Source organism: Salibacterium halotolerans, assembly GCF_900115625.1.
In the GTDB taxonomy this organism is placed as follows: Bacteria; Bacillota; Bacilli; order Bacillales; family Marinococcaceae; genus Salibacterium; species Salibacterium halotolerans.
This window is the reverse complement of the sequence record NZ_FOXD01000004.1, coordinates 1-230,686: the sequence shown is the minus strand read 5'-3', so window position 1 is coordinate 230,686 and position 230,686 is coordinate 1. Positions and strand designations below refer to the sequence as shown.

The window sequence follows — 230,686 nt, the reverse complement described above, 5'->3', positions numbered from 1 at the left end:
CTCCGACACTGGCGGTATGGGGGAAAAATGACATGTTCTTTGGACCGGAAGGGGCGCTCGCTTTCCAAAACGATCTGAACGACTGTGACGTTCATTTATTAAATACCGGCCATTTTCCTTTAGAAGAAGAATTGGAAACGAGTGCTTATTTGATAAAGCAGTTTTTGCAGGACCGTTTAACGTAACGCTGGAACGCACGTATCCATGTCCAATACAAAAAAGCAGACGTGATCCATGAGGGGATCACGTCTGTTTTTCAGATTTCTGCAGGAAAAAAATACTGCAGCTCCGCTCTATTCCTGCTTGTGCAGTTCGAGTTCAAGGTTCACTTTCACAACTTCCCCGACAAGAACGCCGCCTGTTTCCACCGCGGCATTCCACGTGAGTCCGAATTCTTTGCGGTTAATCGTTGTTTCGCCGCTGAATCCGGCGACCATGTTCCCGCTGATTGGATCCTTACTCTGTCCTTCAAAGGTAACATCCAACGTCACTTCTTTTGTCGTACCGACCATGGTAAGATCGCCTGTGACATCAAAACGATCCTCCCTTTTCTTCTGAATATCTTTCCCAACGAACGTGATGGTTGGATAGTTTTCCACATCGAAAAAGTCACCCGATTTTAAATGGCCGTCCCGATTTTCATCGTTCGTATTAATACTAGCGGCATCAATGGACGCTTCGATTTCAGCATTATCTAAATCGTCCACATCCGCTTTTAACGTACCCTCGAAGGTGTCAAACGTACCTTTCGCTTTTGAAATCATCATATGCTTCACGGAGAATCCAATTTCACTATGTACAGGATCGATAGACCACACTGTTTTTGCCATACCTCATTCCTTGTCATCGAATTATCTTCAATTCCATATAAATGTAGTATGAACAAAAGGACCGAGTAAACTTAAAAGTTTGGTACATTAGAAAATACATGCACAGTGCCCTTCACGCGATGAATCGACTGCGTCACTTTTGTTCGTCCACCACGTCTCTAATCACCTTCACCCCATATTCCATGTCCTCCAGAGACGAACTGGTGAAAGACAGCCTAGCGTATTGATTATGGTAATAACTGTAGATGAAGCCTGGATTTATTAAGACGCCCCTGTCCACAAGCGCGGAAAACAGTCTCCGAACATTGATATCATCTGCAAACCGCACCCAGATGAACATGCCTCCTTCGGGAATCTCCCAGGTTGCAGCATCAGCTATGTATGTTTCCAAAAGATAGGCCAGCGTGTCTCGTCTGTCACGAAGTTCTTTTCTCAGCGTTTTCAGATGCTCGTCGTATTTTCCTGTTTCAAGAAAATTATACATGGCAAGCTGCGGGAGATAACTGGTGCCGTAGTCCAGCTGCATCCGCAGATCACTCAGCTTCTCCATAACGTCTGCCGGGCCTGTCATCCAGCCGACTCTAAGCGTTGGCGCCATCGTCTTGGAAAAACTCCCGATAAACAGCGTATGCCCGCTGTGATCGAGAGATGCAATGGGCGGCTGCGGCTCCTGGTCGATCCATAAATCCCGGAAGATATCATCTTCTATGACAGGCATTTGATAGTCCCGCGACAGCTCCACCAACTCTTTTCGGCTTTGACCATCCAGCGTGGTCGTTACCGGGTTTTGAAACGTCGGATTGACGTATAACATAGACGAGCTTTTGTTTCTGGACAAATCGTCACGCAGGTACTCCGTACCCAGCCTCTGTTTCTTAAACGGAATGCTTTTCAGCTTCATACCGGATGTTCGAAAAACATGCAGGGAATGAACATACGAAATCTGCGGTGTGTAGACGGTGGATCCCAACTGCAGTAAGCCAAGCGTTATTAACTGCAGCGCCTGCAGGGCACCGGATACCGGTAGTATAGTGTCCGGACTGGAAGCAATCCCCCGCTCCTTCAAATAAGATGAGACAGCTTTTCTGTATCTATAATCCCCCGTGCCGTCATCATATCCGTAATGATGATACGTCGTCTCCAGCGAGCGGAGCGAATCATGAAATAAACGCTTGGGAAACAGCTCCTCGTGAAGCTCCCCTTTGCCTAATTGTATGATCGAATCATCCAGCTCCAGCTTATTTATTTTTCTCACGATGTCGTGGTTCGTTGGATGAAGGCTGTACTTTGAAAAGTCCGTCCAGTTGACGAAGCGCTTTGATAAGGTGGAGGCATCATAATCCGAAACGTACGTCCCGCTCCCCGTTTTGGATTCTATGATTCCTCTCTCTTTCAACACATCCAGCGCATGAATCACCGTGCTCCGGTTCACCCCGAATGCAGCAGCCATCTCCCTTTGGGTCGGAAGTTTCCGCCCGGCGGACCACTCCCCTTCTGCTGCTTTCTTTTCGATGTATTCCACAATATCCCTGTACGTCGTACCTGATGGATTCATATTTTCACCCTTGATTGGTTGGCATGGCTTTCATGGAAATGGTTGATTCCAATGCTTCGTACGTATTTTATCATAAGAGATGTAATATCAAATATACCTTCCAATCGTAAGGATGATGAACAAATGCCTCTTCGAGTACTACCCGCCTATGCAGCAGCAATTATTCTATGGGCTTCCGCGTTTCCAGCTATACGCGTAGGACTGGAATCGTTTGACCCGTTCCATTTATCGATGCTGCGGCTGCTGGTTGGTTCCACTGCCCTGGTCATCGCTGCCGCAGCCACCAAAATGAAACTCCCGGAACGAAAAGACCTTCCCGCCATTTTGATCCTCGGATTTCTGGGCTTTTCCGTCTACCACACGTTTCTTAGTATCGGAGAAAAAACCGTCAGTGCCGGAGCAGCGAGTTTCCTCGTATCGACCACGCCGCTCCTTTCCGCCCTGCTTGCCAGACTTTTCTTAAAAGAAACCTTTGGTACATACGGATGGGCCGGTTCTGTCACGGCATTATTCGGAGTGTTTCTTATTTCGTTCGATGCAGGTGGAGGTTTCAGCCTGGAATTGGGGGTGCTGATGATTGTAACAGCGGCTCTGGGGGAGAGTGTTTATTTTGTCCTGCAATCGAACTATCTGACAAAGTATGGGTTCATTCCATTTACGACGTACACCATCTGGGCCGGAACCCTCTTCATGCTGATTTCCACCCCCGGTGCGGCGGAAGCTGTGCAGCAGGCCTCTATGGAGAGTTTACTCACCGTTTTGTATCTCGGGCTGTTCCCGACCGTTATTCCTTACTTCGCCATCGCATACGCCACATCGAAACAAGGCGCATCGGAAGCCACCAGTTCCTTGTACCTCACCCCTGTCCTGGCCATCATCATCTCCTGGGTCTGGATAGGCGAAACACCCACCCTTCTATCGATCGCAGGCGGTGTGATCGTTTTGGCCGGGGTCTCCGTTTCTACTTTATACACAGGGAAAGGAAAAGAAGAAAAGTGATAGACTCAGCATAACATTTCCTGTTAGCATAAATTGTAACAAAATGACTCATAAACAAAATAAAACCATAGAGGGGATGCTATGAACCGGTCAGAAAAGGACAATCAAAAAAATATATGGCAGCAGTGGATGCCATTAGCGTTCAGTACGAGCATCTTATACATAGAAATCCCGGTCATGCTGCTTCTCATAGCAAGAATGCCTGACGGAACCGAAAATATCCTCGCGTTTAATATGGGGCTTGGCTACATATTTATCTTAAATAGTACGGTTCAGTTTATAACGTCTGTCAGCACAAAACTGTCCGAGAACTTCCCATCTTTTTACCGGGTCCTTCTCTTTTCACTATTATACAGCGCGGCAATCGTAGTGATAGGTTACGTATGTTTATTTTCCCCTTTATTTGAAGGAGTTTTTCGTTACATTGTACCAATTAATGATCCAAAAACGCTGGAGCTCATAAAAACAGGCTGTCTCGTATTAAGCACCGCACCAGTAGCGGTGGCGTGGCGGCGTGTGTATCAGGGACTGTGGATACGACGGGAGAAAACGTCTGTCGTTACTCTCGCTTCGTTCATCCGCCTGATATCCGGGATAACGATCGCCGGAATATTGTTTTTACTCGGCATCGTCGACGGGGTCTTACTTGGCGCATTGGCCCTTGTTATCAGTGCTTTTATAGAAGCCTTTGTATTAACCGTTTGGAAGACAGAGACCAAAAATGAACTGCCGGCTGCCGGTGAAAAAATAACCTTTTCATCGTTCTGGAAATCTCATTTTCCGTTGGCGGTGGCAGCCCTTCTGCTTACGCTTGATATTCCTCTGTTTCTAGTGGGGATAGGTCACGCACCAACCAGGGTGGAGGAATCTCTCGTCGTTTGGCAGATCGTGCTCAGCTTCGTCTACATGGTCTCGGGACCGCTGGAAGAATTACAAAATGTCACCATTCACGAAGGACGTAACCATAATATGACTGCTTCGTTAAAACGATTCAGTTTGGCCGCAGGCTGCTTTTTCTCCGCTTTATTGGTTATCGTCGCTTCCACTCCGCTTGGTGGATGGTATTACGTGCGAATGATGGGGCTCGAAACACATTATTCAGACCTGGCAGCTCAAACGACTTTTCTGTTGATTGGTATCCCCTTCCTGACATCCGTGCTGAGTGTGCTACGGGGAAGACTGGTCCTGTTGGAGAAAGAAAAAGTAGTCGAACGCGTGATGTACCTCAATATTGGAATTCTGGCTCTCTGTCTTGCGCTTCTCAATTCGTTCTCCCCTTTGGCGGGCGCCTACATCGCAGCTCTGGCTCTCACCACCGCGCTGATTATTCAGTCTCTGACTTTGTATGGATCGCTGCACCGCAACATCCGTAAACAATAGGGAAAGGATGAATTACTGTAATAGGTTGATAAGCCTGATAATCTCTTCATCCTCCCCGGGGTTGATTCTTATTGTTTTTGTATTGTCGATAATCTCTGTATAAACTTCTCTGCCGGCGGGATTCTTACCGTCCCAGCGTAACGGCACATTATACTTATTAATCGTGCCGTCCCCATTACTGCTGTAGGTAACGGATCCGTCCACCAGGCGGGCTCCCGATAACTGCACCACATCTTCCGGGTACACCGCGCTCGTTTCATCGTCCGGGTTCAACGGCTCCCCCGATGAAATATGCCGGACGTACAATGCCTCTATCTCCTGATTCGCGCCAAGCTGCCGCCACACGCGGGCGTATTCGATGTCTTCAGAAGAATACTCCGACAGGGCATCGTCTTCTTTTGTCTCAGGCTGTTCGGCAGCATCTTCCGCTGCATCCATAGAAGCCTCTGCATCAACATCCTCTGATTCTGCGGCGGGCACCTCCTGCTGCTCTGTTGTTTCGTTATTATCTTCGTTCTCATTGCTGCTTCCTGCCTCGTCGCTGCATGCCATAAGCAAAGATGCCATGGTAAGCGGAAGGATTCCTGCCAGCACTGTTTTTCTTCTCATCACACACACCTCTTCCCCATATCTGCTTACAATTATTTCAAAGTTGCCTCCCTCAAACAATAGGTATTTGCTTATAATCATCCCTATCTCTATCATGAGAGACAGGAAGGTTCCGCAGCCTAAATATTTCTTTAAGTTCAATTGATTAATAGAGAAAGGGAAGTGTAAGATGAGATACGTTCTGTTATTCGTTCTAATGTGTTTATGTTCCGCATGCGGAAGCAGCACCAACGAAGAAACACTTTCGAATACCGATCCTTCCCCCACCAATCAGGAAGAGATGGGATTCCTCCACATACAAAAAATCAGTGCCGACAACGCATCAGCCGGTACAAAAATAATAAAGGACAAAGAAAAAATACAGAACATCCTATCCGCAACAGAAAACGTGAAGGTGCAGGAAACCTCTAAAAATACAAATATGGAAAAACAAACGGATCAACCCAGCTATCTATTTTCTTTTTCGAAGCAGCGTAACGTAAACGAACAAGCGGCATACAGCTTCTTCTTATATCAAGACGGCACTATCATTATCCTGACGGAACAAGATCATAATTATATCGTCCCTCCGGAAGATTCGAATGAGGCGATGGAGAGAATACAGGAGATAGCGAATCTAACAGATGAGGACTGAAGCAACTTCTCAGCTTCTTGAATCTATCCCAGAGTGTTCACTCTGTTTATAGAAAGAAGCACTTTCCATTAGAACAACCAGCAAAGAGACAATCTCTCACCGCTGTTTCATCATGCTTAACAGTCACTATCATGATGGCGATGCATATTTCTGTCACCGTCCTTCGAACCGCCTCCTTCCCAGCGTTCTCAGGACTCGCTCTTGTGATATTCACAGGATATCTACCTGTGGGGGCAGTTGGTGTCTCTGGGGACTTGGCACTTCTTTAGGTTTTCCGGTGTGTATTTCCGCTGCCGGCGACGAATCAGAAGGAGCCGTCACGAGAGCAAGTATCGATTCTATTATCGGGTACTCCGCCTTTCTTGCCGATCCGCCTATCCTGGGGTTATTTGGAGAATTCATGTGACTGCTGCATGCTTTTGTTTTTGTCCTTATCGAAATCTTCCTCGCAGGGATTGCTTCTTCCTCTGTAAAGAAAACGGCTGGATAAAATCCTGATGACTTTACGAAATTAGGCAACGCTCAAGATTCAGGATTTTATCATACTATGACTATAAGACATCTGGAGGTGAATAAAATAATATCACGAAAAATCATTTCAGCAAGTCTCTCTGGTTCCATGTTTGCCGTGGTGCTAGGTTTAACCCTGCCATTCGGTGAAACATATCCATCTCTATCCGCTTATTTATATGCTTTTATAGTAAGCACACCGGTTTATTTGATGTATAGTTTCCCGGCGATTTTAATTTACGGCGTGCTGACCTCTATTATTAGTGATAAAGTCAGTTCCGTTATAGCAGCAAAAATGAAAAATGATAAATCTGACATAATCAGCTCCGGCATTTTGCACGCTGTGTTCGGTCTTGTATTACTATGGTATAGTTTAGGCGCCTCTATATTGTTCTTTATGACAGATAGAATGCTCCAAAGGAAAAATAAAGATTATAAACCGTTACAAGCCATGAAGAGTTTCGCACTTCCATTTGCCGTCTGGCTGTTTTTTATGGGGATGGTATATGTGAAGGATATATTAATAGGCGGATAAAACAAGTATCATGACATCCTTAATGGAGAGTTCCCGTATTTTGTATCATTGAACATCACCAGGTAACAGAATTTCTATAAAAAAGACCCTCTTAAGAAAGAGAGTCTTCTGATCGTATATCAAGCGTTATATCCGACTTCATTTAAGTTTTCCGCACAAGCACGTTTCAAGAGGGCGGATACGTGAACATCACTGCTGTAAGAGACCGACCCGCATGTATCACAGTAATAATGAGGTACATTTTTAATGGTGATGTTTTTCGAACCCACCACATGCTCCACATCGCCTGTTCGTTTATCCGCATGTCCTCCACAGCGACAAGGAATCTCTAACATTGTATGAGACAGCTCCTTCACGGCACAGATATTAAATAACTCTTTTCTATTAAGACACGGATACATCATACTATTAGTATAATCCATCTAAGCTGAAAAGCACATAGCAAACAACGAATAAAGCAGATGACGATATGAATCCTTCTATTTCCCCGGCAGAGGCAAAAAAGCAGCTCGACAGAATAGCAGACATTTATCCCTACATAAAAGAGGAAGACGTTCAAACCAATGACACTGTACTTACCACCTTGAACAAACAGTTTCATGATGAGAATGCTATCAGCGATTATCTCGCATATGTACTGGATCCCAATGGGAACGGTGTCGGGATTCAACCTCTTCATAACCTGCTTTAGCTGATCAATCCACCAGTCTACGTAACGGACCAGGACAATGTTCAGATGAAACGGAATCATCAGATTTCACTTTCGCCAAAGGGACTAAGGGAACGAATGCACATACTAAGGGTTATTTGTTAATATATTTTATATGCACCATAGTGGATTTAGCTCCTCCAACCTACCTAAATCTTTTAACATATAAAATAAATCTGGAAAGCACCATTGATTCTCTTAATCTATCTTTGCACGAAATTGAACCAAAACCAGTAAAATACCAGGTCAGAGCTTGTAGAAAATACTTGAGGACCTCTGAACAAAAACGACCATCACTTAAAGAGCCCTAATTGGGAAGTGAAAAACGGTTCCAGTATATGTATCGGAACCTTGAGCATGCTAATATGTTTGAAGTCAAAATAGGACGACTGCCTATCTTTAACCGTCAGCACCAGTACATTCTGGTTATTTAGAAGGTGTATATGCAGCATAAACAGCTGTTAGGTGACGACACATAGTGAAAGGCCTTTTTAAATTTAAAATAATGGTATGCCTATCACACGCAACCAGTCATTTATATAGCATTAACATCGGCTTTGTGAATTATATTCATACGTAATAATTCAAAATAAGTACACAGTGATTGTATTCGTTAAAATAAATGTATAGCATACTTACATCAGTTGAAATGATATGTATATAGTTATGTATAAGGAGACACAAATGGGCGAATTGATATTTATTTTAGTCAGCATATATCTTATTGGATGGTTATTATTCTGGAGTTTTAAGAAGATTAAGGAACTCTCTATTTTTTTGTCAGAGAAGCATAAAGAAAAGAAAGATGTTTGTCCCCACGGTATCTCTAAAGGGGATTCAGCAAATAAATGTTTAACGTGTGCAAAAGAGAAAGAGAAACTACTTATAAATCAGCAAATAAAAGAAAATTCCAAACAATTACACCAAGACGAAACCAAAAAGCTATTAAAACAAATGAGAAAGAATAATAAATATCTTCAAAGTCTTTCTCCACAAGAATTTGAAAATGTGGTAAGTGATATGCTTCGCGAATTAGGATATAATGTAAACCAAACACCTTACATCAATGACGGAGGCAAAGACGCTGTTGCTTGGAAAGATCAAAAGAAGTATCTTTTTGAATATAAAAGACACAGTCGAAACAATTCAATCGGTCGACCTATGTTACAAAAATTTTATGCCGCTATGATAGAAGAGGGAACAGACATAGGTTTTTTTATTACTACAAGCCGTTTCACATCAGCGGCTATTGATTATAGTGCAAAATATAACATCACCTTAATAGATGGTGATCGGCTAAGAGAACTTTTTGAAGAAGCCTATCCTTCTTCAAAAAATCAGCGATATCAAGTAATGTGTGAACAATGTGGTGACATTGTCTTTTTTACAAACCTAGCTAATACAGAGCACACCCGATGCAAAAACAATCACGTCGTTTATTGCAATATCAACCTCCCCTCTCTTCTAAATACTCAGGTGCAACATGTTAGGCAATGCCCACTGTGCGGCCACAAATTAAAACGAAGAAGCGGGCGATATGGAAGTTTTTATGGATGTATGGGATATCCTCATTGCCGCTATACAGAAAGAATGTGATAAATACCTTTAAATAAGATAAGTACGAACCCGCTTCGTTCATTGTTCATCTTTTTAATTATACCATCTTCAGTAGACTTTTTTTGCGATAGTCCACATGTATTTGGCGAGAAGAAATGCTCCTGTTAACTTCTCAGCGGATATACGCAAGGCCATCATCTACAATAAAATTACTCTAAAGTTGCATAATAAGCAACAGGAATATCCAATATAATGAATATTTTACTTTAGATCTTGCATATCTCCTTAGGCAATTATCAGCTCTTTTTCAAGAGACTGCAGAGACACGCCCTTCTAGGCTTTCTGATAAACATAGAGCAGGAGAGAACGGCGTCTTTCCTTGTTAGCCCGCCAATATCCTGTAGAGAATCTCTGCTGGTAATAGCACGATAAATGTATAGGCAAGTTGAAGTACCAGCATGTACCGCTTAATAGCAAAAAGGGATCGCAGCCTGTAATCCCCCATATAAAGTTTGTCTTTCGTTTCCTGAAAAAAGGTTTCGATGTTCCAGCGTTCAGCGTAGAAAAGCAGGATCTTTTGGGCGGTTAAGCTGGAATCTGTGCTGAAGAAATAGCGAACCGATGATTCGCTGGGTGCTGTATTCGTACGCCGGCACGCCAGCACTGTTCCCTGGAGTCCGCCTTTCAGCGCCCCGTCATAGCGATGAACGTAGTAGGAAGCATCTCCTACGGTGACGATGCAGGATGGTTGGTCTTCCTTTTGTTGCGCCCATTCCCTGACGGGTTGAGAAACGCGGTCATTCAGCAGAACACGGTTGCTTTTCAGACCTCCGATGAAATGCCATCCACGTTCTTGAATGTAGGCAACCAGGAAAGTGGCAGCATACCAGCTGTCTGTCAGGACATAAACGTCCCGCGTGCCGTCCGGTATTTGATCCATATGGTCCCAGGCCATATCAAGTTTCGAATACTCTTCTTTTATATAAGGCGTCATGGCAAAGGGTAGAAAGGAGCCACGGGCTCCTATCATCGTCGTTACCCACTGATGAGCGTAAATAGGTTTTCCCTGTTTGTGATCAAAGGGATAGGAAGCTCCTTCTGTCAGCTCCAAAGCCTGTGACGAAGGCTTGGTTTTTGGACAGATGCTGTCATCGATAATAACCATCAAGGGATCCTCGGAAGAGGACATCTGCTGAACCTGTTGATAGATAGACCTCTGCAGCTTTCGCTGTACGCCCTGCTCGTTCCACTGCCCATATTGAAAAAATCGCGTTACGGATGGGAGGTGGCGGTGCCAGAAGCTGCTGTTCCGTAGTACGGTCATACTACCATTCCGCCGCTCTTGAATCATTCCCTGCAGGAGGTGGGAAAGATGCCGGTATGCCGGTTTTAGTACATGGAGAGACATATTAATACGATTTAAGAAATGGTCGATAGATGATGACTGTGCTACAGGACACATATAGCAGAACCCCTCTGTGTACGTGTTTGTCAGCGCATCCATCGCATAAGCAGATTTGGAGGTTCTGTCTTTTTATGAACATGTATGGAATTTTTTCTATGGATTATGCAACTTCAGAGTGTTTTATTAAATCTTGAGAAAAGTTATAATTCAAATTAACTTTATTTAGGAGGGATTAATATGCATAAACGAGCATTTATCAGTTTTGATATAGATCATGATGAAGGAGCTAAAACAATGTTAGCTGGACAATCAAAGCTCCCCGATAGTCCATTCACGTTCAAAGACAATTCTGTCAAAAAACATTTGACTGGAGACTGGGAGGCGAAAGTTAGAAGAAGAATGGATAATGTTGATGTTGTCATTATACTTTGTGGTAAAAACACTCAATCAGCTACAGGAGTAGAAACTGAACTATCAATAGCACGAGACAAAAGAAAACCATATTTTTTATTGGCAGCTTATTCTAAAGAAAATTGTGTTAAACCAAATTCTGCTCTTTCTTCTGACAAAATATACCGTTGGACTTGGGATAATCTTAAAAATTTAATTGCCGGTCAACGTTAAGGATATAGCATATGAAAATATTCGTAATACACAGCTTTGAAGACCAAACTAAAGCTAAAAAAAATATAAACCAATTAGGAAAGGAACTATCATTAAGCTTACATCTAACATTTCTAAAAAAAACCCACTCCACTGATTGGAAGCCTCAAGCCGAAAACGCTATTTATGAAGCCGAAGCTGTTATTGTCTTTAATCCGGAAAAGAGCAAAAATTCTTCTAATGTAGAGTGGGAAATCAAAAAAGCTGAAGAAGCAAAAAAAGATATTATTGAGATTAATGATAAAGGAGATAATAAAGAAGCTATTTCACAATTGACAGCTCTTTATAATTTAAGTGATGAGTTTGAAAAGTGTTTTGATCCAGATAAAGATAAGTCAATGGAATTGTATAGAATTATGGTTGAATCATCAGAAAGGCTAATCGAAAGAAGGCAAAAAACCAATGCTTTCTTTATCACAGTAATAGGAAGTTTATTAGCTATAGCTGGTTTCTTAGTCCAGACAAACATACTGAATAGCGGTTCAATGAGTATTTTATATGGCTTTTCAGCTACTAGCTTACTTTTATGTTATTCTTGGAAAAATTTAATTGATAATTACGGCAAACTAAATAAAGCTAAATTTGACGTCATTCTGCGAATAGAAAAAGAATTCAGTGCGGAAATTTACTCTGCTGAATGGATATCTCTGGGGAAGGGGCTTAGACCCAAAAAATACAAGTCATTTACTTCAACAGAAAAAAATGTTCCGAAACTTTTTGGGGCGCTAATCCTATCTTTAACAGGGATTTTATTTTGGTATCAGTTTGGGGATTTTATTAATAGTATATTTTCTCGACTAATTTAAAAAGTATTTTTCTACTTTAAACATATAGAGCAGAAAGTTACAGAGTTTTAATTAAATGGCCTTTAAAAGTTGCCCCTTTAAGGTGCTTTTTTCACTATTATGGAATTTAAAAATATTATTAATATCTATAATGGATCTACACCGAAACATGTTCTTGACAATAAGATAGATGCGTTTAAATGGTCGTCATAAATGAAAAAACACCTGCCCCTCTGTTATGTTGAAAGTACCACCAACCAACAAAAGAGGGATACAGATGTACGTTCATTCTATCAATGATTTATTAGACCTGCCAGAGTTAAAGATTACCTCCGTTCAAAAAGAGATGGATACAATTGACTTTGGGGTCGAACCCTGCACTTCGCGGCAGTCCTGCCCGACCTGCCGGTCGAAAGAACGCGTTATTAGGCGCGGTGTGGCTTATCGCCGGAAAGTAAGAGACCTTGCAGCCTTTGGTTCTAAAGTATTTCTCCATCTGCCAGCCATCCGGCTTTATTGTCATTCCTGTAAGGGTTCGTTTGTCTGGAATTACGAGAGTGTAGAGCCGAAAAAAAAGGTTACCAAAAGATTGGAACGGCAGGCTTTTTCTTATATTACAGGGGCAACCGTAAAACATGCAGCGGCCTTGTTACAGATGCCGGTTACCTCTCTGACGCGATGGTTTTACCGATGGATGAACACCGAAAGTCAACGTATCCAAAAGGAATGCAGGGAAGAAGCTGCGGCTCGTTCAACCCTTGTTTTAGGCCTGGATGATTTCGCCATTCGAAAAGGCCACACCTATAACACGGGTTAGCATGATTTGCGGGGCGAAACATTTCTTGATGTGATTCCCGGCCGCACGAAGGAAGAACTCCATGATTATGTTGAAAAAAACCCCGAATGGGGGACCCTTCAGCCGACAGCTGTGGTTCTTGATCTAGCACGCAGTTACCATAGGTTTGTTAAGGAAATCTATCCCTCTGCCATTCGCATTGCGGACCGATATCACGTAAATCGTTACGTCACAGAGGCGCTGCAGCATGTCCGGAAGACGGAACAAAAAAAGCTGACCCCTCACGCCGGCCGTCATCTAAAGCGCAACCACCACTTGATAGGGAAACGACAGGATCGTCTCACGGAAAGGGAACGGCAGAAGCTTTCTGTTTTACTGTCTTATTCCCCGCTGCTTCACCAAGCCCATGCCTGGAAAGAATCATTTATGGAATGGTACGACGAAAGTTCCTCCTATAAGCTTGCCAAAAAAGGATTTCAGCGATGGCTGCAGGATGGAGCATCCATCGATCATCCAGCCGTGAAGTCCTGCTTAAAAACGATGCAGACTTGGCAGGAAGAGCTTTGTAATTATCACAAACTCCGTTATACGAATGCAGCCGTCGAAGGCAAAAATAATAAAATCAAAGCGCTGCAGCGCCAGGATTCCTTCACTCGCAACCCCGAAGGGTACAAGCAACGCATTTTGCTGGAGTGTAATGAAGAGAAAGTTCAGTATTAAGCAGTCAAGAACATATTATGGTTTAGACCCTCGATTTCAATAAAAAATATTTAACTGATGTATGGTATATGATACGCTTTTAGAAAAATTTAATTTGGGAGATTTCTGAAATGAATGATTTGATCTTTGAAGCAAGAAACTTCAAACTACAGGATTTAAAAGAGATTAAATCCGAATTTTTACACAGTTATCCTATGATTTACATACTTTATAATGAGAACCATAAACCAGCCGCTTATATAGGACAAACTGTACAACCAATACGTCGTTTACAAAACCATCTTCGTAACAGTGATCGAAAGAAGCTGGGAAAGTCTATCCTTATCGGACATGAAACATTCAACCAATCTGCTACATACAACATTGAATCAAATTTAATAAATTATTTTATTGCAGATAATCAATATGAATTGCAGAATGTCAGTCAAACGTCTACTTCCCAAACTCATAATTACTATCAAAAATCATTTTATAACGAAGAAATTTTTCACGAAATATGGGGGAAGCTTAAAAACGAAGGGTTAGTAAAAGATACTATTGATAATCTGAAAAATAAAGATATTTTTAAATTATCTCCATATAAAGAATTATCATTTCAACAATTAGATATTAAACAAAAAATTATTGATTTCTGTAAACAAAAATCAAAAGAAAAAGACGGAAATCATGTTTTTATTATTGAAGGCGACGCCGGGACTGGCAAAAGTGTTTTATTAAGTTCTTTGTTTAACACTATCCAAGATTACTCAAAAGACGATAGTTCCGATTTACATAAAACTCAAAATTATTTTTTGGTTAATCATGAAGAAATGCTTAAGACATACAAAAATATTGCGGGAAGTTTACGTAACTTAAAGAAAAAAAGCTTTTTAAAACCTACAGCTTTTATTAACAGCATAGAAAAAGTAAACTCTTATGCCGATATAACTCTAGTTGATGAAGCACATCTGTTACTTAGCAAAAAAGACTCTTATAATAACTTTCACTATGAAAATCAACTGGATGAAATCATTAAAAGAAGTAAGATTACTATTGTAATATTTGATCCCAGTCAAGTGATGAAAATTAAAAGTTATTGGAACGAACAATTGCTGGAACAAATCACAGAAAACTATAATGCAGACAAATTAAAACTTACTGATCAATTTAGAATAAATGCATCTACTGAAACTTTAAATTGGATTGAATCCTTTAAAAATAAAAAACTGCAACCTATTCCGAAGCAAAAAGATGAAAGTTTCGACCTTAAAATTTTTAACGATCCTAAAGAATTTAAAAACGCAATCAAAAAACAAAACAACAGTGTTGGTCTTTCACGCATTGTTTCAACGTTCGATTATCTACATAAGAAAGATGACAATACTTATTATGTTGATGAAGAAGGTATAAACATGCCTTGGAATCGAACAGAACGTAATATGACCTGGGCTGAAAATCCGGAAACAATTAAAGAAGTTGGTTCAATCTATACTGTACAGGGTTTTGATTTGAATTATGTTGGTGTCATCCTCGGTCCATCTATAAGTTATGATGATGTAAATGACCAGTTAACTATTGATCCCTCTCAGTACAAAGATACAGCAGCTTTTACAAAAAGAAAGGATTTTTCTAATCACGACAATGAAAACATAAAAGAAAATATTATTTTGAATTCGCTTAATGTATTAATGAAACGGGGAATTCATGGGCTATATATTTATGCAACAGATCCCAAACTTAGAGAGAAGTTATTTTCATTAAATGTTGAAAACCATTCAAAGTAATAATTATGGCATGGAAATACCAGAGGTATTAGTATTTTCATGCCATTTTAATATCAACTATTGGGATAGAGGAAAATTATTTTTGTATTCCGGAAGAATTCTAACCTCTTTAATAAAATTAATAATTTTAACTTTGCTGCATCGCAAGTATTCTTAAATCTATACCATCAATTTCTAAATCTCTTCCATAAAAAACAGAAGATTCAAAACCATCATAAGATTTTGATTTCCTTATTTGTCCTACTGCAGTAATTATTATTGTGTCTTCTTGATCTTTACTAGTTTGATATTTTTCTAAGTGATGAAAAAGGCCTAGATATTCTGGACTGTTTACTCTAAACACCTCCTCAAAAACTAAGTATAGTTCTTTTCCGCTATCTTCAATGAGAATACTAGTTCCTTTATTTGAGTCATTCACATTTTTTAATACTCCAATAACTAATCGTGTTTGTCCTTCATCTTTTTCCTGCAAAGTAGATACAGGTCTTTTTAAAAGATTTGGCCCACGAACGCCCTCATTCTTTACTATTTCTTCATTTTCGCCATCTTTCAAAACTGGTCTGGTAGCTATATTATTTTTCTTACCTTGTGTCTTAGGATTCCTCTTAGTACTTTTTCCACTTTGTTTAGCTTTTTCTTCCGCAGTCATATTATAAAGCTTTAACGCCTCTTTCATGGCCCGTTTTTTCCTGTCAACTGACAACTCAACGTTCATTAAATCTTCAGTATTAACTCCCGATTTTCTATTTTCTCTATCAAAGTAATGCAAACACTCTTCTATATGGTTATCCATTTTCCAAGTCTTAAAATAGGGTGTTAGCCCAGAATTATAAACTATTCTTGCATTGCAACCAGGCGTTGGGCAAAATAAATGCCCTCTCAAAGTTTTATGATATAGCTCTTTAGTAATTTCTCTTACGCTGTATTCTTTTTCAATTCCTTTATTACTATATATAGCAGATAGAATGGAAATAGAGATAATAATCCTCCTCACACATTTTATAATTCTGTAAGAAAAGGGTAGCAGTCTATAAACCACTAACCCTTTAGTTAAATTAATTTCGTGTCGAACGGTAGTGAGCAGGAATTTTTTTGCCCGATCTTTTGTGTGGGGAGACATAAACCTTTTTCTTTCCCGACTTTGTTTTGGCCATCAAGATTATCTCCTTTCCTATTATTTACTTTTAATGCAGCAAATATATTGCGTTTTTGCAACATTTAGTTTCGGAAATTAAAAAATGCACTATATATAGATTTATATCTTTGACTTTTGTCTATTATTTAGTTCATCTAACTTCTTTATTTGTTTGAAGATATACCTATTGATTTCAAAAGCTATAAATATAACAGCCTTTAAAATGAAAATTCCCATTTTTGATAAAATGCTTAATACATTTTCATTAGATAATTATGTAGCTTGAGGAGCGGATTGTGCGATTATCATATCTTGTTTAAAAACATCAAAACTTGTTAGCATGTCCATTGTTAAATAAAGCATTATGACAATAAGCAAACCCCTAAAAAGCCAAGCCATAACATGAGCCGTTTTCAATATTTATTCCAGCCTTCCTAATTGTTGATTATTTGTTTACTGTAGAAGGTTCTTCCCTTTTCAATAACGAAAAATCGAAGCGTTTTATTCGTATTCTATTTTCATCCGACCGTCCTGTACCATATACTCTTAAATCCGGTTTATTATGCTCCGTTTTCACTGCTATTCTATGGTTTTCTCTCAAGTAAGCGGAATCGAGACAATCTTTTGCTTGTTCCAATGTCAGCACAGCTATCTCACTGTCCTGCAGCTTATGATGCTGTCCGCAAAGCAGCGCAAACAAAACCGTTTTGTCTTCACTTTTATATTGATTAATCGATTGTACTTCTTCTTTCGAAAAATTGAAGTTCCATAATTTCGAATTATTCTTTTGACGATCACCAGGTTCGGTAACATATTTTGAGTATATTTCAAAATCGCCATTATTCGTTGTGACGGAATAAATCCTTCGGGGATCATCCGACGGATGCACGATAGCTGGTGCTACTTCATTGTTTACTAATACTGATAAAAGAGAGCCGTAGTAAAAATCTGCTTTCCTAATTGTAGACAAGATCCATTTCTCCTTAAGGTTAAAAGTTTATTTAATAATAATCCCCAAAATAAAACTAATGTCTTAGAACCGATTATTTAGTCTTATTTTAGCACATCCTTCCATTGATGGAAGAGGATTTTTCGAGAAATTTGGTGAAAATTAGTACAGGTGGGTATGTTCTTATTTTTCTTTTATAATAGAAACACAGTAGGGATAGAATATGAGTATAGGTTGCTGCGCGCGTTTTTAATACATGAACCTATTTGGGAAGTCTGCCTGGGTGCTGCTTCTGCTTATTGGTACCAGCGTCCTTTGGTATGTTGGGTTGTCGCTTCTGCCGGAAAACCTGGGTTTTTTGCTGTTCGTGTTTACCCCCTTTCTGCTCGGCGGCCTGATAACTGGTTTGGTTCTGTATGGGTTGGCGGTGGGTGCCTTCTAACGTAGAATAACCTGCCTCTGTCCGTATATCTCAGTCGAATTAACAAAATACTGTTTAATTTTTTCCGCGGCTCCCCCATACAAAAAAAGTCCTCGTTCAGGGCTTTTTTTAACGTTACGTTGCTTTTGATGTTTGATGCCCTTTCGGCTTGCGGCCGATTTTTTCTTTCAAAGTGACAACAATGGTTAAATGTATCAAAAATTGGAGCGTCTACATTCGTACATGGTTTTATATTATGATGAAAACCCTGGAGAGAGGTGCTGCTCTTGTTTGGATTAGCGCTGGCAGTGGTAAAGGGGTGAAGCGGCGGAAGAGGCAAAGACCCCGTTGCAATCGAGGTTTCTACCAATAAAGTAGGAGGATGTTAGGTATGCGGCAGGAAATAGCGGGTATTAAGATTCCGGATTCGCAGCTTGCGAAGGATGCGGCGGATATTCTGCGGGAGAAGAATAATGATCTGCTGTGGAATCATTCCAATCGTGTGTTTTTGTTCGGTGCCGTTCAGGGGCAGCAGGCGGCGCAGCCTTATGATCTGGAGCTGCTGTATGTGAGTGCGTTATTCCATGATCTGGGGCTGACCAAAGAATACAGCAGCCCGGATTTGCGTTTTGAAGTGGATGGCGCGAATGCGGCGAGAAGTTTTCTGCAGCAGTATCAGATCCCGGAGGAGTCGTTGAATCTGGTGTGGGATGCGATTGCTCTGCATACGACGATCGGGATTACAGAACATAAGACGCCGCAGGTTTCCCTGCTTTATTTCGCGGTCGGCCTGGATGTGATGGGCGACAACTTTGATCAGTTCCCGGCGGAGCAGCGGGAGGAGATTGTCGAGGCGTTCCCTCGTAATAACTTTAAACAGGAAATCATTCCTGCGTTTTATGAAGGGTTCAAGCACAAGCCGGAAACGACCTTCGGCAATATTAAAGCAGACGTCATCTCCCACTACCAGCCTGAGTACAAGCACAAGAATTTCTGCGAATGTATTATCCACTCCCCGTGGTCGGAATAACACACCGCACCATATCAACAAACATCCCATCTGCCTTCCGGTAACAGCAGATGGGATGATTTTTATGGATATCCACCATTTTCAAAGATTCGTTCTTTCCTGTACTTTTACCCGAACAAGCCATTCACAACAACCAGCATAATGAGAGAGACAAACCAGGCGATAGTTGTTGGTACGGACCAGACGAGCAGCTGCTCTTTTACATTCTTAATGCCGAGCATCCGGTTGACGACCCAGAATAAGCTGTCATTGAAGTAAGAGAAAACCGTCGAACCCAGGGTAGCAGCAATAGCGGCAAACACCATATTCACATCCATGCCTGCTATAATAGGAGCGGAGATCGATGCCCCTGTGATCATGGCGACGGTGCCGCTTCCCTGTATGAGCCGGACAACAGTAGCTATGAAAAATGGAATTAAAACAGGTGGCAATGGAGTGGATGCAATCTGTTCGCCAATAAAATCTCCGCTTCCGCTTTCTCTCAAGACTTGCCCTAAGGCACCGCCTGCACCGGTGACCAAAAGTATAATCCCGGCGGTCTGCATTCCCTCTTCCATCCGTTCCATGGCATCCGATTGTCTTACTTTGTTAAAGAGCCCATATATCGCAATAATTAACCCGATCGCCACAGCAATGACCGGAGAACCAAAGAATGCCGCATAATTGGCAAAGGCACCTTCCATTCCCAGTCCATCGATAGTGGTATTCAAAAATATTAAAATGACAGGTACTATAATTGGAGCAACGGATATGCCGAACCCGGGAAGATCTTTTGATTCCTGAAGCTCGTAGTATTCTTCCAGATTTTTAGGGTGATCGGGGCGTACAAAATCCAACCCATCTTCTGTCGGCACCTGATGAATTCGTTTACCTATCCATTTTGCATAGAAAACTCCGGAAATAATAATTGGAATTCCAAAGATAAGACCCCATAGCAGCATAAGACCTACATCAATTTCAAATATTCCGGCTACTCCCAAAGGTCCTGGAGTTGGAGGAACAACATGGTGCGTAGCTGTAAGTCCGACACCCAAAGCAACACCTAAACTCACTACTGATTTACCTGTTTTTGATGATAACGCTTTCACTAAAGGCATTAATATAACAAAAGCGGAATCTACAAATATCGGTATCGAGACAACGTACCCTGCTAATGCCATCGCCCATTCTTCTTTCTTTTTGCCCAGCCACTTAATAAAAGTATAAGCCATCCGTTCTGCGGCACCTGAGACTTCGAGTACTCTCCCCATCATGACTCCAAGACCGATTACTATACCAATCGTACTCAGTGTGTCTCCAAAACCAAATGTAATAGCTCCTATGACATCCGGGGGTGCCATCCCACCAATCAAACCAGTAATCGATGCAGCAATCAATAAGGCGACAAACGCATGAATTTTGGTCTTCAGCACCAGCATAATTAACACAAATATCCCGATTATAAGACCTATAATCATTTGAGCACCCGACACTTCCATGTTTCTCACCTCTCCCTTTTGCTTATTTTTATATAGGAAAATCAAAAGCGGAAACGACATCTTATTCCGCTTTTGATTCAGCCTCATACCGTCACACTTTTTTGTTACACTGTTGCGCTTTTGAAATGCGGAGCATATTTAGCTGCCAGCTTAATACATTCTTCCATGCTCACCGAACTTGCTGTGCCTTCCCCCGCGATGTCAAAAGCTGTTCCGTGGTCAACAGAAGTACGTAGAAACGGAAGATCATTAGTAATGGAGATCGTTCTCTCAAAATCAGTCATTTTGGCTGCGATATGGCCCTGATCGTGATACAGCGAGAGGACTGCATCATATTTTCCCTGCAGGGCCTGATGAAACACAGAATCTGCAGGAACCGGACCTTCTACATCCAATCCATCCTGTTTTGCTTTTTCAAGTCCAGGTACTATTTCATCTACCTCTTCTGTGCCGAACAGTCCGTTTTCTCCGCTGTGAGGATTCAACCCTGCAACGGCTATCTTTCTGTTTTCCACACCTATTCGCTTCAATGCATTATCACATCGTTTCAGATAATCATATATTCGTTCTGAGGTCATTTGATCAATCGCATCTTTCAATGATAAATGCCGGGTCAGGAAGAATATACGAAGATTGTGCACTTCAAACATAGTGAGCGGATCGTTGATATCTGTCATATCAGCAAGCATTTCGGTATGACCAATATGCGGAACCTCTGCTTCCCTTAGAGACTCCTTGTTAATTGGAGTGGTGGCAATCACATCCGCTTTTTTATCCTTGGCAAGCTCTACCGCTTTTTTTATATACTCATAAGCTGCCCATCCACATTGAGCCTGCACTTCTCCGTATTTCCAGGATGACGAATCCACATGGTTCAAGTCGATGACATCGATTTGTCCAAACTGGCAATTTGCTTCTGCCGGATCCCTTATTTCATTAAGTTCAAGATCTGCCCCGGTTACATCCACAGCCTTTTGCAAAATATCTGTCTGACCAATAACGAACGGCTTTCCTGCTTCATAAACATCTTTTTGACTTAATGCCTTCACTGTTATTTCAGGTCCTATACCGGCTGGATCACCCATTGGTATAGCAATTGCTGCTTTCTCTATCATAGTTGATTCCTCCTCCATTCATTAGTGTGGACTGTAAAAATTTCAGCGATTTGTACATGGCCGTATCATCTCCTATCATTCCCCCTTTAGTGATAACAGGCAGGCCGTGAAAATATCCTCCAGTCAGTTGTCCAAAGGCGGCAAGGGGAAGAACCTCATCTTTCAGCTCTATGCCGTTTGCCCGGGCAAAAGCACAGATAGAAGCCGTTACATCACCTCCGCTGGAAAAACAGGCTGTTTTTGGCAGATTATTGTCCTGAAGAATTTTTCTGAAGATGTTACCCAGCCCATCAGCTATTCGCTTCGCGAGTGCGTCTTCGCTGTAGCCTTCCTTTGACGATTGTTTTTTTAAATCGATCAAGCCAAACCCTGGTTTATGGGTTGTGATGATTAAAATGTCACTGGTGTGCAGCTGCCGGCCGGCTTGGGCAGTTACACGTTCTACTTCTTCTACCCACGTATCCGTGTAGCTTGCAAGCATCTCTGCATCTGCATGTATTACTTGAACTTCCATTTTTTCTGTAACGTACTCCAACTGCCTTCCTGTTATAGCTGTGGCACTGCCGACAAATGCCAAAATGGGATTCTTACCGGGAGATTTTTTGTGAGAAAGCTGTTTCACATAATTTGCCGTCAACGGTCCTGGATCAACAGGAAAAAGAAAAGGGCCGTCAATGTTTTTCATGGCTTCTGCTATTGTTTCTATATCCTTATTCGAAACAGCATCACAACATATAATGCGTGCCCCATTGTTTATTTTGTCTGTTAATACCTTGGTGGCGTGTTCTGCTGACTTTAATACATCATCCAAATAGATAGAATCGACCTTATAATTGCTTTGATTTGCTATAATGCCGGGAACCCAGGATTGGGTTAACGGCTTTACAGGATCGGCAGCCACATCTGTATTTTCTAAAGCGACATTCTCAACCAGCATGTAGCCTCCTGAAACAATCCTTGAGGAATCCGGAAACGAAGGAGCTATGACAGCAACTGCATTATTTTTCTGCTGTAGAATGGTATCGATTTCCGCGCCGACATTTCCACGCAGTGTACTGTCCATTCGTTTGGACAACACTTCCGCTTCCCATGAATCAAGTTCAGCAAGAGCAGTTTGAACCCGATGTTTTGCTCTGTTCTCTTCCATGTATCTACTGTCTGTATCCATTATAATGGCATCATACGATTCTTCCGGAATACCAGCACTGTACATGATGGTCGACGTTCGGAAACCTTGTTTAGATAATCGAACTCCGGAGGCATTCGCCCCCGTTAAATCATCGGCGATCATTCCAATCTTCATCCTCCCACCCCCTTTTACCATCAACAAGCATTACATTCTCGTGGTACAAATCAATGGTTTCTGTATTGTGCAAACCATTATCTGACATAATCCCATCCAGTTTATTCAAGGTGCTGACATGAGCAAACGACTTTTGGCCAAATTTACTGGAATCTGCCAGAAGCCATGTTTCGGCAGCCGACTCCATCATGAGCTGTTTGATTCGAGCCTTTTCCAGTGTCGGGGCTGTAACACCTGCTGTATCTACGGAATGTGCACCAAGAAAAAACTGATCAACATGCAAAGATGCTATCAGATCCTGGGTATACGTACCGAACATCGCCCCAACCTCTCTCTGCAGTTCGCCGCCTGCCACAATGACATCGACAGGGCTGTAGAGTAGTTCAGCAGCTATAAGAATATCATTGGTAATAATTCTGAGATTCTCTTTTTCCTTTAGACACTTCGCCAGTTCCAGCGTTGTAGTACCGGAATCAAGAATAATGGTGGCATGAGGATGAACCATTCCCGCTGCTTTGGAAGCAATTGCTTTTTTCTCTTCCTTATTGGCACTCTCTTTTTGAAGGTAGGGGGTCTCTTCTTTTTCACTATCTGTTGTAACAGCGCCACCGTGGGTACGGATGATTTCGCCATCCTTTTCTAATTGAGCCAAGTCCCGGCGGATGGTCATCGTCGATACATCAAAAAAATCGGTAAGGTTCTCGATATCCAGTCTTTTCTTCTGATTTAACACCTCAATAATTTTTGCTCTTCGTTCATCTACGTTCACGATTCTTCTCCCTTTGTTTGTTTTTATCATTATGCAAGTACATTTTGTTTTATTAAAACAATTTTGTCAATGAATTATGTTTAAATCGAACATTAATCTAATGAAAGCCGTACTTTCTCTTCTATCGTATAAATCAGTTTGTGAGATACAGGACAGTTCTTTATGGATACAGCATCTTTCCGCTTTGCGGGCATTTGCTCTCCCGGATCACTATTGAGGGTGGCACGACAGTGGTGAAACTGACGGAACATATCCTGGACGGAGTGCACGGAACGGTACAGTACTTCGAGCCTTTAATAGAAGAATGAGACAGCCGGATTCCTACGTGCAGCGATTCGGTTTTTTCCGTTGATTCTTCATCCTAAAAGAAAAGGCTTACATAAAATATTCCGAAAATTGCTTCCCTTTGGTACAATGGAGGTATATCACGATGGAGGAGGAGATGCTATGTCATCCATGGGATACGGACTCCTGCGGGTTCCGGAGTGGGTGCTGCGGTTTGCCTATTTGAATGTGCTGTGGGTGGTTTTTACGATGACCGGTCTTATCGTGTTCGGAGTCTTCCCCGCAGCGCGGGCAACGCTCTCCGTCGCGGAAAGGTGGCTGCGTGGAGAGACGGATTTCTCTGTCTTTCGGACGTTCTGGCGCGGCTATAAGACGAACTTCGTCCAAAGCAACGTGCTCGGCTTCCTGATCGTCGTGACAGGCGCGGCGCTGTACCTTTATTTTCTGTTGATCCAACAAATCGATGGTCCGGCGGTGTATGTGCTTCAGTATGTGCTGCTTCTCGTTTCCACGATGTATGTGCTGACGATGTTATACATGTTTCCGGTATCCATACGTCATGACGCGGGGATCCTGTCCATCGTGAAGACGTCGTTTCTCGTTATGCTTGTCTCCCCTCTTTCGACGTTGATGACCATCGCAGGGATTTTTATTATGTACCTTCTCGTAATGTATCTGCCGGGGCTTCTGCCGGTGTTTGGGGCCAGCGCATCGGCGTTTCTTCTCATGTGGTCTTCTGAAATCGCTTTCTCTAACATTGAACGTAAAAAAGAAAAGCAGCTTCCTGCGTCGAAAGCGGGCTGATCTCCGGGACGGTGGCGGGATGGACCATGTTTCTGGCTGGATACGTATCGATGCTTCATAGAAACCCGCGATATACTTTAACGAAACGCGAAACAAGTTGGGGGCTGCTATCGTGAAAATAATAATGATTTCCATGGATTCCCTTCGTGCCGACCGGCTGGGCAGTTACGGCTGTCCGCTTCCGACGAGTCCGCATCTTGATGCCATCGCGTCGGAAGGTGTGTTGTTTGAGCAGGCATTTGCGACCGATATTCCGACCGAAGCGGTTCATACGTCCATTTTCACCGGGAAAACCGGGCTTCGTACCGGTATCGTGTCGCATGGTTCGACCATGACCTACCTTCCGAAAACGGTGGCGTGGCTGCCGTCGATGCTCCATTCCTCCGGTTTTACGACCGGGGCCGTGGATAATTTATATCAGCTGAAAGAGTGGTTCGCGCGCGGGTTCCGGCATTACATTAATAGTTCCGGCAGTACGCGCTGGATTGACGGGAGTACGGTGAACGAGCTCGCCAAACCGTGGCTCCGGGAGCATCAGGACGAGGATTTTTTCCTGTTTTTGCATTACTGGGATCCTCATACGCCCTACCTGCCGCCGGATGAATACAAAGAGCTGTTCTATGATACAGGCAGGGATCCGTATGATCCGGCTAATCAGAGCATGGAACCTGCCTACAATCATATGGCGTATCCTTTTTTCAAACACCATCATTTTGACCTGATTGGTCCGGTGACCGATGCGGATTACGTGAATGCACTGTATGACGCGGAAGTCCGGTACCTGGATGATAAAATCAAGGAACTGGATGATTATCTTGATTATCTCGGCATCAAGGATGAGACCCTGCTGATTCTTTTCGGCGATCACGGGGAGAGCTTGACCGAACATGATATTTACTGGGATCACTGCGGGCTTTACGATACGACGGTCCGGATTCCGCTCATCATGCGGTGGCCGGGGCACATACCAGAAGGCCGGCGGGTCAGCGGTCTTGTCACCCAGCTGGATATTATGCCGACGCTTCTTGAAGCCATCGGGAAAAGTCCGGATGCGCTGGAGGTACCCCCCGCTCCGGATCACATAGATGGCGCTAGCTTATGGCCGTCCATTCTGGGACAGGAGAACGGAACCAGCCCGCGGGTGTATCTCAGTGAGTGCGCCTGGCAGGCCGCGCGCGGCATCCGGACCACGCGCTATAAATACATCCGAACCGAAGACAGCGGCCCGTTCGATCGTCCGCCGCGGGAGCTGTATGACCTGCGGGACGATCCGGAGGAACGCATCAATCTCGCTGAACAGGAGCATGAGCTTGCCGCCCGGTTCGACGCCGAGTTGGACGAAGAGATCCAGCGGCTGCTACAGGGGCGGGAGGATCCCATGATGACACAGCTGCGCGGCGAAGGCCTCCCATTTCGAAAACGGATAGAAAAGATTCTGAACGAGGCCGGCCTCACCTGGGAGGAATGGCGGCAGAACCCCTCCAAAGACAGATTGTAACCAGGTACTACGCGCCGGCACATATACGGCCAAAAAACCGCATCCCCTGCGGCAGCAGCGGGGATGCGGTTTTTTCATTATTTATCTTTAGCCTGGAGGGATCTGGCGTTGGTGATGGAGCCGAGATACAGGTTGTCGTAGGCTTCCTGGGAGGTTGTGAACGGTCCGCCGCCCAACCCGTGATAGTTGGTGTTGGTGTACATCGGATTCACGAGGCCGGTCTCCTGCTCCCGCCGGCGGATATGCGCTTCCATCCGCTCCTGCAGCAGCTGTACGATGTCCGGCTCCTCCGCCGCCAGGTTATGATTCTCCCCGGGGTCTTTCACCAGATTGTACAATTCGGTCATCGGTTTAAAATGAAAATCGGGTTCGAGCGCCTGAATCAGTTTCCACTCCTGCGTGCGCCATCCGTGCTTTCTCATCCAGGTGCATTCCGTAATGTAGAATTCAGACACCGCGGGCACCTCTTTCCCTTCCATCAGCCCGGCCAGGTTCCGACCGGTGCCGTTATTCGTGTCTTCGATGCCAAGCACATCGAGGATCGTCGGCATCAGATCTTCAATCAGGCTCACATCGGTTATTCTCTTTCCGGCCGGCAGGACTCCCGGGTATTTTACGATAAGAGGAACCATCAGGCAGTTGTCATAGGTTCCGTGATGATCAAAGTAACACTCGTGTTCGTAGAGCGTTTCCCCGTGGTCCGACGTCACGACAACCAGGGTCTCTTCTTCAATGCCCAGGTCTTTCACGGTCTGAAAAATGTTCTGAATGCAGGCGTCCATATAGGCGACCGCTCCTTCATACTGCGCCGAGACGTACTGCTCATCCGTCACCCCGTCCGGGATCCATGAGGCGAGAAAGTCGGCATGGGGCTTGAACTGATACACCGGTTCCATCGACGTGTTGGAAGGATCCTTTTCATCCCGGTCGTAGAACATCCGCTCAAACGGTCGCGGCGGCAGATAGGGAGAATGGGGATCCATGTGCCGGAGAAACAGGAAAAAAGGGTCGTCGTCCTGTTCGAGCCGCTTCAATTCCGGGATGGCCACCTCGTTTAAATATTCGGCTTTCGGGCACCTTCCCGTCTCGTCGGGCTGCCATGCTTCATAATCGAGATAATGCTGAAATCCTCTCGAGGACGGGTTGTTGGTGAACCCGACACACGTCGTCTGATACCCTTGGTTCCCGAGAATTTCGGCCAGGGTCTTCTTATCTTCATCCCCGCCGATCGGCCCCTGGTGACGGAGCCCGACGACGTTGGTGTCAAAGCAGTCACCGCCCATCAACATGTTCGCATACGCGGGCGTGGTCGGAATGCTCGGACTGAAATGATGTTCAAACAACACCCCTTCTTCGGCAAACTTATCGATATGGGGTGTCGTCTGGTGGTGGTGGGCGTAACAGCTCATATAATCGCGCCGCAGGCTGTCGATACCTAAAATAATAACGTTTGGTTTGTTCATAACACCTTACACGTCCCTTCGTTTTATTCCGCTTCCTGTAGGGTTTTTGTGCTCAGCTCCCGGTATTTTCCCGGGGAGCACCCGACCTGGCGTGTAAACAGCCGGGTGAAGAAAGCAGGGTCTTCATACCCCACATCCATGGCGATGCAGATTACCTTGTCCGGTGTTTCCGACAGCAGGACCTTCGCCCGTTTGATACGGATATGATGCACCGCTTCTATGACCGTCTGCCCGGTTTCGGCTTTAAATACCCTGTTTAAATGGCGCGAGCTGATATTGTACAGAGCCGACAAACCGGCGAGGGTCAGCTTTTGATCAAAATGGCGTTCAAGATACCCCCAGATCCGCTGCACGAGAACTTTCCGCTCTTCATGCGGGACCTTCCAGTGTCTGGTATAACTCTGCTGCTGCCGGTAAATTCTCGAGAGCTCCATCAGCATCTGCACGAGCTGCAGACGGATCAACGTGGCGTAGCCCTCTTTTTGACTGTTGAACTCTTCCGCCATTTTTTCAAATTGGACGTAAATCGTATCCGCGCACGTACCCCGCAGGTTAAGGCAGTGATGGAACCGTTCCTTCTGGTTCAAAAACGGGTGGATATAAAAATAATCCATCGCCTCGGAAACGCCCAGGTTGCTGAGCCAGATGTCATCAATAAGCGTGGACAGAAACAAACAATTGATGATGCCGAGCTCTTTTCCGGCAATCAGGTTATACGTATGAACCTCGCCGGGGTTTACGATGAACACATCCCCCGCGCATACTTCATACCGTTTTCCTTCGAAGATGTGCTCGGCTTTACCATGCGTGACATATACCAATTCAATGAAATCATGAACGTGAACGGGAGGAATATTCTCCTCGGTATGAACCTTGAAATCAATCCAGAAAGGAAAATGTTTTTCGTTCATAAATTGACTGCTTTTCAGCTGCTTCATGGTTCATTCCACCCTTCTTCATCATAACCGGAGCCACTGTTTGTACATGGAATCTCAAGCAGGTTAACCGGAATAGGCCATCGTTGTACATAACGCCAACGGCTCCTGGGAGGTGTCCAGACGGCTGTGCTGGACAATCACAGGCACGGAACTGTCCACTTCGACGGCGTACGGAACGTTTCGCGGCACCCCGCACCCACTGTCGTCGGTGAGTTGATCCAGCCGGATATGGTGGGTGCGTCTTCCCGGGCATTCCGCTGTGAAATCTTCCATCGGATCACGGTCTTCAAAATAGAAAGTGAGACGGATCAAGGCGGACTCCTCTTCCAGGTTCAGCACACAGACCGCTTCATGGCTGACCTGGTCTCCGGAGCTTTGGGGCTGTAAAAAACCGTCGGGAATGAGCCATTTTTGCTTTCCAGTCATTGTCCACCTCCTTGAATTCCCGGCACTTCCACCACCGCGCCGTTTTCAATCTGGGAACGGATCGCGGCTTCTATCACTTCCTGACCGGCTAATGCGTGGGCGCCGGAAGCTTCTATATCCCGGGGGGACGCGCCTTCTTTTACCTGCCTCACAAAATCATCCAGCCTGTTTTTGAATGTCTCCTGGAAGCTGCCAACCCCTGTCATGATCGAGTTGCGGAGCACCGTCAATTCATCTTTATGATGTGGATAGAACGTCATATTTTCATAGACATTATCAATCACAAACCGGCCTTTGTTTCCCGCCGCCTCGCAGTATTCAATCGGGTGGCGCGCGGCCATGTCATAGCTCCCCGTTAAATGTCCGACCGCGCCGCTTGCAAATTCAAGGTTGATCGAAGCCGTCGACCAGATATTGCGGCCGGGTGCTTTGGTCATAAAGGACTGCACCCGTTTAATATCCCCGCCGAAATAGCGCATCACATCAATCGAGTGTGGATGAAGCGCACGCAGGTGAAACCAGGGACTTGTTTCTTTTGGATTGCCGATGGTCAGCTTCATGTTCAAAAACAGGAGCGTCCCGAGTTGTCCTTCGTCGATGAGCTCTCTGCCTTTATACGCCGCCGGCACAAAACGGTGGTTTAAATTGCTCGCAAGCCGTACATTCCGCTCTTCAGCCAGACGGACGAGGTCCCGTGCTTTGTCTATATCATTGGAGATTGGCTTTTCCACGAGCACATCTTTTCCCGCTTCGATGGCTGTCACAGCCGGTCCGTAGTGATCGCCGCCGTTCTCTTCCCCGGCTGTCGCGATGCTTACGATGTCTATGTCTTCCTGGTCCAGCATCGTCAGCATGTCTGTATACGCTTTGCCGCCGTACTGATCCGCCGCGGCCTGCGCGCGTTCCTCCACGATATCGCATACGGCGGTCAGCTCCGCATCGGGATTCTGACTGTAATACCGGCAGTGAACGTTTCCTATATTGTTAACTCCTACGACAGCAACCCTGATCATCGTGCCACGTCCTTTCTCTCCATGGATTCTTCGAACAGTCTGCCCAAGTACCCCCTGCTTTCGGCGGCGATGGCCGCGGCTTTCGGCAGGCTGTATGCGTTGGCGCCGATGATTTCAAGCACCACCGCTCCGTCGTATTTCGTTTCCACCATCTTATCGACAACATCTTTGAGCGGCACCGATCCTCTTCCTGCAATCTGGTATTCCGGAGGGGCGATTTTCAGCTGCTCGATAAAGGTGTCCCGGATGTGGGTGTGAATGATATGATCCTGCAGCGCGTCGATGGCCTCCACCGGATCGTCTCCGACCCGGCCGACATGGGTTGCATCCACATTCAACCCGAGCGCCGGATTTCTTACTTCCTTCATCAGCCGCAGCGCCGTCTTCGTATTATATATGCTCTGTCCGTAGTGCAATTTCAGCGCATAACGAATTCCTGCATCCTGCGCAGCTCCGGCCAGTTCTTCAATGGCGCGCAGGGACGCTTCGGTTTCCGCTTCGTCATCCGATGCCCCGGAGCTTCCCGTAGTCACCATGGGAATGCCGAGTTTGGCCGCCCGTTCGAACACCCTTTTGGTACGTTCACGGTTTTCCGGCTGTAAAATATCCGTCGCCGCTTCGATGCAGTACAGGTCCAGTTCCGCTTCCTCCGCCATTTTCCGGATCTCTGTCAGATCCTGATCCGTGGCGGTATCCGTCAGATGCTCCGCCATGCCCGCGATTGAAGCCAGTTCCAAGCCGTCATAACCGCTGAAAGCGATATGCTCCACCGCTGTTTTTACATCGTATCCTCCAAATAATACCGTATTCACACCAAGCTTCATCCTGATCTCTCCCTTTTCTTTTTTTGTTCTCGCTTTCATTATAAAATCATTCTGCCGGGGGTACATGGTTTATCCCGCCAGCCGCAGTGTCTATACAGCCTGATACGGACGTCTTCTCACCCTTTGACCGCACCGGCGGTCATTCCCGATACAATACGTTTATTGAAGAAAATGAACAGAATCAGCATCGGAATACAAATCAAGATGACATTGGCAAACAGCAAGTTGTACGACGTTCCAAACAACCCGGTATAGTTATACAGCGTCAGCTGCACCGTGGCATTCTCCGAGCCCGGGAAGAAATACAACATATTCTCGAAGTCGTTGTACACCTGAATCGACGACAGCACAATAATGGTGGACGTAACGGGTTTGAGCAGCGGGAAAATAATCTGAAAGAACAGACGCAGCGGTCCGCAACCGTCAATGAGCGCCGCTTCATCCAGTTCTTTTGGAATCGTCGCCACAAACGCCCTGTACAGAATACAGGCAAACGAGAACCGCAGCGCCGTCTCCAGAAAAATGATGCCGGGAAACGTTTTAAAAAGCCCCAGTCCCTGCAGCACCCATATTGTAGGAACAATCGCCGGCGGTATCATGAGCCCAACCAGCACCAAATAGTTCAGATGTTTCGCCATCCCCTGCCGCCGCGCCAAAACAAATGCCGCCATCGAACAGACGATGATCAGTAAAAGGATGGTAAACACAGTGATCACCGCGCTGTTGAAGAAGGCAAGCAGCAGCCTGCCGTCATTGGCAGTAATCACTTCGCCGTAGTTGGCGAGAAATTCAAAGGAATTTGGCCACCCCAGCTCCAGCCGGGCGGCTTCCGTTGACGTTTTCATGGAGTTGATCAGTACGAAGTAAGCCGGGACGCCGAAGAATAAAAGAGCCACCAGCGTACCCGCGATTTCGGCAGCCAGCGTCCGTTTGCTTCTTTTTTCTCTTTTTGCGCTCATAGGTCCACCTCTTTTCGATTAATAAATTTGAAGACAGGAAATGCGATACACGCCACGAAGAAAAATAAGATGACATTCCCTGCGGTAGCCAGTCCGTAGAACCCGCTGGCGTACTGTTTATAAATAATCGAAGCCAGGACATCCGAGCTGAAACCGGGTCCTCCTCCTGTCATCGCCCAGACAAGGTCGAAATTCCGAAGTCCATCAATCAGAGCGAGAATGATGACAGTATTCATCGCCGGACGTGATAAAGGAAGGATGATGTGCCGGAATTCCTGGAAGGTGTTCCCTCCGTCTATTTTCAATGCTTCTTTATAATCGCCGGGAATGGCCATGATACCCGCGATAAATATGACAGTGGCAATGCCGACGCCGCGCCAGATATCGGTGAAGGCGACCGAAAAGATCGCCAGATTCGGATTGCCGAGCCAATCCACGGATGGCAGCCCGATCAGGTTGAGTCCATTGTTGATAATGCCGTCGGTGGGGTGCATTAATACGCCGAAGGTAGCCCCTACCGCGATGGCACTGATCAGAACCGGAAAAAACACGATCGAACGCAGCATATCTTTATTTCTGATTTTGGATGTAAGAAACACCGCTATCAATAAGCCAAGGATGACTTTTCCCGTCACAGCGGTTCCCGCAAAGAATAATGTATTCCGAAACCCGATCCGAAGCGACGGACTTTCAAAAAAGGTGATGAAGTTTTCAAAACCGATGAACTCCCAATCTGTCAAGGTCCACCACGTCATGCTGTAAAAGAAAGACATCAACGTCGGAAACAGAAAGAATACAAAATAGATAATACCGGCCGGCAGCAGAAAGTAATAGGAATACATCCGGTTATTGTTGGCATTCATGTGACCCCCTCCTTTTTATCCGGAAGAAGCCGTGCTTTTGCGTCGGAAGCGCAGCTTCTTCCCTGGGTTATGCTCCTACCAGTCTTCAATGCCTAACTGCTGCGCCTGCCGTTCTGCGTCTTGGTCATACATCTCGGCGCCTTCTTCCGGAGACATGAAGCCTCCTCCGACTTCAGACAGAATCTGCGGCAGGTTCGCTCCCTTGATCGGGCTCACAAACTCCAGGGCCGGCGCTGTCCGTCCTTCATCAAAGTACGGCTGCATCTGCTTAACCGCAGCATACGCATCGTCCGGTATCTCTACGCCTTCCACGACATACGGTCCGATACTGTCAAAGTTCTCGGCGAAAATCCGCTGTCCTTCGTCCGACATATAGAACTCAACCCATTTCTTGGCCGCTTCCTTGTTTTCCGACGATTGACTGATTAAGATGGCGTTTGGCATCCATACTGTAAAACCTGGTTCATGCTCTCCATCCGCCGGCTGAGGGAAAATACCGATATTTTCCACCTGCTTGGGGTGGTTATCTTCGATGGTAGGCAGAACATTCGATAAGTTGGCAAAGTGAGCCGCTTCTCCTGTGGCAAGCATCGCCATGCCCTGTTCATGGGTGGTCGCATTAAAATCTTCATTATAGAAATCATTGCCGCCAGGGCCCAGTTCATAGGCTTTTTCAAAACTTCGCAGGGCTGCCGGAGTGTCCGCGAATTTGGCGTCACCGGCCGTGTATTCTTCCGCGAAGTCCGGCGCCAGTTTCTGCACATTATAATAGTCCGCCAACACCGGAATCTGCGTTCTTGAAATCTCGTCGAACGCGCCGACCGCCGCCGTATAACCGGCATCTTTCACCGCCTGCATATTCTCCATCAATTCATCCCATGTTTCAGGAATCTCCAGCCCAAGCTCTTCGTAAATGGTTTTATTGTACAGCCAGCCCCCGACGTTGCTCGACTGGCTCGGCACCCCGTATACGCCGTCCCCGAAAGAGACCGTTTCCTTGTAATTTTCCATCATTTTGTCCATGTACGGCTCTTCCGACAAATCCACGAAGTTCCGGGTAGGATTGATCGTTTCCAGCAGAGCTCCGGCGTTATAAATCATCATGTCCGCGATTTCGCCGGTCGCCAGTCTCGTTTTCACCACATTTTCGCCCTCCGGACCACCCGGACGGATGTCAAAAGTGACCGAAATATTCAGTTCTTCCTCGGCGGCCTCCGCTACCGCCTCCAGCCCTCTCGTATTCACCGAATCCGCCACCAGAAACTCCAATTCAACGGGTTCATCCCCGCCACCGCTTCCTCCGTCACTGCTTGAAGACTCCCCGCCGCTGCAGCCAATCAGCCCAACCGATAACAACAACGCACTGCTCACCGAAACCCATGAGAATGTTTTCAAGGTCCTTCCCCCTTTTTATTTGATAGCGCTTTCAAAAATTCCGGTCTCTCCTTACCTTCATAAAAATAGATTACTCCGATAGACAATGGACATGATTCTTTATTTTAGATAGAAAATTCTGAATTCAATTGAAACATACATCGTTCATTTGGGTCTTAGATTCTATCAAAGGAGAAACTTATTTAAAACGAAAAGAACTTCCTTCCCCCCCTTTTTTGTCATTGTGCTGTATGGCTATCTTTATCGTAAATCATTCATAAGAGGCTTTCATGGTCAATGAGGACAATTTTTAACAAAGGGAACCAGCGCCAATGCCGGAGATGATGGAAAAGATGTTCCATCACGCCAAACCCTGGAGAAAACAATCACTTTCATGACAAAGCAGATGAGTGTTTCTATGCCCGGAAGTATTCATGAGACGGGGCAGCCAGGATACCTCGAAATAAAAAAGCCCTCATTCCAGGGCTTTTTTCAACGTTACGCTGTTTTTGGTGTTTGCTGTTCTTTCGGTTTTCGGCCGGTTTTTTCTTTTAGGAAAGGTACGAAACGGTCAAGTCCGGTGGTACCGGCATTTCCTTTTCCAACGAGGATAAGGATGGCGAGAATCAACATCATCGGGTTGGTCGACACGGTACCTGCCAGCAGAAACGCCATGTTCATCGTACCGCCGAAGAATGCGTCTGTGGTTGTGAACAAGCCGACAATCAAGCCGGCACCTACCAGCACTTCCCCCACATCACGAGGAAGCCAAAAACGCCGGCGTTTGGAACAGCGATGTGTTCCAGGAAGGCTGTGTACCAGGGATAGGCCGGGGCCGCTCCTCCACCCTGCATGACAGGTTCGGCGACAGCTCCCTGCAGAAATCCGCCGGGGTTAAAGCCGTCTGTGATTTTTCTAAGTCCCGACGTGAGCCACGTCCAGCCTAAATATAAGCGGGCCGCCAGAAACAATACCGCTGCAACCATGGACTCCTTCAAATAACGGATAAACATATTCATTCCTTCTTATGTGAAAAATTCACAATTTATATACTTTTATTATACCGCATTGTGTGAATTTGTGAATACTTTCACATTAATGGACATGAAGTATTCATGATTACCTTGCCTTTTGATTGGTATTTATCCAGTTATATTGATACAGCATGAATCCGTTGATTGATAGTGACATGGCACGTTGATTTTGCCGACTGAGAAGTTCAAAAATTACTTACTATTAAGAAAATTTCAGTACGAGGTGAGAAAAAAACACCTCGGGAAAATATCCTGTGAGAAGCCGCAAAGAACTACGCGTACCATGTTCAGCCGGGATCATTTCCTTCATTTTTCAGCTGATCTGTATCCTAAGTCCAGGCACAGCGATTAGGCGTCACGTCTTGGCAGCGGATAGAATCCGTTGTAGAGCTGCTCCCATAGCGGTTCGGGGAGGTGATATTTCGTCGGCTCATTTGGATCAAAGGTGGCGTTGATTTCCTGGTCGCGGCCCTCCTGGATTTTCCGGACAAACTGATAGTCGAGCAGCAGCTCCCGTCCGAGGCAGACTAATTCGGTGCCGGTCTCAAGAGCCTTTAGCGCGTCCTCTGCTGTGAAAATGGAGCCAATACCGATTAACGGAACACGGCCGTCAATCCAGTCGTGGATCAATTGAATCCGTTTCTGTCCTGCATACAAACCTTCCCGTGTCTCCGAATGAATATCCATCAGGGATACGTGCAAATAGTCGAGTGGCTGCCCGGCTAATTGATCAAGCAGCTCTTTTGTTACATCCATCGTTATTCCCGGGGATTCGGCTTCTTCCGGGGAGAAACGGTAGCCGACAATGAAATCGTCGCCCCCATGCTCTTTCGCTGCGTCGGTGACTTCTTTCACCACAGCGAGAGGAAATTTAAATGGATCGGCCCATTCATCGTCCCGGCGATTATAATATGGGGAGACAAACTGCTGAATCAGGTAATGGTTGGCGCCGTGAATTTCCACGCCGTCAAAGCCGGCCTGAGCGGCACGTCTGGTGGCTTCCCCAAACGCCTGGATCGTTTCTTCAATTTCTTCTTGTGTGATAGGACGGGCCTGATGCTTTTGCGGCTCGCCAAAGCTTGCCAGCTCCATTTCGCTTGGCGCAGCCACATCGCCGCCCGGGGTCAATGAAGGGAGCGACTGCGCTCCGCCGTGGTGAATCTGGGCCACAGCTTTGGCGCCGTTTTTTTTCATCGCTGAGGCCTGCTCGCGGAGTCCTTCAATGTCTGAATCTCTGGCGATGGACGGCTGCCCGGGGAATGCTTTGCCTAAAGCTGTTACGTTGCTTGCTGCAGTGATGGCGAGCCCCACGTCCTCCGACCGTTTCTCGATATACGGGATCTCGTGTTCAGAAATAGTACCGTCTTCGTTGGAGGACACGTGGGTCATTGGTGCCAGGACGAAGCGGTTTCTTAATGTGACTCCATTCGGCAATGGTAATGGTTGAAATAGCGGCGTGAATTTATCATTCATGGTTTATCTCCTCCTTCTGCCAATAAACTATAGCATGAGGCCAAAGGGCTTCGCGAGCATACTGCTTATCACTATCCGAATGCAGAGAACATACCAAAGCACTTGGTTGGTGGTAAGATAAGTGTCTATTCAGCGAGAGACGATACCGTCATGTACATACAGATCATCATTGCGATTTTTGTCGTAATGATCGCTGTATCGAATTACCGCTTACATATGGCCGGCTTTCCTTTCATGTGTTTCAATGTTTTTAGAAATAAAATCAGCTTACGAACGGGATTGGTTGGTTTAATATGAGAATACTGGGTATTATCATAGAGAAAATAGGCTTGGCTTTGTTAATTATTTATCAAATAACTTATTTGGCTCAAGGCACGCCTGATGATTTTCCTCGCTACTTTATATGGGTAATAGCAGGGATTGTTCTTTTCGGTGCATTGATTCAGTTTATTGACTATATAACGAAAAAGGTCAAAAATAAGTAATACTCATGATTTTGGAAAGTTTTTTGATTGTCTTTCTATTGACCGGCTTTAATTTTACGGGGAGAGTTGTTCATGCTTTGTTTTTGCGAAAAAAATGATATAACCGAATTACGAGTAGAAGCGGATGTTGCCGTAGATCCTGTGTGGTGCCACCGTTGTTCATGTAATCTGGAATTGGAAGACCTTCCTCTGTCCGAAGCATTGAAAACGGAATTGATGAATTGGGTGCTTCGGTACGGGGAATGGATTGATTGGGACCATGACGACCGGCTGGTTCCGGGAGGATTGGTGCTGGAGACTGCTCATAATAAAGAAGGGAAACGATTAACGGAACGCGTGCAGCTGGAGCTGGGGGCAGATTTTCATGTCGTATTTAAGTCTTCCGTGTTCGGATGGCTGATGTACAGAAAGCCCGTACCGTCTCAAGCGGTGTACAGCCTTTATGGTTTCCCCCCATCTACCCGCCTTGGTTGTTGGGTGTGTAGATTCTTAAAATAACAAAACAGAGGAGAAAAGGTCATGAATATTACGATCAGGCAGGAGACCCCTGCAGACTACCGCGCGACGGAGACGCTTGTGAACCGAACGTTTGGGGACGCGGTGTACAGCGATCCGACGGAGCACGTGCTCGTTGAGAATCTGAGGGAGTCGGAGGCGTTCATTCCGGAGCTGTCGCTTGTGGCGCTCGACAGCGGCTGGCACATCGTCGGTCACATTCTGCTCTCCCGGATCACTATTGAGAATAACGGATCGGCTGTGAATTCGCTGGCGCTTGCGCCGGTGTCGGTGGCGCCGGAACGCCAGAATCAGGGCATCGGCACGCAGTTGATGCGTGATGCGCTGAAACGAGCCGGAGAGCTTGGATTTTCGTCAGTCGTGGTGCTCGGGCACCCGGAATATTACGCCAAATTCGGCTTCGAGCGTGCGGATCACTGGAACATTCAAGCGCCGTTTAAGGTTCCGCCCGAAGCCTTTATGGTGCTGGAGCTGACAGCACATACCCTGGACAAGGTACAGGGCGGCATCGTGCAATACTCCTGGCCTTTTATGGAAGAATGAAAAAACGCGCAGCCGCGCTGGGCAATCGGCGGCTGCGCTGTAGATATCGGCGCTTTTTTTTCATATATCAGCGGTTTCGGTTGTGGAATCGGCGGTTGCTCCGATTTTATCGGCGGTTCAGCGCAACTTATCGGCGACTTTCCAATCCCGGCTGCTACGTCTAGCTTCCCAGCGTCATCCCGCCGTCGACGACAATTTCGGTGCCGGTGCAGTAGGAACTTTCATCGGAGGCTAGAAACGCAGCAGCTCTGGCGATTTCCTCCGGCTGGCCGATGCGTCCGAGCGGAACCGATTGGTACGCATCCGGAACTCCCTTGCCTTCGGTAGCCATGTCGGTCTCGATACCGCCGGGGTGAATCATGTTCACGCGGATACCTTTTGGCCCCAGTTCCACAGCCGCGGCTTTGGACATCGCCACGACAGAGGCTTTTGTCGCCGCGTAAGCAGATGATTGAGGGATTGGCGCAAATGCCGAGACCGATACATTGTTAATGATGGACCCTTTCTGCTGTTTCTCCATATGCGGGGTAACGGCCTGCATCCCCATAAATACCCCGAGCTGGTTCACATTGATCATGTGCTGGTAATCATCCGGGGTGAGATCCGTGAATGGTTTGCGCGTCAGGGCTCCGGCGTTATTGACGAGCACATCGATGGTACCGAATGTCTTGACCACTTCGTCCACTGCCGCTTTCCACTCGGATTCCTGCGTGACATCCAACTGCACCGGATACGCGTGCTCTTCTCCAATCGCCGACGCCACCTCACGTGCGCTGTCATAATTCCGTGCGCCGATCACTACTCTGGCCCCCAGTGCAGCAAGGTGCTCCGCGATCACTTTTCCCTGACCACGATTCGCGCCTGTTATAAGAATCACTTGATTTGTTACATCCGCCATTGTTTCTCTCCTTCCACCCTGCCTTCTGACACGAGGTTACGCAACTTGGTTATGCCTCATCATAACACGCCGGCACACCACAAAGCGATGTCAGGAACAGTGTAATCATGTATCCTGAAAAGAGAAGATCATTTCACTTCGGGGAGGATGAAACATATGAGAAAGTTCATTTCGCATGTGAAAAGAATAGATTCTAAGTGGAAATCCTCTCCGTGGCGGCTAAGCTATTATGCCCTCATTTCCTTTATTGGAGGTTCCATTGGATGGTCATTATTTAATTTCAATATATACTCTATCTTAGGAGTACTCACTGGTTCCCTGATTATGGTTACCCTGAATGCTTTTTATGTCATGTTCAAAAAATAAGAGCAAAGGTAAAGAAGTAAATCATCTGCAAACCTATTGTATCAGCGCCTTTGTCGCGGATACCCAACGGCATGTTGATTTTTATCGGCGTTCAACGATTTTCCGATTCAGCCTGGGAAAAACTTTTCTGTCATACAGTATACATCGCACCCTACTCCTCGTTTTTATGATGAATGATCCTTTCAATCTCTTCCACGATGTACCTGGCCCCGGCGATGGTACAAAAGATAACAGTGAAAATGAGTGTAACGAGCAAGGCATGGGTCGTTAAATGATAGCTGGATGCAGCAGAATCATACCCTATATTAGATAGGATAGGAGACACTATGAATGTTGTTGCAAAAAATAAAATGACAGTGGCCAAAGCCGCACAACCAAATGCTTTCATACCTTTCAACTCCTTTGAAAAATGCAATTTTCTGCTCCCCACTATCAGCTGCTGGAATGTACCTGCATCTGTTCAGCCAAATCTAATCGGTGAAAAAATCGAAGCGACTCTGATTACAGGAAAAGTAAGAAAAATATGATATAATCAGCATACACTATACACATCATCTTTGTACAAGAGGGGCGTGCGTGTATGGCAAAGAATGCAAAAGGTGATAAAACAATGACCACTCTTCATCTAAAAGATATTGAAAACCGGGTCACTGCCAAATCAAGAATAAAAATTTACGACAAGGACCCGTCCGCCCAAAAGATCCCGTGGAAGCTCGGATTCTTCATAGGTTTAACCGGAAATAGATGAACGGTGAATATAGAGGAAGCGTCCATTGAAAATCCGGAAAAAATCAAATTTTGGGATTTAAGCAGCTATCCAGTAATTAAAAAAACCGTTAATCTAGATGATTTACAAAACCGTACGGAAACGAAAGAAGAAGCGGATCTCCCTGAAGAATGGATTGGGCAATTAAAAGATGATTTTAGCTAAAACATCCAAATAAAATTGGATGTTTTTTTATTGTATCGGCGGTTTGCTGTGAAATATCGGCGCCACGGCGATTACATCCTTTTCTCTTCCACTACGTAATGCAGCGGGATGTTCGTGCTCAGCCATACGCCGCTGCCGGCTCGGAAAAAGGGGACGCCTGCTTTTTCGGCGGCGGCGGTGTCGATGGTCAGCAGCACTGCCTGCCCGCGCCGCTGTCCGGCGAGTTGGGCAAAGTCCTCATGTTCGCTCAAATGCACGTAGCGTCGGTTTCTCCGGTTGATACCCTCCCTGCGGATGGCGGGCAGGGCCTCGGCATGCGTGCCGTGCAGAAGGTACGGGGGAGGCGTCTGCTTGTCGTGGGGCTCCACATCCACGGAATGGCCGTATCTTGCGCGGATGTGGCCGGACACGATTTCAAACCGTTGTTTGTCACTGTCGGCTGCGATGGTGTGAATCTCTTCTTTCGTCGCACTCGGAAAAGATCCCTTGCGGCGGAGCGCATGCACCACGTCCTCCAGCGGCGTGAATCCTTGATGATCCAGGGTAATTTCAAAGGCTTCCGGCTCATGCCGCAGCATGAGACTCAGCACCTTGCTGTACCGCTTTTTCTCTTTTTGCTTCATCTTTTATCCTCCTGTTATCAGCGGGGGCGGTTCCTCCCTGAATACCGGCGGCACCGGGAGTTACACTTTTATTCAAAACTGTCTTCAAGAGAAAAACTCAAAAAAAGACAGTATCAAAGCTTACCTTCTCTACTGTCTGCTCACTCTCTCTATTTCAGATTCAACGTGGTATACTCTTTTATTTAATACTTCAGTTTTGTCATCAACTTGTTCCGTGATTTTCTCTGTATACGTTCCGAGGCTTTCAATGACGTTTTGCTGTAATTTCTGTTGTCCTGCTTCAAGTCTTGCCTGCCCCGCTTTTCATTCACCAATATCGGTCTTGATTTCTTTCACTTCACTTAAAATTTGTTTTAAAATATCTTCCACAGCGTGTTCATCCGCTCCAGGATATTTCATTTCTATATCATATCATCTGCACTATGTCTGTATCTTTACAGTAATACTCCCACTTGTTTAAGACAACTGTTTTCCTTGATTCGTGATGGCCGTTTTATTTCCCAGTTCACGGTGAAAGATCCCCTTGACTTGAAATCATAGGCAGCAGCCAGACATACAGCGATGACCGGCATGACAAATTATGCGCCGGCTTTTTTTGTCAGGAAATAATGGATGATCTGCCGCAGCGTTTGTTTTGCGGCACCTCTCTTCCTTCTTTTCTTACTGCTTATCGTATCATGGGAAATATCGGCGCCTTTTCAATATATCAGCGGCATTGGGGAGTTTATCGGCGGTTTGGTTCTGTTGTGCTCCTTTGTCTCCCCGATAACACTTCGATAAGCACCTGCAGCAGGACAAACACGAGTGCTGCGTCAGCACCGAGCAGTGTTCCGGCCCATACTTGTCCAGAGACAAAAATCAGGCTGATACTTCCTGCAGCAGCGCCCGCTCCTGTGGGAAGAAGCACCTTGGTGCCAGTCTTTGCTGCCGTCCCTTTATGGATCCAGAAAGAGATGGGAATCCCCAGTACCAAAAAGACCGGAAACGAATAGACGAGAAGCAATCCAAACGTAAGGGCACTATTGGCTTCGGGCTGCAGCAGGCTGTGCAGGCCGCTTCCCATCGCTGCAAACACGAATGGAGCAAGGAAAGCAGATAACACAATACTATATATCTTCACTACGCCGCCCCTTTCTTGTTCATCGGTGCTGAGTAAAAAAGCAGAGGCAGTGCATCTCCGCTTTTCCGCTTTGCATGTATTCCATGCCATCCCTTATGAATCCTGCCGTTTTTCAAATCTCAGGTCAAAAAATGGATGAAAATGATGAAATGAATCCCCGCTCCAAAAAATCATAAATCAGACGCCGATGGGCCGCTTCGGGCAGTCCGATGACTTATCCGGCACGCTGCTGTGGCTCGCAGATCCCTCCTATTCCGCATTCATAACCGGCGTCACCGTACCGGTCGATGGCGGATTCATGGCCTACTCCGGGGTATAGATATTTTTATAAAAAAGATTGGACTGCAGACGGATGACCTGCAGTCTTTCTTTTAACCGAATCAAATTCTCTACTGCATCATGCAGCTCGATTATCCCGGCTGCATCGGGATTTAATTGTTTCGTAGCAATAAGCACGCAGGGGATGCACGCAAACGCGGCATAAGATGCGATAGACAATCCAGCATTTCCACTGGACGCAATAACAATACCCTTATAGTTCTGACTTTTAGCCATGGAAACTAGATAAGCGCTCATCCGGTCTTTATGAAAGCCCGTTGGGTTTTGGGATTCTAATTTAATGTACACAGACGCTTGTCCTGAATCCACCGGCAATAAAGGAGTCCCTCCTTCCCCCATTGTGATATGCTGATGAAAAGGGAGAAGATGGTCCATAGCCCAGGCTTCGTTGTATACAGGTTTAACACTGACGGGTTGGCTGTGCCAGGCGCATGCCGGCTTCAAACATATCTACTTCAAGAGAAAATACTGCATTACATTGAATACACTGATACTCTGACATGGACGAATTCCAAACAATATCCTGCATGAATAAGTTTTTTTCCTGAAAAAAAGTAAATGATGGTATGGCTGAAGAAGAAACTGCACTAAACTGTTAATGATTTGGACGCACGCATCAATCACTCAAGTGAATGATAACATTTTTCCAAATACTCTCAATCATCTTTAGCGAGATTAACAATTGAACGATGTACTATGACATATATGCATTTTAAGGCATCGTTTTATCAGTATCCCTGTTTACTTTCTAACGCCAACCTATAGGTGTTTTGATTAGATTCAAAAACTCTTAATCGAGGATCTTACAGAGTCCATAATCTGCTGGAAAGCCTCGGCAGCTTTTTCTGAATTTCTTTCTTTCATCGCCTGCAGCAGGGTTTCGTGATAAGGGTAGCTCTGGTCAAAAATGTCTTCCACGCCGAAGGGTTCGTTCCAGAATTCATGAAAGCTATCTCCCACCGAATCGATGATACTTTTTAACAGCTCGTTATCCGCCGCTTCGTAAATGACTTGGTGGAATCCTTCGTCCGCGGCGTTCGCCTTCTCCCGTTCCCCCTTCTGAATCGCTTCAACATAGGCTTTTAAATAATCTTCCATGCGTTGTATTTCTGTTTCCTCCGCGTGAAGAACGGCAAGATCCACTGCTTTTCCTTCGAGTGCTTTCCGTACTTCCAGAGCCTCAAGCAGAAATTGTTTTTTATTATCGGTTTCGATGGAGGTTTGAATGTGAAACGGCTTCATATCTTTCACAAAGGTGCCTTTGCCGTTCAACACGTGCAGCGCACCACGTGATTCCAATAGCTGCAGAGCTTCGCGAAGAGTGGAGCGTCCAATGCCGAGGGTATCCATTAATTCCGACACCGGCGGGAGCTTATCTCCCTTCTGCAGCTCGTTTCTTTTAATATAGTCTTTTATTTCTTTGGCGGCCATTTCAGAGAGCCGTTCTTTTTTCATCGTTTTCACCTTTATACACCCTCCTGTCTGGACACCTCCATTGTATCAAATATATAGGAAACAGATGACCTTGCATATAATTCTGAAAAATCTAACCTTTCATACAGCATGATAGTATGATAGTATAATTGCAATACATCATTAGAAAGTGTGTTGCCTTATGTTGCAGGTGGATAAAAAGATTTGTACCGATATCGATACCGAAAGCTATCATGGAGCGGCCTCCGTTCCAGTGTACCAGACCTCTCTTTTCACATTTCCGACATTCCGGGAGTTCACCGAGGCTCAGAAAAAAGAAAGAGAACAGTACGTGTACACGCGCGGAGTGAACCCGACAGTGAACGTCTTGGAGTACAAACTGGCATCGCTGGAGAGGGGGGAGCAGTGCAAGTGTTTTGGGTCCGGCATGGGGGCCATAAGCTCGATCTTTTTATCTCTTTTACAAAACGGTGATCATGTCATATTCATGAATCATATATACGGTCCGACCAAAGAGCTGGCGGGCTTGCTGGAGAAGTTCGGGATTACTTCCGTTTTCATCGAAAATGATCCAAAGGAGCTCGAAGCCGCGATTCAGCCGGAGACGAAGATGATTTATACGGAAAGTCCCGGCACCATGCTGATGAAAGTACTGGATTTACAAGATACGGCAGCCATCGCCAAACGTCACAACATCACTTCTGTTATTGATAATACGTGGTCTACTCCCCTTTTTCAGAAACCGCTGACGCTCGGTTTTGATATAACCGTCCATTCCTTAACGAAATACATCGGCGGACACAGCGATCTAGTCGGCGGAGCTGTCATTGGAAGAGCCGACATGATCGATCATATTTTCAAAGACGGCTTCCAATTAGGAGGTTCCGTGCTTTCGCCGCATGACGCCTACCTTGTGCTGCGGGGATTGAGAACGCTTCCGGTTCGTCTGGAACAGCACGAAACGAATGCATCGCATATCGTGGATTATCTGCGCACGAAGCAAGCCGTTAAACAGGTGCACCACCCCAGTCTTTATACCGATTCCGCTCCCTTCCTGTCAGAGCAGATGCTTGGCTTCTCTGGATTAATCAGTTTTGAACTAGAAGAAGGAGGGTTTGAGAATGTGTCCCGCTTTATTGACAGCCTCGACCTTTTCAAAATCGGGGTGAGCTGGGGAGGATTCGAAAGCCTGGTCACATCCCCGTTAAAAGATGATAATGCGGAGCAGTTGAAAGCCGGTGGCCTGCCTCCGGACTTGATCCGGTTATCGGTCGGTCTTGAAGGGTACGAAATGCAGATTCAAGATTTGGAACAAGCCTTCTCCACTATTTCTTAAAGGAGTGTTTGAAAATGAGTGAAGACAGTGTAAAACGCCCCTCCATCGTCATGGCTTTGATTCCCATTGTACTAACGGTTGCCATTTTCATCGCCGGAATCGGAGTTATGGAATATCCAGCCGAATTGATGCTTCTTTTTGCGGGAGTTGTGTTCGCCATTTTCGCTATGCTGAACGGAAACCGCTGGGATTCCATTATTGAGTTAATGGGAGAAAAAATAAAAAAAGCCCTGCCCGCCATCCTTATTTTATTCAGCATCGGACTGCTCATTGGAACATGGTTTATTGCCGGTACGATTCCACTATTTATTTATTACGGACTGGAAATGATTAATCCGAATTACCTGTACGTGCTCGCCTTTTTGGTAACAGCGATTGTTTCCACCTGTGTTGGCACATCCTGGGGATCTGCCGGTACGATCGGGGTTGCCTTGATGAGCATTGCCCAGACAATGGATATCTCCTTGGCTGTTACCGCCGGGGCCGTGGTATCCGGCGCTTACTTCGGGGACAAATTGTCACCCTTATCGGATACGACGAATATGAGCTCACTCGCTGCCGGTGCGAACATTTATGAACACATTAAACATATGTTATACACCGCCATTCCTTCATCAATCATTGCTTTTATTGTGTTTTTCTTTGTTGGGCTGAACATTGAAACCAACACAAGTCAGCTGTCAAATATCCGGACGATGATCGACAGTATCGATCAGTTGTTTCAGCTTCATATTGTTCTGCTGATTCCGGCCGTTATTGTGATCGCTGGTTCCATCATGAAAAAGTCTCCATTGATTGTTCTATTTGCCTCTTCGTTCTCTGCTATGATCCTTGCTCTGATTCTTCAGAATGTTTCACTCGGAAATGTCTTTGCTTCAGCGGTATCAGGTTTCAGTATTGAAATGATCGCCGACACCATCAGCGGATTGGGAGAAGGAGTCGTTACGGAAGATATTCAATCCCTGCTTAGCGGAGGCGGCCTTTACTCTATGTACAATGCCACGTTCTTTGTATTCGTTGCCTTTTTCTTTGCTTCCGCCCTGGAGAAATCCCAGGCGCTGAATGTTATTCTGGAACAGGTAATTGTATATTTGAAAACAATCGGAAGCCTCACCTTTGCGTCCCTTTTAACCGGTTTTGCCGTGATTAACGGCACATCCAACGCGTTGGTGACTTACTTTCTTATTCAGGATATATACGGAAAAGCTTATCAGGAAAAGAACATGCACCCGGCGAACCTGTCCCGGAATATGGAAGACTCCGTTACAATCACCGAAGTATTGATGCCTTGGACGGTATCCGGTGTATTTATGGCCACAACGCTGGGTGTAGGTAACTTTGAGTTCCTGCCGTGGGCGATATTTAACCTGGGCGGTTTCGTCTTCTCTGCGTTGTATGGTTTTCTCGCCCTCTACACGAACGGCTTTGGCATCCGGAAGTTGGAAGAGAACCATCAAGATCATTCCGAATCGAACATTTCATAATAATAACTTCGATTTTCCTTGTTTTATGTTTTAAAAAAAACGGTCCCTGCTTCTCAAGGCAGAGACCGCTTTTTTTCAATAGTAATACGGATAGCGCGGATACGGGTAGACGTAGTACGGTTCGTGGTACGGCAGGGGCTTCTGGGCGGGTTTGTTGTTTTGCTGCATGGTGCCCTGGACCTGCTGTTGCTGCTGGGCGCATTCATCGGTTGGTCCGATGATGATCGTCTCGCCCTGCAGCGGCGCGATCGCTTGCTCCCAAGCCTCGGGATCGATGCAGTACGTTTGGGCCATCACGTCCGCCGGCGTTTTCGAAAGCAGGTCGGAGTATAGAATGTATTCCGGGTACGGCGCGTCGAAAATGGCAAGAAAGTGGGTGTTATTTTCCAGGGCGGTATCCCAATGCCACCAACCCTGCGGAACGCTTACCACCTCACCCGGCGTGATCCGGAGCGTGGTCCTTTCATTGGTGAATGGATTGATCAGCGACACCTCGGCCGCGCCGGAAATGCAGTACACGAGCTCCGACGCATTCTGATGATAATGCGGCTCCACCACATGTCCATTGCTCAGGTAAATGTCGAGCAGCGACACATCCCCGAGTGTATTCAAATTATCCCGGCCGAGCCGGTTAATGTAATTTTGGTCGTTCCGCGTGAACAGACGGTTTGTATTCAGGTTGAAAAAATACTGCGGTTCCGCCGCAGGTTGCTCGGTATACGGATCCCTCATCATATCAATACCCTCCTGTTTTTTTATCACCATATGTGAAACAAAAGAGAATGTGACACCCGCCTACCGCCGCATCATTGACCCGCATTTGGTTTATGATATCATAAACGTAAGGAAATTCCATCGATATGTATCTCTTTTTCATAAGCTCACTGCAAAGGAGGATACCGATGACCGTTCCCATGTTATTTATTTATGTCTTGATTGGTTTAACCGTATTAGCTGCCGATTGGATGTACCGCACCATAGCGAAAGTGAAAAATGAGGAACACGGAAAAGTCGATTCAGGAAAAGCTATCATTTATTACCGGTTGAGTTACCGGAGAAGACTGCTCCGGTCATTATGGACGCTGCCGTTTGGAATGGTTATCCTCGTAGGATTGTACTTCGTACCCGGCATGACAATGAACGCCACCCTCACTCTCGCTGCCATTTTCATCATTGGCTCCATCATCGAAATCGGGTACACCTATATCAAATGGAAAAAAACAAGTATTGCACCAGAGTAATAGAAAACAGGAGGCCGCGCCTTGGAGTTTATAGGGAATTTCATCATCGTACTTGGTTCTATGATTATCATGACCGGTCTCGTGAGGAAACTCGCTGACATCATCGGAAACCAACTGGACTTCTACGGTGTGTTGCAGCAGGCATGGTACAAGGTGAAAAAGAAATGAGACCCGGTTGTTTCATTGTCACAACACCATACGAAAAACATTACGGCCGCTGTGTCCGTTGAGACATGCGGCTGATTTTTTAGATCATGCAGATTTTGTCCCTATATTTTCTCCTACTTACGTTTAGCTGCTCGTTTTTCCAATAAACGTCGTTATGACTCATGGCCAGTTACGTTTGACCGGCCGCTGACTGTCTCAAACTGTCTTATGAACTGTTTAACGTTACGTTTGCAGTAAGTTCGCGCCGACTTTTGGCCGCAGGCAGGAAATAAAATAAAAGCAGCCGGGACCACGCCGGCAACCGTCTCGTTCCTCTGCCATACATGCGAATTGTGGGCAGATACACGCCAAACGTTGTCGAATACATGCCAAACACACTCAAATACATGCCGGCGCCCCGGGTACCAGCCAAACTAACGCATTTACATGCCAAATCAGGCCGGATACATGCCAAATCCACTCCTTTACGAGCGGAACAAGATGCATCAATGGAGATTTTTCACCGGCATTCCAGTAAGATAATAGTTCCTATTCTCCTTCTCCGCGGAAGGCTTTCGGGTGGTTAAACAGGTAATGATCAAGCAGCGCATACAGGATTCCAGCCGCTCCAACACAGACAACCGCGCTCATGCTGTTCAATCCATACTGCTCTATGAATGGATCATAGGCGCCATTGAAATACCACCATCCGCCCAGGCCGCTGATGAAGGCATACGTTACGATACGGATCATCCTCCGATTGGTAATTCTACTTATCAAAAGCGTCAACGGCAGGAAAGTAACAGGATACGCGAGGACACCCGTGAACCAGATCATCAGCAGGAAGCCTGTACCGATATTCTGAAAGCCGGTATAGCGCGTGGTGGCAACCTCACTCCCCTCCACCAGTTCGACGGCAAAACCGGCCCCGAGGCAAAGCAGCGCGAAAGGAATCCACATGATAAGACTGTGCCGCAGTATTCTTTTCAATGTTATTACCTCTCTTTCACTCTTTTCCCATCTTATCACAGAAATTGTCTCTGTCTCGTGATAAAATAAGATAGGAGAGATCGTTAAAATGAGGAGGAAAAGCTTGAAAAAACGGAAAAAAGTCATGACGTTTTCCTTAATAAGCATAGCAGCTATATCCGCCGGCATTTTTTCTTTTATTCTATTCAATCCCCCATTAGTTAAAGGATCTATTGGTTCAATAAACAACTACAATGCCGTCGTCATAGCAATCGGAAATAAAGGGTTCAGCGACGTACATATTGATGACGTGTCGGTCAATGGTAATGAAGAACCATCAAATGTCAAGATCCAGGTCAGTAACCCATCAAAGGGATTTATTGTAACGGACACGTTTAATCAAGAGGCGGAAGACTTTAATCTGCACGAATTAGATAATGTAGCAATCAAGACGAATACATCCCCTGTTAAGCTGCGGGAAAAAGTCAATAATGATACAGCTGTAACGGATGATAAAAGTTATGGAATGAGTGTTGTTCATGACAAACAGATCGAAAACGTAACGATAACATATAGTTATTTAGGAATATCTTTTGACAAGACTGTAAGAGTGGGTACGTGATACTGAATCTACAGGGCGTTCGTTTCATAGGAATGGCATGGTACAACGGTGCCTCCATAGAAAGGCTGGATACGATGCATGAAACAGAGTGGGATATACAAGAAGTCAAGCGTTTAAAAAAGAAGCAGTTAGTCCAGCAAAATCTCTTGATGTTGTTATTATTCGTATTGTTTGCTTTTTATGTCCACAACGTAGGATCAGCTTCTGTTCTTCTTGGGTTATGCTGCGTGCTTTTATGGCTCACAGCCGTTCCGCCCCTGTACACGCTTAAGACAGGAGAGCCAATCGGTACAAAAACAAGCCGGATGGTTCAGGCTTTTGACAGATACCACTGGGGCGAAAAGCGTTGGAAGCGGAACACGATGATGGAGACCGGCATTCTCATGATCGGCAGCGTAGTTTTCACCGTGCTTTTTTTTGTTTGGGATGTTGACTCTATAAGATTAGATTCTCCTATCGGTGTTTTCCCATTTATCGGAGGTTGGATAGGGTTTAATGCAGGACAGATTATACGATTGATGAAGCTGTGAGGGTTGGACGTGTGGTCCCGTCCTCTTTTTCTATCTTTTGTGATCCGGCTTTCCTGACATACATGCCGGTTGCGGTCAGATACATGCCAAGTAAGACCAAATACAAGCCGCCGCCCCTTTTACCAGCCAAACTTGCGGATTTACATGCCGAATCAAGCCCTTTACCAGCCGGATTTTTCTTCCTACTTACGTTTAGCAGCTCTTATGTACCATAAACGTCGTTATGACTCATGCCCAGTTACGTTTGACCGGCCGCTGGCTGTCTCAAACTGTCTTATGAACTGTTTAACGTTACGTTTGCAGTAAGTTCGCGCCGACTTTTGGCCGCAGGCAGGAAATAAAATAAATGCAGCTGGGAGCACGCCGGCAACCGTCTCGTTCCTCTGCCATACATGCCGTTTCGAGGCAGATACACGCCAAACGTTGTCGAATACATGCCAAACTCACCCAAATACATGCCGGCGCCCCGGGTACCAGCCAAACTAACGCATTTACATGCCAAATCAGGCCGGATACATGCCAAACACCCCCCTTACCAGCCAACTCAACCCAGCCAAGAACAGAGCGCATCAAAAAAACCGGCTGGAGCGCGTCCAGCCGGTTTGATCCATCAATCATTACAGATGTTATTTATACCACGGTGCATTTCTGATTTATCTCTTTATTAACTGCCAGGCGGCTTCTGTTGCGCCTTCCGGTTCAAATCCGTATTTTTCCACGACTTCCCCTCCTGGTGCAGAGGCGCCGAATCGATCTATTTCATATACGGTACCATGACTACCGACATATTTGTACCAGTCGATGGATACATTCGAATTGTGTTTATGGTTGATGGCCACGTTCCCACTCCTCTCCATACATACTTCCCGCATTCAAGCGAATTATACAAGCGGCTGTTCCACAATCTTTACGTGCGCTGATTCAATGAACCGATACTGTCCGGCAGATGAAAGAAAAGAATGTGTTTTTAAATTTGTGCCCATTTCGTTCTTCACTCCTCGAAGAAGTGTTCCATCTGTTATGCCGGTAGCTGTAAAAAAACATTCGCTGCTGTCAACGATGTCTTCAAGCGTAAGGATTTTATCTGGATTTTGGATCTGCATATTGATACAGCGTTCGTATTCTTTCTCATTCTGCGGCATTAACTTTCCCTGAAAATCTCCGCCCAGACTCTTGAGTGCTGCTGCTGCGATAACTCCTTCCGGCGCGCCGCCTATACCTACCAGCATATCGGTATCATATTCTTCCAGAGCTGTCGTTACAGCATACGTAATATCTACTTCTGCAAATAGTGTGACGCTTGCTCCCAATTCCTGAATCACTCGGATATCTTCATGATGGCGTTTCCGGTCCTGAACCATGATATTCATCTCGGAAATGTCTTTTCCCAAGGCTTTGGCCGCCGCTTCAATATTTTCATCAAGTGGCTTCTCCACATGAACAGCACCAGCCGCTTTCGGTCCTACAGCTATCTTTTTCATATACATGTCCGGAGCATGAAGCAGTTTGCCTTTTGGTGCCCCCGCCAGCACTGCTATCGTATTTCCCCGGCCCTGGGCTACAGACGTTGTTCCGTCGATTGGATCTACGGCTAGATCAATGGAAGCAGTTCCTTTATTTCCAAGTACTTCTCCGATATAGAGCATAGGGGCTTCATCCATCTCCCCTTCCCCGATCACAACACGGGACGTATATGGCTGCTGGTTCAGTTCAGCTCTCATGGCTTTTGTAGCTTGTTCGTCGGCCGTCATTTTATCTCCTTTTCCGATATACGGATAAACTTCTGCGGCCGCTTTCTCGGTCACGGAAAGAAACGACATAGCAATATCTTTCATGATGAGCCCCCTCCCCTGTTATAAATGAGCATTTCTGCTTTCTGTCGCCTGTGTTACAAATGTCGAAAAAAGAAGAAACATCGATGTTGCGCCCGGATCCTGAAATCCTAACGATCGTTCTCCGAGCCGGCTGGACCTGCCTTTATGCGATATCATATGTTTTGTGGCTTCCATCCCTTGTTCTGCAGCCCAAAGCGCATGTTCAAAGCGTGATTCGACCGGAATCGTTTCATCATTCAGAACTTTTTGGATAGGATATAAAACATCCATCATTGTTTTATCGCCTGAATCTGCTCCACTCCGCTTTTGTACACCATTAATAAAACCAAGCCAAAACTGCCGGAGATCTTCATCGGAAAGGTCGTTTTTCTGCTTAATTCTTTTAGCGCCTTCCATAAATCCGGAAGCATATAGAGGACCTACGGAAGAACCGACAGCGCTTAAAAACGTCCGCCCTGATGTGGAGGCTATTTTTCCACAGTCGTTTTCCCCTTCTAATTCTTCCCTTATATTTTCGCTGACAGCTTTCCAACCCATAGACATGGTCACACCGTGGTCCCCATCCCCGAGCGGGCGATCCAATTCACACAAGTAATCTTTATTTTCTTCCATCGTGAGGTGAGCCCTTTCAAATAAGCGTTTCCATTCTGTCTCTTGTATCATAGCCATTCTCCTTTTAGCTTTGAGTGTACATCGGGCACTTGGCCGGAGCATCGATCAGGGGTTTTAATTCATCGTCCATTCTCAGCAGGCTTATCGAGCAGCCTCCCATTTCCATCGATGTAGAATAATCTCCAACATACGACTTGTAAATCGTGATTCCTTTTTCTTTGAGGAGGGATTCTACTTTGTCATACATAATATAAAGTTCCATTCTGGTTGTAGATCCTAATCCGTTAATAAGAACAGATACTTCTTCCTTTTGTTTTAGTCCCATGTCGATGATAATATCGTTGAGAATACGCTCTGTTACGTGTTGGGACGTAGTTAACTTATCCCTCTCAACACCTGGTTCGCCGTGATGACCCAACCCGATTTCCATTTCATCATCTGCGAGGACAAAACTTGGTTTGCCTGTCTGCGGCAGGGAACACGGAGATAGACCAACACCCATGGAGGCGACGTTTCGGTTTGCTTTTTCGGTCAGGCGCTGCACGTCATCAAACGAATAACCCTGTTCCGCCGCAGCTCCGGCAGTTTTGGTAACAAAAAATTCACCAGCTATGCCTCTGCGTTTCTCTGCTTCTTCTTTTGATGCCGACGCAATATCGTCTTTAACAACTACTTCCCGGGCTTCGATATCTTCATCCATCTCCAGTATATCCACGGCCATGCCGAAATTCATGACATCCCCCTGATAGTTCCCATAAATAAGCAGGACACCGCTGCCTGTGTGCGAAGCCTTTGCTGCTTCTACCACCGGATCAGGAGGCGGGGATGAAAAAATATTTCCAACGGCCGCCCCGTCTGCCATGCCTGCTCCAACATATCCCATAAATGCCGGCTCATGACCCGACCCTCCGCCTATAATGACGCTTACTTTGTCCTTTGATCCTGCATTTGTTTTTATGATGGAGCGTGGGTTGGCATCCAATCCATTCACTATACTTGAATGCGCTTTCAAGTATCCGCTTATCATTTCTTCCACAACACTATCCGGATCATTGATTAACTTCTTCATACACCCAACCTCCTAGTTATTGTGTACCTCCATAAACTCTTTTTCTTTCTCTATAATCTTGTTCACCTTACGCTCGGAGTTTCCTCCCTGAAATGTCACATTTAAATAAGCTTCGACAATCTTTTTTGCCGGTTCCGGGCCGATTACCTGCGCTCCCATAGTTAAAATCTGAGCATTATTGCTCAACTGGGCTCTTTCCGCCGAATAGACATCGTGGCATAAGGCAGCGCGGATACCCGGTACTTTACACGCTGAGATGGAGACACCGATTCCAGTGCCGCAGATTAAAATACCTCTTTCTGCTTGATTGTCTTTCACACCTTGTGCTGCTTCAAACGCCACATCAGGATAGTCTACTTCAGTACAATTATAACACCCATAGTCTACTGCTTCATGGCCGAGCTGATTGATATGATATTTCACGATTTCTTTGAGTTCATATGCCATATGATCACTGCCGACTGCAATTTTCATTATATCCACTCCCTTTTGTATATAATTTTATTCTTTCATATTTATTTTCGTTTTGTCAATTTTATTTTCGTTTATTTTCGTATTAAATTATATTTTTAGGCTTCTTTTTCTTCTATAACCTCAACTGTTTTTCTATTACCTGGAAGGGTAATAAATTTCGTCATGAATGCACCGCCAAAATAGAGTGCTGCCAATACCCATATCACGCCGCCGGCACCTATAAAATCATACGTTAAAGCTACAATCATAGGACCGGTAAATACACATAAACCCGCACCGAGATTTAGAATAGACATGGCAGCCCCTTTATCTTCGTTTACAAGAGACGGTACCAGGGCGGAAAGTGGAACATATCCTGCCAGACAAGTTCCCCATAGCAGTCCCGCTGTTGCAAGTAAGAACATATTATCGCCAAAAATTTGAGGGATATAATAAAGGGTCAGCGTAAATATCCCGCAGCCAACGCCTCCAAACCACATGACAGTGTTCCGCCAGCCCATTTTATCGCCAAGTACACCGAATACGATATTGAACACGATATTTGCAACAAAAATACTGCCCCATATACTCAGCCATAACGATGTATCATAACCGTAAGTAGCAAGATACGTCGGTAAAAAGATCGGAAAAGCATACTGCGCTGTCTGATTTATTACACGTACAATCCCGGCCATGGCTACCTTAGGCTCGTTTTTCAGAATAGTGATACCTTTTACTATTTCTTTTGCTTTACTTTCTTCGACATCATTTGTACTTTCTTCAATTTTATCTTTGTTAAAAAGAAGGGCAAAAACAGCACCAAGTGACACCCAGAGTGCCGCGGTCCACAGTGTATTGATGTGTCCCAGGTTTTCAATAGCCCAGATGGAATAATAAGCACCAGCGACATTTAACCCGCCGGTGAACACAAACCAGAACCACCCGACTGCTTTTCCTAATTGTTTTGACGGGGTTCTATAGGCGATCCACACTAAAAACGAAAAGGCAAATAAGGGATATCCAAAGCCGCGGATGGCATACGTCAGAAGCATCAATGGATACCATAGGTTAGGTATGGCAAAGCCGACAAACCCTATGGTTCCAACCAAATAAACAATCAGGCCCATCAGCATTGTTTTTTTAGCACCAAAAGCCTCCAATAAAACACCTGAAAGCCATGAAGAAATGGCGACGGTTATCCCGTAAGCCGTAAACAAAAAGCCGGCATGAGAAACACTAAGTCCTTTATCGACCAGGTAGGGGCTGAGCCAGCCTATCTCCAACCCATCTCCCATCATAAAAATGATAACCCCTAAATAACCCCAGAATAAGTGCGATGGAAGTCCGGCCTTATCTAAAATATTACCTTGCTTCACTGCAGTGCTCATGTTTTTCCTCCTTATCAGAATATTCTGATTTAAATTGGGAAGGGAGGGTCACCTCCCTTCTTTATTCCCTTATGGTTCCAGAATAATTTTGAGTGATTCCGTCCCTTTTTTCATTAAGTCAAAGCCTTCCTGAAACTGTTCCAGAGACATCCGGTGCGTGACGACGCCTTGTGTCGGCAAATCTCCATTTGATATCCCTTTAATAACAGAGGGATAACAATACGGCCCGAGGTGAGACCCTAATACATCCAATTCTTTTCGGTCGCTGATAATACTCCAATCAACGGATACCGGTTCACTGAAGACACTGAACTCTACAAAACGCCCTAAGTTACGAATCATGTTCAATCCTTGTTCTACAGATGCCGGATGCCCCGTTGCTTCAATATACGTATCACATCCATATCCACCTGTCATTTCCTTGATTTCTTTCACCACGTCCACTTCTTTAGGATTCATTACGATATCTGCACCAAACTCTTTAGCCAGATTCAGCCTTGATTCCTGCAGATCCAGCACTACTAATGTCTCTGGGCCGGACTTCTTGGCAGCACCTACCATCCCAAGGCCAAGCGTTCCCGCTCCGGACAGAACGACAAAATCCCCTAGTTGAATCTGCGCACGCTCCACAGCATGCATACTGCAGGCGTACGGCTCAATCAAGACGGCGTCTTCTATCGGCATGTCTTCAGGAACTTTGTAGTTAATACCTTCTTTTGTGAATTTCATGTATTCCGCCATGCCGCCGTTTACATTGTTTTGAAAGCCGTATAAGTCATGTTTTTCGCACATCCAGTACTGTCCGCGTCCACAGAAACGACAGTTCCAGCATGGCACAATCTGTTCTGAAATAACCCGGTCCCCTACTTGATAGCCTTCTACATCTTCGCCCATTTCTACAATTCGTGCAATGAACTCATGTCCGGGGATCACCGGTGCTTTAATGTACGGCGGCTGTGTTTCGTCTCCCCAAAAGCTGGGTGCTCCTTCAAAGGCTTTGATATCTCCGGCACATATTCCACACGCTTCAACTTTCACAATAATTTCCTGACTGTTCTCCAGTTTTGGTGTCGACACTTCTTCAAAACGATAATCCCTGGGTCCATATGCAACAACTGCTCTCATGGTTTCTGGATACTCCAGCGCTTTCTTTTGCTGTTCGTTCACCATTTTTGCCATGTTATCCTCTCCTTTTACCAGATTGTATATCCACCATCAATTACAAACGTTGATCCGGTCACGAAACTAGAAGCATCAGATGCAAGGTAAACAGCCATCCCCCCTAGTTCTTCCGGTTTTCCAAGCCGCTTCATTGGTACATAATCCAGAACGTGTGCCAACTCACCCCCTGGTTGAAATATGGGTTTTGTCATATCTGTTTCCATATACCCTGGTGCAATGGCATTCACACGAATACTGTCGTCCGCCCATTCCAGTGCAAAACATTTGGTCATTGTATGCACCGCACCTTTTGACGCATTATAAGCACTTTGAGCTTCTGTATTGGAAATAAAACTGGACATCGACGCCATATTGATAATTGTTCCGCCGCCGCGGTTCATCATGTGTTCAGCAACAAACTTGGAAGTTAAAAACACGCCGTCGACATTCACATTCATCGTTGTCTGCCATTCTTTCAAGCTCATCTCTATCGTAGGCTTTTTTTGAACGGTTCCTGCATTATTTACAAGTATATGAATGCCTCCGTATTCTTCTGTAATCTGATTGATGGTAGACTGAACACTCTCCTCGTCTGTCACGTTCATTTCCAAAGCAAAATGCTGCTCACTTGCGGGGGTCATTTCCTGAACAGCTTGACGAGCTTCCTCCACATGAATATCCGTAATAATAATCCTGGCTCCTGCTTCTGACAAAGCCTTGGCGATGCTTTTACCAAGTCCTCTGGCCCCACCAGTTACCAGAGCCGTCTTTCCCTCTAAATGAAAAAGGTCATATACACTCAACGAAACACCTGCCCTCCTTAAGAAAGCGCTTGCAATTAATTTATATGTAAATGGTATCATTTTCTTTCGATTTGTCAATAATTTAACTTTTTTTATTTTCGATAATTTTCTTTTTCGTTCACGAAAAAGCCGATGTGATGTTTACGTTTTCGAATTTTTGCAAACACTTTGCTAAAAACCAAATTTTCTTCTACTATTATTATAAGAATACAAGTAAAAAGGGTGTCTACATGGCTAAATTATTCGCTGCAGAACGCCGGCAGAAAATTCTCGAATTTTTAAATATCGATCACCGTATTACCGTCCGCGGATTAGCTGATACTATGGACGTGTCCGTTGTAACACTGCGTTCTGATTTAAAGGATATGGAGAAAGAAGGGTTGCTGCAGCGGACACACGGTGGCGCGGTTCTACCTGATTCACAAGAAAACGAAATCAATTTCCATTCAAGAGAAAGGAAAAATAAACCGGAAAAAATCACTATTGCTAATCAAGCTGTTTCTTTCGTTGAAGATGGTCATTGCATTCTTCTGGATGCCAGCTCTACGGCACTTGAATTGGCTAGATTATTGAAAGACATAGATAAACGGCTTACCGTCGTTACAAGCGGCATTTATACAGCGCTGGAACTAAGAGAAAATCCTGAGTTAACAGTCATACTTTTAGGGGGAGTGGTCCGGCATGGCTCCAGCTCATTAGAAGGGGTTTTAGGCGTTGAAATGCTTAATAAAATTCACGTGGATATTATGTTTACATCGGCCAACGGGTTCACGGTGGATACCGGACTTACGGATTTTAATGTCTATGAAGTTGACTTAAAGAAGCAGATGGTGGCAAAGGCTTATAAGGTGGCAGCTCTTGTCGATTTCTCAAAAATAAATAAAAGTTCAATATCCTCTTTTGCTTCCCTGAGCGATATTGATTATTTAATCTCTGACTGTTCCTTACCTGAAGATATTACTCAACAACTGAACAATCAAAATGTTGAGGTGATTTTTCCATCTGCAGATACCTAAGTTCTTGATAAGAATATTACGAAGCTGCCTTTCGTTAAGCCTGATAAGCTCACTTCTTGATGTGTATTTTAAAGATAGAAAAAGAGGATTGGCTGCGTGCCATCCTCTTTTTCTATTTTAAATAAGCCGGGTTCTCTGCCATACATGCCGTTTCGGGGCAGATACATGCCAAACCCACCCCTTTACCAGCCGGATTTTTCTTCCTACTTACGTTTAGCAGCTCCCATGTACCATAAACGTCGTTATGACTCATGCCCAGTTACGTTTGACCGGTCTCCGGTTGTCTCAAACTGTCTTATGAACCGTTCCACCTTACGTTTGCAGTAAGTTCGCGTCGACTTTTGGCCGTAGGCAGGAAAAAATGCAGCCGGGATCACGCCGGTAACCGTCTCGTTCCCCTGCCATACATGCCGTCCCCGATCAGATACATGCTAAAGGTTGTCGAATACATGCCAAGTACGCCCAAATACAATCGGGCGCTCCTGGTACCTGCCAAACTGGCGGGTTACATGCCAAATCAACTTCAATACATGCCAAACCCGACCCTTTACCGGCCAACCAACCCAGCCAAGACACATCAAAAAAACCGGCTGGAGCGCGTCCAGCCGGTTTGATCAATCAATCGTTACAGGTGTTATTTATACAACGGCGCTTTACTGAAATGCTCGATCTTTTCTTTTACAATATTCTTGACCCGGTTGTTGCACGGGATGAGGACTTTCCGGAGGGAGTTCTCAAGCGGCGATTCCGAGAATGTTTTCTTTCCCTCTTCGATGTAGCGGACATTCAGTTCAGTGCCTATATTTATTTTCGCAATCCCGTAATGAATAAGCTCCTGAATATCATCATAAGACACACCCGTGCCGCCGTGGAGAACGAGCGGTATCTCTACCCGTTCACTGATTTCCTGAAGAACCGCGAAGTTCAGTTTGGATTTGGAACGGTACTGGCCGTGGGAGGAACCAATGGAAATCGCTAAGGCATCCACCTTTGTCTGTTCGTAGAAATACGCTGCATCGTTGGGCTTCGTAAAGTCTACGTCCTCTTTCAGACTGACCCCGTCTTCCGTTCCGCCGATAGCTCCTACTTCCGCCTCCACAGAGACGTTATACGGTCTGGCAAAATCCACAACTTCTTTTGTTACTGCAATGTTTTCTTCCAGGGGAAGATCGGAGCCGTCAATCATCACCGAGGTAAATCCAGCTTGGACCGCTTTTTTAATAAAATTCACATCGCTGTTATGGTCCAGGTGCAGCGCCACTTTCACATTCGATTTCGCGGCGAGCGTCTCCACCATCGCTTTGATAAGATCCAGGCCGATATAGTTTGCTGTTCCGTGCGAGATCTGAATGCTGATCGGAGAATGCTGTTCTTCCGCGGCTTCAATGAAGGATGGCAGCATTTCCATGCAGTGCAGATTAAAGGACCCGACAGCATATCCTTCTTTTTTCGCTTCGTTTAAGATTTCATGTAATGGTACTAACATTGATACAATCTCTCCTTTTTTAGTTGTTATAGCGGATAGAGTCTTTATTTGTTTTCATCAGCCCGTCGATTTTGGCGGCGTAATATTCGCTTGCTTCGTCATCTCCGGTTTTCCAGGCGTCGGTTTGTTTTTTCGTATAGGCTTCCATCAGCTTACCGTGGGGATAGCCGGGTTTTTCATAAAACCCAACGCTCTCTTCCCATATCTCTATTGCTTCAGAAACTTTTCCTGTTTGAAAGAGCACCGCTCCCAGCTGATTCAGTTTCTCTACCCTGGTGTCCGGCTCCGTGTCACTCTCCAGCGAATGCCGCAGGTCTTTGATCTCCTGTTCTTTTTTTTCCATATTGATTTCCGGGTATGCCGGTTTTTCCTCTTCCTGTTTTCCACCTTTCAGCCATTGCATCAGTCCCATGCTTATCCCTCCTGATTAGAATAATTCCAGGAACCATCCGAGCAGAATGCCTATCGTGATGACGTCGGAGTCACTGAACGTGACATTATCAATACCATAGCCGCCCAGCACCGTTACAAATACCGCAGGCAGCAGGGTAATGAATAAACCATGAGCCAGTCCTCCGATAATCGTCCCCCGGATGCCGCCGACAGCATTGGCGAAGATGCCGGCTGTACCTCCGGCGAAAAAGTTAGTCATCATTCCTGGTATAATTAACGCCAGGCCAACGAGCGGGAAGAAAAGGAGTCCTATGATGGTTCCAACGGTGGTTGCCAAAAATCCGATGATGACCGCGTTCGGCGCATAAGGAAATAGAACCGGGCAGTCCAGCGCGGGTTTTGCGTTCGGTACAATTTTAATGGCAATACCCCGGAATGCCGGAACAATCTCGGCCAGCAGCAGTCGAACCCCTGACAGCACAACATACACACCGGCAACAAACTGAATAGCCTGCAAAAATGCATACACGAGATAATTCGTTCCATCTGTGAATTCTGAAGCGATTTCAGGCCCGGCGACAATGGTTGGTATGAGATATACCGGAACCATAAGCACCATCATGGATAAATAGGTATCCTGCATGAATTCAAAGCTTTTTGGAAGCGTGAAGTTTTCTGTGGAGCTGTTTTTGTTGCCGACCACTTTTGCCACGCCGGCCTGAACGATATAGCCGAATGTGCAGTAGTGGGCAAGAGCAAGATCATCTGTCCCCGTGACTTTTCGTACGATCGGCTGGGCGATGGCGGGCATGATAACGGCCATAATACCGGCAATCAAGCCGCCTGAAATAACTAACAGAGGTCCCCGCAGTCCTCCCATGTATCCTACTAGTGCAAAAACAGTTGCCATCCAAAGAGAAGCCTGACCCGTTAAGAATATATATTTCAATCTTGTAAATCTTGCGATAATAATGTTTACAACAAACGCTATCACCATGATTAAGGCTGTTTCCTGTCCGACCATCTGCTGGGCGATACCCGCGATGGCGTTCACATCTGTCACGGTTCCCTGGATATTAAAGCCTTCCTGAAACACGTTGCCCAAAAAGCCCAATGTCCCGGTGAGAATCTCTGTCCCGGCGATGAGGACAAGAAATCCAAGAAGGGTTTTCATCGTTCCGGAAATGATCTGCCCCGGTGATTTTTTCAAGGCTATCAGGCCTACCATAGCCACTAACGCAACGATGATAGAAGCCTGACCCAAAATATCATTTACAATGAATTGTATAATCTGCATCCTAGCGCTCCCCTTTCAGTGTTTAAAGTTTTTCAAGCTCCGGCAGCAATTTGTCCCGTATTTCGTTTTTGTCCACCATCCGCTGCAGATAAATGATTGGAATCTGGATGTCATACTGCTTAAACTGTGACTCGAAATTCGCTCCTGTTACAATAACGTCTGCCGGGGTGGAGCTGGCGGTTGAAATATCACAATGAGATAGTTTGGCTTCCATATTCTGTTCTTTCAATACATCTTCCACGTTCATTTCGCACGCAAAGCTGCTTCCAAGTCCAGCTCCACATACCATCAATATTTCAGGTTTTTTATTCATCGCTATCCCTTCTTTCTCCTGGAATTAAATGCTGATACTTTGCTGCCTGCGCCAGTTCTTCATCCAGCCCCTCTTTCTTGCGCACGTGTTCAAGAGGAACGGCGCAGGGACTTCCGTCTTTCCATCCCGCCATGAATGAATACGTCTCTTCTTCCAGTTTCTTTCGGACAAAATCGCCTAAACGTGCAGCACAAAGCTGATCCTCCATGTTGGGATCTCCACACCGCTGCGTGTACCCGGGAATCGACTGCCGGATTCTCTCACCAAGCAGAGGCTCGAGTTGCTCACTTATTTTTGAAATCACACCCTGATCTCCGTTTTTGTATTCGTCCGGCTGGAAGGCGGATTCTGTACAGAGAATAATGACAGAGTCTCTCCCTGCCTGTTTTTCTTGTGTGATACGTGCTGCTATATCGCTGATACTGAAATCGTATTCAGGAAGCAGCAGAATGTCGGCGTTACCTGCGATGCCCGATGCCAGCGTTAACTGACCTGACATGCCTCCGAACGTTTCCATAATGAAGACCCGGCCGCCCAGGTTTCTCCCGGTCTGTCTCAGACGAATAATCTGCTGTTGAATATACTCGACAGCGGTCTTGTGGCCGATCGTATAGTCAGTTCCCTCTATATCATTATCGATTGTCATAGGGACATGGATCACATTGACACCGCTTTCTTTCAGTTTCAAAGCACCTTTGGCCGAACCATCGCCTCCAAATACGATCAGAACGTCCACCTGCTGCTCCATTAACGCCTGCTTGACCTGAAGAGGACCTGTTTCTGTTTTCATTAAGTCGGTTCTTCCGCTTCTCAGGAACAAATCGCCGCTGTTATACCAGGAAATCAAGTCCTCTTTGGTAAACGAGAAAGGAGTCTCATTCACTATTCCTTCGAATCCGCCGTGATAGCCTATATAATCGACATCAACACTGATCATCATGCGGATCGCGGCGTTCACACCGGAAGCATCCCCGCCGCTTGTTATCACCGCTGCTTTCAACATTCATCCCCCCTTTTTTATAGTAAACTCGCTTCTTTAATAGTTTGTAAGATATCTTCGCTGTCTCCTGTCATAAAGGTGCTTTTGGAATTCTCCTCATTTAAAGCGGTTACCAATTGACGCAGGGCCCGTAAATGAGTCTCGGCATCGGTGCTTCCAAGACAGAACACGAGTTGGACCGGATCATTGGCTTCATGTCCAAAATGAACGGGGGTTGATAACCTTACGAAACTCAAACATAACTCATTTACTCCTTCCTCCGGCCTGGCATGGGGCATTGCCACCCCTTTATCCAACACAACGTACGGCCCGTTTTCTGTTACCATTTGAATCATGGCGTCAATATACTTCGGTTCTACCATGTGATGTTCCACCAGTGGCCTGCCTCCGATTCGAATGGCATCCATCCAATCTTCAGCCGGCACATCCAGTTGAATGAATTCAGACTTAAGAACGTTTTCCAACACAGGACCAGACTTCCTTTCTTGCTTTTTTATGAGTAATTCCGATATCTTCTGTTGATCCCTTTCTTCTATCATTGGGTTAATCGTGATGGAAGGTATGCTGCTTTCTTCAACCGGTGTCGTTGAAAATATAAAGTCCGCCCCTTCTGTACTGCGTGCCTGCTGAAGCTTGTGATACGGAATCACTTCCGTTACCATAATTTCAGGAAACAGGCGCTTCAATCTGCTTTTCATCAATTGCACGGTTCCGATGCCGCTTCCGCAGACGAGTATCACCTTGGTCAGCGTACGGGACTCTCTGCGTTCGATGGCGGCTGCGAAGTGCAGGGTGAGAAAACAGATTTCATCAATATTAAATGAAATCCCGAATTCTTCTTCTATTTCATTCAGGTTCCAAGTGATCCATTGGGAGAGACGATCATATTCATCTTCGATCTGATGTTTCATAGGATTGTTCAGACCGAGCTGGAATCTTAAACGGTAAATAGCAGGTTTTAGATGAATAATTAACCCCTGCTCCAGCTGCGTATCATCCATAAAATCAATTCCGCTTTGAAAACTGATTTTTGCTATTAACCGCTGCACCAGCTGCTGTAATTTGTGATCTTCCTGATCATCTATATGACGCAGCGTCTTGGAGCTCAAAAGATGCAGCGTAATAAACGAAGCCTCTTCCTCACAGATGAAGTCATCCGCGAATTCTTCCATGACAGCAATAATCTGCTTTCCTGTTTGGAATTCTTCATATTTCTTCAACTCTTCTATTTCGTAAGGCGGCAGCTGAACTGTTTTGTTCTGCTTCAGCCGCTGCAGCGACAATACACTGTGGATAATGATCCCCTGAAGCGCGAAATCCGTGAGCTCCGGCATTTTCCATTGCAGGAGCCTGGTGATTTTGTCCCGCAGAAGCAGAATGTCATGTTCGGGTATATTTAAATGCTCAAGCAGCCATTCGAATGTTTTGTCGTCGCCGAACTGGTTCGATAACTCTTTGTAGGACCGGCGGATGTTCAACTCCCGGCCGTCCAGAATAAATCCTTTATTGCTTTTATACTGAATGCCCACCTGGTGGCTTTCGAGATAATCTTCGAGTTTCCGAAGGTCATCCAAGACGGTTCTTCTGGTGACATGCATAATGTCAGACAACGTTTTAGAAGTAACAGGCTGTTCATATTGAAAAAGTATTCCCAGTATCGTTATCATCCGCTCCAACGGTGATAACCGGATGGTATATTCACCAGCGTGCTGCAGCCACTGCTTCACCTCCTTTTTCTCCGGGTCGTTCATCTTCAGCATCACCCCCTGCGACTTATCTCGTTCCAACTCCGATTTGTACTGGGTGATAAAATACTCTACTTCATTCACATCATTGCGGATCGTTCTCTCGCTGACGCTGTAGAAGCCGGCCAGTTCGTGAAGCTTGATGTGTGAATCTTTCTCGAGAAGCAGCTGCATGAGACTGCGCTGTCTTTCATTTAACATGGTGAGCTCACCTCTTGATTTATATTCTAAACAAAAACAGCCCGGCATAGATGAGAAATCGCTTACAAAATAAAAACGGAAATATTTCATATCTTTTTTGAAGGGGAAAATGGATATGTCAGTGGACTGTTTTTTCTCATAGTCTACTATGAGGACCCTGAGAAGTAGTAGAAACAGGAGGCAGTGTCTTAAAGTTTGTTAGCAATTTCATCATCGCCGGGCTGGGGAAAACCGCAGGCATCATCGTAAATCACCTGAATTTCTATCATATGCTCGAGCAGGTATGATACAACGTGAAAAAGCAATAGGATCTAGTTGGTTTGACAATTTTCTTTTATGGTTCATGATCCTATCTTTTGTTATACCATTACAGAGCAGATCCCGAACCGCCCTATTTTTCATCATACTTACGTTTAACTGCTCCTGATTACAAAAAACGTCGTTATGAATCGTTCTATGTTACGTTTGACCGGCCATCGGCTGTCTCAAACTGTCTTATGAATGGTTTAACTTTACGTTTGCAGTATGGTGCCGCCGACTTTTGGCCGCATGACGGAATTTGAACAAGTAATATAATAAAAACAGCTGGGAGCCGTCTCATTTTTCTGCTATACATGCCGTCCCCGACCAGATACATGCCAAAGCTTGTCGAATACATGCCAAGCACCCCCAAATACAAGCGGGCGGTTCTGGTACCTGCCAAACTGGCGGATTTACATGCCAAATTAAGCCGGATACATGCCAAAACAACCTCTTTACGAGCGAAAAAGCAAGCCGGCTGATCCTCGGTTCAGCCGGCTTGCTTTTTATGACTGTCTCAGCTTTTCACTACTGCATGGATGCTTTCATTTCTTCCACGCTTTCCACTTCAAAACCGAGGTCGGCAAGCATTCTGTGATCTTCTGCATTGTTCTGGCCTTCTGTTGTTAAGTAGTCTCCGATGAAAATAGAGTTCGCGGCATAGAGCGCGAGCGGCTGTAAGGAACGGAGGTTCTCCTCCCGTCCGCCGGCGACGCGGATTTCTTTGGCCGGATTGATAAAGCGGAACAGAGCCAGTACTTTCAGGCAGTACAGGGGATTCAGTTCGTGGACGCCTTCAAGCGGCGTGCCGTCAATCGCGTGCAGAAAGTTGATTGGAATTGAATCCGCATCGAGCTCTTTTAAGCTCTCCGCCATATCCACCAGATCCTGTTTCGATTCTTTCATTCCTGCAATGACGCCTGAGCACGGGGACATCCCGGCTTGTTTTGCGGTATCGACGGTGTCTATTCTGTCGTGATAGGTGTGGGACGTCGTGATGGCGGAGTGATTGTTTTCCGACGTATTCACATTATGATTGTAGCGGTCCACGCCGGCCTCCCTTAGACGGCGGGCTTGCTCCGGTTTTAACAGTCCGAGACAGGCGCAGATTTTCATTCCGTATGTATGTTTGATATCTTCCACCGCTTCCACGAGATGGTCGATGTCTTTATTTGCGGGGCCGCGTCCGCTTGCCACAATGCAGTACGTGCCGATATTCTGCTCATACGCGCGTTTGGCTCCTTCCAGCAGCACCTCTTTCGTGACCATGCTGTACGTCTCCACCGGAGCGGTTGACACAGCCGACTGCGCACAATACCCGCAGTTTTCCGGGCAGAGCCCTGATTTGGCATTCATGATCATGTTCAGCTTCACTTTTTTCCCGAAATGCTTTTTCCTGATGAGAAAGGCTGCGTGCATGAGCGGCAGTATGTCGTCATCCGGGCAGTCCAGTACCGCCAGGCTTTCCGCTGTAGTCGGGCTGCCGCCTTCCAACACCTTATCCGCAAGTTCCATCCATTGATTCATCTCACGTCCTCCATTCTTTATTGATTATTGTAAACCTAATATACAATAAAGTTTACAATTAAACAATAAGAACAGCATGAAAAATAGCCGCAGCGTGAGTAAGATGCTTTTCTTTCCCTTTTATGAGCCAGGTTCATTCTTATACATGCCGTTCTCGTGAAGATACGTGCCAACCTTTGTCGAATACATGCCAAGTAAGCTCAAATACAAGCCTGCGCCCCTCTACGCTGCCGGTTACCGGCCAAGATGCCGGATTTCCATGCCGAATCAACCCCAATACATGCCAAACCCGGCCCTTTACGAGCGAAAAAGGATATACCATTAAAGCCGACTGGAACGAACCAATATCCATGCAGGCGTCAGCCTTATAAACAATATTCATTTTTAACCATGAATAATTCACCTATCTAATGAAAATACTATCTGCATATATGGGTTGAAGTTACTTTCGAATCAACGATATAAGGATTTTCGTTAGAGGTGAATAAGGTGGGTTATAAACAAACAGAAGAACCATTATATGGAAATTTTGAAGATAATATTGACTACCTGAAAGAAGAGCTGGGTGTTGAAGAAAGTTTCGATGCCATTCATCTTGATTTGCATTACGCCGGCAAAGACATGGGTTTATTCTTGATTGACGGCTTTGCAAAAGATGAAATAATGCACTATCTGATGAAATTGCTCTCAAGACTGGAACCCGAACAGCTGGAACCGGATCCTTTGTCACAGCTGATGAAAACCCATCTTCCCTACATTGAATTAGACACAGTGGATGATCTGAATAAAGCGGTATTCTGGGTACTGAGCGGCGCTTCTGCGCTTGTTGTAGATGGCATTGACAAGATCATTATTATTGATGCCCGGACTTATCCCGTCCGGTCGCCTGCAGAACCAGACCTGGAGCGGGTAACCCGGGGGCCTCGTGACGGATTTGTAGAAACCATTGTTTTCAATACAGCACTTACAAGACGCCGTGTGAGAGACCCTTCGCTTCGGATGAATTATATGTCGATAGGAAGACGTTCACAAACAGATATTTGTGTATCCTATATTAAAGATATTGCTGACCCGGATATAGTAAAACAAGTTAAAAAATCTTTAAAAAAGATTGATACAGACGGTCTGCCGATGGGAGAAAAAACCGTTGAAGAATTCATCTGTGGTCGTCATTGGAATCCGTATCCTACCGTACGTTACACCGAACGTCCTGATACTGCTGCGACGTATTTGTATGAAGGACACATCATGATCATGGTTGATGGATCCCCGAGTATGCTGATCACACCCATCACGTTCTGGCATCATCTGCAGCATATGGAAGAATACCGGCAAAGACCGGTAGTCGGGACCTATTTTCGATATGTACGGTTTTTCTCTGTATGGCTGGCCATTTTTTTGCTGCCGCTTTGGTTTTTATTTGCCGATAATCCAGATTTAGTTCCGGAAGGTTTAGAATTCATCGGTGTGAAAGACCCCATTCCCATTCCCTTGCTGGTACAGGTGATTTTTGTTGAACTAGGCATTGATATGCTTAGAATGGCAACCATACATACTCCCAGCAATATGGGGACAGCTCTCGGTCTTGTTGCGGCAGTAGTTATTGGGCAGATTGCTGTTTCTGTGGGACTTCTCACCAATGAAGTCATTTTGTACATTTCTATTGTAGCGATCGGCACTTTCGCAACACCGACTTATGAATTAAGTCTGGCGAACAGATTATTCCGACTTGCCCTTTTACTTTTAACTGCTGCCTTTAATCAAATAGGTTACGTTGGTGGAATCACGTTATGGATGTTAATGCTTCTGCACCTGAAGTCAATAAATCTTCCTTATTTGTGGCCCTTTATTCCATTTTCCGCCCAGTCCATAAGAGGATCCTTTCTAAGACCACCGATTCCTTTAAACCATCACCGTCCTGAAGCCTCTGATCCCCAGGACCCGGATCGGTAAGATGGCATATAACAGGCAGAAGAAATCCATTCGTAGACCTTGAATCGATATTTCAGCAGACGGAGTGCGCTCCGTCTGCTTTTTTGTGTCATGCAAGCCGATTTTGCTAATTCACAAGCCGGTTCAGAGCAAATACGAGCGGAACAAATCACTTGAAAAGACCGGCTGATTCAACGTTCAGCCGGCTTTTTGTTATTTTTTCTGTATACTGTGGATATTCTTGTTATAATTGGAAATGAATTTGAAACACATCAAAAAGGAGGTGCAGAAAATGGATCCTTTAACGTTTATCTTTCTCTGGATTATTTTTTTCACTATTTTATATTTTGTAGTCAAAGGCGCGGTGAAAAATGGGATGGACCAGTCCCATACCCACAGAATGATGCAGGAGTATATCGATGCCGCCATCCCGGATGAAGCGCACCGAAAGCCCGTTGATCAGGAAACCTTCATCAGAATCCACGATTTTTCAAATAAACAAAACATTCCGATCGACGACATCATCCACACCCCGTTTGAGAACATATATCTGATGAAAAGCGGAGAAGAAAACCAATTCGTCCACATCGGTGAACGCGTGATGCTGATCGACCAAGAAGAGGTGAAAGATGAGTGGAGGGATTGGGCCGAGCGGTTATAGTCCCTGCTTATAGTAATCTTTCACCAGTTCATCCATCACCCGGTTCGTGCGCAGCGCTGTTTCTCCGGTGCTTGGGGCTGTCGTTCCTTTGCCGGTCAGCTCTTCCACCACCGCCTGAATCAGGTAGCGCTGAATGGGCTGCGGCTGTTCGATGATATAGTTTTTCGTTTCTGTTTCGGTCCTCAGTGTTACCGGTTCTTCATCAAATGAGGAGAAGATAATTTCGCCTTTTGTGCCGACAATCCGGTTCACGTCTTCTTTTTTGTAGGAAGAAAAATTCCAGATGCCGGTGCCGGCCGCGCCGTTTTCAAACAGAAACGCGCCGCTCACCGTATCTTCGACCGGATAGGCGCCGGCCTGATTACGGGCAAACCCGGTGACATCGCGAACCGGTCCGAGCAGGTAGTCGAACAGGTCGAGTGTGTGTGACGCGAGGTCGAAAAACAGGCCGCCTCCGCTCACCTCCGGCTGCAGACGCCAAGGCCATTCCCCGTTCTCATCTTTTTCGGCAAGCGGCTGCGTGTGCTGCATCGTGACAAAACGGACATCACCGATCACACCGCTCTCCAGCAGTTCTTTCACCTTAAGAAAACGCGGGAGCGTGCGCCTGTAGTACGCAACGTACAGCGGCACTTTCTTTTCGGCGCAGAACGCTGCCATCTCTTCGCATTCCCGGGTATTAAGTGCCATCGGCTTTTCGACATACACCGGTTTGCCCGCCTCCGCCGCCATCATTGTGTATTCTTTATGAAAACCGGGCGGTGTGGCGATGTAGACGGCGTTTACGTTCTCATCCTGAATAAGATCCTCCGCCTTGTCGTACCACGCCGGCACGCCGTGACGCTCTGCGTAATCCCTGGCAAGATCCCCGTTGCGCCGCATCACCGCAGCCAGCGAACTGTCCGCCGTCATCTGAAAAGCAGGTCCGCTTTTCTTCTCCGTTACATCTCCGCACCCGATAATACCCCAACGCACTTCCTTCATAAGCTTCCTCTCCCTTTATAAAATAATAGTACTCGTTATGTTCTCTAGGAAAGGCGGCATAAGGGGATAAAACCTTATACCGCTTGAATCTATCTTCTATCTAATAAAAACACCGGTTAAAACATCGAAGCGCATCCTGTACACAGCATTCCAAACAGTAGTCATCACCGGACCGGAATGTTTCAAGACACTTGTTTAATCTCCGGGTGCAGGCCAGAAGGCATTCCCGTTTGGTTTCAGAGCAGCAGCCATGATGACCTAATTTGCTCAGATTGTCTTCACATCCGCATTGGGATCCGGGCCTGTGATGGTGACAAGAGCAGTAGTCCCTCACGTTCGGTCACCCCCTTTTCCAGCAGAATATGCCGGTGGAAAAGGGGGTGCTTGTATTCTTTCATCATGTCGTGTTGAAATCTATGAATTGTACATTGCCGGCTGCCTGATGTTACTCCATCTTAAAAATATGGGCGGCTGCGGTCCATTTATCGGCGCGTGCAGCCAATATATCAGCGCCCTCCTCTTTAGACGATCAGTGATCCGCGGAACCCTCTGGCTCCGTAGTAGGACTCTGCGCCACTGTGGTACACGAAAACATGTCCGAAGCGGCGGTCGCAGAAGAGAGCCCCGCCGCGCTCCCTGATATCAGCGGGAGTCTGCACCCAGCTCGACGTTTTCAAATCAAATTCCCCGATCTGTTGCAGCGCCCGGTACGCTTCTTCGGTCAGTATGTCGATGCCCATCTCCTCAGCCATATCCACCGCGCTGTTCTCCGGCTTGTATTTTTTTCTCGATTCCAGCGCCTTCCGGTCGTAACAGACACTGCGGCGCCCTGCCGGACTCTCGGCCGCGCAGTCTACAAAAACGTAACCGCCTTCCTTCTCATCGTACCATACAACATCAGGCTCGCCGCCCGTCTGCTCCATCTGATGAAGCGATTCCAATTTTGCCGGATTCCCCTGAAGCTTTGCCTCAATCTCTTTCCAATCCAGCCCCTCATGCCGGTGCATATGTTTCTCAAAACGATGCTGCAGCACTGCAGGCAGCTCCTCCCGCGACAACGCTTTATTGCTGTTTGCGTCACCTTTCCCCATTATACTACCTCCTATTCATATAATAGATGCTTCGCTGCATCACTATGATATACTAAGCATACACCACAGGAACCATTTTTGTACAAAAGAGGCCGCACGTGTACGACAAAAAGAGAAGGTTGGAACAAGCTATCATGCATTTCAACGGATAACAACGGAGAGGAAGTAGACTTCAATGAATGATTCGTATCAGCACCTCTCCTCATCCAAACAACCACCGTAATGGTTAAAACTATACTTATTACAATTCGAAAAATACCACAAAATCCAACTACCCACACCTGTACCATTCTTATTAACCCTCCTGATCTCCTAGTGTCATAATCCTATTCTCACAGAATCTTTGGTTGGCACGATAATAACAAATGTATTTTCGGTTCCTCGCTGTTTCATGTGGAAAGAGGAATCTAAACACGCCTTGCTAGTCTATGAATTCTTGTTGGCTATCGTGGTTATCTCAGGTGCCGCCTGAGGAGGTGTGGTTAAGCCAACAAGGAATACAACCGATCAGCTTGGCTTCTCTGGGATAACGTCTCATTTATTCACGGTAGCGTACATTATAGCAATTAAATTACCGGTACTTCGGTACCCCCGGGCTTTTCGCTTTGTTGCTTGAATCAGACTGTTGACGCCCTCGATCAGTCCATTGGTCATTCGTGTTCGAAACCATCTTAAAATGCCATATTCATGGTTTTTCAGTGTTTTCCCAACGTCGATCATCGGCTGTAACCGGGAACACATGGCCCATTGACGCCATTCATGAAGATATAAATCAGCGACAGCACCGGGCATCGTCCAGAACTCTTGAAGGCTTAGCTTTAGACGGTAAGCCCTCCCGGTAGCTAAATCCATGTCTTTGAGCTTCGTCATCTTTTCTTCTTGTTCGTGGGACAGGTTACGTTGGTTTTTTAACCAAAGATAGCGCGTTTTTTTTAATGCCGGCTGTTCGCTTTGTTCCTGACGCCGTACCTTATCCACGCCCTCGTTAACGATTTTCATGACGTGGAATTTATCAAATGTTACAGCGGTATCTGGAAAGTGTCTTTCCAGGCCGGCTATAAAAGAGGGGTACATGTCCATGCACATTTCTTTTATTTGAGACGGGGATATGCCTTTATTTATCAGGAAATGGCGGAATGTTTTCAAAACATCGGCGCCTTTTCCTCTGGTCGCAAATAATAATCGCTTGGTGTCGCTGTCCATGAATAAGGTGACATACTGGTGGCCGCGGCGGCTGGATGTTTCATCGACAGCCACATGACGAACGTTCGTTAGCTCAATCTGTTCCATGGCTTCTTCCACATAGTAATGAAAAACTCTCCAAACCCGTGTGTCGTGCTCTTCTACAAGGCGGGCAGCCGCATAGACAGGCATCTCGGCCATGAGGCTCATGACATGGTATTTAAAGGCATGCGAAAGGCCGGCTCCCGGGCGTTCCCAGTCGATATTGATGGTGCGGATTTTCCGGCATGATGGACAGTTTACCCTAGGCATTTTGGCATGCAGTATCGTCATATACGGCCAGAAATCCAGATGGAAATCCAGATGGCGCCATGTTCGATCTTGATCCAAAATATCATGAACCGGACAATGATGATGACCACAATTTGGACAGGAAAAGCGAGATCCGCGGCCATATCGAATATAAATGTGCAGCGTCTTTTCTTTCTCTGTTAATGTGCGATACGAAATATGCCAAGGCGCCTGTATGTTCAAACCTGATTCAAAGATGTCATATTCTGATTCCAAATCTTTCACGAAAACTCCTCCTGGTAAAACGATGGTTTCCACCTAGTACGGGATAGTTTCGTTATCTTTAAACTAGCAGGTTTTAAATAGTAATAAGCGAAGAGGCATAAAAAAAGAATGACATCAAGGTTTCCTATGTCTGTTAATACCCCTGTAATATATACCACGGTTTGGTTCAATGATTCGATAAAAGAACCTGTATAAAGCCAACTTTCTACCCACAAACCAACAAGCAGAGATGGAATAACTTGTTTAGTCCACATCGCAAAAATAACGGCAGTAAGAGGTGGGACGATTGATAACCACAGTTCCATTTGCATGATCACTGCCTCCGTTCCATTGATAAAGAATATGAGCCTTAGCTTGTGAATTTTTTTGCAGTTTATGTAACGTTACTTTCAAGAAGATGTAAAAACCAAGCCTTACTCATACGTAAAATGAAAATAGATCATCAAATTTCTCCTATTTTGAATATATAAATGAACTATTGGTAAATAGGGAAAGAAGTTTTACGGTACCATCCTAATACTCGTATTATTTATTTTGCTTATCATAATGGGGGTTGTAACCTGTTTTTATTAGTTAGGAGCCTTTTTTAGTTTATTAAGTATAATCGCCCAGCGCATAAAGAGCATTTCATCATAGGGTATGAACATACGCAAAAGAGGAGGTGACTCTATGAGTGGTGGAGGTTTTGGCAACAATGGTTTTGTACTTTTGGTCGTGTTGTTCATCCTTTTAATCATCGTCGGAAGTAACTATCCAATGGGTCAAGGTTACGGATACGGTTATTAAAAATATTTGGTAAACTACACCTTCAAAGGTGTAGTTTACCTTATCTCCCCCCCCCCCCCGCGTATTACCTTCCATCTTTTATCCAGATATATTAGTTAAGTGGTCGATTCCTTCTTTCAATTAAAGATTACATAAAATGAGGGCAACTACCACTCCATAGACTTCTCTATTGAGTAACATAAAACAGATTAAATAAGGGAGGTGTTATTAGTTATGTATCCTGGAAGACCAGGACCACCAATGCCGCCAAATCGACCTGTCCCGCCGCAGGGACATCAAATGAACCCTAGGCCAAATTTATTGTCTCAGTTTCAAACTCCTGATGGAAAATTGGATTTTGAAAAGATTGCAGTAACTGCTCAACAAATGAATAGGATTTATAGTCAGGCCAAGCCAATAATCGCCGAATTCATAAAAAAGAAGAGGTAAGTAGGAAGCTCTTTATATCGGTACATCAGGAGATAAGTAGATGACTATACTGTGCATTATGTTGGGGGCTGGGGCAGAAATCGTTCCCAGTCTCCTTTGGTTTCAAAAAAGGGGAAATGAACCATAGCAATGGATGGTACCCATATATGGACTCTTTGGATTCTAACGCATTCATACACGGCGATTGGGATGAACGCTGACGTACGGGACCAGCTATGCTTCCAGCCAGTACAAGAGGATAAATGGAAGGAAAATCATTGCCTTTTTAATTTTTTCAAACCCCCCCCAAATAATTACCCTGGTCACATATTGTATTATTCCGCCGGCATATCCTCACTCATTCCCTCCTGTACGGGAGGGGTGTATCAAAAGCCTTAACGTAAAATACCATGGCCGCCATCCCGCCAGATGGAGACCATGGTATACTTTTAAAATCAGTTTATGCAGCTGGTTTCTTTTTGCGGTACCGCCGTCTTCCGTGTATTATGGGCAGGAACCTACCAGCCGGACGCGACCGAATACCCTCCCACGTCCGTTTTTTCGGCGCGTGTAGTGTATTTGTCCGAACCCGTTTTCGGCTTGAATTTTTCTTCCTAGCCCTGGATACTTTTGGGCGAGTCAAACGTGTACTTGTTGGCATTGGCTTTCAGACGGTTTCCGCATCATCACCGAATTACATTAATAATTGTGAAAAATGGCTGTCACAAGCCTCATGCTCAATATAAACAGACTTAGTCTTCATTCTCGTATCATTTATTTTCCTTGTCATAGTGAGGGTTGACCTATTTATATTAATCAAGAGCCTTTTTTTATTTATTTAGTATAATCGCCCAGTACATAAAGGGAATGTCATCATAGGGTATGAACATACGCAAAAGAGGAGGTGACTCTATGGGTTACGGCGGAGGTATTTTTGGCAACAATGGCTTTGTACTTTTGGTCGTGTTGTTTATCCTTTTAATCGTCGTTGGAAGTAACTATCCAATGGGTGAAGGTTACGGAGGATATTAAAGTAAAAGAAGATAATTTATCATGACTCTTTGAGATGGCTTAGAGACCAGTTATATTGTGTGAGTTAACCAGCAGTACCACGATATCAGGCAGAATAAACAAAGCGATAAACTCATGGGACGTCACAACCAGCTAACCTATTCCACTCATAATTACACCTCCTAAAAACTTGTTATGAGTGGAATAGGGTTTGATTTAGACTTAATCAAAAAAGAGACTGTCCTGTAATGAAACATGTACCCGTCAAGAAAAGACCAACAAAGAGCACTAATCTTGCAAACAGCTAACATAAAATAGCCTTATTGGTTATTAAAACCTTTTTCTGTCTTTCTAGACCTCTTCAGTAGATGGGAATTTGGGTAACAAGTCTATCCCTCTACATTAGGAGCTTTTTTATGTTTGTACATGAATAATAACCCGTAAGTACTACTATCAGGTATCCGTTTTCTAAACTAGTATCTTCTTTTTACGCTTTTGTTTAGTGATTACATTACGATTCACCTCAAAGGAGACATTTTTTATTTACACTATATATAAAACAAGAATGAGATGATGAGCATTCACCATTCCACAGAAAAATCTAGAACAACAGCCGCGATGCGTAGATGACGATGGTGACGGTGATGCTGCTGAGCATGGTGGAGATGAGCACGGCCTGGGCGGCGTATTCCTGGTAATTGTCATACATGAGAGCGAACTGGGCGCTATTGCGGGACATCGGGAAAGCGCTAGCGATAAAGAGCGCCTGCGCGATCGTGCCGTCCATGCCGAAGAGCGAAATGACAGCAAGCGCGGTAAGCGGCGCGACGATGAGCCGTCCGGCGAGTCCCATAAAGAAAGCGGGCGAAAAATTCTCCAGTTTCGGGTAGGCGACCTGCGCGCCGAGCGTGAGAAGCGCTACAGCGAGGAACGCGTCCGCGATGTTTTGAAGCGGTGTCCAGATGAAGCCCGGGATCGGAATCTGAAAGCCGTAGAACAGAAATCCAAGCACGAGTGCGTACAAAATCGGTGTCTTCAGTATTTCTTTGAGGTTCATCGTGCCTTTTCCCTCGGTGGATGCCGCGTTCATCAGGCCGTAGGTATACGTGATGATATTCTGAAACATCATCACCATAATCTGCACCGACGCGCCGACCGGATTCGCCTGGAAGACAAGCTGGCTGACCGGCAGGCCGAAGTTGCCGGAATTGTTCAGCACGACACTGTTTTTGAAGGTCGCGGACAGCTTTTTGTCCATCTTCATTATCTTTGCCGTCACATGTGCAAGCGCACCGAGCAGCAGGAACTGGATCAAAAGAAACCCGCCGATCTCAAGCAGCAGGGACGGTGTCATGTCGTTTTGATAAATGTTCGCAAAAATAACCGTCGGGAGAAAAAGATACGTCAACAGCCGTGATAATGTTTTCAGGTCAAACTGGAACAGGCGGTGCAGCAGGGCACCCATCCCCAGTAAAAAGAAAACGGGAAATATAATCTGAAGCAGAATCTGAAATAATACCGTCATGTGCTATCATCCGTTCTAGTTGCAGGATTCAGGGTGAAGTCGTTCATCCTTCTCTTATCTTACAACGTCTCCGCAGTACCGTACTATCCCTTTTATATAAAAAAAGGAATATTCCTTTTACGTATAGAAGGGTCCTGGAAGATATATATGAGGTGGAGGGATAACCATGCGTCGATTCGGATTGTGCAATACATTTAGGGCTGTAGAAGGAAAACGTGATACGTTGGCAGACCTGCTGTTGGAAGCTTCGAAGGAAATGAAAAAGCTGGAGGAGTGTGAATTATATATTATCAACTCCGCTGACGATGATCCGGACGTCCTTTATGTGTATGAAGTGTGGTCCAGCAAAGAAGCACATCAGGCTTCGTTATCCATGGAAGTGAGCCAAACGTTAATTGAAAAAGCGAGGCCGATCCTGGCCGGAGTCGAGAAAACAGGCCCGTTCACTCCCCTAGGCGGCAAAGGAATACCCTCTTCATCACTGGACAGCTGAAAAAACGGCTGTCTCATCAAAAAAGCCAGCTGATCAGGTCAGCCGGCTTTTGTATTTATCAGCGCATTTGTTTCATGTATCGACGGTATGTTGGTTTTACCGGCGGCTGTGCCGTGGATATCGGCGGATTGTCCCTTTTTATCAGCGACCCGCTGATGCAAGCAGCTCGTGCAGGACCGCGGCGTCGCGGTGGAACTGCGCTGGGTCGTCGTTCTGCACAAATTCGAGCATGGCATAGCGATGACCGCTTTCCGGCAGGTGCTGAAAATAGGCGTCCCATTCTTTTCTGCCATCCGTCAGCGGGTATCTGGTCGTGCCGCGCCAGAAAAACACGTGCACGTGCTGGACCCATGGTTTCACCGCTTCAATCGATGCCAGCCTCTCTTCAAGTGAAAGGCCGACCGCTGGCTGCCAGTAGAGCCGTACGTTCGGATGATTAAGCTCTTCCATCAGATGCCGGGCGCTGTCCGCGGTATCGGTTAGTGTACCGCCGTGATACTCAAGGTGGACCCCGATGTTCTGCAGGGCCGCAAGATCTGCCGTCTCCCTGATATCACGGACCAACTCCTGCCGCTCCCCTGCTTCCATCTCGCCGGATCCTTTTTCTCCGGCCCAGATTCGTATCGAAGCAGCACCCAGCGCGGAGGCTGTATCCAGGACATCCGGAAACGGCGCTTCATTTTTTATACCGGCCTTGAAGTAGGAGCCGTAAGAGGACACTTCCAGGCCGGCCTCCTTCGTGTGCTGCGCGGTGCGGGTGGCTGCCGCGGTGTCACCCGGCGGCACATGCACGTCACCGCCCCATTCAATACTGTGAAGTCCGGCTTTCGCTGCGATTTCTATAACCTCTTCCGTCGTTTTGTCCCGAAACGTGACGGAACACATTCCTGTTTTCCACATCGCTTTCACTCCTTCCATCTCGATGTCAGGCGGGTTTCTGGTTGTCCGGCATACGTAACCACTGCTGTTCCGGCAGAAGAACCATGCATTTCCGGAATGCTGCGGGGCATCCGGCTGCCGGCATACACGGCAGTGCCGTACCAGACAGGCCCGTCTTCTCCGGAAAGATGCGACACGGCGGCGGGCAGTACGGCCGGCGCGGCATACAGCAGATTCGTGTTTGGCTCGGTCCGGCCCGCTTCCAAACGACGTCCCCCGCTCAAGTCCGCCACCACACTGATACCCGCGGGCAGTTCCACAGACAATACGTGATCATTCGTCTCTTCTATGTCCGGCTGCATATCCGGAAGCGGCTTTTGTCCGTCCACATCAATCGGCACCGAAAAGCCGCCTTCTCTTGCATCAAGCGCCCGCCTCGCATGAATCCGGTGCACCCGCACATGCCACGGCCACGCCGGCAGCAGCCACGTTTCCACATCGACGTCGCGCCACGGCTTCCAGTGCGAGTACAGCACGCCGTCCTCCCACTCGGTCACCTCGGTCCGCCGCCGTCCGCGGTAATACCCATCTTCTTCACTGAAGGCAAGCATCGAATCAAACGCACCCTGCTCCGGTCCGAACGCTCCCTTAGGCACATGAAATCCAAACCGGGTCGAATAGGCGAATTTCGCGTACTTGCTGTCATTATGTGCGTGCTCGGTGGACAAATACTGCCCCGACACAAGACTAAACACATGACTCCCTTCCCTCATCATCGTCATCCGCGGTACCGCAAGCTTTTTCACCCGCTCAAGCGCCGGCATCGCTTTTTCCTCCGCCTGCCAGAACGCATGCTCCTCCGGCATTGCCAACACAAGAAACGTCTTCAACGCCCAATACGGCGACCCCGGAGAATTATAATTTTCCGCCATAATCAAGTTCGGATACGCATACCCAATCGTGAGCACCCCATCATTTGAGAACACCGGCTGCTCCATCCACCACCGCATATGCCGCATGATGAGCCCCTTCGCCACACCAACATCCACCTCCGGAAGCTCCGCATACACACACGCACTCCAGAACGACACTTGCGCAAAACGATACGTCAAGCTGCGCCCGAACGGCAGCGCCGATCCGTCCTCGGAAAACCAATAAATAAAATCATCGGCAAAACGCGCTGCGCGCTTTTTATACAATGCCGACCGCTCCGGATCCTTATCTTTCTGCAGTGCCGCATACAACAGACCGTAAAAGTGGAAGCCGAAGGAAATATAATAGTCCCACTGCTCCACCGGTCCGTCCGCGTACCAGCCGTCCCCTTGATAACAGGACTCGATAAAATCGAATGATACCTGCTGCTTCTCCTCGTCGACCGGCATGCCGATCGTGTCAAACCCTGTATTCACAAGAATACGGAAAAAATGCCAGTTATTATCCACGACATCAAACTGGTTAATCTGGTCGAGCCACTGATACAGGTTGCTTTGCTCCCTTTTTGTCAGCGGCTCCCACAGTTTTTCCGGAATCATCGCGAGCGCGAAACCGAAAGCAGCCATCTCCACCAGCCGCTGATCAATGCCGTGCACCCATCCCCAAAATTCAGGGTGCTCCGGATTCGTTCCGTTGCGGATACCTTCCAGGTGACGCTCCCAGCGGTCGTTCCACGCTCCACCTGCCGCAGCCGGAACGAGTCCCCACAATACCCGGGAGAACGCCTCCATCTCTGCAATATCATAGCCGAAATGGGCGCTCGTTGCGCCGAGCGGTATCCTTGCTTTTCCTTCGCTGAAATAACGGTCCAGCGGTTCAAGCATACGCTCCAGCAGATTCTCCAAATCCCGGCGCGTCTGCAGCTCCCGTGCTTCCATATGCTTCACCTCATTTGTCTTTTCGATATTGTTTCGGAGAAAATCCGCTGAATTTCCTGAACAGTTTCGTAAAATAACTCGTATTGTCATACCCGATCGACAATGCGATATCATCTACCGTATGATTCGTATACAACAGGTCGTGCGAGGCCTGTTCCATCTTCTTTTTCGTCGTGTATTCGACGAACGTCTCCCCGGTTTCCTGTTTAAATATCCGGCTGAAGTGGCTTGGGTTGAGATGAAGGTGGTTGGCCGCTCCTTCCATCGTGATTTTCTGATCCAGATGCGTCTCCACGTATTTCTTCGCTTCCCAGATTTCCCGGCGGTCCGAGCTTTCTCTGAGATGCGCGGCGAGCGTCATTTTCTGCTGCACATACGCACGCAGGTACGCTTCCAGTTCGCCGGTATGACGCAGCGCATGAATTTCACTGTACAACACCGATGACGGCTTGTCGCTGTAATGCTGCAGTGATTGGTATTTCAGATCGATATCGATCAGGATTTTATGAATCCAGCTTTTCACCTGTTCGGGGTTCCATGCCTTATCGGTTATTTCGTTCATCCACGACTGCAGCCAGGCTTCGGCGGCTTGCGCGTCTTCTTCGGTAATGATTTTCTTCAGGTCATACAACGCTGTCGTATAGTGCATGAAAATATCATCATGCCCGGATTTCAATGTCAGCTGTTCCGCTGTGAAGACACCGGGTTCGGTGATGTAAAACCATCCGCCGCGGGCCGGGGTTACCTGCTCAAGCGCCGTCCGAAGCTCCTCGTACGTCCCAGCGTGATTTCCTGTCACAAACACGAGGGACTGCCCTGTTTCGCGCTGGACATACCGCTGTATCTTCGTTAGCTGCATTGATACATCGTCTGCCGTCATGCCGCGGTGGTAAGGAAAAAACCAGTACATCTCCCCGGGGGAAGCGATAACGTAATCGCTGTCTGCTTCCTCCAATACAGCTCGGCCGGCCTCCTCGACGATAGATTCCGCTCCTTCCTCCTGCGCATCGAGAAAACGTCCAGAAACCGGCACATAGCGGGTAGTGTCAAACGAAAGGGAGAGCACATCCGAACGTTCTTCCGTGCCGTGCAGAAACGAATGGATCCACTCTTTTTTCAGCGGCTTTTTCGAATATTCCACGAACGTCTGCAACGCGTCCATATGCGTCCGGTCGGCCTGATGTTCTTCCAGTTTCTTTTTCATCTGCTGCACGGCTTTGAGCAGCATACCGGGTTCCAGGGTTTCTTTTAAAATATAATCCCCGACGTACAGGCGCAGCGCTTTTCTTGCATACTCGAAATCATCATGGCACGTAATAATAATCGATTCGAGTTCCGGATTGACCGCCCGCACTTTCTCGATCAGCTCCAGACCATCCATCCCCGGCATACTGATATCGGTGATAACCATGTCCGGCATATCTTCGCGGGCGGATGTCCACGCTTCCATCCCTGTGGCGCATCGTCCCGTCACTTCGAAACCGTGTTCTTCCCAGGGCACGCATTGATACATAAATTCAAGCATCTGGTAATTATCTTCCGCCAGCAGTACTTTCATCCCCCATCAACCCCCTTTGAGTTCTTGGAAAGCGCATGAAAACGGTCGTGCCTTCATGCAGTGTGCTCTCAAGATCCATATACAGCGCGCTGCCATAGGTCAGTTTCATGCGGTCGTACACGTTTTTCAGACCGATGCCGAACATGCTGTTTTTCTGTTTCATGTAGTCGCGGACAATATCCTCCTTGTTCACAAACAGCGCCCGTTTGATTCCTGCCAGTTTTTCCGGTTCTAGCCCTTTGCCGTTATCGCTCACTTCAATGCATAGCATCGTGTCTTCGGTCCACGCCCGGACCCGGATCCGGCCGGCTGCAGCAGGAAGACCGTGATAGCACGCATTTTCAATCACCGGCTGCAGAATGAACTGCGGCACTTTTTCCGCTGCGGCGTCCGCGTCCACTTCCTGTTCGAGCTCCACGGCATATTTTCTCATCGGATTGATGAGCTTCACATACTCCTCCAGCTGCTTTGTCTCCTCGGTGAGTGTCACCCATTCCGATCCCCGGTAAATCGCGCGCAGCAGTGTCCCGAGTGACGTGATCAGTTTCGCATTTTCGGTGTTTCCGTCTTTGAACATCTGTATCCGGATCGTGTTTAAAATATTGAATAAAAAGTGCGGCTGGATTTTGGACTGCAGTACTTCCATTTCCGCTTTGCGCTTCATTGCCTGCTCGGTTTTGGTCTGTTGGATCGTTTCCTGGATACGGTCGAGCATATGGTCAAACGACGTCGACAGTCTGCCGATTTCATCGTGTCGCTGCAGATCGTTGCGCATATCAAGATGTCCCTGCTCGACTTTTTCCGCCGTATACACAAGCCTCTGAATCGGCCGGAAAAAGCGATGGATCACAAACAGCATAATCAGGGTAAACAGCAGAAACGCGCCGGCCTGGATGAAAAAATTCTGCTGGTAGGCCCGGTCGAGGCTGTTTGCGGCCTGCTGATACGGCACGTAACTGACGAGACTCCAGTCGCGCTGCTCCAGATCCTGCCGGACAATCACATGATTTTTCCCGTCTTCCATCGTGGTGACAAAGGTTTCCTTCCCTGCACGCCCGTTATCCCCGTAAGGAAATTCTTGTCCCGGCACGTAGTCTTCGTTCCCGTAGAGCACGTTTCCTTCACGGTCGAGAAGAAGATTACGGCGTCCGACGTCTTCATCGGTCAACAGCACCCGATCCAGTTCTGTCCGGCTGATACGCGCGAACAGATACGCGGTTGTTTCGCCGTTGTAGTCGGTCAGGCGGCGCGAGAGCAGAATCGGCGAATTGACGTAGTCACCCGAAAACGTATTGTCCCCGAGCTGCGAGGCGGGACCGAGCCACCTCACCTGAAAAGACGACAGTTCCTCCATCCGGCTTTGAAACTCTTCATACACAGACTGCTGTTCAGTAAAAGCCGGACGCCATCCCGACCCGGACATCACCTGATCTTTTTCCGCACTCACAATAGAAAGCGAAATATTATGATTTCTCGACAACGAACTGAGGCGGTTATTAATCTCAAGAATCTGTCTTGCCCCAAGCGGTTCATTGCGGAGGCTTGAGATCATCGGCTGGATATCGTTATTGAAAGTGGCGTCGTTCATCGTCTGAATGACGTTATCTATCATATTGGACACATTCGCTTCCGTCAGCTCCGATGCATTCTCCTCACTTTGAATCAGCCGCTCCCGTAAAATCTGGGAGCTGGAGATATTCAGGTTAATGACACTGAACACCATCGGCAGCAGCATACAGATAACTACCCAGATGAACAGTTTCTGTTTGAAAGAAAAACGGTTGCGGAAGCCGTTTATGATTCTTTTCATACCGATACCCCTTTATCTGATCAGGAAAATGAAAACGCTATCTTCATTATACCTGTTTGTGTCGGGTTCCGGGCATGTAATTTCAGACATTGATAGAATTCTTTTTCGCCGTCGTGATTCATGAAGTACTCCCTCGACAATACCGGGTGCATTTGGGACGGATCGTAATAAATGTGCATGCCTTCTGCGGCAATGACTCCCGATGTTTTTTGCGTCCACAGGAGATCGCCGAGAATAAACTGTTCCGTTATATCCGCCGGTGCTTTCTCCAGATCAAATGCATCATGAATCTCAAGCACGGGTTTTTCTTGTTTGTGCCAGATGAACGTCCGGTGAAAGGACGTCAGCCCGGAGACAGGATACGTACCGCCGAGCTCCAGCCCGTACACAAGACGTGCGTTTTCCGTGAGGACGTTCGTCTGCACCGCCTTTCTCTCCCGCCCTTCTGTCTGATAGATTCCATTAATCACAGGAAGGGAATGGCCGCGTGCGTGATTGGTGATGAACGTATACCGTTTCTCGTCAAAATATCCTTTTTGGTATAATCCCGCTCCCAGATCCTTCAGAAACGCCTCCCCGTTTTTCATCATTATCATTTGGCCGACGTCATTATGGTTGTGCGGTTCATCGTTATGGCCGCCCTTTGCGGCGAAGGCATAGTGATCCGTATCTGCATGAAACCGCGACACCACCCACTGGGACGAGGCCATCACCTCATCTTTATCCTCCCACTTTCTGCCTTGAAGTGTGTCATCGAACCATATCCATTCCCGCAGAAGCGGTGCCCACCGCGCGCAGTGATCGTCCGTATAAGGAGCGCGGAGATGATCATCCGGAACTGTCACATCAGAGAAACAGTGGTGCAGGTAATGGCTCAGTCCGAGGTGAACCGCCTGCTCCGGCACACAGTCCGAGAAGGAAACAACTTTACTGCGGTATAAAAATGCTTTCTGCTGAAAACGTGCGAGCCCGCCGACACCGGCGCGTTGAAATAGATTGATATGTCCGCCGGAATGCGCGAGCAGCAGATCGGCAAAATAAACGAAAAATCCGAACCCGTACTGCCAGTATTGGTACCCCTCCAGGCACACGCCGTCTTCATTAAATCCACTCAGAAAATAATCCATCGTCCGCACATTCCGCTCAAGAATCGCATCCAGCACCTCACCTTCTTCGAGCAGGTGCATCGCAGCCGCTCCGACCGACCCGGCACAGACAGCCGCCCAGTTATGATCGACGGTTTCCCAGTGATACGTATGGTTGAGAAAGGGCTGCAGCACGCGCCCGCGGACCTCTTCCTCTATACGCCGGCAGAGCCTCTCTCCAAGTTCGGTGCCGAGGATGCTTTTCATCTCACTCAGCGCAAAACTGGTTTCCGCGGCAAACAGATCAATCGTACTCGGATCATCGTCTTTGATGTGCGCAGGCAGGCACCACGAATATTCCGAACAGACATCTTCCACTTCATCCCGGAGAGCCTGTTTGTACTGCTTTTTTTCCGAATGGATGAGCGTCATGAAGGCAAACGTGTTCATACGGTGTCTTCGGTGAAAATAAACGGCTTCGTATTCCTTCCGGGAACCGGTCTCCTCAAACAGACAGAACAAATCATCTGTCAGCTGCGGCGCGGGACGTTTGATCAGGCGCTCTGCTTCATCTCTTGTCTCCGATACCAGACGCTGCCACCCCGGATGCAGCGCTCTTTCTTCCCACCACGTTCTGTCAAGCACGAACGTCGGCAGAAGTTCCGTTCCCTTGTGTTGTGAAAACAGCATGAGCTCCTCCTTCGCTGCAAACAGGAGGAAGGATCAGGGTGATGACACCCTCATCCTTCGTTTTGTTATTCCGCGTTATTATCGATAATCTCCTGTACCTTTTGATCGGCATTCTCTATGGTCGTCTCCAAATCCTGTTCTCCGAGGAGGAAGGCGTCCGTTTCACTCATATAGGCGTCTTCTGCTTCACTGATGTAGGTTGGTGGAATGTTAAGTGGTGCGGCCTCGGACGTTTCGAGCACATTGATGAGAGATTCCGTGTCTACTTTGTCCGGAGCGGCACTTGCCTGAACAAGGTTATCGACGACTTCCTGCAGGTCCGCATTCTTGTAAGCCGGCAGGTATCTTCCCTGTTCCTGGATACCTTCTGTCGTGTACCAGCGGATGAATTCAAACGCTGCTTCCTTGTTCTGGGAACCGGAATAAACAGAAAGGAAATCGGCACCGGCCGGCGTCGTCACCGGATCTCCTTCTTCGGCTTTCGGGTACGGCGCAAACGATACATTGAACGGCGAAGGACTGCCATCGATACCGCCTGCTTCACTGATCATCCAGCTTCCCGTCAGGATGGTTGCCGCGGACTGGTTGAAAAACTGATCCCGGTACGACAGTTCCTGGGAAATCGTATTGTCATACGGTACGGCGGATCCATCTTCATGACCCCGCTGCCTGATTTCAAGGGATTGTCGTATCTTTTCACTGTCGATATTGGATGTGGTGCCGTCATCTTTGACGAGGTTGCTGTTTTCCGGCTGGTTGAACGCTGCCAGTTTGACGTAGTCGATCCACGTATGGAAATACGTACCGTACATCTTGTTGGCGCCTTCGCCTTCAGACAGTTGATCGGCATAATCCATGAATTCATTCCACGTCCAATCCGTCGGAAGTTCCAGGTTATTTTCGTCCAGTTTATCCTGATTCATCATGACAAAGTGCATATTATATTTTCCCGGCAGCGCGTAGCGTTCGCCGTCAACAGCTGTGTCCACACGGTACTCTTCATCATAATTAAACCCTGCTTCATCAATATAGCTGTTCAACGGTTCAAACATACCCTGACTCACGCGCTGTGCGTAGTTGGATGCATCGTTAACCATGATGACATCAAGCTGGTCGCCGGATGCCGCGGCCAGGTCAATCTGCTGCATCGTTTCGTTGGCATCATTGTTTTCCGGTGTTACCGACTCTACATTAATGTTCGGATGCGCTTCTTCAAAGGAAGCAATGACATCGTCCCAGTTGTCCTGTTCCTCGTTGTACCAGTGGTGAAGACGGATCGTGACTTCTTCCCCTGACGACCCGCCGTCGGACGACGAATCGGACGCTTCCTGCTCTCCCCCTCCGGAACATGCCGCCAGTGCCGCAAGCAGAAACGTACCCGACAGTGTAAACAGTGATTTTTTCATTAAAATTCCCTCCTTCATTATAGTTAAAAGGTTACCCTTTTACTCCCCCTCGTGCGATACCTTCAATGACGTATTTCTGACCGATGATGAAAATAATGATAAGCGGCAGAATGGCCGAAACCGAACCTGCCATAATCAGACTGTACAGCTCCCCACTGCTCGTCGAGAACCGCTCAATCGCGAGCTGGATCGTCGACAAATGGTCCGACCGCAGAAAGATGAGCGGTCCCTGGTAGTCGTTCCACGTCCAGATAAACCGGAGAATCGCGTAGGTCGAAATAGCTGGAACCATCATCGGCACGACCACTTTGTAAAAGATCGTAAAATGCGAAGCTCCGTCCATTTTCGCCGCATCAATGTAGTCATCCTGAATACTGGAGAAAAACTGCCTTAAGAGAAATGTTCCAAGGACACTGAAACTGTTCAGCAAAATTAACCCGAGGTGGGTGTCAAACAGGTTCAGCACCCGGTACATCATGAACTGCGGCACCAGAATAGCCTGCGCCGGGATCAGGAAGGTCGCAAGCACGATCAGAAACAACACATTTCTTCCTTTAAAATGGATTTTGGAAAATCCGTACGCCGCCAGTGCGGAAACGGTTACAGATAGCAGCGTTGTGAGCACCGTTACTTTGATGGAGTTCCAGTAGTACAGAATGAAAGGCTGCTCCCCGAACCACACGCGGCGGTAATTGTCCCACTTCCAGTCCGACGGTATCCATTCAATCGGATACGAGAACACGTTGGTTTCTGCCTTCAACGATGCAGACAGCATCCAGATAAACGGCATCAGAAACAAAAGCCCTATTGCGAACATGATAATGGTAATAATAACTTTTTTCGTATTCAGTCTCCGCAGACGATTCAATACCTTTCACCCCCTTAATAATTCACCCATTTTTTCTGCCCGATCCACTGAATCGCTGTGATTACAAGCAGCATGCCGAGCAGTGTAATCGCAATCGCTGACGCGTAACCCGATTTCAGATTTTCAAAGGCCTGCTCATACAGGTAATACACGATAACCGACGTGGAATACCCCGGGCCGCCTTCGGTCAGTACGACAATCAGCTCAAACGATTTGAAACTGTAAATGATTCCTGTGATTAAAAGGAAAAATGTTGTCGGCGACAGCATCGGTACCGTGATATTTTTAAATTTCACCCAGGCCGACGCGCCGTCCATTTCCGCTGCCTCGTATAAATCCGCCGGGATATTCTGAAGTCCGGCAAGATAGATAATGAGATTAAATCCGATTGACGTCCACACCGTGATGATAATCACCGATACGAGCGCCCAGTCGGAATCAGCCAGCCATTTTGGCGGATTGTCGATTCCGATCGACATGAGAAATTCATTAATCGGGCCGTACGACGGGTGGAACAATAGCTGGAATACAATCGCAATCGCTACGATACTGGAGATATAAGGCATAAAGTAAATAACCTTGAAAAATCCCTTAAAGTATACGTTTTTGTTGATAACGACAGCCAGAACCAGCGACAGCACCATCGTCAACGGTACGGCCAGAATCAGCCAGATGTTGTTCACCACCGACTGGATGAACGGCTCATCCTGCACCATGTTTCTGAAGTTCTCCAGTCCTACAAAGTCCGCGCTCTGAAATCCGCTGATGAACACCCAGTCCGTAAAACTGACAGCCAGCGCGATAAAAATAGGAATAATGATTAAAACAGTCGTTCCTATCAACATCGGCGCCACGAACATATAGCCCGCGAAGTTTTCTTTGAACTTCGTGCTTTTGAAGCGGCCCAACTGCTGTTTCTGCGTATTACTCTGATATGCTGTGGTAGCTTCATTCTCTGCCACATCCATCACCCCCCTATGGTTTAGTAAGCGGTTTCAGCTGTAGGTATATTGTATGCGTTTTCAACAATGAGCACATGGAACAGATTTGACTGAAATGAAAAGAATTTTGCTTTTTGCTGCAACGAGGTTTCTCTGAGGCATCCGTTTTGTGGACACTATTTGATGGGGTTGCGGCATTAGCAGCCGTTAAAAACGCTCTATAGGACACTATCTCCATTTTTCGCACGGTTAGTGGTCATACACCCTACATAGGGAACCACTAATCCGGTTTTTCCACATCTTAGTGTCCGATAGGTCTTTCCTATTGGACACTATCGCTTTCTTTCATTTGAATAGTATTCATAGGCGGCGCCGCATTCTTTGTGCTGGACCCGCCGCAAGTTAAAAACCGGCCCGGTATGGTGACACGGGTCGGTTTTTATTCACGAATATCGGCATCCGTCTTTGCTGCCTGTTTTTTTTCTGGTCCTTTTTATATGGGTAGCGGTGAAGATAATAAGCATGAAAAGACATACCGCCAGTAGGTAATAGTCGGTCCATGACTGTTCCCCGAAGAAAAACGAAAAAAAGAAAGATGTCCCGACCATGGCAAGGATCAGCCAATACATCCCGTGCGCCTCCCTTTTTTTACCTATAGTATAACATACCATCAGAAAACCTGCGGCCTCCCGCGCGCTGCTTTTCAAGCAGGAATTTATATTATATCGACGATTGTTTGTGGGATATCGGCTTATCCTGCTTTATCGGCGCGAACGCAATGCTCCTTCCATTTAACATTGTCTTTCTCCGCCAAGTCAGTCAAATTATTTTCATAATAAGCAAAATAGTTATATGAAAGCGCATACAATACAACGTACAATGATAACCGTTATGGACACTTACAGAAAGGAGGCTTGTACGTCACCGCAGCATAATAATGAAAAAAGGGGTTATGAATTCGATGATTGGAAAAAAACAGCTGGCGTCCGCCGCTCTTCTGCTGGTTTTGCCGGGACTCGCCACTATGACAGCCGGTGAAAAAGTGCTGGCGGATGAAGAAAGGGAAACCATTACCATCAATGGGAATGATGTCGATGAAGATCACCGGTTCAAAGGATTCGGCACGGTTTCTGCCAATAACACGACACGGTTGATGTTGGATTACAAGGAAGAACATCCAGATGCGTACTGGGAGATTATGCATCAATTGTTTGATCCTGACACCGGCGCGGGGCTTGCCCACGTGAAAGTGGAACTGGGTGCGGATGTGAACTCTTCATCCGGAACAGAACCCGCCACCAAGCGTTATGAGGATGAACCTGCCAACGTCCTGCGCGGAGCTGGATTTCAGTTCGCCGCCGATGCGAAATCGATCAATGAAAATATTACAACTGAAATTTTGCGCTGGGGAGAACCGCGTTGGACGTGGGAAGGTGCGGCCAATCAGAATTATGAAAAGAGATACCAATGGTACAAAGACACAATCGATGCCGTGGAAGAAGAATACGGCTTTAAGCTGGATTATGTCGGTGTGACGCAGAATGAACGAGCCCAGAACGGTAACGGCAGAATTGATGAAGAATGGCTGCAGTATTTCACTACATCTCTTGAAGATGAACCAAATTACGCCGAAGACTATGAAGATATCAAACTTGTGGCCGCGGACGGGTACCGCGATACATCTTCTATCAGTCAGACCCTTCTCGACCATGAAGACCTGCGGGAAGATATCGATGTGATCAGTACCCACTATGAAATATCAGGCTCTGCTGAATTAACAGAGCTTCAGAACACCCTTAAAGATAATGGAAAAAAACCAAAAGAAGTCTGGATTTCTGAAGGTGTTGCCCCGATGGTGAACGCACGCTACCGGGAAAACATGGAACCGCAGTACAACGGGCTCGGCGGACAGTACGGCATTGTGGATGTCACGTCCCGTATCATCTCCGCTTACTCCTGGGAAGGAGCCGGTGAGCATCCGCTCAACGCTGTATCATTTGACTTTCAGCCTTCGGTCAGTGCTTTCTACGAAGGCGCGTCGTACAATCCGAAGCATCTGATCAGCGCGAAAGACCCCTGGTCCGGTTTTTATGAAGTGGATGGCGGTCTTCAGGGTGTGCGCCATGTCATGAACTTTATCGAACATGACGACCGCTCCACAGAGAAAAATGAGCGCTGGCAGTACGTACAGGGCGCGACGGCGAGCGACGGAGAATTTTTCGACGGCGGTGTCGAAGTTGATACAAGCACGCACAACTACATGACGCTGAAAGACCCGGAAACAGACGACTACTCCACGATTTTCGCCAACAATACGGAAGATACCCGCCGTTATACGATGCAGGCGGAGCAGTTAAGCGGCAAGGAAAATGCTCCGGTTCACGTGTGGGAAACCAAAGGTCCCGGGGAAGGCGGAGCGATTGATGAAAACTGGTTCCAGCACAAAAAAACGATCACACCGGAAGACGGACAGTACAACATTGATGTAGGTCCTTACTCGATCGTCACCATCTCCACATTGGACAAGCAGGCTGAGGTGGAAGGTTTTGAATATGAGTCGGCCCCGGTCGATACGTCCGAAGACACGATTCTTTCTCTTCCCTACGAGGATGATTTTGAATATGACGAGTACGGCACCGATGAACAAGGAGGAGACTACATCGAGCGCCGCGGCGGTACGCCGCGTTATACCACCGATCAAACCGGTGCGTTCGAGGTCGTGAAACAGGCTACCAAACCAAAAGAACAGGGAAGCTACGAGCGGGTCGAACGGAGCATTCCAAAAGCAGAACAGCACGGCAGCATGCTGCAGCAGAAAATCACGCCTGACATTATCGGCGCGGAATGGGCTGTCTGGGGCGGAAATGACGGCGCAAAGGCCGACCGCAACCCGACAACCAATATCGGGGACCACCGCTGGGCGAACTACAAAGCATCGTATGATTTTCTGCTCGACACCCACACCCCGAAAGCAGAGAACAGAAGCAATTATGCGCTGATCGGCGTCCGTCAGGTGAAAGCGGGCGGCGGTGATTCCCAGGCTCCTTATAACGCGAAAGTTTATGAGGATGGAACCTATGAAATAGTGAAAATGGGAAGCGTCGTTAAAGAGGGAACCGTCGACGGCTTTGATAGCAGCAAGTGGCACAATATAGCCCTGGAAGCAAAAGAAAATACGTTTACGCTGTATCTCGATGAGAAGGAAATCGCAAGCTACACCGATAAAGAAAAAACGGTCATGGCCGGACGGGTGTCGCTTGGCTCCGGTTATTATGAAACACTCATCGACAACTTGAAAATCGAGCCGCTGGACAGCTATGCCTACGAATCAGAAAAGGTAGATAACGCGCAAGGTCATGTCTACGATTCGAAAGAGGAAGCCCAAAGTAACGAAGACGACGTGAATCCGATCGGTTACGTGGGCGACTGGACCTACAGCCGTACCGGGTTTGATCATTTCAACCGGACATTGATGACCACCGAAACCGATGTACCTGTCTGGAACGGCGTGGACATCGACCACCAGGACACGACCGACACCCGGGGCACATTAAATAAAGTCTACTATTCCGGCGATTGGTCCTCCAATGGAACAAATGCCTGGGGATCCGGCGGCGAATCATTTGAAATTACATTTGAAGGAAATGAAATCAGGTTGTACGGCATCACGAATCCATCCAACGGGACCGCCGATGTCTATCTTGACGGCGAACCAGCCGGAGAGGCAGACTACCTGAATAACAGCGAAAGAGAGCAGATGGTCTGGTCCGCTGAAAACCTGGAAGAAACCGAGCATACGTTGAAAGTTGTTGCAAACGACGGGTATGCGAGCTTCACCCACGCTGAGGTGGAAACATCGGAGGAGCGTCCGCTTACGACAAAGGACACCCTGGCTCCCGATGATTTCACGGCCGTATCGGAAGAATCAGCGATTGACGGGAACGATAACACTGTATATGCCTACCGTGAAGGGGAAAACGACTGGGGCGCCAACAGTACCAATGCGTGGGCAAATTTTGACGACAATCCGTACATTCTTGTCCATTTCACCGGCACCGGCATTGACTATTTAGCAGGCACCGGCGAAGAAACCGCCTATCAGGTGGAGCTCGACGGCGAAGATATGGGGAGTCACACTGTCGACTCCGACACCGGCATCCGCTATTCCGTACGCAACCTCGAAGAAGGACAGCACACGTTGAAAGTGTCGCTTGGAGACAATGAAGCCAAAGAAACGTATATGGATTACCGCGGCGTCAATATTTACAGCACCCCGGATACGGAAGAACAAACAAACAGCATGGTGTTTGATTTTGAAGGTACAGGCTTTAACCTGTTCGGTGCCACGCCGGATGCGTTAATTGACGTGTACGTGGATGGCACCCTGATTCAGGAGGATCACCGGATTCATGCTACCGGCGCGAGACAGACGTCCTACGTGCTGCGGGGACTCGAAAACAAAACCCACAGCGCCGAAATCGTCGTGAAAGGCGGCAGCTTTGTACTGGACGGCATGGATGTGATTACTGGAGAAAATAACATCAGCGTCGATAAATCCTCGCTGCAGGAATTGTTCGACGCCCAGCAGGACAGAAACCATAAAGACTATACAAAAGACAGTTGGAAAACGTTCCATAAAACCAGGCAGAACGCAAAGCAGATACTGAAAAATCCGAACTCCACCCTGATAGAAGTCCATGCTGTAGAGAATTCCCTGCAGCAGGCCGTAGATGGACTGGTGGAAGCATAAAATTGGTTTAGAACGCCGTCCCTTTTACGAGGGGCGGCGTTTATATATATCAGCGGAACGCTCGCAACATCTCCATTTTCGCCCGCAATCGACATGGTTTCGCTCGTAAAGCACACAATTTCGCTCGCAATCGACAATATTCCGCCTGCAAACACCTAAAGCAGGTTCATCGCAGCCACACTATATCGTTTCTCACGAGAAAGCGGCCGTTGAAGGTCATCGGCACTCCTTCTCCGTTCCGCTCGGCGTGCATATGTAGATGGGGTTCACTCGTGTTGCCGGAGTTGCCGATGACGCCGATCGGATCACCTTCCTCAACGGTGTCCCCTTCTTCCACCTGCACGCTGCCTTCCTGCATGTGGGCGAGAAGCACCTGGACATTTTGCCCGTCACACTGCACTTCCACAAAATTGCCTCTCGGCTGATCCGCGTTGGTCTCAGGGGGTGTGAGATCCGGCAGGGTGCTGCGGCTTGCGGTCACTTCACCGCTGCATGGACTGTGCAGTTCTTTGCCGTATATCGTGTATTTATCCAGATTTTCCGGATACAATCCTGCCGCTCGTGATCCCAGCGTATTCAAAGCCACGACATCGACGGCGAATTCCTGCGCCGGATGTGCGTTGTGGTAGTTAATCTGTGTATCCGCGCCTCCGTGACTCACGTAATATGTGCCATTCTGCAGCGGAAAGGCGAGTTCCACCGCTTCTTCTTCCGCACTGTATCCGTTTATAATACCGATGTGATACATACCAAAAATAATCAGCAGCAGAACGTAGACGACAAGCGATCCTTTCTGACTGCGGGAGTATGCAGCACGAAACGGCATAGTCCTGATTTTTTTCCACGAAAAGAAAAGCGCCAGCACCAGTAGAAGCAGCCAGACAAAACGGAGGTAGTAACTGGACCAGTACCATGGTGATGACAAAAAGATCCAGCTGATAAACGTTGTCGTGAATAGTCCCTGTATGATCCACTCCAGCTTGCTGGTCATTTTCGCCCGCCACAGCGAAATGATGAACAACGCCGGCAGCAGAAGCTGGATAATGAATAACTGTATGATCGTTCCCGTCATTGATTTTCTCCTTTTCTTCAGTAGTAGAATAAACGATTTCGCTCGATTTCGACACAGTTTCGCTTGTTTTCGACACGTTTTCGCCCGCAATCAACATACATTCGCTCGTAATCTACCTCATTGCGCCCGCATTCAGTGTGCTTTACTTCTATGTTAAAATAAAACATCAGCTAACGACAACGCAGCCGAGGAGTGAACCGTAGTGGAGAAAAAAGATATAGCCAGCCTGCGCCGGCAGTTCAAAGTGGACAACGATACATTAACAATTTCCGAGATTTTTCATGTGTATATTAGGAGAGACACGTCCGAGATCTATCATTACCAGAGTCAGCCGTTTGAGATGCTTGATAAGGAGCAGCAGGAGCTTTTCATGACCAATTTCAAGAAAGTCCTGACCGGAAAGCTCGATGAAAAATTATTCGAGTTGAAATTTCAGCGGGACGTGGAACATTCCAGCCAGTTGATTCTGCATAAAGGGCTCTTAAGCTCGGAGACCGAAGATTGGAAAGAACAGATGCTTCATATGACGCAGAAAATGATAGACGATGAGCCGTATGAAAAAGATATCGTCATCACCTTTATCCGCGCGGAATATGCTGTTCCCTCGGGGCGCCGGAGCGAAGAAAGCGGGGAAGGCGGGACGGATACGATGTATTCCAATTCTTTTATTCTATGCAGCATCAACCAGACCGAAGAACCGAAGCGGGAAATGCAGTTCGATTATATCGAGAAAGAATTCAAGTACAACGTCGAGACCGATCCGGTCATTGATCTCGAGCATCCGATGTCGGGATTTCTTTTTCCATCCATCACGGACGGGGCGGCTGATGTAAACCGTGTTCTTTATGCGGCGGGAAAAGCCAATGACCCTGATTACCGCTTCATCGAAGAGGTATTAAATGGAGAAACAATCGTAACAGCAAAAGAAGACAAAGCCGTGTTCGAGGAGGTGATCAAAGACGTCACCGGCGGACAGGTCAGCCCTTCCACCCTCGCGAATGTGTACGGGGAGATCCACCGCGTCGTGGAGGAAAATGAAGAAGACACCGCGCCGACGCTCGATTACAAAGACGTCGGGCAGGTGCTGAAACAAAGCGGCGAAGACGTCGATCCCGAACAGGTGAAAACAGCGTTCCAGCGGGCTGTGGATAACGACAGCCACGAATTGAAAGCAAGCAGTGTCGTCCCGAAATACAATTCGAAGTCGATCAAGATTAACACTAAAATCGCCAATATCTCTATCAGCCCGCAGGATCTCGAATACGTCCGGCAGGTAAATTACAACGGGAAACGCTGTATTATGATTGAAGTAGAAGAAGATGCAGAAGTAGACGGGTTAAAAATGCTTCCGGAAGCTTTTAATCCATAATCTGCTTACTGCCAGATTCTTATACCATCCAGGATGTAACCTAACACTTCTATAGCCAGAGACCCTCTGTCCTTCTTTTTGCGGAGGGTTTTCTGCCCCTCAACGGTTATCATGTAATACACCGCCCCGCTGGTCTGCTTCTGGTCGTCGTACCAATAGGAACGCACCCGGTTTTTTTCTTCAAGCTTCTGCAGCTTATCATCCAGTCTTACTGCGTTAAACCGGTTCATTGATTTCAACCGGAGACGCCTGGCCAGCTCCCTGCTCTGCATATTCTCATGATACAGAAGCTCCAAAATGAGCGTATCGAGATTCCGTTTTTTCCCCAAAACACATCTCCTCCCTCTATCCGCTGATTCCTTTGTCTTGCATACTCCCATACCATTTGATTCCATTTTATCACATATAGGAGTGTTTCAGACATTTGACTTTTGTATCAACCGAATCTATTATAGATATAATAACTCTTTCATAGAGGTGAAAAAAGATGAAGTTTTCGAAGGCGACCAATTACGCATTGCATACGATGCTGTATTTTGTGGTGACCGATCCAAAACAGCAGCTGGGCGTACAGCCGCTGGCGGAGAAAATGGAGATTTCGCCGACGTATCTGTCCAAGATTTTAACCCAGCTCGTTAAAGCGGGGCTCGTGGAATCGGCATCCGGAGCCAAAGGCGGATACCGTCTGCCGCGCGGCTGGGAAGATATATCGTTTCTTGATATCATTCATGCCGTGGAAGGACCTGTCTCCCTTTTTGACGGCTGCCTGAACGATAATCCGGAGTGCATGGTAAAGCAGGTGATGGTATCAGCCGAAGATACAATGGAAGAAGAGCTGAAGCAAAAGACATTAGCGGATTTTGCTGAAGCAGTACCGGCCGCTCTCTGAGCCGGTGTAGATTTTTCAGCTTATCAAAGATAAAACATTCTATGAATAAGGGATAATGAAAAAAGCCACATCCGTGATTATCACGAATGCGGCTTTTTGTTGTTCTGTTATTCTGCAGGTTCCAGGTCTTCGATGGATTCAATATCCATATATGTCGGAACGGCTAATCCGGTCAAGGCACCTTCCAGGTTAGGACCGAGGTCTACAATATTTTCTTTGTGTTCTTCATAGAAACTGCCATGCGTTTTCGGCATCCACGCTGCTGTTGAACCATCTACATCTCCGTTTGCGAGGGACTCAAACACAATGGACGGATCAACTGGTGTGAGCGTTACATCATAGCCTTTCTGCTCCAGTGCCAGTTTTACAACGTTTGAAGACGCACGTTCAGAATCCCATGGAGTAAGTGCCAGCTCTACAGACTTTCCGTCTACAGATTCTACACCGTTTATCCATTCATCTACTTTGTCCTGATTGTTGTCGACCCACTCCTGGGCTACTGTTTCAATATCCTTTTCCTGTGCTTCAAGCAGGAAGGATTCAGAGTCTTCCAATGTCCATTTGAAACGGTCCAAGATAGTGTAAACTCCCGGCATATCCTCTTCCAGTCCTGTTCTTACCATCGTTCTGATTTCTTCAGCTTCCCCGTACGCATTCTTTGGATCCTTCAGATACTTCAGATCCCACTGAGCGAATTTGAAGTGCGGGTTCCAACCGACAATGACAATCGGCTCTTCATTACTATACGCTGTTCTTAATTCCGATAACATAGCAGCCGTAGATGATGTTTTCTGCTCCCAACCGGACAGATTATCATACTCTGAAAGAGCAGTATTTGTGGCTGCTGTAACTCCTGCTCCCGGTTCAATACCTACAATCGTATAATCTACAGCTTCCCCTACATTGGCAGAAGATTCTGTCTGCTCACCAGAACTTTCACCGGATTCTTCTCCTGAGCTTCCGTTGCTGCCGCTTCCTTCTCCTGAACCTTCACTGCCGCCTTCTCCTGATTCATTTTGACCACATGCCGCAGTCAGCATGGTTAAAGATAAACCTGCCGCAAGGGCTATTTTCTTCCAATTTTTCTTTAACATTTCGTACTTCCACTCCTTCTAGGCTGTTTCTACTTAGTAAGTAACAGAAATAATCGTCCCTTTTTATTTCTCTGTTAACAGCTGCTTTTTTATTCTACTTAATTGCCCCCTTTTCCTCAAACATCATATATCATAATTTTCGTACATTTACAGTGCTTAATACAGACTTCACAAAATGTTAATGCTATATCTATGAATATCTACTTCATAGTCATTATATATGCTGGTATCTCCGCTTTTATGAAAAGTGTGTGATTCTTTTTACCTATGTTAATGGTATAATAGTATCGATGAAAAAGCTTGATTACTCCAGTGCATCGTGTATGCTTTGGTTCTTTTTTCATTTAATGCTTTCCGGGGCTCCGGCGCGTTATAATGAAATTATCCTGAGCCAATATGGGGGCCGTTATGATCGTTCACTACCACCTGGGTGCAGTTATCGTCGTTATCCTGCTGTTCGCTCTCGTCCATTATCTTTACAGCAGACAGATGAAAATAACAGCCTTGATCGTCCACAATCTGCTCCGGATTCTTTATCTGGGAGCTATTATGACAGGTTTTATACTGCTCGGGCTCGTTCCTGTCAACCTCGGAGGTCTCGGCAAACTCGCGCTCGGCATTATCAGTATCGGGCTGATGGAAATCTATTTCAGTCATTATAAAAAGGACGATGCCCCGAGACCCTTTCTCGTCGTTGTCATTGTTATCCTCGCGCTGACCATTCTTACCGGAATGCTGCTGCCGCAGGGAATTTCCCTGTAAATAAAAAGGCTGTTCCTTTTGTGATGAACACATGGAACAGCCTTTTTGATTCAGTTATCTATTATTTGAAGGTTAATCGGCCGGAGCGCATGTCATCGGTCATGCCTTCATACGGCGCTTCCGCCACAACACTCTCGTTGTTAACGCCTTCGTTTTGGAAAAACGTGATGTCCGCGAATTCCGGAACAACATGTTTTGGGTACGTGTCGTATTTCTCGCGGGATTCTTTCATGACATCGATGTAATCATTTTGATAGCACGTAGTGATTTCCGGGTGTTCATGCACCCATTTCGGGAAGAAAATGATGCCGTGCATGCGTTTGTCATTTGGCATAAAGTTCAGGGAAACATCGGTGCCGGTCGGCTCCGTCCATGATACTTTAAACACGCCGTCGACGATTTTCACGAGGTCGACTTTCTGGTCGCGGACCCAGCGCCCGCCGACCATACCGCTGTGGATGCGGTAATCGATCGTGTCTTCATTTTTAATGTACATTTCATATTCCCAGCCGTTTTCGTACGTATAAATGAGATGGCTTCCAAGAAATTCATTAAGATCTTTCATTATCTGTCTCCTCCTTCGTAATATTAAACATGTCATTGTTTACATGTTTAACTTTATATGATTTATTCTACACCTGTGATATAATAACGTCAATGCAAGTAGAAACGGAGGAATAGTTATGGCAGCCCGGAGAGTGCTGAAGTACGCTATCTTAGGCCTTTTGAGAAAAGATGATAAAAGTGGATACGATATTACGTCCGACTTCAAACAGGCGATTGGACAGTTCTGGAGTGCTAAACACAGTCAGATTTACACGGAGTTGAAGAAGCTGCTGGAGGAAGAGCTGATTTCCTCTTACATTGAGCTGTCCGGGGAGAAGCTGGAAAAAAAGATGTACACCTTGACGGAGAAAGGAAAAGAGGATCTGCACACATGGCTTTTGACACAGGATGATCATCTCGAAACGGAGAAAGATGTGTTCGCGCTGCGGCTCTATTTTCTGAAAGATATCCCCTCTGCAGATCTTCTTGCGTTGTTTGAAAATCAATTAAACCTGCGCACCAATAAATTAAACATGCTGAAAGAACAGTATGCTTATCATTTCGGGGAGGAAAACCGACCTGTGGATTTGGATGCCGACGACCTCGGGCATTATTTTGTCTTAACCAAAGCCATTTCGCGCGAAGAAAATTATATCTTCTGGTTAATGGAAAGCATGGATATTATAAGACAGAGGCAGTACGGGGAATAACAAGCTGCGCTGAGGGACATGTCATCGCAGCCTGATGTTCTGCCATTCTTTCTGATGACGGAGAATCTCCCGGAATTGCTGTATATCGGTTTCGCCAGTGAAGAAATGTTTCGGCACGACAACAGCCTGCTCCTTCGTAAGATATAACTGAAAAAAGTCACGGCGTTCACGTACCCCCTCGAGCCGGTGCCATTCCATAAAGGCCGTCTCCTCCGCTCTTTTTTCATAAAAACCGTCCGGCTGGAATATGTACGTCACCCCGTCTTTCATCATCGGATTACGTTGATTCTGTTTTTTGAATTTATATTTTAAAATCATCCACCCTGCAAGCATGCCCGCCGCTTCAATCAAAAGGGTGATGGCAGCCGTACCGATTACTCCCATCGCAAACTGCAGGTGGAATACGATATAAATAGGAATCAAAGCAATGACGCCGATTACCGCCATTTTTCTCATCGTATGAAGACGAAAATGCTGCAGCGCATCGTGAAGGCCCAGCCTCCCCTCCGCTGTGACTGTTGACTCTTCTGTTGTATCCATCGAAGTTACTCCTTTGCTGGTTGTGTTCGTGATCGTGTTCCGCTCGAAAACGTTGTGTTCCCGCCCGATTTCGACATGTTTTCGCTCGTTTTCGACAACAATTCGCTCGAACCAGCCGACTTTCCGCTGGAAACGTCCGAGATGGTTACACTCAACTCATCTTATTGATAAGTTTTTAGGTGCCATAAACGAGATGGGCCGCGGCAAAACTCATCTGCTGCCACCCAATCATAACTGCAAAAGACAAACCATGCACAGGAATCAATGCTGTCGTTACTCGAACGGCGGAGTTTTTCAGTGGAAGAAACATACCCATAAGAATACCAGCAGCAAAAAACAACAGAGGATTGACGATCAGCAAATATGCGAAGACCACCCTGCTCCCTCCTCTCAGACTATATCAAATGCTCATGTATGATAGGATTTAACGTTCTATCCAAGACCCTCAATCTGTGATCTTTTTGTTCAAATACCTATCCTTGATCATTATTACCACTCTGAATCCTCGCTACGTTCTGCATTAGATATTTTCCAGTCTCCCGATACACCAAGGAGAAAATCTCTCAAGCCAAGTGGCGCAGTCGAATTCAAGATCCCATCTAAAATATCGCTGTCATTGTATTCATGACCATCCCAAAATGGTTTATCCGTTGTTTGAACCCCTTGTTTTTCATTAAAATTCGAGTGATAATTCAATCGTTCAGCGAATCTTTCTGCTTTCTTTAAAGCATGGTTCATCGGGCTTTCGCTGCTTTCCCCGGACAAGCTTTCTTGAGCAGCTTTATTATATTCATCCTCCGAAACATTTGAGAAGAAAAAGTCTGTTTTTTTGCCGCCATATGATATACCGATACCAATCAAATTTCCGTCATCGTTATAACCCACTTTACCTTCTATTAAAGCACTGACTTTTTGAGGGTCCATTTTATCACCATTGTTATGAATAAATGTATAATCTGACGAAAAGGAGAAAGAGTCCTTTTGGACATGAGACAGCTGTAATTGTTCAACAGCCACTTTTTTAAATTCATCTTCAGGCAGATCTACTTCGTACAAATCCTGTGCTGACGCACCGCCACTAAAAGTTCCGGATAGAACTAAAGTAAACACAGTGCAGAGTAAAAACCTGGATTGTCCAATACATAACATAATGCTTCCCTCCTCGCGGATTATATGTAAAATTCCATATGCGGCTTTTCTTCTTTATAATAATCCAATCTATCCTGCAGGGTTCCTGTATGAAATTCAAACTTATGCCCATCCGGATCCGTAAAGTAGATGGATTTCTTATCCCCTTCCTCTCTTTCACGCCCCGGTAACATCGTGACACCCAGATCCAGCAGCTTTTTGTACACCCTGTCAAAGTCGGACTCCTCAATGGAAAAGGCGGTATGAGTATACGACGCATGAATGTCACCGCGGGGGATATTTTCTTCCACATTCAGTGCGAGCCACATTCCGTTCAAGTCGAAATAAGCAGTGTGTCTGCCTTTTACCAGCAATGTTGCCTCCAACACGTTTTGATAAAAACGAATGGACCTCTCCAGATTAGACACCGAAAATAAAAAATGATTCAGACCCTTTATGTACACCGCTATCACCTCACATTTACATTCAATCATTCCTATGATAATTTTTCCAGAGACTATTTTCTTTTTTTCAGAGGAGTGTGCCAATGAGAGACCGCTGTGATGCATAAATAGGATTTAGATGAGCATGTTGTGTTTCGCTCGAAAACCTGAAGATTCCGCCCGCTTTCGACATGTTTTCGCTCGTTTTCGACAAGAATTCGCTCGAACCAGCTGCTTTTTCGCTGGAAACGATTCATACTAAACTCGATCCGTCATTCAGCTGTTCCTTCAGGGCGCAGACTGCATACTTTGTTTTAAAAAACTCCTGTGCTTACTCAGCACAGGAGCGTTACCGGTTATTCCGGAATGTATGGCAGGTCCTTGTTGTTCGGGATGTTGATGACGTGGGTGTCGGTGTAGGCGAGCAGGCCTTCTTCGCCGTATTCGCGCCCGATGCCGGATTGTTTCACACCGCCGAATGGGTACCGGACATCAAGTCCCTGAACGGCGGCGGTGTTGATCATAGTTGTTCCGGCCTGGATGCGGCGCGCGACTTTCACTGCATGTTCTTCTTCACCCCATACCGAGCTCGTCAGCCCGTAGATACTGTTGTTGGCCAGTTCAATGCCTTGTTCATCCCCGTCAAACGGCAGAATCGGCACGGTCGGCCCGAACTGTTCTTTTTCTACAATCGGATCCTCGTGGTCTACGCCGAGTACCATCGTCGGCTGCATAAAGTACCCTTCCTCGAATACGTCCTCATCCAGAATGGTGCCGAGCTTGATAACTTTTGCTCCTTTATCTGCCGCCTGGTCCACCAGCTTTTGGACGTGATCGACCTGCTGCTTGTTATTGATCGGCCCGATCGTGACGTTTTCGTTAAACGGATCACCGACTCTGATCCATTGATCGGCCGCTTCTTTGTACTTTTCAACAAATTGATCGTAAATCGAGCGGTCCACATAGATCCGCTTGGCAATCATGCAGATCTGACCGGCGGTGAGAAAATTGGAAATGACCATGCGCCGCATTGCCTGCTCATCGTTTACATCAAAGTCACTCAGCACGACAGCAGCATCATTTCCACCCAGTTCTAGTGTGAGATTTTTGATCGTATCAGCTGCCGCTTTCATGATGTGCTTCGCTGTTTCGGTACCTCCCGTGAACGCAATTTTTGCGACTTTGGGGTTGGAGGTTAATTCCTTCCCAACGTCAGCATCCCCGTGAACAAGGTTCAGTACCCCGTCCGGCATTTCTTCCGCAATCATTTCCGTGACTTTGGTCACCGCAAGCGGAGCGTAAGGACTTGGCTTAAGCACCATCGTGTTTCCGGCGAGTAAAGCCGGTGCGATTTTTATGGTGGATAGGGACAACGGATAGTTCCACGGCGAAATAGCAGAAACGACACCGATACCGTCGCGGGCGATGATGGTTCTGCCGTTTTCGTCTTCGTTCACTTCGCTTTTCAGCACCTCTTCTACGTTGTCACACGCGAATTCCATCCACGCAAGCGACACGCCGATTTCGCCTTCCGCGTCATACAACGGCTTCCCGTGTTCTCTCGACAACAACTCCTTGATCGCCGGCGTGGCATCTTTTATCTTTTGAATCGCTTTTCTCATCCGCTCGATCCGATCGTCCACCGGCCGGTTCGTCCAATCGAGAAACGTGTCATCCGCCGCATCAATCGCACGGACGGCGTCCTCTTCTGTATTGACGGGGGAAAAACCGGCCGTCTGCTTTGGATGAGCAGGATTTTCCCGCGTTTCATACGTTTCAGCTTTTATTTTTTCTCCATGAATAAATCCATCTACGGTCAATTCCTGTTCATACATAGGGCATGTCCCTCCTTTTTTATTTAAAGCAAAGCCAGCGTGTATGCTGTGGGGATTTTTCTCAGACGTTCGTTGATGAAGGTACGGGGTGCGTCCGGTTCCTGTTTCTTTATCATTGCCATGACGTAGCTTGCCAATCCCCGTTCTGCTTCTATGTCTTCGGGCGGGCTGTCACCCTGTCCTTCCACGTACACGGCACGCCGTGCAGCGGCAGAAAGTGTCTTTTCGAATGTAATGGTGTGCTGCCAGTCCTCACCAGTATCATACTGGTAGGTGATGTCTGTGTATTCCGGCAGTATGTCTTTCAGTGGAGTGATATGTTCCAGTCGTACTTCTGATTTGCTGGTATCCAGAAAATCCAGCATATCCAGCGCGCCGTCCATGACAATGGCCATGGGCTTTTGCCCGTCTCTTCGTACAAAAAATTGATGAAGGTGAGAGTCCTTCCATTCCAATACGACCTGGATGACCTGATGCAGGTGTTCAAATGTAAACGTGGAAGGCACGTAAACCCGTCTCCAAACGTTATGTTTCTCCAATGGCAGTTCAATATGCAGCTGATACAGCTCCACATCGAGCACCTCCGCCGTGTCATACACACGGCCAAGGCACTCCACCATCCGCTCCGCCGGGAAAAATCCGTCCTGCTCTCCTTCCGATTGTATCATCCGGGCTGCCTTCATGCTGAGAGGAGATTGGATTTTTCGGTCTTCTTCGATATAGGACCCCTCAAATTCCACGTCCACCGCCGCACGATTCATTTTCCCAATCCAACGTTGATCCGATGCTTTCGAGATAAATAAGCCGCCGCCCTCTGACATATAGTGCTCCAGCACGTCTTCCCGGACTCCTTCCATCCGCAGAACCTCTCGTATCGCTTCCGCCATCAGGTCCGGCATTTCCAAAAAATCTTCGTCTTCCACCTCACCGATAACAATGGGGTATCTCGATTCATCATTCATCAACAGAACAGCACGACGGTCCCCTATCATGATCACATTCGCATGCCACCCCGTAAGAAGGTCGGAACGTTCCCGGGGTTTGTCCGCCGCCGTCAAATCTTTATCCTTTATCTCCATTTCTTCACGCAACGCTTTCGTGCACTGTATCAGCATAGGATCCCTCCATCTATGAACTAGGCACTACCCGTATATGGATGCAGAATCTCCAGGGTTCTGCGTTTTATTTCTACAGTTGTAATACTTATATCAATTTCTTTTTACAATTGAATTATCATTTTATAATTACAATTCAAGTACTTCATGGTTTAAAGCATTTCTAACATATACTTGAAATATATCAAGTTTCATTAAGGTTTTCACTATTTTTTCCTTGTTTCCAATATAGATTTTCCCGTTTATGTTTGACACCATCAATCCAGACAATTGATTTCTTTTCATTCACTTCAAAAACAAAAATCACCTGATACAGCCCAAGCTTAACCCAATAATTTTTCAGTTTTCCGGATGTTATTTGTTTGGCGGAGAGCTTAGGCATTTTGGAGAATTGTTTGTGGGAATCCAAATAAATTCTCTCCTTCACCTCAGGAGGATAAGCCATAATACCGGCCAACTCATTTAAAGCATTCTGTGACCAGTACACTTTATAAGTTTTGTCCACGTTCAAAATCCTTTACCTTTTTTCGAAGATAATCAAGACCTTCTTCCTTTTCATAAACACGCCCAGCCTGTCGATCCAACTGGCTTAGATTGATTTGTTCAATTAGATTCTCATCCTTGGAGAGAAAGTCAGCATTTAATGGGTCAGGCTTCTCACGTTCCCGTTTCCAATTTATATATTCAATAAAATCAAGAACTTCCGCTGCGTCTTGATCCGGTATAAGGTCGATCAACTGCTTTATTTTTTCACGGTTTACACTCATCTTACTCACCACCCTTGAGATTACTTTTTATTCAATATTATACCACAATGTTAAGTGGTCCCTGCCGCCCATTTCTGAAAATAAAAAGGAAATCGGGATTCATTTCTTTTTTTCCAACCATGTCACCGATTCGATATGATTCGTCTGCGGAAACATGTCGACGGGCTGCACTTCCTGGGCTGCGTACCCGCCGTCTTCGAGAATCTTAAGGTCGCGGGCGAGGGTGGCCGGGTTGCAGGAGACGTATACGATTTTTTCCGGTTTCATGTCGATCATGGTTTGAAGCAGTTTTTCGTCGCAGCCTTTGCGGGGCGGGTCGACGACGAAGACATCGGGCTGGAGGCCGTTTGCTTTATGCCACCATGGGACGAGTTCTTCGGCTTCTCCGACGGCAAAGGTGGTGACGTCATCGAGCTTGTTCAGCTCGGCGTTTCGTTTGGCGTCGGTGATGGCTTCCGGAATGGATTCGACGCCGTAAACGTGACGGGCTTTTCGTGCGAGAAAGAGAGAAATCGTGCCGATGCCGCAGTAGGCGTCGATGACGGTTTCGTTTCCGCGCAGATCGGCGTATTCCAGTGCTTTGTCGTAGAGCGCTTTCGTCTGCTCCGGATTCACCTGGTAAAAGGAACGCGCGGATATGGCGAAAGAGATGCCCCCGATCGTGTCGTAAATGTGTTCCTCCCCCCAGATGAGGGTTGTTTTTTCTCCGTAAATGGCATTGGTCCTTTTCGTGTTGATGTTCTGCATGATGGAGGTGACGTTTGGCATCGCCTCGGTGATATCGCGGACGATGTCCTTTTTGTGCGGCAGATCGGGGCCGTTTGTTACCAGTACGATCATAAGCTGGCCGGTGGTGTGTGCCTGGCGTGTAACGACGTGGCGGAGCGTGCCGCGGGCGTTTTCCTCATCATAGGCTTTGATGTTGTACTGATCAGCGATGCGTTTGACGGTCTGCACCGCTTCATCATTCTCTTCCTTCTGGATGATACAGCTTTCCATGTCCATGATGCGGTGCGATCGTTTTTGAAAAAAGCCGGCTTTCAGGTGGCCGTCGCTGCGTGTGCCGACCGGGACCTGGGCTTTGTTGCGGTAACGCCACGGATTTTCCATGCCGATCGTTGGATGAACGGGGACGTTGTCGATCCCGCCGATACGGGTAATGGCATCCTGCACCTGTTTGTGCTTGAACCGGAGCTGGGCGTCGTAGGTCATATGCTGCAGCTGACAGCCCCCGCATTGGTAATAGATCGGGCACGGCGCTTCGGTGCGTTCGCTGCTTTCTTCAATCCGCTCTGTGATCCGGCCAAACCCGTAGCCTTTTTTCGTTTTGAGGACTTTGATCTGCGCGGTTTCGCCGGGGAGACCGTACGGGACGAAGAGCGCGTACCCGTCCACCTTCGCGACACCATCCCCTTCATGGGTGAGATCCTCGATCACTGCGGTGATGACGTCATTTTTCTGTACCGGCGCGTCCGTGTTCTGCTTCTTTGCCATAATAGTTGGTCCTTTCTCTCGATGAATCTGTGCTGTCCGCTATTTTAACACATGTGGAGGAGGGCTGGCTCGATGGGGGTTCGCTCGAAATGATGTGGTTTTCGCTCGAAACGGGAGTCATTTCGCCCGCTTTCGACAACATTTCGCCCGCAATCAACAAACATTCGCTCGATTAAACAAACAACCTGCCCTCTTCACTGATTTTTAATCCATCAAAATCTTGTATTTTACCGGCCGGATCCAGATACAGGATAAGACAGGGACCCAAGCAGCCGTTTCACGGTATGAGGGGATGAAATATGAAGAAAAGAAGCTGCTTCTTTATTGGAGATATCAGATTGGATGAGATAAGCGTAGTCCTGGAGGGCCTGGTGATGCGCGTTTTTCGAGGTATGACCGCAGTTTGGACACAGCCAGCTTCCGTGGATGCGCTGCATGACTGTTTTGCCGCAGGCCGGGCAGAACACGCCTTTCACCAGATCCGAAGAAGCAATATGATGGCGGTGCAGCGGATTCTGCGCAGATTCAGAATGTGAGGCTAGGAGACGACGGGTAAGTTTGCGGACATCATTACCGGATAAGACGGGATCTGGATAGTGACGGTGCAGCTCATGAATTTTATCAGGCAGCAGGTAAGGGGGGATCACTTGGGGATACATACCGGGGGTGCCGTTTGAGCGTTTCAGCACGGACCGTGGATGAGCCATGACAACAATGGTCTCTATAGGTAGGGAAGGTATATGATTCCAGTCGAGCCACCAGCCCATCTGCATTTTATGTCTGTTTGATTGATGTACCGGATGCTGAAATGCTTCTTCTTTCTCATTATCGAACCGGATCAGCTGATGGAATTCAGCGTCCAATGTAAGAATACCGGTGATATTTTTGACTTCAACGAGGATGATAAGTGAAGTCGAGATGAGGAGTGTATCAATCTGAAAAGGACGCGTGCCGTCGTGCAGGCGGAGGTTATGGAGAATACACCAGTTATCGTTCAGAAATCCGAGATGGTAGTCTATCGACTGTTCTCCTTTGAAGCCGGCCCTCCACCTGGCAAGTTCATTTTCTATTTCGGGACGTCTCGGATGAAGCGCTGAAAGACGCCGGTCGAGCGCCTGAAGTTTTTGGAGATAGAGAGGGGTGGTCCGGGGTTTTTCAATCAAATGTATCACGTTCCTTTCGTTTCGCTGGCAAATGTACATTTTCGCTTGCAATCGACATGGTTTCGCCCGCTTTCGACACGATTCCGCCCGCATCTACCGGAAAATCGCCCGTAAATCCTGCCGATCTCCATGCACCAAACCCAGTTGCTTTCTCATTATAATAAAAATATCAAAATTGTTCCAATCCTTCTTTTCAGGTATGATGAACAAAAGGAGGTATTTGTCATGCAGTATCGGAGACTTGGAAACAGTGGACTCAAGGTGAGTGAAATTGGACTCGGCAGCTGGTTGACGTACGGCTCCACCGTGGAGGACAACAACGCGGCTGATATTATCCGTACCGCCTATGAGCGCGGGATTAATTTTTTTGATACCGCTAACGTGTACAACCGCGGGGAAGCGGAGAAAGTCGTGGGACACACCCTCCGCGAATTCGAGCGCGACAGCTATGTGCTGGCGACGAAGGTGTATTTTCCAATGGGAGACGGTCCGAATGACAAAGGCTTGTCCCGCAAACATATCATGGAGCAGTGCGATGCCAGCCTGAAACGGCTCGGTGTGGACTATATCGATCTGTACCAGTGCCACCGTTTTGACACCGAAACACCCGTCGAAGAAACGTTGATGGCGCTCGATGATCTCGTTCGGCAGGGCAAAGTTCTGTACTACGGATTCAGCGAATGGTCCGCGGCCCAGATCACCGATGCCGTGCATACAGCCAAAGACCGCAAACTCCATGCGCCGGTTTCAAACCAGCCTATCTACAACATGATCAAGCGGTATATTGAAAAAGAAGTGCTCCCGGTCAGCCAGCGGGAAGGCATCGGCCAGGTCGTTTTCTCCCCGCTCGCCCAAGGTGTTCTTACCGGTAAATACAAGCCGAAAGAAAAGTACCCCGAAGGCAGCCGTGCCGCCCATGAAGACATCGGGAAGTTTGTAAGCGGCTTTCTCGCCGAACCAATTCTCGAGCAGGTCGAGCGGCTTGAAAAAATCGCCCATGACGAGCTCAACATCAAATTGTCCCAGCTCGCGCTTGCCTGGATCCTGCGGCAGCCGGGCGTCAGCTCCGCCATTGTCGGCGCCAGCCGCCCTTCCCAGCTTGAAGAGAACCTGAAAGCGACCGAAGTGGAACTCGGCGGAGACGTTCTCGATGAAATAGAAGAGATTCTAAAAGAAATCGAAGCCATAAAAACGTAACAACGAAAGCACACGCACCACCATTCCACGGTGCGTCCCTCCGACCTGTTCCGGCCCGGCCGGAACAGGTTTTTATTTCCAAAGACTTATTTCATTCTTCTTTCGTTCATAGTAAAATAAAATTGAGAACGATTACATGAAAGAAAGGAGTGAGAGCTCCCCGCTTGTGACGAACTGTAAAGCATAGGTAATGGACAGACTTTTCCACTCTATTTTGAAAGGAGACATTTCATTATGCGTTATGATGCACCGAATACACCCGGCAGTCTCGTACAGTTCAGTGATCGTTACGACCATTTTATAGGCGGGGAGTACAAAGCTCCGGCACAAGGAGAATATTTTGACAATATCTCCCCTGTAACCGGCGAAGTGTTCTGCCAGGTTGCCCGCGGCACCGCCGATGACGTGGAAGCAGCAGTGGATGCCGGCGAACAGGCGAAAGACGCGTGGGCCCGCACGTCGCTTTCGGAACGGGGGAATATTTTAAATAAGATTGCGGATCGTATCGAGGAGAACGCTGAAATGCTGGCGGTGGCCGAAACGTGGGACAACGGCAAGGCGGTGCGGGAGTGCCTGAATGCCGATATTCCGCTTGCGGTCGATCATTTCCGCTACTTCGGCGGCGTAATCCGGGCGCAGGAAGGATCCATCAGCCAGATTGATGATGACACGGTGGCATATCACTTTCACGAACCACTCGGGGTTGTCGGTCAGATCATCCCGTGGAACTTCCCGATTCTAATGGGAACCTGGAAAGTGGCCCCTGCTCTTGCGGTGGGGAACTGCGTCGTGTTGAAACCGGCGGAACAGACACCCGCCTCCTTCCACGTACTGCTCGATCTGATCAAAGACCTGCTGCCGCCGGGCGTTCTGAATGTAGTGAACGGATTCGGCGCAGAGGCCGGCAAACCGCTTGCCTCCAACAGCCGCATCGCCAAAATTGCCTTCACCGGCGAAACTACGACCGGACGGCTGATCATGCAGTATGCCTCGGAAAATATTATTCCGGTCACGCTCGAGCTCGGCGGCAAGTCGCCGAACATTTTCTTCTCCGATGTGATGAAGGAAGACGATAAATTTCTCGATAAAGCGGTGGAAGGTTTCGTCATGTTTGCCCTCAACCAGGGGGAAGTCTGCACCTGCCCGTCCCGCGCGCTCATTCACGAATCCATTTACGATGAATTTATGGAACGGGCGCTGAAGCGGGTCGAAGCCATTCAAGCCGGTCATCCGCTCGACACCGAAACGATGATGGGCGCGCAGGCGTCCAAGGAGCAGATGGACAAAATCGTCTCCTACCTTGATATCGGTAAACAGGAAGGTGCCGAACTACTTACCGGCGGTGAAGTGAATGAACTCGAAGGCGACATGGCGGGCGGCTATTATGTGCAGCCGACCATCTTTAAAGGCAATAACAAGATGCGGATTTTCCAGGAAGAAATTTTTGGTCCGGTGCTCGCGGTGACCACATTTAAAACGAACGAAGAAGCGCTTGAAATCGCCAATGACACACTGTACGGCCTCGGCGCCGGCGTCTGGACGCGCGACATGAACACCGCCTACCGTTTCGGACGCGAAATTCAGGCCGGTCGGGTCTGGACGAACTGCTACCACGATTATCCGGCGCATGCGGCCTTTGGCGGCTATAAAAAATCCGGCATCGGTCGTGAGAACCACAAGATGATGCTCGGCCATTACCAGCAGACGAAAAACCTGCTCGTCAATTACGGAGACACCGGTCTCGGATTTTTCTAAACCCTGATGCAGAAAGGATGAATGCAGATGACAGTCGATAGAGTGACCGCGACAGAGGAAGCCCTTGCGTTCATCAAAACATTGGAAGAAAAACACGGCCCCCTCATGTTCCACCAGTCCGGCGGGTGCTGTGACGGCAGTTCACCGATGTGCTTTGCACGCGGGGAATTCCGTATCGGGGACAGTGACGTCTACCTCGGCGATATCGGCGGCATGCCGTTTTACATGTCCCAGGATCAATATGAGTACTGGAAACACACGCAGCTCATCATTGACGTCGTTGATGGACGTGGCGGCATGTTCTCCCTCGACGGACCCGAAGGCAGACGGTTCCTCACCCGTTCGCGCATGTACTCGCAAGATGAACGCGAAGCCATGAAAAAGGAAGAAACCGCGAGATGAGCAGCCGGGGTGGTATACCCCGCTGCTTTTTTTCTGATACTAAGTACACGTTCGTGTTGATTTTTTACCACTGTCCTACTATTCTTTATAGTAAGGAGAATTCTGTTATTTTTTCGAAAGGAGACGGTCTGACATGCCGCACTGGTTTATTATTTTCACCATTATTGTATCGGTCGCTACAGGAATCTGGTCTTTTTTCAATATCCGCCGCGGGTATTAATCGCCGTCATGCCAACATTGACGAGGCAGGAGGAGATGAACCGTTGAAAATGGCAGCAGGATTGATTCTCGGTGCCGGACTGATTTCGCCGCTTTCCGATTTTTCCCTCCCGAATGACTTGTTCTTTCAGAACCACCCAAACGAGCAGGAAGAATCATCGGAGGAAACATCTTCCGGGGACGAAAACAAGCAGTGGGAAGAGCGCTGGAATGAAGCGAAGCAGGCAGCTGAAGAAGCCGGGAAGGACACGCGGACTGAAAAAGAAAAGCTGCAGGATTTTGATAAAAAGTGGAATCAATTCGGGCAGGATAGTATGTTCGGCTCCAATTCCACTTCAACGGAATCCGGAAACGCAGAAAGCAGCGCATGGAGCGATTTCCCATCCATAGGTATACAGAGTTCAGAGTCGGAGGATTCCAATGCTGATACCTCAGAGGAAACCGAAGGAGACGCTTCTTTTAACGAAAAATGGAACGAATTCGGCCGAGAATTCCAGGATACATACGAACAGACCGAAGACAGCTTCGATTGGGAAAGCTCGTTTGACAGCCGCACCGGAACGTATCAGATAACAGAATAAACGAACAGCTGTAACGTAGGAAAGCACCGCATCTGGATGCGGTGCTTTTCTTAGTCCTCTGTGTCATTGCCGGGCACGAAGAGGTGAAGATGCTGGTGGAGGTTGACGAACTCTCCGGGAAGCTGTCCGCCGTATTCGCCGTCCAGATTCAGTTCCATATCCCCTTCCACATGGATTTTTACCCGGTTGGCCTGTACATACATCAATTTTTCATGCTGCAGGTGTTCCCCGTTCAACGCCTGTGTGCCGATCCGGATCAATTCCGGAATGGTCGTTTTTGTAATGATTATCATGTCAAACATGCCGTCGTTGTAACTGGCATCCGGCACCAGTTTTTCAAAACCGCCGACGGAGTTCGTATTGGCAATCAAAAATAACATGATTTCCCCTTCAAACCATTTGCCGTCGTATTCAATACGGGCCGGTTTCGGCTTCAGAAAGCGCAGTTTTTCAAAGCCTTTTACATAATAGGCAAAGTGGCCGAGCATCGTTTTCAGTTTACTGGGGGTGTCATAGGTCAGCTCTGTCAGTTTGCCGCCGGCTGCTATATTAATGAAATACTGTTCATTGACCCGTCCGATATCTATCGGTTCGCTGTGGCCGGCGCTTATGATATCACACACCCCTGCTATGTCATTGCGCCAAATACCAAGAGCCCGGGCAAGATCGTTCGTTGTGCCGGCCGGAATAATACCGAGTTTCGGACGATTCTGCTGCTCAGCCAGGCCGTTCACCACTTCAAAAATCGTGCCGTCTCCTCCGGCAGCCACGACAACATCAAACTTCCGCTGTGCCGCCCGTGCTGCCTCCATCCGGGCATCACTTTCGTGTTTTGTCTGGTGGGCGGACGCTTCATATCCCGCCTGCTCCAAACGGTCGAGAATATAGGGCAGCTGCTTTTTCATCTGTTCTTTTCCGGCGGTAGGGTTATAAATCACTCGTGCTTGCTTCATGGCGTTTCTCCTATGGTTAGTTAAATATCCTTCTTTCCTCTATCTTACAGGAAAGAAGCGATTCTGACGAGAAAATCAACCGGATTGGTTTTTTCATCCAGCAGCAGCCAACTCTTCGTTTCTGACGTGGAAAAAATGGGAATCATACATGAAAGACGTTTGTGAGGGAGGACTTTCATTGACACGGGATATTTTTATTTCTGATATTCACGGACAGTTTGAAGCCTTTGTATCGCTGTTACACCGTATCGATTACCAGCCGGAACAGGACCGGCTTTTTCTGCTTGGAGATTTTATAGACCGCGGGCCGCAGTCTTTTGATGTCATCCGCTATATTCTCGATCTGAAGAATCAGGAAGGTGCTGATGTCACCTGTTTAATGGGCAATCATGAAGATATGATGCTGCAGGCTTTTCAGGACGAAGACGCGGACGGCTTTTCTTTATGGATGGAAAACGGCGGCGGGAACACGCTGCGGAGTTACGTCGGGGAAGAACTGGCGGGAAGTCCGTTTGATGAAATCGTGCACGCCATCCGCCGGGATTTTCCGGAGCATCTCGATTTCATGGATAACCTGCAGCGGTACGCAGAGACACCGGAACATATTCTTGTTCATGCCGGCATCGATCCATTTGCCGAAGACTGGAAAGAATCAGAGCCGCGTACTTTCGTCTGGATCCGGTCTCCTTTTCTTGAGAAAACACACAACGCCGGAAAAACCGTCATCTTCGGACATACCCCGACCCCTACGCTGCACGAAAACGCGCAGCCCTGGTTTCAATCCGACAAAATCGGTATCGACGGAGGGGCCGGCTTTAACATGCAGCTCAACGCCCTCATTTATGAAAACGACACGTACACTGTTATATCAGAGCCGGTACAAACCTAGAAACTGCACACTTAAGGTTATATTATACCTTTTCATCCGGTATGCAAAAAGAGACTGGGACAAAAGATAATCATCATGATGAAAAACCGAATGTTCCAATTCTATAATCAAAAGCCTCAAATATAGCGTAGTCAAAACACGCAGACTCCAGTGGGAAAGCACGAGTCGCGGGTACCCCGCAGGAAGGGTTTTTCTTCCGAGGGCCCGCAGGATGCGGGTCAGGTCGGCGTTGACACAGGATGTGCCGGTTTTAGCCGATCTTCCTCCCTTCGAGCCGTGCCCACGGCAAAGAAGACACGATGAGCCCCAGCGAATCGATGTCGCCCTTGTACTCCGGAGTGCAAAGAAGACACGATGAGCCCCAGCGAATCGATGCCGCCCTTGTGCTCTGGAGTAAAAGCGAAGTGTTTTGACGAAGCGGTGTAGAATGCAGAACAAAAATTCCGAACGATTCTCTGAAGAATCGTTCGGAATTTTTCAGTCACTTTAGAATTTTGTCCCAGACTCTTTTTTTGTATCAGGCATTCATGCCGTCCACAATTAATTGGTTCACCATCTGCGGGTTGGCTTTGCCTTTCGTTTCTTTCATCACCTGGCCGACGAGGAAACCGATAGCTTTGTCCTTCCCGTTCTTATAGTCTTCAATGGACTGTGGATTGTTCTCAAGAACCTTGTCCACAATCTGTTTGAGTTCGCCTTCGTCCGAAATCTGCACAAGCCCTTTGTCCTGTACAATCTGTTCGGGATCGCCGCCTTGTTCCATGAGATCGGTAAAGACGGTTTTGGCGATCTTACTGGAAATGGTGCCTTTATCTATCAGAGTCACCAGTTTGGCAAGTGAGGACGGCGTAAGCTCTGTATCGGCAAGCTCCATGTCATTGGAATTCAAATATCCGTTGACGTCCCCCATCAGCCAATTGGCAGACTGCTTGGCGTCGGCTCCTTCGTTGATTGTTTCCTGGAAGAAGTCCGCCATGTTCTTCGACTGCGTGAGGACGCCGGCATCGTAGGCCGGCAGGTCGAACTCTTCCATATAGCGCTCCCGGCGGGCGTCCGGAAGTTCCGGAATAGTGGCTTTGATATCGTTTTTCCAGTCTTCATTGATGTGCAGCGACACAAGGTCGGGTTCCGGGAAGTAACGGTAATCGTCCGATCCTTCTTTCACGCGCATCAAAGTCGTTTCTTTTTTCGCGTCATCCCAGCGGCGGGTTTCCTGAAGAATGTCGCCGCCGGAGAGAAGCTCCTGTTCCTGGCGCTTCTCTTCGTAAGCCAGACCTTTGTGAACGTTTGTGAAGGAGTTCAGGTTTTTCAGTTCCGTTTTGGTCCCGAATTCTTCCTGCCCCGCCGGTTTCAGCGAAATGTTCGCGTCACAGCGGAGAGACCCTTCTTCCATCTTGCAGTCAGAAACTTCCGTATACTGAAGAACAGCCTTCAACTTTTCAAGATAGGCATACGCTTCTTCCGGTGTTTCAATATCCGGTTCAGAAACGATCTCAATCAACGGGGTACCGACACGGTTGAAATCGACAAGACTATGGTCGTCGTATTCATCGTGGGTCAGCTTACCGGCATCTTCTTCCATATGGATACGGGTAATGCCGATGTTCTTTTTATAGCCGTCCACTTCAATTTCAAGCGATCCGTTCTCACCGATCGGCTTGTCGAACTGTGAAATCTGGTATGCTTTCGGGCTGTCGGGATAAAAGTAGTTCTTGCGGTCGAACTTGGTTTCCCCTGCAATTTCACAGTTCAAAGCAAGTGAGGCTTTCATGGCGTATTCCACAGCGCGCTGGTTCAAAACCGGGAGCACACCGGGATGGCCGAGACAGACCGGGCACGTATGCGTGTTTGCCGGTGCCCCGAATTCCGTCGAACAGTTACAGAAAATTTTCGTATCGGTTTTCAGTTCGGCATGGACTTCCAGGCCGATGACGGTATCAAATTTCATCACAGGTTCCCCCCCTACAATTCCGGCTTGGCTTTATGGTGTCCGGCAGCCTGCTCATAAGCATGGGCGGCGCGGTAAACAGTGCTTTCTTCAAACGGACGCGAAATAATCTGCAGCCCGACCGGCAGTCCTTCCGAGAATCCGCACGGTACAGAAATCGCCGGTACGCCGGCAAGATTGACAGGAATCGTCAGAATGTCGTTGGCGTACATCGTGAGCGGATCATTTACTTTCTCGCCGATTTTAAAGGCCGTTGTCGGCGCCGTCGGTCCTACGATGACGTCATATTTTTCCAGAATCTGATCAAAGTCCTGTTTGATCAAGGTACGGACTTTTTGGGCTTTCTTGTAGTACGCGTCGTAATACCCGGAACTGAGCGCAAACGTACCGAGCATGATACGACGTTTTACTTCGTCGCCGAACCCTTGGCTTCGTGTTTCTTTGTACATGTCGATAAGGTTGTCCGCTTCACTTGCACGCACACCGTAACGGACACCATCAAAGCGGGCGAGGTTAGCCGAAGCTTCCGAGGAGGCAAGCAGGTAATAGGCGGCCACTGCGTACTGCGAATGCGGCAGGGAGACTTCCTCCCATTCCGCTCCCTGCTGCTCGAGGACCCGCAGTGCCTCAAGGACACGATTTCGTACATCTTCGTGAACCCCTTCTCCGAGATATTCTTTCGGCACGGCGATTTTCATGCCTTTCACATCTCCGGTGAGCGATGACAGGTAATCCGACACGCCGACATCGGCGGACGTGGAATCTCTGCGGTCATGACCGGCGATCTGCCCGAGAACGAGCGCGTTATCTTCCACGGTATTCGTAAGCGGACCGATTTGATCGAGTGAGGACGCGAAAGCAATAAGTCCGTAACGCGATACCCTTCCGTACGTCGGTTTCAAGCCGACAACGCCGCAGTAGGATGCCGGCTGGCGGATGGAACCGCCGGTGTCGGATCCAAGGGAAAAGCTTACTTCTCCGGCCGCCACGGACGCCGCCGCGCCGCCGCTTGATCCACCCGGCACATAATCGGTATTCCATGGGTTGCGGGTGCTGTAGAAACCGGAATTCTCATTGGAAGACCCCATGGCGAATTCATCCATGTTCAGCTTGCCGATGGTGAGAGCTTCCGCCTTTTCCAGCCCGTCCATGACGGTGGCATTGTGCACCGGATCAAAGTTCGCCAGCAGCTGACTTGCCGCGGTCGTGCGGAGTCCATTGGTAACGATGTTGTCTTTGATGCCGGACGGCAGTCCGAAAAGCAGACCGCGTGTATCTTCTGTTCCGAGCGCTTCGTCCATTTTCGCCGCCTGGTTTCTCGCCGCTTCTTCATTCAGGGAAAGAAACGCCTGTACTTTGTCATCGACTTCGTTGATGCGGGAAAACGAAGCATCAACAAGCTCAGATACTTTCAGTTCTTTATTGTGGAGCTTTTTATGTATCTCAGAAAAACTTTCTTCGAGAATCGACATTCTGTTTGTCCCTCCTTTACTCTAACACCGATGGTACTTTCACCTGACCGTCTTCCTGATCCGGCGCATTCTTCAACGCGTCTTCCCGGTCGAGCGACGGGCGTTGTTCGTCTTTGCGCAGCACATTATGAATATCAAGGACGTGTGTCGTCGGCTCTACATCCTCTGTATCCAATTCATTCAACTGCTCGGCAAATTCAATAATGTTATCAAGCTGTTCGGTAAACGTATCGACTTCCTCTTCCGTTATGGAAAGTCTGGCCAGATGCGCCACATGCTTGACCTGATCTTTAGTAATCCGTTCCATGATCTGTCACCTCCGCTAAAACAAATCTTCACAATACCTAGATGATACCAAATAAGGCAGCGACGGGCAACGCATGCCCGTTTTCCCCCTTAATACATATGGGTGAATGATTCTTCCCCTACATCTTTAACAATGAGAGCTTCCTGCCCTTCCGACGAATTGATCCGGACTTCCACATCCAGATTAGGAAAATGCTGCTCGACTTTATCCGTCACGTGCTGAGTAAATGCAATAACTTCTGTCTCATTGTAAAACGTGATAGGAATATCGACTGTCAGCTCCCGCCATTCATCGTTTTGGTAGTACCCCTCTCCAACAACACCGACAAAATTCTCGAAAAAGGCGTTTACTTCATCTCTGAACTGATTGAACGCTTCGGAATCCTGGCGGTGATTCTCGTTTGCCTCGGTAGAAGGAAACAGCACGTAATCCTCATTTAAATTCTGCCAGTTTCCTACACTTTCACCGGGAGCGGCGGTGCCGGTCGCGATAAAGTTTCCGGGAACACTAGACTCGCGGGGAGCTTCCCGGAACACGGTAAACATAATCGGGATATCCTGAAGGGCGCCGTTCTGCCTGTCTTCACTGCGTAACCTTTCGAGTATCTGAGAAGCCATGTTCCGGGCTGCTTCCATACTCTGCTGGCGGCTGATGGATTCCTCCAGCCATGGCCCGTATGTTCCGTCTTCATTTTCCTGCCGGAAGTAATAGATGCTGTTCATCGACAGACCGATGACCATGCCGCCGAGCTCGAGATTCCCGTTATTGTTTTCGACCATGTAGTTATGTTCAATGATATTCGAGAGCGGGCGGGGATTATTTCGTTCGCGCGCTTCAAAGTTGTCAGCATCCGCAAGCGGCGGGTTGAGACCCGCCTGATTGTCTTCTGCCTGTCTCATCAGCCAGCTGTTCAGTTCACTGCTTGAAATAAGCTGACCAGCACGGAAAAAATAATCTTCCTGGCTGAACTCTTGGGCAGCCAGTTCCTGCATACCGGCCGACATTCGTTCAAGATCCATCCGGTTGTACATCACATCGCGGTGGAACGTCCGCGCCGCTCCGCTGATATACTGCCCGTCCTGCAGCACGCTACGGTAATAGTTATCGAGACTGGGGACTTCCGGACTGACTTCCACCGTATCTTCCTCTGTTGTCTGTTCGTTCTCTTCGGTCTCCACCCCTTCTTCCTGCTGATCCGGCTGCAGACCCGGAATACAGCCGGTCAGCAGAAGAAACGAGGCAGCCATCAGAACCCCGGTTTTTCTCCACATTGTTCCATCTCCTCATTTATCTGAACGTCGTCTCGTTCTCCGGTTTCCATCTTACATGATGATGGCATGTTTATCCAGCGCTGCTGTCCCAAAAAAATTCAGGAGTCGATTTCTCTCAAAAAAGCGGCTTCGTCCCAGATATCCACTCCGAGCTCTTCTGCTTTGCTCTGTTTGGATCCGGCGTCTTCTCCCGCCACAACAATATCGGTACTCCGACTGACACTGCCGGTGACTTTGCCGCCGAGTGCCTCGATTTTCTCTTTGGCTTCATTCCGGGTCAGCTGTTCCATCGTGCCGGTCAGCACAATCGTTTTGCCGCTAAGCTGGGAATTACCGGACACCTCTTCTTTAGCGGGTCCTGTATACTCCATATTCAAGCCGAGATGCTGGAGTTCGTCCACCAGTTCATTCACTTCCGGCATATCGAAATAACGGACGACGGCTTCTGCCATTTTGTCTCCTATTTCATTAACCGCGAGCAGGTTCTCTGTGTCCGTTCCACGCAGATTGTCCATCGTGCGGAACTCCTCTGCCAGAGTGCGGGCGGCTTTCGCTCCAACAAAGCGGATGCCCAGACCAAACACGAGCTTTTCCAGGGAATTCGCTTTGGATGCTTCCACCGCATCCAGCAGGTTCTGAACGGACTTTTCCCCCATGCGTTCCAGCTTCAGCAGTTCTTCGCGCTCCAGTTTGTACAGGTCGGCAATCCCGGTCACGAGATTATGGGAAAACAGCTGTTGAATCACTTTTTCGCCGAGTCCGTCAATGTCCATAGCATCCCGTGACACAAAATGAATGAGTCCTTCCTGGATTTGAGCGGGACACTGCGGGTTAATGCAACGCAGGGCGACTTCCTCTTCGAGATGAACGAGCTCGCTGCCGCAGGCCGGGCAGGTCGATGGCATGGAAAATTCCTCTTCCGTGCCGTCACGCAGGTCGTCAAGCACTCGTACAATCTCCGGAATGATATCCCCCGCCTTTTTCACAACGACCTGATCTCCGATTTTAATATCTTTCTCCCGGATCAGGTCTTCGTTGTGCAGAGAGGCGCGCTGCACAGTGGTGCCTGCCACCTGTACCGCATCGAGAACAGCGGTCGGCGTGACAGCCCCTGTCCGGCCGACAGAAAGGATAATATCACGGAGCCGGGTTACTTTCTCTTCCGCCGGAAACTTATAGGCAACCGCCCAGCGCGGACTTTTGGCGGTAAATCCAAGCTCGTCCTGCTGCTCGAGGCTGTTGACCTTTACGACGATGCCGTCGATTTCGTAAGGCAGGGAATTGCGGTGCTCCACCCAGCCGTTCACAAATTCGATCACTTCTTCTATGTCCCGGCACCGACGGCTGTTTGGATTTGTCTTGAAACCCAGCTTCTTCATATACTGGACCGCTTTGTAGTGCGTGTCGATATTCATTCCGCCGTCGCCTGCGATGGCGTAGGTGAAAATGTCGAGGTTCCGGTTGGCTGCAATCTTCGGGTCGAGCTGGCGGAGAGAACCGGCGGCAGCATTTCTCGGGTTCGCAAACACCGCCTCGCCATTTTGCTCTTTCGCTTCATTCAGCCGTTCGAAGGAGCGTTCCGGCATAAACACTTCGCCGCGCACTTCGATATCCACTGCTTCCTGCAGACGAAGCGGGATAGAGCCGACCGTTTTCAGGTTGTTCGTAATATCTTCCCCGGTCGTACCGTCGCCCCGCGTGGCCCCCCGGACAAAACGTCCATTCTCATAAGTTAATGATACGGCGAGACCATCAATTTTCAGTTCGCATACGTAATCCAGCTCTTTGCCGGCTCCCTGTCGCGCGCGCCGGTCAAAATCGCGCAGATCCTGCTCATGAAACGCATTGCCCAGGCTCATCATCGGAATGCTGTGCTGGACTTTGACAAACGCATCGAGCGGCTCTCCGCCGATCCGTACGGTAGGGGAATCCGCGGTCTGAAGATCCGGGAACTGCTGCTCCAGCTCCAGCAGTTCCGACAGCTTCTCATCGTATTCGGCATCCGGAACGATCGGATCATCTAATACGTAATAGTGGTATCCGTATGTCTCGAGACGGTCACGGAGTTCGTTGACACGTTCTTGGGCTTTCGCTTGATCCATCACTTTCTTCCTTTCTGCCTGCTACACTTTTGTAATCGGAGCGAATTTGGCGTACAGCCGCTTCACGCCTTCTGTCGGAAAGGCGATATCAAGCTCGATGTCTTCTCCTTCGCCGTGGAGACTGACGACCGTACCGGTTCCCCATTTCCCGTGCTGTGCTTTGTCGCCGACCTTCCAGTCGTACTGGTTTCCGCCTGCGTCCGCTGAAATAGACCGTCCTTTTGAAGGCTGCATGGCTGCCTGTCTGCGGCGCTCAAACGGCGAATTATTTTTGTTCTGTGAGCCGCTGTTCATCCAGTCGGGCTTGTCCTCTTTTTCCCGGTCGATAACATCTTCCGGGAGCTCTTCGATAAACCGCGACATCGGGTTTACCTGCGTACGTCCATACAACTGGCGCATATTTGAATGAGTCAGATGAAGTTCCTGCTCCGCCCTCGTAATCCCGACATAGGCAAGCCGGCGTTCTTCCTCCATCTCCTCCTGTTCAAACAGGGAACGGCTGTGGGGAAAGACACCTTCTTCCATCCCGACAAGAAAAACGAGCGGAAACTCAAGGCCTTTGGCGGAGTGCAGTGTCATCATCGTGACGGAGCTCTCCTCTTCTTCCTCATCCTGATTCATATCTGCAACAAGCGCCAGATCGGTCAGAAACGCGATGAGCGAAACGTCGTCGTTTTTCTTCTCAAAGTCCTGTGTTACCGACATGAATTCATCGATGTTCTCCAGTCGGCTCTGTGCCTCCAGCGACTTGTCTTCTTTCAGAGAGTCGCGGTAGCCTGTCTTTTCAAGGAGTTCTTCCACGAGTTCTGTGACACTCAGGTATTCCTGCATCTGAATCCAGTGCCCGAGCTGTTCAGCAAAAGCATTCAGCTTTTTTACCGGGGCGGAACCGAGGCCGATTTGATCTGCTTCCTGAAGCGCTGCAAACATGGAAATATCGTGGGCATCCGCATACGCACCGATTTTATCGACCGTCGCAGCTCCCAGACCCCGTTTCGGCACATTGATAATGCGCCGGAGGCTGATGTCGTCGTCGGGATTGGCGACAAGCCGGAGGTACGCCAGCACGTCCTTGATTTCTTTACGGTCGTAGAACTTCGTGCCGCCGATCATATTATAATTCACATTGGACTTCAGAAACATTTCCTCTATAATCCGGGACTGGGCGTTCGTGCGGTACAGCACGGCGGCATCGGAGTAATCGAACCGTCCGCTCTGCACCGCTTCCCTGATCCGCTCCACGATATAGGCTGCTTCCTGGCGCTCATCCGCGCCGCAGAAGTAATGAATACTGGCGCCGTCTTCGTTTTCAGTCCACAGCTTCTTCGGTTTGCGGCCCATATTGTTCTGAATCACATGATTGGCCGCCTTCAGAATCGTCTGCGTCGACCGGTAATTCTGCTCGAGCATAATCGAGCGTGCGTCTTCATAATCCTGCTCAAACGACAGAATGTTTTGAATGTCGGCCCCCCGCCACTTATAAATGGACTGGTCGGAATCCCCGACGACACAGATGTTGCGGCGTTTTTCGGCCAGCAGATTAACGAGCACGTACTGGGCCCGGTTCGTGTCCTGATACTCATCAACATGAATATACTGGAACTTGCGCTGGTAAAACTGGAGAACTTCCGGAACCTGGCGGAACAGCTTGATCGTCTGCATGATCAAATCATCAAAATCGAGCGCATGGTTGGAACCGAGACGCCGCTGGTATTCTTTATAGACATCCGCCGCCGTCTCTTCAAACGGACCCTCGGCGCGTTCTGCCAACTTCTCCGGCGGTTCGAGCACGTTCTTCGACGAAGAAATCATGCCGAGCATGCCGCGGGGATCGAATTTTTTCGAGTCGATGTTGCGGTCTTTCAGAATCTGTTTGATAACAGACAGCTGGTCGGATCCATCAAGTATCGAAAAGTTGCGGTTAAAGCCGATACGGTCGATATCGCGGCGCAGAATCCGTACACACATCGAATGAAACGTCGACATCCAGATATCTTCCGCCGCCGGTCCGACAAGCTCCGCCGCCCGTTCTTTCATCTCCCGGGCCGCCTTGTTGGTAAAGGTGATCGCAAGAATCGAAAAAGGCGGCACACCTTTCTCCCGGATCAAATAGGCCATCCGGTGGGTCAGCACTCTTGTCTTCCCGCTTCCTGCCCCCGCCATGATTAACAGCGGTCCTTCCGTATGCTGGACCGCTTCCCGCTGCTGGGGATTCATTCCGTTAAGCATTTTTTCCACGATTTGTCGCTGCAATCCTTCCACCACCTGTGAAACGTATGTTCGATTCTTTCATTATACGTTATTTCATTTATTTGCGCTACTATTTTTGACAGCATTAACGGTAGACAGCGCTGTGTTCAGATTTTCATACACGATATTTCCTACAATCACGGTATCAGCATCTGCTGCCATTTCCCGGGCCTGCTCTGCCGTTCGGATACCACCGCCGTAGAACAGGCGCGCCTCTTCCAGACTTTCTGCCGCCGCCTTTACAACCGACGGATCTCCGTACATGCCGCTGTACTCGAGATAAAACACAGGCAGATGAAAAAGACGGTCGGCCATGAGCGCTGCCGCCCGGACGTCTTCCTCGTCAAACGACGCATCCGCTTCGGTTAATGCCGCTGCCTTGGCATCCGGATTTAGAATGCAGTACCCTTCCGCAATGATGGTATCCCAGTCCATGAGCATACCGTAGTCTTTCAGCGCCTGATGATGAAGTCCGGTTACCCAGCGTGTATCCCCGGCATTCAGGACCGTCGGAATCAGAAAATAATCAAAACCCGGAGTTACCGCCTCAAGCGTCGACACTTCCAGAGCGCAGGCCACCGCGTACCGGCGGACTCTTGATAACAGCGCCAGTGTGTTGTCGAGGGTGACACCGTCACTTCCACCGACAATGACCGCGTCCGTTCCTGATTCGCAGATTTTTTCAAAGGAGATGTCATCGATCTCCCGCGCCGGGTCCAGTTTGAACACGTGGCGCCATTCTGTATAGTCAAGCATGGCTGTTCCTCCACTTACGTCTAATTCCTTTTCCAACATCTAATTATAGCAAAAACAAAAGGCTCCCTCAAAAGGCCGATCGTCCCTGTTCCGCGCTTATCTATCTCGAATAATCCAGCAGTGCCGCCGGTTCATTTTTAAAAACCTCCCGGGACGCTTACGCTTTTCTAATAAAAAAACTGTCTTCAAGATGCAGCGTCCCACCTTGAAAGACAGTATGTTCTATTGCTGCTTTTCCTTTTTTTCCTGTTCGCGTACACGGTCGAGTGTCAGCTGGTAGCTGTCATTGCCGAAGTTAAGGCAGCGCTTCACCCTGGAAATGGTAGCCGTGCTGGCTCCTGTCTCTGTTTCAATCTTATGATAGGTATGCCCGTGCTGAAGCATCCGCGCCACTTCCAGCCGCTGGGCGAGCGACTGGATTTCATTGATGGTGCACAGGTCATCAAAAAATTCATAGCATTCTTCTACACTCTGCAGAGACAAAATGGCCCGGAACAGCTGATCCAGTTCATTCCCTCGTAATTTATCAATCTGCAATGGGATTACACCTCGTTTTCTGCGAATACTTGGACGGACTCTGGTAAAAACCGTTACGATTCGATACCTTCCACGCTTTCTTCCAGACCCGGAGAGGCCGGTATCACATTAATCCACGTTTTTCCGGGTTGAAACGGAACTTTTTCGCCGTTCTTATACGGAAGAAGCCGTCCTCCCTCGTTTCTCCATTGTACCTCCAGTGCTTCGCCATGCTGCAGCAGCAGACCGGAACCGCCGTCTTCGATATTAATCTTCCGGCGGCCGGCTTCATCGACGACCCGGTGCGGAGCTTCGATAATAAAGACATTGGAGGCTTCTATCTGCTCCGCCGCTTTTTCCCCTGTAAACGCGGTATTGTCACTGGAACGCTCGTAAGTTCCGTCCTCTTGGTTATATGAAAATTGTACAACATATTTATCGCTGTACCAAACGGAAACGTCTTCGGCCGGGGCAGCGGACGAAGCGGAAAATCCGTCTTTTTTGTAAAAATTGGCCGGGACGTCTTTTTGCAGTTCATATCCCTTGTTTTCGAGCCCGCTCACCGCATCCTCATAATCTATGTAGGAGTTATGAGGCGCCCTTCTTTCATTTGACCTGTGAAAAAGAGTACCGTCATAAAACAGGCCGTTTAAATAAGGCACACCGCCCGACTGCAGCATCCGGCGGGCCCCGGGACTCCAGCCGTGGGCTACATACATCGCATCATAGCCTTCTGCCAGGTTGACAAAATAATCTCTTGCACTGCGGACCGGACCGATCTCTTCGGGATGTGCGCTTTGATAAATCGCGAGAAACCGCGTCAATTCCCCTTCCGTCAGCGCTTCATACACAATATCCGCGTCCGCCAGACCTGTCTGCGGCCTTGCGTCGGGATGATTGTTGATCATAACGGCAAGGGGCCGCTCAGGCGGTACTTCATTGGTCCCCTCGCCGGTCAACGGTTCCACTGCTTCATAATATGACTCTTCCTGCTTTGGTTCCTTTACAGATTCCTGCTGATTATCAGGCTCCTGCGATACCGTTTCCTGTTCCGCGTCCACGCCTTCTATTTCCGTCGTTTCGTTTTCAGTCGAAGTCTCCTCCGGAGCGCATCCGCCTGCTGTAAACACACACGCGGCCAGCGCCCCGGTCCAAATCATTTTTTTCATGGGACTGCCTTCCTTTTTTCTTATGCTTTTTTCTTTAGTTTACCGTACATCAGCGCATAATCGAAGGAAAGAGTACCGTTTTTTTGTGTACATCGAAAATTCCCTTCTGGGTAATCCGGATATAAGGCAGATGGGTGGACGAGAAAAAGAGCATGCTGTAGACCGGATCTTCGTGAGGATAACCGCGTGCTTTCAGCGCCTGATCCATCCGTTCGTGCTGTTCGATGACATTGCCCATCGGCTCAAGGGACATAGCGCCGAACAGCTTCAGCGGAATGCTTTCAATCACCTGTTCGTCTTCCACAAGAAACATGCCGCCGTCATGATTTTTCAGTTCATTGAATGCTTTTACCATATCTTTTTTCTTTTTACCGATCAAAACAATGTCGCCGGTATTGGAGTAGGTGGTGGCAAATCCGCCGATACTCGTGCCGAACCCTTTGATCACCGTATTGATGCGCCATTTGCCGAAGCGGTCAAACATGACGAAAAAGCACTGGTCATGGTCTTCATTCAACTCATCGGTTGTTACATCAATTGTCATTTGATATGGCTTCAGAATAACAGAATTGACGAGCTCGATTCCCATCGGCATCGAAAAGTGAAGGTCTTCCTCGCGCAGGTGCCAGTCGATCATGAACGGATGCACCCCGTAGGACGACCATTTGAAATCGCGCGGCGGATAATGGTTCTCTCCGTCTTTTAGAATCCAGCTTCCTTTCGCCATAACAGCTTCCGGAACCGGGTTCTGCGGGCTCTCAAGAATATTGAGGTGTGCGATGCGGCCGGGCGCGATCATGCCGATTTCGTCATCAACCCCGAAATGGCGGGCGTTGTTGTAGCTTCCCATCTCGTACGCTTCAATCTCCGGAACACCTTTTTCCAGCGCGATCGCAATGGTTTTATCAATGACGCCTTGTTTGTAAAAGGACGGCGTCGACCCGTCGGTATTGAAGGTAAAACGGCTGAAATCGGTGATGCCTGCTTCCAGCAGTTCCTCAAGAATCACCGGAAGGTCCGGCCGGATGGATGAATAACGAAGGGACGTTGTCATACCGGCATCCAGGCGCCGCAGCGCTTCTTCGCCGGTCATGGCTTCGTGGTCTCCGGTCACGCCGAGCAGCGCCATCTGATTGATTGTACGGGCGGAGGCACCGGGCAGGTGGCCTTCAATCGGTTTGTTCAGTTCTTTTGTGTACTGCATCCAGTGCAGCACGGTATCGTCCCCGGTCATTACTTTCGGCCAGGATGTCAGCTCGCCGCCCTGAAGGACGAGAGGATGCTCAAGCCACGCCTTCATCTGGGACGGTGAAAAAATCGAGTCTTCTTCTTCCAGTTCGGTCTGCGCATCGTATCGCGCCCACCAGAACATGGACGTCGGGAGCTGATTGAGATCCTCAACTAGTGTAAGCGCTTTCTCTTTTTCAATATTTAAAAAGAAAAACATGTTGTCATTCACCAGCGTAGTCGTTCCACGCAGGGATGCATACTCGGCCAGTGTATGGGGATTATATAACTGAAACGGATGAGCATGTGGTTCAATGTAGCCCGGAACGACATATTTCCCGCTGCAGTCCGTAATGTCAGTGTCTGTTGTAATGGCGGGCCAGTCTTTTCCGGCATATACAATCCGGTCTTCGTAAATCCAGATGTGTCCTTCGAGCCACGCTTTACGGGCGCTGCTTAAATACGTTGCATTCTGCAGTACTCTGCTCGGTGCCTTTTCCCCGCGCAATACGGAAAGGTGGCTCCGGAGCGTCTCTTTATCCCAAGGAAACAATTGCTGTGCAGCCAACCATTTCACCTGCTTTCTGTCCATCGTGTTTTGGTTATCTTATCGTATTCATTTATCCAGATTTTTATCCTCTATGCGTTTCTGGATACCTTTATTCTACCATGTTTTAGTTCGTTACTCTATAAAAGGAAAGTGACAAGAATTTTAACTTTCCGTAAAGAAAGGAGAATTAGGTATGCGCCCTAATATCGGTATGACTCAGGCATTCTGCCGCATTGTGATTGGTCTGGTGCTTCTTTTCTGGGCCAATGCCCGTTCTTCGCGGGTGCGCCGGGAACCGGAGGATCATTTGATATGCCTGGTGCTCGGTGCCATGAAAGTCGCTGAAGGTATCACCCGGTTCTGCCCGACGATCAAGCTGTATGATATGATGACCGGAGACCGTCAGACCGCAAAAAACACACCGGAACATCATAACATGCATGAATCATAAGTCAAGTTGATGTTACGATTTTAACAAATGAAAACTGAATTTCATGCTGTTTTCGTAAATAATCTAACAAAAAATATTTGCGTTTTGCGGGCGGAATCAAGAGGAAAACGAGCGGAATATTGTCGATAGCGGGCGAAATTACGAAACAATCGAGCGAAGTTTTGTCGAAAACGAACGAAGCCCGGCATGAATCACTAAAATCATTAGAAAAAACGGAGCGGGATGTTGTCCCTGCCTCCGTTTTTTCTTGATTTTAAGATAATGCTTCGTTAGTCTTTTATAACGTTACGCCCTATATCGGTACGGTAAAAAAGGTTGGTCGTATCAAGGTCTTTCAGTTTCTCATAAACAGCGGTTTGGGCTTCTTGGAGCGTGGCTGCTTTTTCGGCGAGCAGCAGCACTCTGCCGCCGGCTGTGACATAAGTATCGTTTTCTTCCCCGGCTCCGGCAAAAAAGAGCAGATCGGAGTCCGGAACGTGAGTAATCGGAACGCCTTTATCATATGACCCGGGATAACCTTTGGACGCGGCGACTACGCCGAGAACCGCGTCGCCGGACCAGGTCAGGGAAGGACGACCGCCGTCCAGAAGCTCCGTCATAACCGATGCCAGGTCCGAGTCAAGACGCGGCAGCACAACCTGGGCTTCCGGGTCGCCGAAGCGGGCGTTGAATTCCACCACTTTCGGTCCGTCCACGGTCATCATCAGTCCCGCATATAAAATGCCGGTAAAAGAGCGTCCTTCTGCAGCAAGACCGTCCGCCGCCGGCTGCAAAACATCACGGACCGCCCGTTCGACGTCCACATCATCGAACTGCGGAACCGGACTGTAAGCGCCCATGCCGCCTGTATTCGGCCCCTGATCACCGTCAAAAGCACGTTTATGATCCTGCGCTCCGACCATCGGCACAACCGTCGTGCCGTGCACAAACGCCATCAGGGAAAGTTCTTCGCCTTCCAGGTATTCCTCGAGCACAACACTTGCCCCGGCTTCCCCGAATTTGTCATCGAGCAGAATATCGCGGAGCGCTGTTTTTGCCTCTTCTTTTGTAAAGGCGACGGTTACTCCTTTACCGGCAGCGAGACCGTCTGCTTTAATGACAATCGGAACACCTTCGTTTTCTACATGCCGAAGCGCCTCGTCATAGTCCGACGTCACCTTGTACGTGCCGGTTGGGATGCGGTGGCGCTCCATAAATGCTTTCGCAAAAGATTTGCTGCCCTCAATGGCGGCTGCTTCCTTTGTCGGTCCAAACACGGTGAGCCCGGCTTCCTGAAACGCATTGACGATCCCTTCCAGCAGAGGAGCTTCCGGCCCCACCACCGTCAGATCGATATCGTTTTTTGCGGCGAACGCCGTGAGACTGCCGGCATCCTCTTCGTTTACATTTACACATACAGCTGTCTGTTTCATGCCTGCATTCCCCGGTGCCGCGTACACGGTATCCACCTGCGGGCTTTCTGCAAACGCGCGGGCCAGCGCATGTTCGCGGCCGCCTCCGCCGACAATCAGCACGTTCATGAGTGCGACTCCTCCTTCGTTGTATCCCATCAGTGTTTAAAATGGCGCATGCCGGTAAAGACCATGGCAATGCCGAGTTCGTTGGCTTTTTCAATCGATTCTTCGTCCCGGATCGAGCCGCCCGGCTGGATAATGGCGCTCACACCGGCTTCCCCGGCCGCTTCCACTGTGTCTTTCATCGGGAAAAAGGCGTCGGAGCCCATGGCGCTGCCCTTGGCTTTCTCTCCCGCCTGCGCAGCAGCGATTTCAGCGGATCCGACCCGGTTCATCTGCCCGGCGCCGACACCTATAGTCTGCTGATCTTTGGCAAGCAGAATCGCATTGGACTTCACGTGCTTGACCACTTTCCAGGCCAGTTTCAGATCCTGCCATTCGTTCTCTGTCGGATCACGGTCGGTCACGACTTTGATATCAGCATCGAGAAACCCTAAGCGGTCTTCATCCTGAATCAAAGCGCCGCCGTGGATGGACGTAATCTGCGAGCGTTCACGCGGTGTTTCCTCCTCCATCGCAATTTTAAGAAGGCGGATGTTTTTCTTCCGTGTCAGAACATCGAGTGCTTCCTGGCTGAACGACGGCGCGATAATGATCTCGAGAAAAATCTCTTTTAACTGCTGTGCTGTCTGCTCATCCACTTCACGGTTGAATGCGGTAATGCCGCCGAAAATGGAGACAGGATCGGAGTCGTACGCTTTTTCGTACGCTTCTGTGATGGAGTCTCCAATTCCAACCCCGCATGGGTTCATATGTTTCACGGCAACGGCAGCGGGCATGCTGAATTCCTTGATAATATCAAGAGCCGCTTCGGCATCGTTGATATTATTGTAGGACAGCTCCTTGCCGTGCAGCTGGATAGCATTCGCAACAGAGCTCATCGGACCGATCGGCTCCCGGTAGAAAGCAGCCTGCTGATGTGGATTTTCTCCGTAACGGAGATCCTGTTTTTTCTCGTAAGTGACGGTGAATGTTTCCGGATACTGTTCACCGGTATGCTCGGTTAAGTAGTTGGCAACAAGCGCGTCGTAGGAAGCGGTATGGCGGAATACTTTCGCAGCCAGACCGGCTTTTGTCCCGTCTGCGGTATCCCCGTTTTCTTTGATATCATTCAAAATCGAATCGTAGTCCGCCGGATCGGTGACGACTGTGACATGTTTATGATTTTTGGCTGCTGCGCGCAGCATGCCCGGGCCGCCGATGTCGATGTTTTCAATCGCTTCTTCAAACGGCGTGTCCGGCTTTTCAATCGTTTCTTTAAACGGATAAAGATTGACGACGACGAGGTCAATCGGGATAATCTGATGTTCTTCAAGCTGCTTTTGGTGTTTCTCGTTGTCCCGCATAGCCAGAAGGCCGCTGTGAATATACGGATGCAGCGTCTTCACGCGTCCATCGAGAATTTCCGGAAACCCGGTGACGTCGGAAATGCCGATCACGTCCACCCCGCCTTCCTGCAGCACGCGGCTCGTCCCGCCTGTAGAGATAATTTCCACCCCGGCAGCTTCAAGCTGCTTGGCAAAAGGCAGGATTCCTTCTTTATTGGAAACACTGATGAGTGCTCGTTTGATGCTCATTGGTGCATCGCTCCTCCCTGAGATAATCGCTCTCTAAGTAAAAACTGAATCGTATCCGGATACAACCGATGTTCCACGGCCTGTACGGCTTTTGTCAATGAGGCGAGGGAATCGGACGGTTTCACAGCTACCGCTTCCTGGGCAATAATCGTTCCGGAATCCATTCCCTGATCGACTTCATGAACGGTAACGCCGGTCACTTTCACACCAGCTTCCCATGCCTGCTCCACAGCATTCAAACCTGGAAAAGCCGGAAGCAGGGAAGGATGGATGTTTATCATACGTTTTTGAAACGCCGTCAACAGTGTATCTCCGACAAGGCGCATATAGCCGGCAAGAACAATGAGGTCGACTTCCTTCTTCTGCAGCTCTTCCACAATTTCCTGCTCAAATGCAGCTTTGTTTTCATAGTTTTTCGGACGAAACGAAAATACCGGGATGTTCATCGCCTCCGCCCGCTCCACTACGCACGCGTCCGGTTTATCACAGACGAGCACGGCAATGCCGGCATCGATTCTGTTTTCTGCCGCTGCGTCGGCGACAGCCTGGAAGTTGGAGCCGCTGCCGGATGCAAAAACAGCCAGTTTCATTTATTCATCCTCCTTTACGAACTGCAGCCCGCCGCCGGATGTCACGCGTCCGATATGGTACGCTGTTTCCCCGATTGCTTTGAGAGAGGACAGCGCTTCTTCCTCTTCCCCGGCGTCTACCACGACAGCCAGGCCGATGCCCATGTTAAACGTGCCGAACATGTCTTCATCGGTCAGACTGCCATGCTTTTGAAGAAACGAAAACAGAGCTGGTGCGTCCCAGGAAGACAAATCGATGGCTGCCCCGGCTCCTTCCGGCAGCATCCTCGGAATGTTTTCGTAAAACCCGCCTCCGGTCACGTGGGCCATGCCTTTTACCGACACGCGGCGGCGCAGTTCCTGCACAGCCTTTACATAAATACGTGTCGGCTCCAGCAGTTCTTCGCCGAGCGGCCGCTCAAACGGCGCATACATTTCGTTCAGGTCCAGTCCCGCTTCATCGAGCAGTACTTTCCGGACGAGCGACAAGCCATTGCTGTGAATCCCGGAGGACCGAAGACCGAGCACGACATCTCCCGGGGTGATGGTTTCCCCGGTAATGAGTGATGATTTGTCCGCCGCCCCGACCGTAAAGCCGGCCAGGTCGTATTCGTGCGTGTCATACATTCCAGGCATTTCCGCAGTCTCTCCGCCAATCAGCGCGCAGCCGGCCTGTTCACATCCATCGGCGATTCCTTTTACGATGGCTTCAATTTTTTCAGGATCCGCCTTTCCACAGGCCAGATAATCGAGAAAGTAAAGCGGATCCGCGCCCTGCACGGCGATGTCATTGACACACATCGCGACCGCGTCCTGACCGATCGTGTCATGCTTGTCCATCGTGAAGGCAAGCATCAGTTTCGTACCGACGCCGTCTGTTCCCGACACGAGGACAGGGGAGTCGTAAGGGAGCGCGGACATATCAAACATGGCGCCGAATCCGCCCAGACCTCCCATCACTTCCGGACGCATCGTCCGCGCGGTATGCTGTTTCATCCTCTCTACCGCTTCATAGCCGGCCTCAACATCGACCCCGGCCTTTTTATAAGCGTCCGACATGGCGGCTGCCTCCTTTCTCGTTATCCATTGATGACTTTGTCATGGGGATGGAGCGTATCTTCATAAATATCGGTCGGATAGTTTCCGGTGAAACAAGCGAGACACTGCCCGCAGTTTGAATCTTTGTCCTGTCTGCCGATGCCGTCCAGCATGCCGTCGATGCTGATGAATGAAAGGGAGTCGGCTCCCATTTCCTCCCGCATTTCCTCCAGAGAGTGCGTCGCGGCAATCAGTTCTGATTTGGTGGACGTATCAATCCCGTAAAAACAAGGATGAGTAATCGGCGGGGAGCTGATGCGGACGTGCACTTCCGCTGCCCCGGCTTGTTTGAGCATCGTAACAATACGGCGGCTTGTCGTACCGCGTACAATGGAATCATCCACCATGACGACCCGTTTTCCTTCAACCACGCCGCGTACCGGTGACAGTTTCATTTTCACGCCCTGTTCACGCAGCTCCTGGGACGGCTGAATGAACGTCCGCCCGACATAACGATTTTTGATCATCCCCATTTCATAGGGAATGCCGGCTTCTTCGGCATATCCTATAGCAGCTGAAATGGACGAATCCGGCACGCCGGTTACAATATCTGCCTCAATCGGTGCTTCGGCGGCCAGCTTTTTGCCGAGGTTTTTTCGTGCGGTGTGGACGTTGATCTGATCAATATTGGAATCCGGACGGGAAAAGTACACATATTCCATGCTGCACATCCGCCGCTCGGCCGGCGTGGCGTACAACTCTGAGCGCATGCCGTTTCGATCAAACGTAATGATTTCACCCGGCTGTACTTCGCGTTCGTACTCCGCTCCGATGACGTCAAACGCACAAGTCTCGGACGCTACAACGTAAGCCCCGCCGAGTTTTCCGATACTAAGCGGACGGAGACCGTGCGGATCCTGGGCAATCAGCAGTTTGCCCTCGGTCATGACGGCCAGGGCATAAGCCCCTTCGACCATCGACAATGCGTCACTCAGCTTATCTTCCATCCTGGGGTACACGCTTCGTTTAATAAGGTGTGCAATCACTTCTGTATCGGAGGTGGACTGAAAAATGCTACCCTGGTCCTCGAGTTCGAGCTTCAGGTTGTGCGCGTTCACCAGGTTGCCGTTATGGGCGATAGCCAGGCTGTCGGTCTGGGAGCGGAACATGAGGGGCTGGCAGTTGTCGAGACCGCCGCCGCCTGCTGTTGCGTAGCGAACGTGGCCGAGGGAAGCGTGTCCCTCGAGCGCTTCAAGATCGCCTTCTTTGAACGCATCGTTCACCAGCCCGAGTCCTTTATGAATGTGCAGATGTTCTTCGTCACTGACAACGATGCCTGCGCCTTCCTGGCCGCGATGCTGCAAACTGTGAAGCCCGTAATACGAAAGCTGAGCCGCTTCTTTATGCCCCCACAACGCAAAGACGCCGCATTCTTCATTTAATCCTTTGATTTCACCAAGCATGGAATGGCTCCTTTCCAGGCGTTTTCCATTTCTTCTACGTCCGCCTGCAGTACCTTGTCTCCTGATGACTGATGGACTTCAAGTGTCGGTTCATTGGTTACCTTGCCGATGCGTACGGCATCAGCGGCTGTGTTTTCAAAAGGTTCCGTGTGTTCGGGAGATACGGATACGAGAAAGCGGGACTGGGTTTCAGCGAATAATGCTGCTGTTGTATCACCGGCAAGCGTTACACCGGCGCCGAGACCTCCGCTGTCGATAACACTTTCAGCAAGTGCAGCGGCAAGGCCTCCTTCAGCGAGATCGTGGGCGGAATGTACAAACCCGCTCCGGATCGCTTCGAGCAGACTCTGCTGCCGTTCTTTCTCGACGTCGAGATCAAGCTCCGGCACTCTTCCGGAAATACCACCTTCCACCATCTTCTGGACTTCGCTGCCGCCGAATTCCGGTGCTGCTTCCCCGATCACATAGATAATGTCCCCTGCCTGCTTGAAGGACTGGGTCGTGATATGATCCAAATCTTCTATCAGCCCAACCATACCGACGACCGGTGTCGGGTATACCGCGCCATGCTGCGTTTCGTTATACAGGGAGACGTTTCCGCCAATAACCGGTGTATCAAGAACGGAACAGGCTTCACTCATGCCGTCTGTCGATTTCTCGAGCTGCCAGTAGATTTCCGGCTTTTCTGGGCTGCCGTAATTCAGGCAGTCCGTCAATCCAAGCGGTGTGCCGCCGGAGCAGACGATGTTGCGCGCCGCTTCAGCTACCGCGATTTTTCCGCCGGTTTCGGGATCGAGATAGATATAGCGGGAATTGCAGTCCGTTGTCATGGCAAGAGCTTTATTCGTCCCGCGCACCCGAAGTACGGCGGCATCTGAACCCGGTTGGACGGCCGTATTCGTCTGCACCATGTAATCGTACTGATCATATACCCACTCTTTGCTTGCAATCGTCGGCTGACGCAGAAGATCAAGCAGCGTCTGTTTCATATCGGCAATTGGCAGACTCGATGCCGGAAGCTTCTGATTTTCTGTGAAAACCCGGTGTTCTGTGGATTCCGGGTGATACACGGGTGCTTCTTCAGCAAGCGCATCGGCCGGAATGTCCGCCGCAACCTCCCCTTCAAAAAGAAGACGGAGATTCTGTTCTTCCATGACATGACCTACCTCGGCTGCGTACAGCCCCCAGTGATCACAAATATCACGGACTTCCTGTTCGTGCCCCTGTTTGACGACAAGAAGCATCCTTTCCTGGGACTCGGAGAGCATCATTTCGTACGGTGTCATGCCGCTTTCCCGCTGCGGTACTTTGTCAAGATCCATCTCAATGCCGAATCCTGCTTTGCTTGCCATTTCCGAGGAAGAGGAGGCAAGACCGGCCGCCCCCATATCCTGGATGCCGACGAGGGATTCGAGCTGCACGAGGTCCTGACAGGCTTCCATCAGTAGTTTTTCCATAAACGGGTCGCCGACCTGGACGGAAGGGCGTTTTTCTTCCGAATCTTCACCAAGTTCTTCGGAGGCAAACGTTGCCCCGTGTATGCCGTCCCGCCCCGTACTCGCGCCGACATACATGACGGTGTTTCCGGTTCCTTCGGCCACACCTTTCTGGATGTCTTCGTGGTTAATCAGGCCGACACACATCGCATTCATCAGTGGATTTTCTTCATAGCATGGATCAAACTGTATTTCGCCTCCGATGGTCGGAACGCCGACACAGTTGCCGTAGCCTGCGATACCGGCCACGACTTCTTCAAACAGGTAGCGTCCTCTGGCGGACTGCAGCTCGCCGAAGCGGAGCGAGTTGAGGAGTGCGATCGGTTTGGCTCCCATCGAGAACACATCGCGGAGAATGCCGCCGACACCTGTCGCCGCTCCCTGGTACGGTTCGACCGCGGACGGGTGGTTGTGGCTTTCTGCTTTAAAGGCCACCGCCTGTCTGTCACCGATATCAATGATTCCGGCGCCTTCGCCCGGTCCCTGCAGCACCTTTTCCCCTTTACTCGGGAATTTGCGGAGCAGCACTTTGGAATGCTTGTAACTGCAATGTTCGGACCACATGACGGAAAACACGCCCGTTTCGGTATAGTTCGGAAGACGACCGAGAATGTTTTCCGCCATGGCAAATTCTTCATCTGTCATTCCCATGTCGTGATAGATTTTTTCCTCTTTGATTTGCTGCGGAGACGGTTCAAGACGAAGCGACATGTGTTTCCCTCCAGTTTTTCAGCATCGATTGAAAGAGTCTCCGGCCATCGGTACTTCCAAGAAGATCGGAGACAGCACGTTCAGGGTGCGGCATCATGCCGAGGATGTTACCTTTTTCGTTTGTTATACCGGCAATTCCGGCAGCAGAGCCGTTAATGTCATCCTGGTACGTAAAAACAATCCGGTCGTTCTGTTTCAGCACCTCCAGAGTGTCATCGTCACAGTAGTAATTCCCTTCCCCGTGAGCAACGGGAATCGTAACGGTGCTGCCCTGTTCGTATTCGGTCGTAAACATCGTATCCGCATTCGCGACGGTCAGCGGGGTGGGACGGCAGATAAATTTCAGGTTTTTGTTGAACTGCATCGCACCCGGCAGCAGACGTGCTTCAAGAAGTACCTGGAAACCGTTGCAGATACCAAGAACAGGCTTGCCTCGCTGCGCTTGGTCGATGACGCTTTCCATCACCGGCGCAAAACGCGCGATCGCTCCGGAGCGGAGGTAATCTCCGTACGAGAAACCGCCGGGAAGAAGCACCGCGTCATAGTCCGAGATATCCGTTTCGGTATACCATACTTTTTCCACTTCTTCTCCGAGGGTTTCCTCAATGGCATAGTACATGTCGTCGTCACAGTTCGATCCTGGAAATACGATAACGGCGAACTTCATGAAGACACAGCCTCCCCGATCGTATACGTGTAATCTTCAATGACTGGATTGGACAGCAGTTTTTCGCACATTTCTTCGATCCGCTTTTCCAGGTTGTCCGTGTTTTCGACTTCAAGCTCCAGGTATTTGCCGATCCGGACACTGTTCACCTCGGTATAGTTCATGGCGTGCAGCGAATCGGTGACAGCACTTCCCTGCGGATCGAGCACTCCTTCTTTCAGCGTTACGTACACATGGACTTTAAACATCTGTTTATGCCCCTCCCAGTCTTTTTAGAATTTCCGTATAGCCTTCCTGAAGAGACCCAAGGCCGTAGCGGAACACATCTTTGTCGAATTTTTCCCTCGTCTTTTCATCCCACAGACGGCAGGTATCCGGGGAAATCTCATCAGCAAGCAGAAGCTTTCCGTCCGCCGTCGTACCGAACTCGAGCTTAAAATCAACGAGCAGGAGCCCGTGTTTTCCAAAATGATGCTTTAACGCATCGTTAACAGCCAGTGCCCCGGTTCTCATCTCCTGCAGGTCATCCGGCTGTGCTGCCTCGAGCATACGGATATGGTCTTCATTAATAAGCGGATCCCCGAGCTCGTCGTCTTTGTAGTAAAACTCCACAACCGGTTCTTTCAGCTCTGTCCCCTCCGCCATACCGGTACGGCGGTGCAGACTCCCCGCCACGACATTGCGGACGACAACTTCAAGTGGGATGATATCGGTTTTTCGGACGAGCTGTTCCGTGTCGGACAGTTTCTGCTCAAAATGGCTCGGAATTCCTGCTTCCGCCAGTGTCGCAAAAAGCATGGAAGACAACACGTTGTTCAAGCGTCCCTTGCCTGTGAGCACTTCCTGTTTCTCCCCGTTAAAAGCGGTCGCATCGTCTTTGTATTCCACCCATAACAGGTCCGGATCGTCCGTTTCGTACAGCTTCTTCGCTTTGCCCTCATACAGCAGTTCCTTCTTCTCCATGCCCGGGACCTCCTTTAGTCTTCCAGTCCGGTCCGTTTAAAGACCGTGTCGATTTCACGAAGGTGGTGGTTGTAGTCAAAACAGCCGTCGAGTTCCTCCGGCGTGAGTGTTTCGGTAATGCGCGGTTCCTGTTCAATGACCTGGCGGAATAATATGCCTTTTTCCCAGGATTCCATCGCTTTAGGCTGCACAAGGTCGTACGCTTCTTCGCGCGCCATTCCTTTGCTGATCAGGGTTAAAAGCACCTGCTGGGAATAAATCAGGCCGAAGGTGCGGTCCATGTTCGCTTTCATATTTTCCGGGAAGACGGTCAGCTTATCGATGATGCCGGAAAAACGGTTGAGCATGTAGTTAAGCGCCGTCGTGGCGTCCGGCAGAATAATACGTTCCGCGGAAGAATGGGAAATGTCGCGTTCATGCCACAGCGGCACGTTCTCAAATGCTGTCATCATATGACCGCGGATGACGCGGGCCAGGCCTGTCATGTTTTCCGACCCGATCGGATTACGTTTGTGCGGCATCGCCGACGAGCCTTTCTGTCCTTTGGCGAAAAATTCTTCCACTTCCCGCGTCTCACTTTTCTGAAGGCCGCGTACTTCCACTGCCATTTTTTCGATGGAGGAGGCAATGAGCGCCAGCGTGCTCATGTAGTGAGCGTGGCGGTCGCGCTGCAGGGTCTGGGTGGAAACCGGTGCCGGTTCGAGACCCAGCTTTTCGCAGACTGATGCCTCAATAAACGGCGGAATGTTCGCAAACGTTCCGACGGCACCGGATAGTTTACCGACCCGGACCGTTTCCGCTGCCTGCTTGAACCGCTCGATATTGCGTTTCATTTCTTCATACCAGAGCGCCAGCTTCATCCCAAACGTTGTCGGTTCCGCATGAACGCCGTGGGTACGACCCATCATGACCGTATACTTGTGCTCTACTGCTTTGTTTTTCAACACAGCGAGAAAGTTCTCAAGATCCCGAAGCAGGATCTCGTTTGCCTGCACGAGCAGGTAAGACAGCGCCGTATCCACCACATCGGTTGACGTCAGTCCGTAATGGACCCATTTCTTTTCTTCTCCAAGCGTTTCCGAGACCGCCCGCGTGAAAGCAACGACGTCGTGGCGCGTTTCGGCCTCAATCTCCTGAATCCGATCCACATCAAATCCTGCATTCTCACGGATTTTGGCGACGTCTTCTTTTGGAATATCCCCGTAGTCCGCCCAGGCTTCACAGGCGGAAATCTCTACTTCAAGCCAGGCGTTAAACCGATTTTCCTCCGTCCAGACCGCACCCATTTCCGGGCGGGTATACCGTTCAATCATTCGACTTCCTCCACTCTCTATCGTTTATTCAGGCCACACACGGCTTGTTTTTTCCAGCGCATCATCCCGGCCGCTGCCAAGAACGGTCCAGTGTCCCATTTTCCGGCCTGGCTTGGCTTCCTGTTTGCCGTAAAAATGAACGTGGCCGCCTCCGGCAAACGAAGCAAAATGATCCTGTACATAGGACACATGCTCGCCGAGAATATTTGTCATCACGACAGGTTTTAACAGCTGTGTCGAGCCAAGCGGCAGACCGCAGACGGCTCGTACGTGCTGTTCAAACTGTGACGTTTCGCAGGCTTCTATCGTATAATGGCCGGAATTGTGCGGGCGCGGCGCCACCTCATTGACATACACCGTATCTTCATCAAGTACAAACATTTCCACCGCGAGCGTCCCGACGAGATCAAACGCTTCAGCCAGTTCGTATGCCATACTTACTGCTTTTTGTTCCGTCTGCTCCGCTATGTCCGCCGGAACAATCGTCTGGTGCAGAATATTGTTCCGGTGTCTGTTTTCACCCGCCGGGAAGGTTGTCGTTTCGCCGTTTGTGCTGCGTGTCACGATAACCGATATTTCTTTTTCAAACGGGATCCAGGCTTCCAGCACAAGGTCTGTCGTCTGGGCAGCGAGTTCATTAAACGCGTCCTGAATGTTCGTGTCATCCCGGATGACAACCTGTCCTTTTCCGTCGTATCCGCCTTCGCACGTTTTCAGAACAGCCGGACATCCGATATCCTGCATCGCTTCTTCCAGCGCGGCGGCGCTTGATACGAGGCGGTACGGGGATACATCGACGCCGCCGTCCTGAATGGCCTGTTTTTCGCGCCCTCGGTGTTTCGTTGTATGCAGAAGACTGCCGCCCTGCGGCAGATACATCGATTGTTCGAGAAACGAAGCCGTATCCGCGTCTATATTTTCGAATTCATACGTGAGCACATCACAGTGTCCGGCAAGTTCTTCTGCGGCACTGCGGTCATCGTACGCCGCTTCCACGGATACATCGGCAATTTGTGCGGTCGGCGCATCCGGCTTCGGTTCGAGTACGGCGATACGGTAACCCATCGCGCGCGCCGACAACCCCATCATCCGCCCGAGCTGTCCGCCACCGAGAATGCCGATCGTCTGTCCGGGTAAAATGGAAGGTTTCATGATAAATCCCCCGTTTCCATAACTTTCTGCCGCATCGTTTCACTTCGTTCCTCCAGGCGTTTGGCGATCGATTCATCAAAAGCGCCGAGAAAGCGGGCCGCAAGAAGTCCGGCGTTGACTGCTCCCGACCGTCCGATGGCCGTGGTTGCCACCGGTACACCGCCGGGCATCTGCGCAATCGACAGCAGAGAGTCCATGCCGTTCAGGGCGTTGGATTTCACAGGAACACCAATAACCGGCAGTGTCGTCTTCGAAGCTGCCATGCCGGGCAGGTGAGCCGCTCCTCCGGCTCCTGCGATAATAGTCTTCAAGCCTCTTTCTTTTGCCGAGGCGGCGTATTCAAACATATAATCCGGTGTACGGTGCGCCGAAACGACTTGTTTCTCATACGGTATGTCCAACTCCTCCAGCACATCGACTGCATGTTTCATTGTTTCCCAGTCTGATGTACTTCCCATGATGACGCCTACTTGTGCCTCCATGTCAGAATCGACTCCTTCCTTGAACAATAAAATACCCCGGCGCCGGGTCAGTTTCTTCCAGGAGAAATCTGTCCGGCCGCCGGGGTGTCTGTGCCGGCCGGACAGTGGACGCCGCCGGTTGTTAAAAGCGGTCCATGTGCCGGCTCCCGTGCCGTTCTCTCCCTCATAGTCCGGCCATTTACGGTCGCCGGGTAGAAACGTATCAGGCCGTATTCCCGATGATATATGAGAGTATTGATCCATCGTGTTATTCCTTTTTCAGCTTAACAGTATGTGATGAAATCTGTCAATTAAAAATCGAACGTTTGCGATCGATGAAAATAAAATGTTCGGTTATTGCGGACGCGCTTCAAAAATAATCTGCTGTTTCACCGGTATTTGTTCTATTTTACCGTTTTGCTTCACTTCCTGAAATACCGGTTCCTCCATGCGGCGGACCGGCGTATACCCTTCTTCCCGGATGCGGGCCAGACATTCTTCAATCGTTTCATCACCGCTTACTTCAAATCGCTTCTTTTTCGCCATAGATGCTCTCCTTTCCGCTGCTTTGTGCTCGGTTCTTCTATTATTCTAAAATACCTGAATACGTCATAGAAATGAAAGGGGCAGCAGGCAGTGTGCTTGTGTGTTTTTTCCTGCTTTGCTAGGATTTAATTAGATGATGAGGGGAAAAAGGAGTCTTTGCAAATGAACGATATCGGTCTTGTACTTGAAGGCGGGGGTATGCGCGGCGTGTATACGGCCGGGGTGCTGGAGTATTTTCTCGACCATGACATACATTTTCCCTACGTTTCCGGTGTTTCTTCCGGAGCTTCGGTCGCGTGCTCCTATCTTGCACGGCAGAAAGGACGCAACAGAAAACTGCAGATCGGCATGGCCGGTGATCCGCGCTTTCTCAGCATCCGCAACCTGTGGAGAGAAAAAAGTCTGTTTGGTATGAACTTTTTATACGATGAGGTGCCGAAAAGTCTCGTACCTCTGGATGTGGATCAAATCAACAACAGCAGTCAGACCTTTGTCATCGGTACAACCGATGTGAAAACAGGCAGCCCACACTATATTTACCATCAGCGTGAGGAAGACATATTGACCGCCGTCCGCGCCTCCAGCAGCCTGCCGATGCTGGCTCCGGTTGTGCATTACAGAGGATGGCAGCTTCTCGACGGAGGTGTCGCCGACCCGGTTCCAGTCGAGCAGGCGATGACCGATGGCTGCCAGCAGAACGTCGTCGTTCTCACACGCCCGAAAGGATACCGCAAAGAACCATTCAAACTGAGCCGTCTCGCCCGGCGTTTTTACAAAAATTATCCCGGCTTTGTGCAGGCGCTGATTAACCGGCCTGTCATCTATAATAAAACGATGGAACAGCTTGAGGATCTGGAGGACCGCGGCAGAGTGAAAGTACTTCGCCCCGATGCCTCCCTGAACGCCCACCGTACGGAAAAAGATCCGGCCCGGCTTGAAGAAATGTATGATGCCGGCTATCAGGACGCCGCTGATCTTCACCAGGCTTTTCCGGACTGGCTCAACCATTCATACTCATCGGCTACATAAAAAACAAAAGGTGTTCCGAGCAATCATCCGAAACATGCACTCTTATCTCTATATAAAGAACAGCAGCTCCGGCAAAAGAATATTCTGCCGGAGCTTTTTCCTTCCGTCCTGCTATTTCGCGTCTTTCACACTTTATCCGCCGACTGTTTTGAGGGTTTCAAGCAGCAGAGCGGTGCCGTCCAGACAGTCTTTGAGTTCGGTGAATTCTTCCGGACTGTGGCTTCTTCCTTCCACACTCGGTACAAAAATCATACCGGAGGGTACATACCTGCCGAGAATCATGGCGTCATGCCCGGCACCGCTCGCCAGATACTGATAAGGCAGCCCCAGCATCTGCGCAGCTGATTCCATGCGGTGCTGCAGCCACTCCGGTACGGGAACCGGGGGAATACGAACCTGAAGAAGCGTTTCGGATTCAACGTTACGTTTTTCGGCGATATCAAGTACCGTCTGTTCTATATGGCGTATCATCGCATCTCTCGTATCTTCTTCAATATCCCGGATATCCACGATCAGGTCCGCCCGCCCGGCAATCACATTCGATCCATTCGGCGTAAGAGTCAGTTTCCCGATTGTCGCGACCGCGGTACTGCTGTACCCGGCCGGAATGGCTTCCACAGCGGTCATGATTTCCGCCGCCGCGGCTGCGGCATCCCGCCTCATATCCATTGGTGTGTTGCCCGCATGATCGGTTTCTCCTTTTAACGTGATCTCCAGCCAGGACGGCCCGGCGATACCGTGGACAATGCCGACGCTGCCGTCCGTCTGCTCCAGTTGTTTTCCCTGTTCGACATGCACCTCGAGAAAGGCTTCAATCGACTCAGGCGGCACCAGGCAGTGTTTCAGTTTGTTCGGTGTATGCCCACAGCGTTTCATCGCTTCCGCCGCCGTTGTATCATAATCATCCCGCATCTGAAAAAGATCTTCTTTCGTGACTTCCCCCATCGCCATGCGGCTGCCAAGCAGTCCCCCGCCAAAACGGGAACCTTCCTCGTCGATGAAGACAACGACTTCAACGGGATGAGTCAGTCTTCCCTGTTCTTCTATCACTGCTTCCACCGCCATAAGGGAGCTTATACAGCCCAGTGCCCCGTCAAACGCTCCCCCGTCCGGAACGGTGTCCAAGTGCGAACCGGTCCAAACCGCCGGCAGGTCCGGATTGGTTCCTTCGAGCCGGCCGTATAGATTTCCAACGTCGTCTTTCCGTACCGTCAGGCCGGCCTGTTCCATCCAGGACCGGAACAGTTCTTTCGCTTTTAACTCTTCTTCGGAGTACACAAACCTTGTCACTCCACCATTTTCTGTTTTTCCGATGTCAGCCATATCCAAGAGCCTCTGTGCGAGAATATCCGGATCCAGGAAAGGATAATCCCGGCAGTCCGGTTTCGTTTCAAGCAGTCGCTTTTTCATATTCATTTCGCCCCCCATTCTCCCGAGTCCTTTTTGCTTTGCTGGCTGCTTGTTGTGCAGCACTATCTGCTCTGTCTGTCTACAGTCACCAGTTTCGTGACAGGTATACTATGATGAGTCTTCCGGCAATGTTTCCGGCAGACAGGAAACAGGATGATCCGAAGATTGACGATTTTACTATCACAGCTGTTTCTTCACAGCATACACCATTTCCTGTCCATAACGACATGATATAAAAATTTTTTCTCCGGATCATGCAAAAAAATTCGGATGTCCTGCACATTCTGATGTACTGTACACACCACCGCCAGGGGCCATTCCTAAATACGACACGTGGCTTTTCACCTAAAAAAGAAGCTGGGACAAAAATAAACTTGGCGGAGGAAAACACGACTGTCTTGCGGCGTTGTTCAACAGTCGTATAGCAGTGGAGCCAAAATACTTCGGCTCCTGCTCAGAACAGCACGAGTCGCGGGTACCACCCCGCAGGATGTGCGGTCAGGTCGGCGCCCGCATGTGACGTACTTCCACAGGATAATGGCGTTTAAGGGCGCACCTAACACTATAAAGTGCTTTATGAATCATTCATAATGACGTTTAAGGGTGCATCGGTCACTTCAAAATGCCTCAGGCGACATGCCTAACGACGTTTAAGAGGGCGCTGAACCATCTAAAGTGCCTTATGGACTATTCCTCTCCCTTTTCATGCAGCGACGCGGGCTCTTTGCTGCGTCGGCCCGTTCATTTTCCCGCTGAACGCAGCCTCGATTCGTTCATGACGACGTTTACGGGGGTACGAAACCCTCTAAAGTGCTTTATGAACCATTCATGATGACATTTAAGGGCACACCGGACACTCTAAAGTGCCTCAGGCGTCATGCCTAACGACGTTTGAGAGGCTGCGTGATACCCTAAAGTGCCTTAGGACCCATTCCCAACGAAGGTCCGTCCACCCAACCTGAACGCAACAAACAAGCACCTTCATTTTTCTGCAACTGTACTACCAGAGCTGCTCCCTTTTCCTTCGTTATACCGGCTGGCGTCGTGATCACATCGCCGAGCAGCTCAGGTGTGATTTCGATTCCCGCAAACGGGTCCTGGAACGGCCGGAGTCCGTCGGTTTCGACAAGCAGCTGATCCGGCAGGACCGCGGCCGCGACCGCGAGCCGTGCCCACGGCATAGAAGACACGATGAGCCCCAGCGAATCGATGCCGCCCTTGTGCTCTGGAGTAAAAGCAAAGTATTTTGGCGCAGCGGTTTATCTCAGGAACGAAAAATGCCGAACGATTTAAAAAAATCGTTCGGCATTTTTCTAAATTATAAAGGTTTTGTCCCAGACTCCTGCACCGTTATACAAACGTTACGACTTTCCGGCCCCGTACCTTACCGGCGAGAATCTGGTCGAGGGTATCAGGAAGCTCCTGCAGGGAAACATAATCCGCAATCTGTTTCAGACTTTCTCCGACTCTCAGGTCCGACGCGAGACGTTCCCAGACGTCCAGCCGCCGCGGCATCGGGCAGTTGACCGAATCGATTCCGGTCAGCGTGATTCCGCGTCCGATAAAAGGAAACACGGTCGCCGGCACGTCGGTTCCTCCGGTAAGTCCGCTCACCGCAGCCGCACCTTCATATTTCAGCGTGCTCAGTACATAGGAGAGCGTTCTTCCGCCGACCGGATCCACCGCTCCGGCCCAGCGCTGCTTATCGACCGGACGGATCGTTTCCGGCTGCAATTCATCCCGGTCGATGATCTCGGCAGCACCAAGGCCCTTCAGAAAATCATGTTCGGATGATTTGCCGGTTCCAGCCGCCACATCGTAGCCGAGATTGGACAGCATCGCCACAGCTATACTGCCGACACCGCCTGTCGCACCGGTGACAAGGACCGTACCGTCTTCAGGAGTCACGCCTTCTTCCTGCAGCCGCATGACCGACAGCGCCGCTGTGAAACCGGCTGTTCCGTAAATCATGGCTTCCTCAAGCGTCAGCGGTTCCGGCAGCGGTACGACCCAGTCCACCGGTACGCGGGCATACTCCGCAAATCCACCGAAATGGCCTGTACCGAGCTGATAGCTTGTCACAATGACCGGGTCGCCTTCTGAAAACCGATCGTCACTTGACTCTTCCACCACGCCGGATAAATCAATGCCGGGTACCATCGGGTAATCTTTGACGATATTGTTATCCGATATCGTGGCCATGCCGTCTTTAAAATTGACGCTCGAATACTTCACCTTGATAAGTACTTCTCCTTCAGGGAGATCATCAAACGTAAGTTTGCGCACTTCACGCGAAACGTTGCCGTCATCTGCTTTATCCACAACCAATGCTTCAAAGGAACTCATTGTCATCGTCCTCCTTTTTGTCTGCTCCTTTTTATTTTCCCACGCACGGGCAGATTCAATCTAATGATTTGCCCGAGGCGGAAACGGCTATACTAAGACGAAACATACCAGAAAAGGAGCACGATGTTCATGGCTTACTGGCTGCGCGGTCTCCGGGTCACCAACTTTCTCCTGATTTCGATCGGCGCCTTTATTTTTGCGTTCGGCATCATTCATTTTAACCTTCAGAACGGCCTCGCCCACGGCGGCTTTACAGGACTCAGTTTGATTCTGTATTACCTTCTGTCCATCCCGCCGTCGGTCTCCAATATTGTCTTGAATGTTCCGCTCTTTATTATCGGCGGCAGACTGCTCGGCCGCAAGGTTTTCATTTACAGTCTGTACGGCACGCTGATGATGTCGCTGGCCCTTTCTTTTTTTGAAAATGTATGGCACGCCGAAGTCTTTCTGAAAAATGACATGATCCTCGTTTCCCTGTTCGCCGGGGTGTTTGCCGGGACCGGACTCGGTATCATTTTCCGTTCCGGCGGGACGACCGGCGGTGCTGATATTATCGCCAGACTGTGTGAAAAGTATCTCGGCACCGGTATCGGCTCGACCATGTTTTTCTTCGATGCCTTTGTCATTACTTTCTCTCTCGTCCACCTCACGCTGCCGGAAGCAATGTACACTTTGGTGGCTGTCTTCATTGCCACACGGGTGATTGATTTCATTATTGAAGGCGCCAATGCTGCCAAATCGGCGATGATTATATCCAATCATACCGATGCTATTTCCGATGCCGTGACGCAGCGGATGCGCCGCGGTTCGACCGTGCTCACCGGCCGCGGCAGTTTCACCAAAAACGAACGCAACGTGCTGTACTGCGTCGTCAACCGGAACCAGCTCATTCATTTGAAAACGATTATCTCCGAAGTCGATCCCTATGCCTTCGTTTCCGTGCACGACGTGAAAGAAGTGGCCGGCGAAGGGTTTTCGTATGAACCGGAAAATAAGACATAATCCCCTCTTGACCAAGAGGGTGACACTCTCTTTCAATATACAAAATGAGAAAACCGTACGTCGGAAAAAGAAAAAACGCATTATCCGTAACAGGCTGCTTCTTTTTGCCGGAAAATCGCCGAAACACATTATCATCCTCTTCCCATAGTTACGTTTACACTACTTCCCGGTATGGTAAACGTCGCTGGGACATGCTCTATGTTACGTTTCAGCAGTCTACGTCCCTCCTAAACTGTCTCATGAATCATTTATACTTACGTTTAAAGCGTTTTTCCCTCTCTTTTTGGCCGTCGTATGACCAAAATAAACATAAATCGGCCTCCCCTATTCATGTGAGTTCTTATATATATTGAAAAAAGAGGACCCCATTGCCCGGGATCCTCATTAGTTAATGAAGAAAGTGCTATTATGCCCCTAAAAAGGCGAAATAAATCAGAAAGACGAAGAACAGCACGTACATAATCGGATGGATATCGCGTCCTTTGCCTTTGAGCACCATCGTGATCGGATAAAAGATGAAGCCGAGCGCGATCCCGGTGGCGATACTGTATGTGAGCGGCATGGCGGTCACGGTGAGAAACGCGGGCAGCGCCATCTCGAGTTTATCCCATTCAATGAGGCGCAGCGATGACGCCATCAGCACGCCGACGATAATGAGCGCCGGACCCGTCACCTGATCTGTGACGACGGTAAGAAGCGGCGAAAAGAACAGCGAAAGCAGGAACAAAGCCCCGGTGACAACGGACGCAAAGCCTGTACGTGCGCCCGCGGCAACCCCGGACGTGGATTCGATATATGCAGTTGTTGTCGATGTACCGAGCACCGCCCCGATGGAGGTGGCCGTCGAATCCGCGAGAAGCGCCCGTTCAGCGCGCGGCAGCTTGTTGTTTTTCACAAAGCCTGCCTGATTAGCAACGCCGTACAGCGTACCGGCTGTATCAAAGAAATCGACAAACAAAAAGGTGAGAATGACAATCGCAATCTGACCCGTCATCTGCGCGCTCCACTCGAGCTCCCCGAGGAATGTAAACGCAGACCCGAATGTCGGCGCAAGACTCGGGATAGAACTCACAACATTGCCCGGGAGGTTGATGATGCCAAATGCCATACCAACGACGGCGGTAATCACCATGCCGTAAAAGATACCGCCCTGAAACCCGAGCACCATCAGAACTACCGTAACGACGAGCCCGAAACAGGCCAGAATCGTCGTCGGCTGTGTCATATCGCCAAGCGCGACCATCGTGGATTCATCGGCGGCGACAATGCCGGTGTTCTGAAACCCGATAAAGGCGATGTACAGCCCGATACCGGCAGCAGCGGCGTATTTCAGCTGGGCCGGAATCGCGTTGATGACCTTTTCACGTATACCAAACAATGTAATGAAAACAAAAATAACACCGGAGACGAAAACGCTGAAAAGCGCAATCTGCCAGGGGATCCCCATCGTCAATACGACCGTGTACGTGAAAAACGCGTTCAGCCCCATGCCAGGTGCCAGCGCAATCGGGTATCTGGCCAGAAGCCCCATAATCAATGTACCTACCGCGGCCGACAGCGCTGTAGCCGTAAATATTGCTCCTTCATCCATTCCTGCTTCGGAAAGGATACTAGGATTCACAAACAGGATGTAAGCCATCGCCAAAAAGGTGGTCAATCCGGCCATGCTCTCCTGTCTGTACCCCGTTCCCCATTTTTCAAATTCAAAATAACGTTCCACAAGCAATTCCCCCATTTTCTTTCAGGATGTTCACCGCATCCTGCAATAATAAGAAAAAGCTCCAGACGCATATGGCTGTAACTGGAGCTTTCCCTACAAAAAGACGGACGAAAGACACTGCTTCTTCCGGTTCCGAATATCGTAGTCAAGCTATTTACGGCAGCCTGTAGAAACCAGCGGACCTTATTACCGCTGTTATACGAAATACACAATATATAGACAGCCATCTCATCTGCTCTTTATTGTATCCCGAACAGATGGGGAAAACAGTCATGTTGTAAAATAAATGAACTAATAATCAAGGACGCGTTATTCCCACTCAATCGTGGAAGGCGGCTTGGAGGTGATATCATACACGACCCGGTTGACGTGCTTCACTTCATTCACAATTCTCGTCGAAATCGTTTCAAGCACATCATACGGAATCCTCGCCCAGTCCGAGGTCATACCGTCCACGGAGGTTACCGCACGGACGCCGACCGTGTAATCGTACGTTCTCGCGTCCCCCATGACACCGACACTGCGCATATCCGGAAGCGCGGTGAAGTACTGCCAGATCTTTCGGTCGAGCCCGGCGTTACTGATTTCTTCACGCAGAATCGCATCCGACTCGCGTACAATCTCAAGCTTTTCTTCCGTGATTTCGCCGAGCACGCGGATACCCAGTCCCGGCCCCGGGAACGGCTGGCGCCACACGATGTCGTCAGGAACGCCTAGTTCTGTACCAAGCTGGCGGACTTCGTCTTTGAATAATGTATTGAGTGGTTCAATCAAGTCCATGTTCATGTCTTCGGGCAGCCCGCCGACATTATGGTGGGACTTAATCGTCTGGGCGGTATCCGTACCACTCTCAATCACGTCGGTATAGAGCGTTCCCTGCGCAAGAAAATCCATGTTCTCGAGCTTTTCCGCTTCTTCTTCGAAAAGATAGATGAACTCGTTGCCGATGATTTTGCGCTTCTGTTCCGGGTCGGACACCCCGTCGAGCTTTGTCAGAAAACGGTCCTGGGCGTCGATTTTGACCATGTTCATGTTGAAGTCACCGGCGAATGTATCCATCACGCTTTGTGCCTCGCCTTTACGGAGCAGGCCGTGATCAATAAACATACAGGTGAGCTGATCGCCGATGGCCCGGTGAATCAACGCAGCAACGACGGATGAATCCACTCCGCCGCTGAGCGCACAGAGAACGTTCTTTTCCCCGACCTGTTCGCGGATAAAGGATGTCTGTTCTTCGACAAAATTGCTCATCGTCCATTCTCCGGCGCAGCCGCAGACGGTAAAAGCAAAGTTTTTCAACAGATCATCGCCGTGCTCGGTATGGCGGACTTCCGGATGAAACTGGACCCCGTAGATCCCACGCGCGGCGTCGCTCATGCCGGCCACCGGGCAGGAAGCATTGCCGGCATCGGTCTGAAAACCTTCCGGCGGCGCGGTAATTAAATCTCCGTGACTCATCCAGACTGTCTGCTCCTGTGGCAGTCCCTCGTACAGCGCAGCACTGTTCTGTACCTGGAGTACCGCTTTCCCGTATTCGCGGTGATTCGATGCTTCCACCCGGCCTCCGAAATGCTGCGTCAACAGCTGCATGCCGTAGCAGATTCCAAGAATCGGAATGCCGAGGTCATAAATGGCCGGATCGGCAGCCGGAGCTCCTTCGGCATAGGCACTGCCTGGTCCTCCTGAGAATATAATACCCGACGGCTCCATCTCCTTCAGCTGCGCTGCCGTGACAGATCCCGGATGCAGTTCACTGTAGACACCCAGGTCTCTGATACGACGCGTGATCAGCTGATTATACTGACCGCCGAAATCCAGAACGACAATCCTCTCCGTTTCGTTTGACATATCCCCCATCACCTTTCTTCTGTTAATAAAAGTATAAAAAAACCGGAACCCATCTCCGCCTCAAGAAAAACGAAGACAGATTCCGGGATACACGTATCTCCGGCTGCTCTGTCTTCGTAGTCCAGTCTGAAGCGACCGGGTAGAAACTCTTTCACGTGAAAGATATACGAAGCAAATGCTGGCTTGCGCTCAAACATGGCTACTATTTTAGCAGTCCGTCTGTCAGGCGGTCAAGTTCGCACGCGGTGCACCATATCCGTCCATACAGACAAAATCTGGTCCCAGCTTTCCTTCTCGCGCCGGCCGCCGTAGTGAATTTTTTCGTATTCCTGCACGAGCGTGCTCATATCCTCTGTAGCAAACGATTCGTCCATCCGCTGCCCGTATTCACGCAGCGTTTCCCCGTCGCGGCGGTTAAAGCCGGCAAACCGGAGCAGACGCAGAAGGGAATGAAAAGCACTTGTGAAAGTTGCTGCGTCCCGGACATGCCGGAACCGGAGCAGCATAACTTTCTTAATCAGAGTAAAGCGGAAAATGTACAACAAAGCCCCCAGCGCGGCTGCGCCTCCTGCGGCAAACGGCCAGAATGGAATACCTGAAGAAGAAGCTGCCGCTGCCGTGTCCTCTTCGTTCTGCTGTTGTTCTTCCTCATCTGTGTTTTGCTGCTCTTCCTCCTGCTGTTCTTGTTCATTCTCTGTGGTGTCACTGTTTTCTTCTGTATTCTGCTGCTGGGAATAGTCGAATTCCGAAGAGAATCCTCTTGTCGGTTCAAACGGAACCCATCCTGTACCCGGAAAATAAACCTCAACCCAGGAGTGGGCGTTTGCACTCGTCACTTCATAAACGGTGTTGTCCTCTCCGGCCTGGGACTCCGTTCCTTTTGTAAAACCTTTCACCCAGCGTGTTGGAATATCGGCTGTACGAAGCATAACCGCCATCGATGTGGAAAAATTATCGCAGTAGCCCCGCTGTGTATCAAACAGAAACTGCTCCACGTAATCTTCCCCCCGTTCCGGGACCGCTATATTGGATGTGTCATACGTGAATTCCGAACTGTTCAGATAACGTTCCACCGCCCGCACTTTATCATACCGGTTATTTTCATTGGAGATAATTTCTTCTGTCAGCTGCCCGATGGAGGAAGGAAGATCATCCGGCAGGCCGAGGTAATGGTCCCGTATGTGCTGCGGATCTTCCATCGATGCGCTTTGCATCTGTTCCACGGAAAACTCCGGGTATTGATAGGTCAATTCATAGCTGTTGGCCGTGTATGAATCACCTAAGGCTGTTGTAGATGCCAGACCGGTATACTGGTCCACTTCGAGCGAAACGTTTGCATCCGGGACGTCGATGCTTTGAAGACTTCCGGGATAAAACGCAAAGTCAAACGAGCCACTGTGCTCCTCTGCCATCTGCACATTAATGGTCTGCCGGGTCGTCTGTACCGATTCGTCGTAAAGGCTGCTCGCCGCAGCTGTTTCCTCCGGCGTATCCGACTCCCAGCCGAGCCCGGTGTATACGTTTTTCGACTCGCCGCGCCAGTATCCCACTTCTCCTCCCGAAGCAGTAAACACAGGTGTCTCATCCATTTCAAAACCGCCGCCGAGACGTTCATCATTCTGCCCGTACCCTATTTTCTGTACGGTTCCGCCTCCATTTCCCACAGGAGCGTCAATACCAGCTGTACGCTCCATAAACGGCACCGGATCCGGCCACTGCGGCTCTGCCTTTGGTACGGCCAGTCCCACCGCTGTGGAGAGGGCAAGCAGAAACAACGCCAGCGTCGTCCAGCGGAACCATACAAATCTCGACTGCAGTGCACCCGGGAAATAATACACGAGCCGGTCCCACTGCAGCAGCGCCATTAAAATAAAACCGAGAATGAAGACCCGTATAATGGCCAGGTTTCCATCGTACACAAAAAATGTGTCCATCACCCCGATATAAATGACAGTGAACAGAAAGAAAAAAAGAACCCGTCTGGCCTGCACGATCCAGAAATACAGCAGATAACTCATAATGGCCAGAAGCAGCATAAATAAAAAGCTGCGGAACATATCACTGAGACCGTACCACCGGCCTTCCAGCATAAAACGAATGTTGGTAGTTCCCTCCAGGTACAGAGCCCTCCACCAGTCCCAGGTGAACAACGTTTCATCTAGAAAGATCGTATGTATACTGAATAACATACCGCCTGCCATTAAGAGCAGGGTCACCCACCACGGAAATTGTAAAAACATAACCAAAAAGAAGAAACCCGCAACAGCCATAAAGACCGGCACATATCCTGTGTTTGTCACTTCCGGAAGGGGGATCAGCCATTCCATCAACAGAAGGTACCCGATCATGTACATAATAAATATTTTTGGAGTCTGTTTGGTGCGCTGCATCGCAGGCCCCCCTTCTAGGAAGTTAGATCAAAGGCATTCTCATCCATCGATACGAAAGCCGTGACGGCACCTGTTCCGCGAAGCTTTTCAAGACGGATGTGCTCTTCTTCATTCATCGACTCGCTGCGGCACAACGCAATGACGACTTCATTGCGGTTCTTTATCACCTGCTGCAGCTCTTCCATACGCGCCTCTGACATAACGGAGGTAATATAAAGCAGAGAGCGCCCGTGGAACATCTGGCGGAAAAACGGCGCCTCATCGAACGAAGTATCATCTGCCTGCAGTTTCGCCAATTCCTGGTAGATATTCTGGAAATGGGCGCGTTTTGATCCTTCTTCGAGAAGAACATCTTCCCCGGTGGAAAAACCAAACCCGGTCGGCACTCCATTTTTGTAGCAGTAATCCATGAAAGACGCGGCAAACTCAATCCGCTCTTCCAGCGCATTCTCTCCTTTTTCGATCGTGTTATCGATAATAACGATATGACCCTGCCCTTCCTGGGATTCAAATTCTTTTGTCACCAGTTTCCCGGATCTGGCGCTGACCTTCCAGTCCACACTTGTCATTTTGTCGCCGGGGATGTAATCTCTTACACCGGCGACAGAATAGCTCTGATCCATCATTCTTACGGGGGAAGGCGTGCTCTCCTGGTTCTCATTGCGCAGACCGCTCCACCGTTTCAGCGGACGGAGCCGTGGAAGGACGGTGACCGGGCGGGAAAGGTCAACGTCATACTCTTTTGTAATAAAACCGAATAAATCCCCCGTTCTGAGCGTTACAGCACTAAACCAATATTCCCCCCGGCGGCTTCCCTGGATATCATAGGAGTGGGACAGTGACAATGCCGGGGAGAGAAAAAAAATCGTGCCGGCACTCTGCCCCAGACCTTCCATTCCGGCGGGAACATCGTCCTCCACACTTAAAAACAAAAAGGGAAAAGGCTGCTTTTTTTCCACATGAAGCGTCACCTCCATGCTCTCGTTGTAGGACAGCATCGTACGGCTGAAGCTTCTTGTGACTTGGAGGCTGCGCAGCGGGTACGCAATAAATAAAGCGTTCAGAATCATGATGGACAGTACACTGCAAAAAAGAAACCAGCTCACAAAGCCGCCCTGGAACATTGCATAGGCGTAAAGCACTCCCATGACGGCGGCCAGCATAATGATTTTTCCTGTCTTTACAATCAGTCGCCCCGGTTTCATTTACTGCACCGCTTCCTTACCGGCAAGCGGCACACGAAGCGTGGACAAAATATCACGGATGACATCCTCCCCGTCTTTCTCCACCATCTGCAGATCCGACCGCAAAATAATGCGGTGACTCAGCGCAACTGGCGCCAGACGTTTAATATCGTCCGGGATGACGTAGTCACGTCCATGAAGAAAAGCAAAGGCCTGCGAAGCTTTCATGAGCGCAATCGATCCGCGCGGACTGACACCGAGCTGAACATCGCGGTGGGTTCTCGTTTCGTTCACAATCGAGATAATATACTGTTTCACAGCATCATCCACATATACCGACGCGACCTGCTCCTGCATCTTCAGAATATCTTCCAGACTAAGCACTTCATGCAGCTCCTGAATCGGGTGATTCTGTTCCACCCGATTCAGCACACTCAGTTCTTCTTCATAGGTGGGATATCCCATTTTCAGCTTAAACAAAAATCTGTCCAGCTGCGCTTCCGGAAGTGGATACGTCCCTCCGTATTCGATCGGATTCTGTGTTGCCATCACAAAAAAAGGCTGCTCCAGGTCGCGGGTCTGACCATCGATCGTGACACTTCCTTCTTCCAGTGCTTCCAAGAGGGACGACTGTGTTTTCGGCGACGTCCGGTTAATTTCATCGGCAAGAACCACATTAGACATCACCGGTCCCGCCCGGAATTCAAAAGACTGTGTTTTCTGGTTATATATCGATACCCCGCTTACATCGGAAGGAAGTAAATCCGGTGTAAACTGAATTCTTTTAAAATCTGCTCCAATGGAACGGGCAATGGCCCTTACCATCATCGTTTTTCCAACCCCCGGCACATCTTCAAGCAGAACGTGCCCTTTCGCAAGCAGTGCGGTCAAGCTCAATTCTATTTCCTCACGTTTGCCTACTACGACGCGTTCTATATTCTCTATCACCTGCTGCAGCCCGGAACGTTCGGTCTCCACTTTCATTCCTCCCATTTGTCTGCTGATGCCCTGCGTTCTTCCCTTCATATTATCACAAATGGGAAGGGTTTGTGGGAATGATAAACTTTTTACAGACAGCAAAAGAGACCAGTCAAACCATTAATGTCTAAAAAAAGGCGGACACAGCTCTGAATGCAGAATGCTGTGTCCACCTTCTTGTTCTTATTTTGCAACTTCCTTTTCCTGCATCTGCCCGATGATGTCCGACAATGTTTCGGCGGAAGAGGAAACTTCCTGCATGGATGCGTTAATCTCTTCAATAACAGCTGCACTGTTCTGCAGATTGCCGTTGGAGTCACTCACGATGTTCGACACCTTCTCAAGCGATCCCGCTACCTGGTTCATGTTGCCTGTCACATCATTAATGGCTGTCGATATATCCTGAATAAACTCATCGATTTCTTCTACGTCAGAATGGATGTTCTTGAATGTATCTCCGGCGCTGTGGTTCAAATCTTTTCCTTCTTCCACCGACTCGCCGCCTTTTTTGATAACACCGACCGCGTGATTGGTATGCTCCTGAATTTCATTAATTAAATCCCTGATGTTGCCGGTGGCCTGATTGGTCTGCTCGGCCAGTTTCCGCACCTCATCAGCCACAACAGAGAACCCTTTTCCGTGTTCCCCTGCGCGGGCCGCTTCAATGGCAGCGTTCAGCGCTAAAAGATTGGTCTGATCTGAAATGTCGGTGATCAGGGTGAGAATATTACCAATTTCGTCTGTTTTCTGCCCAAGATCCCCGACGACATCAATAGACTGGTTTACGTGATTTCCAATCACATCCATATGGTTGGTGATTTTCTGAACAGCTTTGTCGCCTTCCTGAAAACGCTCCATAGACGCTTTGGACGATTCGGAAACGAACTTGATGCTTTCCGAAATTTCCTGCAGCGTGAAAAAGATCTGCGAGGACGTTCCATTAATGTCCTGAATTACGTTCACCTGCTCATCAGTGCCGGCAGCAAGATCCTGCACGGTCGTCGCGATTTCGCTGACAGCCTGACTTGTCTCCTTCGTCGAAGCGGTCAGATTAGAGGAAACCGAAATTGTCTGCTTAGCGAGCTGCTCGAATTCTTCATCCTTTTCACCAGGTGCATGGGACTGCTCATCTTCCACAGCTCCTGTTTGAACATCACGAACAGGCTGCAGTTGATGCCGGAGATAAAACCAGACCGCAGCGAGTACAATAACCAGACTGACGCCTGCCGCGCTCCAGACCGCAGCAGTCACTGGCGTCCCGGCGGAGAGCGACACAGTCGTGACAGCCGCTGCCGGAATGATGGCAGCCGCGGCGGCTGTAAGGAATAGATTCATAAGTAGACGTTGGTATAAAGAATAATCGTTTTGCATGGTTATATGACACTTCCTAACTGCATTAAATTTTCATCTCCGGTACATCCATGAATTGGAGGGCATCTTCAAGTGTCGTGAACGCGCGGACTCTTTCATATGTGCCCGCTTTTTTGGACAATCGGTTCAGCTGCATCTTCAACGTGACATTCGGGGCTACCGTCGCATTTTTCTCTATGTTGTCTGAGACCCAGCTCATCAATTCGCCCCAAACCTCATTTACTTCCGGTTTAGCAACGGCATGAATATTGCTGTTGTCATTCAAAAACTTATTGATGCCGGGCTGGCGCAGCACCCGCCTTACCTCTTCCGCCTGCTGTTTCGCTTCTTCGGCCGATTCAGCCATTTCATTGTATTTAAAATAGAGTACGTCTTTATATGTCTTTGTTTCATATTTTGGCATGGTTACATCCCCTTAGTTTTCTTCTTCGAGAACTTCCTTAAAAATAAACATGGCATGGATGGCTTTCGGAAAGCCTGCGTAAGCGCTGCAATGATGCACGGTTTCCATAATCTCCTCTTTGGAAAGGCCGACGTGCAGCGCTGCTCTAAAGTGGTAAGCCAGACCCCGGCCGGCGTCGCCCTGCGTGATTAAAGAAGAAAGTGTAATAAGTGCCCGCTGCCTAAGATCCAGCGCATCATCTTTATATACATCGCCGTATCCGAACTCAAGCGCCAGTTTCGCCAATCTTGGTGAAAACTTCTGCAGCTCCTCCATGGAAGCCAAGCCTGAAGACCCGGCCATTTCTTCAATCTGTTTCCAGCCTGTCTGTTCTTTCTCTGTCATACTCATTTCCTCCTTCATACGTTCAGCCCCGCGCCATCGTCGGCGGCGTCTCTTCTTTATCCACTACAATTTCAATAACTGTAGGCCCTTCTCTAAGTAACGCAGAGCGGCAGGCCGTTTCTATCTCTTCCATTGTGGTGCAGCGCACAGAGGCTGCGCCGAGTGATTCTCCAAACAACGCCGCATTCATATCTGTGTCATAACGGACACCGGCGGACCTGCCAAGATTATTCTTCATACCTTTGTCTACCATATCAAGCATACCGTTATTAAAAACGAAAAACAAAACGCCCGCCTGTTGATTCACCGCGGTAGAAACCTCCGTCCCGTGCATGAGCATGCAGCCATCCCCGGTGAAGCAGGCAATGTTTTTCTCAGGTGCTGCCACTTTCGCACCTATCGAAAAGCCGATGCCGTGCCCCATTGCTCCGAACACGTCATCAAAGAAAAAGGTGCCCGCCTGTACCGTATCAAAATATTTAATACCATAAAACGTGTGGCTGCCGTCATCCCCGTAAACGACCGTATCACCCGGAAGCAGCTCCCGCAGATGTGCCATCACGGCTGCGGTGGAAAGCCTGGAATGCTTTTCTTTTTCGTTATTTATCACTGCGGATACTGCTATTGTTTCTTCTTCCCAGTACGGCGCCAAGTCGCGCGTTTCGGGAGGTTCTTCCGTTTTGGCATGGTCCAGAAGATAACGGAGGTTGGTTTTAGCATCTCCTTTCACAAGCGTCGTCTCCACCGGAAGAGACTTTCCGGCAAACGTTTCATTATAATCGAGCTGGATGATTTTTTCTGGATACATCGCTTCATTCAGCCCGGCAATGGACATATCGCTCAACGTGGAGCCGATAACGACCATCACGTCCGCTCCCTCCTGCAGATAGGCATTGGCCGCCAGTGTTCCTCCGAGTCCGAAACCACCGAGCGATAATGGATGTTTCGTCGGAAACGTTCCTTTGCCGCCAGGTGTTGTCATGACTGGAATGTCCCACTGCTCCGCTGCCTGCCGGACTTCTTCATAGGCACCTGCAATATGTACTCCTTTTCCCAACAGCATAACCGGCTGACGGGCCTCCTGTAAGGCATTCTCCATCTCTGTCAGCTTCATGGATACCATGTGCTCCTCCATCTGCATACCGGAAAGATCAAATGGTTCCACTTCCGCCGTCAATACATCAAGCGGAATAGAAAGATGAACCGGGCCTTTTTCACCGGTTAGTGCTTTTTGGAAGGCATGATGCAGATAGTTTTTCAAAGAACGGCTGTCTTCCACTTTGGCACTGAATTTCGTTACAGGCTTAAACAACTCTGTCAAATCCGTGCCGAACATACTCGAATCCTGCCCCAGTGCTTTCCCGGTTTCCTGTAAAGGAGGGTGCCCGGTAATAATTAAAACCGGGGCGTGATAGGCTTTTGCCTGGCCGGCAGCGGTTAACAGATTCGTACCACCCGGGCCCGACGTTCCTACAGCAAGACCAAGTGTGTCATGCTGCATCGCATATCCGGCAGCAATATAACCACCGCCGCCCTCATGACGGGTCAACACAAAATCCATTCCCTGTGCTTCCATCTCAAGTATCAGCGGTACAACAGGTTTACCGGGAATACCAAACGCGTGCCTGCATCCCATTTTCATCACCTGTTCCACTATCATAGATGAAACTTTTGGCATATATACTTTTCACCATCCTGTTTCATAATTTTTCTTAGGACTAACGACGCTCTCTACTTATTATCGGACAAAATATTACATCTTCCATATTAATTTTGTATTTATCGCGAAAAGTTTCTTAGTCATTCAACAAACTAAATCATTTTTCTCTCACTGCAATGAATCATTTTTCCTGGTTTTTTATGCTTATTTTATAGAAAATCCGGGTATGAATCTGAGAACGCACAATTTGGTTGGAGGGTACGACATGAAAAACGGATGCGATATCTGTATGCCGCAGCACAAAGGATACACCGTAACATTTAAAAACCAGCAGGACATAAAACCATTGATGCCTTACTTTGCATCATTTGACAGCAGTCTATGGACACAAATTGACGAAACCAGCTTTTGGGCGGAGGAAACGGTCGTTTTTGACATGCTTGATTATCTGGAGGCGCACTTTGATGCTTCCAACATTTTTGCTGTGTCCACGATGAAAACCGACGATGAGGTGGATTGGAACACCTTGCAGCCCATTTCGGAACTGCATAAACAAAAACAGGCGGGATGAATTGATGACATCATCGACAAACAAAACATCACGTCCTATTATCAGCCGATCGTGAAGAAAAACGGAGACAATCTGAAAATTATCGGTCATGAAATTCTGGCACGCGGCATAGCAGAAGATGGCAGCACCATTTCACCATTCCACATGCTTGAAGCGGCCCGCATGCGAAACCGGCTGTTTTCACTGGACCGGGCTTTCCGGTTGAAAGCAGTGGAGAACGCATCGGCGGTGCAGGAGAAAATGGTGTTTATCAATTTCATTCCGACCGCCATCTATGCCCCCGAACACTGCCTGTCCACGACTATTGAGCTGATTGATAAGCTCGGCATCAACCCGGGCAATGTTGTGTTTGAAGTCGTGGAAAGCGACGAAGTCCAGGAGCTGGGGCACCTGAAAAATATTCTTAATCATTATAGAGCTTCCGGTTTTCAATATGCCCTGGATGACGTCGGCACCGGTGTCAATCATATAGAGAAAACAGACTATCTGCAGCCTGACATTGTGAAATTGGCACGGGAGTATGTGGACGGTATCACCGAAGACACCATCAAACAGGAAGCCGCTCATGCTCTCCTCAATACGGCTGCAAGGACCGGCGCGCGGGCACTGTCTGAAGGAGTCGAGCGCAAGGAAGATTTGGACATGCTGGCGGAAATGGGATATGAATTATTTCAAGGATACTATTTTGCCAAGCCGCAGAGCAAGCCGGTAAGAGCATTAGAGGAGGCCGGCGGTGAGCGGTGTCTTTGGCGTGCTTGATTTGAATCATTTCAAAATCATTAATGACAGATACGGACACGAAGCGGGCGACTCCATTCTCCAGAAAGCGGGGGAAGTGTTATCCCATCACACCGCCGGCAGAGAAATCGGTGTACCGGTCGGTGCCTCTGTTGGCTTCGTTCCCTATCAAAAATACTGCGACGATTTCCAGTCTCTGTACAACGCTGCTGATCACAAAATGTATGAAAAAAAGCAGCATCCTCTACCTTCTGAACAAAACAGAGCCTTCGACGACAGCCGAAAGCTCTGTTTTTTTATGCAAGCGGACGTGCCACTTATAGAGATATGTTTTCTTCCATGTATTTTTTGAGATTATTGGACGTTTCGTTAAGCTTTTCGATTTCGGACATGAAATCGGTAACGAGCTTCGCTTCTTCCTGGGTGGAATTGGCGATATCCTGAAAGTCATTCTCCATTCTGCTGATGGATTGTTTAATTTCATTCAGTGTGTCTTCAATGCGCACAGTTGCTTCTTTGGAATCGTTGGAGAGCTTGCGGACTTCATTGGCGACCACTCCGAATCCGGCTCCTTCTTTTCCAACACGGGCGGCTTCAATCGCTGCGTTTAAACCAAGCAGATTCGTTTGATCACTGATGCCTTTGATGGTCCCTGTCACTTCTGTGATATTGGAGGATTGTTCCACCGCTGTTTTCGTATTTTCCGAAATCTGTTCGGTGGTCGCCGATAACTGCTCCGAATGCGCGGCAATGTGCTGCACTTTACCGACCAGAGACTCCGAAATCGAATCCATCGACTCGATAATCGACGAGAACTCTTCCATCTGCTTTGTACTGACCCCGGCACTAATGCCGGCGATGATTTCTCCATTTTCTTTAATCGGGAAGGAGGCACTTTGAAACGGAACACCTAATACCTCAGGTCCACTCTTTACTATCGTTGGTTCCTCTCTTTTCAGCTCATTGAAATTCTTGTGATGTTCCGGCACCGGATCACCAGGCTTTATGTTCAAATGCAGCTCTTTACTGGGCGAATAATACAGAAATTTTTCATGATCATAGACATTAAACATGGTATCTTCCCGAAGTACTTCTTTAATATATGGAATCGCCGTAATAATTGCCTGTACTATTTCACTGTCTTCTGCTCTTCCCACAATAAACACTCCTCAAAGTAATTTCAGAGGTAATATCGGAAGAAATAATATGATTCTTGATCACTCCATTTTAGAAAAATAAATCTTTCCGCTCGAAACAAACAGCTATGCCATCGACTCTTCTTTTCTTCACCAATTCAATCGTTTCCACGGCAGGGTCTTCTTTCATAACCACCACCGAAATGTTTACGACTTCCTGAGCGGGAAGCAGATCAGCAGCCTGCAAAAATACAACATATCTTTGTATAACAGCATTTTTTTACCTTTCTGTCTTCAGGGGGAAGACTATCAAGCCGTTCTTATTCTGCTCTGTATCCATTTTTTTATATCGATACGTGATAACATCACTCCAGCCATAATGAAAGCCGCTCCGATATATGATTTCGTTGTTAATTCCTCTCCCAGCATCAACATAGCAAAAACAGCGGCGAATAGAGGTTCCAATGAAAAGATGAGACCTGTATTCGTCGGTGTCGTGTATTTTTGTGATATGGTTTGCACCGTAAATCCCACCGCACTGCATACGATACCAAGCGCAAGCACAGCAATCCAGGCTTTTGCCGATCCCGGAAGTACAAAGTTTTCAGAAGACATCATGGATGACATGAAGCCGAACAAACCCGCAAAACCAAGCTGGATTACTCCCAGACGTATAGTATCGAAATGATTTGTAAGAGATGCAGCCGTAAGTATATAAACCGCATAGCTCAGTGCGCCAAGCATGCATAACAAATCCCCTGGATTAGTCTCCAACTGCAGCTTTAACGTTAAAACGGCGACACCAAACAGAGCCAGAACAATACCAAAACCCGTGTGGAGACTGATTTTCTGTTTAAACAACACAAACGACAGCAGTGGAACAAAAATAACAGCCAGACTGACAATAAAGCCTGCGTTGGCAGCAGATGTCGTTTGTACCCCGGCGGTAATAAACGAAAACATAAGATATAAAAGAAATCCAAGGATCATTCCGGATAAGATGGTTCTTCCATCTGTTCTCCGTAATCGTTTATGAAAAATCAGTCCGGCGAAGAGAAATGCCGTGCCGAACCGGAGAGCAATGAGGTTGAATACTTCCATAGAGCCAAGCCCCATTTTCATAAATACATAGGAACTTCCCCAGAAAAACGTCACCATTACCATCATGACATCGGCCTTTTGCCGCATATTCATACACTTTCTCCTTTCTCCTGCACTCTTCATTTGTTCTGCATTCATTTTAAAAGTACAATTACCATTAATAAAACGAATGTTATTCATTTTTTACATGAACTATATTCATGAAGGAGTGGGAAGGATATGACACTGGCAAAATATGAGATTTTCCGAAAAACAGCCGAAACAAAAAGCCTTACAAGAGCAGCAGAAAAGCTCCATTTGACACAGTCAGCTGTAAGCCATGCAATGAATGCTCTTGAAGCAGAACTCGGATTTTCTTTAGTAAACCGGGCAAGGTCCGGTCTTACCTTGACAGAAAATGGAGCAAGAATGCTCGAATACATAAAAGAAATGCTGTACCTGAATGAAAAAATGTTTCAAGAAGCCAATGCTATCCGTGGACTGGATATCGGCACAGTAAGGATAGGTACGTTCACCAGCGTCTCCTCCTATTGGCTGCCGGACATCTTTAAAACATTCAATACCAAGTATCCCGGGATTACGATTGAAGTATATGAAGGGGACTATGAAGAAATTGAAGACTGGCTTCTTCAGGGAAAGATTGATTGCGGCTTTGTCAGTCAGGTGAGAGCTGAAGATCTGAATCAAACAATGCTGAAGCGTGAAAAACTGCTTTGTATTGTTCCTGCCGACCATGAGTATGCCGACCAGGAAAGCATCTCCTTCACCCAACTGGAACAAGCACCGTTTATCATGCCGAGATACGGCAGCCGCCGGTATGAAGGATATCATGACGTGAAACAATATTTTAAGAATCATCGGATAAAAGCAGATGTCACTTTTGAACTGCTGGACGATTATGCCATTATATCCATGGTGCGGCATGGCATGGGAATAAGCATTCTTCCAGAGATGTTGCTGCACAATCTGCCCCCTGAAGTGAAAAGTCTTGATCTGGAACAGGACTGCCACCGGACAATCAGTATTGGATCAACTCAAGAGCCTTCCCCTGCTGCACGGAAATTTAAGGACTTTGTGACTTCATGGATTCATACGGGAAACTCTCGAGCAGAATAACTCCTTCCCCTTTTCAGACGGCTCTTTGCGAGTTACTAACGTGATGATGCACAGACCGGACTTTTTTCCGGCAAAAAAAGAAGGCTCTCTCCAAAAGAGGCCTTCTTACGAAGTGTGTTATTTTGATTTCTTTACTTTTTGCTTTTTGTTAATTCCTGCATCGGGTTCGTGTACACCGTGGCGGTAGAAACCAGCATGGTCCCGGTGAAAATTCTCCTGAATTATAGGGAGCGATCGACGGCTGAGCCATAATGTCGCGTGTCACACGTACGGCTTCCAACCATTCGCGGCGGTCCTGATCGGTGGAAAGGTAGTTTGCTCGGATGCTCTTTCGGATCATTCGAACGAATCTTCAAAGACCCGCGCGCATCGGAGAACATCGGGCCGACGTGTACCTGGAATCCGTGCTCGGTTTCCGCCTGCTGGCCGTCATAACGTACCGCTACCGGCAGGAAGTGATACATCAGGTTCGGGTAGGGAACATCTTCGTTCGAACGGACAAACCCGCCGCCTTCAAAATGGTTGGTTGCCGCCGGTCCTTTGCGGCCAAACAGCCACTGCAGACCGATCCACGGCATCCGTGTTTTCTTTAGATTAGGCTGCTCGGAAACAGGTCTTGGGCAGCTGTATTGAATATAGGCTTCGAGGTGATCCTGAAGGTTTTCGCCGACCCCCGGAAGATCAACCACGGGTTCCACGCCGACAGAACGCAGATGCCCGGCATCCCCTACCCCGGACAGCTGCAGCAGCTGCGGCGTATTGATGGCCCCTCCGGCAAGAATGACTTCTCCGGCAGAGACTTGATGCGTCTTTCCGTTCCGCTTATAGGTGATGCTGTCCGCCTTTGTGCCGTTGAAATCAATGCTTTTCACAAACGCTCGCGTCTTCACCGTGAGATTCTGCCGTTTCATGACCGGACGCAGGTACGCACGTGACACGGACATCCGTCTGCCTTTGTACACATGTTTATCAAACGGTGCGAAACCTTCCTGGCGGAAACCATTCACATCAGAAACCACTTCGGATGGTCTCCTCCTCGGTTGATCTTGGAATAGAAGAGGTCTGCCTTCTGACGGTCATCCACAAAACGCATGCCTCTTCTACCAGTCACCGTTCAGCTTCTCGGACCCCAACAAAAAAGAAACAGCAGAAAGTTATTCTGCTGTAAAAGTCCATATCCCAGCATGCAAAGGCGGTTTCTTATCTGTTGTGATGATACTGAATATTGGTCAGTATATTGTTCACTTCATCCAACCGCTCCCGTGTTTTTTCGGAATTTCTGATAGCTGCTGCGCTGATAATATAATCCGCTGCAATCATGGCTGCTACAGGGGAGTTGTGGAAAGCGGCGCTGCTTGAATCACAGGGGAGAATGTAATCGGCGTATTCCACAATGGGAGCCGAATAACTATCTGTGATGGCAATGACAGTAACATTTCTTTGTTTCGCCTCTTTCACGTAGTCAATGATGCGCTGGGCATACCGCGGAAAACTGGTCGCAATGATCACATCCGAAGCCTTCATGTGGATAACCTCATCAATCCAGTCACTCATATCGGCGATCACCAGCTGGGTGTTACCAAGCGTTCGATTCAACCCATGCGTCAAATACTGTCCCACCGGAAGACCACTCCGTACACTGGTGCAGAATATGCGGCCAGCGTCCAGCACCTCATCTACGACCGTATCGAGATAATCGGTGGATATCAGACCTCTCATATTTTCAATTTGTTCTACATGTCTGTTAACGGTGTGACCCCATAAGTCACTGTCATCCATATGCTGCAGGTTCGTTTCCAGGCGTGTGTGGGGAGCAGCCTTGTTACGAAGAACCCCCTGCATCCCCTTTTGAAACTCCGAATAGCCGGTATACCCCAGATGAAAAGTCAACCTCATGATGGTTGTGGTACTCGTACCCACTTCGCGGGCCAGTTGATCCACGGTCAAGAAGGCAGTCTCCGACGGATGCTGGATAATATAGTCGGCAACTTTACGCTGTGCGGCAGTCAACTCCGCAATATTGTTTTTTACGTTTTCAAGTGGATTATCCATGATTCTCTCTCCGTATACATGTCATTATTTTTCCTTCCATACATAGATAAAAAGTAGGATTCATTATATAGTTTTTACTTTAACACTTCATGTGTGCATAATCAAAAAGTGTCTTTATCCATGTTGGTTTTTGTGGAACCCAGCAGAACGATACCTCCTATAATGTAAAACACTCCAGCTATTCCGATGACATTCGCTGCAGCTCCCGCAAAGACGGGCATAACCACCTGAGTGAGTTTATTGATTGACAAACGTACGCCAAGCCCCTCTCCTACTCTTTCGGCAGGAAGTTCGCTGATGGTTGCGGAGATGGACAAAGGCTGGCCGATCCCCAGACACAAACCGAGGACGAAAGAAACCACCAGAAAAGCAGCGGCATGCTCTAAAAAAGGATGAAGAACGTATAACATGCCGATGGCCGCCACAGAGGCACAGATCACAAAGCCTCTGCTCCATTTTTGGACGATAACAGGGAGAAGAAATCGGATGAGAACACCCGCCCCAGCATTAACCGATACAACCGCCCCTATAAATGCATTGGAAAGGTCGTGTTCTTCGGCCAGCAGAGGAAAATAAGCGATATACATTTCTTTTCCCAGCAGAACCAGCGCACTGATTAAAAAAGCCTTACGCAGGCGCGGCTGCTTCAAAAAGTCCATATAACGGCCGGGCTGTTTCATGTTGAGGCTTTGGGGCGCTTTCATGTGTAACCAGAAAACAAACCACATCGAGAGAAACAAGGGAGATCCTGCCAGTGCAAAAGTCAATGCGTATCCCAGATGTTGCGACATAATCCCGCTGCATAACGGGCCGGCAAAACTTCCAAGCGCCGCTCCGATGCTGAAGATAAATACATAAAATTCCCTTGCTTTCTCCTGCTCAAACATCCCCGCAAAAGCCTGGACAGCGACAACAAACATCATCTGCGACACACCCATCATGATCTGGGAAGCATAAATGCCCGGCAGACTGGTTATAAACCAGGGAATGGTCAATGCTATTCCGCCAAAACAGATACTGCCCAGCAGAGGGTACCTCGGACCCATCTTATCCACCAGCTTCCCGGCATGAAGGGAAAGAAACAAAGGCAGCAGGGAAAACACAGCAACAATGATGCCGATATCCGCAGGAGAAGCCCCTAAATGCCTCGAGAAAAGGGGAACCAGCGGACGGGTCCCCGCTGCGCTGAACATAAACAAGGCTGAACTGATTAAAATAAAGCAGGCTTTCTTATCCATTTTTCTCATATCATCTTCCGCCAGTTTTCCATGTTACTCTTTCAAACCTTAAATGGTTTTAACGAACGATACTTTTTGAAACCTGCCTGCTTTCGAAAACGTTTATTCGTGTAAGCTGTAAAAACATAATGGAGCGCTGCAAGGACGAACATTATCACGACATTATTTTCTTCCGGACCTTCCTGAATTCCGGTCGGACATTTCCTGATAAAGTCTTCAAACACCTGATCCGCCCTTTCTTTCCACAACACGCCCCCTCCGTTGTTGTTATAATAATCAATCCGCTCCAGCACAAGCGCCTCTTCTTTTTCGTCCAGCGATTCCCGGATCATCTGAACCAGCATGCCGTTTTCTCCTTTACTGTTCTCGGAAAGGAAAAACTGAATGAACTCTCTAAATGTCAGCTCCTGAAGGAAGGCATGGAATGAATGATACGATACGCCAAGTACATTGGCGGGTTTTATAGTAAGATATGTCATTGCTTCCCCCACTTTCGTCTACGCTTGGGTATCCGCTTTCTTTCCTTTATTATTCTGTATATAATTTCTCACAAACGGTGTGAAGAACGATATAACAGCTAACAGCAGGAACACCGCGGTGATCGGCCGGGTCATAAAGATAGTCAGCTCGCCGCCGGATTGTAATAAAGCCTGGCGGAAACTCTCTTCTGCGATGGGTCCCAAAATGATAGCCAAAACAATAGGAGTCGTGGGAACATTCAACTGCCGGAATATATACCCGATAACGCCAAAAGCCAGCATAACCCATATGTCAAAATAGCTGTTCTGAATGGCAAACGCCCCTACAATACTCAGCATCAGGATAATCGGTCCTAAAATGACAGCAGGCACCTTTAACACAGCGGCAAAATACTTGGTAAATGCCAGACCGAAAGCCATAAATAAAATGTTTGTTATCATTAAACTGAAAAACAAGGCGTACACCACATCGCCATTTTCCTCAAACAACATCGGCCCCGGCCGCAGCCCGTGTATCAAGAGACCTCCGATCAGGATCGCCGTCACGGTGTTTCCCGGTATCCCCAGTGTTAATAATGGGATAAGAGCCCCTCCGGTAACCGCGTTATTCGCGGCTTCCGGCGCGGCAACACCGCCGATTTCCCCTTTCCCGAATTGATCGGGCCTTTTCGACCAGCGGACCGCTTCATTGTAGGCGACAAAGGCTGCAGGATCACCGCCGATCCCTGGAATAATTCCAATAAATGTTCCAATGAGAGAAGAACGGGAAATATTGGGAAGCAGTTTGAAAATTTCTCCGAACGAGGGGCGCGAATGAGACGATACATCTTTGACCGTTTGTTTTTTCTCCTGCCCCACACTTTTTATCAGCATGAAAGACTGAGAAGCGGAAAACAGGCCGATTAAAACCGGTATCAGAGAAAAACCGCCGTTCAGCTCAGGAAGTCCCATGGTATACCTTGGATAGCCTACGATGGGATCGAGTCCCACAGTCGCTATCAAGACGCCGAATGCTCCTGCAATCAATCCTTTTATAGGATTTTTTCCTCCAAGGCTGGATACGACGGAAATGCCGAAAATCGCTACCGCAAAGTACTCCGCCGCTCCAAACCGCAGGGCTTGATCCGCCAGAAACGGCGCCGTGGTGGATAGAATAATCGCGCTTATAATGCCACCCAAACCGGAAGCAACAGCGGAGACCCCGAGAACTTTACCGGTCTCTCCCTGCTGGGACAGTGGATAACCGTCCAGAACCGTCGCAGCGCCGGCCGGGGTGCCAGGGGTATTCAACAAAATAGCTGAAATCGAGCCTCCGTAAACCGAAGCACAATAGATTGCTGAAAGCAGTATAATGCCACTTGCCGGATCCATGGTGAATGTAAAAGGAATGATAATCGCAACAGACATGGTTGAACTCATTCCCGGCAGACATCCCATGATAATTCCGAACAAGGTGCCGAATAATATAATGGATAGATTCGTGATTGTTAAAACATCTGCGACAGCGTTTAACCAAAGTTCCATTTGTCATTCTCCTTTAAAACCAATTTTCCAGCAGCCCCTGGGGAATAGGTACTCCCAGCAGAAATTGAAAAACAACCGTGATACCTATCGTCGTTCCAACAGACACGGCAATCAGCTTTCCTTTCTGCCTGTATTGAATAAACCACAACAGCAAAGCCAGGAAAAAAGGAGTTGTTAGTAAAAAGCCGATTCGTTCCATAATGAAAATGTAAAGAATTAATAGAGCGACCGAGGCAAACACCTTATGATCGTAGATCCGGGGTTTGATTTCTTTGTTCTCCTCATCTGTTTCTTTCTCCCGGTCAGGGTGAATCACCGTATCAACGATTAACAGGACCGATAAAAGAAGCATGGTGATGGCAAAAAACTGCGGCCACTGTCCGGCATCAGCGGAAAACGCGTTTCCCCAGAAGTAAAAAGTCAGTGCCAGAATAATGATGATTCCCGAGAATATAAAATTGTAGCTTCTCATCACAGGCCTCCTGTAGGTAATGTATAAGAGAATGGGCCGCTGCCTCTTCCGTCCGGCAGAGACCCATCGTACCGTTACTCTTCGTTATACCGTTCAAATTGACTATTCATCAGCTCGGTCAGCTCTTCCCCATTTCGAAAACGTGTGGTCATACCCTGGTTTTCCATGGACTGCTGGAAATCTTCTTCGTTGAAAGCCTTTTCCAAGTTGTTGGTCAAGAAGTTAATAATTTCGGAGTCGGTTCCTTCCGGTGCCACCAGGCCTCTCCAGGACTCATCTGTAATTCCTTCATATCCAAGATCGGCTGTCGTCGGTAAATCCGGATAATCCTGTGAACTGTCGCTGCTGAAGACCAGAATTGGTTTCAGATTGCCTTCCTGCACCTGGCCTTCCGCCTCGGAGAAACTGCTCATCGCAGCTGCATCATGACCGCCCGCGGCGGAACTGACAGCACGCGCCGCCCCGTCATACGGGACTGTGTTCGCATCTATGCCTTCTTCTTCAATCAAATCTTCCGCGGCAAAATTATCAGAAGCCTGCGCTCCGGATGTGGCAATGGTTACTTCGCCCGGATTGTTTTCAGCGTAAGTTATAAAGGACTCATAATCATCGTAGGGCGCATCCTGCGGCACATAAAGATAAGACACATCGCTTACCACCTGTCCGATAGGTTCATAGCTTTCATGGGTATAGCTGGTCTCACTGAATATCGGATTGGTGATCACAGAATTGGTGGCCAGCAGCAATGTATAACCGTCCGGCTCTGCGGAAGCGACGGCCTGTTGTCCAGCCGTTCCACTGCCGCCTTCCTGGTTTTCCACGACAATATCCTGGCCGACATGTTCTTCCATATTATCCGCGATCATCCTTGCGGTCGTTGTCGCTGCCCCGCCCGCTGCAAATGGAACAATGATTTGAATTTCATCATTGGGATAATTGGAACTCCCGTCGGACCCTCCAGACGAACTCTGTTCTCCGCATGCGCCCAATACGAGAATTCCTGCCATGATTGACGCATAAAGACCTGTTTTACTGACGAGTTTCATCATGAATGACTCCTCCCTTTTTATTAATTTCTTCCATGACGGTTCTCCAGCTTTCCGGGGTTTCATTGTGAAACGTCTCTCTTAAGCCTTTCGACGTTAAATCGGCCAGTCTTTCTTTTATAGCTTCGGCCATAATGGGACGTTCATCATTGGCTTCCATGAACGATACAACGTTGGACATCTCCGCTTCGCGGCGTTCGGAATGAATAGCACTGCCGGTAACAAGACGGTTCATGATTTCCTTGAATGGTTTTTCATCCATGGTTTGAGATATTGATTCGATAATCATGTCACTTAGTTCCAATTTATAAGATAATTGCAGTACTTCCTGAAACAGCATCGACAACCCTTTGGTATAAATGCTTCTGATAAATTTGATGTTGGTGGCATCGCCTGTTCGATCACTTACTTTTTCAATATTCATGTGAAAGGGCCGCATTCGTTCCATAAAGGCATCCACGCCGCTCCCGCTCGCAAGTACAGACACTCTGTGCTGAAACACCGGAAGCGGTCCCATTAACGCAACATCCACAAAATAATGATTTTTATTTAACAATTGCTCGTAAACTGTGTTTTTTACGGAGGCACCGGCTGTGGAGACATCGACATAGATGGTGTCTTCATGCAGAGGTCCGAGGCTGACTTTTTCCCAGGCGTCCCATGCGTGCTGAGCGGGGACAGCTGTAATCAGCACATCCGGCTGCTGCTGTGCCACCTGCACGGGATCCGGATATAATACGACACCCAGTTCTTTCGCTTTTTCTTTCACCTCCTCCCGGTCATATAATGGATCGTACGCATATATTTCTGTCACACTTTCCTCTTTGAATCCTTTGGACAATTCATAACTTACTTCTCCGAAACCTATAAACCCGATTCTCATTTTTGTAACTCCTATCCAAATGAAATATAGATACTCTTTTTCTGTTTGATTGCGCTTACAAAAAAAGACTGTACCAATAGAATTTCGATATTTCGGCTTTCGGCCAATGTGGTTTCATATCTGACAAAGTAGAAGCCCCTTTTCTGAAGACGAAATATTTCGAATTCTATATTCTTCAAATTTCAGCTAGTTTTCCGCGTGGTCGGGGTTTTCTTCTATACCGTCTCCAGCAAGAACGACCATCCCGGCTGCATCGTGACCCCGCCGCAGGAAATAGTTGTATTCACTTCCCCTGGGCCGTTTTATGAGGACCATCGGAGGTGAACCCTTTCGAAAATACAGTAAACCGCAGATCTTGTAACTTCTGCTTATCTCTTACCAACCCATCGACAACGATGCCATTTATCTCCGTTGCTTCCACTGCACATGTCATTAAATCCCCGAGATAGACGTTTTCCGTTTATCACCCGGATAAAGACTGACGGTCTGTGCCGTACCTGCAACGCTCATATCGTCGCAAACAGTTTTGATACAGAAATGATGGCGGCTTTGTTCGCCATCAAATCAGCAAGCATCGTAGTGTACAATTTCCGCGCTTGTTGGGTGACATGCTCTGGTATGGCGGCACATAGTCCTGCTTATCCCCCCTTTTTAAGTAATAAATATTACTACTTTTTAAAATTTGTAGTATTTATTACATTAATAATATCATCGGATTCGTGCCTTGTAAAACATAAATTTAAGCGCTTACAAAATTGTGTCTATTCCGATTATCTTCACCATGGCTGCAAAATAAGAGCATCATTCTATATCATCTTCAAACAAGCAAAGAAGTTGCTGTACCATGAACCGCAATCGTTTTACTTTTTATTTTCCCGATATGCCGGGAAATATCCCAGAATAAATGCAGTTCCGGAAAAAACCGCTGACAGGATGATAGTCGGTTGTGTCAGCCACTCGCTGCTCTGTACCATCAATGAGCCGCTCCCCACAACCAGACCAATGACCTGCAGTAGAATCATAAGCGCGGCAAACGTCAGGGATGCCACTAAACTGAGGGTGAACAATCGTTCCAGTACTTTCTGCATCATAACACCTTCCTTAGACGGGTAGTATGCCCATAGCAATGAGCCATCCAATACCTATAACCGGTAGTACGTAATAAATGAGAAGCGTCCCGAATAATCGTTCCGGTCTGGCTCCGACGATACCTGATGCGATATAGATCGAGCCGGAGGCCGGCGGCATCTGCGCGGACGTTGACGCGAAAGTCATGACAACAACAGCGGATGTCAGCGGATCGTAGCCGGCGGAGACGAGGATTTCATAGGAAACGAGTCCAACGGCTGTCAGGGTGCCCGTCGATGTCAACGGACCGGCGATAGCGGCAATGCCGATACCGAGAATAAGAACAGTCAACCAGCCTGGTGTGTTTGCCGCTTCTATCAGCCGGGCAATATTATCCGACAATCCGAGACGGGTTAAGACTTCACTGGCGGCCACCGCAAAAAAGATCAACGCCCCGATAACGGTAAAACGCGGTACCGCCCCTTGAATGAATGCAGAAAACTCCTTCATGGATCCGGGGATGGACGGCCTCGATATAAGAAAAGCCAGGATAATCATCAGTGTCGGAATCCACATGACAATATCGATACTGTCTAACGCTTCCTGTCCAAGAGACGGCGAATTGCTGATCCAGTCGGAAACCGGCCCGATTGTCAGAGCGAGCGGAATCACCGCCCCCAGATAAATCAACAAGGACGTCCATCCTGCCTTAACAGAGGAGCCGATAGACTGCAGAGACTCGGGTGGAACCGCTTTTATATTTTGCTTTTTAACAAAGTATCCTATTAAAATTAAACGGTGTATAAACTGGTAGGCACCAGCTGCCAAAAGAGCCAGAAAGTATTCGCCGGTCGTGACAGCTGCCGCCACCGGTGCAAAGCCGAGAACAATAAACATCGACGTGGTCGGCGGAAGAGAAGACGCCATACCGCCGTTTCCTACCATGACAATAGCAGCTCGGTCTCTTTCCCACTTGGTGCGCAGCATCCATGGTCCTGTAATAGACCCTGTCGCCGCGGTGTTTCCAGAGTCTCCTCCCGACAGTGTTCCTAATACAGAGGAACCAATGACGTCCATCAAAGCCGGAGCGCCGGGAAGTTTTCCGACAAAAGCATTCAATATAGTAAGCAGCCGCTCGACAATGCCGAACTTATCAATCACATAGGCCATAAACACAAAGGCAATGGCCGCGTACAACACAGAGAAGGTGGAGGCAAACGATAATCCCTGCAGAAACAGAGACGGCGCGTCTGCTCCGCCCAAAGGGACAATCAGCAGAAATCCGACGAGGGCGGCTTCTCCAAGATTTCGTTTTAATTTCACACTCCATATCACTAATACGCTTACAAAAATAATCAGGGCAATGATGCCCATTTGAGTCCCTCCTTCTTTGGCGGATTACTCCCTGTGGTTTACCGCCTTCACAACAGATTTCCAGTCTTTCGGCGCTTCGCCGTTGAAATAGTCTTTCAGGTTCTCCTCTGTCAGCGCCTGTAGTTTATTCCGCGTGGCTTCTGTCATGAGGGGCTGCTGGTCGTAAGACTGGATAAGGTCGATCACATTTTCCATTTCTTTGACCCGCCGCTCTGCATGCTGCACATTGCCGGTTATCAGGCGGTTCATGATATCTTCAAACGGTTCTTTATTCATCGTCTGACTGATGGATGCCAGCATGGTGTCTTCAAGATTAATCTTCTCCGCGATTTCCATCACTTCATGGAGAAGGGTGGATAAGCCTTTGGTGAAAATGCTGCGGATAAACTTAATATTGGTTGCATCTCCGGGGACGCTGCTGACGGACGTCGCGTTCATACCCAACGGACGGCTCCATTCCACAAAAGCCCCGGCTTCCCCGCCGCTGATCTTGATGGGCACCTCATGTCTGCTTTGTTTCAATGGCCCCATGATGGCTCCATCCAAAAACGTTTCGATCCCCTTTTCTTCCATCTTTGAGTTCACCTTCTGCTTTGTTTCAGCACCTGCTGTGGAAAGGTCCACATAAAACGTATTCCCGGCTGCATACGGCAGCACAGCCTGCCAGGCCTCCTCCGCAAAAGGTGCCGGCACGGCAACAAACAAAACATCCAGGTTTTCCTGGGCGACGAGGGCGGGATTGCTGTAAAGCGATACCAGGGCTTTTTCGGCCCGGTCCATGGTTTCCTGTTTTTCATACAGCGGATCATAGACGAAGATATGGTGGGTATCCCCGCTGTTGAATCCTTTGGACATCTCATATCCTACTTCACCGAAACCAATAAAACCGATATTCATGTTATCCTTCTCCTTTTTGCTCCGGTGTTACAAATCATACTGTTTCATTTTTTCTTCCAGCCAAGAAGGAGCAATGGCGCGTCTATCGTTATTCTCCGGAGAATGGGCGTCGATTTTCTGCATGCGGGCCTTTTCATACTCCAGTTTTTTCTCTGCTTCATCGAGCGTACTCTCGATGATGGAAGCCGGTATCACAACTACGCCGTCTTCATCCCCTATCACATAGTCATACGAGGAGACGACAGTGCCGCCGCAGGTAATAGTCTCATCAAAAGAACCCGGTCCGTCTTTGCTGGGACCTACGGGAATGAATCCTTTTGCGTAAACCTGAATATCCATGTCCCGGAGTTCCCGTTGATCACGAACGAGACCGTCTACAACGATACCCTTAATGCCGAGTTTCTGAGCGGCGCCGGCCATGAGTTCGCCCAGACAGGCGGATTGGGTATACCCTTTGCCGTCGACAACAAGAATATCGCCGGGGGTTGAAGCATAAATGGCATGATGTAAAAATAAATTGTCTCCCGGGGCAGCAGATACTGTCCGTACCTGACCTGCCAGCGGTTCTTTGTAATTTACAGGTTTCATTTTAAAATCCATTCCCTGCTGGACACCCATCACATCCGCAAAAACAGACGATGACCCTGCAGATTTCAACCTTTCAATTATCGGATTTTGTCGTTCGGACAGTTCTCGGTTCATCATCATCACTCCGTAATAATTATTACTTTAATATTAAATGTAGTAATTTTTATGACATTGTAAACATATCAAGTTCTGCTTTATTTGTAAAGCCTTACATTTGTTCTATAAAAGATGGATTCTCTTTTTTATTATTGTTATCGGTTTGATAGATTTCGCTCGTATTCAACAACGGTCCGCCTGTAATCTACAATATTTCGCTTGTTTCTACCTTCCTTTCGCTCGGATCACACCGCTGCGCTGCTCTTTCAAAAAAAAAAGGAGCTGTACCTTTTGATACAGTCCCCTCTTACGAAGTGTGTTATTTTGATTTCTTCACTTTTTGCTTTTTGTTAATTCCTGCATCGGGTTCGTGTACACCGTGGCGGTAGAAATCGGCATGGTCCGGCTCGAGCGGATCACGGCCGCGGATAAGGTCTGCTGCTTTTTCCGCCAGCATCAGCACAGGAGCATGGATATTGCCGTTTGTGATGTAAGGCATTGCGGACGCATCGACGACCCGGACATTGTCGAGCCCGTGAACCTTCATCGTTTCCGGATCTACGACAGCCATGGGGTCGGACGCCGGCCCCATTTTCGCGGTGCATGACGGATGGAGTGCCGTTTCCGCATCTTCTTTCACCCACTCCAGAATCTCCTCCTCTGTCTGCACGGAAGTTCCGGGTGAAATTTCTCCTGAATTATAGGGAGCGATCGACGGCTGAGCCATAATGTCGCGTGTCACACGTACGGCTTCCAACCATTCGCGGCGGTCCTGATCAGTGGAAAGGTAGTTGTAGACCATGCTCGGATGCTCTTTCGGATCATTCGAACGAATCTTCAAGGACCCGCGCGCATCGGAGAACATCGGGCCGACGTGTACCTGGAATCCGTGATCGGTTTCCGCCTGCTGGCCGTCATAACGTACCGCTACCGGCAGGAAGTGATACATCAGGTTCGGGTAGGGAACATCTTCGTTCGAACGGACAAACCCGCCGCCTTCAAAATGGTTGGTTGCCGCCGGTCCTTTGCGGCCGAACAGCCACTGCAGACCGATCCACGGCATCCGTGTTTTCTTTAGATTAGGCTGCTCGGAAACAGGTCTTGGGCAGCTGTATTGAATGTAGGCTTCGAGGTGATCCTGAAGGTTTTCGCCGACCCCCGGAAGATCAACCACCGGTTCCACGCCGACAGAACGCAGATGCCCGGCATCCCCTACCCCGGACAGCTGCAGCAGCTGCGGCGTATTGATGGCCCCTCCGGCAAGAATGACTTCTCCGGCAGAGACTTGATGCGTCTTTCCGTTCCGCTTATAGGTGATGCTGTCCGCCTTTGTGCCGTTGAAATCAATGCTTTTCACAAACGCTCGCGTCTTCACTGTGAGATTCTGCCGTTTCATGACCGGACGCAGGTACGCACGTGACACGGACATCCGTCTGCCTTTGTACACATGTTTATCAAACGGTGCGAAACCTTCCTGGCGGAAACCATTCACATCAGGTATCCGCGAGTAACCGGCGTCGACAGCTGCATCAAAAAAGGCCTGGAATAAAGGATTTTTGGCCGGGCCGCGTTCCAGTTTCACCGGACCGTCATGGCCGCGGTATTCATCATCTTTATCCGCTGCAAGCGCATTTTCGAGCCGCTTGAAATAAGGAAGACAATGCGCGAAGTCCCATGTCTCCATACCCGGGTCCGAGCCCCAGCGTTCATAGTCCAGAGGATTGCCGCGTTGGTAAATCATCCCGTTAATGGAGCTTGAACCACCCAAAACTTTTCCGCGGGCATGCTTCACACGCCGACCATCCATGTAAGGTTCAGGGTCCGATTCGTACTTCCAGTCATAAAACGGTTTGCCGGCGGGAAAAGGCAAGGCTGCCGGCATCTGAATCAACAGGTCCCACGGATAATCACTGCGTCCTGCTTCCAGAACAAGGACACTGTTTTTCCCATCTTCACTTAGACGGCTGGCAAGAACAGAACCCGCACTGCCGCCTCCAATCACAACATAATCATAACGTTCGCTCATCATAGATACCCCCTTGGGATCAAAAATTTGAAGCTGCATCCGTATCTTAAGAAAATTGTTTTGTTAAATTTTTATTTAACGTTTTTAACACAATTAATTTATCATGGTATGTTTCTTTTGTAAAGGGAGATCATAGAGGATTTAAATTCAATAGATTCTAGAAGGAGGGGGGAAGAATCAGAAAAAGGGTAAGCACGAATGGAAATGTAACAAGAATCATGCGAAGACTGAGTGTTACATGAGTGGAGGGGGATAAGAGGAGACGGAAGACATAATGGCAGGCAGCGGCCGGCGCAAAGAAAATCCCGCTTGAAATAGTTTTATTATTAATCTTCTTCCTTAATCGGCACATAACCTGTTTTTTCAATCAAAGATTGTCCCTGATCCAACAGTATCCATGTAATAAAGGCGTCGAGGCGGGGGTTGTCGGATCCGTTCGTAATCGCATAAAATTCGCTCGTTAATGGATATCGATCCTGCTGGATGGATGTCTCTTCCGGTTTCACATTGTTCACTTTTAAAAGCTTCACGCCATTGTTTTCTACCATCTCGGTGGCGAAATAGCGGTAGGAAAAACCAATTGCATTGCGGTGATTCCGGTAATCGGACGTTTTCTCCACAATCCCGCCCATACCGCTGACCTGCTGATCGGCAGGCGGATCCATAATCGGTGTTTGTCCCATCATATTTTGAAGCCCTGTCTGACTGCCGCTTCCTTCCGGCCGTTGAAAAGCTATTATATTCTGGTCGCGTCCGCCCACTTCTTCCCAGTTCGTGATGTTTCCGGCATAGATCTGCCGCAGCTCTTCCACCGTCAAGCTGTCAACCGGATTGCTTTTATGGACAAAAAAGACAAACGCTTCTTTTCCTATAGGAATCTGTTTTTTCTCCGGTCCAAGCTTTTCCTCCTGCTTATCAGACGGCCCCGCTGCAAAGATCATATCCACCTCGCCGTCCGCCAGACGGCGGTAGGCTCCGTTTGTTTTGGAGACAACCACTTCACTGCGCTGCGTGCTGCCGTGGGGATAGGAATCTTTTGGATAGACGGCACGAGCAAAGGCCGCATACACCGGATATAACGCGGTAGCTCCGTCCAAAGCAGGGAGATTCTCTTCTATCGTATAGTTAGACGTTCCATCAAGCGAAGCTGCTTTTGTATTTTCATGAAACGGTTCGTATGCTGTTAAATCTATCTCCGCACGCTGGATTTCAATATGACTCATATAAGCATCGTACCCGGCATAACCGGCAGTAGGTACAACAAGCAGAAGCAGCGGAATAAGAACCTTCATACGTGCCGATACACGGGAGAATACTCCCAGTATCCATAAGTCCCCTGATATTAATATCGCAGCAGCGGTAATGCCGACATATATGTAGCCGCTCTGGGGAAAAATGAGCAAGGAAAAAAATACTGCTATGGCACCCACCAAGCCAAAAATAATAGTAAAAGCGAGCATTCCAACTATTCGTTTGGCCACTTTCTGTCTCCCCTTTCCTACTATCAGGAATCCTGATTCTTCAGTTCATCTAAGCGCTTTTCGGCGTCTTCCTTATGAAATGTGCTGTACCGCCTGTAATTCTCGTCGTCCAGGATCCGGTAATGATTACTGATTACATTTTGCTGCAGGCGGTAAGTGTCTTCTCTCGTAATCTCCTTCCACCATACGGTTCCTCCCATTGTTTTAGCCTTTGGTGCTTCATCATTTTGGAAACCAACCAATTGAATAAACTCTACCGGGTCATCACCCAGAAGCGACAGCAGTACTTCACTGTGATTGAACAACCCGCATACCGCTGCTACGGTGGTCCAATTTGCGGTCGTTCTGCCTTTTTCTATCTGAACAAGTGTTTTCTTTGAAATGCCCAGAATTTCCGCCATTCTGTCCTGGGTATAGTCCTGTTCTGTCCTTATCAGTTTTATTTTGTCCGAAATAAGAGCAATAGCTTTCTGCTGATCCATCCGAAGTCTCCTTTTTCACTTTTAGTGTAATTATACACTTTTCGTTTAATTTTTTAAATCTTACTGTTAAAAAAGTTTCGTTCGCACGTATTTCACAGTACTCCACTTGTAACAGGCAGGAACAGTTTCGTTTCAAAATTTGAAATCATATACCAACATTAGTCACAAAATTGATTTTTCATACCAGAAGGGGGTACTATGACATGGAAAGTACTGATGTTGATAGCTAAGGGAGGGATTCATACTGGAAGGGGTTCTTTACAAAATAAGAGAATCATTCAACCACGTTAAACCGTCAGAAGGAGCTGTAGCGTCCTTTATTTCAGAAAATCCGGAAAAGGCTGTATCCATGACTGTTAAACAGCTTGCGGAGGCAAGTTATGCCAGTCCTTCAGCGGTTATGCGCTTTTGTCACACTCTCGGATACAATGGATTCAAGGATTTTAAATTAAAATTATCCGGCGATCTGGCCGTCAATAACTTACACGATCTGGAACAGGAAACACTGGCACCTGGGGACTCCATTGATAAAATGATGTCGGTTATCACCAATACAAATATGCAATCTCTGTACAGTTCCCTGCAGTTGATACAAAAAGATCAATTTGAAACAGCCTATAATCATCTGATCCAGGCAAAGAAAATTGACTTCTATGGTGTAGGTTCCAGCTTTTTAATTGCTTATGACGCGATTCAAAAGTTCATGCGCATCAATAAAACCTGTACCGCTTACAATGATTTTCACATGCAAAAAGTGTCGGCTGTGAATTTGAACCAAGAGGATGTGGCTGTTGCCATCTCTTATTCCGGGGAAACCAAACAAGTGAATAATTGTGTGAAAATTGCCCAATCAAAAGGCGCAAAAGTGATTGCAATTACGAAATATGCAGATTCCGAATTAAGTGAAATAGCTGACGCTGTATTATTTGTTGCCGCTCAGGAGGATGAATTCCGCAGTGCTGCCATGTCCTCCCGGATTGCTTCGTTAAATGTGATTGACATGCTTTACACCGCCTGTGCTTACGAAGATTACGATCGTTCCCTAGCCCATTTAAATCAAACGTACGACATTATCCACCAAAGCCAGAGGGAGGAACCACGAAATGTGCAAAGCAGCAACAAGTACAACCGAAGAACGTAATGATAAAACCATGAACTTGGATGAGATGAGCACCCATGACATATTACAGATCATGAATCAAGAAGATGAAAGCGTTACCAAATCTGTAAACAAAGAAATTATTCAAATCGAAGAAGCAGTGTCAATGGTCATTGACTCTTTCACAAAAGGTGGCAGGCTTATCTATATTGGAGCCGGTACAAGCGGACGTCTGGGTATTCTTGATGCAGTAGAGTGCCCTCCGACATTCGGCACAGACCCTGATAAAGTCCGGGGACTCATTGCCGGCGGAAAAGACGCTATCATGAAAGCAGTTGAAGGGGCGGAAGATGATCCTCAACTTGCCAAAACAGATTTGAGAGACCTGCATTTAACAGAAAAGGACATGGTCATTGGGCTGGCAGCCAGTGGTCAAACCCCCTATGTCATCGGTGGTTTGGAATACAGCAGCAAGATTGGTGCCCGCACGGCCTCCATTAGCTGTAACAAAAATGCCCTCTGCAGCCGATATGCCGACACCCCCATCGAAATTGAAGTCGGACCTGAGATTTTGACAGGATCCACCCGACTAAAAGCAGGAACGGCCCAGAAACTGGCGGTAAACATGATTTCGACCAGTGCCATGATTGGCATCGGTAAAGTATATAAAAACTTGATGGTCGATGTTCAATTAACGAACCAAAAACTGATCGAGCGGGCTAAAAATATTATTTCCCTGGCAGCCGAAGTCGAGTATGACACTGCTTCAGCTTATTTGGAAAAATCTCATCAAAATCCAAAGGCCGCAATTATTATGATTAAAGGACAGTGCAGTTACGAACAAGCCAAGCATTATCTTGAACAGGCAGATGGATTTGTGCGCGAATCTATCAAAATAGCTACTGATAAGGATGGTGAAACCTTTGGATAACCAAAAGTTGGCACAGTTGATTGTCGAAAACCTTGGCGGCGAAAACAATATCAGCAATCTTACCAATTGTATAACAAGGCTGCGGATTGATCTTAAATCACGCAGTAATGTGGATTTGGAAGCGCTTAAACAACTAGAAGGGATCTTAAGTGTTATCGACCAAGGTACCATTCAAATCGTTTTAGGTCCTGGTAAAGTAACAAAGGTGGCCAACGAAATCCATGAGAACACTACCATTTCCGTTGATGTCGAGGAAGAAGAGGACAACAGCGAATTTGACATGGCATCTGATACAAAAGCATCTTATAAAGCTAAACAAACATCTATGTTTCAGCAATTATTCAGACACATTGGTAATATTTTCGTTCCCATCGTCCCCGGACTTGTCGCCTCGGGTTTAATGCTTGGAATCGCAAATCTTATAACCAACCTGGCCAACCCCGATGCAGGAATGCTGGATCCTTCGGTTCTTGAGACGGACTGGTTTATGCTGCTAAGTGCTATCGGCAATCTCTTATTTGGTTCTCTTGGTGTATTTGTCGGTATAAACACTGCAAGAGAATTCGGCGGTACGATGGTTCTCGGTGGTATCGCAGGACTGCTTATTTACGCCCCTGTGTTAGGAGACGTCGGCTCCTTAAGTTTATTTGGGATAGACTTGAATCTCAGTTCAGGTCTCGGCGGCCTGCTCGGTGTTATTGCTGCCGCTTACCTGTTCACACAAATTGAAAAATTCACCCGCAAACGAATGGCAGACAGCCTGGATCTTGTTTTCACGCCACTGATCACCGTAATGGTCGGATCTCTTATAACCATTGTAATCATCCAGCCCCTTGCAGGCTTGCTGATGGACGGCATTACGTGGTTCCTAGTTGATATCATGCTCCAGACAGGCGGCATTTTAGGCGGATACGTCCTTGCCGCAACGTTCCTGCCGCTAGTTACTGTCGGAATGCATCAGGGCTTGATTCCTGTACACCTGGAGCTCATTAATCAATATGGCTCCACCACACTTCTTCCAATACTTGCCATGGCAGGCGGCGGTCAAGTTGGTGCTATGATTGCTATTTATATCAAAGCGGAAAACAAGCGTTTGAAAAACACAGTCGCAAGTGTTCTGCCCGTAGGTTTTCTTGGGATCGGTGAACCGCTTATTTACGGCGTCAGTCTCCCGCTTGGTCGCCCATTCATCACAGCTTGTCTTGGTGCTGGATTCGGTGGTGCCTTCTTATCACTTTTCAGTGTAGGTGCCATTACCGTCGGTCCCTCCGGAGTCGTCCTGATTCCACTGATTGCAGACAATAAGTATTTACTATATATTATCGGTCTTCTCATTTCTTACGCCGGCGGATTTATCCTGACTTATCTGTTTGGTTATAAAGAAGAAATGGTCGAAAAACTTTACGGTAAAGAAACGGAGAAAGCAGAAAAAACGAAGGCACCCGCACAGCAGGAAGAAATCATTATCAGCAGCCCTTTATCCGGAGAACTGCGCCCGTTAAACGAATTAAGCGATGAAGTCTTTGCCACAGAATCAGTAGGCAGGGGAATTGCCATTTTCCCAAGCGAAGGAAAATTATATGCTCCAGCCGACGGCAAAGTGACGACTGTCTTTCCTACCGGCCATGCTATTGGGATCACAATGGATAATGGAATGGAATTATTATTGCATCTGGGGCTGGACACTGTTGAAATAAAAGACAACGTATTCGAGGTGAACGTCACCAAAGGAGAAGAAGTGAAAAAAGGCCGGCTTTTATGCACCTTTGATATGGAGGCCATCGCCGGCAAAGGCTTTGAACGGATCTCCCCCATTGTTATAACCAATTCGGACGACTACACCGAAATTGCCACGGTCAATCATAAACAAATAGAAGCCGGCGATAAATTATTTACGGTCAAATGAGATTCAAGTCTCATGTTGGCGCAGGGGTGCCGGTATAGTCGAGTGTAAAAGAAGAAAGGCCGGCATGTTATTTTTTCCTGCCTGATTGAGTAGGAGGGGGGGTAACTAACCCCCGTCCTCTTCATTTCCACTTTCTGGTTTTCGGTTTTTGCCAATTTATTTTTTTCTACTTGTCTTTGTAGTAAATATTAGCCCCAGCCATAAACCCAGTCCAACAAGGAAAAAGATTATGAACGAACTGATAGCAATAAAGGTTTCCCCAGTGGCCAATCCGGACGTGCAAGCGATAAAAATGCTGAAAAGGATAATACCAATGGCCAGGGTATAAAGCAATGCGCGGCCTTTGATCATCGCGTATCGAGTTGCTGTTTCTCTCGTGAGCAGACTGTATGTGAATAACATTCCGCCGCCTACGATGAAGATAGCTGGTCCTGTCACTGCTTCACCCGGAAGTCCCATGAAATACAACATAGTTGTCGTTAGACCTCCGAAGACCATGACTAATATTCCAACAATGAGTCCTGCGGTTGAGATCCTCGATACCATGGATGTGTACACATCTCTTTTTGATTGATCTTCCCCAATTTGACGCATATCTTCTTTCAGGCCGCTCAAATCACCTATCGACTGAATCGCCTCTTGAAGGGCTGTGCCTTCTGACTTTCCTTCTTTTTCTAAATCTCGTGCTCTTTCTTTTAGGTTGACGGTTAATTCTTCTTTCAGTTCATAAAGCTGCTGGCTTGTTCCTATTCCGGAAAACTCCCGGTCGATGAAAGCTTTGATTTTTTTATCCAGATCAATTTGACGCTTCATTCGCATCATTTCTCCCTTCAATTAATTTATTTAATATTTCTTTTGCAAACGCCCATTCTTTTTTGTTTTGATGAAACCTCTCTTTTCCTTCATTTGTAATCTGATAATATTTGCGACGGCCTCCCTGGCTTTCATCTCCCCAATAAGAAGCAATGCATCCTTCTTTTTCAAGACGGCGAAAGGCAGTATAAAGCGTAGCTTCTTTCAATTCATATTGCCCATCACTCATTTCAAAAATGGTTTTATAAATCTCATAACCGTAACTATCTTGCTGATGCAGGATGTTGAGCACGATTGTATCGGTATGCCCGCGAATCAAGTCATTCGAAATTTTCTTGCCCAATGTTTTTTCACCTCCTACAGATTGCAGTATATAACACATTACCGTTTCTGTCAAAGTAATTTGTTTGAAATAATAATTAAGAAAAATCCGCAGAATATACTCGTCATTTTGCTAGTAGAAAATTTTTCAATTCATTTCTTCCTGGTAATATGAAGGGAGGAAAGCGAAAGGTAAATTTTTGAAAAAGGAAAAGAAAGACAGAGGACATTTAAAATTGACAGATTATATAAGGTGGACTGAAGAACCAGAAGAAGGAGAAGAAGGAGTGGAAATATAACGAGAACCATGCGGACTTTTTGCATCACATTACGGGGAATCAGAGTACATTGTAAGGATTAAACGCATCCTATGCCGCCCTTTTTCTGTTTCTGATTATGATTGTGACGTTAAAACGACGTCTAAGCCTTACTTTCTGCCTTGGATGCAGAAAAAGTAAGATTTAGCTGCCGGTAGAGGTATGATAGATAAGAAATAAAACCCCGGCTGCTTAAGCAGCCGGGGTTTTGTCATAACCAGGGTGTTTTAATCCATTCTTTTTTCCCATCCACCTTTAATGTCGACACCGGAAGCTGCAGCGGTTTCTTCGAGTTCGCTGATTTCCTGGTCGGACAATGTCACGCCTGCAGCGGAGGCAGCGCCGTCCACGTGATGTGGTTTTGTCACACCGACAATCGGTACGGTGCCTTTGGCAATGGCCCAGGCCATCGCAATCTCAGCTGTTTTTACGTTATGTGTTTCAGCTTTCTTTTTCAAGAGTTGAAGCAGGTCATCCAGCTGTCCCATAACTTCGGCGTTGAAAGCATCGCCGCGTCTTGTGCCGGGCTGCATCGGATTATTTGCATCAAATTTGCCGGACAACGCGCCCTGCTCCAGTACCATATAAGAAAAGAACACGACATCGTTGTCGCGGCACCAGTCGATAATGCCGGCATCTTCCGACGAACGGTACAACAGACTGTAATGGTTCTGCACCGCAGATAGTCTCAAGCCTTCTGCTTCAAGAATCGACGCCGCCTGTTTCACTTCTTCGAGATTGTGGTTGGATACGCCGGCGTGCTTGATTTTACCGTTTTTCATCAACGGAATCAGCTCTTTCGTCCAACGATCTACATCGGTTGGATTGTGGATCCAGTAAATGTCCGTATGATCGATATCAAGGCGTTCCAGTGTCGTGTCGAGCGCCTTTTCCACTGGTTCCACGCTCATACCAGGCGTGAATTTCGTCGACAGAAAAAGATCCCGGCGGCCCTGCATAAAGCGGCCGAGAATCGTTTCAGCATTCCCCATGCCGTACACCGCAGCTGTGTCCCAAAGGGTGAAACCGGCGTCTACAGCTTTATCAAAGACAGGCCGCAGATCTTCTTCTGTAAGATGATTGCCGAAAATGTCTTCGCCGCTGTTGGAGCCTGTCCCCCACGACCATGTACCGAGTGCGATGGATGGAATATTTTCTTTCGTTAATGGTGTCTGTGCCATAAGTGACGCTCCTTTCGTGTTTCGCGTGAATGGCTAACGTATCACTTCAGTCTGTATTTCCTCAAAATAAGTGCTCAAAACGTTTATCTGCAGTCGGTGCGTTTCCTGCTGCGGGCGAAAATGGGGTGACTACGAGCGAAATGGTGTCCATTGCGGGCGAAAATTTGTCGAAATCGAGCGAAATCCTTCCTCTTTCGGGCGATTCCCCGAAACATACTATTTTTACTGCTCCACCATCTGAATCAAATTGCCGCATGTGTCATCGAACACAGCGATAGTGACTCCGTCCATATCGGTGGGCTCCAACGTAAATCTCACGCCGAGCTCCTTCAGCCGCCGGTACTCCTGCCAAATGTCAGCCACACCGAACATTGTGGCCGGTATATTGTCCGCGAACAACTTCTGCTGGTATTCCTTCGCAGCGGGATGTCCGTTTGGTTCAAGCAGCAGTTCCGTACCTTCCGTATCCTCCGGCGAGACAAATGTCAGCCAGCGGGCGCCGCCTGCCGGCATATCATGTTTTTTCACAAAACCAAGCTTCTCCCCGTAAAAGTGTGCCGCTCTCTCCTGATCTTCCACAAAAACACTCGTCACTACAATTTTCATCAACTTTCCCCCTTTCCTCTATCCTAGGATGATATGGTTCCACCGTATTGATCTTCGAATTCTTTTATCGTTTCGCCAGGTACCAGCACCGGCTGATAATATGTTTCGTTCGGCAGGTTTCTCGCTCCCTGTAATTTTTTAATAACCCAGTCCGCTGCGTCACGCCCCATCTGCTCCTGGGGATGGGTGAGCGTGGAAAGGTGGATGTTTGCGTTTTTGGCAATATAAGAGTTGTCCTGGCCGATAATGGACAGCTCATCCGGAATCGCCATACCAAGCTCCCTGCATACATTCGCGACTTCAAGTCCTACTTCATCATTGTAGCAGACAACACCGGTCAAATCGTCTTTATTTTGCATCAGGAACTCTTTTATATCCGTATACAGCTCTGACTTTGATTCTGTCGTATAGGACAATATATGTTCCGGCTTAAATTCCAGCCTGGCTTCTCCTATCGCTTGAATAAATCCTCTCATTCTATATTTTCCCTGCAGATCATCCATTTTGGCGATGAGGCCGATCCCGGCATGGCCTTTTGAAATCAATTCCCCCGTGGCAAGATAGCCCGACTGCACGTCGTCCAGACATAGAAACGGAACGTCCAATTCATCATAATACGCATTAATCATAATAATGGGAACATCCTGCTCTTTGAACGACATGTAGTAGGCGATATTCGGGTTATATAGATTACTCTTTGTCGGTTCAATAATCAGACCGTCCACCCCAAACGAAAGCATCGTTTCCAGCGCATCTTTTTCCTGCTCCACGTTATTGTTTGTGCTGGCGAGCAGCAGGGAGAAACCGTCATCGTTTAATCTGCTTTCAATACCGCGGATGATGGAAGGGAAAATATAATCGGAGATGTAGGTGGTGATCACACAGATGGTTTTTTTACCGGCTCTGGATGGGTGAATGGATGGGTGCTGGTTTATGACATACGTACCGGATCCTTTTTCCGTCCTCAGAAATCCTTCATTCGACAGTTCCGCAATCGCTTTCCGAACCGTCTGCCGGCTGACTTCATACCGGCTCTGCAGAGTAGACTCCGTTGGGATTTTTTTATCCTGTGCATAATCCCCGGAAAAAATACTGCTTTTTATATCATCCATAATCATTTGATATTTCGGCTTCATGTCATCCCTGCTTTCCTGAAGATTTCTCTCTTCGCTCTTGATGGGCATATTCTATCACGGCTCTGCATGAATGAAAACGTAATGAAGGGAGGTTTTATGATAATTTGTACGTACAAATTATTATAGTATTGACAAATGTACGAACATAAAATACACTGTAGTCGAAATTTATTGAAATTGATATATAACCACCTGCAAACATCGCCTTTATTTTTTGTGTATAATTGAAATCGTTATCAGAGAGGAGGAATACGCAAAATGAATCACTCAGATGTTAAACAGGCCATTACAGACGGCGAAACGTCCCTCGGTATTGAGTTCGGTTCAACACGTATTAAGGCAGTACTTATGGATGACCATTTTGAAACAATCGCCTCCGGCAGTCATGAGTGGGAAAACCGGCTGGAACATGGATTCTGGACGTATAATCAAGTGGATATGATTACCGGCCTGCAGGAAGCCTACAGCGATATGAAACAGAAGGTGGAAAGCACGTACGGGATAACGATACGCACGATTGGATCCATCGGAATATCCGCCATGATGCACGGATATATGCCTTTTGATCATACGGGCGAGCTGCTCGTACCGTTTCGGACCTGGCGTAATACCACGACGAGTCAAGCCGCTGAAGAGTTAACGGATTTATTTCAGCATAATATTCCGGAACGCTGGAGTATCGCCCACCTTTATCAGGCCGTCTTGAATGACGAACAGCACGTGTCCCGTATCGATCATATTACGACGTTAAGCGGATACATCCACTGGCTGCTTACCGGTAACCAGGTGATTGGAACCGGTGATGCTTCCGGCATGTTTCCACTCGATGAAACCACCCTGGACTATAAACAGTCCATGGTCGATCAGTTCGATGAACGAACTGCGTCAAAAGAGTATCCCTGGAAACTAAAGGATATTCTCCCTAAGGTCTTGGATGCAGGCGAAAAGGCAGGAACATTAACCGGTGCCGGGGTTAAAATCCTCGACCAGTCCCAGAACCTGCAGCCAGGCATTCCGTTCTGTCCGCCCGAAGGTGATGCCGGAACCGGGATGGTTGCGACAAACAGTGTCAGAAAACGTATCGGCAACGTCTCTGTAGGGACTTCTGTCTTTGCCATGATTGTGCTGGAGCAGGATTTATCCAGCATACACCCGGAAATTGATCTGGTTACAACACCGAATGGAAGCCCGGTTGCCATGGTTCACGCCAATAACTGTTCCAGTGATTTGGACGCCTGGCTCGGATTGTTCCGGGAATTTTCAGATGCCATGGGACAAGTTGTGGATTCCGACAAGTTGTTCTCCGTGATGCTCACCAAAGCGCTGGAAGCGGATCCGGACGGGGGCGGTCTCCTCAGTTACGGCTATTTCTCCGGGGAAAATATCACAGGGCTGGAAAGCGGCCGGCCGTTGTTTGCCCGTTCACCTGAAAGTACATTTAATCTCGCCAACTTCATGCGCACCCACCTGTTTTCTGCATTTGGGGCACTCAAAATCGGCATGGATCTCTTAACAAAAGAAGAACAGGTGACCATTGATAACATGTTCGCGCACGGCGGGTTATTTAAGACGCCGGTTGTCGGACAGAAAATCGTTGCCGCTGCTATCAATGCTCCCGTTTCCGTTATGGAAACAGCCGGTGAAGGCGGAGCGTGGGGAATAGCCATCCTTGCTTCCTATATGAAGAGCAAAGAGAAAGAGGAACGCCTGGAAGATTTTCTGGATGAAAAAGTATTTAAAGATATCGGCAGGCAGGAGATTTATCCCGATCACCGTGATGTCGAAGGCTTCGAAACATTTATTGAGCGGTACAAGAACGGCCTTATCATCGAACAGACGGCTGTTGATCATCTGGCCCCGGATAACCAGAACCATTAACTGGAAAAAAGGAACTCCCGTTTCAGGGCAGAGCCAAGATCGTCAGCCATCTGCCCTGCTGTTTTTCTGTTCAACTTGTACGTACAATTTAAGAAAATGTACAATAATTGGTTTTTATAATCAACAAGTGGTATTTTCCGCATAGCAGGAAACCGCTTATGATGGTGCATTCGAACTATTTACTTTATAAGAGGAGTGATTGTTATGGAAACTATCCAAAACCCCATCGTATTACAGAGAGCAGACCCGTTTGTTTATAAACACAGGGACGGATTTTATTACTTTACCGGCTCCCATCCGGCGTATGACCGGATTATTATAAGACGCGCGCAGCATCTCTCTGACTTGTATGATGCCGAAGAACACACCGTTTGGCGTAAACACAGCGAGGGACCGCAGAGTGATCTGATCTGGGCTCCTGAACTTCACCGGATAAATGGAAAATGGTACATCTACTATGCCGCTTCTCCGGACGACAAAATCGTAGATGACACGTTCAATCACCGGATGTATGTGCTGGAAAATGAATCGGACAATCCTATCGAAGGAGAGTGGAAGGAAAAGGGACAGATAGATCCAGGCTGGTCCACGTTTGCCCTTGATGCCACCACGTTCGAACACAACGGCGTGCAGTATTACGTCTGGTCGCAGCAGGACCTGGATATTACCGGCCACTCCAATATTTATATCGCTGAGATGGAGAATCCGTGGACATTAGCGGGGCCTCCCGTTCTGCTCACCAAACCTGAATTGTCGTGGGAAATCAAAGGATTCTGGGTGAATGAAGGCCCTGCCGTTTTGATTAGAAACGGGAAGGTTTTCATTACATACTCGGCAAGTGCTACAGGCATTGATTACTGCATGGGCATGCTGACAGCAGATACAGATGCGGATCTTTTGAACCCGGATTCCTGGACGAAACGTCAGGAGCCGGTCTTTGAAAGTTATACACCTAATCAACAATACGGACCGGGGCATAACAGCTTCACCGTATCCGAAGACGGAAATACCGACATTTTGATTTACCATGCCCGGAATTATACAAAAATCGAGGGCGACCCATTGTATGACCCAAACCGTCATGCTCGTGCACAGGTTATTACGTGGAAGGAAGACGGTACACCGCATTTCGGCGTTCCCGCTGCGGATGACAGATGGACCCCTGATACAACCAAGATTTTAACGAAAGAGGATGAATATGAATAGTTTAAAAAACAGCACCTTTTGGAATTTCGGCGGTATTAACTTTTTCTATTTTACCGTCTGGACACTCATCATCACGTTTCTGCCGCTGTGGTTAAATGACCAGGCAAATCTAAGTACAGCGGAAGCAGGCATCGTGTTTTCCACGATGTCTGTTGTGGCCATATTTTTGGAACCGGTTTACGGGGTTATTCAGGATAAACTGGGACTCAGAAGACATTTATTTGCCTTTGTTGTTTTGTGTTTATTGATGATTGGACCTTATTTTGAATTTGCGTTCATCCCACTCCTTCAATTCAACGTTGTTTTCGGCAGTATAGCCGGCGGGGCTTTCTTAAGCCTGTGTTTATACAGCGGTGTCGGTGTTGTAGAAGCGTATACAGAAAGATCGAGCCGCGCCAGTAATTTTGAATACGGCCATGCCCGCTTATTTGGATCTCTTGCAGGCGGGGCGTTTGCCTTTATCGGCGGTATTATGTTTGTACGAGAACCATTCAGTGTTTTCTGGGTATGTACCATCTCCGGCATTCTGCTTGGCATTCTGCTTTTGATGGTAAACGTTAGAAAATTGGATTCCCAGCGAAAAGAAAATGAACCAGTTGATACCGGCAGCGAAGATACGAAAAAAGACGAAGGATCCCACGTGAATAAAGACAGTATTCTGAGTGTTTTTAAGAAAAGAAGTTTCTGGGGACTCTGTCTTCTAATTATCGGAAGTGCCAGCCTGTATGATGTTTTTGATCAACAGTTCCCCAACTACTTTGTCAGTTTCTTCCCTGATGAAGCAAACGGAGAATCCATTTTCAGCAGATTAGCCTCGGTGCAGATATTTATGGAAGCCGGCTTTATGGTTCTTGCTCCCTGGTTTATTAACAAAATCGGAGCGAAAAACGGACTGATTCTGTACGGGCTCATTTTATTCGTACGGGTTATTGGAACCGCTTTATCCACTACGCCGGCACTGCTTGCACTCTGGAAGCTGCTCGCGGCTATCGAGATGCCTCTTATGCTTGTCTCGATTATGAAGTACATTGTGAATGTGTTTGATGTGCGCCTTTCCGCGACAGTCTATATGTTAGGATTTAACGTGGCAAAACAGCTTGGTGTCGCCTTCTTTTCTGTTTTTATGGGAAGTCTTTATACCAGTCTTGGATTCCAGAACGCGTATATTATTATGTCCATTATCGTTCTGGCCCTCGTCATCCCAGGTGGACTATTAATGAGAAGCGACAAAAAATCCACACCGCCGTCATATTCTGCGGTGGAAGGGCTGAACTATTCTTAAAAAAATTTAAAACAGCATCACTATAAGATAAAAGTTACCGGACGATGGTGCGGAATGCTTACGTGCTGCATCCCGTACTATCGCCCGAATCATTATTGAATGATGCTCCAATTGTTTATCACAGTGATTTAATCATCATCACTGTCCTCATCATCGTCATCATCGTCATCATCGTTGTCGTCATCATCATCGTCGTCGTTGTCATCGCGGTCCTGCTCGGTTTCCACCACTTTACCGGACTGGCCGCTCACTATAATTTCGTACTCCGTGCTGCCGTCTTCCATCTGCACTTCATAGTAGCCATCGTCCAGATCCACTTCCGTTACATTCCCTGCGCCTTCTGCTTTAGCAGCTTCCACTGCCTGTTTTTCTGAAATGCTCACCTGACTGTTATTGTCATCATCGTCATCGTTGTCATCGTGCTCGGTTCTGATCACTTTTCCGGAGTTGGCATCGATATCAAGATCCATGTCTCTGCCATCCGCGTCCGTCCCGTCCACTTCGTAAAGGAAACGACCGTCATCTTCGTCTTTTTCTATATGATCCACTGTCAGTCCCTGCACCTTCTCTTTCGCCGCGGCTTCCGCTTCACTCACGGAAAGCTCCGCCTTCTGCCCGTTCCAGTCATCCCCGCTGTCTGCCATCGCGCTCACACCAAACGTGCTGCCTACAACAACCGCGCCCGCGACACTGCTTACGATCCACTTCTTCTTCATTCTTTTTTCCTCCTTTGATTGAATCTATCTACAGCTTAACCAATCAAGATGAGAATTCATGGAAAGAAAAATGAGAATCTGATAAGAATGTCAGTCATCCCACGTGACAGACATGATCTCTCCGGTGATGCTGTTTACCTGCACCGTCGCTTCTCTTTCATCTTCTCTTTCTATTTCAACTAAAAAGAAAGAGCCGCTTTCCGAAGACTCTCGTTCAATATCATCCACAGTGCCGGATACACGTTCCAACGCAATCGTTTCTGCCTGCTCCTTCGTCATGGGTTCCGGGGTTTTTTTGGATGTTTCCGGTTTTTCCGGAGTTTCCTGCGCCTCCTGCGTTTCCGGTGATTGAGATTGGCTGGATGTTCCGGCCGTGTTATCTTCAGAGGGGGCGGCCTGGGTCTGCTCCATCCGGAGGACGTTCCCATCCTCTCGGGAAACCTCGAGCTCATACTTCCCGGTTTCCTTCGATAAAGAAACCAGGTACTGGTTCCCCTCACGCCGGATGCCCGTGATGCTTCCACTGTACTGCTCTTCTACTTTCTGCCGTACATCCTCTGCGGACACCCTTTCCTCTCCACCCCACAGCCGGAAACCCTGCCAACCGGCTAAAACGAGAAAAACCGTCACAAGAGCGATGGATATCGTATATTTCATGTTTTTTCACCTCTAGTTCCATATTACAAAAGGAACATGAGAATTCACTGAGAAAGGGGCAGAAAAATCGATGCAGTCGTTCCGTTTCCTTCTTCACTTTCCAACTGAATCTCTGCACCAAGCGCACGCGACAGCTCTTCGGCCAGGGACAATCCGAGGCCGAAGCCTTCAGATTTGGAAGATCTGGCTTCATCCACCTGATAAAAGCGGTCAAACACCTTGTCCAGCTGCTCTGCCGGTATGCCTATGCCGTCGTCAGTGATCCTGATACCGGCCTTATCTTCAATCCGCTCCGCCCGCACTTCGATGGGGGCATCGCTGTACTTGCGGGCATTGTCCATAAAAATGTAGAGCAGCTGCTTCAACTTCTGTTCATCCGTTCTCACATTTAATTCCCCGAATCCTTCAAATATCACCCGGCGTTCGTAGGCTCTCTCAAACGCCTGGGTCATGGACTCCAGAATCTGTGAAATGTCATAGTCCTCCCACTCCATATTCCACTGTTCATCTTTCCTCGCCAGAAGCAGCAGCTGCCGGGTCAACCCCCGCATCCGTTCCGCTTCGGATTGAATGGCTTCCACCGATTCGTTAAAAAGAACCTCATCCTCCATACCGCGTCGCTTTAACAAGCTGGAATAGGACTCAATAACAGTGAGCGGCGTTTTTAATTCGTGGGATGCATTCGATACGAACTGCTCCTGCCGTTCATAGTTCGTCTGCAGCTGGTGGATCATTTGATTAAACGTCTCTGTCATCTGCGACAGTTCATCCCTCGTCTGTTTCGGCGTCTCAATCTGCTGAAACCTGCCGCTCTGCCGGATATGATTCATCGTCTGAATCAGCGACGTTATCGGCCTGGTCACGAGATTGCTCAATATCCTCGCCGAGATAAACAGAGGCACCACCGCCAGCACAGACACAACGAACAGAACAATCCGGAGCAGCGCTAGATTTTCCGCCGCAGCCTGTATCGATTCGGTCAGCTGCAGGGAAGCGACTTCTCCGCCTGTCCACACGACAGGCAGCGCTGCAAACGCATGCGGAGTGCCTTCTATCCAGCGGACTTCGGCGATACTCTCTTCGTAATAGCGGGTGTCCTGACCGGGAAGCACCTGTCCGCTTCCCCCTGTGACCAGTGTGTCCGAACTGCTGTTTTGAAGCACAATATGCAGCATGCCGCCGGGCGGCACATAAGCACGCAGCAGATCGCGGGATGCGGCAGCATTCTGATTATCACTGACTCCCGCCACGACCTGCTCCGCCTCCTGCCGGACCTGCTCGACTTCCGTCTCGAACATAATATGTTTAAAAGAAAAATAGACCGCCATATTGATCAGAATAAGAAGAAAAATAAACAATACCGTCGTGAAAACATGTATCTTATTCGTCAGCTTCATCTCGGGTCCTTCAGCACATACCCGACACCTCTCACCGTGTGAAGAAGCTGCGGATCATAGCCTTTATCCATTTTATTGCGCAAGTACCTGACGTACACTTCCACAATATTGGTGTCCCCGTCGTAATCATAGCCCCAGACGCGTTCCAGAAGCTGTTCCCGGTTCAGTACCTGACGCTGGTTGTGCATAAAATAAGCAAGCAGGGAAAATTCCTTTGCCGTAAGCTGAATCGGATCCCCGCCGCGGAAGACTTCATGGGTGGACTCGTTCACGGTTAGATCAGCGGCGCGCATCGCGTGCGCGTCTTCTGCTTCCAACGCATTTGTCCGCAGGGCGGCACGGATTCTCGCCAGCAGTTCCTCAATCTGAAACGGCTTGGTGACATAATCGTTCGCACCCAGATCCAGCCCTTTCACCTTATCCTCCAGCTCATCTTTTGCCGTCAGCATGATAACAGGAGTCGGATCCCCGCCGGAACGAATCCGCCGCAGCAAATCCACCCCGCTCATCCCGGGAAGCATAACATCGAGTATAATAAGTTCCCACGTCTCTTTGCGGAACTGCTCGATTCCCTCCAGCCCGTCATGCGCTTTGACCACACGGTACCCTTCGTACTCAAGTTCGAGCTCCAGTACCCGGGCGATTTTCTCTTCATCTTCGACTACCAAAATGGATGGCTTTCTCATAAACACCCCTCATTCGTTCGTCTGTATCATCTATCGATAGTGTAGCACAGCTGACGAAAGAAGGTCAGGCTATATTGCTCGACTTCAGCCATCGATTCCCTGTTAAATAAGTAAAGGAACTATAAATTATTCGAACACCGTCACGATAACGCCATTCATATTGTTTCCTGAAATCTTATATTCGAGATGTTCCGGTATATCAATCGTCATGTTTTCGGAAAATGAGTGATAAGACACCGTATATGCTTTCCCGTCCACGTCAACTGACATTTTCTTTTTTTGTTTGAGATGATTCAAATACTCCTCTAAAACAAAATTTTTCTCCTTCATAATTGCACTATGCGGTAAACCAACATAGCGAATATGCCAAGGTTCATATTCGATTCCTGTAACATCAACTTTACCTTCTGGATAACGTAAAATAAACCCATGTTTCCAAGCGTTCTCTTCTATCCATTTTGCTTCTGGTGCGTTATACATCGATTCTTGCGTAGAGCCTACATCAAGGGCCAGCCCTGCATTGTGTTCACTATGTCCTGCCGGTAATGCGAGATTTGCCCCTTTCTCTTGATAAAGTTCCCTTTGTTTTTCAAAACTCCGAACTCCGCTCGTCATTGAAAAATGATTCACTCCTTCTTTCCCAGCAGCAGTGACCATATCGGAAAATTTACGAGCAATATCCTTTGGTAAGGAAATATTGTTATCCAGCAGCACATACCCCTGCGTCAAATCACGGTGTGTAGATAAATCTACGATACCCTGCCTTATACTATCGCGTTTCACTGCATAGTCCCTGTTGATCAAAAGCAGGTTCCCCTGCTTCGTTTGATCTTCTGTGACATCTACCTGCCGGGTACTTTCATCTGATTGTTCTTCACTCGACACGTTAGGTTGATTACCATATTGCAATTCCACATCTGCATTATCCTGCAGACGGGTGGCTGTATAAACAAGTGAAACACCTAAACATATCAACAACAATAATAAAAATCTCCATTTTTTCATGTACGGTCCCTCCTTAATTCTTACTAAGGAAAGGATAGAAAAAAAATTTTAAATAAAAAGCGGGGTGACATTTAAATTTTTCTTAAATCCATGAAGGTGCACGCCGCTTATGACCTTCTGCGGAAGCGATGATCAGGATAGGAGGGAGGGAGGAGGGAGGAGGGAGGAGGGAGGAGCCGGACTATATCCTGGATTTTCTACAGGTTATTCGTTGTTCTCCGGGGAATGAATAATCTCTCCTGTTTTTGCATCTATTCCAAACGTCATCGACTGATTGGAACCATTATCACTAAACGTAATGTTATATCTGCTGAAGTCTTTTATGAAATTGTCTACAACGTTTACACCTGTGATTTCATAAGACTTTAACTCCGGGTGTGCGGCATGGATTTCATCTATCCCTTTTTCTGCGTTTGGATAGGAGCGTACTTCCGAAGCCTCTAGTGATTGTATGGTATAGCTGACGTCTCCGGTTTTTGCATCTACTGCAAAGTGAAAAAAGTTCTCTCCATCATCTTTCAGCCGAATCACATACTTATCGTAATTTTCTTCAGATACCACATTTTCATATGCATTAATCTCATAGGATTCTGTTTCTGGAAACAAATCATAGACCTGGTTCATTGCTGCTTTCACATCCTTGTCTTCCAGAGCTTCGGCAGCTGTTATTTTTTTGAAAGCACCTGCATGCAGCTCCTCAGAATCCTGCTCCTGAGCTTCAATGCCTTGATTGGAGTTTTCCTGTGCACTTACAAGGGACTCTCCAGACAGTGTAACCGCAGCGACTAATCCTAAAGTGCTCAAACTTACAGCAGTTTTTTTAAGTTTTTGCATCATTCTATTCTCCTTTTTGATATGATTTGATATCCAGCTCCTTCCTCCTCAGATTTAAAATAGACAAAAATGTTTAAATAAAAAGCGTGGAAAAATTTAAATTTTTCTTAAATCCATGCCTTGTACGTTAAATAGACTTATGATCTGTCTCATTTCCATGCGGCAGACGTACTTCAAACACCGTACGAATGACTTCGCTGTCCACAGTAATCGTTCCACTATGCTGCTCGACAATATTTTTGGCAATAAACAGACCAAGGCCTGTGCTGTCTTCTTTTTGCGTTCGTGCTTTGTCACCGGTATAGAGCATATCAAAAATATGCGGAAGCTCCTCTGAAGGAATGGAATCGCCATAATTCACGACCTGCACCACCACTTCGTCCGCACCCATAAACCCGTTCACATCAATAAACTGTCCATCGCTCCCATACCGGCTGGCATTCATCAGCAGATTTTCAAACACACGCGCTAACTGTTCACCATCACCGGTAATTGGTAAAGAGGAAGTTATATTCATTCGGGCTGTTAACTGATTGTTTTCAAAAACAGGATACAGTTCTTCCTTTAATTGGTGAAGAAGTTCACTTACATCAATCGGCTGTTTTTTCATCGGCAGCTTACCGTAATTCAAACGCGTGATTTCAAACAACTCTTCGATCAACCGTTCCAGACGCTGGGATTTCGTCAATGCAATTGTCAGATAATGCTTTACCTGCTCCTCTGTTAAATTACCGTCTTTGAGAATCACTTCGATATATCCTAAAACAGAGGTAAGCGGTGTCCGCAGATCATGAGCCAGATTGACGACCAGCTGATCCTTGCTGCTTTCAGAAAAGTCTCCTCTTTCAATGGCTTCTTTTAATTCTTCATTTGCCAGGTTAATATCACGTGCAATGTCACTAAACTCGTCATTGGAACGAACAGGAACACGATGGGTAAAGTCACTATTGGCAAGGGCATGAATCCCGTCGGACAATTCCTTGAAATATTCGGAATAAGGCTTAGTCAACCGTAAGAAAAACAAGATAGAAAGCGGGATGAAAAAAAGTAAAAAGACGGTAATATCTCCAATGTTGTTAATGAACATACGGATTTGGGCCAATGTGTCACCATAATCAACCATCGTGCGATAATAAAGCTGCAGCATTTTATAGATGCCATACGTGATGACACCGGAATAAAACATACTTAAACCAAATAAGCCCACCATCTTTGTACGAAAATGACGTATCTTATTTACCATCAAATGTATACCCCACTCCCCAAACGGTTTTAATCCATTTCGTTTTCCGAGCGTCTTCTTTCAGTTTTTTTCTTAACGTTCGAATATGAACCATAACCGTGTTATCACTTTCAAAGTATGCTTCGCCCCACACTTTACGAAAAATATTTTCTACGCTGAACACTTTCTTTGGATAACTCGCCAGCAGGTACAAAATATCAAATTCTTTTGGCGTCAGCCCAATGATTTCATCATACAGGGTAACGGTGCGCTCGTCAGGAATAATCACTAATCCTCCGAAATCCAAGCTTGATTGATGATCGGTTTTTGGTTGATTTAATACCATAAAACGCCTGAGTTGAGCGTTTACACGAGCGGCCAATTCCATCGTGTTAAATGGCTTTGTTATATAATCGTCCGCTCCAACCGCCAAACCGTGAACCTTATTAAAATCGGACGTTTTCGCACTCAAAAATATAATAGGCATGTGATATTGTTCTCGAATGTGCCGTGTCACTTCATATCCATCCATTTCAGGCATCATAATATCCAGGATTAATAAATCAATCGGCTGAGTCTCAATGATATGAACAGCTTCCTGTCCATCGGAGGCTTGAATGACATGATAGTTTTCCTTTTGTAGATGAATGGCGATCAGATCCGCAATTTCTTTTTCATCATCAGCAACCAAAATCGAAACACGTTTCATCTTATCCCACTCCTAAGCGTAATGATGATTATTTCTATGACCATTCGTATTCGATTAAAGTGTAAGAGAAAAAATGACATACCACAACTAATACATGACGTTTCTTTTTATTCCGTTGGGGTTTTTGTTGGTTGTTATCTACTAACAAAAAGGGGCTGTATCAAAAATCGTTAAACGTTAAGAAGGCATCCGCTGCAGGCGGACGCTTGCCGCGGGCAGCGCCTCAGCTACATCAAACGGTAAACCGCCGTTTGATGGGATCTTCGGCTGCTGCTCTTCCCGCTGGCGTCGCCGCCTTCCGCTTCTGCCTGGGTTGAATTTTCTATATTACTGAAAAAGGAGCTGTACCTTTTGATACAGCTCCTCTTCAGGTATAATGCCATCCATGTGCTTCTTTGTCACTGTTCCCTGACGAGCAACGCACAGCATTCTACATGCACGGTCTGCGGGAACATGTCCACCGGCTGTATTTCTTCAACGTTGTACCCGTTTTTCTCCAGGTATTCAAAATCCCGGACCTGCGTTTCCGGGTTGCAGGAGACATATACGATCCGCTCCGGCTGCAGCTTTACGACACTTGATAAAAAGGCTTCGTCGCTTCCTTTCCGGGGAGGATCCATCATAACGACGTCGGCCTTCTCTCCCCGCTCTGCCATCTCGACCATGAACTTTCCGGCGTCGCCCTGATAAAACCGGGCGTTTTTCACACTGTTTCGTTTGGCATTACGGATGGCGTCGCGGACAGCATCGTTATTCAGCTCCACTCCGATGACCCGGCCGGCCGTTTTGGCGGCAATAAGACCAATCGTACCAACACCACAGTAGGCATCGATCACCGTTTCTTTTCCGGTCAAATCTGCCATTTCCATCGCTTTGTCATACAATTTCTCCGTCTGGACCGGATTGACCTGATAGAACGATTTCGCCGAGATCACAAACTCCATCCCGCCCAGTGTATCGGTGATCGTACCCGGTCCGAACAGTACTTTTTCCTCGTCCCCGAGTACCATGCTCGTGTCTTTATTGTTCACATTATGAACAAGCGTAGTGATCTCCGGATGGGCTTTGCGCAGTGCTTTGACAAAGTTATTTTTGCCAGGAAAGACAGAAGAGGCGGCAACGAGCACCACCATAATCTGCCCGCTTGTTTTGCCGACCTTTATCAGCACGTGGCGCAGAAAACCGTTACCCGTGTCTTCGTTGTACGGCTGCAGTTTCGTCGTTCGTAGAATGCCTTTAATGGTCCCGGCGATCTCGTCGGCTTTCGGATCGTGAATAAGACAGTGGTCCATCGGGATAATCTCGTGGGAATTACTCGCATAAAGCCCGCCGATCACCTGCCGGTCTCTGCTCAGTCCAAACGTTGTGTGGCTCTTGTTGCGGTACGCATACGGATGCTCCATCGTCAGCATGGCTTGTGGTTTTCCGAACGGCTTCATCAAGGCATCCACGGTTTTCTGTTTGAAGTCCACCTGCGCCTCATTGTTCATATGCTGCAGCTGACAGCCGCCGCACTCGTAGAAATAAACGCACGGCGGTTCCACGCGGTCGCTTGAAGGCTGGATGACCCGCTTCAGTTGCGCAGTCGTATGCCGCCCCTTCGTTGAAACAGCGACTTCCGCCGTTTCACCGGGCAGAAGGTGCTCCACCTCCAGTTTCTTGCCGTCCCACTGAATGATGCCTTTTCCCTCATTCGTTAACCCGGAACAGGTAACCTCCGCGATAACAGGCTTCTTCCCGTCCGTACCTTTTCCTTTTGCCGGACCGCCGCCGTGGGCCTGACGCTTTCCGACTGGCGGTTTATTCGCGGGGTTTGGCTTTTTTCCTGACTTTTTATATCCATGGTTCTTTCGTTTACTCATATGCACTTCCTATCTACATGTCTTTTCTGCCCCTTTATTATAGACTACTGTTAGTAGACAGTAAAACAGCCGCCAAGGCGTGTATGTTGCGTTTGTCCCCCTTCGATCCACCGTAAACGTCGTTATGAAAGGTGCCTAGTGACGTTTACAGCACACAGAGCAGGCAAAAACGTAAGCATGAATGGTTCATGGTTACGTTTAGACGATATGAAACAGGCGTTTTGGCCGCATGAACGGATGTATGCATTCTATTGTCCACATTCCGGCATAAAAAAGACACTTCCAAAGCGCAGTACTGCTGCTTGGAAGTGTTTTTTTGTAAAACTAATTCTCCTCATGGTTCAGCTATTGTAACTATATACAACCTTTTTCAAAATGAAACAGCCAAACTTTGGTAGCAAAGGTGTTTTTCTTATCTCGTTTCGCTGGATCCATTCCATGCTCAACGTGGTGTCATGAACAGTTGGGTCCAATACGTATGGTACGGCCCTGACTGTTCCACATAACCTACTCCCATATGTGTGAAATCCTTATGAAGAATGTTGTCACGATGTCCTTCACTATTCATCCACCCTTCCACGACTTGTTCAGGTGAACGCTGCCCTGCAGCTATATTTTCCCCCGCTGCGCGGTAAGTGAAATCAAAGGCTTCCATCATGTCAAAAGGGGACCCGTAAGTTGGTGACGTGTGACTGAAATAGTTGTTTTCAGCCATGTCCTGTGATTTGATATCAGCGAGACCACTAAGCCGGTTATGCATTTCCAGAGGTTCCAGTTCCCGTTTGGCCCGTTCCTCATTGACGAGCTTTAACACCTCCCGCTCAAATTCGCCCGGTTCATAGTCCGTAATCGATTCTCCTGAAACAGAAGCCTCCTTATCCGGAGAACTTTGTTCCGGCTCTCCTTCTTCCTTTTGTGCTTCGCCCGGGTACTGCCATTCCACACTGTTTAAAAATGACTCAATATTCGTTGTCCAATCCTGGAATGTTTGTTGTATATCCGTTTCTCTTGTCCATTCCTTGATATTCTCTGTCACTTTTTCATACGATTCTTTCGGTGATTTCCACTTCCATATATCCTGAGCGGTTACGGGAGAAACCACAACGATAAAGAGAAGCAGACACACCAGAACAACGAACGATTTTTTTATCATGCGATAAGCTCCTTTTGCAAAAAATGATTACATTGTGATTTCTATCAACGTATTCCTCTCTTCTGCACTGATCATGTTTTGTTCTTAGAACGTTGATGAAACTCCCTTTTCTTCACTTCTGCTTTAAATATCCGCTTTATATATTATATTTTCTATAGTTACCTTTAAGTAAAGTATCTTATAACATATTTCATATAATATATAGATTTTATCGATTTATAGACCGGCAAACAAAGTTGTGAAAGTCTGATTGAGACCGTTGAGGGATGTAGAGGAAGCCAAAACGTGGGCATCATTTAATCATACTTACGTTTTGACGAGTATAAAAGAGAACAAAGAAGCATGGAATAAAGACCAGAGAGACCGGAAATCCCTTTGGTCAGGTAAGACTCAGCTGGGTTGTTCTGCCGCCGTCCACGGTGTAGACCTGTCCTGTGATAAATCCAGCTTCATCTGCTGCGAGAAACGCGATGAGCGCTGCCACTTCTTCGGGGGAGCCTGTGCGGGCGACAGGGTGGATACCCGCGATATCGCGCCGAAACGCTTCTGCATCTTCCGAGTTTTCGACCATATCAAGGTTCAGCTCGGTGTCAATCCAGCCCGGTGCCACCGCATTACAGCGGATGCCTTCATGACCGTGATCGACCGCTACCGAACGGGTTAACCCGTGCAGTCCGGCCTTTGTAGTACAGTACGCCGCATGCTGGGGATTGGCAGCAATGCCTTCTATCGAGCCTGTGTTGACGATACTTCCTTTCGTCCGGCGCAGATGCGGAAGCGCAGCGCGGATCAGCAGAAAAGGTGCCGTCAGATTCACACTGATGTTGCGCTGCCAATCCTCTAAACTCATCTCTTCAATGGAGGCTTCCTGCATCATACCGGAGTTATTGACGAGCACATCAAGCTGCCCGTGTCGTGCCATAATTTCTTCCATCACCCGCTCCGGAGTTTGTGGGTCGGAGAAATCAGCCTTGATGGATTCAAATTCCTCATCATCACCGCGCTGTGCCGTGATGACGACCGCTCCTTCCTCCTGCAGCCGGCGGGCGACAGCCTGTCCGATCCCAGAACGCCCGCCTGTCACCAATGCCACTTTGTTATCAAAACGCTTCATTTGTGCTGTCATTATTATTTTCCTCCCCATATATGTAATAACGTACGGTTGTCTCAGCTGTCTTTATGCAAGAAAGCGGAAAAAGTCCGTTTATTCCAATGGGTGTCCTTCCCTACTTTTTCCGGGACCTTTTTCGTCATTACCATAACATAAAAAGAAAAAGGGCGTTAGCGTAGAAATGATCAGCTTCTGCGCCACCGCCCTTTTCAACAGCTTTTAATTATTAAAACAACATCCATGGAGGGAATGTTTCCCGCGGGTAATGCATTTTTACATACCATTATACCATTTACATGGAGAAATCATACGATAAAAACTCAGCCCGTTGGTTTTCATGTTTATCGAGCATAATCTGTTCCGGCTGGATGCCCTGCTCACGCAGAACTTCTATGTTCTGCAGGAGAAACTCGTCGCTTCCGACAACATAGAAGAGTCCATCTTTGTCTGCCGCAAGAGCTTGTACTTCCGCGTAGTAGTCCCTGCGGTTATCGACGAACTGTGAGGTGAACGTTTTGTCAGGGGAGGACGCGAAAGTATCAGGGAATAAGAAGCTCCCGGAGGAATCGATGTTGAGCGAATGCATATGCCCGACGTTGTCACCACGTTTAAAATAATCCAGCACGAGCGGTCTGAATGTTGCCAGGCCGACACCTGATGATAGTAGATACACATTTTTGTCTTCTCTTTTCAGCGGCACATTCGAATGCGTTTTAAATATCGCAACATCACTGCCCACATCAAGCTGCCTTAATATCGCTTTGAACTCGGAGCACTGCTCTTTGATACGTGTCGTGATACCAATGGAATGCTCGTGTGGTAACGTAGAAATGGACATGTGACGGATCAGACTGCGGTTTGGCTGGTCCCCGGCATTAAATCCCTCCAGGGCAAAATGGGTGTGGGCGCCTTCCTCCCAAGTGAAACCTTCCGGGAGGTTAAGCAGGAACGTTTTCACTTCAGGCGTTTCTTCGATAACCTCATTTATTTTCGTCCAGTATATCTGCATCTTAGATTCTCCTTATTTCATTCTATATCCCAGTAGATCCTACTATACAATAAATGAAAATGATTATCAATTAATGTGATTGAACGTTTATTTTATGAACGTCCGGCCGGCTGGTTTCGTCTGAAAAAGGGAAGGATGTCCCTTTATTTCTAAAAACAATTAGTAAGAACATGGAAAACATGGTAGAATGACATTAACTTATAAAAAGGAGGTGTGACGCATGAGTAACGTCGCGTTAAAGCAGGATCTTACCAGTGAACAACAATCCATAGTGGCCAGTGAATTTGAAAAAAGGAAGAAAAGTCCTCTTATTCTCATTCTTTTATGGTTTTTCCTTAGTACGTTTGCGGCTCATCGATTTTATATTGGTCCCATCGGACGTGCTGTCGCTATGCTGCTGCTGGGATGGCTGACGCTGTTCATCTGGAATTTGATCGACATCTTTTTTGCCTGGCAGGGAATGCAGGAAGAAAACGAGCGCATTGAAAAACATATCATTGAAGAAGTGAAATTACATAGTAAGTAAAGAGCAGGAACTATCCCTGCTCTTTATTATTTCCTGGATATGCACCCTTTTCCTTTTTGTATAGCTGCTCCAAAAGAGGGTCGTAACGAAGGAGTGTTCAATCTAATCAAGCAAAAAGTGTTAACTCTAATCTAGCAGTTACACCGTTTATAAAGATCGGGATTTTATCTTTGCAGAAAATACAGGAGACCCAAGAGTTATGAAGATGGCTACAATTCGTTTGCAACGCCTTATGAGGTTTATGGACATTAGCAAGCATATCACCCTCATAGCTTCAGACATACGCACATATCCTTGCTTATTGAAGCTGGCGCAGGAGTTAAAGAGATTCAGGAACGGCTGGGACACTCAGATATCAATACAACCATGGATATTTATGCGCATATGACCAAAAATATAGAAAAAAGACCTCCGAAAAGTTCAGTGAATTAACGAAGAGTCTTATTTAATTATTCTCTTAAATATAAATCATCCAGCCTAATTGAGTAAGGTTAATTTTTCATTAAATAAAAGTACCCTTCACCTAACAGTGTTATTTCTAATATTAGCCAGTGTAGCGTGTTACGGAATAAGTGTTAAGAAACAAAGGTACCACACTATTTTTGTTCTTATTAAATATAAATAACCTCATTCTCTTCAAACCAACCTTCTGAAAGAGCATAATCCCTAACCATTTCGGGTTCTTTTGTGTATGCTACTATTGCCAAATTCCTTTCCGCTCTGCTGCATGTTACATAAAACAAGCGGCGGGTGCGTTCTATACTGGTATCTTTGCCTTCACTTTGATTTTTAATGTCAGTTTTTGAAAGTTCCTTTGCCCCAAGTAGTTTCTCATAGCTAAAAAGAAAACCTTTTGCTTCTTCATCGTCTAGAACGACCATCACACGAGGAAATTCTAATCCCTTTATGCCTTGATGAGTACCAAATCTAGATTGATCATTTATATATTGAACATATTGCTCAAATTGACTAAATAGGCATTTTAAAGCTTCATCCCATGCATCAATAACACTATCCTTATCTGATGATTGGTCATTCTCAATTATATGGGAATCATCGAGTAAGCGTTTTGCAATTGGTATTAGTGCTTCAGGAATTTGAAATAATCCACTGCGAAATACCTCTCTCAATACTAAGTTTAGGGGAGGGTTGTTATTATTATCCCAGAGCGTACAAAGTGAATTTACTGCCTCCTTAGTCTTAATAATTTCTTGTACAGAATCTGAACTACTTTGTAAAACTTCTTTGCTTAAAAGAGGGGAGTATTTTCGAGCAATTCTGGCTACTTCAAACTGATCACCAGACTGTCTTGCTTTAACTAAAGGGAGTACCTGATTAGCAAATAAAGACACTCCCGATAATGTTCCGTCTAGTAAACCGTTTTTTAATTTGTCCACAGCATACAATGGCTCAAAAAATGGGGAGAATCCATCTCTGCTAGCAGCCATGTGGTGTTCTAAAGTTAACACTTTTACATCAGCTTTAGAATAATTCCACTCATTATCCCCAGACAAAATAGCCATCCGAGAAAAGACATCAGTTTCAACCTTAGCCTTTTCAATCTGTTTCCTTGCATCTATAACAAACAGGCGAACAATACCATCAATTTCTTTATTCGGTTTTTGCTCCTGGCCATCTACACTAGACCTAATCTTATTGATGAGCGTAACAACTCGTTTAGGACATCTATAGTTAATTTCTTTTGCCGGCTTTGCCCATGTGGCAGGAATATTTTGGCCCAAGTCTTTTTTTCCATCATTATAAATCCTTTGCATAGTATCACCGAACATACCTAGCGCAAAGCATTCTGACTTATTTTTTTGGACTTCAAAAAACGCGTCTATCAGCTCTTTTTTTGTGTCCTGGCTTTCATCAATAAGTAATATTGGATACTTTCTTACCAGTATACTTTGCATGAGAGGTCGATTCTGAATAAACTCAGCCGAGATCTTAATCACCTCTGAATGATTCAAGGAACCCTTACCAGTATTTTCTCCGTTTGGGTTATAGCTAAATTTTCTGATACTATCCAAAGATTCAATGCGCTTTGTTTTAAAAGCTATTTTACTTTCTCTATCTGCATATGTTTTTGTTTCCGTATTTTTTACCTTGCTTTGCTGTTTGTTAAGTTCAATTATTTCTGACTTCAGATTATTTACTAACCATTCTTTTATATCGTTTGTGTAGGGTTTTATAAGTTCCCATGCAAAACTATGAATAGTGGAAACATGAAACGTAGAGTCAAATTCAAGGCGTCTCTTAATCTCATCACATGCAGCATTGGTATAGGTTATTATTGCAACCTTTTGAGCCTTTCTTCTCAATTGATCAATATTTTCCGCCCGGAATCTTTTTAATGCTTCAACTAAGCTTCTTGTTTTACCTGATCCTGCTCCTGCGAACAAAAAAAAGCTTTTCGGATTATCCAAGTCCAGATAACTAAAAATTTCTTCTTCCTTAGAAACAGAATTGAAACAATTACTCATCTTTGGCCTCCCTCTATGTTACTTTGAATAACATAATCCTTATGTTTATTTTTTAGCTCTTCTTGGAGCCACTCCAGGCCTCCCATTATATATTGAGGTGGCTTTAATTCACTTGGTTCAGTTGTAAAAAGTAATTCCAATGCCATTTCCGCCTTTTTGCTATTTTTATCCAAAGCGTCAAACATCTCATTACATGCTTCAGAAATAGTTGGCTTATTAACAGCATCGGCCATTTTTTTGATTAGTCCGCTTTCAGATGTTTTATCCTTAAACAATGTAATATTACTTAAAACTAATGCGTCTTCAAAGGTATACGGAATAGCTTTTGTTTGGGTACCTGAGTAATCTGCATCCATTTCATACTGATAAGCAACCCTAACAGAGTTATCTTTAATCTTATCTGTAGAAGATGCTTCCAAAATCTCATCTATCTGATTTTTTTTCGGAATCCAAAACTTTAATGAGTCATTGCCAGTTCTATACCCTTTTCCTTTTTCAGGACGAACTTTCTTTCTTGAATCCTCAGCTATGGAATCCAAATCAGTAATCACAAGCGTTAATAGTCCTAGTGATTCAATTAAAGGCTTAAGCCGATGGGCATGGCTTCCACCAATTTCTAGTAATGAAATGTAACTTCGATCTAAAGCTGTAAAGTCATTGCGAATGAAATGTGGAAGTAACATACGTTCAACCGGTCCTTCAACTAAGATTGCCGCATCAGCAAAAAAAAGATCACAATGGGTTGACTTTAAATAACGAGTCGAAAATTTAGTTGTATCTGAATTATCACCAAATGTTTTTGAAAGATTTACAACCTCGGCGCATGGTATATCATTGGATTGCTTTGCAGGAATTCTTTTAAAATATCGCAAGCTTGTAAAATCAGTTTCATGTGCAATATGACTAGAATGAGTGCTTACAATCAATTGGGTTGAGAATAGAGAAGATTCGCCTGTGAGGATGGAGTGATTTCTTAATACCTCGTATGCCTTTTTTATAAAAACCTGCTGTACTTGAGCATGAAGGTGCGCTTCCGGCTCTTCGATCATAACAATATGAAGTGGCTCTATAAAGTCATCGCTCTTATCATTACGCTTACTTGCTTTACCAACTCGCATCCATTCGTCTCGAAAACGAATCAGATTAAAAATCATTGAAATAAGATTTTGATAACCCAAACCATTATATTTTTCAGGTAAGTACAACGGTTCAGCATTGGGAGTGGAATCATCTTGTAAAACATTAAACCTTACCGCTGCATCATGATTAAGGCCATCCAATGGGGTTATCTTACTGGAAATTTTTATTTTTGGATCGCTAAATCCAGGATAATTCAAGCCTTCCAACTCACTAATCGATGGTGTAAAACTCTTATTCAATCTTTGATCAAAAGCTGTTCTTGCTTCCTCAATTGCAGTCAAAGCATCAAGATCGTTAGAGTCTGGCAATTCAGAGGGATTTAAATGATTATCAAAATATTTTTTCAATTGAGTGGAAAGTTTCCGACTATCATTTGTTCCGCTCTCAATTGGGTTAGAATCAGAAAATCCCCTTTGAGCATTAATGATATCTATCTTAAAAATGCCCACAAATGGGTCGCCTTCCAAAGGTTCCGAATGGTTTGGAAGATCCTGTGGTTTTTCTTCGGTAGCTTTTGATGGATCAAGAATGTAAGCCCTTACCGTAAAGAAATTATGCAATTCTTTATCAAGAAAATCGTGCATTGATTTAGGCCATAACTTTAATGAATCTTCTTTCTCAGTTGATCCACTCGTTTGTTCAGCTGCTACAGATGCCTCTTTATATGCCTTATACAGTTCCTCTACATTTTTAGGTTCGAAAATCAGGCGAACACCAAGTAATCCTCCAGCCCAATCTAATGTTGGAATTAAGTGGCTAACATAGTGTACTTCAGCATTTTCCACTTGTAACCAAACATCAATAGAAGGCACTTGTTGTTGCCATTCTTTTATACTTAAATTCAGATCTTCAGAATCCTTTGTTTTTAACCAATGATTCGCAATTTGATTGACTTTTTCCCAATTAGACAATGTGAAGTCGACGGTTGAAAAATCTTTCTGATGAGATCTTTGGAGAAACATCATTAGTGCATTCATGGCTGATGTTTTCCCACTATTATTAGCACCTACGAATACCGTCTCATTTACAGAAAAGTCAACCCTACATGACTTGAGTTTTCTGAAATGATGTATATCAACGAATCCTAGTTTCATTACACTACAACCACCTTTTAATACGTGTTCTTATCTTTAGTTTGTTTACTGAAACATTTATCAAAAAACTAGCTTGTAAAGGACTATAGTATTTCTAATTTTCTAGTACTTTTTCAATCACTAAATTATTTACATATTTTATTTAAAAGTATAGTCCGTTTATAATATAAAAGTAATTATACCCTAAAAACCCCCTTTTGGCTATCATATCCAAAAGGGGGTTTGCTCTGCATATTATATTTGTGTTTACATGGCATCAAAATTATTTAAGTTAGCAAAAAGTTAGCATTTAAACTTAAATTATTCGATGATCATTGTCATGACAGGGTTTCAAGGCAGTGATTACATCATGCCGCCCATTCCACCCATTCCACCCATGTCAGGCATGCCGCCGCCGGCTCCGCCGCCTTCGTCTTCGCCTGGTTTATCAGCAATGACAGCCTCGGTAGTGAGGAACATCGCGGATACGGAAGACGCGTTCTGCAGTGCGGAACGAACCACTTTCGTCGGATCGACAACGCCGGCGTCAATCATGTTGACCCATTCGCCGGTGAGGGCGTTGAAGCCGTTGCCGATAGCTTCGCTCTTCATACGCTCAACCACAACGGAACCTTCGAGGCCTGCGTTGTGTGCGATTTGACGGAGCGGTTCTTCGAGTGCGCGCAGCACGATGCTGACGCCTGTTGCTTCGTCGCCTTCTCTTTCGTCTTCCAGCTTCTTCACCGCTTCATGGACGTTCATGAGAGCGGTACCGCCGCCGGAGACGATACCTTCTTCCACCGCTGCGCGTGTGGAGTTGAGGGCGTCTTCGATGCGGAGCTTGCGTTCTTTCATTTCGGTTTCGGACGCTGCGCCGACTTTCACGACAGCGACACCGCCGGCAAGCTTAGCAAGACGCTCCTGCAGCTTTTCACGGTCGAAGTCGGACGTTGTTTCTTCGATCTGTGCTTTCAGCTGGTTCACACGGTTTGTGATGTCAGCCGGGTTGCCTTCACCTTCCACGATGGTGGTGTCGTCTTTGTTGATGACGATTTTGCCGGCTTTACCAAGCTGATCGATCGTAGCGTTCTTCAGATCAAGGCCGATGTCTTCGGTGATCACCTGGCCGCCTGTAAGAAGCGCGATGTCTTCAAGCATGGCTTTGCGGCGGTCGCCGAATCCTGGTGCCTTCACGGCTACCGCGTTAAAGGTGCCGCGCAGTTTGTTAACAACAAGGGTGGCGAGGGCTTCGCCTTCCACGTCTTCTGCTATGATCAGAATCGGTTTGTTCTGCTGCACGACCTGCTCAAGCAGCGGAAGGACTTCCTGAATGTTGGTGATCTTCTTGTCTGTGATAAGTACATACGGATTATCCAGTTCCGCGGTCATCTTGTCGGAATCGGTCACCATATAAGGGGACGCATAGCCGCGGTCGAACTGCATGCCTTCCACAACCTCAAGTTCTGTTTCAAGGCCGCGGGACTCTTCCACTGTGATGACACCGTCGTTGCCGACGCGTCCCATTGCTTCAGAAATAATCTGGCCTACTTCTTCACTGGAAGCGGAAACCGAAGCCACCTGGGAAATCGCTTCGCTTCCTTCGATCGGCTTGGATACTTTGCGCAGCTCTTCAATCGCTGTTTTGGTTGCTTCTTCAATACCATAACGGATGCCCATCGGGTTTGCTCCGGACGTTACGTTTTTCAGGCCTTCTTTAATCATCGCCTGTGCGAGAACGGTTGCCGTTGTTGTACCGTCGCCGGCGAGGTCGTTTGTCTTGCTGGCTACTTCGCTTACGAGCTGGGCACCCATGTTTTCAAAGTTGTCCTCAAGCTCGATTTCTTTAGCAATCGTAACTCCGTCGTTTGTGATAAGCGGAGATCCATATTTCTTTTCAAGAACAACGTTGCGTCCTTTTGGTCCAAGCGTTACTTTTACAGCATTCGCCAATTCGTTTACGCCGTCGAGCATAGTCTGGCGCGCGTCTTCACGGAATTTAATATCTTTTGCCATCGTTTCGACCTCCTGTAAATGAGAGTTTGAAGGGGTTGTCCCCTATTTATTAACCGATAACAGCAAGAACATCGCTTTCGCGGAGAATGAGGTAGTCGTTTCCTTCATATGTTACTTCTGTGCCGGCGAATTTGGAGAAAATCACCATGTTTCCTTCGCTGACTTCCGGGGCGATGCGTTCGCCGTTATCCGCGGCACGGCCGTTTCCGACAGCGACTACTTTTCCTTCCTGTGGTTTTTCCTGGGCGGAATCCGGAAGGACAATCCCGCTTTTCGTTTTTTCTTCCTGTTCGATTTGTTCAATCACAATGCGGTCACCAAGAGGCTTTAACAAGGTAAACACCCTCCTTTAGTATTAGCGCGGCATCCCGTCCTGCACAAGGCGGGAGACCGACATGTTTCGAGCTTGTTAGCACTCATTGTCCTCGAGTGCTAACACCAATTCTTATGATAAGCAATCCGCTTCCATTTTGCAAGGGGAAAGCCAGAAATTTTTTCATCTTTTCATCAGTCCGGCGCACCGGCTGGATATCACATGGTGCTTCCTCTTAAAATCTACCCGTTTTTGTACGGAGCTGAAACACTTCTTTTCATCATTTCATCACAAGTGTTTTCGGCCCTTCTTCCGGTGCACTATGATACAATACGTACGAGTGAATGATATTATTCAAACGACAAAGAGGAGTGGAACAAGTTTGACGATACGTTATTGGTGGATTCTCATCGTTTACATACTGATGCAGCTGTCCGGTTTTATCGGTGTTCCGGTTCTGTACAGTCTCGACTTTTCTGAAAACCAAAGTTTAGTATTATGGAATATGATAAGTTTCACGCTGGCGCTTCTGGTATTTCTGCTGATTATCTTTCCGCAGCGGGAGGGCGACCGCCATCCGAAACTTCATAAGACATCCGGCGGTCATGCGGCTTTGTGGTCTGTGCTCGGGATATTCCTCGTGTTTGCCGCGCAGTATGTGGCAATTTTGATTGAGACCTTGATAGGTATTGAACCCGGTTCCGAGAATACAGAGAGCATTTTGTCAATGATTGAAATGTCACCTGTTTTCGCTTTGGTTGTCGCTGTCATCGGACCGATTCTGGAAGAGATTGTGTTTCGGAAAGTACTGTTTGGCTCCTTTTACAGACGCTTTAACTTTTTTCTCTCCGCACTTCTGAGTGCCCTCATCTTTTCCCTGGTGCACTTTGATATCATGCACGTGCTGATTTATACCGCCGTTGGATTCGCTTTTTCCTATCTGTATGTGAAAACGGGCAGAATTCTCGTGCCGATTCTCGCGCATGTGGCGATGAACAGTTACGCTATTATCGTGCAGGTGGTGTTTGCAGATCAAATCCGCGAACTGCAGCAGCAAATGGAACAGATGAACATGATTCTGGGAGGATTCTTTTTATGAGACGCAACACAACCATGATGGGGCTTGTCTATTTCGGGCTTGCCGCTGTTTTCATCTACTTTGCGATCCTTAATGTAAACAACCAGTCATGGAATTTCTGGACGTTTCTGTTCGCAGGCTTCGCGGCCCTGGACATTCTGATCGGCCTCCGCTTTTTGCGCGCCGGTAAACAAAGCGGCTCCGGAAGCTGAATCACAGACATCACACCAGACCTCATTAAAACAGGAGCGCTGCATCATGCGGCGCTCCTGTTTTATTTATGTCTCTTTATCGTCCTGACCGGCTTGTTCCTGCTCGGCCTTCAGGGCTTTTTTATACGAAAACCGCGAAATAATGACACTTCCTTCATACAGCAGGAAGAGCGGAAGTGTGACCATCAAGTGAGATACGATATCCGGCGGGGTAATAAAGCCGGCTGTCACGAGTAATACAAAGTAAGCGTATTTCCTGATATGACGAAGCCACGCCGGTGTGATCAGGCCGAGCCTCGTGAGAAACATCACAACGACAGGCAGCTGAAACAAAAACCCAAACGGTATCGTCAGCTGAAACAGAAAGCCGAAATATTCATTGGCCCCGTACTGCTCGGTTAAATGAAGCCGTTCGGACAAGCTGCTTAAAAACTGAATCACATTTGGGAAAAGGACGAAATACGCAAAAGCAAGCCCGCCGAGAAACAGCACTGTCGCTATCGGTATGTAGGAGAGTGTAACCTTTTTCTCCTTTTCCATCAGACCCGGCGACACAAACGCCCACAACTGATACAAGAGGACGGGAAACACGAGAATCAATCCGATGAAAAACGCAAAATTCATGTAAAGCTTGATCGGATCGGTCAGTTTAAACACGTTCATCGGAAAGCTCTCGGCTTCCGGGATATTCTGCAGATACGTAATCACCGCGGGCGCGGCAATCAGTCCGATGATGAACGCCGCCAGTAAATAGACCGCGGAGATGATGATGCGCTTCCGCAGTTCTCCAATATGATCATATAACGTCATTTCATTCTGTGCCATGCCTGTCCCGTCCTACTCTTTACTTATCGGAATCGTCATTTGACTGCTGCCGGTTTTTCTTTTTTTCGTCTTCTTCCACGTCATCAGCAAGTCCCTTTGTCGCGCTCTTGAATTCGCGCAGCGTATTTCCCGCGGCTTTTCCGAGTTCCGGCAGTTTTTTCGGTCCGAAAATCAGAAGCGCGGCAAGAACAATCAACCCAATACTCATAGGACCCAGATTCATTTTCCAAACACCCCCTGCATGTGCTATAAAGGATAATTTTTGAGAAAGTACACTAATGTCTGAAGCTCCACCGACAAATCAATATGATGAACCCGCACCGTTTCCGGCACCGTCAGACGGGCCGGGGTGAAATTCAGGATACCTGTAATTCCAGCGTCCACCAGTTGTTCTGCTGTTTCCTGGGCGGCCGGCGCCGGAACGGTCAGAATCGCAATCGAGGCGTCCCGCTTCTTTTTCACCTCCGGGAGGTCCTTCATGTCGTATATTTCAACCCCGCTGATGTCCTGTCCGATTAAGGCTTCGTTCACATCAAAGGCGCTTACGATCTGTGTGTTGTCACTTTTTGAGAAATTGTATTTCAAAAGCGCTGTGCCAAGGTTCCCGACACCGACGAGAAACACTTTTGTCACTTCATCCTGATCCAGCGTTTTGCGGAAAAAAGAAAGCAGGTATTGTACATTATACCCATATCCTTTTTTTCCGAGTGCCCCGAAATAGGAAAAATCTCTGCGGATTGTCGCGGAGTCCACCTTCACCGCGTCGCTGAGCTCTGTCGAGGAAACCCGCTGTTTTCCGGATGTATGAAGATTCTCAAGAAACCTGTAATAAAGAGGCAGCCGTTTGGCGGTTGCCTGTGGTATCTTCTGCTGGTCTATGTTCATGGCAGCCTCCAACTATTCCTTCCATGTTTTCCTTTCAGTATAACATGATAAAGGGTGCTGTCGTAACGAAAACCCCCACCCATGAAACAGCGTCCGGAGCAGTCTGCGCTTGTCTTTCATTGTACACGAAATGACGGAAATTTGTAATAGTTGAAAGCATTTTCTCCTCTTCTCCTGTTCTATGCCTTATTCTCTGTTTCGCGTTCGCGCTTCAAATACGATACACTGACACAGGAAGAGTTTTTTAATAAAAGGATGAACGATAATGATTGTTCTGCAATGTGCGAATATAACGAAGGCTTATGGTATCGAGACGATTCTTGACGGCATCAAGCTCGAACTTAAAAAGAATGAACGGGCAGCGCTTGTCGGCCGGAACGGCTCCGGCAAGTCGACACTTTTGAAAATTATCGCCGGTGAGCTCTCGAGCGACGAAGGCGAAGTGATCACACCGAAAGGAACACGCATCGGGTACCTCGACCAGCATACCGGGCTGGATTCGGACCGCACGATCTGGGATGAGATGCTCTCTGTTTTCGACGAACTGCGGGCGGTGGAAGAACAGCTGCGCCGTCTCGAAAATGCGATGGCCGACCCGGACGTTTACAATGACGAACAGAAATACGAGAAAACCTTGAAAGAATACGACAATCTTCAGTATGACTTCCAGGAGCGCGGCGGCTACCAGTATGAAGCAGATATCCGTGGAATCCTGGCGGGGCTGAAGTTCGATTCCTTTGACTACAGCACACCAATCACGACATTAAGCGGAGGCCAAAAAACGAGATTGGCGCTTGGGAAACTGCTTCTCTCCAAACCCGAAGTGCTCATTCTCGACGAACCGACGAACCATCTGGATATTGATACACTCCGCTGGCTGGAGAACTTTTTGTCCAACTACAAAGGATCCGTCCTGATTGTGTCCCACGACCGCTACTTTCTCGACAACATCGTCTCCAAGGTTTATGAAATTTCGCGGTCGGAAGCCTCTCTCTTTTACGGCAATTATACCCGCTATCTGGAGAAAAAGGCGGAGCGGTACGAACAGGAAATGAGAGAATTTGAGAAGCAGCAGAAAGAAATTGCCGAGCTCGAAGACTTTGTCGCCCGCAATATCGCCCGGGACTCCACCTCTAAACGCGCACAGAGCCGCCGCAGGAAGCTCGAGAAGATGGAGATCAAGGAGAAACCGCAGGGAGACGAGAAGTCAGCCAGGTTCTCGTTTGATATCGAGCGGGAAAGCGGCAATGAAGTGCTGAACATTTATGACTTGAATGTATTTTATGAAGAAACCAATCCTGTTATCCAGGACTTAAACCTGTCAGTTAAAAAGCAGGAAAGCATTGCGTTGATCGGGCCGAACGGTATCGGCAAAACGACACTGCTCAAAGCGATTGCCGGGCGTATGGCGCCGGCTTCAGGCACGGCTCAGTACGGCAGCAAAGTGTCTGTCGGCTATTACGATCAGGAACAGGCCGATCTTGATACCGGCAAGGATGTGCTTCATGAACTGTGGGACGAGTATCCGCTCAAGACAGAACGCGAAATCCGCACGGTTCTTGGAAATTTTCTTTTCACCGGGGAAGATGTGCTGAAGCCCGTTTCCAGTTTGAGCGGTGGGGAAAAGTCACGGCTTGCACTGAGCAAATTGATGATGAAAAAGGCCAATTTATTGATTTTTGACGAGCCGACCAACCACCTTGATCTCGACAGCAAGGAAGTACTGGAATCCGCACTGCTTGAATACCCGGGAACCCTCTTGTTTGTTTCCCACGATCGTTACTTTCTCAACCGGATGGCTACAAAGATTGTCGAACTGGACCATTCCGGACTTCAGGAATATCCCGGCGATTACGATTACTACCTTATGAAAAAAGACGAAGAGCGCCAGCGTGCTGAACTCCGCGCCCAGGAACAGCCGGCCGCGGCATCCGGGGACCGGGCCGGCGCTCCAGGAGAAGACAAAAAGGCGTTTCTCGAGGACAAAGAGGCAAAGAAACAGGCGCGCAGACGACAGCGTGACATTGAAGAAACAGAGCAGCAGATTGAAGCGCTCGAAACAACCATCGAGCAGCTTGAAGAAGAGATGCTCTCTCCTGAGGTGTATGAAAATCACGAAAAAGCCGCCGGGATGCAGCAGCAAGTGAATGAAGCCAAAGAACAGCTCGAAACGTTAATGGAAAAATGGGAAGAACTGCAGCTCGACAACGAATAAACGAGCAGGAGACTGGGACAAAACTCTAGAGTGGATAAAAAATTCCGAACGATTCTTGAGGCAATCGTTCGGAATTTTTGTTTTGCATCACACACCGCTTCGTCAAAACACTTCGCTTTCACTCCAGAGTACAAGGGCAACATCGGCTCGCGTCCGCGGTTTTACCGGTTCAGCTGCTTGTCGAAACCGACGGACCCTTGCCGTTCCAGGGTCCGTTTACCGGAATCGAAATCACACCTGAGCAGCTCCAGCCGTACGGATGCAGAAAAATGCAGGGCGGATGTACGGTGGTTTGTAGAAAATGGAGGCGTTTGTTTCGTTCAGGTTGGATGGAAAGCGGGTCGACGGACGTTCATTGGGAACAGGTCATAAGGCACTTTAGGGGGTTGAGCGTCGCCTTAAACGTCGTTAGGCATGACGCATGAGACACTTTAGAGTATCCGGTGCGCCCATAAACGTCATTATGAATGATTCATAAAGCACTTTAGAGGGTTTCGTGCACCCGTAAACGTCATCATGAACGAATAGAGGTTGCGTTCACCCGGGAAACGAACGAGCCGACGCAACAAAGAGCCCGCGTCGCTGCATGAAGCTTCCTGCGGAGTACCCGTGACTCGTACTGTTCCCGCTGGAGCCTGCGTGTTTTGACTATGCTTTATGCGTGCTTCTTAATCTGGATTTTTGAATGTTCGGCTTTTCATCAAAACTATTCTCTTTTGTCCCAGTCCTTTTTTATCTACCAGCAACGTGGTATTGCGCATGCCAAATGTAGCGGACACAGAGCAGATAGAACATCGAGGTGGAGGCGGCGACGGCACCGGAGTCATTTAGAAGCAGGAGAAAGATCGAACCGGCGGCTCCTGCTTTTAACACGAGCTGCTGTGACGGCCTCATCGCCTTTGTTTCGATCAGCATATAAAAAGCGGCAATCGCGTAGCTCGCAATCAACAGCTTCGTCCAGCTGGAGTGAAATATAATCTTGATGTTCATCTCCCATTTCCGCTGAAGCAGCGCACCGAGTTCATCCCATTCTCCCTGCAGCAGCTGCTGGAATGCTGCTCCAATGTGGGAGTGTCCGCCTGTAAACTGAAGTCCCCAGAGCAGCACACCTAAAAGAAGCACGAGAGCAACTGCAACCGTCCATACATATTTCCAGCCGGCGGCGCGAAACTCTTTCATCCAAAGAGTACCGAACATCAGCCCGGACGCCAATGTTACGCCGGCGTTTTTTCCAAGAGATGCACTTCCGGTGATGATCAGAAACAAGAGAATCAGCGGAAGTACCGCTTTTTTTCCGTACCGGAGCACCGGTTCCAGACAGATGACTGCTGCTGCAGCGAAGAAACCGCCAAGCTCGTTGCCGATGCCGCTGTACCTGGCGCCGATCAAAGGGTCGTAGCCGAGATAAGACTGCTGGATGGCTTGAGCACTGTTCAGAAGATCTATGCTGATGATTATAATCAACAGCGTAGAGAGGACGAGCGGTGCCTTCTCACGGGCCAGGACAGAGGTGATCGTCCCTATCAAGAGAGCCGCGGCGGCAATGCTTCCTGTATAGAGAAAAACGTTATCCACAGGCCGGCCGAAAAGTGCCGGAATCAGCAGGAAGGCAGTCGGTGAAGCCATCCCGGCCGCGACAGCGGCATGCATAACCGGGCGCGGAGCTCTGAAGAAAAACGCCGCAGCCAGCAGTACAATCAGTACCGAAATGTAGGGCCCAAGCACCGTGGTGCGCGTATCGTGAATCGTCTGCATCCCGCGGAGCACTTTTTTCATGTCCGCAAGCTCTGCTGTCTCTCCCGGAATAAGGGGTGCGGCGGTGTGCTTGGTAAAGACGGCGGCAAGCGTGGAAGCTGCGTCCACACTGCTTCCAAGATACGGCTGGCCGGTGGTTGTCGACACGAGCCGCTGCGTAGAGGTTCCGCTCTCCTTCGTCCACATCGCAAACGGAATCATCTTATCTGTGGATGGATCCACTCCCATGAGAAATAGCGGACTATTTCCTTTTTTCAGTCCGCGCAAAGCCTCCATGAGCGACTCAAGCGCGCGGCTTCCGGAAACATCCTGCTCTGCTCTTTGTGTTCGGTAAAGGTCTCCCCATTCCACGACGGTCAGGCTTGAGGAAGTATGCTGCTGAACGTTATCCACCCACTCCAGTGTTTTCTGTGGATTCATCATCCAGCCCCCGGGAGCAGATTCGTTTTTATCCACAACCACTTCCCGGCTGCCGCATATTCTGCCCTGAAAATCAGCCGCTAAGAAAGGCGCATACCCGCGCTTCTGGCCCCTTCTGTCACTGTGTCCGGCAAAACGGACGGCACCCCCGTGTTCACGTATCATCTCCGAAAGTGTCCCCGGAGCGGCGCCATAACCGCCCTGTTCATTCTCCTTCCGCACTTTCTTGAATCCGGGAAGATGATAACAAAGATGGTTTCCAGTCTTTTTTTCAGTTATCCGGTCCTGCAGTATAACTTCGTCCGCCCGCGCACGCGCACCGGCACTTAACGTAAGCAGTTCATCCACAGGAGATAATGGCCCGGCTGTGACACGATTCAATGCTCCGGCTGCCACTCCTTCTGCGAGCCGCTTGTCCTCCAGCAGCAAAAAGTAATCTTCCATTTCCAATCCCGGCACGAGTACAAGCACCGCATGCTCTTCTTTTGCCTGCACCCCGTGTGGCAGCATGATCAAAAAAGAGAGTATCATAGCGAAAATGAAGATCCACCACGTTTGACTTTCCGTATTATCCGCCACTCGCGCAATATCTCCTTCCACCCGGATTCATCCACACTATCAACAAACTTATTAACATACAAACATCTATGTGATTGGGTTTTCCGCACTTATTCACAAAAAATACGATGTTATACACAGTTTCACTGTTCACACTGCTCATTACTGATTTATTAGTTTTCCACCTGTTTATCCCCATTATCCACAAGATGACTTTTACACAGTCTCCACATTCTTTACGTTTTGTAGACAAAAAAAGCTTGACCTTAATATAAGGCCAAGCCTGGTACGCCGTTTAAATCCCAACAGGCGGTGATTCCTTTTTTCCATTGGATATGAGCGGCGGCCCCGATCATCGCCGCATTGTCGGTGCAATACCGGAAAGGGGGGATTGTCAATGCCGGACCGGCTTCTTTGAAAGCGTCTTCCATTGCCGCGCGCAGCCCTTGGTTGGCTGCCACCCCCCCGGCAAGTACGACCTGCTTTACTTCGTATTCCTCCGCCGCGCGTCTTGTCTTTTCCACAAGCACTTCGATTACGCTCGCCTGGAAGCTTGCGGCGACATCGGCTGTGGATAACGTTTCCCCGCGCTGCTCTGCATTGTGGACAGTGTTTAGAACCGCTGACTTCAAGCCGCTGAAGCTGAAATCAAATGATCCTTCTTCGAGCCATGCAATGGGGAGCGGGATGTCAGCTCTTCCGGTAGAGGCGAGTTGATCCACATGAGGACCTCCCGGATAAGGAAGTCCGAGCGTTCTCGCTACTTTGTCATAGGCTTCCCCCGCTGCATCATCCCGGGTCCGGCCGATAACTTCATAGTCCCCTTCTTCTCGTAACAGGACAAGGTCGGTATGTCCGCCCGACACAACGAGCGCAAGCGCCGGATACTGCCACTTGCGTTCAAGCCGTGCCGCTTGAATGTGGCCGGCGATATGGTGCACAGGAAGAAGCGGAAGCCCGTGCGCAAAAGCGGCGGCTTTGGCGGCATTTACGCCGACCAGAAGCGCTCCGACAAGGCCCGGTCCTTCGGTTACGGCAATGCCGTCCAGGTCCGAAAAGGTGAGTCCCGCCTCGTTCAGTGCTTCTTCCATAATCATGGTTATTGTTTCGGTGTGGTGGCGCGATGCAATTTCCGGCACAACGCCGCCGAACCGCTTATGGCTGTCAATCTGTGACGCCACAACATTCGACAAAACGTTACTGCCGCCCTGCACCACGGCGGCCGCCGTCTCATCGCAGCTCGTTTCGATGGCGAGCAGCCGCTCTGAATCAGTTGAATTTGTAGTCATCGATATTCACCCACATTACCAACGCATCTTCTTTATTGTCGGTATAATAATTTTTCCGGATACCGCCCGGCTGGAATCCGAGTTTTTTGTAGAGGGACTGGGCGATGACATTGCTTACCCGGACTTCGAGCGTCATCGTAAGGGCCCCGTAGGCATGCGCCATATCGAGCACATTTTTCATGAGGAGTTCTCCGAGCCGGTATCCGCGGTACGCCGAATGAACCGCCACATTCGTGATATGGGCTTCGTCAATAATGATCCATACCCCGCAGTAACCGATAATACGGCCGTCCCATTCCACGACCAGATAATGAGCGAACTGATTGTTCATCAATTCATTGAAAAAAGCGTATTTCGTCCACGGCATTTGAAAAGCGTCATGCTCGACCTCAAGAATTCCTTCCAGGTCACGTTCCTCCATGAAACGAATAATGGGACTGTTACTCATACGTCCGCCCTTCTTCCGCGGCGTACCACTTCTTTTCCGCTTCCGCCATCTGGGCGTATTCAGGAACGAGCGAATGAGGCGGCTGCGGCTCCATCTGCGCCGTAAGGCTGATCAGATCAGACGGACGGGGACGGTTTTCGGCGTCCCCTCCGAACACGGCACGTTCTCCAAGTGTGTCCCTGATCGCCGACTCGTGCTGTTTTGAGTCTCTGCTTAAAAAGAGGACCGGTTTCTCTGTTTCGTTCAGCTTTTCCAGCCAGTCGTCAAGAGAGGTTACCCGGTCTGAACGTTCAGTAGTCAAAATGCCGTTTCGAAAGCGGTACAGCCCGGTGTACACTCTTCCCCGCCGCGCATCCGCAAACGGACATATCAAGCCGGGAAACCAGGTACCGCCCGCTGCCAGCTGCATCAGGCTCGATATGCCGTACACCGGAATACCGAGCGACCACGCCATTGTTTTGGCGGTTGTCACGCCAATCCGGACACCGGTGTATGAACCCGGTCCCTTTGCTGCCGCTACCGCATCCAGTTCTTCCGGTGCCATATCCACTTCCTTCATCATCTGATGAACAGCAGGCATTAAACGCAGCGAGTGGTTCTTTTTGAAGTTTGTTATATATTCCGCCAAGATTCCGTTTTCTGAGGAAACCGCCGTTCCCATGACATGACTTGACGTATCAATCGCCAGTATTTTCATGATTCTCAAGCTCCTTGCATCGTCGCGTAAAGCTTTCACCGACAGGAAGCAGCCGGATAATACGCTCTTCTTCCCCGCGCCGCTCCATTGTAATCTGCAGCCGGTTGTCAGGAAGCAGATCCCTGATTTTTTCCGCCCACTCCACCACACAGACCCCGCTGCTTTCCAGGTACTCTTCCAGACCGATTTCATCTGCTTCTTCCCCGTCCAGCCGGTACAGATCCATATGATAGAGAGGGAACAGACCGCTGTATTCTTTTATGATGGTGAAGGTGGGACTGTTTACGATTTCTTTGACGCTGAGCGCGTCAGCAAGACCTTTGGTTAAATGGGTTTTTCCTGCGCCGAGGTCTCCGTCCAGTGTGATCACATCCCCGCTCTGCACGACAACACCGAGCCTCCCGCCGAACTGCATCGTCTCAGACGGGGAATGACTTGTGAAAGAAAAAGACATTCAGGTTCGCCTGCCTTTATGATTGAAAATGATTGTATCCTTTTTTGGGAAGGGTTTGTTCTTCTGTTCCATCCAGCAGGGTGACAAGCGGCGGACCTTCCTGCACCCGGCCGATGGCATAAAGGGGAAACCCTTCCTCCTTCATGTTCTGCTGAAGCAGGGACCAGTTTTTCTCCCGGGCAGTTCCAATCAGTTCGAAGTCTTCCCCTCCGTAAAAAATCCAGTCCCAGTACGAGTCCCCGCCGGCTGCTTCTTTCAGTTCCGTGGCAGCTGGTATGTCCTGCTGTCGTAACTGCAGCTTCACCCCGGACGCTTCCGCTATTTCATTTGCCTCACTTGCAAGTCCGTCGCTGATATCGTTTAAGGAAGCAGTCGGGGCGGTTCCGGCAATGATCCGGCCTTCTTCGACTCTCGGACGCGGGCGCTGATGATAGGCGGTCAGCGTCTGAAACGGCTCCGGGCAGTTCTGTCCGCGGCCGTGCTGCAGCAGCCAGTCCAGGCCGGCCGCTGATCTGCCGGTGGGGTTTGTCACAAAGACGATATCTCCTGGGAGCGCGTTCCGCCGGAGGAGATGACGCCCTTTCTCCACCCTGCCGTGGACGGTGACAGAGATAACGAGACCGGACTGCGAGGACACGGTATCGCCGCCGATCATGTCCATGTCGTATTCCGCTGCAAGCGCCCCCATACCGTTGTAAAGCTCCTGAAGTTCTTCATCCGTCCAGGAGGGAGGTACGGCGATCGAGACGATATAATAAACAGGAATACCGGCCATCGCTGCAATATCACTGATATTCACGGCCAGTGCTTTATGTCCGGTATCATACGGGCTCATCGTCTGTTTTTTAAAATGGACCTCTTCCACCATCGTGTCGACACATAATATCTCATCAAAACCATCTTCGGCCGCATACACCGCTGCATCATCGCCGATCCCCTCTATCACACCGGAATGGTTGTAACGCTCAGGCGTATGCTGACGGATCCATTCAAATTCATCTTTCGGCATCGGTGACATCCTTTTTGTGCGCATCATTTCTTCCAGTGTAACGCATTCCGAAAGAAAACGCACCGCCTTTGATTGCTGTTGAAAATAAAAAAAAAGCCTTCTAAGGGCTTTTGCATGTTTTGTATAATTGGTTGCGGGGGTAGGATTCGAACCTACGACCTCCGGGTTATGAGCCCGACGAGCTACCGAACTGCTCCACCCCGCGATGTGTTACTATGTGCTCTGTTAACGCCACTTTTATAATATACCATATGCTCTCCAGGATGACAAGTACCTTTTTAAAAATTTTTCTTGTCCAGTTGTTACAGAGATGTTACATTAATTATAAGAAAATTTCGACACAAATCGGGAAGGAGGTGGCATCATGAAAACCTGGAAATACTTGCGTGCGGCACTGCTGGCTAATGTACTCGTGCTCATGACGTTTGTCTTTCTGCCGATTATGCTTCTGACCGACAACATCAGTATTTACCAGGAGTTTATTCAATATCTGAACAAAAAGTAACAGGCTTCCTATAGAAAAAGCCCCTCCCTGCATGTGTGTCCATGTGGGAGGGATGCTTTTGATCCGTTAACGTGCTGCCTGCTCCAGTGCAGCGGCAAACGCAGCGGTAATATCGTCTTTGTCTTCAATGCCGACAGAAATCCGGACCGTCCCGGCGGTAATACCGAGCTTTTGGCGGATGTCATCCGGAATCGCCCGGTGGGATGTATTCAACGGATAGGATACTGTCGTTTCCACACCGGCCAGCGTAGGCACGATTTTGATCCAGTCGAGGGATTGAAAGAAAGTATTTACGTCATACGCACTCCCGAGATCCACACTCACCATGGCGCCGTTCCCCTTATCAGAAAGGTCCTGCGGATAATAGACAGCTGCCGCCCAAGTATTCTCCTGAAACCAGCGGGCGAGCTCCGAGGCGTTCTGCCCCTGCCTTTCCATCCGGACACTGAGCGTTTTCAGACCACGGCACGCGAGCCACGCTTCAAACGGGCTTAAGTTGGCGCCGATATTGATCACCCGTTTTTTCGCCTTGGCTATCTTGTCCTCCGTTCCAACGAGTACACCGGCCGACACATCGCTATGGCCTCCTATGTATTTGGTCGCGCTGTGGATGATAAGATCGGCTCCCTCTGCATAAGGCTGCAGAAAGTACGGCGACGGGAACGTGTTATCAATCAATAAGGTCAAGTTGTGCTTCTCTGCGATCCGGTTTAATTCTCCAATGTTCTCGCGGCGCAGCAGCGGGTTGGTGACGGATTCGGCATACAGCAGCCGGGTATCTTCTTTTACCGCCGCTTCCACCGCTTCTTTATCGGTGAAGTCCACGACAGATACCTGAAAACCCCATTCCTGCAGTTCCTGCTGAAACAGCTGGTATGTTCCGCCGTACAGATCGAGCGGAACAATCATATGTTCACCCGGCGAAACCGCGGCAAGAATCCCGGCCAGAATCGCAGACATTCCCGATGACGTCGCCACCCCTGCAGGAGCTCCTTCCAGCTGGGCTGTACCGTATCCTAAATCATCCGTATTCGGGTTGGAGTAGCGGGTGTAGAGATGGTCTTTGCGCCCGGAGAAGTAGGACTCCATATCCTCAAGATCCTGAAACGCAAACGACGATGTCTGATAGATCGGCTTAGTTTTGCTTTTATTTTTTTCTCCATCTCCTTTTTGAAAATGGACCGCTTTGGTATTAAACTTTTTCTCCATAATTCCTTCACTCCTGTCCATGTTCTGATCAATTCATTCCTGCTGCCGCCGTGTTTCTGGAAGCAAGAGCAAGGGAGGCGAGCTGCTTTTGCTGCTCTCTCCATAAAGTATGCGCATGCGCAAGGGTTACCTTTTCAAATCTGATTTTCTGTCCGGGCAGCAGCTGGGCAGCTTTCGGCAGATCCGCCTGTATGACCGACGCCGGGCGTGTATAGCCGCCGGTCGTCTGACGGTCCGCCATCAAGATGACCGGCCTCCCGTCCGAAGCGGCCTGGATCGTGCCGGTGTCAACTGCGTCAGATAGAATATCAGCGGATTCCCGGTGTATAAGAGTGGCTTCTTCCACCCGGCATCCCATCCGGTCGGACTCGTTGGAGACGGTGAAACGGGAGTGGTAAAATGCGTGCAGGGACTCTTCTGTAAAGGCGGATGCCTCCGGTCCTTCCAGTACGCGGAGCACCTTTTCTCCACCGTATTCGGGAATGAGCGCTGAAGCCGGCCGGCTGCTCCGCTTTTGCACCGGGCCGCGGCGGCGGGCGGACAGCCGGTCCCCTTTTTCAAGCGGCCTGCCGTTCATGCCGCCGATTCCTGCTTTAACATAGGTGGAGCGGCTGCCGAGAATATTATCTCCATCCCATCCGCCCTGCACGGCGATATAGGCGCGGGCCCCTTTTTTCGTGCCGGCAAAGGAAAGGACATCCCCTTCGCCGACGCTGAAAGAATGCCAATTGTCCACCGGGCTGCCGTTCAGAGCAGGCTGGAGATCTGCACCTGTCACTGCTGTTACCGCCGGATTTGTGAACTGCAGCACCGGTCCAAGCATTGTCACTTCCAGTACCGCTTCATATCCCTCGTTGCCCACAAGTAAGTTGGCAATTTGAAAAGCATACGGATCCATCACCCCTGCCGGAGGAATTCCTTTCTTCTGCCAGCCCCGGCGTCCCACGTCCTGAATCGTCGTGAACAGCCCTGCTTTTTTTACAATACATACTTGTGTTTCTGCACTCATCGGCTGTTCTCCGGTGCGTGAATCGTGACATCGTGCTGGTGCAGCATGTGGTACAGTCGGTCCAGAAATTGCAGGGCCTCCGGTGTATCGCCGTGCACACAAATCGTGTCTGCTTCCACCGGCAGTTTCGTGCCGTCCACGGCTTCGACCTCACCACTTGAGAGCATGTGCAGAATACGGTCTGCCGCCTGCTCCGGATCGTGCAGTACAGCATCTGTCCGGGAACGCGGGGTGAGCGAACCGTCCGGTTGATACGTCCGGTCGGCAAATACTTCGGATGCGGTGCGGAGGGATTTCTGCCGGCCGGCTTCCACCAGCTTGCTGCCGGCGGGGGCAAACAGCGTCAGGCCGGGGTTCACCCGTTTTACCGCCTCCGCCACGGCTTCCGCCATATCAAAATCGCCGGCCGCCTGATTGTACAGAGCGCCGTGCGGCTTCACGTGTCGGAGAGGCACATCCTCTGCCCGGCAGAATCCCTGCAGGGCTCCGATCTGGTATATCATCAACTGATAAATCTCCTCCGGATCGACCGCCATCGGACGCCGCCCAAATCCACCGAGGTCAGGGAAACCGGGGTGGGCCCCCACAGCTGCGCCGTACTGTTTAGCCAGCGCCGTCGTCCGGGCCATCACGTTATGATCGCCTGCGTGGCAGCCGCAGGCAATGTTGACCGATGTCACATAAGAAAGAACCCGCTCATCGTTACCGAGTGTGTAGACTCCAAAACTTTCGCCTACATCACTGTTCAGATCCACCATTTTCTTCAATACGACGCCTCCTTCTCTTCGATGTCGAGAAATTCCTGAGCGCTCACCGGCGTAAATCGTATGGTCATACCAGCCTCCAGCAGTATTGGATCAGTCTTTGACGGAAAAAACAGTTTTTTCGGGGTCCGGCCGATAATATTCCATCCGCCGGGACTCTCCAGTGGATAGACTCCCGTCTGGGTGCCTGCAATACCCACAGAACCCGCCGGGACGTTTCGGCGCGGTGTACCCAGACGAGGTGCCGCTATTCTTTTATTCATCCCCCCAAGGTACGGAAAACCGGGCATGAAGCCCATCATATGGATAAGGTAATCAGGTTCCGAATGCCGTTCAATCACGTCTCCGGGCTTTAACTGGTTATAGTTTGCCACGTGATGCAGGTCAGGACCAAATGGTTCCTCATAACACACTGGAATCGTCACGGGCACCGGATCAGAATGGTCTGCGCCATCCACTGCTTTCGATGTATCCAATAAGTAGGTTTCAAGAGAAGCAGGCGAAAGGAGAAGCGGATCATAAAAAACGGTGACCGCTGTATACGAAGGCACCCACTCCCGGATTCCCTGCAGCGGCCGTTTCTCCAGTTTTCTGCAGAATGCGATAATATGTTGATGGGTCTCTGCCGAAATCGACGTTCCAAATGTCACCTGCAATGCTGAGTCACTAATCAAGTTCACATGCAGCGGTTCCACACACATCTTCCTTTTCCTGTAGATAAAGTCTTTCCTCCAGTATACCGGTTTCCGCCCGTTTTACATACCCTGAATATGAAAATGAAAATAGATATGCTGATCAATATAAATGGGACTTATATTCATAGGCCGTGATCCCGTACACACTCTTGAAATGCCTGTTTAAATGGGGTAAATCCACAAATCCACCCTCTGCCACAGCAGAATAGATATCGCCCTGATGTTCGATGATCTGCTTAGCGAGTTCTATTTTGCTGTTAAGGTAGTACTGGTACGGTGAAATACCTGTATTTGTCTTAAAAAGCCGGATAAACTGATATTTCGACAAACCGAGCTCCTTTGATATGTCATCCAGATGATACCCGTTTTCCAAATCGGCATGAAGAAGAGCCTTGGCTTTTTGTATCCGCTTTGTATCCTGTTTCGTTTCTGTAAAGAGATCTTCCGCGGTCATCAACTTGTCTGCCAGCGATAAAAACAATTCACTGCTTAACGCATCCTCTTTTTCGGTAAGGATGGCATGCCCCAGATGTAAAATACTTTGTTTCAATTCATTATTGTAGACGACCGGTTCCGGAAAATGTACGATGTCTTTTTTTCCAATTGCTTCTAAAAGCAGCTCAGGCTTGATATAAAGCATAATATAGTCAAGTCCGTTCTCGTCCTGGGCGCTTCCGTCATGTGCCTGTTCCGGGTTAAAAAGCATTACGCCGTCAGGGCGGGACTTCTGCAGACTTCCATCCAGATGAAACCGCTGGATCCCCCGCATCGTGACACCTACAGCATACTCTTCATGGGCGTGTTTTTTATACGAAAAATCATGAATGCTCGCCGATAACGCCGTAATTCCCGCTGCCTTTTTATAAACAAACTTCTCCACGTCCCTCACCCTTTCTTTGTCTCTAAAAATGGTATTCGTCCGGCAGCCCTACATCCATATCATAGCCGCGGAATATACCAAAAATGCCGCCATGATGGTGTTAACAACCTTATTGTACTTTTGAAGAAATGTCTGAAAGATGCTTCCAAACAGCAGCCATGTCACAAATGCGGCAAACCCAATCAATGTGACCGCGATGACCCCTGTTGCTACGGCAGGTACAGACGTATAGTGCGGCAGTATAAAACCCGGCACGACTGTCAACGTAAAAAGAACTAATTTTGGATTCAGAAACTGCATCACGAAACCAGACAAAAATGTTCCGGTTTTATCAGAAGAAGGCTTGGATGCGCGCGTATTATATATCTGCCACGCCAGGTAGAGCATATAGCAGCTTCCAAGTATCTGCATGACAATCAGAATACCCGGCAGAATGGAAACAAGCACACTATTTAAAAAAGCCGAAACAAAAAGCAGTAACCCAAACGCCGTTGTGGCGCCGTAAGTAAATTTTGCAGCCTTTTTCATCCCGGAATTATACACGGTGGACAGTATAACAATATTCGCCGGCCCCGGGGTGAACGTAGAAATAACGCAGTAGATAAAAAAAGAGGTGATATTCATGGAGAAACTCCTTTCCTAGTGTTTCTCCTGTCATCCTATCTTTTTCTTTTTATATTCTATAGTACATTATTGCACCATGCATTCGGTTCGTTGAGAGCTGAGTTGTTTTATAAACTGCTGAAAAGGTCCGGCTTCACGAACCGGGCTGCGATCGTGCTCTGCCGGAAAAGAGTGGTTCCGTGGAAACCACGTCCCTGCTTTTCTATGACAATGTCCACTGACGCGCCGGATGCAGCATGGTCTAAAAACAGCGCCGCCGGTTCTACAGTTGCGTTTATCCCGATAAAAAAGGGACAAACGCAACGTAGAGGGGTTCATAATGACGTTTACGGGTGCAGGAAAGCGGAGAAACGTAACTATGGTTAATTCATAGTTGCGTTTGCACTCCCCATAGCAGATGTAAACGTCGTTATGATTTTTCTAAAATGATCATGGCCATATAGTCTTTGGACATAAACCTCACACGACTTTTTGCGTTTTCTGCAGGAAATCAAACGAGCAGGGAAGTGGAAACTGCAATCGTTCCTTTACCAACTTCTTAAAGGAAAAATACCCGGATTGCAAACTAAGACGGGGAGCCGTCATTTCTAACATAGATCCGTAACGGGCAACAGCGGAACATTGGCATCCAAAAAAAAGAACCGCCGGATAACAATCCGACCGTCCTTTTGGTGCCTGGCGGCGTCCTACTTTCACAAAGGGTTGCCCCTTCATTATCATCGGCGCTGGAGAGCTTAACTTCCGTGTTCGGCATGGGAACGGGTGGGA

227 protein-coding genes, 1 tRNA gene, 1 rRNA gene, 5 pseudogenes and 2 riboswitches (1 of these 236 cut by a window edge) are annotated in these 230,686 nt (G+C 47.9%); of the genes and pseudogenes, 69 read left to right on the top strand and 165 right to left on the bottom strand.

From position 1 onward, the window contains the following. Positions 1 to 185 carry the end of an alpha/beta fold hydrolase gene (locus BM124_RS05575; RefSeq protein ID WP_093335884.1) on the top strand. It extends 676 nt beyond the left edge of the window, so 185 of the gene's 861 nt are visible here — the last part of the coding sequence; its start codon lies off the left edge, out of view; it ends in the stop codon at positions 183 to 185. Positions 186 to 293: 108 nt separating this feature from the next. On the opposite strand, the gene BM124_RS05570 is transcribed toward BM124_RS05575, so the two are convergent. Together BM124_RS05570 and BM124_RS05565 are read right to left on the bottom strand one after the other, a co-directional pair. After that, complete coding sequence (locus BM124_RS05570; RefSeq protein WP_093335882.1) at positions 294 to 830, bottom strand: YceI family protein; 537 nt, start codon at positions 828 to 830, stop codon at positions 294 to 296. A 133-nt stretch (positions 831 to 963) separates the two neighbouring features. Continuing rightward, the gene (locus BM124_RS05565; RefSeq protein WP_093335880.1) at positions 964 to 2,385 is read right to left on the bottom strand and encodes an aminotransferase-like domain-containing protein; all 1,422 of its coding nucleotides are present in this window, start codon (positions 2,383 to 2,385) and stop codon (positions 964 to 966) included. A gap of 123 nt (positions 2,386 to 2,508) precedes the next feature. On the opposite strand from BM124_RS05565, the gene BM124_RS05560 reads away from it, so the two are divergent. Next, complete coding sequence (locus BM124_RS05560) at positions 2,509 to 3,384, top strand: DMT family transporter (protein WP_093335879.1); 876 nt, start codon at positions 2,509 to 2,511, stop codon at positions 3,382 to 3,384. Positions 3,385 to 3,465: 81 nt separating this feature from the next. Then, on the top strand, positions 3,466 to 4,764 hold the full coding sequence (locus BM124_RS05555; RefSeq protein WP_093335877.1) for a hypothetical protein: 1,299 nt from the start codon (positions 3,466 to 3,468) through the stop codon (positions 4,762 to 4,764). A 12-nt stretch (positions 4,765 to 4,776) separates the two neighbouring features. On the opposite strand, the gene BM124_RS05550 is transcribed toward BM124_RS05555, so the two are convergent. After that, on the bottom strand, positions 4,777 to 5,373 hold the full coding sequence (locus BM124_RS05550; protein WP_093335875.1) for a hypothetical protein: 597 nt from the start codon (positions 5,371 to 5,373) through the stop codon (positions 4,777 to 4,779). A 169-nt stretch (positions 5,374 to 5,542) separates the two neighbouring features. On the opposite strand from BM124_RS05550, the gene BM124_RS05545 reads away from it, so the two are divergent. The 3 genes from BM124_RS05545 (at position 5,543) to BM124_RS05540 (ending at position 7,052) form a co-directional block, all read left to right on the top strand. Continuing rightward, entirely contained in the window at positions 5,543 to 6,007 is a 465-nt protein-coding gene (locus tag BM124_RS05545; protein WP_093335873.1) for a hypothetical protein, read from the top strand. 277 nt (positions 6,008 to 6,284) lie between these two features. Beyond that, on the top strand, positions 6,285 to 6,413 hold the full coding sequence (locus BM124_RS19480; protein ID WP_280139712.1) for a hypothetical protein: 129 nt from the start codon (positions 6,285 to 6,287) through the stop codon (positions 6,411 to 6,413). A 162-nt stretch (positions 6,414 to 6,575) separates the two neighbouring features. Then, a complete protein-coding gene (locus BM124_RS05540; protein ID WP_244504242.1) occupies positions 6,576 to 7,052 on the top strand; it encodes a hypothetical protein in 477 nt (158 codons plus the stop codon). Between the two features lie 119 nt (positions 7,053 to 7,171). Here BM124_RS05540 and BM124_RS19690 read toward each other — a convergent pair whose 3' ends face one another. After that, a complete protein-coding gene (locus BM124_RS19690; protein ID WP_425288555.1) occupies positions 7,172 to 7,387 on the bottom strand; it encodes a YgiT-type zinc finger protein in 216 nt (71 codons plus the stop codon). 134 nt (positions 7,388 to 7,521) lie between these two features. On the opposite strand from BM124_RS19690, the gene BM124_RS05530 reads away from it, so the two are divergent. Together BM124_RS05530 and BM124_RS05525 are read left to right on the top strand one after the other, a co-directional pair. Beyond that, entirely contained in the window at positions 7,522 to 7,743 is a 222-nt protein-coding gene (locus BM124_RS05530; RefSeq protein WP_093335869.1) for a hypothetical protein, read from the top strand. Between the two features lie 702 nt (positions 7,744 to 8,445). Next, positions 8,446 to 9,357 (top strand): restriction endonuclease, encoded by a 912-nt coding sequence (locus tag BM124_RS05525; protein WP_170840987.1) that lies wholly within the window; start codon positions 8,446 to 8,448, stop codon positions 9,355 to 9,357. Positions 9,358 to 9,700: 343 nt separating this feature from the next. Here BM124_RS05525 and BM124_RS05520 read toward each other — a convergent pair whose 3' ends face one another. Next, complete coding sequence (locus BM124_RS05520) at positions 9,701 to 10,780, bottom strand: IS701 family transposase (RefSeq protein WP_170840986.1); 1,080 nt, start codon at positions 10,778 to 10,780, stop codon at positions 9,701 to 9,703. A 180-nt stretch (positions 10,781 to 10,960) separates the two neighbouring features. Between BM124_RS05520 and BM124_RS05515 the strand changes: the two genes are divergently transcribed. The 5 genes from BM124_RS05515 (at position 10,961) to BM124_RS05495 (ending at position 15,450) form a co-directional block, all read left to right on the top strand. Beyond that, a complete protein-coding gene (locus BM124_RS05515) occupies positions 10,961 to 11,347 on the top strand; it encodes a TIR domain-containing protein (protein ID WP_170840985.1) in 387 nt (128 codons plus the stop codon). Between the two features lie 11 nt (positions 11,348 to 11,358). Next, a complete protein-coding gene (locus BM124_RS05510; protein WP_093335864.1) occupies positions 11,359 to 12,192 on the top strand; it encodes a RipA family octameric membrane protein in 834 nt (277 codons plus the stop codon). Between the two features lie 217 nt (positions 12,193 to 12,409). Further along, positions 12,410 to 12,988, top strand: coding sequence for a transposase family protein (locus tag BM124_RS05505; protein ID WP_093335863.1), 579 nt, complete (start codon positions 12,410 to 12,412; stop codon positions 12,986 to 12,988). Positions 12,989 to 12,994: 6 nt separating this feature from the next. Further along, positions 12,995 to 13,687 carry a transposase gene (locus BM124_RS05500; protein WP_093335861.1) on the top strand — a complete coding sequence of 231 codons (693 nt, stop codon included), beginning with the start codon at positions 12,995 to 12,997 and terminating at the stop codon, positions 13,685 to 13,687. A gap of 110 nt (positions 13,688 to 13,797) precedes the next feature. Further along, on the top strand, positions 13,798 to 15,450 hold the full coding sequence (locus tag BM124_RS05495; protein WP_093335860.1) for a DUF2075 domain-containing protein: 1,653 nt from the start codon (positions 13,798 to 13,800) through the stop codon (positions 15,448 to 15,450). A 127-nt stretch (positions 15,451 to 15,577) separates the two neighbouring features. Here BM124_RS05495 and BM124_RS05490 read toward each other — a convergent pair whose 3' ends face one another. Then, positions 15,578 to 16,444, bottom strand: coding sequence for a hypothetical protein (locus tag BM124_RS05490; protein ID WP_139217070.1), 867 nt, complete (start codon positions 16,442 to 16,444; stop codon positions 15,578 to 15,580). 586 nt (positions 16,445 to 17,030) lie between these two features. Next, positions 17,031 to 17,555 (bottom strand): hypothetical protein, encoded by a 525-nt coding sequence (locus BM124_RS05485; protein ID WP_093335857.1) that lies wholly within the window; start codon positions 17,553 to 17,555, stop codon positions 17,031 to 17,033. 235 nt (positions 17,556 to 17,790) lie between these two features. Here BM124_RS05485 and BM124_RS18810 point away from each other — a divergent pair, with 235 nt between their 5' ends. Next, positions 17,791 to 17,976, top strand: a complete 186-nt coding sequence (locus tag BM124_RS18810) for a hypothetical protein (RefSeq protein ID WP_170840983.1) — start codon at positions 17,791 to 17,793, stop codon at positions 17,974 to 17,976. 370 nt (positions 17,977 to 18,346) lie between these two features. Next, complete coding sequence (locus BM124_RS05480) at positions 18,347 to 18,985, top strand: HD domain-containing protein (protein ID WP_093335855.1); 639 nt, start codon at positions 18,347 to 18,349, stop codon at positions 18,983 to 18,985. Positions 18,986 to 19,092: 107 nt separating this feature from the next. On the opposite strand, the gene BM124_RS05475 is transcribed toward BM124_RS05480, so the two are convergent. From BM124_RS05475 to BM124_RS05460, 4 genes are all read right to left on the bottom strand, one after another. Further along, entirely contained in the window at positions 19,093 to 20,463 is a 1,371-nt protein-coding gene (locus BM124_RS05475; protein ID WP_093335908.1) for a GntP family permease, read from the bottom strand. Positions 20,464 to 20,567: 104 nt separating this feature from the next. Further along, the gene (pdxA, locus tag BM124_RS05470; RefSeq protein WP_093335854.1) at positions 20,568 to 21,578 is read right to left on the bottom strand and encodes a 4-hydroxythreonine-4-phosphate dehydrogenase PdxA; all 1,011 of its coding nucleotides are present in this window, start codon (positions 21,576 to 21,578) and stop codon (positions 20,568 to 20,570) included. Then, positions 21,541 to 22,881, bottom strand: coding sequence for a four-carbon acid sugar kinase family protein (locus BM124_RS05465; protein ID WP_093335852.1), 1,341 nt, complete (start codon positions 22,879 to 22,881; stop codon positions 21,541 to 21,543). Before BM124_RS05465 ends, pdxA begins: the two co-directional genes overlap by 38 nt. After that, positions 22,856 to 23,650 (bottom strand): DeoR/GlpR family DNA-binding transcription regulator, encoded by a 795-nt coding sequence (locus BM124_RS05460; protein ID WP_093335851.1) that lies wholly within the window; start codon positions 23,648 to 23,650, stop codon positions 22,856 to 22,858. The genes BM124_RS05465 and BM124_RS05460 overlap by 26 nt, the downstream gene beginning before the upstream one ends. A gap of 447 nt (positions 23,651 to 24,097) precedes the next feature. On the opposite strand from BM124_RS05460, the gene BM124_RS05455 reads away from it, so the two are divergent. Then, entirely contained in the window at positions 24,098 to 24,739 is a 642-nt protein-coding gene (locus BM124_RS05455; RefSeq protein WP_170840982.1) for a YesL family protein, read from the top strand. A gap of 112 nt (positions 24,740 to 24,851) precedes the next feature. Next, entirely contained in the window at positions 24,852 to 26,237 is a 1,386-nt protein-coding gene (locus tag BM124_RS05450) for a sulfatase family protein (protein ID WP_093335848.1), read from the top strand. A gap of 77 nt (positions 26,238 to 26,314) precedes the next feature. Here the strand turns inward: BM124_RS05450 and BM124_RS05445 are convergent, their stop codons facing one another. The 11 genes from BM124_RS05445 to BM124_RS05400 all read right to left on the bottom strand — a co-directional run bounded on the left by BM124_RS05445 (position 26,315) and on the right by BM124_RS05400 (position 36,604). After that, on the bottom strand, positions 26,315 to 27,700 hold the full coding sequence (locus BM124_RS05445; protein ID WP_093335846.1) for a sulfatase family protein: 1,386 nt from the start codon (positions 27,698 to 27,700) through the stop codon (positions 26,315 to 26,317). A 23-nt stretch (positions 27,701 to 27,723) separates the two neighbouring features. Continuing rightward, positions 27,724 to 28,638, bottom strand: a complete 915-nt coding sequence (locus BM124_RS05440) for an AraC family transcriptional regulator (RefSeq protein ID WP_093335844.1) — start codon at positions 28,636 to 28,638, stop codon at positions 27,724 to 27,726. A 63-nt stretch (positions 28,639 to 28,701) separates the two neighbouring features. Next, positions 28,702 to 29,064 (bottom strand): sensory rhodopsin transducer, encoded by a 363-nt coding sequence (locus BM124_RS05435; protein ID WP_093335843.1) that lies wholly within the window; start codon positions 29,062 to 29,064, stop codon positions 28,702 to 28,704. Continuing rightward, positions 29,061 to 30,077 carry a Gfo/Idh/MocA family protein gene (locus BM124_RS05430; protein WP_093335841.1) on the bottom strand — a complete coding sequence of 339 codons (1,017 nt, stop codon included), beginning with the start codon at positions 30,075 to 30,077 and terminating at the stop codon, positions 29,061 to 29,063. The genes BM124_RS05435 and BM124_RS05430 overlap by 4 nt, the downstream gene beginning before the upstream one ends. Continuing rightward, on the bottom strand, positions 30,074 to 30,940 hold the full coding sequence (locus BM124_RS05425; RefSeq protein ID WP_170840981.1) for a sugar phosphate isomerase/epimerase family protein: 867 nt from the start codon (positions 30,938 to 30,940) through the stop codon (positions 30,074 to 30,076). Before BM124_RS05425 ends, BM124_RS05430 begins: the two co-directional genes overlap by 4 nt. Positions 30,941 to 31,017: 77 nt before the next feature. Next, positions 31,018 to 31,860 carry a carbohydrate ABC transporter permease gene (locus BM124_RS05420; protein ID WP_093335838.1) on the bottom strand — a complete coding sequence of 281 codons (843 nt, stop codon included), beginning with the start codon at positions 31,858 to 31,860 and terminating at the stop codon, positions 31,018 to 31,020. Continuing rightward, entirely contained in the window at positions 31,857 to 32,723 is an 867-nt protein-coding gene (locus BM124_RS05415) for a carbohydrate ABC transporter permease (RefSeq protein WP_093335836.1), read from the bottom strand. Before BM124_RS05415 ends, BM124_RS05420 begins: the two co-directional genes overlap by 4 nt. Before the next feature lie 75 nt (positions 32,724 to 32,798). Beyond that, positions 32,799 to 34,118 carry an ABC transporter substrate-binding protein gene (locus BM124_RS05410; protein WP_093335835.1) on the bottom strand — a complete coding sequence of 440 codons (1,320 nt, stop codon included), beginning with the start codon at positions 34,116 to 34,118 and terminating at the stop codon, positions 32,799 to 32,801. Between the two features lie 477 nt (positions 34,119 to 34,595). Then, positions 34,596 to 34,853, bottom strand: a complete 258-nt coding sequence (locus tag BM124_RS19685; protein WP_425288545.1) for a hypothetical protein — start codon at positions 34,851 to 34,853, stop codon at positions 34,596 to 34,598. Then, positions 34,835 to 35,110 carry a hypothetical protein gene (locus BM124_RS19680; protein ID WP_425288544.1) on the bottom strand — a complete coding sequence of 92 codons (276 nt, stop codon included), beginning with the start codon at positions 35,108 to 35,110 and terminating at the stop codon, positions 34,835 to 34,837. Before BM124_RS19680 ends, BM124_RS19685 begins: the two co-directional genes overlap by 19 nt. A gap of 369 nt (positions 35,111 to 35,479) precedes the next feature. Beyond that, complete coding sequence (locus BM124_RS05400; protein ID WP_093335833.1) at positions 35,480 to 36,604, bottom strand: NADH-dependent flavin oxidoreductase; 1,125 nt, start codon at positions 36,602 to 36,604, stop codon at positions 35,480 to 35,482. Positions 36,605 to 36,897: 293 nt separating this feature from the next. Here BM124_RS05400 and BM124_RS05395 point away from each other — a divergent pair, with 293 nt between their 5' ends. The 3 genes from BM124_RS05395 (at position 36,898) to BM124_RS05385 (ending at position 38,148) form a co-directional block, all read left to right on the top strand. Further along, positions 36,898 to 37,089: a hypothetical protein gene (locus BM124_RS05395; RefSeq protein WP_093335832.1), complete on the top strand. Its 192-nt coding sequence runs from the start codon at positions 36,898 to 36,900 to the stop codon at positions 37,087 to 37,089. Between the two features lie 72 nt (positions 37,090 to 37,161). Continuing rightward, positions 37,162 to 37,587 (top strand): hypothetical protein, encoded by a 426-nt coding sequence (locus BM124_RS05390; protein ID WP_212634937.1) that lies wholly within the window; start codon positions 37,162 to 37,164, stop codon positions 37,585 to 37,587. A 21-nt stretch (positions 37,588 to 37,608) separates the two neighbouring features. Beyond that, positions 37,609 to 38,148 (top strand): GNAT family N-acetyltransferase, encoded by a 540-nt coding sequence (locus BM124_RS05385; RefSeq protein WP_093335830.1) that lies wholly within the window; start codon positions 37,609 to 37,611, stop codon positions 38,146 to 38,148. Positions 38,149 to 38,308: 160 nt separating this feature from the next. Here the strand turns inward: BM124_RS05385 and BM124_RS05380 are convergent, their stop codons facing one another. After that, entirely contained in the window at positions 38,309 to 39,046 is a 738-nt protein-coding gene (locus BM124_RS05380; protein ID WP_093335829.1) for an SDR family NAD(P)-dependent oxidoreductase, read from the bottom strand. Positions 39,047 to 39,738: 692 nt separating this feature from the next. Here BM124_RS05380 and BM124_RS19145 point away from each other — a divergent pair. Genes BM124_RS19145 through BM124_RS05365 form a run of 3 tightly spaced genes read left to right on the top strand, consistent with a single transcriptional unit; the run spans position 39,739 to position 40,343 of the window. Next, complete coding sequence (locus BM124_RS19145) at positions 39,739 to 39,939, top strand: hypothetical protein (RefSeq protein WP_093335826.1); 201 nt, start codon at positions 39,739 to 39,741, stop codon at positions 39,937 to 39,939. Between the two features lie 53 nt (positions 39,940 to 39,992). Continuing rightward, complete coding sequence (locus BM124_RS18800) at positions 39,993 to 40,160, top strand: hypothetical protein (RefSeq protein ID WP_170840979.1); 168 nt, start codon at positions 39,993 to 39,995, stop codon at positions 40,158 to 40,160. Positions 40,161 to 40,163: 3 nt separating this feature from the next. Further along, positions 40,164 to 40,343 (top strand): hypothetical protein, encoded by a 180-nt coding sequence (locus BM124_RS05365; RefSeq protein WP_093335824.1) that lies wholly within the window; start codon positions 40,164 to 40,166, stop codon positions 40,341 to 40,343. Between the two features lie 71 nt (positions 40,344 to 40,414). On the opposite strand, the gene BM124_RS05360 is transcribed toward BM124_RS05365, so the two are convergent. After that, positions 40,415 to 40,966, bottom strand: coding sequence for an RNA 2'-phosphotransferase (locus BM124_RS05360; RefSeq protein ID WP_093335823.1), 552 nt, complete (start codon positions 40,964 to 40,966; stop codon positions 40,415 to 40,417). Between the two features lie 724 nt (positions 40,967 to 41,690). Further along, a complete protein-coding gene (locus BM124_RS05350) occupies positions 41,691 to 42,176 on the bottom strand; it encodes a hypothetical protein (protein WP_093335821.1) in 486 nt (161 codons plus the stop codon). Positions 42,177 to 42,252: 76 nt separating this feature from the next. On the opposite strand from BM124_RS05350, the pseudogene BM124_RS05345 reads away from it, so the two are divergent. Next, a pseudogene (locus BM124_RS05345) lies at positions 42,253 to 42,405 on the top strand (SDR family oxidoreductase); the annotation flags it as partial. Here the strand turns inward: BM124_RS05345 and BM124_RS05340 are convergent. Next, positions 42,390 to 42,764, bottom strand: a complete 375-nt coding sequence (locus BM124_RS05340) for a pyridoxal-phosphate dependent enzyme (RefSeq protein WP_212634936.1) — start codon at positions 42,762 to 42,764, stop codon at positions 42,390 to 42,392. The pseudogene BM124_RS05345 and the gene BM124_RS05340 sit on opposite strands and share 16 nt — an antisense overlap. Positions 42,765 to 43,205: 441 nt before the next feature. Next, positions 43,206 to 43,880 (bottom strand): FadR/GntR family transcriptional regulator, encoded by a 675-nt coding sequence (locus BM124_RS05335; RefSeq protein WP_244504244.1) that lies wholly within the window; start codon positions 43,878 to 43,880, stop codon positions 43,206 to 43,208. 169 nt (positions 43,881 to 44,049) lie between these two features. On the opposite strand from BM124_RS05335, the gene BM124_RS05330 reads away from it, so the two are divergent. Further along, a complete protein-coding gene (locus BM124_RS05330) occupies positions 44,050 to 45,195 on the top strand; it encodes a trans-sulfuration enzyme family protein (RefSeq protein ID WP_212634935.1) in 1,146 nt (381 codons plus the stop codon). Positions 45,196 to 45,209: 14 nt separating this feature from the next. Continuing rightward, positions 45,210 to 46,679, top strand: coding sequence for a Na+/H+ antiporter NhaC (nhaC, locus tag BM124_RS05325; RefSeq protein WP_093335815.1), 1,470 nt, complete (start codon positions 45,210 to 45,212; stop codon positions 46,677 to 46,679). Positions 46,680 to 46,754: 75 nt separating this feature from the next. Here nhaC and BM124_RS05320 read toward each other — a convergent pair whose 3' ends face one another. After that, entirely contained in the window at positions 46,755 to 47,411 is a 657-nt protein-coding gene (locus BM124_RS05320; RefSeq protein WP_093335906.1) for a cupin domain-containing protein, read from the bottom strand. Positions 47,412 to 47,581: 170 nt separating this feature from the next. On the opposite strand from BM124_RS05320, the gene BM124_RS05315 reads away from it, so the two are divergent. Then, entirely contained in the window at positions 47,582 to 47,920 is a 339-nt protein-coding gene (locus BM124_RS05315) for a hypothetical protein (RefSeq protein ID WP_093335813.1), read from the top strand. Between the two features lie 21 nt (positions 47,921 to 47,941). Then, positions 47,942 to 48,088: a hypothetical protein gene (locus BM124_RS18795; RefSeq protein ID WP_170840977.1), complete on the top strand. Its 147-nt coding sequence runs from the start codon at positions 47,942 to 47,944 to the stop codon at positions 48,086 to 48,088. Positions 48,089 to 48,616: 528 nt separating this feature from the next. On the opposite strand, the gene BM124_RS05310 is transcribed toward BM124_RS18795, so the two are convergent. Then, a complete protein-coding gene (locus BM124_RS05310; RefSeq protein ID WP_139217067.1) occupies positions 48,617 to 49,057 on the bottom strand; it encodes a hypothetical protein in 441 nt (146 codons plus the stop codon). A 103-nt stretch (positions 49,058 to 49,160) separates the two neighbouring features. Here BM124_RS05310 and BM124_RS05305 point away from each other — a divergent pair, with 103 nt between their 5' ends. Continuing rightward, positions 49,161 to 49,658, top strand: coding sequence for a hypothetical protein (locus BM124_RS05305; RefSeq protein WP_093335811.1), 498 nt, complete (start codon positions 49,161 to 49,163; stop codon positions 49,656 to 49,658). Between the two features lie 32 nt (positions 49,659 to 49,690). Next, positions 49,691 to 50,188, top strand: coding sequence for a hypothetical protein (locus BM124_RS05300; protein ID WP_244504240.1), 498 nt, complete (start codon positions 49,691 to 49,693; stop codon positions 50,186 to 50,188). A 653-nt stretch (positions 50,189 to 50,841) separates the two neighbouring features. On the opposite strand, the pseudogene BM124_RS05295 reads toward BM124_RS05300, so the two are convergent. The 8 genes and pseudogenes from BM124_RS05295 to BM124_RS05260 form a co-directional block, all read right to left on the bottom strand. Further along, a pseudogene (locus BM124_RS05295) lies at positions 50,842 to 50,994 on the bottom strand (transketolase-like TK C-terminal-containing protein); the annotation flags it as partial. A gap of 75 nt (positions 50,995 to 51,069) precedes the next feature. Further along, a complete protein-coding gene (gene glpX / locus BM124_RS05290) occupies positions 51,070 to 52,023 on the bottom strand; it encodes a class II fructose-bisphosphatase (protein ID WP_093335808.1) in 954 nt (317 codons plus the stop codon). Positions 52,024 to 52,041: 18 nt separating this feature from the next. After that, positions 52,042 to 52,686 carry a dihydroxyacetone kinase subunit DhaL gene (gene dhaL / locus BM124_RS05285; protein WP_093335807.1) on the bottom strand — a complete coding sequence of 215 codons (645 nt, stop codon included), beginning with the start codon at positions 52,684 to 52,686 and terminating at the stop codon, positions 52,042 to 52,044. 13 nt (positions 52,687 to 52,699) lie between these two features. Then, a complete protein-coding gene (locus tag BM124_RS05280; RefSeq protein WP_093335805.1) occupies positions 52,700 to 53,704 on the bottom strand; it encodes a dihydroxyacetone kinase subunit DhaK in 1,005 nt (334 codons plus the stop codon). Positions 53,705 to 53,716: 12 nt separating this feature from the next. Beyond that, a complete protein-coding gene (gene rpiB / locus BM124_RS05275; RefSeq protein ID WP_093335804.1) occupies positions 53,717 to 54,178 on the bottom strand; it encodes a ribose 5-phosphate isomerase B in 462 nt (153 codons plus the stop codon). Positions 54,179 to 54,273: 95 nt separating this feature from the next. Further along, positions 54,274 to 55,545, bottom strand: a complete 1,272-nt coding sequence (locus tag BM124_RS05270) for an MFS transporter (RefSeq protein ID WP_093335802.1) — start codon at positions 55,543 to 55,545, stop codon at positions 54,274 to 54,276. Positions 55,546 to 55,614: 69 nt separating this feature from the next. Next, positions 55,615 to 56,724 carry an MDR/zinc-dependent alcohol dehydrogenase-like family protein gene (locus BM124_RS05265; RefSeq protein ID WP_093335801.1) on the bottom strand — a complete coding sequence of 370 codons (1,110 nt, stop codon included), beginning with the start codon at positions 56,722 to 56,724 and terminating at the stop codon, positions 55,615 to 55,617. A gap of 14 nt (positions 56,725 to 56,738) precedes the next feature. Next, a complete protein-coding gene (locus BM124_RS05260; RefSeq protein ID WP_093335799.1) occupies positions 56,739 to 57,509 on the bottom strand; it encodes an SDR family NAD(P)-dependent oxidoreductase in 771 nt (256 codons plus the stop codon). 230 nt (positions 57,510 to 57,739) lie between these two features. Between BM124_RS05260 and BM124_RS05255 the strand changes: the two genes are divergently transcribed. Further along, positions 57,740 to 58,525 (top strand): DeoR/GlpR family DNA-binding transcription regulator, encoded by a 786-nt coding sequence (locus BM124_RS05255; RefSeq protein WP_093335798.1) that lies wholly within the window; start codon positions 57,740 to 57,742, stop codon positions 58,523 to 58,525. A 634-nt stretch (positions 58,526 to 59,159) separates the two neighbouring features. Here the strand turns inward: BM124_RS05255 and BM124_RS05250 are convergent. From BM124_RS05250 to BM124_RS05225, 6 genes are read right to left on the bottom strand one after another with little or no spacing between them, the layout of a single operon-like run. Further along, positions 59,160 to 60,011, bottom strand: coding sequence for a class II fructose-bisphosphate aldolase (locus BM124_RS05250; RefSeq protein ID WP_093335796.1), 852 nt, complete (start codon positions 60,009 to 60,011; stop codon positions 59,160 to 59,162). A 19-nt stretch (positions 60,012 to 60,030) separates the two neighbouring features. Continuing rightward, positions 60,031 to 60,423, bottom strand: coding sequence for a tetratricopeptide repeat protein (locus tag BM124_RS05245; RefSeq protein ID WP_093335795.1), 393 nt, complete (start codon positions 60,421 to 60,423; stop codon positions 60,031 to 60,033). Positions 60,424 to 60,438: 15 nt separating this feature from the next. After that, positions 60,439 to 61,701 carry a PTS sugar transporter subunit IIC gene (locus BM124_RS05240; protein WP_093335793.1) on the bottom strand — a complete coding sequence of 421 codons (1,263 nt, stop codon included), beginning with the start codon at positions 61,699 to 61,701 and terminating at the stop codon, positions 60,439 to 60,441. 22 nt (positions 61,702 to 61,723) lie between these two features. Continuing rightward, entirely contained in the window at positions 61,724 to 62,014 is a 291-nt protein-coding gene (locus BM124_RS05235) for a PTS sugar transporter subunit IIB (RefSeq protein ID WP_093335792.1), read from the bottom strand. Beyond that, a complete protein-coding gene (locus BM124_RS05230) occupies positions 62,007 to 63,017 on the bottom strand; it encodes a 6-phosphofructokinase (protein ID WP_093335790.1) in 1,011 nt (336 codons plus the stop codon). The genes BM124_RS05235 and BM124_RS05230 overlap by 8 nt, the downstream gene beginning before the upstream one ends. Positions 63,018 to 63,031: 14 nt before the next feature. Continuing rightward, on the bottom strand, positions 63,032 to 64,960 hold the full coding sequence (locus BM124_RS05225; RefSeq protein ID WP_170840976.1) for a BglG family transcription antiterminator: 1,929 nt from the start codon (positions 64,958 to 64,960) through the stop codon (positions 63,032 to 63,034). Between the two features lie 635 nt (positions 64,961 to 65,595). On the opposite strand from BM124_RS05225, the gene BM124_RS18790 reads away from it, so the two are divergent. Beyond that, complete coding sequence (locus BM124_RS18790; RefSeq protein WP_170840975.1) at positions 65,596 to 65,742, top strand: hypothetical protein; 147 nt, start codon at positions 65,596 to 65,598, stop codon at positions 65,740 to 65,742. 46 nt (positions 65,743 to 65,788) lie between these two features. Here BM124_RS18790 and bioB read toward each other — a convergent pair whose 3' ends face one another. Next, positions 65,789 to 66,787 carry a biotin synthase BioB gene (gene bioB / locus BM124_RS05220; RefSeq protein ID WP_093335788.1) on the bottom strand — a complete coding sequence of 333 codons (999 nt, stop codon included), beginning with the start codon at positions 66,785 to 66,787 and terminating at the stop codon, positions 65,789 to 65,791. Between the two features lie 489 nt (positions 66,788 to 67,276). On the opposite strand from bioB, the gene BM124_RS05215 reads away from it, so the two are divergent. Together BM124_RS05215 and BM124_RS05210 are read left to right on the top strand one after the other, a co-directional pair. Continuing rightward, positions 67,277 to 68,740, top strand: a complete 1,464-nt coding sequence (locus BM124_RS05215; RefSeq protein WP_093335786.1) for a spore germination protein — start codon at positions 67,277 to 67,279, stop codon at positions 68,738 to 68,740. 271 nt (positions 68,741 to 69,011) lie between these two features. Then, positions 69,012 to 69,380, top strand: coding sequence for a hypothetical protein (locus BM124_RS05210; RefSeq protein ID WP_093335784.1), 369 nt, complete (start codon positions 69,012 to 69,014; stop codon positions 69,378 to 69,380). On the opposite strand, the gene BM124_RS05205 is transcribed toward BM124_RS05210, so the two are convergent. From BM124_RS05205 to BM124_RS05190, 4 genes are all read right to left on the bottom strand, one after another. Beyond that, positions 69,375 to 70,364: a Gfo/Idh/MocA family protein gene (locus BM124_RS05205; protein ID WP_093335783.1), complete on the bottom strand. Its 990-nt coding sequence runs from the start codon at positions 70,362 to 70,364 to the stop codon at positions 69,375 to 69,377. The two genes, BM124_RS05210 and BM124_RS05205, sit on opposite strands and share 6 nt — an antisense overlap. A 521-nt stretch (positions 70,365 to 70,885) precedes the next feature. Next, positions 70,886 to 71,455, bottom strand: a complete 570-nt coding sequence (locus tag BM124_RS05200; RefSeq protein WP_093335781.1) for a DUF4256 domain-containing protein — start codon at positions 71,453 to 71,455, stop codon at positions 70,886 to 70,888. A gap of 534 nt (positions 71,456 to 71,989) precedes the next feature. Continuing rightward, the gene (locus BM124_RS05195) at positions 71,990 to 73,213 is read right to left on the bottom strand and encodes an ISL3 family transposase (RefSeq protein ID WP_093335780.1); all 1,224 of its coding nucleotides are present in this window, start codon (positions 73,211 to 73,213) and stop codon (positions 71,990 to 71,992) included. Continuing rightward, positions 73,210 to 73,524 (bottom strand): hypothetical protein, encoded by a 315-nt coding sequence (locus tag BM124_RS05190; RefSeq protein ID WP_093335778.1) that lies wholly within the window; start codon positions 73,522 to 73,524, stop codon positions 73,210 to 73,212. The genes BM124_RS05195 and BM124_RS05190 overlap by 4 nt, the downstream gene beginning before the upstream one ends. A gap of 190 nt (positions 73,525 to 73,714) precedes the next feature. Here BM124_RS05190 and BM124_RS19675 point away from each other — a divergent pair. The 4 genes and pseudogenes from BM124_RS19675 to BM124_RS05175 form a co-directional block, all read left to right on the top strand. Further along, positions 73,715 to 73,786, top strand: a pseudogene (locus BM124_RS19675) (hypothetical protein); the annotation flags it as partial. A 96-nt stretch (positions 73,787 to 73,882) separates the two neighbouring features. Further along, complete coding sequence (locus BM124_RS05185; protein WP_093335777.1) at positions 73,883 to 73,999, top strand: YjcZ family sporulation protein; 117 nt, start codon at positions 73,883 to 73,885, stop codon at positions 73,997 to 73,999. Positions 74,000 to 74,212: 213 nt separating this feature from the next. Beyond that, on the top strand, positions 74,213 to 74,428 hold the full coding sequence (locus BM124_RS19670; RefSeq protein WP_093335775.1) for a YppG family protein: 216 nt from the start codon (positions 74,213 to 74,215) through the stop codon (positions 74,426 to 74,428). 891 nt (positions 74,429 to 75,319) lie between these two features. After that, complete coding sequence (locus BM124_RS05175; RefSeq protein WP_093335774.1) at positions 75,320 to 75,439, top strand: YjcZ family sporulation protein; 120 nt, start codon at positions 75,320 to 75,322, stop codon at positions 75,437 to 75,439. Between the two features lie 580 nt (positions 75,440 to 76,019). Here the strand turns inward: BM124_RS05175 and BM124_RS05170 are convergent. Further along, complete coding sequence (locus tag BM124_RS05170) at positions 76,020 to 76,943, bottom strand: AEC family transporter (RefSeq protein ID WP_093335772.1); 924 nt, start codon at positions 76,941 to 76,943, stop codon at positions 76,020 to 76,022. A 166-nt stretch (positions 76,944 to 77,109) separates the two neighbouring features. Between BM124_RS05170 and BM124_RS05165 the strand changes: the two genes are divergently transcribed. After that, a complete protein-coding gene (locus tag BM124_RS05165; protein ID WP_093335771.1) occupies positions 77,110 to 77,436 on the top strand; it encodes a putative quinol monooxygenase in 327 nt (108 codons plus the stop codon). A 141-nt stretch (positions 77,437 to 77,577) separates the two neighbouring features. Here the strand turns inward: BM124_RS05165 and BM124_RS05160 are convergent, their stop codons facing one another. The 8 genes from BM124_RS05160 to BM124_RS05125 all read right to left on the bottom strand — a co-directional run bounded on the left by BM124_RS05160 (position 77,578) and on the right by BM124_RS05125 (position 88,571). Further along, positions 77,578 to 78,336 carry a sugar phosphate isomerase/epimerase family protein gene (locus tag BM124_RS05160; protein ID WP_093335769.1) on the bottom strand — a complete coding sequence of 253 codons (759 nt, stop codon included), beginning with the start codon at positions 78,334 to 78,336 and terminating at the stop codon, positions 77,578 to 77,580. Positions 78,337 to 78,341: 5 nt separating this feature from the next. Continuing rightward, positions 78,342 to 80,186, bottom strand: a complete 1,845-nt coding sequence (locus BM124_RS05155) for a DUF2264 domain-containing protein (protein WP_170840974.1) — start codon at positions 80,184 to 80,186, stop codon at positions 78,342 to 78,344. Between the two features lie 10 nt (positions 80,187 to 80,196). Continuing rightward, positions 80,197 to 81,744, bottom strand: coding sequence for a response regulator transcription factor (locus BM124_RS05150; protein WP_093335767.1), 1,548 nt, complete (start codon positions 81,742 to 81,744; stop codon positions 80,197 to 80,199). After that, positions 81,719 to 83,554 carry a cache domain-containing sensor histidine kinase gene (locus BM124_RS05145; protein ID WP_093335765.1) on the bottom strand — a complete coding sequence of 612 codons (1,836 nt, stop codon included), beginning with the start codon at positions 83,552 to 83,554 and terminating at the stop codon, positions 81,719 to 81,721. Before BM124_RS05145 ends, BM124_RS05150 begins: the two co-directional genes overlap by 26 nt. Before the next feature lie 20 nt (positions 83,555 to 83,574). After that, positions 83,575 to 85,329, bottom strand: a complete 1,755-nt coding sequence (locus BM124_RS05140; protein WP_093335763.1) for a heparinase II/III family protein — start codon at positions 85,327 to 85,329, stop codon at positions 83,575 to 83,577. Between the two features lie 65 nt (positions 85,330 to 85,394). Then, positions 85,395 to 86,735 carry an ABC transporter substrate-binding protein gene (locus BM124_RS05135; protein ID WP_170840973.1) on the bottom strand — a complete coding sequence of 447 codons (1,341 nt, stop codon included), beginning with the start codon at positions 86,733 to 86,735 and terminating at the stop codon, positions 85,395 to 85,397. A 31-nt stretch (positions 86,736 to 86,766) separates the two neighbouring features. After that, positions 86,767 to 87,603: a carbohydrate ABC transporter permease gene (locus BM124_RS05130; protein WP_244504238.1), complete on the bottom strand. Its 837-nt coding sequence runs from the start codon at positions 87,601 to 87,603 to the stop codon at positions 86,767 to 86,769. 14 nt (positions 87,604 to 87,617) lie between these two features. Continuing rightward, on the bottom strand, positions 87,618 to 88,571 hold the full coding sequence (locus BM124_RS05125) for a carbohydrate ABC transporter permease (RefSeq protein WP_093335760.1): 954 nt from the start codon (positions 88,569 to 88,571) through the stop codon (positions 87,618 to 87,620). A gap of 934 nt (positions 88,572 to 89,505) precedes the next feature. On the opposite strand from BM124_RS05125, the gene BM124_RS05115 reads away from it, so the two are divergent. Next, complete coding sequence (locus BM124_RS05115; protein ID WP_244504237.1) at positions 89,506 to 93,294, top strand: S-layer protein; 3,789 nt, start codon at positions 89,506 to 89,508, stop codon at positions 93,292 to 93,294. A gap of 166 nt (positions 93,295 to 93,460) precedes the next feature. On the opposite strand, the gene BM124_RS05110 is transcribed toward BM124_RS05115, so the two are convergent. Further along, positions 93,461 to 94,366 carry a M23 family metallopeptidase gene (locus tag BM124_RS05110; RefSeq protein WP_093335757.1) on the bottom strand — a complete coding sequence of 302 codons (906 nt, stop codon included), beginning with the start codon at positions 94,364 to 94,366 and terminating at the stop codon, positions 93,461 to 93,463. Positions 94,367 to 94,568: 202 nt separating this feature from the next. Between BM124_RS05110 and BM124_RS05105 the strand changes: the two genes are divergently transcribed. Beyond that, positions 94,569 to 95,735 carry a DUF4317 domain-containing protein gene (locus tag BM124_RS05105; RefSeq protein WP_093335756.1) on the top strand — a complete coding sequence of 389 codons (1,167 nt, stop codon included), beginning with the start codon at positions 94,569 to 94,571 and terminating at the stop codon, positions 95,733 to 95,735. 5 nt (positions 95,736 to 95,740) lie between these two features. Here the strand turns inward: BM124_RS05105 and BM124_RS05100 are convergent, their stop codons facing one another. Further along, on the bottom strand, positions 95,741 to 96,064 hold the full coding sequence (locus tag BM124_RS05100; RefSeq protein ID WP_170840972.1) for a helix-turn-helix transcriptional regulator: 324 nt from the start codon (positions 96,062 to 96,064) through the stop codon (positions 95,741 to 95,743). A 158-nt stretch (positions 96,065 to 96,222) separates the two neighbouring features. Between BM124_RS05100 and BM124_RS05095 the strand changes: the two genes are divergently transcribed. Beyond that, positions 96,223 to 96,624: an Rrf2 family transcriptional regulator gene (locus tag BM124_RS05095; protein WP_093335752.1), complete on the top strand. Its 402-nt coding sequence runs from the start codon at positions 96,223 to 96,225 to the stop codon at positions 96,622 to 96,624. 107 nt (positions 96,625 to 96,731) lie between these two features. Here BM124_RS05095 and BM124_RS05090 read toward each other — a convergent pair whose 3' ends face one another. Then, a complete protein-coding gene (locus BM124_RS05090) occupies positions 96,732 to 97,718 on the bottom strand; it encodes a glycine betaine ABC transporter substrate-binding protein (RefSeq protein ID WP_093335751.1) in 987 nt (328 codons plus the stop codon). A 396-nt stretch (positions 97,719 to 98,114) separates the two neighbouring features. Here BM124_RS05090 and BM124_RS05085 point away from each other — a divergent pair, with 396 nt between their 5' ends. Next, on the top strand, positions 98,115 to 98,480 hold the full coding sequence (locus tag BM124_RS05085) for a DUF1516 family protein (RefSeq protein WP_093335749.1): 366 nt from the start codon (positions 98,115 to 98,117) through the stop codon (positions 98,478 to 98,480). Positions 98,481 to 98,541: 61 nt separating this feature from the next. Here BM124_RS05085 and BM124_RS05080 read toward each other — a convergent pair whose 3' ends face one another. Further along, a complete protein-coding gene (locus tag BM124_RS05080; RefSeq protein ID WP_093335748.1) occupies positions 98,542 to 99,045 on the bottom strand; it encodes a phenolic acid decarboxylase in 504 nt (167 codons plus the stop codon). Between the two features lie 118 nt (positions 99,046 to 99,163). Here BM124_RS05080 and BM124_RS05075 point away from each other — a divergent pair, with 118 nt between their 5' ends. After that, positions 99,164 to 99,736: a PadR family transcriptional regulator gene (locus tag BM124_RS05075; RefSeq protein ID WP_093335746.1), complete on the top strand. Its 573-nt coding sequence runs from the start codon at positions 99,164 to 99,166 to the stop codon at positions 99,734 to 99,736. 21 nt (positions 99,737 to 99,757) lie between these two features. Here the strand turns inward: BM124_RS05075 and BM124_RS05070 are convergent, their stop codons facing one another. From BM124_RS05070 to rlmD (BM124_RS05030), 9 genes are all read right to left on the bottom strand, one after another. After that, positions 99,758 to 100,276, bottom strand: a complete 519-nt coding sequence (locus BM124_RS05070; protein ID WP_093335745.1) for a YcxB family protein — start codon at positions 100,274 to 100,276, stop codon at positions 99,758 to 99,760. A 175-nt stretch (positions 100,277 to 100,451) separates the two neighbouring features. Continuing rightward, positions 100,452 to 100,652, bottom strand: a complete 201-nt coding sequence (locus BM124_RS05065) for a hypothetical protein (protein WP_093335743.1) — start codon at positions 100,650 to 100,652, stop codon at positions 100,452 to 100,454. 113 nt (positions 100,653 to 100,765) lie between these two features. Continuing rightward, the gene (locus BM124_RS05060; protein WP_093335741.1) at positions 100,766 to 101,425 is read right to left on the bottom strand and encodes a hypothetical protein; all 660 of its coding nucleotides are present in this window, start codon (positions 101,423 to 101,425) and stop codon (positions 100,766 to 100,768) included. 20 nt (positions 101,426 to 101,445) lie between these two features. Then, positions 101,446 to 101,898, bottom strand: coding sequence for a metallothiol transferase FosB (gene fosB, locus BM124_RS05055; protein ID WP_425288536.1), 453 nt, complete (start codon positions 101,896 to 101,898; stop codon positions 101,446 to 101,448). A gap of 305 nt (positions 101,899 to 102,203) precedes the next feature. Next, positions 102,204 to 103,682 (bottom strand): aldehyde dehydrogenase family protein, encoded by a 1,479-nt coding sequence (locus BM124_RS05050; protein ID WP_093335738.1) that lies wholly within the window; start codon positions 103,680 to 103,682, stop codon positions 102,204 to 102,206. 23 nt (positions 103,683 to 103,705) lie between these two features. Continuing rightward, entirely contained in the window at positions 103,706 to 104,797 is a 1,092-nt protein-coding gene (locus BM124_RS05045; protein WP_093335737.1) for a plasmid pRiA4b ORF-3 family protein, read from the bottom strand. 184 nt (positions 104,798 to 104,981) lie between these two features. Beyond that, on the bottom strand, positions 104,982 to 105,302 hold the full coding sequence (locus BM124_RS05040; protein ID WP_093335735.1) for a type II toxin-antitoxin system RelE family toxin: 321 nt from the start codon (positions 105,300 to 105,302) through the stop codon (positions 104,982 to 104,984). Further along, on the bottom strand, positions 105,286 to 105,564 hold the full coding sequence (locus BM124_RS05035) for a hypothetical protein (protein ID WP_093335734.1): 279 nt from the start codon (positions 105,562 to 105,564) through the stop codon (positions 105,286 to 105,288). The genes BM124_RS05040 and BM124_RS05035 overlap by 17 nt, the downstream gene beginning before the upstream one ends. A 99-nt stretch (positions 105,565 to 105,663) precedes the next feature. Then, a complete protein-coding gene (gene rlmD, locus BM124_RS05030; protein ID WP_093335732.1) occupies positions 105,664 to 107,058 on the bottom strand; it encodes a 23S rRNA (uracil(1939)-C(5))-methyltransferase RlmD in 1,395 nt (464 codons plus the stop codon). 5 nt (positions 107,059 to 107,063) lie between these two features. On the opposite strand from rlmD (BM124_RS05030), the gene BM124_RS18785 reads away from it, so the two are divergent. Further along, positions 107,064 to 107,234, top strand: a complete 171-nt coding sequence (locus BM124_RS18785; RefSeq protein WP_170840970.1) for a hypothetical protein — start codon at positions 107,064 to 107,066, stop codon at positions 107,232 to 107,234. 51 nt (positions 107,235 to 107,285) lie between these two features. On the opposite strand, the gene BM124_RS05025 is transcribed toward BM124_RS18785, so the two are convergent. Next, positions 107,286 to 108,221 carry an NERD domain-containing protein gene (locus tag BM124_RS05025; RefSeq protein WP_170840969.1) on the bottom strand — a complete coding sequence of 312 codons (936 nt, stop codon included), beginning with the start codon at positions 108,219 to 108,221 and terminating at the stop codon, positions 107,286 to 107,288. 225 nt (positions 108,222 to 108,446) lie between these two features. Here BM124_RS05025 and BM124_RS05020 point away from each other — a divergent pair, with 225 nt between their 5' ends. From BM124_RS05020 to BM124_RS05005, 4 genes are all read left to right on the top strand, one after another. After that, on the top strand, positions 108,447 to 109,418 hold the full coding sequence (locus tag BM124_RS05020) for an aldo/keto reductase family protein (RefSeq protein WP_093335729.1): 972 nt from the start codon (positions 108,447 to 108,449) through the stop codon (positions 109,416 to 109,418). Between the two features lie 234 nt (positions 109,419 to 109,652). After that, the gene (gene exaC, locus BM124_RS05015) at positions 109,653 to 111,173 is read left to right on the top strand and encodes an acetaldehyde dehydrogenase ExaC (RefSeq protein ID WP_093335728.1); all 1,521 of its coding nucleotides are present in this window, start codon (positions 109,653 to 109,655) and stop codon (positions 111,171 to 111,173) included. A gap of 27 nt (positions 111,174 to 111,200) precedes the next feature. Then, positions 111,201 to 111,575, top strand: coding sequence for a DUF779 domain-containing protein (locus tag BM124_RS05010; RefSeq protein ID WP_093335726.1), 375 nt, complete (start codon positions 111,201 to 111,203; stop codon positions 111,573 to 111,575). A 263-nt stretch (positions 111,576 to 111,838) separates the two neighbouring features. After that, a complete protein-coding gene (locus BM124_RS05005) occupies positions 111,839 to 112,375 on the top strand; it encodes a hypothetical protein (RefSeq protein WP_093335724.1) in 537 nt (178 codons plus the stop codon). A gap of 50 nt (positions 112,376 to 112,425) precedes the next feature. On the opposite strand, the gene BM124_RS05000 is transcribed toward BM124_RS05005, so the two are convergent. Continuing rightward, positions 112,426 to 113,328: a diacylglycerol kinase gene (locus BM124_RS05000; protein ID WP_093335723.1), complete on the bottom strand. Its 903-nt coding sequence runs from the start codon at positions 113,326 to 113,328 to the stop codon at positions 112,426 to 112,428. A 178-nt stretch (positions 113,329 to 113,506) separates the two neighbouring features. Between BM124_RS05000 and BM124_RS04995 the strand changes: the two genes are divergently transcribed. Next, the gene (locus BM124_RS04995) at positions 113,507 to 114,217 is read left to right on the top strand and encodes a metallophosphoesterase family protein (RefSeq protein WP_170840968.1); all 711 of its coding nucleotides are present in this window, start codon (positions 113,507 to 113,509) and stop codon (positions 114,215 to 114,217) included. A 517-nt stretch (positions 114,218 to 114,734) separates the two neighbouring features. Here BM124_RS04995 and gatB read toward each other — a convergent pair. The 10 genes from gatB to BM124_RS04945 all read right to left on the bottom strand — a co-directional run bounded on the left by gatB (position 114,735) and on the right by BM124_RS04945 (position 127,827). Further along, complete coding sequence (gene gatB, locus BM124_RS04990) at positions 114,735 to 116,165, bottom strand: Asp-tRNA(Asn)/Glu-tRNA(Gln) amidotransferase subunit GatB (protein WP_093335719.1); 1,431 nt, start codon at positions 116,163 to 116,165, stop codon at positions 114,735 to 114,737. Between the two features lie 14 nt (positions 116,166 to 116,179). Continuing rightward, positions 116,180 to 117,637, bottom strand: a complete 1,458-nt coding sequence (gene gatA, locus BM124_RS04985; RefSeq protein WP_093335718.1) for an Asp-tRNA(Asn)/Glu-tRNA(Gln) amidotransferase subunit GatA — start codon at positions 117,635 to 117,637, stop codon at positions 116,180 to 116,182. A gap of 16 nt (positions 117,638 to 117,653) precedes the next feature. Then, complete coding sequence (gene gatC / locus BM124_RS04980) at positions 117,654 to 117,944, bottom strand: Asp-tRNA(Asn)/Glu-tRNA(Gln) amidotransferase subunit GatC (protein WP_093335716.1); 291 nt, start codon at positions 117,942 to 117,944, stop codon at positions 117,654 to 117,656. Between the two features lie 89 nt (positions 117,945 to 118,033). Then, positions 118,034 to 119,215: a CamS family sex pheromone protein gene (locus tag BM124_RS04975; RefSeq protein ID WP_093335715.1), complete on the bottom strand. Its 1,182-nt coding sequence runs from the start codon at positions 119,213 to 119,215 to the stop codon at positions 118,034 to 118,036. A gap of 98 nt (positions 119,216 to 119,313) precedes the next feature. Further along, on the bottom strand, positions 119,314 to 121,317 hold the full coding sequence (gene ligA, locus BM124_RS04970; RefSeq protein WP_093335713.1) for an NAD-dependent DNA ligase LigA: 2,004 nt from the start codon (positions 121,315 to 121,317) through the stop codon (positions 119,314 to 119,316). A gap of 21 nt (positions 121,318 to 121,338) precedes the next feature. Further along, entirely contained in the window at positions 121,339 to 123,546 is a 2,208-nt protein-coding gene (pcrA, locus tag BM124_RS04965) for a DNA helicase PcrA (protein ID WP_093335900.1), read from the bottom strand. A gap of 75 nt (positions 123,547 to 123,621) precedes the next feature. Then, a complete protein-coding gene (pcrB, locus tag BM124_RS04960; protein WP_093335712.1) occupies positions 123,622 to 124,323 on the bottom strand; it encodes a heptaprenylglyceryl phosphate synthase in 702 nt (233 codons plus the stop codon). Positions 124,324 to 124,545: 222 nt separating this feature from the next. Next, positions 124,546 to 124,860, bottom strand: coding sequence for a YerC/YecD family TrpR-related protein (locus BM124_RS04955; protein ID WP_093335711.1), 315 nt, complete (start codon positions 124,858 to 124,860; stop codon positions 124,546 to 124,548). A gap of 53 nt (positions 124,861 to 124,913) precedes the next feature. Next, on the bottom strand, positions 124,914 to 126,008 hold the full coding sequence (locus BM124_RS04950) for a DUF3048 domain-containing protein (RefSeq protein ID WP_093335710.1): 1,095 nt from the start codon (positions 126,006 to 126,008) through the stop codon (positions 124,914 to 124,916). Positions 126,009 to 126,057: 49 nt separating this feature from the next. After that, positions 126,058 to 127,827 (bottom strand): adenine deaminase C-terminal domain-containing protein, encoded by a 1,770-nt coding sequence (locus tag BM124_RS04945; RefSeq protein ID WP_093335708.1) that lies wholly within the window; start codon positions 127,825 to 127,827, stop codon positions 126,058 to 126,060. A gap of 151 nt (positions 127,828 to 127,978) precedes the next feature. On the opposite strand from BM124_RS04945, the gene BM124_RS04940 reads away from it, so the two are divergent. Continuing rightward, positions 127,979 to 128,236 (top strand): YgaP family membrane protein, encoded by a 258-nt coding sequence (locus tag BM124_RS04940; RefSeq protein ID WP_093335707.1) that lies wholly within the window; start codon positions 127,979 to 127,981, stop codon positions 128,234 to 128,236. 269 nt (positions 128,237 to 128,505) lie between these two features. Here BM124_RS04940 and purD read toward each other — a convergent pair whose 3' ends face one another. The 13 genes from purD to BM124_RS04875 form a co-directional block, all read right to left on the bottom strand. After that, complete coding sequence (gene purD / locus BM124_RS04935) at positions 128,506 to 129,756, bottom strand: phosphoribosylamine--glycine ligase (RefSeq protein WP_093335705.1); 1,251 nt, start codon at positions 129,754 to 129,756, stop codon at positions 128,506 to 128,508. 29 nt (positions 129,757 to 129,785) lie between these two features. Then, positions 129,786 to 131,327 carry a bifunctional phosphoribosylaminoimidazolecarboxamide formyltransferase/IMP cyclohydrolase gene (gene purH, locus BM124_RS04930; protein ID WP_093335704.1) on the bottom strand — a complete coding sequence of 514 codons (1,542 nt, stop codon included), beginning with the start codon at positions 131,325 to 131,327 and terminating at the stop codon, positions 129,786 to 129,788. Then, positions 131,324 to 131,917, bottom strand: a complete 594-nt coding sequence (gene purN / locus BM124_RS04925; RefSeq protein WP_093335702.1) for a phosphoribosylglycinamide formyltransferase — start codon at positions 131,915 to 131,917, stop codon at positions 131,324 to 131,326. Before purN ends, purH begins: the two co-directional genes overlap by 4 nt. Next, the gene (gene purM, locus BM124_RS04920; protein WP_093335700.1) at positions 131,918 to 132,955 is read right to left on the bottom strand and encodes a phosphoribosylformylglycinamidine cyclo-ligase; all 1,038 of its coding nucleotides are present in this window, start codon (positions 132,953 to 132,955) and stop codon (positions 131,918 to 131,920) included. It abuts the gene before it with no gap. Between the two features lie 20 nt (positions 132,956 to 132,975). Further along, positions 132,976 to 134,397, bottom strand: a complete 1,422-nt coding sequence (purF, locus tag BM124_RS04915) for an amidophosphoribosyltransferase (RefSeq protein WP_093335699.1) — start codon at positions 134,395 to 134,397, stop codon at positions 132,976 to 132,978. After that, positions 134,373 to 136,604, bottom strand: coding sequence for a phosphoribosylformylglycinamidine synthase subunit PurL (gene purL / locus BM124_RS04910; protein WP_093335697.1), 2,232 nt, complete (start codon positions 136,602 to 136,604; stop codon positions 134,373 to 134,375). Before purL ends, purF begins: the two co-directional genes overlap by 25 nt. Further along, on the bottom strand, positions 136,588 to 137,271 hold the full coding sequence (gene purQ / locus BM124_RS04905) for a phosphoribosylformylglycinamidine synthase subunit PurQ (protein ID WP_093335696.1): 684 nt from the start codon (positions 137,269 to 137,271) through the stop codon (positions 136,588 to 136,590). Before purQ ends, purL begins: the two co-directional genes overlap by 17 nt. Then, entirely contained in the window at positions 137,268 to 137,519 is a 252-nt protein-coding gene (gene purS, locus BM124_RS04900) for a phosphoribosylformylglycinamidine synthase subunit PurS (protein WP_093335694.1), read from the bottom strand. The genes purQ and purS overlap by 4 nt, the downstream gene beginning before the upstream one ends. Before the next feature lie 4 nt (positions 137,520 to 137,523). Then, positions 137,524 to 138,234 (bottom strand): phosphoribosylaminoimidazolesuccinocarboxamide synthase, encoded by a 711-nt coding sequence (gene purC, locus BM124_RS04895; protein WP_093335693.1) that lies wholly within the window; start codon positions 138,232 to 138,234, stop codon positions 137,524 to 137,526. A 14-nt stretch (positions 138,235 to 138,248) separates the two neighbouring features. Further along, entirely contained in the window at positions 138,249 to 139,547 is a 1,299-nt protein-coding gene (purB, locus tag BM124_RS04890; RefSeq protein ID WP_093335691.1) for an adenylosuccinate lyase, read from the bottom strand. A 24-nt stretch (positions 139,548 to 139,571) separates the two neighbouring features. Next, on the bottom strand, positions 139,572 to 140,702 hold the full coding sequence (purK, locus tag BM124_RS04885; RefSeq protein WP_425288553.1) for a 5-(carboxyamino)imidazole ribonucleotide synthase: 1,131 nt from the start codon (positions 140,700 to 140,702) through the stop codon (positions 139,572 to 139,574). After that, positions 140,696 to 141,181, bottom strand: a complete 486-nt coding sequence (purE, locus tag BM124_RS04880) for a 5-(carboxyamino)imidazole ribonucleotide mutase (RefSeq protein ID WP_093335899.1) — start codon at positions 141,179 to 141,181, stop codon at positions 140,696 to 140,698. Before purE ends, purK begins: the two co-directional genes overlap by 7 nt. A 146-nt stretch (positions 141,182 to 141,327) precedes the next feature. Further along, a riboswitch (purine riboswitch) is annotated at positions 141,328 to 141,430 on the bottom strand. An 84-nt stretch (positions 141,431 to 141,514) separates the two neighbouring features. Continuing rightward, on the bottom strand, positions 141,515 to 141,706 hold the full coding sequence (locus BM124_RS04875) for an NETI motif-containing protein (RefSeq protein ID WP_093335688.1): 192 nt from the start codon (positions 141,704 to 141,706) through the stop codon (positions 141,515 to 141,517). A gap of 162 nt (positions 141,707 to 141,868) precedes the next feature. Between BM124_RS04875 and BM124_RS04870 the strand changes: the two genes are divergently transcribed. Then, entirely contained in the window at positions 141,869 to 142,735 is an 867-nt protein-coding gene (locus BM124_RS04870; protein WP_093335685.1) for a patatin-like phospholipase family protein, read from the top strand. A gap of 132 nt (positions 142,736 to 142,867) precedes the next feature. On the opposite strand, the gene BM124_RS04865 is transcribed toward BM124_RS04870, so the two are convergent. The 3 genes from BM124_RS04865 to BM124_RS04855 all read right to left on the bottom strand — a co-directional run bounded on the left by BM124_RS04865 (position 142,868) and on the right by BM124_RS04855 (position 146,491). Further along, entirely contained in the window at positions 142,868 to 144,145 is a 1,278-nt protein-coding gene (locus tag BM124_RS04865; RefSeq protein WP_244504236.1) for a Zn-dependent hydrolase, read from the bottom strand. Positions 144,146 to 145,056: 911 nt separating this feature from the next. Continuing rightward, positions 145,057 to 145,326: a hypothetical protein gene (locus tag BM124_RS04860; protein WP_093335682.1), complete on the bottom strand. Its 270-nt coding sequence runs from the start codon at positions 145,324 to 145,326 to the stop codon at positions 145,057 to 145,059. A gap of 169 nt (positions 145,327 to 145,495) precedes the next feature. Further along, on the bottom strand, positions 145,496 to 146,491 hold the full coding sequence (locus BM124_RS04855) for an acrylyl-CoA reductase family protein (protein ID WP_093335680.1): 996 nt from the start codon (positions 146,489 to 146,491) through the stop codon (positions 145,496 to 145,498). Between the two features lie 129 nt (positions 146,492 to 146,620). Here BM124_RS04855 and BM124_RS04850 point away from each other — a divergent pair, with 129 nt between their 5' ends. After that, positions 146,621 to 147,493 carry a YitT family protein gene (locus BM124_RS04850; protein ID WP_093335678.1) on the top strand — a complete coding sequence of 291 codons (873 nt, stop codon included), beginning with the start codon at positions 146,621 to 146,623 and terminating at the stop codon, positions 147,491 to 147,493. A gap of 406 nt (positions 147,494 to 147,899) precedes the next feature. Here BM124_RS04850 and BM124_RS04845 read toward each other — a convergent pair whose 3' ends face one another. The 9 genes from BM124_RS04845 to BM124_RS04800 all read right to left on the bottom strand — a co-directional run bounded on the left by BM124_RS04845 (position 147,900) and on the right by BM124_RS04800 (position 159,449). Beyond that, positions 147,900 to 149,213 (bottom strand): NCS2 family permease, encoded by a 1,314-nt coding sequence (locus tag BM124_RS04845; RefSeq protein WP_093335897.1) that lies wholly within the window; start codon positions 149,211 to 149,213, stop codon positions 147,900 to 147,902. Positions 149,214 to 149,335: 122 nt separating this feature from the next. Next, positions 149,336 to 149,436: riboswitch (purine riboswitch) on the bottom strand. Between the two features lie 86 nt (positions 149,437 to 149,522). Beyond that, entirely contained in the window at positions 149,523 to 151,061 is a 1,539-nt protein-coding gene (guaA, locus tag BM124_RS04840; RefSeq protein WP_093335896.1) for a glutamine-hydrolyzing GMP synthase, read from the bottom strand. 230 nt (positions 151,062 to 151,291) lie between these two features. Further along, positions 151,292 to 153,451 carry a transglutaminase TgpA family protein gene (locus tag BM124_RS04830; protein WP_093335676.1) on the bottom strand — a complete coding sequence of 720 codons (2,160 nt, stop codon included), beginning with the start codon at positions 153,449 to 153,451 and terminating at the stop codon, positions 151,292 to 151,294. Positions 153,452 to 153,465: 14 nt separating this feature from the next. Continuing rightward, positions 153,466 to 154,656: a DUF58 domain-containing protein gene (locus BM124_RS04825; RefSeq protein ID WP_093335674.1), complete on the bottom strand. Its 1,191-nt coding sequence runs from the start codon at positions 154,654 to 154,656 to the stop codon at positions 153,466 to 153,468. Beyond that, on the bottom strand, positions 154,657 to 155,619 hold the full coding sequence (locus BM124_RS04820; protein ID WP_093335673.1) for an AAA family ATPase: 963 nt from the start codon (positions 155,617 to 155,619) through the stop codon (positions 154,657 to 154,659). A gap of 177 nt (positions 155,620 to 155,796) precedes the next feature. Beyond that, a complete protein-coding gene (locus BM124_RS04815; protein ID WP_170840967.1) occupies positions 155,797 to 156,948 on the bottom strand; it encodes a methyl-accepting chemotaxis protein in 1,152 nt (383 codons plus the stop codon). A gap of 61 nt (positions 156,949 to 157,009) precedes the next feature. Then, entirely contained in the window at positions 157,010 to 157,387 is a 378-nt protein-coding gene (locus tag BM124_RS04810; protein WP_093335670.1) for a hypothetical protein, read from the bottom strand. Positions 157,388 to 157,399: 12 nt separating this feature from the next. Beyond that, positions 157,400 to 157,771: a carboxymuconolactone decarboxylase family protein gene (locus BM124_RS04805; RefSeq protein WP_093335669.1), complete on the bottom strand. Its 372-nt coding sequence runs from the start codon at positions 157,769 to 157,771 to the stop codon at positions 157,400 to 157,402. Between the two features lie 22 nt (positions 157,772 to 157,793). Further along, a complete protein-coding gene (locus tag BM124_RS04800) occupies positions 157,794 to 159,449 on the bottom strand; it encodes a thiamine pyrophosphate-binding protein (RefSeq protein ID WP_093335667.1) in 1,656 nt (551 codons plus the stop codon). 247 nt (positions 159,450 to 159,696) lie between these two features. Between BM124_RS04800 and BM124_RS04795 the strand changes: the two genes are divergently transcribed. Genes BM124_RS04795 through BM124_RS04785 form a run of 3 tightly spaced genes read left to right on the top strand, consistent with a single transcriptional unit; the run spans position 159,697 to position 161,092 of the window. Continuing rightward, a complete protein-coding gene (locus BM124_RS04795) occupies positions 159,697 to 160,002 on the top strand; it encodes a hypothetical protein (RefSeq protein WP_093335666.1) in 306 nt (101 codons plus the stop codon). Further along, positions 160,003 to 160,761, top strand: a complete 759-nt coding sequence (locus tag BM124_RS04790) for an EAL domain-containing protein (RefSeq protein ID WP_093335664.1) — start codon at positions 160,003 to 160,005, stop codon at positions 160,759 to 160,761. It abuts the gene before it with no gap. Beyond that, positions 160,736 to 161,092, top strand: coding sequence for a GGDEF domain-containing protein (locus BM124_RS04785; RefSeq protein WP_093335663.1), 357 nt, complete (start codon positions 160,736 to 160,738; stop codon positions 161,090 to 161,092). Before BM124_RS04790 ends, BM124_RS04785 begins: the two co-directional genes overlap by 26 nt. On the opposite strand, the gene BM124_RS19475 is transcribed toward BM124_RS04785, so the two are convergent. The 3 genes from BM124_RS19475 to BM124_RS04775 all read right to left on the bottom strand — a co-directional run bounded on the left by BM124_RS19475 (position 161,058) and on the right by BM124_RS04775 (position 163,070). Beyond that, the gene (locus BM124_RS19475; RefSeq protein ID WP_280139711.1) at positions 161,058 to 161,897 is read right to left on the bottom strand and encodes a methyl-accepting chemotaxis protein; all 840 of its coding nucleotides are present in this window, start codon (positions 161,895 to 161,897) and stop codon (positions 161,058 to 161,060) included. The two genes, BM124_RS04785 and BM124_RS19475, sit on opposite strands and share 35 nt — an antisense overlap. Positions 161,898 to 161,967: 70 nt before the next feature. Next, on the bottom strand, positions 161,968 to 162,123 hold the full coding sequence (locus BM124_RS18780; RefSeq protein ID WP_170840965.1) for a hypothetical protein: 156 nt from the start codon (positions 162,121 to 162,123) through the stop codon (positions 161,968 to 161,970). 62 nt (positions 162,124 to 162,185) lie between these two features. Continuing rightward, entirely contained in the window at positions 162,186 to 163,070 is an 885-nt protein-coding gene (locus BM124_RS04775) for a DMT family transporter (protein ID WP_093335661.1), read from the bottom strand. Between the two features lie 126 nt (positions 163,071 to 163,196). On the opposite strand from BM124_RS04775, the gene BM124_RS04770 reads away from it, so the two are divergent. Beyond that, positions 163,197 to 164,093, top strand: coding sequence for a LysR family transcriptional regulator (locus tag BM124_RS04770; protein WP_093335660.1), 897 nt, complete (start codon positions 163,197 to 163,199; stop codon positions 164,091 to 164,093). A gap of 196 nt (positions 164,094 to 164,289) precedes the next feature. Here BM124_RS04770 and BM124_RS04765 read toward each other — a convergent pair. The 17 genes and pseudogenes from BM124_RS04765 to BM124_RS04690 all read right to left on the bottom strand — a co-directional run. Continuing rightward, positions 164,290 to 165,103: pseudogene (locus BM124_RS04765) on the bottom strand (GMC family oxidoreductase N-terminal domain-containing protein); the annotation flags it as partial. A gap of 190 nt (positions 165,104 to 165,293) precedes the next feature. Further along, positions 165,294 to 166,145 carry a MurR/RpiR family transcriptional regulator gene (locus tag BM124_RS04760; RefSeq protein ID WP_093335658.1) on the bottom strand — a complete coding sequence of 284 codons (852 nt, stop codon included), beginning with the start codon at positions 166,143 to 166,145 and terminating at the stop codon, positions 165,294 to 165,296. A 101-nt stretch (positions 166,146 to 166,246) separates the two neighbouring features. Then, positions 166,247 to 167,392: an MFS transporter gene (locus BM124_RS04755; RefSeq protein ID WP_093335657.1), complete on the bottom strand. Its 1,146-nt coding sequence runs from the start codon at positions 167,390 to 167,392 to the stop codon at positions 166,247 to 166,249. A 32-nt stretch (positions 167,393 to 167,424) separates the two neighbouring features. Beyond that, positions 167,425 to 167,862, bottom strand: a complete 438-nt coding sequence (locus BM124_RS04750) for a hypothetical protein (RefSeq protein WP_093335655.1) — start codon at positions 167,860 to 167,862, stop codon at positions 167,425 to 167,427. Between the two features lie 18 nt (positions 167,863 to 167,880). Beyond that, positions 167,881 to 169,386 carry a tripartite tricarboxylate transporter permease gene (locus BM124_RS04745; RefSeq protein WP_093335654.1) on the bottom strand — a complete coding sequence of 502 codons (1,506 nt, stop codon included), beginning with the start codon at positions 169,384 to 169,386 and terminating at the stop codon, positions 167,881 to 167,883. A gap of 13 nt (positions 169,387 to 169,399) precedes the next feature. Continuing rightward, positions 169,400 to 169,858 (bottom strand): tripartite tricarboxylate transporter TctB family protein, encoded by a 459-nt coding sequence (locus BM124_RS04740; protein WP_093335653.1) that lies wholly within the window; start codon positions 169,856 to 169,858, stop codon positions 169,400 to 169,402. A gap of 74 nt (positions 169,859 to 169,932) precedes the next feature. Next, the gene (locus BM124_RS04735; protein WP_170840964.1) at positions 169,933 to 170,907 is read right to left on the bottom strand and encodes a tripartite tricarboxylate transporter substrate binding protein; all 975 of its coding nucleotides are present in this window, start codon (positions 170,905 to 170,907) and stop codon (positions 169,933 to 169,935) included. Further along, positions 170,888 to 171,787 (bottom strand): NAD(P)-dependent oxidoreductase, encoded by a 900-nt coding sequence (locus tag BM124_RS04730; RefSeq protein ID WP_093335649.1) that lies wholly within the window; start codon positions 171,785 to 171,787, stop codon positions 170,888 to 170,890. Before BM124_RS04730 ends, BM124_RS04735 begins: the two co-directional genes overlap by 20 nt. Positions 171,788 to 171,973: 186 nt before the next feature. Beyond that, the gene (locus BM124_RS19470) at positions 171,974 to 172,102 is read right to left on the bottom strand and encodes a hypothetical protein (RefSeq protein WP_280139710.1); all 129 of its coding nucleotides are present in this window, start codon (positions 172,100 to 172,102) and stop codon (positions 171,974 to 171,976) included. Further along, positions 172,071 to 172,220: an RraA family protein gene (locus BM124_RS19665; RefSeq protein WP_093335648.1), complete on the bottom strand. Its 150-nt coding sequence runs from the start codon at positions 172,218 to 172,220 to the stop codon at positions 172,071 to 172,073. The genes BM124_RS19470 and BM124_RS19665 overlap by 32 nt, the downstream gene beginning before the upstream one ends. A 427-nt stretch (positions 172,221 to 172,647) precedes the next feature. Further along, complete coding sequence (locus BM124_RS04720; RefSeq protein WP_093335646.1) at positions 172,648 to 172,875, bottom strand: hypothetical protein; 228 nt, start codon at positions 172,873 to 172,875, stop codon at positions 172,648 to 172,650. Positions 172,876 to 172,888: 13 nt separating this feature from the next. Next, on the bottom strand, positions 172,889 to 174,229 hold the full coding sequence (locus tag BM124_RS04715) for a TRAP transporter large permease subunit (RefSeq protein WP_093335644.1): 1,341 nt from the start codon (positions 174,227 to 174,229) through the stop codon (positions 172,889 to 172,891). A gap of 24 nt (positions 174,230 to 174,253) precedes the next feature. Beyond that, positions 174,254 to 175,126, bottom strand: coding sequence for a DUF1932 domain-containing protein (locus BM124_RS04710; RefSeq protein WP_093335643.1), 873 nt, complete (start codon positions 175,124 to 175,126; stop codon positions 174,254 to 174,256). A gap of 27 nt (positions 175,127 to 175,153) precedes the next feature. Then, positions 175,154 to 175,828 carry an RraA family protein gene (locus BM124_RS04705; RefSeq protein ID WP_093335641.1) on the bottom strand — a complete coding sequence of 225 codons (675 nt, stop codon included), beginning with the start codon at positions 175,826 to 175,828 and terminating at the stop codon, positions 175,154 to 175,156. Positions 175,829 to 176,129: 301 nt separating this feature from the next. Beyond that, entirely contained in the window at positions 176,130 to 177,836 is a 1,707-nt protein-coding gene (gene betA, locus BM124_RS04700) for a choline dehydrogenase (RefSeq protein ID WP_093335640.1), read from the bottom strand. A gap of 326 nt (positions 177,837 to 178,162) precedes the next feature. Further along, the gene (locus tag BM124_RS04695) at positions 178,163 to 179,317 is read right to left on the bottom strand and encodes a PstS family phosphate ABC transporter substrate-binding protein (RefSeq protein ID WP_093335638.1); all 1,155 of its coding nucleotides are present in this window, start codon (positions 179,315 to 179,317) and stop codon (positions 178,163 to 178,165) included. A gap of 23 nt (positions 179,318 to 179,340) precedes the next feature. Then, the gene (locus BM124_RS04690) at positions 179,341 to 179,799 is read right to left on the bottom strand and encodes a helix-turn-helix transcriptional regulator (protein WP_093335636.1); all 459 of its coding nucleotides are present in this window, start codon (positions 179,797 to 179,799) and stop codon (positions 179,341 to 179,343) included. A gap of 241 nt (positions 179,800 to 180,040) precedes the next feature. Between BM124_RS04690 and BM124_RS04685 the strand changes: the two genes are divergently transcribed. Genes BM124_RS04685 through BM124_RS04675 form a run of 3 tightly spaced genes read left to right on the top strand, consistent with a single transcriptional unit; the run spans position 180,041 to position 183,735 of the window. After that, positions 180,041 to 180,940: a MurR/RpiR family transcriptional regulator gene (locus tag BM124_RS04685; protein WP_342028596.1), complete on the top strand. Its 900-nt coding sequence runs from the start codon at positions 180,041 to 180,043 to the stop codon at positions 180,938 to 180,940. Next, a complete protein-coding gene (murQ, locus tag BM124_RS04680; RefSeq protein WP_093335632.1) occupies positions 180,903 to 181,829 on the top strand; it encodes an N-acetylmuramic acid 6-phosphate etherase in 927 nt (308 codons plus the stop codon). The genes BM124_RS04685 and murQ overlap by 38 nt, the downstream gene beginning before the upstream one ends. Continuing rightward, positions 181,822 to 183,735 (top strand): glucose PTS transporter subunit IIA, encoded by a 1,914-nt coding sequence (locus BM124_RS04675; RefSeq protein ID WP_093335630.1) that lies wholly within the window; start codon positions 181,822 to 181,824, stop codon positions 183,733 to 183,735. Before murQ ends, BM124_RS04675 begins: the two co-directional genes overlap by 8 nt. A 156-nt stretch (positions 183,736 to 183,891) precedes the next feature. On the opposite strand, the gene BM124_RS04670 is transcribed toward BM124_RS04675, so the two are convergent. The 5 genes from BM124_RS04670 to BM124_RS04650 form a co-directional block, all read right to left on the bottom strand. After that, entirely contained in the window at positions 183,892 to 184,548 is a 657-nt protein-coding gene (locus BM124_RS04670) for a permease prefix domain 1-containing protein (protein WP_212634934.1), read from the bottom strand. Then, positions 184,532 to 184,930 (bottom strand): PadR family transcriptional regulator, encoded by a 399-nt coding sequence (locus BM124_RS04665; RefSeq protein WP_425288551.1) that lies wholly within the window; start codon positions 184,928 to 184,930, stop codon positions 184,532 to 184,534. The genes BM124_RS04670 and BM124_RS04665 overlap by 17 nt, the downstream gene beginning before the upstream one ends. Before the next feature lie 483 nt (positions 184,931 to 185,413). Beyond that, positions 185,414 to 186,367, bottom strand: coding sequence for an aldo/keto reductase (locus tag BM124_RS04660; RefSeq protein ID WP_093335624.1), 954 nt, complete (start codon positions 186,365 to 186,367; stop codon positions 185,414 to 185,416). A gap of 222 nt (positions 186,368 to 186,589) precedes the next feature. Beyond that, on the bottom strand, positions 186,590 to 186,973 hold the full coding sequence (locus BM124_RS04655; protein ID WP_093335623.1) for a VOC family protein: 384 nt from the start codon (positions 186,971 to 186,973) through the stop codon (positions 186,590 to 186,592). 23 nt (positions 186,974 to 186,996) lie between these two features. Further along, positions 186,997 to 188,109, bottom strand: a complete 1,113-nt coding sequence (locus tag BM124_RS04650; protein ID WP_093335892.1) for a GntR family transcriptional regulator — start codon at positions 188,107 to 188,109, stop codon at positions 186,997 to 186,999. A 258-nt stretch (positions 188,110 to 188,367) separates the two neighbouring features. On the opposite strand from BM124_RS04650, the gene BM124_RS04645 reads away from it, so the two are divergent. The 3 genes from BM124_RS04645 (at position 188,368) to BM124_RS04635 (ending at position 192,475) form a co-directional block, all read left to right on the top strand. Further along, positions 188,368 to 189,987 (top strand): xylulokinase, encoded by a 1,620-nt coding sequence (locus BM124_RS04645; protein ID WP_093335621.1) that lies wholly within the window; start codon positions 188,368 to 188,370, stop codon positions 189,985 to 189,987. A gap of 204 nt (positions 189,988 to 190,191) precedes the next feature. Continuing rightward, complete coding sequence (locus BM124_RS04640; protein ID WP_093335619.1) at positions 190,192 to 191,193, top strand: glycoside hydrolase family 43 protein; 1,002 nt, start codon at positions 190,192 to 190,194, stop codon at positions 191,191 to 191,193. Further along, complete coding sequence (locus BM124_RS04635) at positions 191,186 to 192,475, top strand: oligosaccharide MFS transporter (protein ID WP_093335617.1); 1,290 nt, start codon at positions 191,186 to 191,188, stop codon at positions 192,473 to 192,475. The genes BM124_RS04640 and BM124_RS04635 overlap by 8 nt, the downstream gene beginning before the upstream one ends. Positions 192,476 to 192,603: 128 nt before the next feature. On the opposite strand, the gene BM124_RS04630 is transcribed toward BM124_RS04635, so the two are convergent. The 12 genes from BM124_RS04630 to BM124_RS04575 all read right to left on the bottom strand — a co-directional run bounded on the left by BM124_RS04630 (position 192,604) and on the right by BM124_RS04575 (position 204,836). Then, the gene (locus tag BM124_RS04630) at positions 192,604 to 193,191 is read right to left on the bottom strand and encodes a PepSY domain-containing protein (protein WP_093335615.1); all 588 of its coding nucleotides are present in this window, start codon (positions 193,189 to 193,191) and stop codon (positions 192,604 to 192,606) included. Positions 193,192 to 193,281: 90 nt separating this feature from the next. Continuing rightward, positions 193,282 to 193,848 (bottom strand): PepSY domain-containing protein, encoded by a 567-nt coding sequence (locus tag BM124_RS04625; RefSeq protein ID WP_093335613.1) that lies wholly within the window; start codon positions 193,846 to 193,848, stop codon positions 193,282 to 193,284. Positions 193,849 to 193,892: 44 nt separating this feature from the next. After that, on the bottom strand, positions 193,893 to 195,245 hold the full coding sequence (locus BM124_RS04620) for a sensor histidine kinase (RefSeq protein WP_093335610.1): 1,353 nt from the start codon (positions 195,243 to 195,245) through the stop codon (positions 193,893 to 193,895). Continuing rightward, entirely contained in the window at positions 195,242 to 195,931 is a 690-nt protein-coding gene (locus tag BM124_RS04615; protein ID WP_093335608.1) for a response regulator transcription factor, read from the bottom strand. Before BM124_RS04615 ends, BM124_RS04620 begins: the two co-directional genes overlap by 4 nt. Positions 195,932 to 196,057: 126 nt before the next feature. Continuing rightward, positions 196,058 to 196,936 (bottom strand): M15 family metallopeptidase, encoded by an 879-nt coding sequence (locus BM124_RS04610; protein WP_093335607.1) that lies wholly within the window; start codon positions 196,934 to 196,936, stop codon positions 196,058 to 196,060. Positions 196,937 to 197,140: 204 nt separating this feature from the next. Then, positions 197,141 to 197,773 (bottom strand): hypothetical protein, encoded by a 633-nt coding sequence (locus tag BM124_RS04605; protein ID WP_093335605.1) that lies wholly within the window; start codon positions 197,771 to 197,773, stop codon positions 197,141 to 197,143. Positions 197,774 to 197,897: 124 nt separating this feature from the next. After that, positions 197,898 to 199,013, bottom strand: coding sequence for a sensor histidine kinase (locus BM124_RS04600; RefSeq protein WP_093335604.1), 1,116 nt, complete (start codon positions 199,011 to 199,013; stop codon positions 197,898 to 197,900). Then, the gene (locus BM124_RS04595; RefSeq protein WP_093335601.1) at positions 199,003 to 199,701 is read right to left on the bottom strand and encodes a response regulator transcription factor; all 699 of its coding nucleotides are present in this window, start codon (positions 199,699 to 199,701) and stop codon (positions 199,003 to 199,005) included. Before BM124_RS04595 ends, BM124_RS04600 begins: the two co-directional genes overlap by 11 nt. A gap of 398 nt (positions 199,702 to 200,099) precedes the next feature. Further along, complete coding sequence (rlmD, locus tag BM124_RS04590) at positions 200,100 to 201,563, bottom strand: 23S rRNA (uracil(1939)-C(5))-methyltransferase RlmD (RefSeq protein ID WP_093335600.1); 1,464 nt, start codon at positions 201,561 to 201,563, stop codon at positions 200,100 to 200,102. A 442-nt stretch (positions 201,564 to 202,005) separates the two neighbouring features. Beyond that, positions 202,006 to 202,716 (bottom strand): CAP domain-containing protein, encoded by a 711-nt coding sequence (locus tag BM124_RS04585; protein WP_093335598.1) that lies wholly within the window; start codon positions 202,714 to 202,716, stop codon positions 202,006 to 202,008. Positions 202,717 to 203,095: 379 nt separating this feature from the next. Then, the gene (locus BM124_RS04580) at positions 203,096 to 203,842 is read right to left on the bottom strand and encodes an SDR family NAD(P)-dependent oxidoreductase (protein WP_244504235.1); all 747 of its coding nucleotides are present in this window, start codon (positions 203,840 to 203,842) and stop codon (positions 203,096 to 203,098) included. A 277-nt stretch (positions 203,843 to 204,119) separates the two neighbouring features. Beyond that, a complete protein-coding gene (locus tag BM124_RS04575) occupies positions 204,120 to 204,836 on the bottom strand; it encodes a dihydropteridine reductase (protein WP_093335596.1) in 717 nt (238 codons plus the stop codon). Positions 204,837 to 205,056: 220 nt separating this feature from the next. On the opposite strand from BM124_RS04575, the gene BM124_RS04570 reads away from it, so the two are divergent. Continuing rightward, a complete protein-coding gene (locus BM124_RS04570) occupies positions 205,057 to 205,362 on the top strand; it encodes an NINE protein (RefSeq protein WP_093335594.1) in 306 nt (101 codons plus the stop codon). 148 nt (positions 205,363 to 205,510) lie between these two features. Further along, a pseudogene (locus tag BM124_RS19770) lies at positions 205,511 to 205,811 on the top strand (tyrosine-type recombinase/integrase); the annotation flags it as partial. Between the two features lie 162 nt (positions 205,812 to 205,973). On the opposite strand, the gene BM124_RS04560 reads toward BM124_RS19770, so the two are convergent. From BM124_RS04560 to groES, 4 genes are all read right to left on the bottom strand, one after another. Further along, complete coding sequence (locus BM124_RS04560) at positions 205,974 to 207,848, bottom strand: UvrD-helicase domain-containing protein (RefSeq protein ID WP_093335593.1); 1,875 nt, start codon at positions 207,846 to 207,848, stop codon at positions 205,974 to 205,976. Then, on the bottom strand, positions 207,845 to 210,082 hold the full coding sequence (locus tag BM124_RS04555; protein ID WP_093335591.1) for an ATP-dependent endonuclease: 2,238 nt from the start codon (positions 210,080 to 210,082) through the stop codon (positions 207,845 to 207,847). The genes BM124_RS04560 and BM124_RS04555 overlap by 4 nt, the downstream gene beginning before the upstream one ends. A gap of 342 nt (positions 210,083 to 210,424) precedes the next feature. Then, on the bottom strand, positions 210,425 to 212,074 hold the full coding sequence (gene groL, locus BM124_RS04550) for a chaperonin GroEL (RefSeq protein WP_093335589.1): 1,650 nt from the start codon (positions 212,072 to 212,074) through the stop codon (positions 210,425 to 210,427). 49 nt (positions 212,075 to 212,123) lie between these two features. Further along, the gene (gene groES, locus BM124_RS04545; RefSeq protein ID WP_093335587.1) at positions 212,124 to 212,408 is read right to left on the bottom strand and encodes a co-chaperone GroES; all 285 of its coding nucleotides are present in this window, start codon (positions 212,406 to 212,408) and stop codon (positions 212,124 to 212,126) included. Between the two features lie 361 nt (positions 212,409 to 212,769). Here groES and BM124_RS04540 point away from each other — a divergent pair, with 361 nt between their 5' ends. Both BM124_RS04540 and BM124_RS04535 read left to right on the top strand, forming a co-directional pair. Continuing rightward, positions 212,770 to 213,486 (top strand): CPBP family intramembrane glutamic endopeptidase, encoded by a 717-nt coding sequence (locus BM124_RS04540; protein ID WP_093335586.1) that lies wholly within the window; start codon positions 212,770 to 212,772, stop codon positions 213,484 to 213,486. Next, on the top strand, positions 213,483 to 213,677 hold the full coding sequence (locus BM124_RS04535; RefSeq protein ID WP_093335584.1) for a YdiK family protein: 195 nt from the start codon (positions 213,483 to 213,485) through the stop codon (positions 213,675 to 213,677). Before BM124_RS04540 ends, BM124_RS04535 begins: the two co-directional genes overlap by 4 nt. A 66-nt stretch (positions 213,678 to 213,743) precedes the next feature. On the opposite strand, the gene tatC is transcribed toward BM124_RS04535, so the two are convergent. The 3 genes from tatC to BM124_RS04520 are packed head-to-tail and all read right to left on the bottom strand — an operon-like array spanning position 213,744 to position 215,387. Further along, positions 213,744 to 214,502 (bottom strand): twin-arginine translocase subunit TatC, encoded by a 759-nt coding sequence (tatC, locus tag BM124_RS04530; protein WP_093335582.1) that lies wholly within the window; start codon positions 214,500 to 214,502, stop codon positions 213,744 to 213,746. 19 nt (positions 214,503 to 214,521) lie between these two features. Then, positions 214,522 to 214,725 (bottom strand): twin-arginine translocase TatA/TatE family subunit, encoded by a 204-nt coding sequence (locus BM124_RS04525; RefSeq protein WP_093335581.1) that lies wholly within the window; start codon positions 214,723 to 214,725, stop codon positions 214,522 to 214,524. A gap of 23 nt (positions 214,726 to 214,748) precedes the next feature. Next, positions 214,749 to 215,387, bottom strand: a complete 639-nt coding sequence (locus tag BM124_RS04520; protein ID WP_093335579.1) for a redox-sensing transcriptional repressor Rex — start codon at positions 215,385 to 215,387, stop codon at positions 214,749 to 214,751. A gap of 265 nt (positions 215,388 to 215,652) precedes the next feature. On the opposite strand from BM124_RS04520, the gene BM124_RS04515 reads away from it, so the two are divergent. Further along, complete coding sequence (locus BM124_RS04515; protein WP_093335578.1) at positions 215,653 to 217,602, top strand: ABC-F family ATP-binding cassette domain-containing protein; 1,950 nt, start codon at positions 215,653 to 215,655, stop codon at positions 217,600 to 217,602. Between the two features lie 732 nt (positions 217,603 to 218,334). Here the strand turns inward: BM124_RS04515 and BM124_RS04510 are convergent. The 7 genes from BM124_RS04510 to BM124_RS04480 all read right to left on the bottom strand — a co-directional run bounded on the left by BM124_RS04510 (position 218,335) and on the right by BM124_RS04480 (position 224,437). After that, on the bottom strand, positions 218,335 to 220,356 hold the full coding sequence (locus BM124_RS04510; protein WP_093335576.1) for a hypothetical protein: 2,022 nt from the start codon (positions 220,354 to 220,356) through the stop codon (positions 218,335 to 218,337). A gap of 245 nt (positions 220,357 to 220,601) precedes the next feature. Next, entirely contained in the window at positions 220,602 to 221,624 is a 1,023-nt protein-coding gene (gene tsaD / locus BM124_RS04505) for a tRNA (adenosine(37)-N6)-threonylcarbamoyltransferase complex transferase subunit TsaD (protein ID WP_093335575.1), read from the bottom strand. Next, entirely contained in the window at positions 221,605 to 222,072 is a 468-nt protein-coding gene (gene rimI / locus BM124_RS04500; RefSeq protein ID WP_093335573.1) for a ribosomal protein S18-alanine N-acetyltransferase, read from the bottom strand. Before rimI ends, tsaD begins: the two co-directional genes overlap by 20 nt. After that, on the bottom strand, positions 222,065 to 222,769 hold the full coding sequence (gene tsaB / locus BM124_RS04495; protein ID WP_093335571.1) for a tRNA (adenosine(37)-N6)-threonylcarbamoyltransferase complex dimerization subunit type 1 TsaB: 705 nt from the start codon (positions 222,767 to 222,769) through the stop codon (positions 222,065 to 222,067). Before tsaB ends, rimI begins: the two co-directional genes overlap by 8 nt. Continuing rightward, positions 222,750 to 223,223, bottom strand: coding sequence for a tRNA (adenosine(37)-N6)-threonylcarbamoyltransferase complex ATPase subunit type 1 TsaE (gene tsaE, locus BM124_RS04490; RefSeq protein ID WP_093335570.1), 474 nt, complete (start codon positions 223,221 to 223,223; stop codon positions 222,750 to 222,752). The genes tsaB and tsaE overlap by 20 nt, the downstream gene beginning before the upstream one ends. Before the next feature lie 16 nt (positions 223,224 to 223,239). Beyond that, on the bottom strand, positions 223,240 to 224,232 hold the full coding sequence (gene thiL / locus BM124_RS04485) for a thiamine-phosphate kinase (protein ID WP_170840963.1): 993 nt from the start codon (positions 224,230 to 224,232) through the stop codon (positions 223,240 to 223,242). A gap of 128 nt (positions 224,233 to 224,360) precedes the next feature. Further along, positions 224,361 to 224,437: transfer RNA gene (locus BM124_RS04480), tRNA-Met, on the bottom strand. A 159-nt stretch (positions 224,438 to 224,596) separates the two neighbouring features. On the opposite strand from BM124_RS04480, the gene BM124_RS18775 reads away from it, so the two are divergent. After that, positions 224,597 to 224,737, top strand: coding sequence for a hypothetical protein (locus tag BM124_RS18775; RefSeq protein ID WP_170840962.1), 141 nt, complete (start codon positions 224,597 to 224,599; stop codon positions 224,735 to 224,737). A gap of 66 nt (positions 224,738 to 224,803) precedes the next feature. On the opposite strand, the gene BM124_RS04475 is transcribed toward BM124_RS18775, so the two are convergent. The 7 genes from BM124_RS04475 to rrf form a co-directional block, all read right to left on the bottom strand. Further along, positions 224,804 to 225,946, bottom strand: coding sequence for a trans-sulfuration enzyme family protein (locus BM124_RS04475; RefSeq protein WP_093335567.1), 1,143 nt, complete (start codon positions 225,944 to 225,946; stop codon positions 224,804 to 224,806). A 28-nt stretch (positions 225,947 to 225,974) separates the two neighbouring features. Beyond that, entirely contained in the window at positions 225,975 to 226,955 is a 981-nt protein-coding gene (locus tag BM124_RS04470) for a 5-oxoprolinase subunit C family protein (protein WP_093335565.1), read from the bottom strand. Next, complete coding sequence (locus tag BM124_RS04465; RefSeq protein WP_093335889.1) at positions 226,952 to 227,713, bottom strand: LamB/YcsF family protein; 762 nt, start codon at positions 227,711 to 227,713, stop codon at positions 226,952 to 226,954. Before BM124_RS04465 ends, BM124_RS04470 begins: the two co-directional genes overlap by 4 nt. A 5-nt stretch (positions 227,714 to 227,718) precedes the next feature. Beyond that, on the bottom strand, positions 227,719 to 228,414 hold the full coding sequence (gene pxpB, locus BM124_RS04460) for a 5-oxoprolinase subunit PxpB (RefSeq protein ID WP_244504234.1): 696 nt from the start codon (positions 228,412 to 228,414) through the stop codon (positions 227,719 to 227,721). 100 nt (positions 228,415 to 228,514) lie between these two features. Continuing rightward, positions 228,515 to 229,294, bottom strand: coding sequence for an AraC family transcriptional regulator (locus BM124_RS04455; protein ID WP_093335562.1), 780 nt, complete (start codon positions 229,292 to 229,294; stop codon positions 228,515 to 228,517). A 48-nt stretch (positions 229,295 to 229,342) separates the two neighbouring features. Next, positions 229,343 to 229,918, bottom strand: a complete 576-nt coding sequence (locus BM124_RS04450) for a LysE family translocator (protein ID WP_093335561.1) — start codon at positions 229,916 to 229,918, stop codon at positions 229,343 to 229,345. 673 nt (positions 229,919 to 230,591) lie between these two features. After that, positions 230,592 to 230,686, bottom strand: a 5S ribosomal RNA gene (rrf, locus tag BM124_RS04445); the annotation flags it as partial.

What these genes read in the sequence shown, in the direction of transcription:
- BM124_RS05165 (WP_093335771.1), top strand. Translation starts at nt 77,110, where the DNA reads ATGCGTCGATTCGGATTGTGCAATACATTTAGGGCTGTAGAAGGAAAA.
- purN (WP_093335702.1), bottom strand. Translation starts at nt 131,917, where the DNA reads ATGAAACTGGCTGTTTTTGCATCCGGCAGCGGCTCCAACTTCCAGGCT.
- BM124_RS05225 (WP_170840976.1), bottom strand. Translation starts at nt 64,960, where the DNA reads ATGTTAAATGAAAGACAGCGCAGTCTCATGCAGCTGCTTCTCGAGAAA.
- BM124_RS04515 (WP_093335578.1), top strand. Translation starts at nt 215,653, where the DNA reads ATGATTGTTCTGCAATGTGCGAATATAACGAAGGCTTATGGTATCGAG.
- BM124_RS05045 (WP_093335737.1), bottom strand. Translation starts at nt 104,797, where the DNA reads ATGCTGATACAGTGCACGAAAGCGTTGCGTGAAGAAATGGAGATAAAG.
- exaC (WP_093335728.1), top strand. Translation starts at nt 109,653, where the DNA reads ATGCGTTATGATGCACCGAATACACCCGGCAGTCTCGTACAGTTCAGT.
- BM124_RS05425 (WP_170840981.1), bottom strand. Translation starts at nt 30,940, where the DNA reads ATGAAAGCGAGAACAAAAAAAGAAAAGGGAGAGATCAGGATGAAGCTT.
- BM124_RS05115 (WP_244504237.1), top strand. Translation starts at nt 89,506, where the DNA reads ATGATTGGAAAAAAACAGCTGGCGTCCGCCGCTCTTCTGCTGGTTTTG.
- BM124_RS05250 (WP_093335796.1), bottom strand. Translation starts at nt 60,011, where the DNA reads ATGTTAGTACCATTACATGAAATCTTAAACGAAGCGAAAAAAGAAGGA.
- BM124_RS05070 (WP_093335745.1), bottom strand. Translation starts at nt 100,276, where the DNA reads ATGGATACAACAGAAGAGTCAACAGTCACAGCGGAGGGGAGGCTGGGC.
- pcrB (WP_093335712.1), bottom strand. Translation starts at nt 124,323, where the DNA reads ATGCTTGACTATACAGAATGGCGCCACGTGTTCAAACTGGACCCGGCG.
- BM124_RS19470 (WP_280139710.1), bottom strand. Translation starts at nt 172,102, where the DNA reads ATGGTCCTCATAAAACGGCCCAGGGGAAGTGAATACAACTATTTCCTG.
- BM124_RS04860 (WP_093335682.1), bottom strand. Translation starts at nt 145,326, where the DNA reads ATGCCGTGGGCACGGCTCGCGGTCGCGGCCGCGGTCCTGCCGGATCAG.
- BM124_RS05140 (WP_093335763.1), bottom strand. Translation starts at nt 85,329, where the DNA reads ATGCTGTTTTCACAACACAAGGGAACGGAACTTCTGCCGACGTTCGTG.
- BM124_RS04800 (WP_093335667.1), bottom strand. Translation starts at nt 159,449, where the DNA reads ATGCCAAAAGTTTCATCTATGATAGTGGAACAGGTGATGAAAATGGGA.
- BM124_RS05565 (WP_093335880.1), bottom strand. Translation starts at nt 2,385, where the DNA reads ATGAATCCATCAGGTACGACGTACAGGGATATTGTGGAATACATCGAA.
- gatC (WP_093335716.1), bottom strand. Translation starts at nt 117,944, where the DNA reads ATGGAACGGATTACTAAAGATCAGGTCAAGCATGTGGCGCATCTGGCC.
- BM124_RS05335 (WP_244504244.1), bottom strand. Translation starts at nt 43,880, where the DNA reads ATGAAAAAAGAACGGCTCTCTGAAATGGCCGCCAAAGAAATAAAAGAC.
- BM124_RS04635 (WP_093335617.1), top strand. Translation starts at nt 191,186, where the DNA reads ATGAATAGTTTAAAAAACAGCACCTTTTGGAATTTCGGCGGTATTAAC.
- BM124_RS04730 (WP_093335649.1), bottom strand. Translation starts at nt 171,787, where the DNA reads ATGAGAATCGGGTTTATAGGTTTCGGAGAAGTAAGTTATGAATTGTCC.
- BM124_RS19670 (WP_093335775.1), top strand. Translation starts at nt 74,213, where the DNA reads ATGTATCCTGGAAGACCAGGACCACCAATGCCGCCAAATCGACCTGTC.
- BM124_RS05520 (WP_170840986.1), bottom strand. Translation starts at nt 10,780, where the DNA reads ATGTGTCCTGTAGCACAGTCATCATCTATCGACCATTTCTTAAATCGT.
- BM124_RS04470 (WP_093335565.1), bottom strand. Translation starts at nt 226,955, where the DNA reads ATGAGTGCAGAAACACAAGTATGTATTGTAAAAAAAGCAGGGCTGTTC.
- BM124_RS05185 (WP_093335777.1), top strand. Translation starts at nt 73,883, where the DNA reads ATGAGTGGTGGAGGTTTTGGCAACAATGGTTTTGTACTTTTGGTCGTG.
- fosB (WP_425288536.1), bottom strand. Translation starts at nt 101,898, where the DNA reads ATGATTGAATGTAAATGTGAGGTGATAGCGGTGTACATAAAGGGTCTG.
- thiL (WP_170840963.1), bottom strand. Translation starts at nt 224,232, where the DNA reads ATGCCGAAAGATGAATTTGAATGGATCCGTCAGCATACGCCTGAGCGT.
- BM124_RS04630 (WP_093335615.1), bottom strand. Translation starts at nt 193,191, where the DNA reads ATGAAGAAGAAGTGGATCGTAAGCAGTGTCGCGGGCGCGGTTGTTGTA.
- BM124_RS05300 (WP_244504240.1), top strand. Translation starts at nt 49,691, where the DNA reads ATGGCATGGTACAACGGTGCCTCCATAGAAAGGCTGGATACGATGCAT.
- rimI (WP_093335573.1), bottom strand. Translation starts at nt 222,072, where the DNA reads ATGAGTAACAGTCCCATTATTCGTTTCATGGAGGAACGTGACCTGGAA.
- BM124_RS05095 (WP_093335752.1), top strand. Translation starts at nt 96,223, where the DNA reads ATGAAGTTTTCGAAGGCGACCAATTACGCATTGCATACGATGCTGTAT.
- BM124_RS05570 (WP_093335882.1), bottom strand. Translation starts at nt 830, where the DNA reads ATGGCAAAAACAGTGTGGTCTATCGATCCTGTACATAGTGAAATTGGA.
- BM124_RS04720 (WP_093335646.1), bottom strand. Translation starts at nt 172,875, where the DNA reads ATGCAGAAAGTACTGGAACGATTGTTCACCCTCAGTTTAGTGGCATCC.
- BM124_RS04690 (WP_093335636.1), bottom strand. Translation starts at nt 179,799, where the DNA reads ATGGATCAGCAGAAAGCTATTGCTCTTATTTCGGACAAAATAAAACTG.
- BM124_RS04975 (WP_093335715.1), bottom strand. Translation starts at nt 119,215, where the DNA reads ATGTGGAGAAAAACCGGGGTTCTGATGGCTGCCTCGTTTCTTCTGCTG.
- BM124_RS04555 (WP_093335591.1), bottom strand. Translation starts at nt 210,082, where the DNA reads ATGAAACTAGGATTCGTTGATATACATCATTTCAGAAAACTCAAGTCA.
- BM124_RS04775 (WP_093335661.1), bottom strand. Translation starts at nt 163,070, where the DNA reads ATGAATATGCGGCAAAAGGCCGATGTCATGATGGTAATGGTGACGTTT.
- purF (WP_093335699.1), bottom strand. Translation starts at nt 134,397, where the DNA reads ATGCTTGGTGAAATCAAAGGATTAAATGAAGAATGCGGCGTCTTTGCG.
- BM124_RS05465 (WP_093335852.1), bottom strand. Translation starts at nt 22,881, where the DNA reads ATGAAGATTGGAATGATCGCCGATGATTTAACGGGGGCGAATGCCTCC.
- BM124_RS05110 (WP_093335757.1), bottom strand. Translation starts at nt 94,366, where the DNA reads ATGACGGGAACGATCATACAGTTATTCATTATCCAGCTTCTGCTGCCG.
- purE (WP_093335899.1), bottom strand. Translation starts at nt 141,181, where the DNA reads ATGGAGGCACAAGTAGGCGTCATCATGGGAAGTACATCAGACTGGGAA.
- BM124_RS05315 (WP_093335813.1), top strand. Translation starts at nt 47,582, where the DNA reads ATGACCGTTCCCATGTTATTTATTTATGTCTTGATTGGTTTAACCGTA.
- BM124_RS04805 (WP_093335669.1), bottom strand. Translation starts at nt 157,771, where the DNA reads ATGACAGAGAAAGAACAGACAGGCTGGAAACAGATTGAAGAAATGGCC.
- BM124_RS04820 (WP_093335673.1), bottom strand. Translation starts at nt 155,619, where the DNA reads ATGAAAGTGGAGACCGAACGTTCCGGGCTGCAGCAGGTGATAGAGAAT.
- BM124_RS05475 (WP_093335908.1), bottom strand. Translation starts at nt 20,463, where the DNA reads ATGGAAGTGTCGGGTGCTCAAATGATTATAGGTCTTATAATCGGGATA.
- pdxA (WP_093335854.1), bottom strand. Translation starts at nt 21,578, where the DNA reads ATGATAGAGAAAGCAGCAATTGCTATACCAATGGGTGATCCAGCCGGT.
- BM124_RS05495 (WP_093335860.1), top strand. Translation starts at nt 13,798, where the DNA reads ATGAATGATTTGATCTTTGAAGCAAGAAACTTCAAACTACAGGATTTA.
- BM124_RS04745 (WP_093335654.1), bottom strand. Translation starts at nt 169,386, where the DNA reads ATGGAACTTTGGTTAAACGCTGTCGCAGATGTTTTAACAATCACGAAT.
- murQ (WP_093335632.1), top strand. Translation starts at nt 180,903, where the DNA reads ATGTGCAAAGCAGCAACAAGTACAACCGAAGAACGTAATGATAAAACC.
- bioB (WP_093335788.1), bottom strand. Translation starts at nt 66,787, where the DNA reads ATGAATCAATGGATGGAACTTGCGGATAAGGTGTTGGAAGGCGGCAGC.
- BM124_RS05430 (WP_093335841.1), bottom strand. Translation starts at nt 30,077, where the DNA reads ATGATCAGGGTTGCTGTCGTAGGAGTTAACAATATAGGAAACGTTCAC.
- BM124_RS04830 (WP_093335676.1), bottom strand. Translation starts at nt 153,451, where the DNA reads ATGCAGCGCACCAAACAGACTCCAAAAATATTTATTATGTACATGATC.
- BM124_RS05190 (WP_093335778.1), bottom strand. Translation starts at nt 73,524, where the DNA reads ATGCAAATGGAACTGTGGTTATCAATCGTCCCACCTCTTACTGCCGTT.
- purB (WP_093335691.1), bottom strand. Translation starts at nt 139,547, where the DNA reads ATGATTGAACGGTATACCCGCCCGGAAATGGGTGCGGTCTGGACGGAG.
- BM124_RS04735 (WP_170840964.1), bottom strand. Translation starts at nt 170,907, where the DNA reads ATGATGAAACTCGTCAGTAAAACAGGTCTTTATGCGTCAATCATGGCA.
- BM124_RS18810 (WP_170840983.1), top strand. Translation starts at nt 17,791, where the DNA reads ATGAACCTATTTGGGAAGTCTGCCTGGGTGCTGCTTCTGCTTATTGGT.
- BM124_RS18775 (WP_170840962.1), top strand. Translation starts at nt 224,597, where the DNA reads ATGAAAACCTGGAAATACTTGCGTGCGGCACTGCTGGCTAATGTACTC.
- BM124_RS05350 (WP_093335821.1), bottom strand. Translation starts at nt 42,176, where the DNA reads ATGGCATGGAATACATGCAAAGCGGAAAAGCGGAGATGCACTGCCTCT.
- BM124_RS04595 (WP_093335601.1), bottom strand. Translation starts at nt 199,701, where the DNA reads ATGAAACGTGTTTCGATTTTGGTTGCTGATGATGAAAAAGAAATTGCG.
- BM124_RS04615 (WP_093335608.1), bottom strand. Translation starts at nt 195,931, where the DNA reads ATGAGAAAGCCATCCATTTTGGTAGTCGAAGATGAAGAGAAAATCGCC.
- dhaL (WP_093335807.1), bottom strand. Translation starts at nt 52,686, where the DNA reads ATGATACAAGAGACAGAATGGAAACGCTTATTTGAAAGGGCTCACCTC.
- BM124_RS04670 (WP_212634934.1), bottom strand. Translation starts at nt 184,548, where the DNA reads ATGAAGCGTCAAATTGATCTGGATAAAAAAATCAAAGCTTTCATCGAC.
- BM124_RS19690 (WP_425288555.1), bottom strand. Translation starts at nt 7,387, where the DNA reads ATGTTAGAGATTCCTTGTCGCTGTGGAGGACATGCGGATAAACGAACA.
- nhaC (WP_093335815.1), top strand. Translation starts at nt 45,210, where the DNA reads ATGAGTGAAGACAGTGTAAAACGCCCCTCCATCGTCATGGCTTTGATT.
- BM124_RS05200 (WP_093335781.1), bottom strand. Translation starts at nt 71,455, where the DNA reads ATGGGGAAAGGTGACGCAAACAGCAATAAAGCGTTGTCGCGGGAGGAG.
- BM124_RS04520 (WP_093335579.1), bottom strand. Translation starts at nt 215,387, where the DNA reads ATGAACATAGACCAGCAGAAGATACCACAGGCAACCGCCAAACGGCTG.
- BM124_RS04560 (WP_093335593.1), bottom strand. Translation starts at nt 207,848, where the DNA reads ATGAGTAATTGTTTCAATTCTGTTTCTAAGGAAGAAGAAATTTTTAGT.
- BM124_RS04605 (WP_093335605.1), bottom strand. Translation starts at nt 197,773, where the DNA reads ATGATGCAAAAACTTAAAAAAACTGCTGTAAGTTTGAGCACTTTAGGA.
- BM124_RS05265 (WP_093335801.1), bottom strand. Translation starts at nt 56,724, where the DNA reads ATGGCAAAAATGGTGAACGAACAGCAAAAGAAAGCGCTGGAGTATCCA.
- BM124_RS05075 (WP_093335746.1), top strand. Translation starts at nt 99,164, where the DNA reads ATGGCAGCCCGGAGAGTGCTGAAGTACGCTATCTTAGGCCTTTTGAGA.
- BM124_RS05455 (WP_170840982.1), top strand. Translation starts at nt 24,098, where the DNA reads ATGTCATCCATGGGATACGGACTCCTGCGGGTTCCGGAGTGGGTGCTG.
- BM124_RS04655 (WP_093335623.1), bottom strand. Translation starts at nt 186,973, where the DNA reads ATGAAAATTGTAGTGACGAGTGTTTTTGTGGAAGATCAGGAGAGAGCG.
- BM124_RS05280 (WP_093335805.1), bottom strand. Translation starts at nt 53,704, where the DNA reads ATGAAGAAGTTAATCAATGATCCGGATAGTGTTGTGGAAGAAATGATA.
- BM124_RS05360 (WP_093335823.1), bottom strand. Translation starts at nt 40,966, where the DNA reads ATGAAGCAAAAAGAGAAAAAGCGGTACAGCAAGGTGCTGAGTCTCATG.
- BM124_RS04870 (WP_093335685.1), top strand. Translation starts at nt 141,869, where the DNA reads ATGAACGATATCGGTCTTGTACTTGAAGGCGGGGGTATGCGCGGCGTG.
- BM124_RS04750 (WP_093335655.1), bottom strand. Translation starts at nt 167,862, where the DNA reads ATGACATATCTTACTATAAAACCCGCCAATGTACTTGGCGTATCGTAT.
- BM124_RS04580 (WP_244504235.1), bottom strand. Translation starts at nt 203,842, where the DNA reads ATGACAGCACAAATGAAGCGTTTTGATAACAAAGTGGCATTGGTGACA.
- BM124_RS04950 (WP_093335710.1), bottom strand. Translation starts at nt 126,008, where the DNA reads ATGAAAAAAATGATTTGGACCGGGGCGCTGGCCGCGTGTGTGTTTACA.
- BM124_RS05080 (WP_093335748.1), bottom strand. Translation starts at nt 99,045, where the DNA reads ATGAAAGATCTTAATGAATTTCTTGGAAGCCATCTCATTTATACGTAC.
- BM124_RS05435 (WP_093335843.1), bottom strand. Translation starts at nt 29,064, where the DNA reads ATGACTGGAAAGCAAAAATGGCTCATTCCCGACGGTTTTTTACAGCCC.
- BM124_RS04640 (WP_093335619.1), top strand. Translation starts at nt 190,192, where the DNA reads ATGGAAACTATCCAAAACCCCATCGTATTACAGAGAGCAGACCCGTTT.
- ligA (WP_093335713.1), bottom strand. Translation starts at nt 121,317, where the DNA reads ATGGATCAAGCGAAAGCCCAAGAACGTGTCAACGAACTCCGTGACCGT.
- tsaE (WP_093335570.1), bottom strand. Translation starts at nt 223,223, where the DNA reads ATGTCTTTTTCTTTCACAAGTCATTCCCCGTCTGAGACGATGCAGTTC.
- BM124_RS05150 (WP_093335767.1), bottom strand. Translation starts at nt 81,744, where the DNA reads ATGAAAGTACTGCTGGCGGAAGATAATTACCAGATGCTTGAATTTATG.
- purH (WP_093335704.1), bottom strand. Translation starts at nt 131,327, where the DNA reads ATGAGCATCAAACGAGCACTCATCAGTGTTTCCAATAAAGAAGGAATC.
- BM124_RS05060 (WP_093335741.1), bottom strand. Translation starts at nt 101,425, where the DNA reads ATGTTATGTATTGGACAATCCAGGTTTTTACTCTGCACTGTGTTTACT.
- BM124_RS04755 (WP_093335657.1), bottom strand. Translation starts at nt 167,392, where the DNA reads ATGAGAAAAATGGATAAGAAAGCCTGCTTTATTTTAATCAGTTCAGCC.
- BM124_RS05320 (WP_093335906.1), bottom strand. Translation starts at nt 47,411, where the DNA reads ATGAGGGATCCGTATACCGAGCAACCTGCGGCGGAACCGCAGTATTTT.
- BM124_RS05155 (WP_170840974.1), bottom strand. Translation starts at nt 80,186, where the DNA reads ATGGAAGCACGGGAGCTGCAGACGCGCCGGGATTTGGAGAATCTGCTG.
- BM124_RS05240 (WP_093335793.1), bottom strand. Translation starts at nt 61,701, where the DNA reads ATGCAGATTATACAATTCATTGTAAATGATATTTTGGGTCAGGCTTCT.
- BM124_RS04450 (WP_093335561.1), bottom strand. Translation starts at nt 229,918, where the DNA reads ATGAATATCACCTCTTTTTTTATCTACTGCGTTATTTCTACGTTCACC.
- rpiB (WP_093335804.1), bottom strand. Translation starts at nt 54,178, where the DNA reads ATGAAAATTGCAGTCGGCAGTGATCATATGGCATATGAACTCAAAGAA.
- BM124_RS05035 (WP_093335734.1), bottom strand. Translation starts at nt 105,564, where the DNA reads ATGAGTGTAAACCGTGAAAAAATAAAGCAGTTGATCGACCTTATACCG.
- BM124_RS05545 (WP_093335873.1), top strand. Translation starts at nt 5,543, where the DNA reads ATGAGATACGTTCTGTTATTCGTTCTAATGTGTTTATGTTCCGCATGC.
- BM124_RS04825 (WP_093335674.1), bottom strand. Translation starts at nt 154,656, where the DNA reads ATGAAACCGGGGCGACTGATTGTAAAGACAGGAAAAATCATTATGCTG.
- BM124_RS05090 (WP_093335751.1), bottom strand. Translation starts at nt 97,718, where the DNA reads ATGTTAAAGAAAAATTGGAAGAAAATAGCCCTTGCGGCAGGTTTATCT.
- BM124_RS04710 (WP_093335643.1), bottom strand. Translation starts at nt 175,126, where the DNA reads ATGAATATCGGTTTTATTGGTTTCGGTGAAGTAGGATATGAGATGTCC.
- BM124_RS05245 (WP_093335795.1), bottom strand. Translation starts at nt 60,423, where the DNA reads ATGGGACTGATGCAATGGCTGAAAGGTGGAAAACAGGAAGAGGAAAAA.
- BM124_RS04650 (WP_093335892.1), bottom strand. Translation starts at nt 188,109, where the DNA reads ATGAAGCCGAAATATCAAATGATTATGGATGATATAAAAAGCAGTATT.
- BM124_RS04850 (WP_093335678.1), top strand. Translation starts at nt 146,621, where the DNA reads ATGGCTTACTGGCTGCGCGGTCTCCGGGTCACCAACTTTCTCCTGATT.
- gatA (WP_093335718.1), bottom strand. Translation starts at nt 117,637, where the DNA reads ATGTCGATTCTCGAAGAAAGTTTTTCTGAGATACATAAAAAGCTCCAC.
- BM124_RS05125 (WP_093335760.1), bottom strand. Translation starts at nt 88,571, where the DNA reads ATGGATGTGGCAGAGAATGAAGCTACCACAGCATATCAGAGTAATACG.
- BM124_RS04815 (WP_170840967.1), bottom strand. Translation starts at nt 156,948, where the DNA reads ATGAATCTATTCCTTACAGCCGCCGCGGCTGCCATCATTCCGGCAGCG.
- BM124_RS18790 (WP_170840975.1), top strand. Translation starts at nt 65,596, where the DNA reads ATGCCAAAGCTTGTCGAATACATGCCAAGCACCCCCAAATACAAGCGG.
- BM124_RS04770 (WP_093335660.1), top strand. Translation starts at nt 163,197, where the DNA reads ATGACACTGGCAAAATATGAGATTTTCCGAAAAACAGCCGAAACAAAA.
- BM124_RS05160 (WP_093335769.1), bottom strand. Translation starts at nt 78,336, where the DNA reads ATGTGGAAAACAGGAATGTGTTCCGTCACGTTTCGGGACAAAACGACG.
- BM124_RS04705 (WP_093335641.1), bottom strand. Translation starts at nt 175,828, where the DNA reads ATGAACCGAGAACTGTCCGAACGACAAAATCCGATAATTGAAAGGTTG.
- BM124_RS05505 (WP_093335863.1), top strand. Translation starts at nt 12,410, where the DNA reads ATGTTGAAAGTACCACCAACCAACAAAAGAGGGATACAGATGTACGTT.
- BM124_RS05385 (WP_093335830.1), top strand. Translation starts at nt 37,609, where the DNA reads ATGAATATTACGATCAGGCAGGAGACCCCTGCAGACTACCGCGCGACG.
- BM124_RS05515 (WP_170840985.1), top strand. Translation starts at nt 10,961, where the DNA reads ATGCATAAACGAGCATTTATCAGTTTTGATATAGATCATGATGAAGGA.
- BM124_RS04810 (WP_093335670.1), bottom strand. Translation starts at nt 157,387, where the DNA reads ATGCCAAAATATGAAACAAAGACATATAAAGACGTACTCTATTTTAAA.
- BM124_RS04660 (WP_093335624.1), bottom strand. Translation starts at nt 186,367, where the DNA reads ATGGCACAGACACCATTAACGAAAGAAAATATTCCATCCATCGCACTC.
- BM124_RS05235 (WP_093335792.1), bottom strand. Translation starts at nt 62,014, where the DNA reads ATGAATAAAAAACCTGAAATATTGATGGTATGTGGAGCTGGACTTGGA.
- BM124_RS05440 (WP_093335844.1), bottom strand. Translation starts at nt 28,638, where the DNA reads ATGAAGCAGCTGAAAAGCAGTCAATTTATGAACGAAAAACATTTTCCT.
- betA (WP_093335640.1), bottom strand. Translation starts at nt 177,836, where the DNA reads ATGAGCGAACGTTATGATTATGTTGTGATTGGAGGCGGCAGTGCGGGT.
- BM124_RS05480 (WP_093335855.1), top strand. Translation starts at nt 18,347, where the DNA reads ATGCGGCAGGAAATAGCGGGTATTAAGATTCCGGATTCGCAGCTTGCG.
- BM124_RS05525 (WP_170840987.1), top strand. Translation starts at nt 8,446, where the DNA reads ATGGGCGAATTGATATTTATTTTAGTCAGCATATATCTTATTGGATGG.
- BM124_RS04715 (WP_093335644.1), bottom strand. Translation starts at nt 174,229, where the DNA reads ATGGGCATCATTGCCCTGATTATTTTTGTAAGCGTATTAGTGATATGG.
- BM124_RS05135 (WP_170840973.1), bottom strand. Translation starts at nt 86,735, where the DNA reads ATGAAAAAATCACTGTTTACACTGTCGGGTACGTTTCTGCTTGCGGCA.
- BM124_RS04600 (WP_093335604.1), bottom strand. Translation starts at nt 199,013, where the DNA reads ATGGTAAATAAGATACGTCATTTTCGTACAAAGATGGTGGGCTTATTT.
- BM124_RS05420 (WP_093335838.1), bottom strand. Translation starts at nt 31,860, where the DNA reads ATGAGCGCAAAAAGAGAAAAAAGAAGCAAACGGACGCTGGCTGCCGAA.
- BM124_RS05230 (WP_093335790.1), bottom strand. Translation starts at nt 63,017, where the DNA reads ATGTTGAAAGCAGCGGTGATAACAAGCGGCGGGGATGCTTCCGGTGTG.
- BM124_RS05050 (WP_093335738.1), bottom strand. Translation starts at nt 103,682, where the DNA reads ATGTATGAACAGGAATTGACCGTAGATGGATTTATTCATGGAGAAAAA.
- purM (WP_093335700.1), bottom strand. Translation starts at nt 132,955, where the DNA reads ATGTCGGACGCTTATAAAAAGGCCGGGGTCGATGTTGAGGCCGGCTAT.
- groL (WP_093335589.1), bottom strand. Translation starts at nt 212,074, where the DNA reads ATGGCAAAAGATATTAAATTCCGTGAAGACGCGCGCCAGACTATGCTC.
- tsaD (WP_093335575.1), bottom strand. Translation starts at nt 221,624, where the DNA reads ATGACTACAAATTCAACTGATTCAGAGCGGCTGCTCGCCATCGAAACG.
- BM124_RS04570 (WP_093335594.1), top strand. Translation starts at nt 205,057, where the DNA reads ATGAGTAACGTCGCGTTAAAGCAGGATCTTACCAGTGAACAACAATCC.
- purC (WP_093335693.1), bottom strand. Translation starts at nt 138,234, where the DNA reads ATGGAGAAGAAGGAACTGCTGTATGAGGGCAAAGCGAAGAAGCTGTAC.
- pcrA (WP_093335900.1), bottom strand. Translation starts at nt 123,546, where the DNA reads ATGCTTAACGGAATGAATCCCCAGCAGCGGGAAGCGGTCCAGCATACG.
- BM124_RS05530 (WP_093335869.1), top strand. Translation starts at nt 7,522, where the DNA reads ATGAATCCTTCTATTTCCCCGGCAGAGGCAAAAAAGCAGCTCGACAGA.
- BM124_RS05550 (WP_093335875.1), bottom strand. Translation starts at nt 5,373, where the DNA reads ATGAGAAGAAAAACAGTGCTGGCAGGAATCCTTCCGCTTACCATGGCA.
- BM124_RS04740 (WP_093335653.1), bottom strand. Translation starts at nt 169,858, where the DNA reads ATGAGAAGCTACAATTTTATATTCTCGGGAATCATCATTATTCTGGCA.
- BM124_RS04665 (WP_425288551.1), bottom strand. Translation starts at nt 184,930, where the DNA reads ATGTGTTATATACTGCAATCTGTAGGAGGTGAAAAAACATTGGGCAAG.
- BM124_RS05010 (WP_093335726.1), top strand. Translation starts at nt 111,201, where the DNA reads ATGACAGTCGATAGAGTGACCGCGACAGAGGAAGCCCTTGCGTTCATC.
- BM124_RS05000 (WP_093335723.1), bottom strand. Translation starts at nt 113,328, where the DNA reads ATGAAGCAAGCACGAGTGATTTATAACCCTACCGCCGGAAAAGAACAG.
- BM124_RS04575 (WP_093335596.1), bottom strand. Translation starts at nt 204,836, where the DNA reads ATGCAGATATACTGGACGAAAATAAATGAGGTTATCGAAGAAACGCCT.
- gatB (WP_093335719.1), bottom strand. Translation starts at nt 116,165, where the DNA reads ATGAAATTTGATACCGTCATCGGCCTGGAAGTCCATGCCGAACTGAAA.
- BM124_RS04620 (WP_093335610.1), bottom strand. Translation starts at nt 195,245, where the DNA reads ATGAAGCTGACGAATAAGATACATGTTTTCACGACGGTATTGTTTATT.
- BM124_RS18800 (WP_170840979.1), top strand. Translation starts at nt 39,993, where the DNA reads ATGGCAAAGAATGCAAAAGGTGATAAAACAATGACCACTCTTCATCTA.
- BM124_RS04645 (WP_093335621.1), top strand. Translation starts at nt 188,368, where the DNA reads ATGAATCACTCAGATGTTAAACAGGCCATTACAGACGGCGAAACGTCC.
- BM124_RS05210 (WP_093335784.1), top strand. Translation starts at nt 69,012, where the DNA reads ATGGATCCTTTAACGTTTATCTTTCTCTGGATTATTTTTTTCACTATT.
- BM124_RS04535 (WP_093335584.1), top strand. Translation starts at nt 213,483, where the DNA reads ATGAGACGCAACACAACCATGATGGGGCTTGTCTATTTCGGGCTTGCC.
- BM124_RS04865 (WP_244504236.1), bottom strand. Translation starts at nt 144,145, where the DNA reads ATGAAAAAGCGACTGCTTGAAACGAAACCGGACTGCCGGGATTATCCT.
- BM124_RS05560 (WP_093335879.1), top strand. Translation starts at nt 2,509, where the DNA reads ATGCCTCTTCGAGTACTACCCGCCTATGCAGCAGCAATTATTCTATGG.
- BM124_RS04875 (WP_093335688.1), bottom strand. Translation starts at nt 141,706, where the DNA reads ATGGCGAAAAAGAAGCGATTTGAAGTAAGCGGTGATGAAACGATTGAA.
- BM124_RS04855 (WP_093335680.1), bottom strand. Translation starts at nt 146,491, where the DNA reads ATGAGTTCCTTTGAAGCATTGGTTGTGGATAAAGCAGATGACGGCAAC.
- BM124_RS04610 (WP_093335607.1), bottom strand. Translation starts at nt 196,936, where the DNA reads ATGAAAAAATGGAGATTTTTATTATTGTTGTTGATATGTTTAGGTGTT.
- BM124_RS19680 (WP_425288544.1), bottom strand. Translation starts at nt 35,110, where the DNA reads ATGTTTATCCGTTATTTGAAGGAGTCCATGGTTGCAGCGGTATTGTTT.
- BM124_RS04525 (WP_093335581.1), bottom strand. Translation starts at nt 214,725, where the DNA reads ATGAATCTGGGTCCTATGAGTATTGGGTTGATTGTTCTTGCCGCGCTT.
- BM124_RS05510 (WP_093335864.1), top strand. Translation starts at nt 11,359, where the DNA reads ATGAAAATATTCGTAATACACAGCTTTGAAGACCAAACTAAAGCTAAA.
- BM124_RS05270 (WP_093335802.1), bottom strand. Translation starts at nt 55,545, where the DNA reads ATGAGCACTGCAGTGAAGCAAGGTAATATTTTAGATAAGGCCGGACTT.
- BM124_RS04940 (WP_093335707.1), top strand. Translation starts at nt 127,979, where the DNA reads ATGCGCCCTAATATCGGTATGACTCAGGCATTCTGCCGCATTGTGATT.
- tsaB (WP_093335571.1), bottom strand. Translation starts at nt 222,769, where the DNA reads ATGAAAATACTGGCGATTGATACGTCAAGTCATGTCATGGGAACGGCG.
- BM124_RS05175 (WP_093335774.1), top strand. Translation starts at nt 75,320, where the DNA reads ATGGGTTACGGCGGAGGTATTTTTGGCAACAATGGCTTTGTACTTTTG.
- BM124_RS05395 (WP_093335832.1), top strand. Translation starts at nt 36,898, where the DNA reads ATGAGAATACTGGGTATTATCATAGAGAAAATAGGCTTGGCTTTGTTA.
- BM124_RS05205 (WP_093335783.1), bottom strand. Translation starts at nt 70,364, where the DNA reads ATGAAGGAAGTGCGTTGGGGTATTATCGGGTGCGGAGATGTAACGGAG.
- purQ (WP_093335696.1), bottom strand. Translation starts at nt 137,271, where the DNA reads ATGAAGTTCGCCGTTATCGTATTTCCAGGATCGAACTGTGACGACGAC.
- BM124_RS05085 (WP_093335749.1), top strand. Translation starts at nt 98,115, where the DNA reads ATGGGGGCCGTTATGATCGTTCACTACCACCTGGGTGCAGTTATCGTC.
- BM124_RS19665 (WP_093335648.1), bottom strand. Translation starts at nt 172,220, where the DNA reads ATGACATGTGCAGTGGAAGCAACGGAGATAAATGGCATCGTTGTCGAT.
- BM124_RS05445 (WP_093335846.1), bottom strand. Translation starts at nt 27,700, where the DNA reads ATGAACAAACCAAACGTTATTATTTTAGGTATCGACAGCCTGCGGCGC.
- BM124_RS04760 (WP_093335658.1), bottom strand. Translation starts at nt 166,145, where the DNA reads ATGGATAATCCACTTGAAAACGTAAAAAACAATATTGCGGAGTTGACT.
- BM124_RS05020 (WP_093335729.1), top strand. Translation starts at nt 108,447, where the DNA reads ATGCAGTATCGGAGACTTGGAAACAGTGGACTCAAGGTGAGTGAAATT.
- BM124_RS05400 (WP_093335833.1), bottom strand. Translation starts at nt 36,604, where the DNA reads ATGAATGATAAATTCACGCCGCTATTTCAACCATTACCATTGCCGAAT.
- tatC (WP_093335582.1), bottom strand. Translation starts at nt 214,502, where the DNA reads ATGGCACAGAATGAAATGACGTTATATGATCATATTGGAGAACTGCGG.
- BM124_RS05380 (WP_093335829.1), bottom strand. Translation starts at nt 39,046, where the DNA reads ATGGCGGATGTAACAAATCAAGTGATTCTTATAACAGGCGCGAATCGT.
- BM124_RS04795 (WP_093335666.1), top strand. Translation starts at nt 159,697, where the DNA reads ATGAAAAACGGATGCGATATCTGTATGCCGCAGCACAAAGGATACACC.
- BM124_RS04585 (WP_093335598.1), bottom strand. Translation starts at nt 202,716, where the DNA reads ATGATAAAAAAATCGTTCGTTGTTCTGGTGTGTCTGCTTCTCTTTATC.
- BM124_RS05390 (WP_212634937.1), top strand. Translation starts at nt 37,162, where the DNA reads ATGCTTTGTTTTTGCGAAAAAAATGATATAACCGAATTACGAGTAGAA.
- BM124_RS05555 (WP_093335877.1), top strand. Translation starts at nt 3,466, where the DNA reads ATGAACCGGTCAGAAAAGGACAATCAAAAAAATATATGGCAGCAGTGG.
- rlmD (WP_093335732.1), bottom strand. Translation starts at nt 107,058, where the DNA reads ATGGCAAAGAAGCAGAACACGGACGCGCCGGTACAGAAAAATGACGTC.
- glpX (WP_093335808.1), bottom strand. Translation starts at nt 52,023, where the DNA reads ATGAAAGATATTGCTATGTCGTTTCTTTCCGTGACCGAGAAAGCGGCC.
- purS (WP_093335694.1), bottom strand. Translation starts at nt 137,519, where the DNA reads ATGTTTAAAGTCCATGTGTACGTAACGCTGAAAGAAGGAGTGCTCGAT.
- BM124_RS04465 (WP_093335889.1), bottom strand. Translation starts at nt 227,713, where the DNA reads ATGGTGGATCTGAACAGTGATGTAGGCGAAAGTTTTGGAGTCTACACA.
- guaA (WP_093335896.1), bottom strand. Translation starts at nt 151,061, where the DNA reads ATGTCAAACGAAACGGAGAGGATTGTCGTTCTGGATTTCGGCGGTCAG.
- BM124_RS04945 (WP_093335708.1), bottom strand. Translation starts at nt 127,827, where the DNA reads ATGGACAGAAAGCAGGTGAAATGGTTGGCTGCACAGCAATTGTTTCCT.
- BM124_RS05170 (WP_093335772.1), bottom strand. Translation starts at nt 76,943, where the DNA reads ATGACGGTATTATTTCAGATTCTGCTTCAGATTATATTTCCCGTTTTC.
- rlmD (WP_093335600.1), bottom strand. Translation starts at nt 201,563, where the DNA reads ATGAGTAAACGAAAGAACCATGGATATAAAAAGTCAGGAAAAAAGCCA.
- purD (WP_093335705.1), bottom strand. Translation starts at nt 129,756, where the DNA reads ATGAACGTGCTGATTGTCGGCGGAGGCGGCCGCGAACATGCGCTGGCC.
- BM124_RS19145 (WP_093335826.1), top strand. Translation starts at nt 39,739, where the DNA reads ATGAATGTTGTTGCAAAAAATAAAATGACAGTGGCCAAAGCCGCACAA.
- BM124_RS05145 (WP_093335765.1), bottom strand. Translation starts at nt 83,554, where the DNA reads ATGAAAAGAATCATAAACGGCTTCCGCAACCGTTTTTCTTTCAAACAG.
- BM124_RS05415 (WP_093335836.1), bottom strand. Translation starts at nt 32,723, where the DNA reads ATGAATGCCAACAATAACCGGATGTATTCCTATTACTTTCTGCTGCCG.
- BM124_RS04475 (WP_093335567.1), bottom strand. Translation starts at nt 225,946, where the DNA reads ATGGAGAAAAAGTTTAATACCAAAGCGGTCCATTTTCAAAAAGGAGAT.
- BM124_RS05255 (WP_093335798.1), top strand. Translation starts at nt 57,740, where the DNA reads ATGGCTAAATTATTCGCTGCAGAACGCCGGCAGAAAATTCTCGAATTT.
- BM124_RS04625 (WP_093335613.1), bottom strand. Translation starts at nt 193,848, where the DNA reads ATGAAATATACGATATCCATCGCTCTTGTGACGGTTTTTCTCGTTTTA.
- BM124_RS05340 (WP_212634936.1), bottom strand. Translation starts at nt 42,764, where the DNA reads ATGGGGGAAGGAGGGACTCCTTTATTGCCGGTGGATTCAGGACAAGCG.
- purL (WP_093335697.1), bottom strand. Translation starts at nt 136,604, where the DNA reads ATGTCGCTTCGTCTTGAACCGTCTCCGCAGCAAATCAAAGAGGAAAAA.